Origin of the sequence: Microbacterium sp. ER1 (assembly GCF_023383675.1) — a bacterium.
Taxonomy (GTDB): Bacteria; Actinomycetota; Actinomycetes; order Actinomycetales; family Microbacteriaceae; genus Microbacterium.
Genome location: NZ_QCXO01000138.1, coordinates 446,548 through 655,699, shown reverse-complemented (window position 1 = coordinate 655,699; position 209,152 = coordinate 446,548). Strand labels below are relative to the sequence as shown.

The following is a 209,152-nucleotide window of genomic DNA, read 5'->3' as shown; positions in this document are numbered from 1 at the left end:
CTGTCGTGCTGCGCTATCGGGCCATCGCCCGCAGCCTGCTCGAGCGCGATCTCATCGATCCGGCACCCGGCGCCGGATACCCGGGAGCCCCGTATCCGGGGGCGCCGTATCCGGGGGCGCCGTACCCGGGGGCGCCGTATCCGGGGGCCCCGTACCCGGGGGCGCCGTACGCCTGCGTCATCATGACGTGCTCCGGCACCTGACGCGGCGGGGGAGCGCTGGTGACGGCCCGCGAGGGATCGACCGCGAAGGGATCGCCGAGCTGATCCTCGGGGACGCCGAGGTCGCGGCGCTCGACATGGGAGAGGAGGGCCTGGTCGAGACCCTCATAGCGCATCCGGCAGTCGAGGTAGACGAGCACGCCGCCGGTGCTCTGCACGACGATGGCGATCGCCTGCAGGATCAGCAGGAGAACCTGCGGGGCGAGGAGGGCGAAGACGTACCCGACCACCGCGCTCGGCTCACTGGCGCCGGTGGGCGCGATGACGGTGCCGAGGAACGAGGAGAGCATGGCGGTCGGGAAGCTGACCACCTGCATCGCCAGGCCCATGATCAGGCTGATGAGGAAGGTCACGCCGAATGCGACCCAGAAGCGGCCGCGGGTCAGGCGCCAGGACCGCACGAACGCCTCGCGGAACCGGGCGCGCTCCAGCACGAGGATCGACGGGACGAGCAGCAGCTTGGTCGACAGCCACACCGTGAGCGGGATCGCAGCCAGGCCCAGGAGGACCACGACGAGCACGACGATGCCGATCATCTCCGGGGTGCCGCCGAGGCCGCCGGCGATGAGCGCGCCGATGACGCCCGCGACGATGGCGAGGCCGCCGAAGAGGGCGAGCACCGAGAGGGAGGCGAATCCCGCGAGCCGCCAGAACGCCGGGGCCATCCGGCGCCACAGCATGCGCAGCGTGGCCTTGACGCCGACCGTGGCGTAGCCGACCTCGGCGGCCACGACGCCCTGCATGATCGCGGTGAACGCGATGGACGCGAGCCCGACGAGGAGCCCGGCGAGGAGGTTGATGGCGATCGTGCCGGCGAACACGGCCTCGAAGTCGGGGGAGGAGGGGGAGACCGTCTCCAACCGGGAGAACGTCGTGAACAGGACGACGCCCATCACCCCGGCCGTGGCGATGACCACGATGAGCTGGATGACGACGGCGAACCCGAACAGGACCTTGGGGTTGTGCCGCAGCGCCGCGAAGGCCTTGCCCAGCAGCATGCCGAAGGTCAGCGGGTGAAGGGGGATGATGCCCTTCCGGGGAGCTGGGGTCCACGTCTGGCCGCTCACGGGCCTCCCTCCGTCGTGCGCTCCCATCGTGTCATATCCTCGCGCTGAGGCGCAGACCTGCGGAGGGCGGGACTCGGTGCCATAAGGTAACAGTTATGACCTCACGCATCCTTGTGGTCGACGACGACACCGCGCTCGCCGAGATGATCGGCATCGTGCTGCGCACGGAGGGATTCGAGCCGGTGTTCTGCGCGGACGGCGCGCGCGCCGTCGACGAGTGGCGCGCGCAGCGTCCCGACCTGGTGCTCCTCGACCTGATGCTCCCCGGTATGGACGGCATCGAGATCTGCACGCGGATCCGCGCCGAGTCGGGGGTGCCGATCATCATGCTGACGGCACGCAGCGACACGGCCGACGTGGTGCGCGGTCTCGAGGTCGGCGCCGACGACTACATGGTCAAGCCGTTCAATCCCAAGGAGCTCGTGGCCCGCATCCGCACCCGGCTGCGGCCGACACCGCAGGCCTCCAGCGAGCAGCTGCGGATCGGCGACCTCACCGTCGACGTGGACGCCCACGAGGTGCGCCGCGGGACGACGCCGATCGCCCTCACGCCGCTGGAGTTCCAGCTCCTCGTGGCCCTCGCCTCCAAGCCGCAGCAGGTGTTCTCCCGCGAGATGCTCCTCGAGCAGGTCTGGGGCTACCACTACAAGGCCGACACCCGGCTCGTGAACGTGCACGTGCAGCGCCTGCGGGCGAAGGTCGAGCTCGACCCGGACAACCCCAAGATCGTCATGACGGTCCGCGGCGTGGGCTACCGCGCCGGCAGCGTCACCTAGAGACCCCATGGCCGCGACGACAGCGACCACGGCCGTCGCCGTCCTCCGCGACTGGCGCGGCTGGCCGGACGTGCTGGCGGCGCTGTGGCGACGGTCGCTCCGGTTCCGCACCCTCGCGATCACCCTGGTCGCCACGTCGCTGGCGATCTTCATCACGTGCGTCACGATGGCGCTCGTCATCCAGAACGACCTCTTCGTGTCGCGGAAGAACGTCGCGCTGGAGGATGCCCGCCGGGCGGTGGACCAGGCGCAGTCGCTCCTGGACGTGGCGGAGGTGGGCGACGATCCCGCCGCTCTGACCGATCTGTGGAACGGCATCCCCGACACCCTCTCCCGTACGTCGAGTGCCGACCAGCTCGCCGGCTTCAAGATCCAGGACGGTTCAGGGACGGTCCGGCTCAACGGCTTCACCGCCGGGCTGACGCTGGATCTGCTGAGCCCCGAACTGCAGGCCCGCGTCCGCGAGTTCGACGACCGGCAGGCCTGGCAGTCCGTCGCCCTGCCCACCGAGGACGGCGGCGTTGTGCCGGGCATCGTCGTGGGGCAGCAGCTTCAGGTGCCGCAGGCCGGATCCTTCGAGATCTACTTCGCCTACGACCTCGCCGACGCCGACCAGACCCTCGTCTTCGTCCAACGCACCCTGTGGATCGCCGGGATCGGGCTGGTGGCCATCGTCGCGGCCATCTCCTGGATCGTGCTGCGGACCGTGTCGACCCCGATCGTCCAGGCGGCGGAGACGAGCGCGCGGCTCGCGGCGGGCGATCTCGGCGTGCGGCTGGAGGTGCACGGCGAGGACGAGCTCGCGACCCTCGGCCGCTCCTTCAATGCGATGGCCGACAGCATCGAGGCGCAGATCAAGGAGCTCGGCGAGCTGTCCATGGTGCAGCAGCGCTTCGTGTCCGACGTCTCGCACGAGCTCAGGACCCCGCTGACGACGATCCGCCTCGCCGCCGACATGCTCAACGACCAGCGTGACGAGTTCGATCCCACGACCGCACGCACAGCCGAGCTCCTGCACGCGCAGGTGCAGCGGTTCGACACGCTGCTGGCCGACCTGCTGGAGATCAGTCGCTACGACGCGGGGTCCGTGCAGCTCGAGCTGGAGGCCACGAGTCTCGCGCAGCTCGCGGAGGACGTGATCGAGCAGATGCGGCCGCTCGCGGAAGGGCACGGCACGGAGATCCGTCTCGTGGCACCCGGCGGCTACTCGCCGGTCGACATGGACCCGCGCCGCGTGCGGCGGGTGCTGCGCAACCTCATCGGCAACGCGATCGAGCACGGCGAGGGACGCCCGGTCGTCGTCACGGTGGACAGCAACCAGCACGCGGTGGCGGCCGGCGTCCGCGACTTCGGGCTGGGCATGGACCCCGGAGACGCGGAGCGGGTGTTCGACAGATTCTGGCGCGCGGACCCGTCGCGACAGCGCACCATCGGCGGCACCGGGCTCGGGCTGTCGATCGCCCTCGGCGACGCCACCCTCCACGGCGGGACCCTGGCGGTCTGGTCCGAGCTCGGCGTCGGCTCCCACTTCGTCCTCACCGTCCCCCGCCACGACCGGGTGCTCGACGGACCCAGTCCGATCCCGGTGGAGCCGCAGGAGCCCCTCGCCGAGCTCGGTGATGCCACGCAGCCGATCTCCATCGCCGAGACGTACTCTGATCTCCTCGACGGGAAGGACCAGTCATGAGCACGCGCGCGTCACGTCGCCTCCTCCGCGCCGCTGCCGTGGCGGTCGTGGCCCTGCTGCTGCCGGCCTGCGCGGGGCTGCCGACGAGCGGAGACGTGGCGGTCGGCCTCGAGCTCGGGGAGTCGCCGGATGACGTCGACGTCCTCCCCGTCGCCTCCGGACCGATCGCGGGTGCGGGGCCGGAGGAGATCGTGGAGGGCTTCCTCGAGGCGGGCATCACGACCTCGGACAACTGGGCCACGGCGCGCGAGTTCCTGGCGCCGTCGCTGCAGCGGAGCTGGCGCCCGTCGGCGGGCGTCTCCATCGACGCCGGAGCGGAGGCGCGGACCCTGACCTCGAACGTCGCCGATGACCAGGTCGAGGACGCCGACGAGGCCGAGGTGCAGGTACTGCTCGAGCTGGTCGCGAGCGTGGACGACTCCGGGGCGTACAGCGGTGCCCCCGGCGATTCGAGCATCCCGTTCGCCCTGGCCCGGGGCGAGGACGGCGAGTGGCGCATCACCCAGGCGCCGGACGGCGTCGTGATCGACGAGGCGCGGTTCCCCAACGTCTTCGAGGGGTACTCGCTGCAGTGGTTCGATGCAGGCTGGTCGCGGCTGGTCCCCGACATACGGTGGTTCCCCCGCCGTCAGAGCCCGGCGACCACGGTGACCCAGGCGCTCGTCGCCGGAACCCCGGCGGAGTGGCTCGATCCGGCGGTCCAGACGGCCTTCCCCGCCGACGTGCAGCTGGCGCAGGATGCGGTGCTGATCACGGCGCAGGTCGCCGAGGTGTCGCTGACGCGTCCCGCGGCTGGTCTCGACCGGACGACCCTGGCGCGCATGCGCACCCAGCTGCAGGCCACGTTGAGGGCCGCCGGCGTGAACGTCACCCAGGTGCGCTTCAGCGTCGACGGGAGGGCTCTCGACGCGGGGGTCGTCGAGCTCGCCGACTCCACGCCGGAACCGGGGACGCTGGTGCTGAAGGACGGCGTGTTCGGGCGCATCGTCGGCGACGAGATCGCGTCGATCCCCGCGATCAGCCCGCAGATCCAGTCCGTGTCGCAGCCGATCGAGGCGATCGACGTCGCCGCGGACGATGCGAGTGCCGCGCTCCAGCTCGACGACGGCCATGTGTACCTCGTGGGCAAGAGCTCGCGCGACGAGCTGGATGCTCGTCCTGGTCTGGTGCAGCCGTCCCTCGACCCCTACGGCTACGTGTGGTCGGTCCCCGCCGGCGCGCCGCAGGCCGTGCAGGCCGTCGGTCCGGACGTGGTCGCCCACAAGGTCGCCGGTGCCTGGCCGAGCGCCTCCTCCATCTCCGACCTGCGGGTGGCGGCGGACGGCGCCCGCGTGGCGGCGGTGATCGTGGTCGGCGGCCAGCGCTGGCTCGCGGTCGCGTCGGTGGTGCGGGACGGGTCCGGTGTGCCGACGGACCTCGGCGAGATGCGCCCGCTGCTCCAGCTCACCGAGGCGTCGACGGGACTCGCCTGGCTGGGTCCGGATCGCCTGGCCGTCCTGACCGATTCGTCCACCCCGCGGCTCCTGGTGCAGCCGGTCGGCGGTCCGGGGTCGGCGGAGACCGCACCCAGCGACGCCGCGTCGGTCGCCGGCGCCCGCACTCCCGCGGGCGTGCGCATCCTCGATGCCGATGGTCAGCTGTTCGCTCACGCCGGCTCGGCGTGGCGCGAGGTCGCGGAGGGCGTCGCGATCCTCGCCACCCGCGCCGGGGAGTGACCACTCCTGCACAGCGGCGGGTGACGTCCGTCCGCCCCCACCTCGTCCCCTTCGTGGTCCGCGCGGCGGCTCCGGGCGACAGGATGCCCGCATGGGGATCACGACACGGACGCACGCGCTCCTCGCCGAGATCGGCGCCCTGCTGCTCGCCGCGCGGTGCGCCGGGTGCGAGCGTCCGGGGACGCTGCTCTGCGACGACTGCCGGAACGCGCTCGATCCGTCGCCGCGCGAGGTGCGCACGCCGGCGGGCCTGCCGGTCCGAGCCGCGCTCGCTCTGGAGGGTCCCGCAGCGTCGTGCATCCGGCGGATGAAGGGGGAGGGCGAGACGCTCCTGGCCCGGCCGCTCGGCGCCGCGCTCGCCGCTGTGCTGACGCCCGTCCTCGTCCCCGGGGCCTGGGTGATCCCGGTGCCGACCTCGCGCGCCGCGTTCCGTCGTCGGGGCACCCGCGTTCCGGAGCTCCTCGTCCGGCGCGCCGGAGCCGATCCGCAGCGCGTCCTGACCCACACGCGCCGGGTGCGCGACCAGCGCGAGCTGGCTGCCCCGGACCGCGCCGCGAACGTCCGCGGAGCGATGATCTCGCGGCGCCGGGGATCCGGGGCCCCGGCGGTGGTCGTGGACGACGTGGTCACGACGGGAGCCACGCTCGACGAGGCGGTCCGGGCGCTCGTCGCCGCCGGGTTCGTGGTCGTCGGGGCCGTCGCGCTCGCCGCCACGCCGAAGTCGCCGGAATCCGGATGAGGTTCATCGAAGACTCACCGGAGACACAGGGTCGAGGGCCGTGACATCCGCCGCGCGTCGGACTACGGTGGGGTGTCACAAGGCGACCACGGTCCGCCCTTGGCCGGGTGGACCGGGACAAGGAGGCAGCAATGGAAACGAGCATCGTGGGCGTCGGAGTGGGCATCACCGATCGCTTCCGCACCGTCGTCGAAGAGAAGATCGCCAAGATCCAGACACTCGCCGCCAAGGCGCAACGTCTGGACGTGAAGGTCACGCACCGGGTCTACCGCAACGGGCGCATCCCGGACGAGACGGTCGAGCTGACGCTGGTCGGCAAGGGCCCCGTGGTCCGTGCCGAGGCCGTCGACGGCGACAAGTTCGTGGCTCTCGACCTCGCGATCGACAAGATGACGGAGCAGCTGCGCCGCGCGAAGGAGAAGCGCGTCGACGGTCGACAGCATCCGCGCGGGCCGCACTTCGAGAAGGGCAGCGGTTCGCTCGAGGGCATCGACGTGCAGCCGGCCTCCGCCGAGGTGCTGCACGCCGTCGCGACCGGCAGCATCCCGGTGCAGAGCGAGGAGGAGGAGGACTACTCGCCCGTCGTCATCCGCACGAAGAGCTTCGAGGCGGAGTGGATGACGGTGGAGGAGGCCGTCGACCGGATGGAGCTCGTCGGGCACGACTTCTTCCTCTTCGTCGATGCGCGCACCGACCACCCGAGCGTGGTCTACCGCCGCAAGGGCTGGGACTACGGTGTCATCGCCCTGAGCACGCAGGCTCCGCCCGCCGAGGCGCTCGCCTCCTGATCCGACCGAGAACGGCCCGACCCCCGCGGGGGTCGGGCCGTTCTCGTGCGAAGACCGGACGGCGTCAGTCGAAGATGCCGTCGAGGATGCTGCCGATGACGAGCCCGCCGAGGATGCCGGAGGCGAGGTCGCCGCCGCCCATCCCGCCGCCGCGACGAGGACCGCCGCCCCAGCCGCCGCCCCAGTCCTGATCCTGCGGGCGGGACGAGTCGATGTCGCGCTGCGCGAGCTGGAGGGCTTCCGCGGCGAGGTGCGCGACCCGGCGGGCCTGGGCGAGCGCCGCCTCGCGGGTCTCTTCGGCAGGAAGCAGGGCCGGGAGATCGACGCGGAGTCGTTCCGCCTCGGCGAGACGGGTGCGCGCATCGGCGCCGATCCATCCGCGATGCCCGGCGATGAGCCCGCGGGCCACGCCCAGCTGGCGGTCGGCGTCGTCGATCGCGTGCTGGACCTGCGCGATGCTCGGCAGCGGATTCTCGGCGCGATGCCGGGCCGTGGCGATCGCGTCGTCGAGGCCGGCGTTGGCTTCGCGCAGACGCGAGAGCTCGGCGAACGGATCGTTGGGCTGGCCCGAGGGGGTGAGGGAGGCCAGGGCCGCCTGCAGCCGGGCGACGGCCTCCGCCACGGCGGGCGTGGAGGGAGCGGTCCGGGCGGCGATGAGGTCGTTACGGGAGTCGGCGATGACCTCGGCCAGGGTCGACTCGGCGCGCAGGGCCTCGATCTCGAAGTCCTCCACCGCGTCGAGCAGGGCAGCGGCGCGACGCGTCGCCTCGGTGGCCGTCTCCAGCGCGAGGTTCGCCTCCTCGTTCTGCTTCGCCGCGCGGCGACGCTCCGAGATGTCGGCGCTGTGGGTCGCGAAACGGATCAGCTGCTCCGCCTCGGCCGCGCTGGCGGTGATCTGATGCATGGCGGAGTCGGAGTAGCGGGCGGACAGCCGGGACACCGTCTCGTCCGTCTGCGGGATGCGGGCGCTCAGCGCCTCGGCGTCCGCGCGGACCTGGGCGATGATCTCGGGCGCGCGCCGCACCTTCGCGACGGACTCCGCGAGCACGGTGGTCTTCTCGTCCAGGAGGTCCTGGGCCCAGTCGCAGAGCTGCAGGATGCGCGCGTTCCGCGTGCGCAGCTCCTCGTCGGTGTCCGGGATCTCGTCGTGGTTGAGCTGGTGGAGCTGGAAGGCCTCCCGCAGGTGCGTGCGCACCGACAGCAGCGCGGCCTTGAGGTCGGCGGTCAGGGACTCGCCGAGCTCGGCCTCCGCGAAGACGAGCTCGTCGGAGGTGGTGCGGATGCGCTCGTCGGCGGCGACGAGTGCCTGTTCCGCACGCCGGGCGAGGTCCGCGTCCTGTGCGGCGAGTTCTTCCTGTTCGCGTTTGCGTCTGCCCCAAAATCCAGCCATGTGCCGATCCTAGTTTCCCGGGCGCGTGCGCGGGCTGAGCATCCGCTCCAGGCGAACGGCGGGCATCGTCGGCTGGTGCGTCAGGCGGGGAGGGCGACGGGGTCGCCGCCGGCGACGGGGGAGGGCGTCGCCTTCGCGGGGCGTCCTCGCTTGGGGCGTTCGGTGGTCAGCTCCAGGGCCATCTCGGGATGGGGGTGTTGCGCGAGTCGGGCCTCCGCCTGGTCGAGCCACCGGAGTTCGGCCTCCGCGGCGCAGACGAGCGAGTCGAGGACGAGGGACCACGCGAGATCCTCGGGGCTGCCGGCGGCGAGGCCGGGGGAGGGCGTGCGCCGCAGGTCCTCGAGCCGCTGCCGCGAGGCGTCCCGCTGGCTGCGGAGGATGGCGGCGGCATCGACTCCGGGCAGCGTGGCCGCGACGGCGAGCTTCACGGCGAGCTCCTCGCGCGTCGCGGGAGCGCGGAGCACGGGGGTGGTGAGCCAGCGTGCCGCCTCGGCCGAGCCCGCGGGCGTGATGCGCCAGTACACGTGACCGTGGTCGTCGGCCTCCCCGCGCTGGACCAGTCCGTCCCGCTCGAGCCGCTCCAGGGTGTTGTAGATCTGGCCGACGTTGAGCGGCCAGGTCGATCCGGTCCGGCGGTCGAATTCGTGGCGGAGCTGGTAGCCGTAGCAGGGGCCCTGGTCGAGGATGGCGAGCAGGCTCTGGCGTACGGACATGACCGGTCTCCCGAGGATGGCGGATGGAAAGCAGTGCCGAGTATATGCATACCCGGCAATTTCTCGGACGCGGCGCGGCGGACCCATGCAGGCGACGTGGAGGTCACAGGCCGGTAACATGGCAAAGTATGCCTGGCGCTCGCCTCACGGCGGCCGGCGAATGACCCAATGACAGGGAGATGACATCCGTGGCGAATCCTCTTGAGAAGCTGCTGCGCGCAGGTGAGGGGCGGATCATCCGCCGTCTGAACCAGGTGGTGAAGGCGGTGAACGCCCTCGAGGAGGACATCTCCCAGCTCACGGACGACGAGCTGCGCAACGAGACCGCCGAGCTGCGCGCCCGCTACGAGAAGGGTGAGACGCTCGACCAGCTCATGCCCGAGGCCTTCGCCGCGGTGCGCGAGGCCGCCAAGCGCACGCTCGGCATGCGCGCCTACGACGTGCAGATCATGGGTGGCGCCGCCCTCCACCTCGGGAACATCGCCGAGATGAAGACCGGTGAGGGCAAGACCCTCGTCGCCACCTTCCCCGCCTATCTGAACGCCATCGCGGGCAAGGGCGTGCACGTCATCACCGTGAACGACTTCCTCGCGAGCTACCAGGCGGAGCTCATGGGCCGCGTCTACCGCGCCCTCGGCATGACGACGGGCATCATCGTCTCCGGCCAGACACCCGCCGTGCGCCGGGAGCAGTACGCGGCCGACATCACCTACGGCACGAACAACGAGTTCGGCTTCGACTACCTCCGCGACAACATGGCCTGGCGCAAGGAGGACCTCGTCCAGCGCGAGCACTTCTTCGCGATCGTCGACGAGGTGGACTCCATCCTCATCGACGAGGCGCGCACGCCGCTCATCATCTCCGGACCGTCCTCGGGCGAGGCGAACCGCTGGTTCGCGGAGTTCGCCAAGATCGCGCGCACGCTCGTCGCCGGCGAGGACTACGAGGTTGACGAGAAGAAGCGCACCGTCGGCGTCCTGGAGCCGGGCATCGAGAAGGTCGAGGACTACCTCGGCATCGACAACCTCTACGAGTCCGCCAACACGCCGCTCATCTCGTTCCTGAACAACTCGATCAAGGCGCTCGCGCTGTTCAAGAAGGACACCGACTACGTCGTCATGAACGACGAGGTCATGATCGTCGACGAGCACACCGGACGCATCCTCGTCGGACGCCGCTACAACGAGGGCATCCACCAGGCGATCGAGGCGAAGGAGGGGGTGCCGGTCAAGGCCGAGAACCAGACCCTCGCCACCGTCACGCTGCAGAACTACTTCCGCCTCTACGACAAGCTCGCCGGCATGACCGGTACGGCCGAGACCGAGGCCGCCGAGTTCATGTCGACGTACAAGCTCGGCGTCATCCCGATCCCCACCAACAAGCCGATGATCCGCAAGGACCAGCCGGACCTGGTGTACAAGAACGAGGCGGCGAAGTTCGCGCAGGTCGTCGAGGACATCGCCGAGCGCCACGCCAGCGGGCAGCCGGTGCTGGTCGGCACCACCAGCGTCGAGAAGAGCGAGTACCTCTCGCGCCTGCTCGCCAAGAAGGGCGTCAAGCACGAGGTCCTGAACGCGAAGAACCACGCCCGTGAGGCGGAGATCGTCGCCCGCGCCGGCCGCCTCGGCGCCGTGACGGTCGCCACGAACATGGCCGGCCGAGGCACCGACATCATGCTCGGCGGAAACGCCGAGTTCCTCGCGGTGCAGGAGCTGAAGGCGAAGGGACTCGACCCGGTGGAGACGCCGGAGGAGTACGAGGTCGCGTGGGACGAGACCTACGAGACCATGAAGAAGGTGGTCGAGGAGGAGGCCGAGAAGGTCATCGAGGCCGGTGGCCTCTACGTGCTCGGCACCGAGCGCCACGAGTCGCGCCGCATCGACAACCAGCTGCGCGGTCGGTCCGGTCGTCAGGGCGACCCCGGCGAGAGCCGCTTCTACCTGAGCCTCACCGACGACCTCATGCGGCTGTTCCAGTCCGGCGCCGCCGAGGCGATCCTCGCCCGCACGAACTTCCCCGACGACGTGCCGATCGAGTCGGGTCTCGTGTCCCGGGCGATCCGCAGCGCCCAGTCGCAGGTCGAGGCCCGCAACGCCGAGATGCGCAAGAACGTCCTCAAGTACGACGACGTCCTCAACCGTCAGCGCGAGGCGATCTACGCCGACCGCCGCCACATCCTCCAGGGCGACGACATCGCCGATCGGGTGCAGCACTTCATCGAGGACGCGATCAGCGGCGTCGTGAAGGACCACACCGGCGAGGGCCACAACGAGAGCTGGGACTTCGACGCCCTCTGGACCGAGCTGAAGACGCTGTACCCGGTGAGCGTCACGATCGACGAGGTCGTGTCGGAGGCCGCAGGACGCAAGGGCGGCATCACCGCCGAGGGCCTGACGCGTGAGCTGCTGTCGGACGCGAAGATCGCCTACGAGAAGCGCGAGGAGTCGCTGGGCGAGGCCGCGACCCGGGAGCTCGAGCGTCGCGTCGTCCTGCAGGTGCTCGACCGCCGCTGGCGCGACCACCTGTACGAGATGGACTACCTCAAGGACGGCATCGGCCTCCGGGCGATGGCGCAGCGCGATCCGCTCATCGAGTACCAGCGCGAGGGTTACGCGATGTTCCAGTCGATGATGGGCCAGATCAAGGAGGAGTCGGTCGGCTACCTCTACAACCTCGAGGTCGAGGTCCGTCGCGCCGGCGACGCCGAGACGGCGGAGGTCGAGGCCAAGGGGCTCGCCACCGACGGTGGAGAGCAGCGCCTGGAGTACTCGGCGGCGAACGACGCCGGCGAGGTCGAGGTCCGCAACGACCGCGGGCAGGTCCAGCAGGCCGCGACCGACCGGATGCGCCAGGCCGCGGCCCGGGCGCAGGCTCCGCAGCAGGCCGAGCCGGAGGAGGCCCCGCGCGGCGCCTTCGGCCAGCGCACGGAGCCGGCCGCCCCGGCGGCGGGCAACCGCGAGCAGCGGCGCGCGCAGAGCAAGAAGAAGAAGTAGCCTTCGGGTGACGAGGAGGGCCAGTCCGTGCGGATTGGCCCTCCTGTCGTCCCTGTAGGCTTGATCGATGACACCATCGCGCACCTTCGACCAGTCGTCGAAGCTCAAGAACGTCCTGTACGAGATCCGCGGAAACGCCCTCGTCGAGGCGGCGCGATTGGAAGCAGAGGGCCACCGGATCCTCAAGCTCAACACCGGCAACCCCGCGATCTTCGGCTTCGACGCCCCGCACCAGATCGTGCACGACATGCTCGCGGCGCTCCCCACGGCCCACGGCTACAGCGACAGCAAGGGCATCATCTCCGCCCGGCGTGCCGTCGTGAGCCGGTACGAGGAGATCGACGGGTTCCCCCGTTTCGATCCCGACGACGTGTACCTCGGCAACGGCGTCTCCGAGCTGATCACCATGACCATGCAGGCGCTGCTGGACGAGGGGGACGAGGTCCTCATCCCCGCTCCCGACTACCCGCTCTGGACGGCCATGACGAGCCTCGCGGGCGGCACGCCCGTGCACTACCTCTGCGACGAGGAGCAGGGCTGGCAGCCCGACCTCGAGGACATCCGGTCCAAGATCACGCCGCGGACCAAGGCGCTCGTGATCATCAACCCGAACAACCCCACCGGCGTGGTCTACTCCCGGCAGGTGCTGGAGGGCCTCGTGCAGATCGCGCGCGAGCACCAGCTGCTCATCCTCTCCGACGAGATCTACGACCGCATCCTGTTCGACGACGCCGTGCACATCCCGACGGCGACCCTGGCCCCCGACCTGCTCTGCCTCACGTTCAACGGGCTCTCCAAGACGTACCGCGTGGCCGGCTACCGGTCCGGCTGGATGGTCGTCACGGGACCGCAGGACCACGCCAAGGGCTTCATCGAGGGCATCACGCTGCTGGCCTCGACCCGGCTCTGCCCGAACGTCCCGGCGCAGCACGCCGTCCAGGCGGCGCTGTCCGGGGTGCAGTCGATCGACGCCCTGATCGCCCCGGCCGGGCGGCTCCACGAGCAGCGCGACATCGCCTGGGAGGGGCTGGAGGCCATCCCCGGCGTGTCCTGCGTGAAGCCCCAGGGTGCGCTCTACGCCTTCCCGCGACTGGACCCGAACGTGCACGAGATCCGCGACGACGCCAAGCTCGTCTACGACCTGCTGGTATCCGAGCACATCCTGCTCGTGCAGGGGACGGGCTTCAACTGGCCGACGCCGGATCACCTGCGCCTCGTGACCCTGCCAGAGCCGCGAGTGCTGAGCGAAGCCGTCGAGCGACTCGGGAACTTCCTGTCGAGCTACCGGCAGTAGCCTCCGCGGGCACGGACGCATCGAGGTCGGCCGCCAGCCGGCGCACGGCGGCGACCATCGTCGAGCGCGGGGCGACGTCGGAGATCGGCCGGGCGTGGAGCAGCGCCGCATCGACGGCACGACGGTCGTAGGGCAGGAAGGCGATGTCGGTGAGGCCGGCGAACCTCTCCAGCGTGCGACGGATCTGACTCCGGGCGTCGAGGCCGAGGGGTCCCGGTCGCACCTGATTGACGACCACCGTCATCGGCGTCCGCCCCACGAGGCGGCGGACCTCGGCGTGGTCGCGGAGGAAACGGCTGATCCCCACCGGGTCGGCGGGAGCCACCGCCACGACCCGGTCCGCTGCGCCCAGTGCCGCGGTGGTCGCGGCGTGCCGACGGGGGCCGACGACATCATGGGTGGCTTCGTCGTCGGCGTCGATCGCCGCGGAGACGTCGACGATCGTCTCGTCCCGCCAGGTGCGGCAGGCCTCGAGGGCCGCCCGCAGCCGCGCATCCGACAGCTCCGGCCAGCGGCTCGGACGGTTGAGCCCGGCGAGCACGTCGACCTCGGTGCCGCCGGCGAGCAGCCGGACCGAGAGCCGGGAGAGCTCCGCGGGATCCAGCGCCCCGGTCCCCGCGCGGCGGCAGGCTCCGGCGAGCCCCGGGGCGTCGTCGTCCATGCCCAGGAGCAGGGCGAGCGAGGGAGCCACGGTGTCCGCATCGGCCAGGACAGTCCGCCGACCGCGACGGGCGAGCTCGACGGCGAGCTGGATCGCGACCGTCGACCGTCCGGGCGCCCCGTGCGGGCCCCAGACCGTCATGATGCGCGACCGGGAGACCGGCAGCCGCGGGGCGTCGAGCGCATCCGCGGACAGCGCCGCGGCGATCTCCCAGCCCGCCGCATCGGTGCGCAGTGGTGGGGCGAGCCCGAGCCGGGCCACCGCTCGGCTCTCCGGGTCGCCGAGCGTGAGGATGCGGACGCCTGCGCGGTCGCAGGCCGCCCGCAGCTCGGCCGTCAGCGTCTCCCTGGTCGCGGATACCACCACCGCCTCCACGTCCGGCTGCAGGCGCGCGATGAGGGCCGCGGGCGCGGCGGACGGCAAGGCTATCCCCGTGATGCCCTCCCACTCCAGCTCCGCCACGAGCGCATCCACGCGGGGCGCGGCCACGGCCAGGAGGACGACGCTCATGATCCGGACCCGACGGGGATCACGGAGAGCGCCGCCCCGCCGGTGACCGCGCCCAGCACGGCGGCGACGTCGCTGCGGTCGATCACGATCTCGACCTCCGCCGCCCCGTCGGCGAGGAGCCCGTCCGGTTCGAGGACGGTGCGGACGGCGACGTCCCCGACGAGGAGGCGCGGCTCATCGTAGGAGCGGCCGTCGTCGCGCAGCGGCGCCTGCCAGACCTCGACCTCCGTGCCGGTCGCCACATCCTCCGGCAGAGCGACGCTGCTCTCGACGACGACCGTGGTCGTGCGGCTGCTCTCCGCTCCGGCCGTCGCCGTCCGCGGCAGGAGCTCGCCCTTCGTCAGGGTGCGGGCCGCGATCCGCCCCGCGGCGAGCTGCTCCGGCCGGAGGTAGTCGTCGGAGACCGCCCCGAGCGCCACGTCGACGGTCTGGAAGTCGGAGGCACGGAGGACCTCGCCGCGGACGATCGTGCGCCGGGCCTGGAGCACGGGACTCGCCTGGTCCGCAGCGGTGACGATGGACCAGACGCCGGCGACCGAGGCGAGCACGAGGACGATGCCGACCGCGAAGCGGAGGTCACCCCGGAGGCGGCGACGAGGGGAGCGGAAGAGCGGGGCCATGGCGACATCGTCACAGAAACGCCGTCCGGGGCGACCGAGTTATCCACAAGGTCCCGCCGATCCCCGACACCGTGCCGGACGGCCGCCCAGAATGAGGGCATGACACCCCCGCACCCGCAGTCCCCCCGTTTCCTCGCGCCCGCCCAGGTCGCCGAGCTGCTGAGCATCGACATCGACGAGGTGATCGCCCTCGTGCACGCCGGGCATCTGCGCGGCGCCCCGCTCGGGGCACCCGCCCGGTGGCGCATCGAGGAGCCGAGCATCGAGGAGTATCTCGCCGCGCAGACGGAGGAGGCGCGGCGCATGGCGCTGTGGCGGCAGTCGCAGGCGGCCAGCTTCCCGGAGCTCTGGGGTCGTTCGGTCACGCCCTTCGCGTGAGCGTTCAGATCGACGCGGTGCCGAGGACGCGCACCGCGGAGAGCGCGGCGTACGGCACCATCCGGAAGCCGTGCACCGCATCCGCGCGGCGGGCAGCGCCGCTGTCGTGCTCGGCGAGATCCAGGTGATCGACGGCGGCACGGTCGATGGTGCCGTGCAGGTCGTCCCCGACCAGCAGTCGGAGCTGCACGGGGAGGCGACGCCGGGCGAGGTCGCGGAGCACGAAGCCCAACGTCATCCGCTCGCGCAGCGTCGGCGCGCCGGGGCTCTCCGCGGCGAGGCTCGCCAGCATCGCCCCGTGGTCGACCGTGAGCCCGCGCACCGCCGCCACCGGGACCAGCAGGACGGCGCTCTGCAGCCGTGCGCCCTGCGGCACCCGGGGGAGCGCGGCCACCCAGTCCACCCCCAGCGACCGCAGCCCCACGGGCACCCTGGCGCCGTCGGCGAGGTGGAGGATCGCCTCGGCCTGCGCCGCGCACAGGTGCCGCAGACGCGAGCGGAGATCGAGCCGGGCGATGCGGAGGCGCTCGGACTCGGCGTCGCGAGCGGCGCGTTCCGCCTCCCATTCCGCGGCGAGCTGCCCTTCCAGGTCGTCGAAGAGGGATTCCCAGTGCATCCGACCGAGCGTACGGCCGCGCGCCCCCGCACCCGAGTTATCCACATCGGCACCGTCGCGTACGGGTTGTCCACAGACCTTCGCCGTCGTCCCCGCCGGCGGTCCACGCCGTGGTCTACTGACGTCTCGCCGACGCCTTCGAGGGGAGAACCCGATGATGCTGGCCGAGTTCTTCGGACCACAGCCCACCCCCGCCGATCAGCTTCCCGACCCCGCGCTCCTGGTCCGGAGCCTCACACGGGGCGCGCTCGAGGCGCTCGCCGGGATCCGCGAGGTGGATCAGCTGGCGCGGTGGTTCAGCGAGGAGGCGTACCGCAGCCTCGTCACCCGTGCGAACCTCGCCGCTCGCGCCCGCAGCGCACGCGGGGTGCCGCCGGCCCGGCCGACCTTCGTCATCCGCACCGTGCGGGTGACCCATCCGCGCGACGGCATCGTCGAGGCGGTCGTCGTGGTGGCGGGGCCGGGGCGCACGCGCGCGGTGGCCCTCCGGCTGGAAGGGCTCGACCACCGGTGGCGCGCGACGTCGCTCGCCATCCTCTGAGGTGCGGGACTCTAGGCTGGGGAGGTGTCAACCCTCAGTGATCTCGCCCAGGCCCAGGGCCTTCTGACCGACGACGACGTGGAGTGGCTGCATCGGCTCGCCGGTGACGGACAGCTCCTCGCCGACCTCGCCTCCGCCGACATCGTCCTGTGGATCCAGACCGAGGACGGCTCGTTCATCGCCGTCGCGCACGCGCGGCCCAGTGGCGCGGCGACGCTGTTCTACCGCGACATCGTCGGCGAGCGCGTGCGGCCCCAGTGGCGGACGCAGGTGCAGGGCGCCTTCGAGTCCGCGGAGATCGTGGACTCGTCCTCGCCGGACTGGTTCGAGGAGACGCCGACGCGGGTGCGTGCGGTGCCGATCGTGATCGAGCGTCGCGGAGAGGACAAGGCTCCCCGCGTGATCGGCGTGGTGACGCGGCACACGAATCTCGGAGAGGTCCGCACCCCTTCCCGTCAGCAGATCACCTTCGACGAGTGCGCCAACGACCTGTTCCGGATGATCGCCGACGGGAGCTTCCCCGACCCGGCCGCGCCGACGTCGCCTCGACGCGGGGCGCCCCGTGCGTCGGACGGCCTGATCCGCATCGACGTCGACGGCATCACCACGTTCGCGAGCCCGAACGCGCTCTCCGCGTTCAACCGGATGGGATTCGACGACGAGCTGGAGGGGGAGTCCCTGGCCGAGGTGACCACCCGGCTCGTGCCGCCGTCCCGTCAGGTCGACGAGTCCCTGCCCGTCGTGGTGACGGGGCGCGCTCCCTGGCGCACCGACATCGAGGCGCGGGGGGTGACCGTCTCGCTGCGGGCGATCCCGCTGAAGGACCACGGCACGCGCATCGGAGCGATCGTGCTGTGCCGCGACGTCTCGGAGCTGCGTCACCAGGAGCAGGAGCTCATCACCAAGGACGCGACGATCCGCGAGATCCACCACCGGGTCAAGAACAACCTGCAGACGGTCGCCTCGCTGCTGCGGATCCAGGCGCGGCGCACGCACTCCGACGAGGCGCGCGACGCCCTCACCCAGGCCATGCGCCGTGTGGACGCCATCGCCGTCGTGCACGACACGCTCGCGCAGGGCCTCACGCAGAAGGTCGACTTCGACGAGGTCTTCCACCGGGTCCTCAAGCTCGTCGCCGAGGTCGCCTCGGCGCCGAACACCCGAGCGCGCACGCAGTCCACGGGGCGTTTCGGTGTGCTCCCCAGCGAGTACGCCACCCCGCTGGCGCTGGCGCTGACGGAGGTCGTGACGAACGCGGTCGAGCACGGTCTCGCCGGACAGGAGGGCGTCGTCACGATCGATGCGAAGCGCACGGAGGACAACCTCCGGGTGACGGTGCGCGACACCGGTCACGGGCTTCCCGAGGGTCGGGTGGGCCAGGGTCTGGGGACGCAGATCATCCGCACCCTCATCCAGGGCGAGCTCGGCGGCACCATCGACTGGCAGGGGAGCGAGGGCGAGGGCACCGAGGTGGTCATCGACATCCCGCTGCGCTGGCTGGAGCGCTGACCCCCATGCACGCAGAAGCGGCCTGAGACCGGGTCTCAGGCCGCTTCCGTGAATCTCAGGAGGCGCGGCGGGCGCGGGCCGCGCGACGCTTGAGAGCGCGACGCTCGTCCTCGGAGAGGCCGCCCCAGACGCCGGAGTCCTGACTGGTCTCCAGGGCGTACTGCAGGCAGATCTCGGTGACCGTGCAGGTCGCGCAGACCGTCTTGGCCTTCTCGATCTGGTCGACGGCCGGGCCGGTGTTCCCGACGGGGAAGAACAGTTCGGGGTCGACGGTCAGGCAGGCGGCCTTGTCACGCCAGTCCATGGGGGCTCCTCGGTGTGGATTTCATGAGATGTCGCGATGCGACCTCTCGATTCGGGTGACGGTTCGGGTTCCGCTACCCTGTTGAGATACGGGCGGATGCCCGCTGATTGTGATGCGAACGCGAACGTTCGCCCCACGCCGCTGTGGGAGCACATGACTTTCTCTATTCTGTTACATGAATACCCTGAAATCAAGGGTTTTCTCGTCATTGGATCCCCGGGAGGACACCCGTGCGCGCACCGGGAATCGCCCGCGCCGCCGCCGCCGTGCTGGCGGTGGAAGCCGTCGCCCTGCTCGTGTTCGCCGCGATCGAGATGGCCGGACTCGGGGCGGGGGACGCCGCGTCGCTGCCGACGGCCATCGCTCTCATCGTCCTGACGCTGATCGGCGCCGCCGCACTCGCGGCCTTCGCGTTCGGCACCCGCGCGGGACGCTCCTGGGCGCGCTCCGGGGGCGTGGTGTTCCAGGTCCTCGCGATCGCCCTGGCGCTCGGTGCCCTCACGCTGCCGCCCATCCCGTGGGCCTTCGTGCTCGGACTCGGCATCCCGGCCGTCGCGGGCTTCGCGCTCCTCATCGCGAGCGCACGCCGGGAGGGCTCACGCCGCGAAGCGGAGTGAGCGGGACCCGACCCGTCAGGCGTCGATGCCGAGCTGCTTGCGCAGCCGCGCGACGTGGCCCGTGGCCTTCACGTTGTACTGCGCGCTCGTGATGACGCCGTCTTCGTCGAGGACGAACGTCGAGCGGATCACACCTTCGACGACCTTGCCGTAGTTCATCTTCTCGCCCCAGGCGCCGTACGCCTCATGCACCGCGTGGTCGGGGTCGCTGAGCAGCGGGAACGTGAGGCCGTCGCGGTCGCGGAAGGCGGCGAGCTTCGCCGGCTCGTCCCGCGAGACGCCGACGACCTGATATCCGGCGCCCTGCAGCGACGAGATGCTGTCGCGGAAGTCGCAGGCCTCCGTCGTGCACCCCGGCGTCATGGCGGCCGGGTAGAAGTACAGCACCGTCTTCGTGCCGCGGAGGTCGGCCAGGCGGACGGTGTTCCCGTCCTGGTCGAGCAGGGAGAAGTCGGGGGCGGCGGTTCCGGTTTCCAGGCGTTCGGTCACCCGTCCAGCCTATCGCCCGGGGGGCTGCTCCGCCTTGTCGGCGAAGGTCTGCAGGAGGCGCTGCAGGGAGTCCAGCCGGGCGCGCCCCGTCTCGCTCAGCTCGCCGCGCTCCGCCGCCTCGATGAGGGCGCAGTCCGGCGCGTCGGGGAGGTGGGTGCAGCCGCGCGGGCAGTCCTCGGCGATGACGGCGAGCTCGGTGAAGGCGGCGAGGATGTTCGCGGGGTCGACGTGCCCGAGGCCGAAGGAGCGGACGCCGGGGGTGTCGATGACCCAGCCGGAGCCGTCGGCGCTCTCGTAGCGCAGCGAGACGGTGGAGGAGGAGGTGTGTCGCCCGCGGCCGGTGACCTGGTTCACGTGTCCGGTGGCGCGGCCCGCGGTGGGCACCAGGGCGTTCACCAACGTCGACTTGCCGACACCGGAGTGTCCGACGAACACCGTCGAGTGGCCGATGAGCGCGGCGCCGATCTCGTCGACCGGCATCTCGTCCTGTGCGCTCGTGAAGACCCGGAGATCGAGGCCCTCGAAGTGCGCGAGGAACGGCGCGGGGTCGGCGAGATCGGTCTTCGTCACGACGAGGAGGGGACGGATGCCGGCGTCCAGTGCGGCGACGAGGTAGCGGTCGACGAGCCGGGCGCGGGGCTCGGGGTCGGCCGCCGCGACGACGACGAGCATCTGGTCGGCGTTCGCGACGATCACCCGCTCGACCTCGTCGGTGTCGTCGGCGCTGCGGCGGAGGAGCGAGGTGCGCTCGACGATTCCCACGATCCGGCCGAGCGTGCCCTCGTCGCCCGAGGTGTCGCCGACGACGCGGGCCCGGTCGCCCGTGACGATCGGCGTGCACCGCAGCTCTCGTGCGCGGGCGGCCGTGATCGTGCGTTCCTGCGGGGTGTCCTCGTCGAGGAGGACGGAGTACCGGCCCCGATCCACGCCGAGGACGCGGCCGATCTGCGCATCCTCGTGCGCAGGACGGCGTTTGGTGCGCGGCCGGTTGGCCTTCGGGTTCGGACGCGTGCGGATGCTGCTCTCGTCGTAGTCCTCGAAGTCGTCCTCGAGGTCGTCGGCGTCGTTCAGCCAGCTCACCCGTCAGCCTCGCAGCATCCGCTCCCAGAGCATCGTGAACTCCGGGAGGGTCTTGGCGGTGGTGCCGATGTCGTCGATGACCACGTCGGGGACGCGGAGGCCGATCAGCGCGCCGGTCGTCGCCATCCGGTGGTCGTGGTGCGCGGCCCAGGTGCCGCCCCGGAGCGGACCGGGAACGATGCGGATGCCGTCGGGGAGCTCCTCGGCGGTTCCGCCGAGCGCGCGCAGGTTCCCGACGAGCGCCGCGATCCGGTCGGTCTCGTGGAGACGGATGTGGCCGATGCCGCGGATGGTCGTGGGGCCGTCGGCGAAGGCCGCGAGACCGACGAGGGTCGGCGTCAGCTCGCTGGCGGCGGAGAGATCGAGATCCAGTCCACGGATTCCGGAACCGGCCCGCACGGTGAGCACGCCGCCGTGACGGCTGACGTGCGCACCCGCCGCCTGCAGGATCTCGGGGAGCAGCGCACCGGGCTGGGTCGAGTGCGCCGGCCAGCCGGTGATCGCGACGGAGCCTCCCGCGACGAGGGCCGCCGCCAGGAACGGGGCGGCATTGGAGAGATCCGGCTCGATCGGGATCTCCTTGGCGCGGGGGACTCCGGCCTCCACCAGCCATTCGCCCACCGCGGGGCGCTCGATGCGGATGCCGCGGCGGCTCAGGGCCTCGATGGTCATGTCGATGTGCGGCAGGCTCGGCAGCCGCTCGCCCGTGTGCACGAGGTGCAGGCCGACGTCGAAGCGCGGGGCCGCGAGCAGCAGCCCGGACACGAACTGGCTGGAGGCCGACGCGTCGATCTCCACGCGACCGCCGCGGATGTGGCCGTGGCCGCGGATGGTGAACGGGAGGGCCCAGGTGCCCTCGTCGTCGATGTCGACGCCGAGGTCGCGCAGGGCGCTGATGAGCCCGCCCATGGGCCGGTGCAGAGCCGTCTCGTGCGCGGTGAGGTGGACGTCCTGTTCCGCGAGGCCGGCCAGCGGTGCGATGAAGCGCATGACGGTCCCGGCCTGGCCGCAGTCGATCGTCGTGCCGCCGCGGAGCTTGCCGGGCGTGATCACGAGGTCGGGACCGAACTCATGACCGGCGTCGACCTCCTCGATGCCGACGCCGAGCGCGCGGAGGGCCTCCACCATGCGCTGCGAGTCGTCGGAGTGCAGCGGCGCGATCAGGCGGCCGGGGCCGTCCGCGATCGCCGCGATGAGGAGCTCGCGGTTCGTGAGGGACTTGGAGCCGGGGATCGTGAGCTCGGCGTGCACCGGGCCGTCGATCGTGGGCGCGGGGTAGGCGCCCTGCACACGGGTGGGGGAATACCTTTTGGCGCTCATCGGTTCTCACCTTAGTAAACGCAACGCCGTCCTCGTGAGAGGCGGCCCCCGTGCGAAGGGAAGAGGATGCCTGCGACGCTGGAACGCGAGGTGATCGACCTCAGCCGCCTAGACTGGCCGGTGATGGACGACACCGCAACCGCAGCCACCGTCGGCGACCCTCGGCGCGAGTTCGAGGAGCAGGCGCTCCCCTTCATGGACCAGCTCTACGCCGCCGCGATGCGCATGACGCGCAATCCCGCTGACGCTGCCGATCTCGTGCAGGAGACCTTCGTCAAGGCCTACGGGTCGTGGTCGACCTTCGCGCAGGGCACGAACCTCAAGGCGTGGCTGTACCGCATCCTCACCAACACGTACATCAACATCTACCGCAAGCGGCAGCGCGAGCCCTTCCAGGGCACCATCGACGAGCTCGAGGACTGGCAGCTCGGCGGCGCGGAGTCGACCACCGCTTCGCACAGCCGGTCGGCAGAGGCGGAAGCCATCGACCGCATGCCGGCGTCGGTCGTGAAGGACGCCCTGCAGGCGGTTCCGGAGGACTTCCGGCTCGCGGTGTACCTCGCCGACGTCGAGGGCTTCGCGTACCAGGAGATCGCCGACATCATGAAGACCCCCATCGGCACCGTGATGAGCCGTCTGCACCGTGGCAGGCGGATGCTGCGGGAGCTGCTGGCCGACTACGCCGCGGAGCGGGGAATCGCCGCGGCTGACCCGAGGAGCAAGAAATGAGCGACTGCGGCTGCGACAAGGCCCGTCAGGATCTGGAGGAGTACCTCCGCAACGAGGTGTGCAAGACCGAGCACGCCGAGATCCGCGAGCACCTGGAGAACTGCCCGGCGTGCCGGGACGAGGCTCTGGTGGCGACGACCCTCACCGAGGTCATCGCCCGCGCCTGCAAGGAGACCGCTCCGGAGGAGCTGCGCGACCAGGTGTTCGCTCGGCTCCGCGAGGTCCAGGCCGCGCAGCACTGAGCACCCCCGGGGCGCGGAGCGTCGGAGACCGCCCGTAGGCTGTGTGCATGGCCCATACCGATGCGCGCGGGATCCCCGCTGACCAGACGTCCGTCGACCGCCTCGCGGGGGAGGGCCTCGAGTACCGGGTCCTCGATACGACGGATTCCACGCGCGTCGCCGCCTTCCAGCGGGCGATGGCCCGCGGGTTCCTCGGCGCCGACCCCTCGGAGGCGGCTCGTGAGGAGGGCGTGGGCACGCTGAGGAGCCGGCGCAACATCGGCGTCTACGAGCCCGACGCCCCGGCCGACCGCTTCCCGGTGGCGACCATCGACTCCTGGGTGACGCCGCTGACGATCCCCGGCGGCGAGATCGGGATGTGGGCGATCAGCGGGGTCACCGTAGCCGGCACGCACCGCCGCCGTGGCATCGCGCGCGCCCTGTTGGAGGGCGAGCTGCGTGCCGCCGTCGATGCCGGCCTCCCCGTCGCGGGTCTCACGGTGTCCGAGGCGACGATCTACGGCCGGTACGGCTTCGGCTCCGCCGTCCCCGTGGCGCGGTTCACCGTGGATGTGCGCCGCGCCGGCTGGGCGGGCCCCGTCCCGGCCGGCCGCGTGGAGTACCTCGAGCGCGAGGAGCTCGCCGAGGCGCTGGCGGAGGCGCACGAGCGCGCCCGTACCGCGCGGTCCGGTCAGGTCCCGGGGTGGGCGGCCCGCTGGGCGGGCATCAGCGGGCTCACGAGCACCGACACCGACCGGGATCGGGTGCGCGGCGTCCGCTATCGCGACGAGTCCGGTCAGGTGCGCGGCGTGATGGCCTTCCACCTCAGCGAGCGCGGCGGCACGTTCCGGTTCGCAGCGCACGTGCGCCTGCTCGTCGGCGAGACGGCGGAAGCGACGGCTGCGCTGTGGCGGTTCGCGCTGCAGCACGACCTCGTCGACGAGGTGACCGCCGATCTCCGACCGCTCGACGACGCCCTGCCGTGGCTGGTCGCGGACCCGCGCGGCGTCACCCAGGAGGTGCACGACCACGGGTGGCTCCGCGTTCTGGACGTCCCCGCCGCGCTCACGGCCCGGACCTACGCCGCGCCCCTGGACACCGTGCTCCGCATCGAGGACCCCCTGGGATTCGCCGCGGGCACCTGGCGCCTGCGCGTCGACGCGGAGGGGCGGGCGCACATCGAGGACGCTCCGGGCGCCGAGGCGGACCTCCTCCTCGACGTCTCCGCGCTCTCGTCGATCTACGCCGGCAGCATCCGCGTCGCCGCGCTGCACGGAGCGGGCCGGATCACGGGCCCGGTGGACGCCGTCGAGGCACTGGACCGTGCGTTCGTCGCCTTCCCGGCGCCGTCCCTCGACATCTGGTACTGACCCACGGACCGAGAAGGGCGCCCCGGCCGAAGCCGGGGCGCCCTTCGTCGTCAGAGAGGCGGTCAGCCCAGGGTGACCGCCGCGCGGATGAGCGCGGCCTGCTCGGTCGCGTGCACCTTGGACGAGCCCGTCGCCGGCGAGGCCGACGCCGGACGCGAGACCGGGCGGAACGAGCGGTCGCCGGGGACGTCCGCGAAGGCCAGAGCCAGGAACGGCCAGGCGCCCTGGTTCTCCGGCTCCTCCTGCACCCACACGAGCTCGGCGTTCGGGTACGAGTCGGTGATCTTCTTCAGCTCGTCGATGGGCGTCGGGTAGAGCTGCTCCAGACGCACCAGGGCGATCTCCGGGTTCGGGTTCTTCTCCAGCTCGGCGCGGAGGTCCCAGTGCACCTTGCCGCTGTGCACGAGCACGCGCTTCACGGCGGAACGGTCGAGACCGCGGTCGTCGTCGAGGACCGGCTCGAAGCGGCCCCCGGTGAACGCCTCCACCGGGCTCGTCGCGCCGCGCAGACGCAGCATGGCCTTCGGCGTGAACACGATGAGCGGCTTGCGCGGGCGGGCGTAGGCCTGCCGGCGCAGCAGGTGGAAGTGCGACGCCGGGGTCGATGGACGGGCCACGATCATGTTGTCCTGCGCGCACAGCTGCAGGAACCGCTCGATGCGTGCGGAGGAGTGGTCCGGTCCCTGGCCCTCGTAGCCGTGGGGGAGCAGGAGCGTGACGCTGGACTGCTGACCCCACTTCTGCTCCGCGGCGGAGATGTACTCGTCGATGACCGACTGGGCGCCGTTGACGAAGTCGCCGAACTGCGCCTCCCACAGCACCAGGGCCTCTGGCGCCTCCACGGAGTAGCCGTACTCGAAGCCGAGCGCGGCGTACTCGCTGAGCAGCGAGTCGTAGACGAAGAAGCGGCCCTGCGCGTCGGACAGGTTCGACAGCGGCAGCCACTCCTGGCCGTTCGCACGGTCGTGGAGCGCGGCGTGCCGCTGCACGAAGGTCCCGCGGCGCGAGTCCTGGCCGGCGAGGCGCACCGGGGTGCCCTCGACCAGAAGCGAGCCGAAGGCGAGCAGCTCGCCGAAGCCCCAGTCGATGTTCCCGTTGCGGCTCATGTCGAGGCGCTTCTCCAGCAGCTGCTGGATCTTCGGGTGCACCGTGAAGCCCTCGGGCTTGTTCACGAACGCGTCGCCGATGAGGCGGATGACCTCGGCGGGGACACCGGTGACCTCGGGGGCTCCGACCTGGTCCTCGACCTGCGGGGCCTCCTCGGGGGCGATCGGGGTCGCGCCGGTCTCGGCGGCGTGCGTCTCGGCGAAGGCGATCTCCAGACGGTTCTGGAAGTCGGCCTTGGCCTCGTCGTACTCCTCCTCGGTGATGTCGCCGCGACCGACGAGGGACTCCGTGTACAGGCGGCGGACGGAGCGCTTCGCCTGGATGAGGTCGGTCATCAGCGGCTGCGTCATCGAGGGGTCGTCGCCCTCGTTGTGCCCGCGTCGGCGGTAGCAGACGAGGTCGATCACGACGTCGCGGTGGAAGCGCTCGCGGTACTCGAACGCGAGCTGCGCGACGTGGATGACCGCTTCGGGGTCGTCGCCGTTCACGTGGAAGACCGGAGCCTGGATCGTCTTGGCGACGTCGGTGGCGTAGACCGAGGTGCGGGCGTCGCTCGGCGTCGTGGTGAAGCCGACCTGGTTGTTGACGACCACGTGGATCGTGCCGCCCGTGCGGTAGCCGCGCAGCTGGGACATCTGCAGGGTCTCGACGACGACGCCCTGGCCGGCGAAGGCCGCGTCGCCGTGGACGAGGATGGGCAGCCAGGCGAAGGTGCCGATGGGCTTGCGGTCCTGCTTGGCGCGGACGATGCCCTCCAGCACGCCGTCGACCGTCTCCAGGTGGGAGGGGTTGGCGGCGAGGTACACCGGCAGCGCGGAGCCGTCGTCGGCGACGAACGTGCCCTCGGTGCCCAGGTGGTACTTCACGTCGCCCGAGCCGCGCTGGTTGCCGGGGGTCTGCGTGCCCTCGAACTCGCGGAAGACCTGGCCGTACGTCTTGCCGGCGATGTTGGTGAGCACGTTCAGGCGGCCGCGGTGGGCCATGCCGATCGCGGCGCCCTCCAGCCCGGCCGTGGCCGCGCCCTGGAGGATCTCGTCGAGGAGCGGGATCAGCGACTCGCCGCCCTCGAGCGAGAAGCGCTTCTGGCCGACGAACTTCGTCTGCAGGAAGGTCTCGAAGGCCTCGGCCTCGTTGAGCTTGCGCAGCACGCGCAGCTGCTCGTCATGGCCGGGCTTCTGGTACTTGACCTCGACCTTCTCCTGGAACCAACGCCGCTGCTCCGGGTCCTGGATGTGCATGTACTCGATGCCGAGAGTGCGGCAGTACGAGTCGCGCAGCACGCCGAGGATGTCGCGGAGCTTGGCGACGCGGCGTCCGCCGAACCCGCCCGTGACGAACTCGCGGTCGAGGTCCCAGAAGGTCAGGCCGTGGCTCTCGATCTCCAGGTCGGGGTGCGAACGCTGACGGTACTCGAGCGGGTCGATGTCGGCCATGAGGTGACCGCGCACGCGGAAGGAGTTGATGAGCTCCTGCACGCGCGACTGCTTGTCGACGCGCTCGGCGAGGTCGACCGCGATGTCGGGGTTCCAGCGGATGGGCGCGTACGGGATGCGCAGCGCCGCGAAGATGTCGTCGTAGAAGCCCCGCTGCCCGATGAGCAGCTCGTGCACCTTCTTCAGGAACTCGCCGGAGCCGGCGCCCTGGATGACGCGGTGGTCGTAGGTGCTCGTGAGCGTGATGGTCTTGCCGATCGCGAGCTCGTTGAGCGTCTTGTCGCTCGCGCCCTGGAACTCGGCGGGGTACTCGAGGGCGCCGGCGCCGATGATGCAGCCCTGGCCCTTCATGAGACGCGGGACCGAGTGCACCGTGCCGATGCCGCCCGGGTTGGTGAGCGAGACCGTGGTGCCCTGGAAGTCGGCGGCGGTGAGCTTGTTGGCGCGGGCGCGGGTGACGAGGTCCTCATAGGCGGCGAGGTACTCGGTGAAGGTCATGGTGTCGGCACGCTTGATGCTCGGGACCATGAGGGCGCGGGTGCCGTCCGGCTTCGGCAGGTCGATCGCGATGCCGAGGTTGACGTGCGCCGGGGCCACGACGGAGGGCTTGCCGTCGATCTCGGCGTAGAAGACGTTCTGGCTGCGGAACTCGTCGAGGGTGCGGATGAGCGCCCAGCCGATGAGGTGGGTGAAGCTGACCTTGCCGCCGCGCGTGCGGGCCATGTGGTTGTTGATGACGATGCGGTTGTCGATCATCAGCTTGGCCGGGACCGTGCGGACGCTCGTCGCGGTGGGGACGGTGAGCGATTCGTCCATGTTCGCGGCGAGGGTCTTCGGCAGACCGCGCAACGGGGTGACCTTGTCCTCTTCGGACGGCTGCTGCGTCTCCTTGGACTCCTGCTTCGGCTTCGGCGCCTGGGCGGGGATCGGCGCGGCCGCCGCCGGCTTCGCGGTGGTGCGGGCGACGGGCTGTGCTCCGATCACGGGGATGGGAGCGGTCACGGGGTGCGCCGGGGCCGCGGTCGCGGCGGGAGCGGCAGCGCCTCCGGCGGCCGTGGTCTCGGAGTGGTACTTCTCCAGAATGGGCCACCACTCCTTGTCGACCGAGTCGCGGTTCTCCTTGAACTGCTCGTAGAGCTCTTCGACGAGCCAGGAATTGGCTCCGAACCCCCCGTCGCCACCGACGCCGGTCACCTGGTTCGACACGCTCTATCGCCCTCTTTCATCGCTGAAGATCTCCGATGCGGACGCACGACGCAGGATGCGCTCGGGCCCGCACACTCTCGACCACCAAGCCTAACCTGTTTCGACCGAGGAGACGTCGAACAGCACGACCCGTGGCGCGCCGATCTGGGTACCGTGGAGACATGGAGTTCTCAGGTGCGCAGCCGACCGTCGATCTGACCTACTCGGACGTCTTCCTGGTGCCGCGCCGCTCGGCCGTCACCAGTCGCCTCCAGGTCGATCTCGCTCCGCACGACGGCACCCCGGCGACGCTGCCGCTCGTCGCCGCGAACATGAACTCGGTGACCGGGCCGCGGATCGCCGCCGTGCTCGCGCGTCGAGGGGCGCTGGGCGTGCTGCCGCAGGACCTCCCGCTCCAGGAGCTCGACGCCGCGATCCGCGACGTGAAGGGGCAGCCGGTGCTCTGGGACACGCCGCTCGTGCTGCCCCCGGAGGCGACCGTCGCCGACGCCCTCCGCCTGCTCCCCGCCGCCCCCGGCCACGGCATCGTCGTGGCCTCCGGCGCGGCGCCGATCCCCGTCGACCGCATCGTCGGGGTGCTCCCGGCCACCCGTCTCGCGACCGCGCTGCCCGACGCGCAGCTCGGCGACCTCGTGCACCGGGGCACGCCGTCCATCGACGCGGACGACATCGGCTCCGAACGGCACGCCTTCGACGTCATCACCGAGGCGGACGTCGAGGTCGTCACGGTCGTCCACCACGGCCACCTCGTCGGGACGCTGAGCGCCCGCAGCGCCCTCCGCGCCACGCTGTACCGGCCGGCCGTGGACGCCGGCGGGCGCCTCGCCGTCGCCGCGGCGGTCGGCATCAACGGCGACGTCGGGGCGAAAGCGAAGGCGCTCGCGGCGGCCGGGGTGGACGTGCTCGTCGTCGACACCGCGCACGGCCACCAGGAGGGCATGCTCCGGGCGCTGCAGGAGGTCGCGTCCCTCGGGCTCGGGCTCCCCATCGTCGCGGGGAACATCGTCACCGCGGACGGCGTGCGGGATCTCGTCGACGCGGGCGCCTCGATCCTCAAGGTCGGCGTCGGACCAGGGGCGATGTGCACGACGCGGATGATGACGGCGGTCGGTCGTCCCCAGTTCTCCGCGGTGCTGGAGACCGCGCAGGCCGCCGCCGAGGCCGGAGCGCATGTCTGGGCCGACGGCGGGGTGCGCTACCCGCGGGACGTCGCCCTCGCGCTCGCTGCCGGTGCGGCCTCCGTCATGGTCGGCTCCTGGTTCGCCGGGACGATCGAGGCCCCGGGCGAGCTCCAGCGCGACACGGACGGTCGTCTGTTCAAGGAGTCGTGGGGGATGGCCTCGACCAAGGCCGTGCAGGCGCGGTTCGGTCGGCTCGACGCCTACGAGCGCGCGCGCAAGGAGTTGTTCGCCGAGGGCATCTCCTCCTCCAGGATCTACCTCGACCCGCTGCGCCCGGGCATCGAGGACCTGCTCGACATGATCACGTCGGGCGTGCGGTCGTCCTTCACCTACGCCGGGGCCGCGACCGTGCCGGAGTTCCACGACCGCGCTCTCGTCGGACTGCAGTCGGCGGCGGGCTACGAGGAGGGCAAGGCGCTGCCGGTCAGTTGGTGATCACCTGCCGCGACCACAGTCCGCTTCTGTAGAATCGAGCGCACTATGGACGACCCTCCCAGTTGCCGAACATCGCCCCACCGTCCCGTTCTCTCCCCGGAGAGGAAGATCTGATGGACTACATCATGTTGGGCGTGGGGCTTCTGCTCACGGTCGGCACCGGCCTCTTCGTCGCGAGCGAGTTCGCCCTCGTGAACCTCGACCGCGCGGATCTGGAAGCGCGGCAGGCGCGAGGCGAGTCCCGCCTCTCGCTGACGATCAGCGCCCTGCGGCACACCTCGACGCATCTCTCCTCCGCACAGCTCGGCATCACGCTGACCACGCTGCTGACCGGATACACGATGGAACCGGCGCTGTCCAACCTCCTGCGCCCCACGCTGGTTGCCTGGAACATCCCGGAAGCTGCCGTCGCTCCCATCGCGACCGTGGTGGCGATGTTCGTCGCGACGGTGCTCTCGATGATCCTCGGCGAGCTCGTCCCGAAGAACTTCGCGCTGGCGCTGCCCCTGGCCACGGCGAAGCTCGTCGTCCCGTTCCAGATCGCCTTCACGACCGTGTTCAAGCCGGCGGTGGTCGTGCTCAACGGCAGCGCCAACGGGGTGCTGCGCAGCATGGGCATCGAGCCCAAGGAGGAGCTCTCCGGCGCCCGTAGCGCGGAGGAGCTCTCCTCCCTCGTGCGACGGTCGGCGAGCGCGGGAGTGCTGGAGGCCGACACCGCGACGCTGCTGGACCGCACGCTCACTTTCTCGCGGCTCACCGCGGCCGACGTCATGACGGCGCGCCCGAGCATGCACGCGATCGCCGCCGGCGACTCGGTCGACGACGTGATCCAGCTGGCGCGGCGCACCGGCCACAGCCGCTTCCCGGTCTTCGACGAGGACCTCGACGACATCACCGGCGTCGTGCATCTCAAGGCCGCCATCTCGGTGCCGCGGGAGCGCCGGGCAGAGGTGCCCGTCGGTGCTCTCGCGACCGATCCGCTGCGCGTGCCGGAGACCGCCCACGTCGACGCGCTGATCTCCGACCTCCGCGGTCGCGGATATCAGCTCGCGGTCGTCGTGGACGAGTACGGCGGGACGGCGGGGATCGTGACGCTGGAGGACCTCGTGGAGGAGCTGGTCGGCGAGGTGTCCGACGAGCACGACCGGACGAGGGCCGGCATCATCCGCAACCGCGACGGGGTGACCTTCCCCGGCGAGCTGCGTCCGGACGAGCTGCGCAGCCGCGCAGGCGTCGAGGTGCCGGAGGGCGATGTGTACGACACGGTCGGCGGCTACGTCATGAGCGTCCTCGAGCGGGTGCCGGTCGTCGGCGACGAGGTGCCCCTGGAGAGCGGCACGCTGCAGGTGGTCCGCATGGACGGCCGCCGCGTGGATCGGGTGCGCTACGTCCCGAGACCGGATGCCGTCGTCATCGAGGGGGTGTCCCTGTGAGCGATTGGGGAGGCCTCGCCTGGCTCGTCGTCCTGCTGGCGGCGAACGCGTTCTTCGTCGGCGCCGAATTCGCGGTGATCTCCGCGCGGCGCTCCCAGATCGAGCCGAAGGCGGAGCGCGGGTCGCGCCCGGCCAAGACGGCGCTGTACGCCATGGAGCACGCGACGCTCATGCTCGCGACCTCGCAGCTCGGCATCACGATCTGCTCGCTGCTCATCCTGAACGTGTCCGAGCCCGCCATCCACCATCTGCTCGCCGTGCCGCTGCACGCGCTGGGCTGGTCGGACGGCGCGGTGGACGTCGTGTCGTTCACGATCGCGCTGCTCATCGTGTCGTTCCTGCACGTCGTGTTCGGCGAGATGGTGCCGAAGAACCTCGCGTTCTCGATTCCGGACCGGGCCGTGCTGCTGCTGGCGACGCCGCTGGTGTGGGTGTCGAAGGTCTTCATGCCGGTGATCTGGCTGCTGAACGCGGCGGCGAACGGCGTGCTGCGCCTCTTCCGCGTGGAGCCGAAGAACGAGGCGGCGTCGACGTTCACCCTCGACGAGGTCGCGACCATCGTCAACCAGTCGCGCCGTGAGGGCGTGCTCATGGACACCGCGGGCACGGTGACGGCCGCGGTGGAGTTCACCGACAAGAAGGCGCGCGACGTGGCCGTTCCGCTGAGCGACCTCGTCACGCTGCCGCAGACGACCACGCCCGACGACATCGAGAAGGCCGTGGCCCGCTACGGGTTCTCGCGCTACGTGATCGTCGACGACGAGGACGTCCCGATCGGCTACGTCCACCTCAAGGACATCCTGCGGGCCTCGGAGGGCCCGGATGCCGAGGCCAAGGTGCTCGAGCCGATCCCCGGCAAGCGCATCCACCACATGGTGCCCGTGCAGGAGGACACCGATCTGGAGGACGCGCTCGCCGTCATGCGCCGGGCGGGTCGCCACCTCGCCAAGGTCCGCGACGCCCGGGGGGAGACCACCGCCGTGCTGTTCCTGGAGGACATCCTCGAGGAGCTCGTCGGCGAGGTGCAGGACGCGACCCGTCGCGTCCGCGGCCACTGACATCCGGACACGCGAAGGCCGCCGGCTCCCTCGGGGACCGGCGGCCGTCGTCGTGGGCGTCAGCGCCAGTGCGCGCGTTCGTACTGCGGCGGCCAGGCGACCTCGTCGCCCAGCTCGTGCGCGGCCCGGAGCGCGAAGTGCGGGTCGCGCAGCCACTCCCGTCCGGCGAAGATCGCGTCGGCCGCCCCGTCGGCGAGCACCTGCTCGGCCTGGGCGGCGGCGGTGATGAGGCCCACGGCCGACACCGGGATCCGCCCGCCCTGGCGGACGGTCTCTGCCAGCGGGACCTGGTAGCCGGGGGAGACGCTGATGCGCTGGTGCGCGACGAGGCCGCCGCTGGAGACGTCGATGAGGTCGGCGCCGCGCGCGGTCGCCCAGCCGCCGACCGTCGCCGCCTCCTCGGGCGTGAAGCCGCCCTCGGCGTGATCCGTCGCCGAGATCCGGACGAAGACCGGCACGCCCTCGCCGGCTGCCTCGCGCACCGCGTCCACGACGCGCAGCAGCAGCCGGGCCCGGTTCTCCAGCGAGCCGCCGTACTCGTCCTCGCGGAGGTTGGACAGCGGCGACAGGAACTGGTGCAGGAGGTAGCCGTGGGCGCCGTGGATCTCGATGACGTCGAAGCCCGCCTCGAGCGCCCGACGGGTCGCCGCGGCGAACCCGTCGACCACGCGGTCGATGCCCTCCGCGTCCAGCGCGACCGGCGCGGCGAACCCCTCGTAGGCCACCGCGGACGGGGCGGTGGTCGTCCACCCGCCCGCGGCGGCGGGGACCGAGCCGCGCTCGTCGGCCCAGGGCCACCAGGTGGAGGCCTTCCGCCCCGCGTGCGCGAGCTGGATGCCCGCGGCCGCCCCGCGGTCGTGGATCGCTCGGACAATCGGGCCGAGGGCGTCGCGCTGGGCGTCGTCCCACAGCCCGAGGTCGCGCGGGGAGATGCGCCCCTCCGGCACGACGGCCGTGGCCTCGGCCACGATGAGCCCGGCGCCGCCCGAGGCGAACTGCGCGAGGTGGGTGTGGTGCCACTCCTGCGCCACGCCGTCGACGGCGCTGTACATGCACATGGGGGAGACCCAGAGGCGGTTGCGGAACGTGGTGGACCGGATGGTCAGCGGGGAGAAGAGAAGACTCACCGTTCGACGGTACCGCCGACGCGGACGGGACAGGGCCGTCGGGCTAACGTGGAGTCATGAGCGACGTGCGCGAGTGGTCCCGCAGCGACGCGGCGCGTTTCTTCCGCGCGCCGACCGCCGAGGACGACAAGTACTCGCGGGGCGTCGTGGGCATCCGCACCGGATCGGCCGCCTACCCCGGCGCGGCGGTGCTGGGCGTCGAGGCCGCCTGGCGCACCGGCGCCGGATTCGTCCGCTACGTCGGCGCGCCGCCGGCGGTGGCGGCGGTGCTCGCCCGGCGCCCGGAGACCGTCGGTGGGCCAGATGCCGGACGCACGCGGATCGGCGCCTGGGTGATCGGCTCCGGGACCGATCCGGACGACCGGAGCGCCGCGGAGGCGCAGGCGCTCCGGGAGATCGTCGACGGCGACGTCCCCGTGGTCATCGACGCCGGAGCGCTCGATCTGGCGCCGACCGCCCGCGCCCCGTTCGTCGCCACGCCGCACGGCCGCGAGTTCGCGCGACTGCGCGAGCGTGTCGGCATCGACGGGACCTCGGACGACCTCGCCGACGTCCGCGACGTGTCCGCCGCGATCGACGGCGTGGTGCTGCGCAAGGGCGCGCGCACCGTCCTCGCCGCACCTGACGGCACGCTCATCGCCGTCGAGGCGGGGACCGGCTGGCTCGCGACGGCCGGGACGGGGGACGTGCTGGCCGGGATCGTCGCCGCCGTGATCGCCGCGAATCCGGACGGCCCGCTCGTCGAGTCCGCCGCGGCGGCCGTCTGGCTGCACGGGCACGCCGCCCGCCTCGCCGCCGCGGCGACCGCGGGTGCGAGCGGTCATCCGATCGTGGCGCTCGACGTCGCGGAGGCGCTGCCCCGCGCGGTCGCGGACCTCCTGTCGTGAGGACCACGGCCCGGGGGAGCGTGCTCGCGCTGTGGATCGCCTTCCTCCTCGTCCACGTCCTCACCGCATGGCTGGGCTGGGTCTACCCGAGCCAGCCCATGGGGGACGTCGTGCTGGTCTACGAGCCCTGGTCGACGGCCGCGTGGAGCGGCGGGGAGATCGTGGGCGTCACGGAGTCCTGGGTGTATCCGCAGCTCGCGCTCCTGCCGATGATGCTCGCGGCCGTGCTCGCCGCCCCGTTCCTCCCGCTGCTCGGCGTCTCGGGCGCCTACCTCATCGGCTGGGCGCTGCTGGTCACGGTGCTCGACGCCGTCGCGTTCGCCGTCCTCGTCGGGCGTGGACACGTGCGGTCGCGGCGCACCGCCGCGTGGTTCTGGTGCGCGGCGCTGCTGCTCCTCGGACCCATCGCGCTGTACCGCATCGATGCCGTCACCGTGCCGATCGCCGTCGTGGCCGGCCTCGGGCTGGTGACCCGCCCGACCATCGCCGCGGCGCTGCTGACCATCGGCGCCTGGATCAAGATCTGGCCCGGTGCCCTCCTCCTCGCGGCGGTCGTGGCCGGGAGGGCGCGGCTGCGGATGCTCCTGGCCGCCGCGGTCGTCACCGCCGGTGTGGTGGTGGTGCTCCTGCTGCTCGGTGCCGACACCGAGATCCTCGGCGTCCTCACCGCGCAGACGGGCCGGGGACTCCAGATCGAGGCGGTCGCCGCGACCCCGTTCCTCTGGATGGCCGTGACGGGGGCCGCCCGCATCGAGTACAGCTACGACATCCTCACCTTCCAGATCGTCGCGCCGGGCGCGGAGGCCCTCGCGACGATCCTCACCCCGCTCCTGGTGCTCGCCGCCGCCGTCGTCACCGTCGTCGGCGGGGTCAAGGCCGCCCGCGGCGCCTCGTTCGCGCGACTCTTCCCGCCGCTGGCCCTGCTCCTGGTGACGGTGCTCATCGCCCTGAACAAGGTCGGCTCGCCGCAGTTCCAGACCTGGCTGCTCGCCCCCGTGATCCTGTGGCTCGTGCTCGACCGCCGCCGGGCGCGCACCGCCGCCGCTCTCGTGCTCGCCCTGTGCCTGCTGACGTGTCTCGTGTATCCGCTGAGCTATGACGGGCTTCTGCGTGCCGAAGCCGCCCCCGTCCTGCTGCTCACGATGCGCAACGCCCTGCTCGTCGTCCTCGCCGCCGTGAGCGCCGTCGCGCTCGCGCGGGTCCCCGCCGTCCGTCATCCCCGAACTCAGGAGTGAACCCATGCTGATCGCCTTCTCCGTCGCCCCCAGCGGCACGCCCGCCGATGGTGCCGAGCGCACCGATGCCTCCGTGCACGACGCGGTCGCCGCGGCCGTGCGCGTCGTCCGCGCGTCGGGCCTCCCGCACCGCACGACGAGCATGTTCACCGAGATCGAGGGGCCCGACTGGGACACCGTCATGGACGTGGTCAAGCGCGCGACCGAGGCGGTCCTGCCGTACGGCTCCCGGGTGTCGCTCGTCCTCAAGGCGGACATCCGCCCCGGGTACACGGGAGAGCTCGACGCCAAGGTCGAGCGTCTGGAGGCGGCGATCGAGGAGTCCGACGACCGGTAAGCTGAACCGGTGAATCCCTCGACACCTTCGAGGGGTGCGGCGAAGTGGGCGCTCCTCTCCCTCGCCATCGGCAGTTTCGGCATCGGCATGACCGAGTTCGTGGTCATGGGCCTGCTGCCGAACATCGCCGCCGACCTCCTCCCGTCCGTCTGGGCGTCGAGCCAGGAGGAGGCACTGAGTCAGGCCGGCTGGCTGATCTCGCTGTACGCACTCGGCGTGGTCATCGGCGCCCCGACCATCGCCGGCTTCGTCGCCCGCTATCCGCGGCATCGGGTGATGATCGTGCTCGCCCTCGCGCTGACCGTCTTCAACGCCCTCACCGTGGTGCTGCCGACGTTCGAGCTCGTCGGGGTCTCGCGCTTCCTCGCCGGGCTCCCGCACGGCGCGTACTTCGGCATCGGCGCGCTGGTCGCCGCCGACGTGATGGGGCCGGGAAACCGTGCCAAGGGCGTCGCGTTCATCCTCACCGGTCTCACGGTCGCCAATGTCGTCGGCGTGCCGCTGGGCACCTTCCTCGGCCAGGAGTGGGGCTGGCGGGCCGCCTTCGCGGTCGTCGCGCTCGTCTTCGCGCTCGCCACCGTCTTCATCGCGCTGTTCGTGCCCGCGCACCCGGGGAACCCCGGACGCACGATGCGAGCGGAGCTCGGGGTGTTCCGCATCGGTCAGGTCTGGTTCACGCTCGGCGTCGGGGCGATCGGCTTCGGCGGGTTCTTCGCCGTCTACAGCTACATCGCCCCGCTCGTGACGGAGGTGGCCGGATCGCCGGACTGGGTCGTGCCGATCGTGCTCGTGCTCATGGGGCTCGGCATGACGGGCGGAAACCTCATCGGCGGTCATCTGGCCGACATCGACCTCCGCCGGACGCTGCTGCTGGGCCTCGCCGCGATGGCCGTCGTGTTCGCCCTCCTCGCCGTGCTCTCGTTCTGGATCGTGAGCCTGAGCCTCGTGGTCGTCCTCGTCGGGTTCGTCTCGTCCGTGCTCAGCCCGACGATCCAGACGCGGTTGATGGACGTGGCCGGCGACAACCAGTCCATCGCGGCGGCCATGAACCACTCCGCCCTGAACATCGGCAACAGCCTCGGCGCCTTCCTCGGCGGCATCGTGATCGCGGTCGGCTGGGGCTTCACGGCACCGGCGTGGACCGGGGCGGTGCTCGCGGTGGCCGGACTCCTCATCGCCCTGGTGTCGTACCGCGTGGAGGCACGGCGGGTCGCGCAGACGCCGGTCCTCGCGTCGTAGAGTGACGGGGTGACCGCTCCCGACGACGACCTCCCCCTCGCCGGAACCGTCGTGCTGCTGCGCCCGAGTCCCGGGGGCTTCGAGGTGCTGCTGCTGCGCCGTCCGTCGCGCGGCTCCTTCGCGGACGCCTGGGTGTTCCCCGGGGGGAAGGTCGAGCCGGAGGATCGGCGGGCGGGCGCGGCGGACGTCGAGGACGCGCGCCGGGCCGCCGCCCGGGAGACCGCGGAGGAGGTCGGACTCGTCGTCGACGACCTGGTGCCGCTGTCGGAGTGGCGCCCGCCCGCGGAGGCGCCCGTGCGGATCCGCACCTGGTTCTTCCTCGCCCTCGCGCCGGACGTCGAGCCGTCGCCCGCCGCCGACGAGGTCGACGAGCTCGCCTGGGTGTCACCGGACACGGCCTTCGAGCGGCACGCGGCAGGGGAGTGGCGGCTCTTCCCGCCCACCTGGCTCACGCTGCACCGGCTCTCCGCCTTCACCGACGTCGAGGCCGCGCTGGCCTCCGGCGGAGCGGTCGAGCTGTTCCAGACGGAGGTGCGCGACGGGGGCCGGGCGTTCGGCTGGGCGCAGGGGACCCTCCACGCCCACACCCTGCCGTGGCGGTTCGACCCGGCCTGACGCGGGTCAGGCGTCGAGCAGGCGCCGCAGGTGCGTGCCGACGGCGTCGGTCTCGATGAGGAACCCGTCGTGGCCGAAGTCGCTCGTGAGCACCACCGCCTCGCCGTCGAGCACGTTCCGGATGCTCCGGGCGATCCGCTGCTGACCGTCGACCGGGAAGAGGCGGTCGCTGTCGATGCCGAGGACGAGGGTCGTCGCGGTCACCGCCTTCAGGGCCTCCTCCACGCCGCCGCGGCCCCGGCCGACGTCGTGCGAGTTCATGGCCTCGACGAGGGTGATGTAGCTGTTGGCGTCGAAGCGGCGCGTGAACTTGTTCCCGTGGAAGTCGAGGTAGGACTCGACGGCGAAGCGTCCGCCGTGGCCGAGCGGCGACACGTCCGACTGCCAGGAGCGCTGGAAGCGCTGGTTGAGCTCGATCGGGCTGCGGTAGTTCAGCAGCGCCATGCGGCGGGCGAGGGCCAGGCCGCGGTGCGGGCCGTCGCCGTCCGCGAGGTCGTAGTACTCGCCGCCCTGGAACCGCGGGTCCATGCGGATGGTCTCGAGCTGCACGGTGTTGAGCGCGATCTGGTCGGCGGTCGTGACCGGGGGCGAGGAGAGCACGGCGAGGCGCTGCACGCGGTCCGGCTGCGTCACGGCCCACTCGAGCGCATGCATGCCACCCATCGAGCCGCCGATCACCGCCGCCCAGCTGTCGATGCCGAGCGCGTCGGCCAGGCGCACCTGCGCGGCGACCTGGTCGCGGATGGTGAGGTAGGGGAAGCGCGACGCCCACTCGTAGCCGTCCGGGGCGATGCTCGCGGGGCCGGTCGATCCCTGGCAGCCGCCGAGCATGTTCGGCGCGATCACGAACCACTCGTCGGTGTCGAGGGGCGCACCGGGGCCGACGACGTCCTCCCACCAGCCGGCCGTCGGGTGGCCGGCACCGGCCTCTCCGCGCACGTGGCTGTCCCCGGTGAGGGCGTGCAGGACGAGCACGGCGTTGTCGCGTGCGGCGTTGAGCTCGCCCCAGCTCTCGTACGCGAGGCGGATGCCGGGGAGCCGGGCCCCGCTCTCCGTGTCGAACGCGCCGAACGCGGCGAACCGGCGGCCGCCGACGGGGTCGCCGTCGCGCCAGGCGCCGGTGGCCGGTGGCCGGGCACGGAGCAGCCGGACGTCGGCCTCCGTCACCGGTGCCGACGGCACCGTGTCCTCGGAGGTCGTCTGCCAGTCCATGTCTCCATTCTCGCCTGGCCGGTCTGTCCCGGCCCGCAGGTTACGACACCGGGGACGACGAAGGCCCCGGACCGTGCGGTCCGGGGCCTTCGCGGAGAGGGTGCTCAGGCGCGCGCGGCCTCGGAGACGGCGCGGGCGGCGGCGAGCGCCTGGTCGAGATCGGCCTTGAGGTCCTCGATGTTCTCGAGTCCCACGGACAGGCGCACGAGGCCGGGGGTCACGCCCGCGGTGAGCTGCTGCTCCGGGGTGAGCTGGGCGTGCGTCGTGGAGGCCGGGTGGATGACGAGCGAGCGCACGTCGCCGATGTTGGCGAGGTGGCTGAACAGGGAGAGGCTGTTGACGAACTCGCGTCCGGCCTCGACACCGCCCTTGAGCTCGAACGACAGCACGGCGCCGACACCCTTCGGGGCGTACTCGTTCGCCTTGGCGTACCAGGGCGAGGACGGCAGGCCGGAGTAGTTGACCGCGGCCACGTCGTCGCGGCTGTCCAGCCACTCGGCGATCTCCTGAGCGTTCTGCACGTGGCGCTCGATGCGCAGCGACAGCGTCTCGACACCCTGGATGAGGTTCCACGCGCTCTGCGGGGCGATGGCCGAGCCGAGGTCGCGGAGCAGCTGGACCCGGGCCTTGATGATGTAGGCGAGCGGGTCGCCGACCGCGGCCGTGTAGCTGGCGCCGTGGTACGACGGGTCCGGCTCGGTGAGTCCGGGGAACTTCTCGACGTTCTCCGACCACGCGAAGGAGCCGCCGTCGATCACGACGCCGCCGATCGTGGTGCCGTGGCCGCCGAGGAACTTCGTGATCGAGTGGACGACGATGTCGGCGCCGTGCTCGAACGGACGGATGAGGTACGGGGTGGCGATCGTGTTGTCGACGATCAGCGGGACGCCGTTCTCGTGCGCGATGTCGGCGACCGTGCGGATGTCGAGCACGTTGATCTGCGGGTTGCCGATGGTCTCCGCGAAGAACAGCTTCGTGTTCGGGCGGACGGCGCGACGCCACTCCTCCGGGTCGTCCTGGTTCTCGACGAAGGTGACCTCGATGCCGAGCTTGGCGAGGGTGTACTTGAAGAGGTTGTAGGTGCCGCCGTAGATCGAGCTCGACGCGACGAAGTGGTCGCCGGCCTGCGCGATGTTGAGGATCGCGAAGGTCGAGGCGGCCTGGCCGCTGGAGAGGACGAGGGCGCCGGTGCCCCCTTCGAGCGCGGCGAGGCGCTGCTCCAGGACGTCCTGGGTCGGGTTCTGGATGCGGGTGTAGATGTTGCCGAACTCGGCGAGCGCGAAGAGGTTCGCGGCGTGGTCGGCGCTGTCGAACACGTAGGACGTGGTCTGGTAGATCGGCGTCGCCCTGGCCTTGGTGACGGGGTCGGGGGCGGCGCCCGAGTGGATCTGCTTGGTCTCGAAACGCCAGGTCTCGGGTGCGGACATGTGTTCCCCCTGGAACGGTCGGAAGGTCGGATGGGCTGGTGCCCTTGCAGCGAGAGTACGGAATATCGGTCCGTGTCAACAACGACCGGGAAATGTGACGTAACACGGCGAGGGGGCCGGGAACGGGCGGAACCCGCGCGGACATCGTACGGTGGAGGACATGGCCAACAGACGTGCAGTGGTGACAGGTGCGAGTTCCGGGATCGGTCAGGCGACGGTGCGGGTGCTGCGGTCGCGCGGGTGGGACGTCGTCGGCGTCGCGCGCCGTGCCGACCGGCTCGCCGCGCTGTCCGCGGAGACGGGGGCGTCGACCATCGCCTGCGATCTGACCGACGACGCGGCGGTGGCGGCGCTCCTCGGGGAGCTCGAGCGCACCGGACCCGTGCACGCCCTCGTCCAGGTCGCCGGTGGCGCGCGGGGGACCGACCGCGTCGAGGATGCCGCGCTCGCCGACTGGCAGTGGATGTACGACGCGAACGTCCTCGCGACCCAGCGCCTCGTCGCCGGATTGCTCCCGATGCTCCGTCGCACCGCGGACGTGGACGGCCATGCCGACCTCCTGTTCGTGACCTCGACGGCCGCGCAGACCGCCTACCCGGGCGGCGCGGGCTACAACGCGGCGAAGGCGGCCGAGGCGATGCTCGTCCGTGCGCTGCGTCAGGAGCTGAACGGCGAGCCGCTCCGGGTGGCCGAGGTCGCTCCCGGGATGGTGCACACGGAGGAGTTCACGCTGAACCGGCTGGGGGGCGACGCCGTCGCCGCGGAGGCCGTGTACTCCGGGGTCGAGGCGCCCCTTCGCGCCGAGGACGTGGCGGACGTGATCGCCTACGCTCTGGACGCTCCCGCCCACGTGAACCTCGACCTCGTCACGATGCGGCCCGTCGCCCAGTCGGCGCAGCACCTGCTCGCGCGAGGCCCGCTGCGGGTCCGGCCCGTCGAGTGAGCGGAGGACGCACCCTCGCGGAGCTCGCCGACGAGGGACTGATCGACGCGGGATGGGCGGAGGCGCTGGCCCCGGTGCAGGACACCATCACGGCGCTCGGGGAGCGGCTGCGCGCCGAGCAGGCGGCCGGTCACGGATACCTTCCCGCGGGGCCGAACGTGCTGCGCGCCTTCCAGCGTCCACTCGCCGACGTGCGTGTGCTCATCACGGGCCAGGACCCCTATCCGACCCCCGGCCACCCGATCGGGCTGTCGTTCGCCGTGGACCGCGATGTGCGGCCCCTGCCGCGGAGCCTGACGAACATCTACAAGGAGCGGGAGGCCGACCTCGGCCTCCCGCCCGCACCGCACGGAGACCTCACCGCGTGGAGCGATCAGGGCGTGCTGCTGCTCAACCGCGTCCTGACGGTGCGCCCCGGAGCGGCCGCCTCCCACCGCGGCTGGGGATGGGAGCAGGTGACGGAGCTCGCGATCCGCACCCTCGTGGCCCGGGAGCAGCCGCTCGTCGCGATCCTCTGGGGGCGTGACGCGGCGAACCTCCAGCCCCTTCTCGGCGACACCCCCGTGATCGCCTCCGCGCATCCGTCCCCTCTCTCCGCGAGCCGTGGCTTCTTCGGCTCCCGGCCCTTCTCCCGCGCGAACGCGCTCCTGGAGGGACTCGGCAGTGCTCCGGTGGATTGGAGGGTGGAGGGCGAGGCGTCCGGCTCTCTAAGCTGAGCGCATGCAGTTCGAGCCGGGGGACCGCCGCCGCGTTCTCCCGCGTCATCTGCGACCGGCGACAGCGCCGGACACGTTCTCCTACGTCATCAGACCGGCACGCGCGGCCGATCTGCCGCACGTGCGGGAGATCTACAACCACTTCGTCAGCAATTCGGCCGTCACCCTGGACGAGCGCCGCAGCAGCATCCCGTACTGGCGGGACAAGTTCACCCTGCTGGAGCGGCTCGGGCTGCCCTTCCTCGTGGCGGTGTCGCCCTCCGGCGCCATCCTCGGGTATGCGCTCGCGCAGCCGTGGGCGGGCAAGAACGCGTACCGGTACACGGTCGAGGACTCGATCTACCTCGGTCCCGGGGCGGCCGGCAAGGGTCTCGGGTCGGCCCTTCTGCAGGCGCTGATCGCCGCGTGCGAGCAGCGGGGGCTCCGGGAGATGGTCGCCGTCATCAGCGACCAGGGTGCGGAGGCCTCGATCCGGCTGCACGAGAAGCTGGGGTTCGTGGAGGCCGGTCGCATGGGGCGCGTCGGCCACAAGTTCGGCCGCGACCTCGGCACCGTCTACCTGCGCCGGGTGCTCCGCCCGTCCCGCCCTCGCCGTCGCCTCTCGCTCTTCCCGCGCTGACCCCTCGCCCCACCCCCCTTGCGTGCCTCCCACCCCGTTGCGGGCGCACGCAAAGGGCCGGGGCGGCCGCAAAGGGGTGGGTCGGCGATCAGGCGTCGGGGATGACGGGGATCGCGGAGAGCAGGGTGCGGGTGTAGTCGGCGGTCGGGTGGAGCAGCACGTCGCGCGTCGGACCGCGCTCGACGATGCGGCCGTCCTTCATGACGACGACCGTGTCGCAGAGGTTCTGCACCACGCCGATGTCGTGCGACACGAGCAGCAGCGTGAGCTCGTCCGCGACGCGGAGTTCCGCGAGGAGCTCGAGGATCTGCGCCCGCACCGTGACGTCCAGCGCCGACAGCGGCTCGTCGCCCACGAGGATCCGCGGACGATGGACGAGAGCGCGGGCGAGAGCGATCCGCTGCCGCTGCCCGCCGGAGAACTCGTGCGGATAGCGATCGCCCATCTCCGGGTCCAGGCCGACCCGGGCGATGACCTCGCGCACCCGTGCCCGATGGTCGCCGTCGATGCCGAGGGCCCACAACGGCTCCTGCACGATCTGCCCCGCCGTCATCCGAGGGTCGAGCGAGGCATAGGGATCCTGGAAGACGAGACCCGTCTGCCGGCGCAACCAGTGCAGCGATCGCGCGGAGGCGCCGGCGTCGACGATCCGGCCGTCCACCGACACGGTGCCCGCGGTCGGTCGGTCGAGGCCCAGCAGGAGTCGCACGAGCGTCGACTTCCCCGAGCCGGACTCGCCGATGATCCCCAGGGAGGCGCCCTCGGGCACGTCGAGGTCGGTCGGCTGGAGCGCCGTCTGCCGCCGCGTGCGCTCGAACGCCGTCCGCTTCGGCACGACGAAGTCCCGTCGCAGCCCGCGCGCTTCGATGAGGCTCATGCCTCTCCTCCCTCGGGCCGCCACAGCGTCGCGGTCGCGTCCCGCAGCAGCCCCTGCGTGACAGGAGAGGTCGGCGCGGTCAGCAGCCGCGACACCGGTGCGCTCTCGACGACCCGACCGTGCTCCAGCACGACGCCCTCGGTCGCCACCTGGGACAGCACCGCGAGGTCGTGCGTGATGAACAGGAGCGACATGCCCTCGTCGGCGACGAGCCCGAGCAGCAGCGACAGGATCTCGGCCTGGATCGTCACGTCGAGGGCCGTCGTGGGCTCGTCCGCGATCAGCAGCCGCGGACGGCAGGCGAGGGCCATCGCGATCGCGACGCGCTGCCGCTGGCCGCCGGAGAGCTGGTGCGGATACCGGTCGACGATGGTCTCCGGGTCGGGGAGTCGCACGCGGGCGGCTTCCGCGATCGCCCGGTCACGGGCCTCGCGCCGGCCCAAGCCTTCGTGGATGCGGATGGACTCCGCGATCTGGCGGCCGACCGTCCGGATCGGGTTGAGCGCCGTCCGGGGTTCCTGGAACACGATGCCGATGTCGTCGCCGCGCAGCCGGGCGAGTTCACGGTCCGGCATCCCGATCAGCTCGGTGCCGTCCCACCGGATGCTCCCGCGTGCCGTCGCCCCCTCCGGCAGCAGCCCGAGCACGGCGAGCGCCGTGAGGGACTTGCCGGAGCCCGACTCGCCGATCACCCCGAGGCGGGTGCCGTCGGGGACCTGGAGCGAGACGCCGTCGACCACGCGGCGTCCGTCGATCTCGATGACGAGATCCTCGACCGTCAGACTCATGCGACCACCGCCGGTGTGTGCGTCTCGGCGGCACGGTGCCGCAGGGTGGGGTCCGTGGCTTCGCGGAGCCCGTCGCCGAGCAGGTTGAGGGCGAGCACGGTCAGGGTGATCGTGAGCCCGGGCCAGATCACGGTGAGAGGGTGCACGCCGATGTAGCGCTGGAGATCCGCGAGCAGCAGCCCCCAGCTCGGTTCGACGACCGAGGCCCCGAAGCCGAGGTACGACAGGCCGGCCTCCGCGAGGACCGCGACGGCCATCGACCAGGAGAGCTGCACGATGAACACCGGAGCCACGTTCGGCAGGAGGTGACGGACGAGGCTCTGCGCGGGGGTGAGGCCGGACGCGCGCGCGGCGAGCACGAAGTCGCTCTGCTGCACGCGGCGCAGCTCCGGCCGCGTGACCCGCGCGATGTTCACGCCGAACCCGATCCCCACCGCCCAGATCACGACCCAGAGCGATCCGCCCCACACCGACGAGATCATCATCGCGATCAGCAGCACGGGGAAGGCGATGAGGATGTCGACGAACACGGCGACCGTCTCCCGCACGAGCCGGGTGGTCAGGGCGCCGAGGGCGGCGAGGGCGATGCCGACGACGGTGGCCACGAGTCCCGCGCCGACACTGACGAAGACCGTGGTCCGCGCGCCCGCCATGAGCAGGCTCAGGATGTCACGTCCGGTGTCGTCCGTCCCGAGCAGGTGCGGCCATCCCGGCGGCAGCCAGCGGTCGCCGATGTTCGAGGCCCGCGGGTCGAACGGCGTCCAGAAGAGGGACACGACGGCCGCCAGGACGACGATGGCGATGACGATCAGTCCGAAGCGGCCGGTCGAGGTGCGCCACAGCCGAGGGAACCAGCGCGCGCTCATGCGGCCTCCCGCTGTCGAGGGTCGATCGCCCGGTGCAGCAGATCCACGAGGAAACCGACCACCAGCACGAAGCCGGTCAGCACGAGCAGCTCGCTCTGCACCTTGACGAGGTCGCGGGTGCCGACGTCGGTCACGAGCATGCGGCCGATGCCCGGAAGCGTGAACAGCTGCTCGATCACGACCGAGCCGACGATGATCCCGGCGACCTGGAGGCCGAGGACCGTGATGATGGAGAGCCCGACCGCCGGGATGCCGTGCTGGATGAGGGCGCGGGTCTTCGTCAGACCCTTGGCGGCCGCGGTGCGGACGAAGTCCTGTCCGGCGGCCTGCAGGGTCGCGCTGCGCACGAAGCGCATCAGCATGGCGCCCTCGACGATGCCGATCGTGAGGGCGGGCAGCAGCAGCGCCTCGATCGCTCTGCCCGGTGTCGACCACCCGGTGCGGGGGAAGCCCTGGGGCGGCAGCCAGCCGAGCCACACGGAGAACACGACGATCAGCATCATGCCCGCCCAGACGACGGGGACGGCCGCGAGAGCCTGCGCGCCCACGCTGAGCGCCGTGCCGTCGCGGTGGCCGCGACGCAGGGCGGCGAGGATCCCGAACGGCACGGCGATGAGCACGGCGATCACCAGCGACATGATCCCGAGCGGAACCGTGACCTGTGCCTTCAGCAGCAGCTCCTCGCCGACGGAGGCGCCGGACAGCAGCGACGTGCCCAGGTCGCCGCGGAGGATGCCGCCGATCCAGTCGGCGTACTGCGCGAGCAGAGGCTGGTTCAGCCCCAGCGACTCCCGCAGCGCCTCGACCTCGGCGGGGGAGGCCTGAGTGCCGGCGATGAGCTGGGCCACGTCGCCGGGGAAGACGCGCAACGTGAGAAAGATGAGCGCGCTCGACACGAGGAGCCCTGCGATCAGCAGGGCTCCTCGGACGAGCGCGTAACGCAGCACGGAGCGTCGACCGTCGTCAGCTCGCGGCGGAGACGGTCACACCCGCGAGGTTGATGCGCGAGTTGATCGAGTCCTCCGGGAAGCCGCTGACGACCGGATTCACGGCGGTGATGGTCTGACCGTTGTAGAGCCAGTCCGCCGCGTGGTCCTCGGAGACGATCCGGGCCGCCTCGGCGAGGAGCTTCGCGGAGGCCTCGGGATCGACCTCGGCCAGCGCCTGCGTGTAGAGGTCCTGCACCTCGGCGTTGTCGTAGCCGAAGTAGTAGTCCGGGTTGGCGAAGTTGCCGAAGTCCCGCGGCTCGACATGCAGGACGAAGCTGAGGTCGTAGTCCTTGTTGGTGTACACGTCCTCGAGCCAGGTCGGGAACTCCACGGAATCGACCTCGAGGTTCACGCCGACCTTGTCGAAGTCCGAGATGAGGACCTTCGGGACGGTGGTGCCGTAGAACGACGGGATGGTCAGAGTGAGGTCGAGGTCCTCCTGGCCGGCCTCGGCGAGCAGCTCCTTGGCCCGCTCGGGGTCGTAGGAGATGACGTCGGAGAGGTCCTCGTAGCCGGGGTCGAGCTCGGGGATGGGGCCGTACAGCGGCGTGCCGGCGCCGACGGCCTCGATGAGCGCGTCGTGGTCGATGGCCAGGCGCAGCGCCTCGCGGACCCGGACGTCGTCCAGCGGAGCCTTCTTGTTGTTGAAGGCGAGCGTGGCCTTGTCGGTCGTGCGGCCCGTCGTGAGGGTGAAGTCGCCCGAGTCCTCGAGCTGCGGAGCGAGGTTCGGGTCGACGGCGGTGAGGACGTCCACGTCACCGGCGAGAGCCGCGTTCACTCCGGCCGTGAAGTCGGGGATGTACTGGAACTCGACCTCGGCGACGCCGGCCGGGTCGCCCCAGTAGTCGTCGTTGCGGGCGAAGGTGATCGTGCTGCCCTTGTTCCAGCGCGTGAGGGTGAACGGACCGGTGCCGTTCTCCGCGGTCTTCAGGTCGGTGGTGTCGCCGTCCTTGAACACGAGCCCGGCGGGGCCGGTGAGGGCGAAGAGGAAGTTCTGGTTCGGCTCGGACAGCACGATCTCGACGGTCGTGTCGTCGGGAGCCGAGATCGAGGAGACGGACGCGAACTCCGCGTTGCCCTGCACCGTGTCATCGGTGCGGACGGTCTCGTAGGAGGAGACGACGTCGGCCGCCGTCAGGGGCGAGCCGTCGTGGAAGGTGATCCCGTCGTTGAGGGTGAAGGTGTACGTGAGGCCGTCGTCCGACACCTCGTACTCCGAGGCGAGCCGCTCCACGATCTCGTTCTCCTGGGTGCGGCTGACCAGTCCCTCGTAGATGTTGTCGATGAGGATCTGCTCCAGCGCGGCACCGCTGGTGTGCCGGATGTCGAGGTTGGTGGGCTCGAGCACGAGACCGACGTGCAGGGTGGCGTCGGGGTCGGGCTCGCCGCCCGTGGACGGGGCAGGCTCGGCGGAGCCGGAGCAGGCGCTGAGGATCACGGCGGTGGCCGCGAGCGCGGAGATCAGCGCGAGGCGTCGATGACGTCGGAACATGGGTGTTTCCTCTCGGTGCGGCAGGTGCTGTGTGCCGGTGGGACGAGCCTAGGGTCGGGCGGGATTCGGCGCGGCGGACGTGGAACGGAGCGTCATATTCCGGCCGCGGTCGCCGAACCGACGAGCAGGGCGAGGTCTCGGGGCGCCGTCTCCTGCACGTTGTGCGTGGCGTCCATCGCGACGACCCGCGCCTCCGGGAGGCGGCGCTGGAACTCGTCCGCGTCGGCAGCGCTCACGAAGCCGCGCTCGGCGCGGACGAGCGTGACCGGCGCGGTGACCGCCGCCAGATCGTCCCAGCCGGTCTCATGCAGGACCGACGGCGCCGTCGGGGTGCCGGGGTCGTGGGCGGCCAGAGCGGTGGCGGCGAGGTGGGCGAAGTGGTGCTTCCACTCGACGCGGCCGTCCGCGCGGACACGGGTGTTGAGGAAGACGCCGCGCTCGGTCTCGGGGCGAGTGCCACCGAACCCCAGGGCCATCGCCTTGTCGACGAGCTCGTCGCGGGTCGCGAAGTCGGTGGGCCCGGCGTAGAACTCCCGGAGCGCCGCGGGGCCGGCGGACACGTCGATCCCGGGCGTGATGTCGACGATGATCAGAGCGGCCACGAGGTCCGGCCGCGCCGCGGCGACGGCGGCGCCGGTGAGACCGCCGAGCGACTGTCCCACCAGGATCTGCGGTGCGGAGACCCACGCGTCCAGAGCGGCGACGACGTCGGCGGCGAGGGTGCGGGGGGAGTAGTCCGCGTCGTCGCGCCAGGAGGAGTCGCCGTGGCCGGCGAGGTCGATCGCCAGGAGCGGCTGCCCCAGCGCCAGCGCCGTCGTGTCCCAGGTGTGGGCGTTCAGACCGGCGCCGTGCAGCAGGGTGATGCGCGGCGGCTCGGACCCGAAGCGCAACCCGCTCACGACGCGACCCTCGGGGAGGGGGAGCGTCAGGCGCTCCACGGTCGGAAGCGGAACGCCGAGCGCGTCGGCCTGCGCGGGAAGATAGGAGAACTCGCTGGTGTCGATCGCCACGCGGCTATTCTGCGCCCCGTTTCGACCTCGCGGGAAATGCCGGAGCAAACTGACAAGATGTGAGGGGGATTAACAGGGCGATATGCAGCAGGATCGCGCCCAAAGGTTGGCAGCGTGCATTTCGGTGAGGCCGGTCCCACACCGTCTCCCGCGCCCGGCGCCGAATATCATGGAGGTATGACCGAACAGCGCGTGCACCTGTCCAAGACGGAGCCTGCGGCCTATCAGGCCCTCGACGCCTTCTCGAAGACGGTCGGCACGATCTGCGCCGAGAACGGGATCGACGACCGCCTGAAGGAGATCGTCATGATCCACTGCTCGCAGCTGAACGGCTGCAGCTACTGCACGCGGGTGCACGTGGACCGGGCGGTCGCCGCCGGGCTGGGCGTCGACACGATCAGCCAGATCGCCGTGTGGCGGGAGAGCGGTGTGTTCAGCGATCGGGAGCGTGCCGCGCTCGAACTGGCGGAAGCCTTCACCTTCATCGCGGAGGACGGCATCTCGGACGAGGTCTACGACCTGGTCGGGAGTGTGTTCACCGAGAAGGAGTACGCCGCGTTGAGCTGGGCGTGCGTGTCGATCAACGCCTTCAACCGCATCGTCATCGCCGGGCGCTACCCCGTGCCCCCGCGCGGCCCCCAGGCGGGGGCGTGACGATCCTCGACGTCGAGGGCGTCACGAACGTCCGGGACGTCGGCGGGATCCCCGCGGAGGGTGGACGCATCCGCCCCGGCGTGCTGCTGCGCTCCGGCCAGCTCTCCACGGCGACCACGAACGGCGCGGCGCTCCTGCGGGCGACGGTGCGTCGCATCGTCGACCTCCGCGACGGGGAGGAGGTCGCCGCGGAACCGAGCGAGATCGAGGGTCCCGAGACGACTCACCTGCCGCTGTTCCTCGGGTCCGTGCGCTCCTTCTTCGAATCCGATACGAGTCTCGACGACCTGTACTTGCATCTCCTGGAGGAGAGCGGGGAGCGCCTGGTCGCCGCTGTCCGGGTGATCGCCGCGGGCGAGCCGACCCTGGTGCACTGCACGGTGGGCAAGGACCGCACGGGCGTGACGGTCGCGCTGGCGCTCTCGGCGGTCGGCGCCGATCGTGATGCCGTCATCGCCGACTACGCCCTCACCGAGTCGCAGCTGCCCGCCGAACGGTCGCGGCGCATCGCCGCCTATCTGCGGAGCCAGCATCCTGAGGCGCTGCACGCGGTGGATCTGGCCACCCGCTCGCCCGCCGAGGTGATGCGTCGCCTGCTGGCCCAGGTCGACGAGCGGTGGGGGTCGGCCGCCGGCTACCTGCGTGCGAACGGCATGACAGAGGAAGAGCTCACTGCGCTGCGCGAGGCCCTCGTCGAGCCCGTGACGGAAGAAGGCGTCGAAGGTTAGGCAAGCCTTCGCTTGGTGTACGATGGGATCACCATGGACACCACGCTCGACACCCGAGGCACGCGTGCGGCTCGCCGCGCGGCGCGCCGTCGCGCACACCACCTGGTGACCGCCGACGAGCACTCCCTGCTCGACCTCGAGGCGTTCCTCGCGACCCTCCCGCTGTGCGCGTCCGGTCGCATCTTCATCGAGGTTCCCGACGTCTCCGACATCGGCGTCATCCATGCTCCCGGTCGCATGACGGTCACCTGGCTCGCCCGCTCCGCCCGCTCCGGAGCCCCGGGAAGCGGTCGCGGCTGCGCGCCAGGGCAGGCCCTGGCCCGAGCCACCTGCGCATGGGCCGACGAGATGCTCGTCGACGACGAGGTCGAGACGCACGTCACGCTGCTCGGGGGCTACCTCGGCACGGCCGACATCGTCGAGCACCTCACCGACCGCCTCGGCGTGGCCGTGAACCGGATCCGCGTGCCGGAGCGCTTCGGACTGCTCCCCGTCGAGGGCTGAGTCAGCGGGGGCGGCGCACGTAGTTGCCGTCTTCCAGCCCCGCTTCGATCTCGAAGCGGTTCCGCAGCGGGTCGCGTCCCGCGAACAGATAGAGCACCGGCATCAGGAAGCCGTAGCGCAGCCACTGCTGCTTGTGCACGGCCTCGTGGCGCAGCACCGCGTCCGTGGGCCGCGCGTCGCCGGTGAGGAAGCACCCGCCCACGCAGACGCCGCCGCGGTGGAAGGTCCATCGGGGCATGCCCCGGAACACCCAGAGACCGCCGCGCCGTTCGATCGGGCCGGTGCTCCACAGAGCGCCCCAGATCCAGCCGACGGCCGTGCCCCAGAGGTAGCCCAGGCGGCTGATCGGGGAGCGCAGCAGGAAGGAGGGGATGCGGCGGTCCGACCGTCGTCCGCGGGCGAGGCGTTCCGCCGCGACGGCCTCCCACCCCGGCGCCGGGCTCACGCGACGGCTCCGACGAGACGCAGGATCGCGCCGAGGTCGTCGACGGCGTCGGCCGGCGTGCGAGGGGCGAAGCCCGCGATGGTCGCCCCGGCGAGGGGGACGCGGCTCCGGAGCTCTCGGATCGCCGTGCTCAGGGACGAGGGGGTCACGCCGAAGGGCACGGCGGCGGAGACTCCGGTGAACGACGCCGGGTCGAGGACGTCGACGTCGATGTGCACCCACACCCGCTGCGCCCCCGTGGCCTGCACGGCGTCGGCGAGCGCCGCCGGGTCGTCCAGATCGGCCACCCCGAGATTCCGGAGGCGGTCCCATTCGCCGGTCTCGGCCTCGTCGAGGTTCCGGACACCCACGGTGACGACACGATCCCGGGGGATGCCGGGGGACAGGGCGAGCTGCGGTTCTCCCTCACCGAGGACGGCACGCAGCGCCATGCCGGAGAAGGCCCCGGACGGCGAGGTGTCCGGCGTGTGCAGATCGCCGTGCGCATCGCACCAGACCACGGCGAGGTCGTCGGTCCCGCCGGGGAGCGTGTCGAGTGCGGCGACGGTGATGCTGCAGTCGCCGCCGATCAGCACGGTTCCGGCTTCGAGATGTCCGGCGACGAGCTCCCGCGTACGTGCGAGGGCGCTGAGCCGCCGGACGCCCGTGCCCAGCGCCTCGCCGGCTTCGACCGGAACGTCGAGGACGGTCGTCGCCGCACGCGGCAGATCGCCGGCGATCGCCGACGCGCCGTCGACGAGGAGCATCGCGCGCGCGGCGGGTGAACCCTGCCACTGCGGCACGACCAGGAAACGCACCATGGGAGACCTCCCGGAGACGGAACCGCGGATGCCCGGGCGTGCGCCCGGGCATCCGCGTCGGTGTCAGTTGCCTTCGAGCGCCTGGCGCGGCGCGGTGCCGCCGGCCTTCAGCTCGGCGAGGCGCGCCTCGACCTCGGTCAGCTCGCCGAGATCCTCGAGGCTCTCGAACTGGGCGTCGAGGCTCGACGCGGCCAGCTCCGCCTTGCCCTGGGCGAGAGCCTCCTGGCGGCGGACCTTGTCCTCGAACCGGCCGAGCTCGCTGGTGGGGTCGAGCACGTTGATGGAGCTGACCGCGTCCTGCACCTTGGTCTGCGCCTCGGCGACCTTGGCGCGGGCGAGCAGCTCGCTGCGCTTGTTCTTGAGCTCGTTGAGCTTGTCCTTCATGCCGTTCAGGCCGCTCTTGAGCTTGTCGACGATCTCGGTCTGGGCCGCGATCTGCGGTTCGGCGCTCGTCGCCTCCCGCTCGGCGCTGATCTGGCGCTGCAGGGCGATCTTCGCGAGGTTATCGAACTTGTCGGCGTCGGCGGTGTTGCCCGCGCCGCGCATCTCGTCGGCCTTGCGGCTGGCAGCGAGGGCCTTGTTGCCCCACTCGTTGGCCGCCTGCACGTCTTCCTCGTGGTCGCGCTCCAGCAGCCGCAGGTTGCCGATGGTCTCCGCGATGGCGGACTCGGCGTCGGCGATGCTGTTGGTGTAGTCGCGGACGAGCTGGTCGAGCATCTTCTGCGGGTCCTCCGCAGAGTCCAGGAGGGCGTTGATGTTCGCGCGGACGAGGGTGGAGATCCGTCCGAAGATGGACTGCTTGGTCATGCGTGGTTCCTTTCAGAGGGGCGTCTTCGAGAGCTTGGCGTATGTGTCTGTGCGGGGGATCAGAAGCGTCGACCTCCGGAGCGTCCGCGTCCGCCGCCGCGGGATCCGCCTCCGCCGAAGCCGGAGCTGCGGAAGCCGCCCGAGGAGCGCCAGCCGCTGCTGCGCCGGGACGAGCCGCCGCCCCCGCCGCCGGCGAGCAGTCCGCCGATGATCCCGCCGAGGATGTCCCCGCCGATACCGGAGCCGCCGGAACGGGACCCGGAGCCGCCGAAGACTCCGCCCCAGCCGTCGTCCGGATAGCCGCCGGGGGTGTATGCGCGGAGATCGGCCTCCGCGGCGGACGTGGCCTGGCGCGCGAGGTCGAGGGCGCGCTGGGCCTCGGCCAGGGCGTTCTCGAGATCCGACGTGCGCAGGGTGAGGGCCTGGGTCAACGCGGCGTCGGCGGTCGCCAGGCGCGTGCGGGCGGTGGAGCCCACGGTGCCGCGGCGCGTCTCGATGAACTCCCGGGCGGCCCGGATCTCGGAGGCCGCCTGGGCCAGGGTCTGCTCCAGGAGCTGCTGGACCCGTCGGGCGCGCTCCACGGCTTCGTGTCCTTGCGCGATCGCGCCGTCGATCTGGGCGTTCGCCGCCGTGAGGGCGTCGAGGGCCCGCTGCGGGTTGCGTGGCGTGGCGACGAGGTCGGCCTGCGCCGTCTGCAGCTGTGCGGTCACCTTGTGGGACGCACTCGCCAGGGCGCCGGTCGGGTCGGGCAGTTGCGCCGCCGCAGCCACATCGCCCTGGAGCTCGGTGACGAGCGCCTGCGCCTGCGCCTCGATCCCGGTCAGCTCGGTGCCGAGCGCGGTGATCGCCCGGACAAGCTGCGCCGCCTGCGCCACCGCCTGCTCGGCCGTGCGGATCGCGAACGCCGCTTCACCGGTGCGCCCGTTCGCGAGGGCCTGGGCCGCGGCGTCGATCGCCCGATCGGCCAAGGCTGCGCGCTCCTGGGCCTGCGCCGGGTTCTCCGTCACGGTGCTCAGGGCGGCCCGGTCGTAGGTCGCGACGAGAGCGGCGAGGGAGGGAGCGGCCGAGGCGAGGAGCGGCGTCAGGTCGGCGCGCTCTCGTCGCACCCGCTCCAGCTCCTTCGGTGCGTTCTGCTCGAGCTGGCGCAGCTCGTCGAAGGCCTCGGTGTTGTCGTCGAGGATCTCGTCGATCTCGTCGGCCAGTCTGATGATGCGGATGTGCCACGCGCGGCGGTCGTGGACGGAATCCTCGATCTCGTCGTCGAGCTTCTGCCGGAGGTCGAACGCCTCGGCGATCTTCGCCTTTGCCTCGTCGACGGTGCGGGAGAACTCCGCGGTCGCGCCCTCGCCGTACTGCGCCACGGCGAATCCCAGCTCCTCCCGGCTGGAGGTGATGGCGTCGTCCGCGCGTACGAGTGCGACGCCGGCCTGCTGCTCGACCTGGGCATCGGTGAGCGTGGAGAACGGATCGGCGGGGTCCGGGGTCTCCGGCATGGCGCCCCGCTCGCGGATGGCTGCGGTGCGGCGTGCGCGCCGGACCAGAGCGACGACGAGCCAGACGAGCAGGGCGGCCGCGACCACCCCGACGACGATCAGCGTGACGCGGAGCGCTCCGGCGCCCCCGTCCCCCTGGATCTCGTCCGCGGCCAGCGTGATCGCGCCGACCCAGTCGCCGTCAGCCGCGAGGGGGACCATCTTGTCCTCGATGCTGTCGAGCTGGCTGAAGCTCACCGGGCCGTCGGGTGCAGCGGAGATGTAGTAGCTGCGCCCTTCGACCGCGATCGCGAGGAGATACTGCTCGGTACCGATACCGTTCTTTTCGGCGACCGTGTCTGCCCAGGCGGGGCCGTCGCTCGGTTTGGTGAATTCGTCGACGAGCACCACGAATAGGTCGGTGTTGGAGTTGGCCGTCAGGTCTTTGAGCCTGGCTTCTACCGTGGCTTCCTCATCGGCGCTGAGAACGTCGGCTTGGTCGGTGACGTATCCGGAATCGAGCGTGAGCGGATCAGTTGCGAAAGCGGCGGAAGCACTGAAAACTCCCGTCACGGCGGCCATGGCAAGTGCAGCCAGCGTAAGCCACCGTTTCGTCATCGTGTTCCCTCCGACTGGCAGCAGAGCCCCATGCCATGAGTCTATGCGTTGATGAACTACCCCCGCATTGCGAGGAGGGCCTCGGCGTTGGGATCTAATCGCGGAGTCGCGTCCCACAGTGCAACAATCGGCTCATATCGCTTGATGAAGGCGTGGTAGTTCAGCCGCCCGAGGGAGGCCAGACGCTCGTCGGACAGTGGTTCTCCGGCGAGAAGTTGGTCGATCGCCTCTCCTGCTTGCGACGCCTGAATCAACAAGCAGAGGTCGTCGAAGAGCTCTCTTGTGTGACCCTTGTCCTCCCATGGTCGCAGGCCTGCTTCGGGCGCGGGCAGGTTCCATGTAGATTCGCGCATGTCAGAAATGCTGTCCTCCTGGCCGGCAGCGGGTGGGGCTAAAGGGCACCGATGCTGAACCGATGATTCCGTCAATCTTCACTCGCACCATTACTGAGCCTGCGCCGCTCGGCCAAGTTGACGTGATGGTACCCGTGGAGCCGATCCCGAAGCTCCCATTCGTGGAGACGTTTGAGGTCCGGTGCCAGGCTCCGTTGTTCACCGAATAGTACGCAGGTAGTGAGAGGCGTTCTTTCGCGCTCCGTCCGTGCTGCCGTGAAAGGCCACGTAGTGGCCGCCATTACTGGCTGTGCACCGCTGCCCCCAGACGTGCACGATGCCCGAGCCGGCGACAGCAGTATCTGGAACCGCGAGCACTGAGATTGACAGGATAAGGGCAAGAGCAGCAGCGATCCCGCCGCGCCTTTTGCGCTTAGAAGCTACGAGATCCGAAACGAGTTCCATAATGATTCCCCTCACTGAGAGCTGGAAGCTAATGAGTGAAATGTTAGCGAGGGAAGCCGCGAGTGGCTGTAGGGCAAATGGGGGACAGAAGCGAGTTGCCTAGTCCGACGCGACAACACTCGCGCACGTTTCGGCGTTCGCCCTCAGCGGAGACACATACGCTGGAAGGCATGGACGACAGGTACGGATCCGACGTGCTGGCAGCGGGCTGGCGCGAGCGCGGCGTGAAGCCGGTGCCGCAGGTGCCCGCCGAGGTCGACCTCGTGGTCGAGGTCGCGGCGGACGGATTCTGCGGCGCCGTGACGAAGGTGCAGAGCGGTGCCGTGGAGCTCGAGGACCGCGTCGGGCGACGGCGGCTGTTCCCCCTCGGCGGCGGCTTCCTCATCGACGGGGCACCGGTGCGCCTCACGGCGCCGGCGGCGTCGGCACAGGGCCCTCGTCGCACCGCCTCCGGCTCCTTCGCCGTGGCGGATCAGCGGGCGCGGACGGCGCTGCCCAGCCGCATCCTCGTCGAGGGGCGGCACGACGCCGAGCTCGTGGAGAAGGTATGGGGGGCCGACCTGCGTGTCGAAGGCGTCGTCGTCGAGTACCTCCAGGGCGTGGACCTCCTCGACGAACTCCTCGCGGCGGAGCCGCCGAGTGCGCGCCGGCGGTACGGCGTCCTCGTCGACCATCTCGTGCCCGGGTCGAAGGAGTCCCGCATCGCCGAGGCGGTCGCCCGCGGACCGCACGGTCGCCATGTCCGTATCGTCGGACACCCGTTCGTCGACGTTTGGCAGTGCGTCACCCCTCGAGCCCTCGGCATCGCCGCGTGGCCCGAGATCCCGCGCGGCCTCGACTGGAAGACGGGCATCTGCCGTGCCTTCGGCTGGCCGCACGAGACGCAGGCCGACACGGCCAGGGCCTGGCAGTACATCCTGTCGAAGGTGACGACCTACCGCGACCTCGAGCCCGCGCTCCTCGGCCGGGTGGAAGAGCTGATCGACTTCGTCACCGAGCCCGCGGGCTGACCGCGTCCGGCGGTGGCGGCCCCGGCGGCTACCCTGGATCCATGCCCGAACCGCGTACCTTCCGCGACGAGCCGGTGTCCTTCGTGCGTCGGAGCGGCCGGATGTCCGAGGCGCAGGAGCGCGCCTTCAGCGACCTCGCCCCGCGCTATCTGCTGGATGTGCCGCGCGCCGTGGCATGGACCTCCGTGCACCCCGAGGCGCGGTTCGACGTCGCCGCCGAGTACGGCAGGGAGGCGGACCTCTTCGTCGAGATCGGCTCCGGCCAGGGGCATGCCATCGTCGCCGCCGCATCGAGCCGGCCGCACGACGACTTCCTCGCCGTCGAGGTCTTCCGCGCGGGCCTCGCCCGGACCATGCTCGACGCCGACCGTGCGGGTGCACAGAACCTCCGCGTCGTGGAGGCCAACGCGCCGGAGGTGCTCTCCTCGTACCTGCCGGAGGCCGCGGCGGCCGAGGTGTGGATCTTCTTCCCCGATCCGTGGCACAAGAAGCGCCACACGAAACGTCGTCTGGTGCGGCCCGGATTCGGCGACACGGCGGCCAGGGCGCTGCGCGACGGCGGCCTCCTGCGGCTCGCGACCGACTGGGAGGACTATGCGCTCCAGATGCGGGAGGTGCTCGACGCCGAGCCCCTGTTCGAGCGGGCCTTCGAGGGCGACTGGGCCGAGCGGTTCGACGGTCGGGTCATGACCGCGTTCGAGCGGAAGGGTCTCGCGAAGGGGCGCGATATCCGCGACCTCGTGTACCGCCGACGGGATCGTGCATGACGCAGGCCCCTCCGAGCGCGCCCGTGGGGGTGCGCCTCGTCCCGGCGGCGCTGGTGTGTGCGGCCGCCCCGGCCTTCTTCGTCGTGGCGTTGCCCTGGCTCGGTTGGCTGCTGCTGGCGCTGGGCGTCGGTGCCGCTCTGTTCGTGGAGCGCCGCGGCGAGCCGCTCACCGGGGCCGACGGGTCCCGGCAGCCATCGCTCACGCGAGACCTCTCGCTGATCGCGCTCGGCATGCTCATCGTGAGTGTCATCCCGCTCGCGGCGGAGCTGGACAACCTGGCCATGCTGCGCTTCACGCTCGCGCTCGGCGGCGCGGTGCTGGTGCCGTATCTGGTCTCGCGGTTCGTCTATCGCGACCGGGCGATCCGGTTCCCCTGGCGCACCGGGCAGCGCTGGGGAGTGCTCCACTGGGGCTGGCTCGTCGCGGTGCTGGTGCTCGGCTGGCTGATCCTGCCCTTCTACTTCATCACCAGCGGCGTCTATCAGAACTGGCCCGTGGTGGACACGCCCGATCTCATCGCGCGGCTGTTCGTCGGCGTCGGCGCCGTCGGCATCTGGGATGAGCTGTTCTTCATCTGCACCGTCTTCGCGCTGCTGCAGCGCCATTTCCCCGATGCGCTCGCGAACGTGCTGCAGGCCGTCGTGTTCGTCTCCTTCCTCTGGGAGCTCGGGTACCGCGAATGGGGCCCGCTGCTGACCATCCCGTTCGCGCTCCTGCAGGGATTCATCTTCCTCCGGACGCACTCGCTGGCCTACGTCGTCACGGTGCACCTCCTCTTCGACGCGGTCGTCTTCGCCGTCCTCGTCCACGCCCACAACCCCGGGCTCCTGCCGATCTTCCTCGTCTGACGGGGTGACTTCGCGGTCATCAGCGGCCACACTCGATGCATGGCCGAGTGGGTGCTGCACGTCGACATGGATCAGTTCATCGCCGCGGTCGAGGTGCGGCGCCGTCCCGAGCTGGCCGGACGTCCGGTCATCGTCGGGGGCCGGGGCGACCCGACCGAGCGGGCGGTCGTCTCGACGGCGTCGTACGAGGCGCGTGCGTTCGGCATCGGATCGGGCATGCCGCTGAAGATCGCGGCGCGCAAGGCACCGGAGGACGCGGTGTTCCTGCCGGTGGATCACGCGGAGTACGAGCGGGCCTCCGAGGAGGTGATGACGACTTTGCGGACCCTGCCGGACGTAGTGCTGGAGGTGCTCGGATGGGACGAGTGCTTCCTCGGCGTCGCGACCGACGCTCCGGAGGGCGTCGCGCGGGCCGCGCAGCGGGCGGTGGAGGAGGCCACGGGTCTGCACTGCTCGGTCGGCGTGGGCGACAACAAGGTGCGCGCGAAGATCGCGACGGAGTTCGGCAAGCCGCAGGGCGTCTTCCGGCTGACCGCCGACAACTGGTTCGCCGTGATGGGCGACCGGCCCACCCGCGATCTCTGGGGCGTGGGGCCGAAGGTGCAGAAGCGGCTCGCGGCACACGGCATCGCCACGGTGCGCGAACTCGCGGCGGCGGACGAGGAGACCCTCGTCGCGGAGTTCGGCCCCAAGATGGGGCGGTGGTATCTCGGGCTGGGCTCCGGGCTGGGGCCGCGGATCGTCGACGACACTCCGTGGGTGGCACGGAGCCACAGTCGGGAGACCACGTATCAGCAGAACCTCACGACGCCTGAGGCGGTGCAGGACGCGCTGCGCGAGCTCGCGGGACACGCGTTCGACGACTGCGCCGCCGAGGGGCGCCCGGTCATGCGGGTGCATCTCAAGGTGCGGTACGCCCCGTTCGAGACGAGGACCTTCGGCCGGAAGCTCCCGGCTCCCACGGCGGATCGAGAGGACGTGGTCGCGATGGCGCTCGCGCTCGGTGAGACCCTCGACCCCGCCCGGGAAGTGCGTCTGCTCGGCGTCCGTGCCGAGATGACCATGCCCGACGAGCCGGACGGCGTCGAACGCACCCCCGTGCGCGGTCGCATCTGACTCAGTCGCGGATGGTCGCGGCGATCGCGCTCACCTCGATGAGGGCTCCGGGCACGCCCAGGCCCGCCACCCGGGCGGCGGTGACCAGCGGCGGAGCGCCGTCCCTGGCGAGGGTGGCGGCCACGGCGCCGTACGCCGCGCGCAGATCGGCATCCTGATCGATGAGGATGGTCCAGCTCACGACGTCGTCGAGCGTCGCCCCCGCCGACTCCAGCGCGACCCGGGCGTTGTCGAGAGCGCGAAGCGCCTGCGCCCCCACGTCGGGGGAGACGACGGCGCCGGAGGCGTCGACGCCGTTCTGCCCTCCGATGTAGACGGTGGTCGCCCCGGGAGGGATGACGGCGGCATGGCTGAAGGCGGGGCTGCGGACGAGGCCGTCCGGCTGCAGGAAGGTGATGTCCATGCGCAGATCATGCCTGAGGGCACCGACATCGCGCACCCCGTTCTCACACGGCGTCGGACGGCACGAGGGGTGGCGGGGCCGGGACGCTGGTGACCGTGCCGGTCGTGCCGAGAGCGCCGAGGGCGTCGAAGACCGCGACCACGACCGCGGCGCTGACGAGGGCGCCGTGCAGCGGGTGGTGCCAGAACTGCAGGCGGGCGATCAGCCGGTCTCCGCTCACGCCGACCACGAGCGCCCGCACGCCTTCGTGCCGGTGCACGCCCTCCGCCGTCCGCGCGGCGTCGACGAGCGGTGCGAGCACGCCGTCGATCCCGGTCGTCCCGTCCCGTCGCACCCTGACCTCCACCTCGCTGCGCCGGGCTCCGCGGGTGGAGTCGTTGACCACGGGGTCGGAGAGCAGCCGCGCGTTGGGGATGTGCAGGGTGCGCCCGTCGACCGTGTGCAGGATCACCGCGCGGGCGTTGAGCTCGGTCACCGTCCCCGCGATCACGGAGTCCAGCGCCTCCACGACGATCTCGTCTCCGATGCGGACCGTCTGCCGTGCCTGCAGCAGCACGCCGGCCGCGAAGTTGTCGGCGACACCGCGGAGGACGAGGATCGCGACGACGCCGAGGATGACGACGATCGCGAGCAGCGGCTGCACGTTGGCGCCGAGCATCGCGAGCGCGATGCCGAAGCCCAGCAGGAGGATGGCGTAGCCGACGAACTGCGCGATGGCCGTCCCGACGGCGGCGGAGATCCCGGGTGCACGCCGGAGCAGGGCGGTGGTGCCCCGGCGCGCGAACCGCGAGATGATCCAGGTCGCGAGGGCGACGAGCAGGGCGAGCAGCAGCTGCCACCAGTCGATGTCGGTGGGCAGGAGATCCTGCAGGTCCATGCCGCGGGCTCCTCGCGATGGTGCGGTCCGGGCTGCGCCTTACTGCAGCGCCTTCGCCTTGATGAGGGAGTACTCGTCCGGCGTGATGGTTCCGGCGTCCAGGAGCGCCTTCGCCTTCGCGATCTCCTCGCTCGGACTGCTGCCGGCGACCTGCTGGATGTAGGCGTTCGCCGCCTCCTGCGCCCGACGCGCCTCGGCGCTGCTGCGTTCGGCCATGCCGTTGCCGCGGGCGATGAGGTAGACGAGGGCGGTGAGGAACGGCACGAAGATCAGGAAGAAGATCCACACGGCCTTCCACCAGCCGCTCAGCTTGTGATCGCGGAACAGGTCTCCGATGATCGCGAACAGAGCGAAGAGGTATGCGGTGAAGGCGAAGATCCACAGGAACCACCAGATGATGTCCCAGAACGATGCCCAAAATCCCATGACTGCTCCTTTCTCGGTGCCGCCGTCTCCGGGGGCACGCTCGGACCATACCGGCGGGCGCGGTCGCTGCGCACCGCTTCCGTCGGGAGTTCACCCGGGTGACTCACGGCCCGTCCGGAGTCCCCGGCGGGCCGCTGCGGGAGCGTCGGCAGTACGCTTCCCTCGACGGCGGAGGGAGCCCCCATGAGCGCAGCGCGCAGACCGTCCTGGCTGCTGAGCACGCTGGACGGGTACCAGCGCCGCTGGATCGTGCGCGACGTGCTCGCCGGCCTCTCCGCGGGCGCCGTCGTGGTGCCGCAGGCCATGGCGTATGCGACGATCGCCGATCTCCCGGTGCAGGTCGGCCTCTACACCTGCATCGTGCCGATGCTCGTCTACGCCCTTCTGGGCGGCAGCCGGGCGATGAGCGTCTCGACGACGTCGACCATCGCCACCCTCACGGCGACCACGCTGGTCTCGGCGGGGGTCGCCGCGGGCGCGGACGACGCCATCGGGGCGCTCATGATGCTCACCCTCCTGGTGGGGGTGGTGCTGCTGCTCGCCCGGGCGTGCCGCCTGGGCTCGCTCGTCGAGAACATCAGCGGGGCCACTGTTCTCGGGTTGAAGATCGGCGTCGGGGCGACGGTCGCCGTCGGGCAGCTCCCGAAGCTCCTGGGGGAGTCCTTCGACTTCTCCGGCCACGGCTTCCTCCGCTCTCTGGTCGCCGTGGGAGAGGCGCTCGACAGCGTCAACGTCCCGACGCTCCTCCTCTCGGCCGGGTCCATCGCCACGCTCCTGCTCCTCAAGCGGTTCGCCCCTCGGGTGCCGGGAACCCTCGTCGTCGTCGCGGCCGGCATGCTGCTCGTCGGGGTCGGCGGGATCGATGATCTCGGGGTCGACCTCATCGCCCCGGTGACCGGCGGTCTGCCGGTCCCCGGGATCCCGGACCTGTCCGAGGCCGCGGCTCTCGTGCCGGGAGCGCTCGCCATCGCCGTCATGGCGTTCCTCGAGTCCGCCGCCGTCGCGCGCAGCCTTCGTCAGGCGACGGAGCCGCAGATCGACAGCGACCAGGAGCTCTTCGCCACCGGCGCGGCGAACACGGTCGGCGCGTTCTTCTCGGCCATGCCCGCGGCGGGGGGATTCTCGCAGAGCGCCGTGAACCAGGGGGCCGGAGCCCGCTCCCAGCTGGCGACGCTGACCACGGTCGCGCTCGCCGTGGCGGTCGCGCTCTTCCTCGCCCCGGTGCTCAGCCTGCTTCCCGAGGCCACGCTCGCGGCGATGGTCTTCACGGCGGTGGCCGGACTCGTCAACATCCCGGAACTCGTGCGGTGGGCGCGCATCAGCCGGATCGACTTCTGGGTCGCGACGGCCGTGGCGGCGATCGGGCTCACCGCGGGACTCCTCCCCGCTGTCGCCGTCGGGGTGGTGGTGACCCTCGTGCTCGTCCTCCGGGAGCTCAACATCCCTCGGATCCGGGTGGTGGGAAGGAGGGGGAGCGCCCTCGGGGTGGAGCCGGAGCGGGGCCTGTACACGGCGAACGCGCTCGCCAACCAGCGGCTCATCGTCCAGACCGTCTCGGCTCAGGCCGAGCCGGTCCGGACGCTCGTCCTCGGGCTGCCGCAGCAGGTGGTGATGTCCATCACCGTGCTCGACACCCTCGAGGCGCTCGACCGGGAGCTGTCCCAACTCGGCGTGCTGCTCCACCTCGCGGCGGTGCCGGAGGCGGCGGCGGCCGTCGCGGCGCGGACGCCGTGGTACTCCGGGCTGGTGGAAGCCGGCCGGGTGCACCCCACCGTCGACATCGGGCTCCGGGCCGCTGCGGATCGGGAGGGGAGCGGAGGCGTTCACCCGGGTGAAGTGGCCGACGAGCGGTGACGTGCGGTCATCGCCTGCCTAGGCTGACGGCACGGAGGATCCGAGGGGCGATCGAGAACGGGGAGCGCATGCCCGACCGCAGCCGGAGCCGGAGAGCGAGACGGTGATGGCGGCGCGCGGGGGACTGACCTGGCGGTGGTCGCGGTTCGGTCTCGGCCTCCTGTACGCCGTGCCCTCGATGGCGGTCGCCCCGTTCGATCCTGCCGTCGCCCTGGCCCTCAGCATCGGCGTCCTTCCCGCGGCCGCCATGGGACTGCCGGCGCGTCGGCGGGCCCGGTCGGCGATCCCGGTGCTCGGGACGCTGGTCGCGCTGGGGCTTCTGCTCGGCGCGACCCTCGCGCTCGCACCGGTCCTCGCCGTGCCCGCCCTCGCGGTGCTGGCGGTGCTGGCCAGCATGCTCGCCGCCCGCGAGCGTGCCGGCCCGCTCGCGCTGACCCTGGTCCTGCCCATGGTCGGGCTCGGGTTGAGCTTCCCTCTCTCGGCGACGACCATCCTCCTGGCGGGCGCGATCGTCGCGGGTTCGGTGTACGCGTGGCTCATCGCCCTGCTGTGGCCGGAGCACGGGGCGGGCGCGCGGGTCCCGGCCGCCATGCCCAAGGGACGAGCTCTGCTGGTCTACGGCGTCCTGCTGGGTGCGGCCGCGGGGACGGCCGCCGCGATCGGCTTCGCGACCGGGGTCGAGCACGTGGGCTGGGCGACCGGCGCCGTGCTGCTCGTGATGCGTCCGGTGCGCGGGCAGCTCGTCCTGCGCAGCGTCGGTCGGGCGGCATCGGTGCTCATCGGGGCCCTGGCGGCCGCCGGTTTCGCTTTGCTCTCTCCGAGCGGCGTGGTGGTCGCGCTCGCGATCGGTGTCGTGGTGGGCGGCCTCGGCGCGGTCCAGGAGAGTCGGTGGTACGTCGCGCCGGCCTTCACGACCTTTCTCGTGCTCTCCCTGCTGCTGTCGACGTCGGACGAATCGCCGACGTCACGGTTCCTGGAGCGGACCCTCGAGACGCTGCTCGGTGTGGCTCTCGCCCTGTTCTTCGGCGCCCTCGTGCCGGCGCTTCTCGCGATGCGGCGGCCGTCGCGGGCGGACGTCTCCGAGTGAGCCCCTCTTGCGGGACCGCTCCCACCTTGCAATAGACTGCCCGCGAGGGGGAGCAAGATCGAAATCGGGGGGTTTCGAGTGCTGCACAGTGCAAGAACGGCGGGAACGAGCGAGAGCCCGGGACCCGCGGCGGTGAAGGGCGAGGTCCGTCGAGAGCGCCTGCTCTCGCGGTTGACGGCCGCGATGGGCGGGCCGTGGACGCTCACGCTCGTGAGCGCGCCGGCGGGATCCGGCAAGACGAGGCTGCTGTCGCAGTGGGCGCAGGGTCTGCGTGCCGATCCCGGCATCGACCTCGTGTGGGTGTCCCTGGAACGCGGCGAGGCGGACCTGCCGCTCCTGCGTGCCGCCCTCGAGAGGATCGACGATCCCGGACTCCAGGACGCGCTCGCGGCCGTGCCCGCCGTGCGCTCCGCGACGACGGCGCGTGCGTTCGCCAGGGCCCTCCGAGAGGCGAGGAACCGGATCGTCCTCATCGTCGACGACGTGCACCGCGTCGAGGACGAGCACACCGCGCAACTGATCTCGACGTTCGTGCAGAGCGCTCCCGGTACGGTCCACGTCGTGCTCTCCGGACGCGGGACGCGCGCGATCCCGCTGGCACGACGCCGCATCGCCGGCGTGGCCCTCGAACTCGACGCCCGTGCGCTCGCCTTCACCCCGGCCGAGATCCGCGCCTTCTTCGGCGCGCGAGGTCTCCGGCTCTCTCAGGGCGAGGTCAGCACCGTGCTCGCCCGTACCGAGGGGTGGGCGACCGGGCTGCAGCTCATGATGCTCGACGCCGCCGGGGCGCAGACCGTCCTCGGGCCCACGCTGCGCGGGGACGCCCCCGAGGTCGCGGACTACTTCGTCGAGGAGGTGCTCGCCGACCTCGACGGCGAACTGCGCTCCTTCCTCGAGGCGACCGCGGTCGTGGACCGCTTCACTCCCGAGCTCGCCGCCGTGCTCTCCGGGGCCGATTCCGTGACCGCCATGATCGACCGGCTGCTCCGCCTCAACGTGCTCGTGGGCCCGGACGCCGAGGATCCGTCCCGCTACCACTATCCGCCGCTGCTGCGGGAGTTCCTCCTCGGCCGGCTGCGGGAAGGCGGTGCCGGCCGTGAGGAGCGGCTCCACCGGCGGGCCGCCGACTGGTTCGCGCAGCAGGGACAGCCCCTCCGCGCGCTGCAGCACGCCGTCCGTGGCGGGGAGACGGCCTGCACGGCCGGCGTCCTGCGGCGCTGCGGGATGCAGCTCGTGCTGGACGGCCGGGCGGACACGGTGCGGCGGATGATGGCGGAGCTGCCGACCGCCCTGCGCGCCGTGCCCACCGTCCGGATGCTCGTCGCCGCGGCGGAGCTGTCCTGCGGAGATCCGTCGGCCGCCGTGATCGTGCCGCCCGTGGGCGCGGGGGAGTCCGACGCCGACCGGCGCTGGCGCCGCGGGATCGAGATGCACACCGCGCTGCGGCGGGGCGGGATCGCCGAGACCCTCGACGGCGCCGGAGCCGAACTCCGCGATCTCAGCGGAGAGGAGCAGCTCGACACCTATGCCCTCCTGGAGACCGCGACGGCGGAGCTCTATGTGGGACGACTCGATCAGGCGGAGGCGACAGCGCGCCGTGCCGGTGACCTCGCCCGGGCGATCGGTGCCCGCGCGGCGGAGCTGCAGGCGGAGGCGGTCCTCGCCACCAGCGTGCTGTTCCGCGGCCGGCTCCGTGACGCGATCGAGGCGGGAGCCGCCCTGGAGCGCCGCTGGCACGAGTTCGGCGAGCCGGACAGCCCGTTCTTCGAGGTGACCAGGGTGTGGCGTTTCTGGGGCCCCTACGAGGGCATGCAGATCCTGGAGGAGGCCGAGACCCTGGAGTCCTCGGCGCAGGTGATCGCCGCGGGCGGAGAGACCGCGATCGCGCGGGGCCTGGAGGGGATGCGCGCGCTGCTCGGCGCGGAGCAGGGCGGCGATCCCCACGACGCGGCCGTGCGGCTCCTCGACACCCTGACTCCCCGCGACGATCTGCCGCTTCCGCCGCACTGGTACGCCATGATGGGGCCCTTCGCGGTGCACGCCTTCGACCGGTTGGGGGAGCCGACGCTCCGCGACCGGTTCATCGCCGACATCGAGGATGCGCTGGGGGACACGGGAGACGTGTTCCTGCTCCGGGCCATCGCCGCCGTGCACGACCGCCGTGACGGCATCGCGCGTGGCGCGCTGGCGCCGGTGCTGGAGGGCGCCATCCCGTGTCTGCTCCCGGCGTCGATGATCGATGCGTGGCTGGTCGAGGCCGAGCTCGACGTGCACGACGGGGAGCCGGACCGGGCGCAGCTCGCGCTCGCCACCGCGCTCGCCCTCGCGGAGCCGGAGGACCACGTGCGCCGCGTCGCCGAGTCCGGCCCGATCGTGTCGCGGCTGCTCGCCGCGCGGGCGACGGCGGGCGCGCGCACGCACTTCGCCGATCGGGTGCGCGAGCGGCTGTCCGCCGCCGGAGTCCTCGTCGAGGAGGAGCTGACGCAGCGGGAGCGCATCGTGCTGAGCGCGCTGAGCCGGAATGCGACGCTGCGGCAGATCGCACAGCAGGAGTACATCTCGCCGAACACGGTGAAGACGCACGTGCGGAACATCTACCGCAAGCTCGGCGTCTCGGATCGGGACGGCGTGACGGCGGCCGCCCAGGCCCTCGGACTGCTCTGAGGGCCCGGGCGGCCGCGGGGTCGTCAGTCGCGGGCCATCGCGGCCGCCAGGTGCGCCTCCAGGTCGATGTAGGCGTCGTCGGCGACGTCGAAAACGACCTGCGTTATGTGGCCGCCGCGGAAGTCGAACCCGTAGCCGTACAGGGACGACACGGGGTCGGCGCTGTCCCGCCCGATCGTCAGGCCTTCGCCGCAGAGCGAGAAGTGGCCGAGAGTGGTGTGGAGCTCCATTTCGCCTACGACGGCGTCATTGATGTGAAGTCGGAGGGGGCCCACGGCCTCCAGCGAGTCTCCAGTGTGCGTTTTCGTGAACTCGATCCCGACGATGTGGGAACCGGGTGCCGGAATCGGTGCAGATACGTGATTCTCAGGAGGGATGCCGAGGTAGTTGTAGACGTAGTGCACTTCGCCGTCCTTGACGAAGAGTGTGTGTCCGCCGAAGCGGGAGCCGTGCGCGAAGATGACGCCCTCGGTGTCTGGCGTGAACTCGACCTCCGCGGCGATCTTGAAGGAGACGCCGTGGGTGTTCGCCGCCGATCGCTCGGGCACCTCACTGGTGCCCGGGTAGTAGACGAATCGACCGGACGGCGGTACGGGTTGGTGGAACTCCATGTTGAGGAAGGTCTGCAGGTCTTCGGGGTTGCCGATGATCTGGAGGTCGTTCAGTGGGAGCACCGCGTTCGCCTTCGCCTCCTCCATCCAGAGGGCCTTGAGCTCCTCCAGCTTGTCGGGATGCTCGGCGGCGAGGTTGACGGCCTCGGCGCGATCGACGTCCGTGTGATAGAGCTCCCACTCGTCGTCGAGAAAGTGGCCGCCCCCGCTCATCGGGCCATGCACGGCCACGGCCTTCCACCCGTTGTGCCAGATGCCGCGCTGTCCAAGCATCTCGTAGTACTGCGTCTCCTTCGCTGTCGGCGCGTCTGGGGCGGCGTCGAACGAGTAGGCCATCGAGACGCCGGAGAGCGGCGTCTGCTCGATGCCGTTGTAGACCTCCGGGAACTCGACGCCGCAGGCTTCGAGGATCGTCGGCACGATGTCGGTGGAGTGGTGGTACTGATGACGCACCTCGCCGCGGGCCTTGATGCCGGCGGGCCAGTGGATCACCAGCGGATCGCACACGCCGCCCTGGTAGGTGTAGCGCTTGAACATCTTGTAGGGCGTGGAGAAGGCCGCGGCCCATCCGGTCGGGTAGTGGTTGTAGGTGTCAGGGGACCCCAGCGCATCCCTCATCGTGATGTTCTGCGTGATGTCGTCAGGTACCCCGTTGAAGAACTTGCCCTCGTTGACGGAGCCGTTGGGGCTGCCCTCGCCGGACGCGCCGTTGTCGGCGCAGTAGATGATGAGGGTGTTGTCGAGCTGCCCGGACTCCTCCAGGTAGTCCACGATGCGGCCGACCTGGGCGTCGGTGTACTCGCTGAAGCCGGCGTAGACCTCCGCCATGCGCGAGAAAAGTGCCTTCTCCTCGTCGTTCAGGGTGTCCCAGGGACGCACCTCGTCGACAGGTGTGAAGGTGCCCTCCGGCATCGGGTTGAGCGCGGTGAGCTCGGTGCCCTCCGGGACGATGCCCTTCTCGATCATCCGGGCGAGGACCCACTCGCGGTAGGCCTCGTAGCCGTCGTCGAACACGCCCTTGTACTTGTCGATGTACTCCTGCGGCGCGTGGTGCGGGGCATGGTTCGCGCCGGGGCAGAACCACATGTACCAGGGCTTGTCCGGCTCGGTCTGCTTGACGTCGCGGATCATCGACAGCGCGCGATCGGCGAGGTCCTTCGAGAGGTGGTAGCCGTCCTCGGGGAGGTAGGGCTGGTCGATGTAGTGGTTGTCCTCGGCGAGGGACGGATACCAGTTGTTCGTCTCGCCGCCGATGAAGCCGTAGAAGCGGTCGTACCCCTGCGCCAGCGGCCAGTGCTTCTTGGACGCGCCGGCCGTCCACTCATCGATCGGGACGTTGTGGTTCTTGCCCACCCAGAACGTCGACCAGCCGGCGTCGCGGAGGACGTGGGCCATCGTGGTGTTCGAGTCTGGGATGTGGGAGTTGTAGCCGGGGAAGCCGGTCGACGACTCCGAGATCGTCGCGAAGCCGTTGAGGTGGTGGTTGCGTCCGGTGAGGAACGTCGAGCGGGTGGGGGAGCACAGCGCCGTCGTGTGCCACTGGGAGTACGTCAGACCGTTCTGCGCCAGGCGATCCATGGTCGGCATGTTGATGCGTCCGCCGTACGGGGACCAGGCCGCCATGCCGGTGTCGTCATAGAGGACGACCAGCACGTTGGGTGCTCCCTCGCGGGGCTTCGCCGGGAGGAACGCCTCCCAGTCGGCCTCCGAATCGCGGACGTCGAGTTCGATTCTGCCCTGGAAGTCACGGGCCATGTCCATCTCCTTTATCTCTGCCGAACCGCCTTTCCCCGCACAGTACTGCCGGGTCAGGGCCGGGGTCACGGGTCCCGTGACGCGTTCATCCGGGTGATCTCCGTGGCGCGGCGGCGGCGCGCTCAGAAGCTGCCGATGCCCTTGCCGATCAGGGACATGCCGATCACGAGCAGTAGCACGGCCATGATGACCGCGTTCTCGGCGGCGAGCCATCCGCGCAGGGCATCGAGCGGGGCGCGCAGCCGTGCAGCGGCGACGAGGTAGCCGACGACGGGCACGAGCACGGTCGACGCCCCGATCAGGGTGAAGACGGCGATCACGAGGATCGTGTACCCCCCGTCGAGCGCCGCGCCCCCGATGTCGACCCCGGCTCCGGCGGCCAGGAGCAGGTTCTTCGGATTCACCGCCGACAGCAGGAACCCCAGTCCGAGCGCCGTGCCGAACGACATCGTGTCGATCGCCTTCATCCACGACGGCAGGGCCGCCGGTTGCCCCGCCTGCGGGCGCTTGCGCCACTGACCGACCGCCAGCACCAGCAGCAGGAGTCCGAGGACGAGCTGGATGACGCCGCGGATCGGGCGGGAGGCATCCGGATCCTCCTCGGGGAGCACCGCAGACAGCAGGGTGAAGAGGCCGACCGCCACGACGATGCCCGCGATCCAGCCGAGCAGGAATCCGACGCTCGTGACCCGTGCCTTCGGGGACAGGAGCATGAGGATCGCGGCGATGATCGGCACGGGGCTGATCGCGACGCCCACGGCGAGGGGGAGGATCTCCCCGATGACGGCACCCATTCAGCTGCCCTTCCTGTTCGGAGCCGGCGAAGCGGCATCGGTCGGCGCGAGCTCGGTGATGGCGGCGCGGTTGGTCGCGTAGACCGGTTCCCGGTCGAGGATCCCCAGCGAGCGGAGGCGGCGGAGCGTGTTCGGCCGGACGCGGCTGAAGGCGAGGGAGATCGACTGCGTGTCGAGCCACTCCCGCAGCGCCTGGAAGGCCTCGGCGCCCGTGACGTCGACGTCCGTCACCGCCTCCATGTCGACGACGACGTGCTGGACGGCGGACGGGCCTGCGGCGCGGACCGCCTCCTTCACGGCGGCCGAGAACACGGCGCCGTTGGCGAAGAACAGGGGTGCCGCGAGCCGGACGACGATGACTCCCGGCGCGGTCGTCGTGCCGGCGGGAGCGTCCTCCAGGAGGGACTCGCCGGGGTCGCCCGAGGTCTCCAGCACGTCGATGGCGGGGTGGGAGGCGCGTTGCGCGAGGTTGACGAGGGCGAGCACGAACGCCACGAGGATTCCCGCGATCGAACCGACGAACAGGGTCACGAGGAAGCAGACCGCACCGATGACGAACTCGAACCGGTCGAGGCGCCACAGGCGGATGAAGTCGCGGATGCCGAGGAGCGGGATGATCGCGACGCCGACGATGGCGCCGATCGCCGGGGAGGGGATGTCGGCGAGCAGCGCGGTGCCGAAGAGCAGCAGCAGGAGCGTGCCGACGGCGAGCACGAGCGCCGGGAGCTGGGTGCGCGAGCCGGCCTGGTCCATCGCCGCGGTGCGCGACGTCGAGGATCCGACGGCGAAGCTGCCCTGCGCGCCGGCGGCGACGTTCGCGACCCCGAAGGCGAGCAGGTCGCGGTTGGCGTGGAACGGGTAGCGATGCTTCTCGGCGTAGGAGCGCGACACGAGCAGGCCCTCCGCGGTGGTGACGAGGGTCAGGGCGATCGCGGAGGGCACGAGAGCGAGCCACAGCGACCAGTCGATGATCGGCCAGGTGAGCGCGGGAGGGCCGGCGGGGACCTCGCCGAGCACATCCACGCCCCGTCCGTCGAGGCCGGTGAGGACGACCGTGATGGTCGTGGCGACGAGCACGATCAGCGCCCAGGGAACGGCACGGAGGTAGCGCTGTCCGAGGAGCAGCACGGCGACGGAGACGGCGGCGAGGAGCACCGACCAGCCGTTGAGCGAGGGCAGGCCGGTCACCAACGCGACGACCTTGTCCACGAACTCGGCTCCGGAGTCGATCTTCACCCCGAGCATCTTCGCGATCTGGCTGATCATGATGTCCAGGGCCAGCCCGCCGACGAAGCCGACGAGGATCGGCTTGGAGAGGAAGTTCGCCAGGAATCCGAGCTTGAAGACGGCGAGCAGCACGAACATCCCACCGCAGAGGATCGCCTGGGCGAGGGCCAGGGTGGCGTAGTCGGCGCTGCCGGCGACGGCCAGACCACCGATGGAGGAGGCCACGAGGGCCGCGGCGGCGGCATCGGGGGAGGCGACCAGCTGGCGCGACGACACCACGAGCGCGTAGACGACGGTCGGGACGATCAGCGCGTACAGTCCGGCGGTCGCGGGGAGCCCGGCGATCTGCGCGTAGCCGATGTTGAGCGGGATGGCGATCGCCAGGAGGGTGACCCCCGCGGTGAGCTCGGTCACGAGGGTGCGTCGGGTCAGGCCCGCGAGCGGACGCGGCATGCGCTCTCCCTTCGTCGCCGATGGTGTCCGGCTTCACGATGGCATCGTCGGACGGCGACGACCAGAGCGGCGGGCAACCTCGCCCTGGTGATTTCGCGGTGTGGTGCCGGCGGAGCGGCGTCAGCGTCGGCGGAACCGGCGCCGGGTCGGCGCCGCGGACGGCTCCGGTGTCGGCTCGGGGACGGCCGTGCGGTCGCCGCTGACCCAGCGCGCCCAGGTCGCCCCCGGGTCGCCCTCCAGCACGACGGCGCGCACGAGCAGGGTCAGCGGGATCGACAGGATGGCGCCGAGCGGGCCGATCACGAAGGTCCAGAAGATGACGGAGAAGAAGCTCAGCGTCAGGCTCAGGTCGACGGCGTCGCTGACGAATTTGGGCTGGACGAGCACCTGGAGCACGACGTTGACCACGCAGTACACGGCGATGACACCGAGCAGCAGTGGCCAGCCGCCCACCACGAAGGCCAGGATCGCCGGCGGGATGAGCCCCAGCACGAACCCGATGTTCGGGATGAAGTTCGTCACGAACGCGAGGATCGCCCAGACCACCGGGGCGGGGACGCCCATCCACCACAGGGCGAGACCGTCGACGATGGCCACGACGGCGCCGAACGCGGCGTTCACGACGTAGTAGCGACGGACCCCCGTCTGCAGCCGGGCGATGCGCTGCAGGGCGGGGCCGTGCGTGGCGCCGAAGAGGGCCGGAGCCGTCCGATAGCGGGCGGCGTCCGCGGCGAGGAAGATGATGTAGGCGCAGACGAAGAACAGCGCGGTCGCCACCCCGAGCACCGCGCTGCCCAGGCTCCCGGCCAGGCCGAGGAGGGTCTCGGGGTCGAGGATCGAGGCCGCGGCATCCGCCGCCTCCTGGTCCAGCCCGAGGGACTGCAGCCAGGCGACGATCTGATCGGCGGCGCGCACCAGGCCGTCCTGCGATGCGAGGTCGCCGACGAGCCGGGCGAACTGGGTGCCGGCGAGCCACAGCAGCGCCGCCATCGCCAGCAGGATCACGTAGGCGAGCACGATCACGGCGGTCGTCCCGATCCAGGCGGGCCGTCCGGGGCGCTGGAAGGAACGACGGACGGGTTCGCAGATCACCACGATGACGATCGCGAGGGCCAGCGGGCCGAACACCTCGCGCGCCAGCGAGATCCCGGCGAGGACGATCGCGCTCGCAGCCAGGATGAGCAGGATCCGCAGGGCCGGAGACGGCGTGGGACCGGCGGGGCCGGGAGCAGACGGGAGCGAGGTCACGCCGCCAGCGTAACCGCCGAACGCACGGCCGTTCCGCGGCACGCCCGGTCCCGCTGCCGATGAGTGGACGGCTCACCCGACTCGGGTGAGCGCGCGACCGCCCGCTCCCTCGGGACCGCACAATGAGCGCATGGATGCGCAGAGCGAGACCCGCAGGCCCCATCGGTTCCTCGAGATCGCCACGGTGTCGCTGCTGGCGGTGACGGCCGTGCTCACCGCCTGGTGCGGGTTCGAGGCGTCGAAATGGGGTGGCGAGATGTCCATCGCCTTCAGCCAGGCGTCCTCCGCGCGGGTGCAGGCGGCATCGGCGCAGGCGACCGCACAGGCCGCACGTCAGTACGACCTCACCCTCTTCACCGAGTGGGTGCTCGCCGAGGCGGATGGGCGAGAGGACCTCGTCGAGTTCGTCGAACAGCGGTTCACCGACGAGTTCGCCGTCGCCTTCGACGCCTGGGTGGCGGACGGCAGGAGCGAACGAGGGCCGTTCGTGATGGACGAGTACGTCCCGCCGGGAGCACGGGAGGCGGAGGAGCTCTCCGCCGAGGCCGACGCGCGCTTCGCCGACGCCCTGCGCAACAACCAGCGGGGCGACGACTACTCCCTCCTGACGGTGCTCTTCGCGCTCGTGCTGTTCTTCGCCGCGCTCTCGCAGAATCAACACGCCCTGTGGCGGCGCACGGTGTTCTTCTCACTCAGCGGCGTCATCGCGGTGACCGGCGTCGTCCTGCTCGCCACCTTCCCGGTCAAGATCTGACCCGAGAGAGCACTTTCATCCGGGTGATTGCGCGTCGGTGCCCTGGAAGGGCGCGCGGACGCGTGGTTTCGTGTTGCCATGTCGCCTCCCGTACGTTCCACGAAGCCGGGACCGGCGATGCGTTTCCGGCCGCCTGCCCCGCCCATCGGCGTCGTGCCGCGGGAACGTGTGACCGCGGCGATCGCGGCTGCCATCGAGGCGGACGGGGTGACGGTCCTCAGCGCGCCCAGCGGCTATGGAAAGACCACCGCCGTCGCTGCCTGGGCGTCATCGCGCGACGACGTCGCCTGGCTCGCGCTGAGCGCGTCCGACGACGACCCCGCACTGCTGACCGCCGGTGTCCTGAACGCGCTGGCGCTCGCCGGGGAGCGTGCGGGGCGCGTGTTCGCCGCGCCGCGGGACATCGAGGATCCGGTGCGCGCCTACCGGCAGATCTGTGCGGCGTTCCAGGACGCCGAGCACCCGGTGCACCTCGTCGTCGACGATGCCCACCGTGCCGGGGAGGCGTGGAGCGATGGTCTCCTCGGGCTGCTGGCCGACCAGCCTCCGGACGGACTGCGGCTCCTCCTGGTGGGGACGACCCTGATCGAGGTCACCCTGTCCCGCCACCGCCTCATGAACCCGGGAGCCTTCGTCGGCGTGGACACTCTCCGGTTCTCGGCGGACGAGATCCGGAGTCTGACGCGGTCGGCGCCCGGTGGGCTCGATGCGGCCGCGGTGCGCGACGAGACCGGGGGCTGGCCCATCGCGGTGCGGCTGGTCCTCGTCGGCGGCTCCCTGCCGTCGAGCCCGGCGTCGACGGCCTCGTCCTTCCTCGGCGCGTACATCCGTGAGCACGTCCTGGACGCGCTGCCGCCCGCGCTCGCGGATTTCGTCCTCGAGGGGACGGCCTGCGCGGAGCTCACGCCCGACACCGCCGCACAGGTCACGGCGAGAGACGACGCCGCCGACCTCCTGGAGACCTGCGTTCGGCTCGGGCTGTTTCTCGACCGGTTCGACGGCCCGGAGGGCCCGACGTACCGCTGGCACCCCGCGTTCGCGCGTCGGTGCGCGGACCTCGCGCGGACGGATGCGGCGCGTTTCGCCACGGTGCACCGCCGGGCCGCTCGTGCTCTGGAGCACACGGATCCGATCGCCGCCGTGACGCACGCGCGGCGCGCCGGGGATCGGGCCGGTGCCAGGGCCATCCTCCTGCGGCACTGGCTGGGCCTCGTGGTCGGCTCCTCGGCCGTCGACGTGGAGCGGACGGCGACGGCTCTCCTGCGCGACAACCCGGATGATCCGCACCTGCTGCTCGTGCGGGCCGGAGCCAGCGACGTCCTCGGGGACCATCGCGTCGCGCGGGAGCTGTGTCGACGGGCGGAGGCACTCCTCGATCGCACGCCGGGGCAGGCCGACCCCGCCGTCCTGCTCATCGTCCGCCTGCTGCTCGCGGAGTCGTCCGTCGAGGTGGCCGCATCCGGTCCGGAGATCCGTGCGCTGCTGGATGCCGAGGACGACAGGATGTACGGCGGTCGGGTGGCGCTCAACCATCTGCTGGGGTGGACCGCGCTGCGCAATCGCGAATCGCCGGACCTCGCGATCGAGTACTTCTCGGCGGCGGCGCGCGAGGCGAGGGAGGCCGGCGATCGGGAGCTCACGTCCCGCGCCGTCGGACATCTCGCCTACGGCCTCGCCACCTCCGGCCGGCTCACGGAGGCCGCGGCCGTGCTCGCCGAGGCCGAGACCAAACGGGAGGCTCTTCTTCCGCGGAACACCTTCGCGCGCGGAAGCGCCGTGGCCGCCGCGGGGTGGGTGGCGTACTGGTCGGGCGAGGCGGAGGAGGCGGTCCGGATCTTCGATGCGGCGCGTGAGGAAGCCGCGTCCGGCCGCGATCTGGCCGGACATGCACGCATGATGGGAGCCTATGCCGCCGCGCTCACGGGAGACCCCGCGATCTGCCGCCGAGCGGCCATCAGCGTGCAGGAGCTCCCCATCGACGTCGTCCAGGGGGTGGAGTGGCCGGCGTTCCGGGAGTCGTCGGTGGCCCTGCTCGAAGAGGCGGTGGGGCGGAGGGAGCGCGCACTGCGCATCGCGAAGAAGTATGCCGGCGGTACCGACCTCCCGCTCGTGGGCGTCGCCCTGTCCGGGATCCTGCGTCGCGCCGAGGAGCATGCGGCGGCGCTGGAGATGCTGCGGTCGTTGCGGGGTGCGTCCGAGCTGTCGTACGTCAAAGCCGCCACGTTGATCACCGCGGCCACGCTCCGGAGGGCGACGGGGCACCAGGAGGACGCGCATGACCTGTGCGAGGCCGCCCTCTCGGTCGCGTCCGCGGAGAACCTCGTCGTGCTCTTCGGCCCGCGCGAGGTCGCGGTGCGCCGGCTGCTGCAGGCGCATGTGCATCACGGCACGCAGTTCGAGGAGTTCATCGAGACATGCCTCGCCGTCGACGCGGTCGGCTCCGTGACCGATCGGCTGTCGGAGCGGGAACGCGACGTCTTCCACCAGATGCAGACGGCGCGCACGCTGCCGGAGATCGCCCAGGAGCTCTCCGTGTCGGTGAACACGGTGAAGACGCATCAACGAGCGATCTACCGCAAGCTCGGGGTCTCGTCCCGGCGGGAGGCCGTCCACGCGACCGTGTGAGCAGGCACGGCGTCAGGGGCTCGCACCGAGGGTGGCGATGAGCGCGGCGTTCGCGACCGCTGAGGGGATCGCCTGTGTCGCCAGGATCCGGTCCCCGGCGTCCTCGACCTCGCGGATGAAGCGGACGTCCCAGCGCTGTTCGACGAGGATGACGGCCGCGACGGCGTCGGGAGGCACCCACGGGAGGAAATGCCGGACATCGTCGAGGGAGATCAGTCCCGGTGCGTACAGGGGCAGGCCGGCGAGCGAGAAGTCGTCGCCGTCGACCTCCGTGATGCGCTGCCCCTCGGCGGCGTCGCGGCGGACGATGAGGAAGTCGAGCACGCGCAGCGTGCCGTCCTCGACCTGACGCAGCAGCGGTTCGAGGACGGGCGGTCCCGGGTGTGCGCTGCGGAGCTCGACCACGACGAACGCCACGTCGCCCAGCACCCGGCTCCTCATAGCCACCCTCGATTCGTCCCGTCCTCCGATGGTGTCAGCCGCACGGAGAGGGAGTCCCGAATCCTCACCCGGAGCGGGTGAGGACCGGCGCGCGGGCGACGACGGCGGTGCCATTCTGGACCGCGGATGAAGGGTGGCGACATGAAGGAGTTCCGATTCGGGCCCGTCGAGTTCTATCTCGTGGGCTTCGACGGTGATCGGCCGGATCCGTCCACGTTCGGCGCGCTGACCGACCTGGTGTCGAAGGGCGTGGTGCGCGTGCTGGACTTCGTGCTGGTGACGCGGACGGCGGAGGGGGATCTCGACATCCTCGAGGTGGAGGAGGACGACGGCACTGCCGTCCTCGACGGCCTCGAGCCGATCGTCGCCGGGCTCGCGAGCGAGGACGACGTCCGCGCCCTGGCGGAGGTCGTGCCGCCGGGACGGTCGGCGGCGGTCGTGGTCCTGGAGCTCCTGTTCGCCCGGACCCTCGCCCAGGATGTGGCCGCCGTGGGAGGCCAGGTGCTGCGCAGCGAGCGCGTTCCGGCACCCGTCGTGAACGCGGTGATGGACATCCTCGAACAGGAAGGTGAATGAAATGCCCTTGCGGAGATTCGGCCGGCCGGGGCTCATCGGTCTCGCCGCGCGGACCGCGGTGGTCGCCGGGACGGCGACCGCGGTGCAGGGAGCCGCGGTGCGGCACCAGGAGCGCCGCGCACAGAGCGAGTACGAGCAGCAGCAGTACGAGGCCGCCCAGCAACAGGCCCAGATGGACGATGCGGCCCGCACCGCGGCCGCGCAGTATGCGCCGCCCACGAGCCCGCCGGCCGCGCCGCCCTCAGCGGCGGACGACCTGATCGCCAAGCTGCAGGAGCTCGGATCGCTGAAGGCCTCCGGCGTGCTGACGGACGAGGAGTTCACGGCCGCGAAGCAGAAGCTGCTGAGCTGAGCGTCGCGACGATCGAGACGAGGCGGCGATGAGCGAGATCGAGGACCTGCGGGCACGGCTGCGTGCGCTGGAGCAGGAGAACGAGGCGCTCCGACGCCCTCGACGCCGGATCTCCGCCCGCAGCATCATCGCCGGGATCGTGCTCGTGGTCGCCGTGCTCCTCGCGCCGATCGCGGCGATGGGGACGTGGGCGCGGCTGCAGCTCGTCGACGCGGACCGGTTCGTCGCGACCTTCGCCCCGCTGGCCGAGGATCCGGACGTGCAGGACTTCGTCGCCGATCAGGTGACGGCCGCCATCGACGAGCAGGTCGACCTGGATGCGGTGGTCGGCGAGCTCTTCGACGGCCTGCGTGCCCTCGACCTCCCGCCGCGCGCCGCCGCCGCCCTCGGCCTGTTGGAAGCGCCGGCCGCCTCCGGCCTGTCGTCCCTGATCGACGGCGTCGTGCACGAGGTGGTGTCGTCGCAGCAGTTCGCCGACATCTGGGCGGAGACGCTGCGCTTCACCCACGAGCGCGCGGTCGCCATCCTGCAGGACGAGCCCGGCACCGCGCTGGACCTCAGCGACGACGGGGTCCTCTCGGTGGACGTCGGGGCGGTCGTCGAACGCGTCAAGGAGGCTCTGGCCGAGCGTGGGGCCGGGGTCGCCGACCTCATCCCGGTGATCGATCGCACCATCCCGGTGGTGCAGGCCGACGCCCTGGTGCTGGTCCGCACGGTCTACCAGATCGCGGTGACGGCGGGCTTCTGGCTGCCGTGGGTCGTGCTCGGTCTCGTCGTCCTCGGTGTGCTGCTCGCGGTGAACCGGCCGCGGGCGCTGTTCTGGACGAGCGCCGGGTTCGCCGTCGTCTTCCTCCTCCTCGCCGCCGGGATGGGGATCGGACGCGGGTTCTTCGTCAGCGCCGTCAGCCCGTCGATCATGACGGCGTCGGCGGCCGAATCCCTCTTCGATCAGCTCACGGCCCTCCTCGGGTCCACCATCGTGGCGCTCGCCCTCGTCGGGGTCCTCATCGCGCTGTGGGCCTGGCTCGCCGGGTCGAGCCGCAGCGCGCGCACGGTGCGCGGCGTCACGGAGAGCGGGTTCGGGGCGCTGCGCGAGACGGCGGAGGCACGGGGGCTCTCCACCGGGCGGTTCGGGAGAGCGGTCGACCGCTATCGCGGCGCGATCCTCATCGCCGGGATGACGATCGGGGTGCTCATCCTCCTGGCGACGCGTCCGGTCACCTTCGGCGCCGTCCTCGGCGTGGCGATGGGCGTGCTCGTGCTGACGATCCTCGTGGAGCTGCTGCGACGGCCGGGCCCCGCCGCGGCGCCGGAGGAGCAGGACGCCGCCGTCGTCGCGGACGCGAGCGACCCGGAGATCACCCGGGTCGGGTGAGGGCCCCTGTCGGCACGCACGCGGGGTCGGAAGACTCAGGCCGAGGAGAGCGCGGACGCGCCCTGAGCGAAGGAGAGACGATGTCGGAATTCAACGCGGACTTCTCGGGCGAGATCACGCTGGACGTCCGCGACGCCCGACCCGACTGGTCGCCGTACGAGCTGCGGAAGGCGCCGGACGGAGCGCCGAACGTCCTCGTGGTGCTGTACGACGACACCGGTCTGGCCTCGTGGTCGCCGTATGGCGGCCGCATCGCGATGCCGACGATGGACCGTCTGGCCGCCGGGGGTCTCACCTACACGCAGTGGCACACCACGGCGCTGTGCTCTCCCACGCGGTCCACCATGCTCACGGGCCGTAACCACCACGTCAACCGCGCCGGGGTCATCATGGAGGGCACGAACGGTTTCCCCGGCTTCGCGGGGCGGCTCCCCGCCGAGTGCGCGACCATCGGACAGGTGCTGCAGGAGAACGGGTACAGCACGTTCTGGCTCGGCAAGAATCACAACGTCCCTGAGGAGGACATCGCGCCAGGGGGCAGCCGCTCGATGTGGCCGCTGCAACTCGGCTTCGACCGCTTCTACGGCTTCCTCGGCGGGGAGACCAACAACTGGTACCCCGACCTGGTCGAGGACAACCACTTCATCGAACAGCCGTACCGCCCGGAGGACGGCTACCACCTGTCGAAGGACCTCGCCGACCAGGCGCTCGCGATGATCCGGAACCAGCAGGCCTCGAATCCCTCGAAGCCCTGGTACATGTGGTTCTGCCCTGGCGCGAACCACGCGCCGCACCACGCGCCGCAGGAGTACATCGACAAGTACAAGGGGGCGTTCGACGGCGGCTACGACGCCTACCGCGAGTGGGTGCTCGCCCGCATGATCGAGAAGGGCGTGCTGCCGGAGGGCACGCAGATGACGCCGTTCAACCCGCTGCCGGAGGAAGCGGCGAACCCGGCCGATCACGTGCGCCCGTGGGCGGAGCTGAACGACGACGAGCGGAGGCTGTTCGCGCGGATGGCGGAGGTCTTCGCGGGCTTCTCCGAGTACACGGATGCCCAGGTCGGCCGGATCGTGGACTACCTGGAGGAGACGGGGCAGCTGGACAACACGATCATCTTCTACTGCGCCGACAACGGCGCCTCGGGGGAGGGATCGCCGGACGGCTCCGTGAACGAGAACAAGTTCTTCAACGGCTACCCCGACGACCTCGCCGAGAACCTCGCGATGATCGACACGCTCGGGTCCGCCGACACCTACAACCACTACCCGACGGGGTGGGCGGCGGCGTTCTCCACGCCCTTCCAGATGTTCAAGCGGTACTCCCAGTACTCCGGCGGCACCTGCGACCCGATGGTCGTGCACTGGCCGAAGGGGATCGCGGCGAAGGGGGAGCTGCGCCACCAGTACCACCACTCGGTGGACGTCGTGGCGACGGTGCTCGACGTGATCGGCATCGCGATGCCGGAGTCCTACCGCGGAGTGCCGCAGCGACCGCTCGACGGCGTCTCGATGAAGTACTCCTTCGACGCCGCGCCGGACGGGCCGACGCGGAAGAGCGTGCAGTACTACTCGATGCTCGGCACCAGGGGCATTTGGAAGGACGGCTGGAAGGCGGCGGCGGTGCACGCGCCGCTGAGCGGCAAGGGCCACTTCGACGACGACGTGTGGGAGCTGTACCACGTGGCGGAGGACCGCTCCGAGTCGAACGACCTCGCCGCGACGCACCCGGAGAAGCTGCAGGAGCTCATCGCCGTGTGGTTCGCGGAGGCGGAGGCGAACTTCGCCCTTCCCCTCGACGACCGGTCGGCCCGCGAGATCCTCACGGTTCCCCGGCCTCAGGCCGAGGCGCCCCGGGAGCGGTACGTCTACTTCCCCGGCACCGCGGCGGTGCCGGAGAGCGTCGCGGTGAACGTCCGCGGGCGCTCCTACAAGATCATCGCCGACGTCATCCTGGAGCAGGGCGCCGAGGGAGTGCTCTTCGCGCACGGCTCCCGCTTCGGCGGGCACTCGCTGTTCCTCAAGGACAACAGGCTCGTCTACGTGTACAACTTCCTCGGCATCCCGCCGGAGCAGTCGTTCACCTCGGACGAGCTCGCCCCCGGCCCGCACACCCTGGGCGTGGAGTTCGTGCGGGAGGGAGCGGGGGAGCACGGCGAGTCCGTCGGCACCGCCACGCTGTACGTCGATGATCGCGCCGTGGCGTCCGGTCCGATGCGGGCCCAAGTCGGCAAGTTCACGCTCTGCGGCGACGGGCTCTGCGTCGGGTGGGACAGTGCCGACCCGGTGAGTGCGCAGTACGCCAACCCGTTCCCGTTCACCGGCGGCACGCTCCTGGGTGTGGCGGTCGACGTGAGCGCCGAGCAGTATCTCGATATGGAGCTCGAGGCGGCCGCGATGCTGTCGCGCGAGTGACCGCGCGGAGCGGGCGGCGGCCTAGCATGAGGGCATGACGGCGATGATCGAGGTCCCCGGCGGAACGCTGCTCATGGGGTCGGACGAGTTCTACCCGGAGGAAGGCCCCGTCCACGAACGGCGCGTGGAGGCGTTCGCGCTGGATCAGCACCCCGTGACGAACCGCCAGTACGCCGCGTTCGTCGAGGACACCGGCTACGTCACGATCGCCGAGCGGCCGATGGACCCCGCCGACTACCCCGGGGTGCATCCGGACGACCTCGTCCCCGGCGCCATGGTGTTCACGCCGGCCCGAGGCCCCGTCGACCTGCGCGACTGGCGGCAGTGGTGGCGGTGGGAGCCCGAGGCGTCCTGGCGCCACCCGTTCGGACCGGCCTCGTCGATCGACGACCGCCTCGATCATCCGGTCGTGCAGGTCGCGTACCCCGATGCCGTCGCCTACGCCGCGTGGGCAGGCAAGCGCCTTGCCACGGAGGCGGAGTGGGAATGGGCGGCGCGCGGCGGCCTCGTCGGCGCCCGCTTCGCCTGGGGTCAGGAGACGAAGCCGGACGGCACCCTCATGGCCGACACCTGGCAGGGCGCCTTCCCGTACCGGAACGACGGTGCCGACGGGTGGATCGGCACCGCGCCGGTCGCCTCGTTCCCCGCGAACGGGTACGGCCTGCACGACATGATCGGCAACGTGTGGGAGTGGACGGCGGACTACTGGACGCACCGGCACGTGCCGCCGGGAGCCGTGGGCGTGGAGGCGGGGCATCGCGCGAGCCTGCTGTCCTCCGAACCCGGGTCGCCCATCCCGCGCCGCGTTCTCAAGGGGGGATCGCACCTGTGCGCTCCGGAGTACTGCCTCCGCTACCGCCCCGCGGCGCGATCGGCGCAGGCGGAGGACACCGCCATGACCCACATCGGCTTCCGCTGCGCCCTCTGACCGATGATCCCCGACTCAGACGGGGTCGGGGAACAGGGACGCCCAGTCGTCGCGGACGCTCACCACGGTGTACCCGCGGTCGGCGGCTGCGCGGAGGGCCTGCTCCGCTCCCGTGTCGTAGGGCGTGTCGTCGCGGTCGGCGTCGTCGTGATGGATCAGCAGGGCGAGTCCGGGCCGAGGGCCGCCGTGCGCGAAGTCGAGCATCGGCATGTCGCCGTTCGAGTTGCCGGCCGCCAGCAGCGGGCGCCGCCCGATCCGACTCCAGATCCGCACCGGTTTCTCCGGTCCGTCGTCGAAGAAGGCCAGGGCCGAGGAGTAGCGGACGCTGGCATCCTTCTCGTCGTAAGCGAGTCCGAGCGCCGAGCCGATCACGCGCTCGGGAGGGATGCCGTAGTTCGCCTGGGTCATCGGCCGCATGAAGTCGCGCTCGCCGCCCGACACGATGTAGCACGTGAAGCCGTGGCTCTCGAGGTACCGCAGCAGCTCGACCATCGGGCGGTACACCGATTCGGCGTAGGGGCGGCCGAGGAGCGGGTGCTGGGCCGTGCGGTAGAACTCCGCGACGGAGCGGGCGTAGTCCTCCACGCTCACGCCATCGGTCAATCCCAAGAGCGCCTGGATGATGACGCCGAGGTCGGAGTCGTCGCCGGCGTAGTGCTTGTCGATCGCGGTGCCGAGCCAGGCGAGGTCACCGGTGACCGCGGCGCGGTAGGGCTGCCGGTCGGCCAGGGAGGGGTCGCGGGTCGCCTCCTCGCGCCAGCGCTCGACGACGTAGTGCAGCTGGGTGGGCATGGGTTTCTCCGACCAGAGAGTGCCGTCGTTGTCGAACACCGCGATGCGTTCGTCGACGGGGATGGCGTCGGGGCCCTCCGTCACGGCGGCGACGAACGCCTCGATGGTGCGCCGCGTGCCGGTGTCCCGCCAGGAAGACAGAGGTGAGGAGTCCATGACCGGGATCCTCCCAGGCGCGACGCCGGATGCCGAGCGTCCCTCACCCGGAGCGGACAAGTCCCGCTGCGGCCGGGCGTGCGGGAATACCCTCGGAGGGTATAAGGTTGTGCCGAAGGAGTACCCCAGGGGGGTATCCCGAGGAAAGGAAGCATGATGAGCACGAGCGAGTACCAGGTCACCGGAATGACGTGCGGCCACTGCGAGATGGCGATCCGCGACGAGGTGTCGCGCATCCCCGGTGTCGAGGGTATCGATGTCAGCGCGCAGAGCGGGAGACTCGTGGTGCGCAGCTCCGCCCCCGTCGACGACACGGCCGTGCTGGCCGCCGTGGACGAGGCGGGCTACCAGGCGGTCCGGTCCTGATGGACACTCCGTCCGCGACCAGCGTGGAGCTGGAGATCGGCGGCATGACCTGCGCGTCGTGCGCGATGCGGATCGAGAAGAAGCTCAATCGTCTCGACGGCGTCACCGCCACCGTGAACTACGCGACCGAGAAAGCGAGCGTCACGGTGCCGGCGGGCGTCGACACCGCCGTGCTCATCGCCGAGGTCGAGAAGACCGGATACACCGCCGTCGTCCCGGCGCCTCGCGCGCCGGAGGGTGCGCAGCCCGACGGAGAGCAGCCGGATCCGGAGCTCACGGCGCTGCGGCAGCGGCTGATCGCCTCCGTCGTGCTCACCGTCCCGGTCATCGCGATGGCGATGATCCCGGCGCTCCAGTTCACGTACTGGCAGTGGCTGTCACTCGCGCTCGCGGGTCCCGTGATCGTGTGGGCGGCCTGGCCGTTCCACAAGGCGGCGTGGATCAACCTCCGGCACGGAGCGGCCACGATGGACACGCTCATCTCGATGGGTACGATCGCCGCGCTGCTGTGGTCGCTGTACGCGCTCTTCTTCGGCACCGCCGGGATGCCCGGCATGACGCACCCGTTCGAGTTCACCGTCGCGCCCAGCGACGGCGCAGGGAACATCTACCTCGAGGTCGGAGCGGGGGTGACCACGTTCATCCTCGCCGGACGCTACTTCGAGAAGCGCTCCAAGCGGCAGGCCGGTGCGGCGCTCCGCGCCCTGCTGGAGCTCGGCGCGAAGGAGGTCGCCGTGCTCCGCGACGGCGTCGAGACGCGCATCCCGACGAGCGCGCTGCGGGTCGGCGACGAGTTCGTCGTGCGCCCGGGGGAGAAGATCGCCACCGACGGGGTGGTGGTCGGCGGCACGTCCGCCGTCGATGCCTCGATGCTGACCGGTGAGTCGGTGCCCGTCGAGGTCGGGGAGGGCGACGTCGTCACCGGCGCCACCGTGAATGCCGGGGGACGCCTCGTCGTCCGTGCGACCCGCGTCGGCGCCGACACCCAGCTCGCGCAGATGGCGCGGCTCGTGGAGGAGGCGCAGACCGGGAAGGCCGAGGTGCAGCGGCTCGCGGACCGTGTCTCCGGGATCTTCGTGCCGATCGTGATCGTGATCGCCCTCGGCACGCTCGTGGCCTGGCTCGCGGCCGGGTACCCGGCTGCCGCCGCCTTCACCGCCGCGGTCGCGGTGCTCATCATCGCCTGCCCCTGCGCTCTGGGTCTGGCCACGCCGACCGCTCTCCTCGTCGGCACGGGTCGCGGCGCCCAGATGGGCATTCTCATCAAGGGCCCCGAGGTGCTCGAGTCGACCCGGAAGGTCGATACGTTCGTGCTCGACAAGACGGGCACCGTCACCTCCGGTCGCATGACGCTGACGGCGGTGCACACCGACGACGGCGTGCAGCGCGAGGAGCTGCTGCGGCTCGCCGGGGCCCTCGAGGACGCCTCCGAGCACCCCATCGCGCAGGCCGTGGCGGCCGCGGCCACCCGGGAGCTCGGCACCCTTCCGAGCGTCGAGGAGTTCGCGAACGTCGAGGGCAGGGGCGTCCAGGGCATCGTGGACGGCCACGCCGTCGTCGTGGGACGCGCCTCGTTGCTCGCCGACTGGTCGCAGCACCTGTCCGCGGGGCTGGCTGCGGTCAAGGCCGAGGCGGAGGCCCAGGGCAAGACCGCGATCGCGGTGGGCTGGGACGGTCGTGCCCGCGGGGTGCTCGTCGTCGCCGACACGGTCAAGGCCACGAGCGCGGAGGCGGTGGCGCAGCTCCGGGCGCTGGGACTGACGCCCGTCCTGCTCACGGGAGACAACCGTGCGGTGGCCGAGCAGATCGCCCGCGAGGTGGGGATCACCGAGGTGATCGCCGAGGTGCTGCCCCAGGACAAGGTCGAGGTGGTGCGCCGGCTCCAGGGCGAAGGAAAGGTCGTCGCGATGGTGGGAGACGGTGTGAACGACGCCGCGGCCCTCGCCCAGGCGGACCTCGGGCTGGCGATGGGGACCGGGACCGACGCGGCCATCGAGGCGAGCGACATCACGCTCGTCCGCGGCGACCTCCGCAGCGCGGCCGACGCGATCCGCCTGTCCCGCCGCACGCTCGGCACGATCAAGGGCAACCTGTTCTGGGCGTTCGCCTACAACGTCGCAGCCATCCCGCTGGCGGCGCTCGGCCTGCTCAACCCCATGCTCGCCGGTGCGGCGATGGCGTTCTCCAGCGTCTTCGTCGTCGGCAACAGCCTCCGCCTGCGGTCCTTCCGCAGCAGGGCGGTGGACACCCCGTGAACGAGAGACAGAGGAGTACCGACATGTCCGATTCCCCCGCAGGATCCTGCTGCAGCGTCCCGCGCCAGAGCGGCGTCTCCGCCGAAGGGCGCACCGACCTGCTCGCCGTGCCGGCCGAGGGCATGGCCGAATGCCCGGTGATGGCCGGAACGCCCGTCGTGATCGCGACCGCCGAGGCCGCGGGGTTGTACCGCGACCACGAGGGCACCCGCTACTACTTCTGCTGCGCGGGCTGCGGGCCGGCATTCGACGCCGATCCCGCGAAGTACACCAGGGCGGCCTGAGCCCCCACCCGTGCGGGGCCGCGACAGATCCGGCCCCGCACGGCATCATCGACGTTGGAGGGAAGACATGAGCACCTCGCATCACGACCATTCCGCGCACGGTCACCTCGCGGGAACGGGGACCGGGACGCCCGCGGACCACACCGGACACGCGGAGCACGCCGCGCACGGAGACCACACGGACCACGCGGGACACAGTGGGCACGCCGGGCACGACGATCACGCGGGACACGGCGGTCACGGGGGCCATGGCGATCACGGCGACCACGTCGCCCAGTTCCGGCGGCTGTTCTGGATCATGCTCGTCCTCGCCGTGCCCACCGTGCTGCTCTCGGGCATGTTCGCGATGATCGTGGGCTACCCGCTTCCCGACATCCCGGGTTTGGTCTGGGTGTCGCCGGTCCTCGGCACGGTCATGTACGTCTGGGGAGGGAAGCCGTTCCTCACCGGCGCCGTCAGCGAGATCCGTGCCCGGCAGCCCGGCATGATGCTGCTCATCGGGCTCGCGATCACGGTGGCGTTCGTCGCGTCCTGGGGAGCGAGCCTCGGCCTGCTGCATCATGAGCTCGACTTCTGGTGGGAGCTCGCTCTCCTCATCGTGATCATGCTGCTCGGGCACTGGATCGAGATGCGCTCTCTGGCGCAGACCACCTCCGCCCTCGACTCGCTGGCCGCGCTGCTGCCGGACGAGGCGGAGCGTGTGGAGGGCGATCAGGTCGTGCGGGTCTCCCCGTCGGACCTCCGCGTGGGCGATGTCGTGGTGGTGCGCCCCGGCGGGAGCATCCCCGCCGACGGGCGGATCGTCGACGGCCGTGCCTCGATGGACGAATCCATGGTGACGGGGGAGTCGCGCACCGTCACCCGGGCGACCGGCGACCCTGTGACCGCGGGAACCGTCGCCACCGACTCGGGGCTGCGCGTGGAGATCACGGCGACCGGAGACGACACGACGCTCGCGGGGATCCAGCGGCTCGTGACGGAGGCGCAGAACTCCTCGTCCCGCGCACAGCGTCTGGCCGACACGGCAGCCGGCTGGCTGTTCTGGTTCGCGCTCGGTGCTGCCGCGATCACCGCGGTGGTGTGGAGCGCGGTCGGCCTGCCGGACGACGCCGTCATCCGCACGATCACCGTCCTCGTGATCGCCTGCCCGCACGCGTTGGGCCTGGCCATCCCGCTCGTCGTCTCGATCGCGACCGAGCGCGCGGCCCGTGGCGGGGTGCTCGTGAAGGATCGGCTGGCCCTGGAGAGCATGCGCACCGTCGACACCGTGCTGTTCGACAAGACCGGCACGCTGACCAAGGGTGAGCCCGTCGTCTCCGCGGTGTCGCTGGCCGGTGCGGAGACCGCGGAGGAGGTGCTGGCGCTCGCCGCGGCCGCCGAGGCCGACAGCGAGCATCCGCTGGCGAAGGCCATCGTCCGCGCCGCGCGCGACAAGGAACTCCGCGTGCCGGCGAGCCGCGACTTCTCGTCCTCGCCGGCGGTGGGGGTGACCGCGACGGTGGACGGTGCGGTGATCCGCGTCGGCGGCCCGCACCTGCTCACGGAGGAGGATGCCCACGAGCTCCCCGCTGCGGAGGGCTGGCGTGCGGACGGCGCGATCATCCTGCATGTGCTGCGGGATGGACACGTCATCGGGGCGCTCAAGCTCGCGGACGAGGTGCGCCCGGAGTCGCGGGACGCGGTCGACGCCCTGCACGCGCTCGGTGTCCAGGTCGTGATGATCACCGGCGACGCGGAGGCCGTCGCGCACACCGTCGCGGCCGACCTCGGCATCGACCGCGTGTTCGCGGGCGTCCGGCCGGAGGACAAGGCCGCGAAGGTGCAGGAGCTGCAGCACGAGGGCCGCAGGGTCGCGATGGTGGGCGACGGCGTGAACGACGCGCCCGCGCTCGCTCAGGCCGACGTCGGCCTGGCGATCGGCGCCGGCACCGACGTGGCGATCGCCTCCGCCGGGGTCATCCTCGCCGGAGACGACCCGCGTGCGGTGCTGTCGGTGATCGAGCTCTCCCGCGCCTCGTACCGGAAGATGAGGCAGAACCTCTGGTGGGCGGCCGGGTACAACCTGCTCTCCGTCCCGCTCGCGGCGGGTGTGCTCGCTCCGATCGGCTTCGTGCTGCCGATGTCGGTCGGCGCGGTGCTCATGTCGCTGTCGACGATCGTGGTGGCGCTCAATGCGCAGTTGCTGCGGCGGCTCGATCTCCGTCCGGAGGTCGTCACCGCGGGCATCCTGCAGCGCTGAGCGCCATCACGCCGCCGTCTCGGTCCCGGCTCAGCGCCGACGGCCGAGGCGGCGGAGAGCGCGGACGCCCAGGACCGCCGTCAGCACCCAGGGCCCCACGACGATGATCGGGTCGAGCCAGGTGTGCCGGAGATCGATGCGGCCGCGTCCGAACCGCGACGCGAGCGGACGATGCTGCGGTTCCGCGAGGACGCCGGTCTGCGTGATGGGGTCGTCCGGCCGCCGGGTGATAAGGGAGCGGGCGTGCGCGGTCACGGCATCGACGCGGTCGCCCAGCACGAGCAGCAGCCAGCGGCTGTTCTTCGTCTCGCTGAACCGGTCGTAGGCGACGCGCCTGATGGCACCCGACACGCCGTGCAGCGGTTGCGCGGTGCCCCAGACGGGAGGCAGCATCCCGTGCTCGATCGAGCGCTCGCGGCCGCGGTCGGGGCCCTGACGCTCGGGGAGGTCCCAGTGCGCGCCGGTGTCGCCGACATCCTCCAGCTGCTGCCAGGTGCGGCGGTGCTCGGGGGCGAGGTCGGCGCCCCAGCCCGGGATCCGGGCACGCAGCTCATCGGGGGTCGGTGCGGGGATGGGTCGAGATCCTTCGTACGGCATGGTCATTCCTCTCCGACGACGATGAGCGGTTTGATGCAGTCGTCGAGCTTGGACGAGAACACGTGGTAGGCCTCCGCGATGTGCTCCAGCGGGAAGCGATGCGTCAGCAGCTCGGAGGGACGGATGTGCCCTGCCTGGATGTGTTCGAGCAGCCGCGGCCACTGCCTCTTCACGGGAGCCTGGTTGCCGCGCACCGTGAGCCCCTTGTTCATGATGTCGCCGAGGCGCACCGAGGTCACCAGAGGACCGTACGCGCCGAGGATGGACACGGTGCCGCCCTTGCGCGCGCTGTCGATGGCCCAGTTCACCGCGACGGGGGAGCCGCCCTGCAGCTTGAGCTTCGCGGCGGTCACGTGCTGGACGACGCTGCCGTCCGCCTCCGCGCCGACCGCGTCGATCACCACGTCCGCGCCGAGGTAGCCGGTCGCCTTCTTCAGGGCGAGCACGATGTCACCGGCTTCGTGGAGGTGCATCGTCTCGGCGAAGGCGAAGTCCCGTGCCTTCTCGAGCCGGTAGTCGAGGTGGTCGACGACGATGACCCGTCCGGCGCCGAGGAACCAGGCCGAGCGGGCGGCGGCCAGGCCGACGGGCCCGGCGCCGAACACGACCACCGTGTCCCCTTCGGCGATGTCGGCCTGCTGCGCGCCGAAGTAGCCGGTGGAGAACGCGTCCGTGAGCAGCAGCGCGTCTTCGGAGGTGAGCCACTCCGGGATCACCGACGGGCCGACATCGGCGAACGGCACGCGCACGCGCTCCGCCTGCCCGCCGTCGTACCCGCCCGTCGTGTGCGAGTAGCCGTAGATCCCCCCGACCGCTGTCGCGTTGGGGTTCACGTTGTGGCAGTTCGAGAAGAGACCGCGGCGGCAGAAGTAGCACGAGCCGCAGTAGATGTTGAAAGGCACCATCACCCGGTCGCCCGGGCGCAGCGTCTCCACGGAGGAGCCGACCTCCTCGACCACCCCGACGATCTCGTGACCGAAGGTGTGCCCGATACGGGTGTCGGGCATCATGCCGTGGAAGAGGTGGAGATCCGACCCGCACACGGCGGCTCTCGTGACCCGCACGATCGCGTCGTTGGGGTGTTGGATCGTCGGATCGGGTTTCTCCTCGACGCGGATCTTGTACGGTCCGCGGTAGGTCATCGCCTTCATCGGGTGCTCCTTCGCTCCGTGGAGTGACCGACGCTAGGCACCGCCTCGGGGATGACTCAGGGCATTGACGGATGAGACGGGGAGGCGTACGAACGATGCGAACTCGAGGACCGCGCGCTCCTGCACATCCAGCTCGTCATCACCGCGAAGCTGCGTCGAGGGGAGCCGTTCGCGTTCAGCTGGCGGGAGGATGCCAGCGTCGGCGGCGGGAAGAACACCGTCTGGATCCACGCCTACAGCAGCATCGTCTTCCAGTACTTCGGCAGCAGGAGACCCGAGGTGAATCGCGCGTGGGTCGACGCGCTCGCCTACACGGCCAACAGCCCCACCGGGCTCTACCTGGTACCGGAACCGCCGGGGAGCGCGACGGCCGGAAACCTCGAGATCGCCTGAGGCCGGCCGTCGCGCCGGGGCATCAGCCGGCCGAGGCGGCCCCGCGCGCGCGCCGGCTTCGTGCTGCGAGCACGAGTCCGCCGAGGACCGCGGCGAGGAGGGAGCCGACGAGCACGCCGATCTTCACGTGATCGTCCGCGACGCTGCTGCTGCCGTACGCGAGCTCGCCCACCAGCAGCGAGACCGTGAACCCGATGCCCGCGAGCAGGGACATGCCCGCGAGGTCCGGCCAGCGCAGCGACTCATCGAGGCGCAGGGTCGGTACGCGACTCAACAGGAAGGTCGTGAGCAGGATGCCGACGGGCTTACCGAGCACGAGCCCCACGATGATACCGATCGTGATGGGGTCGGTCAGCGCCGAGACGAGGCCGTCCACGCCGCCGATCTCGACGCCGGCCGCGAAGAAGGCGAACACCGGCACGGCGACGAGGGTCGCCACGATGCCCCAGCGATCCGCGAAGTGCGCGGCGAGACCGTCGTAGACCGGAGCGCCGTCGGCGTCCGTCCCGGTCCGCACCCGCGCGCGCTCCGTGGGACGCACCGGCACCATGAAGCCGAGCAGCACCCCCGCGACCGTCGCGTGCACCCCGGACGCATGTACGAACGCCCAGACGGCCAGGGCGAGGGGAAGCAGGATCCACCAGGATCGGATGCCGTTCTGCACAGCGAGTGCGAAGCCCGCGAGGGGGAGGAGCGCCAGGATCAGCCAGGGGAAGCTGATGGTCTCGGTGTAGAAGGTGGCGATGATCGTGATGGCGATGAGGTCGTCGATGATCGCGAGGGTCAGCAGGAACACCCGCAGGGCGGGCGGCAGGAAGCGGCCGACGACGGCGAGCACCGCGATCGCGAACGCGATGTCCGTGGCCGTGGGGATCGCCCATCCGCGGAGGACCTCGGCGCCCGACGAGGCGTTGATCGCGACGAAGAAGAGGGCGGGGACGATGACGCCGCCCACCGCGGCGGCGATCGGAAGCGCGGCACGGCGCGGGTCGCGGAGGCGTCCGACGACGAACTCCTCCTTCAGCTCCAGTCCGACGACGAAGAAGAACACCGCGAGCAACCCGTCGGCGGCCCAGGCGCCGACACTGAGCTCGAGGTGCCACTCCGGGATCCCGAAGCGGAAGTCCCTGACGGCCTCATACCAGGGGGCGGCGGGGGAGTTGGCGAGGATCAGGGCCGCGAGCGTGGCGGTCAGGAGCAGACCGCCCCCGAGCACGTCGCTGCGGGCGGTGGAGCGGATGCCGCGCCAGAGCTCATGCGGCGCGAGACGGAAACGGGCAGGGGACGACGAAGAAGACACAGGGATACCTCACGGCAGATGGATGGGTGACGCGATGTCGCCGCACCCGTCCGGGCGCGGCCTATCCCTGTGGCGGCGGGCAGCCGGCGATCTCGCCGTGCGAGAGGGTGCCCCAGACGCTCGTCCACCCGTTGGTGCCGGGGTGCAGGACCACGCGCATCCACTCCGTCATCGGCGTCGCGGACGACAGACGGCGCGGGGCGCGCGTCGAACCGGCGATGAGGAGGGAGGGCACGGATCCAGGCTACCGGTCCGGGCGGCGGGCCCGCTGAGCAACCTCCGGGGGAACGAGAAGAGGGACCGTCCGTCTGGACGATCCCTCTTGCCGTACGTGCCCCCGACAGGAGTCGAACCTGCGACCTACGGTACCGGAAACCGGCGCTCTATCCACTGAGCTACGGAGGCGTACCGATCGACAATATCACTCGTCGGGGGTGGTCTCCGACCCACCGGCCTCCGTGACCGGCGCGGCGCGCAGTTCGTCGAGCGCCGCCGCGAGCTTCTCGGCGAGATAGCGGTGGCCGTCGGTGGACGGATGCTTGCGTCCGACCTCCACGTCGATGACGGAGAGATAGTTGTCCTCGGTGATCCAGTCGAGCGCGACGGGGGAGATGTACCACCAGCCGCGGGCCGAGGCGAGAGCCGCGAGATCCCGGTCGATCCGTGCCGTCTGCGCGCCGACCGGAAGCTCGTGCGGCGCGGGGCCGAGCACGACGATCGCCGCCTCCGGGTACAGCGCCGTCAGCGCGTCCCACGCGGCGGTCACCGCCTCGCGGTAGCCGGCAGCGCCCTGTGCCCGGTCGTTGATGGAGCCCTGGATGATGACGAGGTCCGGGTCGAGAGTCGGGTCCAGCGCCGCGATGCGCTCGCCGAAGGTGGGGCCGTCGATGCCGGGCTTGAGGTAGCCGCTGCCGCGCACGCCGTCCACGATGGTCGTGCCGTGCAGCAGGTCGGCGAGCACGTACGCGTAGCCGAGGGTGGGGTCGGACGCGGCAGAGCCGTAGGTCCACGAATCGCCGAAGACGAGGACGGTCGGCTCGTCGGGGAGCGCGAGCGGTGCAGGAGCGATCACCGCGGCGGACTCGTCGCCGGCCGCAGCGCCGACCGGGAGGGACGACGGCGCCGGAACCCACGGTCGCCAGACCCCGATCACGCCCGCGGCGACGGCGACGAGGAGGGCGGCGGCGACGCCCGCGATGCGCAGTCGACGAGGGGCGGCGGGGGCGTTCATGGTGTGAGAGTAGATCACGGAGGACGGATCGCAAACTCGGCGGGACACGGGGCGACGGAACGGGCCTGCGCACCCCCGTAAACTGGGGGGTCTATGAATCCTGAAACGCTCGCCCACGCCCTCCTCGCCGTCCTCGCCCCCATCGCCGAGGAACGACGTCCGGGCGAGCCGTTCGACCTCTCCGCCGCCGACATCGTGCTGGAGCGCCCGCGCAACCGCGATCACGGCGACTGGGCCTCGAACATCGCCATGCGCCTGGCCAAGTCCTTCGGCACGAACCCGCGGGAACTCGCCCAGCAGATCGCCGACGGACTGGCCGATGTGGACGGCATCGCGAGTGTGGAGGTCGCGGGCCCCGGCTTCCTCAACATCCGCCTCGACGCGGCGGCCGCCGGCGCGCTCGCGAAGGTCATCGTCGACGCCGGCCCCGCCTACGGGACGAACTCCTCGCAGGAGGGCGTGAGCGTCAACGTCGAGTTCGTCTCGGCGAACCCCACCGGGCCGCTGCACATCGCGCACACGCGCTGGGCGGCCCTCGGCGACGCGATCGTCCGCCTGCTCCTCGCGAGCGGCGCCCGTGCGGTGCGCGAGTACTACATCAACGACGCGGGCGTGCAGATGGACCGCTTCGCCGCGTCCGTGCTGGCCGCGGCGAAGGGAGAGCCCACGCCGGAGGGCGGCTACCCGGGCGAGTACATCGCGACGCTGGCCGGCCGCGTCCTCGAGGCCCGCCCCGACCTGCTCGACCTCCCGGAGGAGGAGCAGCTCGCCGTCGCCCGCGAGCTCGGCTACGAGTACCAGCTCGCCGAGATCAAGCACTCCCTCGAGCGCTTCAACGTGCCGTTCGACGTGTGGTTCTCCGAGCGCACCCTCCACGCGAAGGACGCCTCCGGTTCCAGCCTGATCGACCAGGCCGTCGACCGTCTGCGCGAGCAGGGCCACGTGTTCGACGAGGACGGCGCCGTCTGGGTGCGCACCACCGACTTCGGCGACGACAAGGACCGCGTGATCCGCCGCTCGAACGGCGAGTACACGTACTTCGCCGCCGATGCCGCCTACTACCTGAACAAGGGCGACCGCGGCTTCCGCGACAAGATCTACCTGCTCGGCGCCGACCACCATGGCTACGTGCACCGTCTCAAGGCGGTCGCGGGAGCGGCGGGCGACGACCCCGCGAAGAACATCCAGGTGCTCATCGGCCAGATGGTCTCGATCAACGGTGCCCGCCTCAGCAAGCGCGCCGGCAACATCATCGAGATGGACGACCTGCTCGACTGGCTCGGCACGGACGCGCTGCGGTACTCGCTGGAGCGCTCGCCCGCCGACTCGCCGCTCGACCTCGACCCGGAGCTGCTGCAGAAGCGCACGAACGACAACCCGGTGTTCTACGTGCAGTACGCACACGCCCGCACCCACAACGTCGCGCGCAACGCCGCCGACTCCGGCATCGACCGCTCGGTCTTCGCCCCGGAGACGCTCACGCACGAGACCGAGGCGGCGCTGCTGGGCGCGCTGCAGGAGTTCCCGCGCATCGTCGCGTTCGCCGCCGAGGTGCGCGAGCCGCACCGCGTCGCGCGCTACCTGGAGGAGCTCGCCGGGCTGTACCACCGCTGGTACGACAACTGCCGGGTGATCCCCCTGAGCGACGCCCCGGTCGAGGACGTGCACCGCACGCGCCTGTGGCTGAACGACGCCGCCGGCCAGGTCTTCCGCAACGGGCTCGACCTGCTCGGCGTCTCCGCGCCCGAGCGCATGTAGGGAGCGCCATGAGCGACGACAACCCGACCCTCCCGTACCCGAAGCCCTCGGACGAGCACCCGACGCTCGTGGTCCCCGACCCGGCGGACGGTCGTGGGCGGAAGAGCGCAGCGCCGCGGCGGCGCCGGTGGCCCTGGGTCGTCCTCATCGTCGTGGTCGTGCTCGCCGCCCTCGTGGTCGCGGCGGAGCTCGTCGCCCGTGCCGTGCTCCCCGGCGTCGTGCGGTCGATGGTGATCGAGCAGCTCGACCTGCCCGCCGACCAGCAGCTCGATGTCGAGACCGAGGGGATCCTGTTGCCGCAGCTGCTCGCCGGCCGCCTCGACACCCTGCGCCTGTCGACCGACGCCGTGACGCTGCAGGGCATCACGGGGGCGGCCGACGTCACCGCGACGGGCGTCCCGCTGCGCGGCGGCGACCTCGATGGCGCCGACGGCACCATCCGCATCGACCAGGAGCAGTTCACCGCTCTGCTCTCGGACACCGACCTGCCCGTCGACACGGTCGAGTTCGCCGCGCCGAACGCGACGCTCGGCGGCTCCTTCGCGGTGCTCGGGACGGCGGTCCCGGTGTCCGTCACGTTCACCCCCGGCGCCGTCGAGGGGGACCTCGAACTCACGCCGGTGGCGGCCAGCGTCGGCGGCGTGGAGGTCGACCTCGACCGCGTCGGGTCGTCGCTCGGCTCCCTCGGCGAGGGGATCACCCAGCCACGACGGGTGTGCGTCGCCGACCAGCTCCCGGCCGGTCTCACGCTGACGGGGGTCGAGATCGTCGGCGACGACGCCGTGATCGACGTCGATGCGGACGGCGCGATCGTCACCGACGAGGCACTCCAGGCGAAGGGCACCTGCGACCGCTGAGCGCACCCCGGTTCACCCGGGCAGGCGCTCCTGCAGGCGCGCGGCGAGTTCCGCCGGCCGTTGCAGGGGGATGCCGTGACCGCAACCACGGAGGACCTCGAGGGTGCTGCGGGGATGGACACGGTTCAGCAGCGCGGCGGAACGGCGCATGAGCGGCTTCTCGTCGCCTCCGACGAGGACCAGTGCCGAGCCGGGGTGCGTGCTCCACGCGGGCGGCGGCGTGAAACGCAGGTTCTCCTCGACGGCGCGCAGCAGGGTCGTGCGTGAGAGGGCGGCGGAGGTCTCCAGATAGCGGGGGAGCAGTGCGTCCGGGATGAACAGCTCGCGCGCCTGCAGACGGGCGAAGCGCTCGTTCCTGGCGAGTCCGGCGGTGAGGCGGAGCAGCGCCAGAGTGGGCCCGACGGCCCGGATCGGCTCCGCCTGAGCGCTGATGACGACGGCGTCGGCGACGAGGTCCGGGCGTCGTGCCGCCAGCAGGACGGCGAGCTGCGCGCCGAGGGAGAAGCCGACGACCGTGGCCGGTCCGGTCTCCTGCTCCAGCAGGGGGACGAGCGCCGCCACCGTCTCCTCGTGCGACGCGTAGTCCTCGGTCGCGCTGCGGCCGTGACCGGGAAGATCAGGGACGATGACCCGCCGCGCAGGATCGAGGTGCGTGCGCAGCGGCTCCCACATCCAGCCGGCGACGCCGCCGCCGTGCAGGAGCAGAAGCGGTGGTGTCCCCGGGGGACCCGATGTCTCGTGATGCATGTCACTCCGTCTCGAAGCTCGCGGCCATGCGGCCGACCGTGTCGATGGCGCTCTTCAGCGTGCCCCGGTCGAGCGGTCCCAGCGTGCGTGCGGCCGAGAGCAGTCCGAGGGTGGCGCTGGAGAGAGCGAGGGCCAGGGCTTCGGGCTCCACATCCGGCACGATCCGGCCCTGGCGCTGGAGGTCACGGATCCCGGCGACGACCCGTTCGTGACGCGTCCGGTACCGGGAGGTCGGCTGCGCGGCGACGTGGGCGCCGAGCACTCCCGCGTCGTCGAGGAACGCGGCCGTCATGAGCTCGTCGCCGAGCAGCGCCGCCGCCGTGGCGCGGTAGAGGGCGCTGAGCGACGGCTGCGGTCCCGCGGTGCGGGCGACGGCGTCGGCGATCCGCGCGGTGCCGCGCTGGAGCAGGGCATCGAGGATGTCGCGTTTCGCCGCGAACTCCAGGTAGACGGCGCCCTTGCCGATACCGGCCGCGCGCGCGATCGCGGCGACGTTCATCGCGTCGAAGCCCTCGGCCAGGACCATGCGCTCCGCCGCGTCGAGGATGCGTCCCCGACGGTCGGGCACGAGCGGCCTAGGCATCGGAGCCTCGGGCGAACCAGTCGCGCAGGGCGGGGATCACGAGGTCGGGACGGTCCCGTTGCACCCAGTGCCCGGCGCCGGGGGCCACGAGGAGCTGCCCGGCGGGCAGGATCTCCGCGGCCTCCTCGACCCGCCGGAGAGGGACACCGGAGTCGCGGTCGCCGTGCACGAGGAGGACCGGGACGCGGATCTCGGCGAGTCGATCACGGTAGTCGGTGCGGAGTCGCAACGGCCGCACCTGATCCCGCTGCCAGTCGCCGAACGTCGTGAGACCGGAGCCGGTCGCGGCCTCGGCGAGCACCGCGTCGACGAGACCAGGGGTGCGGGCGTCGGGGGAGCGCACGAGATCCTGGAGGCCTCGCGTCATCGCCTTCCGGTCGCGTGCGTAGACGCGTGTCATCGCACCGAGCAGGCCCGAACGCAGGAGCAGGAACGTCGACAGGTGCGAGAGGGGCCCGAAGGTGCCGTCCGTCAGGCGCGGCATCAGGCCGTAACTGCCGAGGAGGGCGGCGGCGTGTGCTCCGTCCGGGCGGTCGAGCAGATGGCCCAGCGCCATCCCCGCGCCCATCGAAAGACCCCCGATGGCATACGCGTGCAGCTCGAGGGCGTCGACGAGGTCGCCGACGTACTGCACCAGGCGCTCCTGGGTCAGCGACGCATCGAGGCGTGGGCTGCGTCCGAAGCCGGGGTGGTCCGGCGCGAGGACGCGGTGTCCGGCCGCCGCCAGCGCCGGCCCGACCTCGCCCCAGGAGAGCTCCGCACTGTCGGCCCCGCCGCCGTGCAGCAGCAGCACGGGTGTCTGCGTCTCGCCGGAGGGGCGCCATTCCAGGACCGACACCGCGGCGCCGGGAACGGTCACGGTGTGCCGTCGTGGTGCGGACATGCGTCCCCTCTCGTTGTGACCATCCTATCGATTCCGGTCACAACGAGGACCTCACTCCGGGGCGGCGGTGCCGTTCTCCTCGGCCGCCGCGCGCTGGGCGTCGCGCAGCTCGGCCGTCGCGATCTTCACGTCGACCTCGGCGCGCTGCAGCCGTCGCTGCACGAACGTCCGCGCACCGAACCGTTCGTGCAGGCGGTCGCCGCGCTCCTCTTCGGCGGTCACGATGTAGGCGCACGCGACGAGGATGACCTGCGTGGACAGCTGGAGCCAGATCAGGAGCGCGAGGAGCGAGGCGAACGACGCGAGGAGGGGGTTGCTCGTCGCTCCGCCCACGAACAGTCCGGAGAGCTGCTGCAGCACGATGAGGCCGAAGGCGCCGAGGAAGGCGCCGCTCCACAGGGAGCGCGCGGCGGGCCGGACGCCGGACAGCAGGAGGAAGGCGCCGACGATCAGGGCCGCATCGAGGATGAAGACCACGAGCAGCGACAGGAGACGGACCGTCCAGGCGAGCAGCGGCGAATCCGACGGCACCCCGAGCAGATCGCCGATCCAGGTCACCCCGAGCTGTCCGATGAAGGTGATCCCGGCGGCGAGCACGAACGCGAGCCCGATGCCGACGGCGAGCAGGAGGTTGCGGACGATGACCCAGATCCACAGGATGTCCGCCTGGATCGTGCCGGCGATGGTCCGGATGGCCGTGCGGAGCGAGCCGATGGCGCCGAGAGCGGCACCGACCAGCGCGACGAGGGAGATGATGCCGGCGATCGAGAACGAGGCCGGAGTCCGGAGGTCGTTCGTATTGATGACACCGCCCTCGCCGATGAGCCCGGGGACCGCGGATTGCACGGCGTCGATGATCGCGCGCCAGGCCTCCGGGTTGCCGGACAGCCAGAGGGCCGCGAGGGAGAAGCCGAGGAGCACGCCCGCGAAGACGCTGAACAGGGCCCGGTAGGTCACGCTGTCGGCGAGCATCGGGCCACGGCGCTCGGAGTACAGCAGCACGGCCCTGACCGGGCGCCGGGCGAGGGCCCAGGCGATCACCGGACCCGTGATGCGGGCGACCAGCCCCGGGCGGGCCGGGGCTGCGGAGTGGTTCTCGGAGTCTCGGTTGTCGGTGTCTGCCACGTGCCCACCCTACGAGCCGGGCGGTACCGCTCCCCAGGGGGTTGACGCGGCGTGTCACCGTGACCAGGCAGCGACAGAGGGTGCCCTAGAATCGGGGCAACTCGATGTGCGCCTCCGCCCGAGATCCGTCCCACGATTGGTGTTCCGTGCTCGACTCTGCCGCCACGCTCGCTCCGGACTGGCTCGTCGTCCCCGAAGATCCGAACGATCTCGCGCCGGGTGTCTGGCCGGCTTCGGCCACGCGCGACGACGACGGCAGCCTGGTGCTCGCCGGAGTGCCGGCGCCCGAGCTCGCCCGCACCTACGGCACGCCGCTCCTCGTGCTCGATGAGGACGAGGTGCGGCGCCGCGCCCGGGCCTTCCGCGACGCGTTCGACCGCGCCGCCTCGGCGCACGGCACGACCGCGCAGGTGTACTACGCCGGCAAGGCCTTCCTATGCACGACGGTCGCCCGCTGGGTCGTCGACGAGGGGCTGCGCATCGACGTGTGCACCGGCGGCGAGCTCGAGGTCGCCCTCGCCGCGGGGGTCGCACCGGCCTCGCTGGGCTTCCACGGCAACAACAAGTCGGTCGCCGAGCTGGAGCGCGCTGTCGCTCTCGGCATCGGCACGATCGTCGTCGACAGCGCGATCGAGATCGAGCGCCTCGCCGCCATCACGGCCCGGACGGACACCGTGCAGCGCGTCATGGTCCGGGTCATCAGCGGCGTCCACGCCGAGACCCACGACTTCCTCGCCACGGCCCACGAGGACCAGAAGTTCGGCTTCCCGCTCGCCGAGGCCGAGGTCGCCGTGGCCCGCATCCGCGAGATCCCGGGGCTGGAGTTCGCCGGCCTGCACTGCCACATCGGCTCCCAGATCTTCGGCGTGGCCGGCTTCCGCGAATCCGCGTCGCGCGTGCTCGAACTGCACGCCGCCCTCCTCGAGGACGGCCCGGTGCCGCAGCTAAACCTCGGCGGCGGCTTCGGCATCGCCTACACCCGCGTCGACGACCCCACGCCGATCGACGAGCTGGCCGACGGCATCGTGGCGGCGGTCGCCGAGGGCTGCGCGGCGCGGGGCATCGCGGTGCCCGCGCTCTCGTTCGAGCCCGGGCGCGCGATCGTCGGCACGGCGGGTGTGACCCTCTACGAGGTCGGCACGACGAAGGACGTCACGGTCGCCTCCGGGGCCACGCGGCGGTACGTCAGCGTCGACGGCGGGATGAGCGACAACGCCCGTACGGCTCTCTACGGCGCCAGCTACTCCGCCCGCCTCGCCTCGCGGACGGGGACGGACGAGCCCCAGCTGAGCCGAGTGGTCGGCAAGCACTGCGAGTCCGGCGACATCGTCGTCGACCACGAGTACCTCCCCGGAGACGTGACACCGGGCGATCTGCTGGCCGTCCCGGCGACCGGCGCCTACTGCGCCTCGCTCGCGAGCAACTACAACCACGTCCCGCGGCCGCCGATCGTGGCGGTGCGGGAGGGGCGCTCGCGGGTGATCGTCCGCGGCGAGACCGTCCACGACCTGCTGGCCCGCGACGCGGGCATCGACGGGGCGCACGCCCCCGAGGGAGCACGATGACCCACCCCGAAGGAGCACCCATTGACTGACTACAGACGACTTCGCGTGGCGCTGCTGGGCGCCGGGGCCGTCGGCTCCCAGGTGGCGGCCCTCCTGCTCCGCCACGGCGACGAGCTGGCCGACCGCGCGGGTGCCGCGCTGGACCTGGCCGGAATCGCGGTCCGTGACCTCGACGCGCCCCGCGACGTCGAGCTCCCGAAGGAGCTCTTCACGACCGACGCCGAGTCGCTCATCCTCGGCGCCGACATCGTGATCGAGCTCATCGGCGGCATCGAGCCCGCCCGCACCAACATCCTCCAGGCGATCGGCTCGGGAGCCGACGTGGTCACGGCCAACAAGGCGCTGCTGGCCACCCACGGACCGGAGCTGTTCGAGGCGGCGGATCGCGTCGGCGCCTCGGTGTACTACGAGGCGGCGGCCGCGGGTGCCATCCCGATCATCCGTCCGCTGCGCGACTCGCTCGCGGGCGACCGCATCGTGCGGATCATGGGCATCGTCAACGGCACCACGAACTACATCCTCGACCGGATGGACACCGAGGGCGCCGACTTCGCCGACGTGCTGGCGGACGCGCAGCGCCTCGGATATGCGGAGGCCGACCCGACCGCGGACGTCGAAGGCTACGACGCCGCGCAGAAGGCCGCGATCCTTGCCAGCCTCGCCTTCCACACCGCGGTGCCGCTGGAGGCGGTGCACCGCGAGGGGATCACCACCATCACGGCGTCGATGATCGAGGAGGCCCGCGCGGCGGGCTTCGTGATCAAGCTGCTCGCCGTCTGCGAGCGCATCGAGGCCGACGGCGCCGAGTCCATCTCGGTGCGGGTCTACCCCGCCCTCGTGCCGGTCGCCCACCCTCTCGCCTCCGTGCACGGTGCCAACAACGCCGTCTTCGTCGAGGCCGAGGCGGCGGGCTCCCTCATGTTCTACGGCGCCGGCGCGGGCGGTATCCAGACGGCCTCGGCCGTGCTCGGCGACGTGGTCTCCGCCGCTCGTCGGCACATCGCCGGCGGCGTCGGCGTGGGCGAGTCCACCCGGGCGAACCTCCCCGTCGTGCCCATCGGCCACGTGACCACGCGCTACCAGATCACCCTCGAGGTCTCCGACGCCCCCGGCGTGCTGGCGACCGTCGCCGGTATCCTCAGCGACGGCGGGGTGTCCGTCGCGACCGTCGTCCAGACCGTCGAGGGGGAGGACGAGCCGACCGCACGCCTCATCATCGGCACGCATCGCGCGACGGAGCAGGCCCTCAGCGACACGGTGGACGTGCTCGCGGGCAGCGACGTCGTCGCCCGCGTGGTGTCCGTCCTCCGGGTGGAAGGCGAGTGACCACCGTGACGGCCACGGCTCCCGCCCCCGAGGAGCACGGTGCGCGTGTGGGTCGCACGGTCGAGGTGACGGTGCCGGCGACGAGCGCCAACCTCGGCCCCGGCTTCGACACGCTCGGCCTGGCGCTCAGCATCTACGACCGGCTCGAGGTGACGGCGCTCCCCGAGGGGCAGCTCGAGATCGAGGTCTCCGGTTCCGGTGCCGAGGACATCCCGCGGGATGCCTCCAACCTCATCGTCCGGACGATCGCCCACGTGTTCGCCGACGCAGGCCGGCCGATGCCCGGTCTGCGCATCGTGGCCGAGAACGCCGTCCCGCACGGCCGAGGCCTCGGGTCCTCCGGCGCGGCCGTCGCTGCCGGTGTGCTCGCGGCGAAGGGGCTGCTGGCGGGAGACGTCGACATCTCCGACACCGATCTGCTGCGCCTGGCGACCGAGCTGGAGGGCCACCCGGACAACGTGGCCCCTGCGCTGTTCGGCGGGCTCACGATCGCGTGGATGGGGGAGCGCGGCCCGCAGCACAAGAAGCTCCTCGTGCACCGCGGCGTCTCCCCGCTCGTCCTCGTCCCGGCGTACACGATGTCCACCTCGCAGGCCCGGTCGCTGCAGCCGCCGCACGTCTCCACGGCCGACGCGGTGTTCAACGTGTCCCGGTCCGCACTGCTCATCGCCGCGCTGATGCAGAGCCCGGAGCTGCTGCTCGACGCGACCGCCGACCGCCTGCACCAGGACTACCGCGCTGGTGCCATGCCGGAGACGCAGCGCCTCGTGCAGGCTCTGCGTGCCGCCGGATTCGCGGCGGTCGTCTCCGGCGCCGGACCCAGCGTGCTCGTGCTCGCCGACGGTCCCGGCAGCCGTCTGGACGCCGTCGAGGTGGCCAATCAGGTGACCGACACCCCGTGGGAGGCGCTCCTGCTCGCCGTCGACGTCCGTGGTGGTACAGTGGGGGATCGAGCGGAGGGCTCCACGTAGCATTCGTGAATCTGGCCCCATTGCATCTCTTGCAAGACCCGCACGCGAACCCCTGAGGCCCAAGTGCCGAGGCTGGCTGACGCCGAGCGTCAGCCCGTGCGATCGTGCGCAGCACCCGTTGTGCGCGTTCACGCTCATTTCCCATGACCTATAAGGGAGTACTCGTGGAGAACCTCTCCGAGACCCAGAACGATCAGGCGGCTCCGACCGCCGATGCCCCCGTCGCCGAGCAGGCGACCGAATCCGCTCCGGCCAAGAAGCGCGCACCGCGTCGGGCGAACACCGCTACGGCTGCGGCCAAGGCGGCCAAGGCCGCGGAGGAGTCCGGCTCGGCGGAGGCCCCTGCGGCTGCCGGCGACTCCGCCGAGGCGGCGGAGGCGGCCCCGAAGGCGAAGGCTCCGCGCCGCACGCGGGCGAAGAAGGCGGACGCCGAGGCTCCGGCCGAGGCCGCACCGGCCGAAGCGGCACCGGCTGCCGAGACCACCGAGGCGCCCGCCGAGGCCCCCAAGTCCGCCCGCGGCCGTCGCACGAAGAAGGCGGATGCCGAGGCCTCGGAGGCGAAGACCGAGAAGGCCGAGGCCGCACCGGCCGACAGCGCGGCGGAGACCGCCGACGCGGGCACCGCCCAGGGCGGCCGCGCCAAGAACGACGCGGCGAAGAGCGAGTCGAAGAACGACGGCGCTGCCGCGAAGAACGAGGCCGAGGCGGACGCTCCCTCGAAGGACTCGTCCGGCGAGGCCGACAACGGCGAGGAGCAGGGCGGTCGGGGCCGCAGCCGCAACCGCAACCGCAACCGTGGCCGTGGCCAGGGCGGCGGTCAGGAGCAGGCGCAGAACGCGCCGGCCGACGACGACCAGTCGGGTAACGGCAACGGCCGCAACCGTCAGCGCAACAAGCGTCGCAGCGGCGGCCAGGTCGACGAGTTCGAGACGGAGATCACCGAGGACGACGTCCTCATCCCGATCGCCGGCATCCTCGACGTGCTCGACAACTACGCCTTCGTGCGCACCACCGGTTACCTGGCCGGCCCGAGCGACGTCTACGTCTCGCTCGGCCAGGTCAAGAAGTACAACCTCCGCAAGGGCGACGCCGTCGTCGGCTCCATCAAGCAGCCGCGCGAGGGCGAGCAGCAGGGTCGGCAGAAGTACAACGCCCTGGTCAAGGTCGACTCGATCAACGGCCTCTCGGTCGACGATGCGGCCACCCGCGTGGAGTTCGGCAAGCTCACCCCGCTCTACCCGCAGGAGCGTCTGCGGCTGGAGACGGCTCCGGAGAAGCTCACGCAGCGGATCATCGACCTCGTCGCGCCGATCGGCAAGGGCCAGCGCGGCCTCATCGTCGCACCGCCCAAGGCCGGCAAGACGATCGTCCTGCAGCAGATCGCCAACGCGATCGCGCAGAACAACCCCGAGGTCCACCTCATGGTCGTGCTCGTCGACGAGCGCCCCGAAGAGGTCACCGACATGGAGCGCACCGTGAAGGGCGAGGTCATCGCCTCCACCTTCGACCGCCCCGCGGAGGACCACACGACGGTCGCCGAGCTCGCGATCGAGCGGGCCAAGCGCCTCGTCGAGCTGGGCCGCGACGTGGTCGTGCTGCTCGACTCGATCACCCGCCTCGGGCGCGCGTACAACCTGGCCGCTCCGGCGTCCGGCCGCGTGCTCACCGGCGGCGTCGACGCGTCCGCGCTCTACCCGCCGAAGCGCTTCTTCGGTGCCGCGCGCAACATCGAGAACGGCGGATCCCTCACGATCCTCGCCACCGCGCTCGTCGAGACCGGTTCCAAGATGGACGAGGTCATCTTCGAGGAGTTCAAGGGCACCGGCAACAGCGAGCTGCGGCTGTCGCGTCAGCTGGCCGACAAGCGGATCTTCCCGGCGGTCGACGTCAACGCGTCCAGCACCCGCCGCGAGGAGATGCTGCTCTCGGCCGACGAGGTCAAGATCACCTGGAAGCTGCGCCGTGCTCTCGCCGGCCTCGACCCGCAGCAGGCCCTGGAGGTCGTGCTCGGCAAGCTGAAGGAGACCCACTCCAACGTGGAGTTCCTCGTGCAGATGCAGAAGTCCATCCCGACGCTGCCCTCGGGCGCTCACGGGCACGACAACAACATCCGCTGAGGACCGACGTGTTCGAGTCCGTCCAGACTCTGATCGACGAGCATCGCCGGGTCCAGGAGGAGCTCTCCGACCCGGCGGTGCACGCCGACGCGGCTCGCGCCAAGCGCGTGAACCGTCGGTATGCCGAGCTGTCGCGCATCGTGGCGGCGCATGAGGCGTGGACGGCTGCCGTCGACGATCTCGAGGCGGCGCGGGAACTGGCCCGTGAGGACGAGGCCTTCGCCGCGGAGGTCCCCGCCCTCGAAGAGGGCGTGCAGGCGGCGCAGGAGCGCCTGCGGCGCCTCCTCATCCCGCGCGACCCGGACGACGCCCGCGACGTGATCATGGAGATCAAGGCGGGGGAGGGCGGCGCGGAGTCGGCCCTGTTCGCCGCGGATCTGCTGCGCATGTACGTGCAGTACGCCGCGTCGAAGGGGTGGAAGACCGAGCTGCTCGAGCGCAACGAGTCCGACCTCGGCGGCTACAAGGACGTCCAGGTCGCCATCAAGGGTTCCTCGTCCGACCCCGCACAGGGTGTCTGGGCGCATCTGAAGTACGAGGGCGGCGTGCACCGCGTGCAGCGGGTTCCCGCCACGGAGTCGCAGGGCCGCATCCACACCTCCACGACCGGCGTGCTCGTGTTCCCCGAGGTGGACGAGCCCGAGGAGATCCAGATCGATCAGAACGATCTGAAGATCGACGTGTTCCGCTCGTCGGGCCCCGGCGGACAGTCGGTGAACACCACCGACTCCGCTGTCCGCATCACGCACGTGCCCACCGGGATCGTCGTGTCGATGCAGAACGAGAAGTCGCAGCTGCAGAACCGCGAGGCGGCGATGCGGGTGCTGCGTGCCCGGCTGCTGGCCAAGCAGCAGGAGGAGCTCGATGCGGCCGCCTCGGACGCGCGCAAGTCGCAGATCCGCGGCATGGACCGCTCGGAGCGCATCCGCACCTACAACTTCCCCGAGAACCGGATCGCGGATCACCGCACCGGGTTCAAGGCGTACAACCTCGATCAGGTCATGGACGGCGCGCTCGACCCCATCATCGAGAGCGCCATCGCCGCCGACGAAGAGGCCCGTCTGGCCGCCGTCGGCTCCGAGGGCTGAGCGGCCGCCGCGACGGCGTCAGGTGCGCGCGGCGTACCGGTGCTCGGGACGCCCGGTCGACCCGTAGCGCAAGCGCACCTCGACGATGGTCCGTGTGGCGAGAGCCGCGAGGTGCCGTTGCGCCGTGGCCCGGGAGATGCCGACCCGCTCGGCGACCTCCGCCGCTGAAGCCTCGCCGTCGCCGAGCGCCGCGAGCACGCGCTGCTCGGTGGCCGAGCGCGACAGGGAGACCGGCTCGCCGCCGCCGTGCAGGATCGCCAGCGCGCGGTCCACGTCCTCCTGCGTGACGGGCCGATCACCCGCGAGCAGGTTGCGGTAGCGGGTGTACCGGTCGAGGAGTCCCGTGAGAGCACGTCGGTCGAAAGGCTTCACGAGGTAGCCCACGGCGCCGGCTCGCAGTGCGCGGCGCACGGTGGGCGCGTCGTCCGCGGCGGAGATGAGGATCGCGTCGACCCCGAGCTCGCGGACGAGTCCGATGCCGTCCCCGTCGGGGAGGTAGACGTCGGCGAGCAGGAGGTCGGGGCGTGTCGAGCGCACGAGGTCGCGCGCCTCGGCGCAGGACCGCGCGGTCCCGGTCACGGTGTATCCGGGCTGATCGTCCACGATCGTCCGGTGCAGGTCAGCCACCCGGAAGTCGTCGTCGAGGATGAGCGCGCGCAGCGGTTCGGTCATCGGTCCTCCTTCGGGACACGCGGAGCGGGGTCGACGGCATCCCCGAGCCGGGCGGCGAAGACCGCGCCGTGATCGGGACCGCCGGAGTCGATGATCCAGAGGTCGCCGCCGCTGCGGCGGGCGATCTCCGTCGCGAGCGGCAGTCCGATGCCGTGTCCGTGCACGGAGTCCGCGCTCCCGTCGTCGGCGTGCGGCCGGGGGTCGGACGGGCGGAGCCCCTCGCCGGAGTCGGCCACCGTGACGACGAGCGCGTCACCGTCGCTCAGCACCGAGACCTCCACCCACCGCGGCTCCCGCGCGCCCGCGACGGCGGCCACGACCGCGTTGTCCACGAGGTTGCCGAGCACGCTGGCCACGTCCTCCGCTCGACGGACGGTGCCGATCACCTGGGTGTCCGCCGCGATCCGCAGGGCGACGCACCGTTCGGCGGCCTCGACGCCCTTGGCTCCGAGGAAGGCGTGCAGGAACGAGTCGCCCACGAGGTCGAGTCCGGTGACGGGGAACGCCACCGGACCGCGGCTCACCAGCTCGTCGAGGAACGCCCTGGCGTCGTCGACGCGACCGGCGTCGATGAGGCCCGCGGCCACATGGAGGCGGTTCGCGAACTCGTGGCGTTGGACACGCAGCGCGGAGGTCATCGTCCGGACGGCCTCCAGTCGCTCGGTCAGGGCGATGAGGTCGGTGCGGTCGCGCACGATCAGCACATCGCCGAGCGCGCGCCCGTCGCGTCGCACCGCGCGCGACTCGAGGTACAGCATCCGGTCGCCCACGACGGCCTCCGCGCGGTCGCGAGCCCCGGTGGCGGTGTCGCGCACGACAGGGGGGAGGGGAAGCGCGTCCACGGTGCGGCCGACCGGATCGTGGAGCCCGAGAAGCCGGTCCGCCGCGGCATTGCTCACGCGCACGACGCCGTCCTGATCGACCGCGAGCACGCCGTCGCCGACGCCGTCGAGCACCGCCGTCTGATTCTGCACGAGGGCGACCAGCTCCTCGGGCTGCACGCCGATGGTCAACCGTTCCCAGCGCCGGCGCAGGAGGAGGAAGGTCAGGAGGGCGAGGGCGAGCGCGCCGGCGGCGGTCAGACCGAGAGCGGCGAGCAGCGGCGGCAGGTCGTCGAAGACGCCGTTGCGCTCGAACCCGACGCTGATCTCGCCGACCGGCGTGCCGGAGTCGTCGCGCACCGGCACCTTCGCGCGGGCGGACTCGCCGAGCGTGCCGGTCTGCCAGTCGACCACCTCGCGTCCCGCCAGCACCGCGGCGAACGGGGTGCTCACGACCTCGCCGATCCGCGAGGGCAGCGGATGGGCGAGTCGGATGCCTTCATCGTCCGTGATGACGACGAACAGGGCCCCGGTGCGGGCCATGACGTCGGTGGCGATCTGCTGCAGGTCTCCGTCGCGCAGCGCCTCCGCGTCCGGCTCGTCGTCCGACGCGGAGATGGCGGCGACCGCCGCCCGCACCTGCGCGTCCTCGGCCAAGGTCCTCGCGATGCCGAGCGCGGTCGACTCCGCCTCGGCGCGCAGCTGCTGGACCGCGAGGGCGAGGTACACGCCCGTGCACAGCGTCACGACGAGGGCGACGGCGGCGAGGTGCAGCAGCAGCGCGCGGGTCGCGAACCGGACCCGTCTCCGCGGGGACATCGACACCTCCTCGACGCGCAATATGCGCAGAAGTCACGGTACGCGCACAAGGCGCGGTTATGCGGCATACCGCGCTCGGCGTCTCCGGATTCCCTAGCCTCGTCAGGATCCGTCAGCGATGACGGAGCGACGACGAAGGAGTCACGCATGTTCCACGCATCGACCGCGCTGATCGCTGCCGCCGAGGAGGAGGCACCGACCTACGACGTGGCCTTCGTGCCGCCGGAGGGTGTGCTCGTCATCCTCGGCTTCACGATGGTCCTCGTGTTCATGACGCTGATCATGACCAAGCGCCTCACCCCGATGGTGGCCCTGATCCTCGTGCCGACCGCCTTCGGGCTCTTCGCGGGAGCAGGGCTCGGGCTCGGCGACATGATCCTCTACTCGATCGGCACCATGGCGCCCACGGCCGCGCTGCTGATGTTCGCGATCATGTTCTTCGGCATCATGATCGACGTCGGCCTCTTCGATCCCCTCATCCGGCTGATCACGCGGGTGCTCGGCGACGACCCCGCGAAGGTGGTGCTCGGGACGGCGATCCTCGCGGGCGCGGTGTCCCTCGACGGCGACGGCTCGACGACCTTCATCATCACGACCTCCGCGATGCTGCCCATCTACCTCCGCCTCGGCATGAGCCCCGTCGTCCTCACCTGTGTCGCCGGCCTCATGAACGGCACGCTCAACATCGTCCCGTGGGGCGGCCCGACCGTGCGCGCCGCGACCGCGCTCGGTGTCCAGCCGACGGAGATCTTCGTGCCGATGCTCCCCGCCCTCGGCGCAGGCATCGTCGTGACGCTCGGCTTCGCCTGGCTCCTCGGGCTGGGGGAGCGGCGGCGTCTGGGGCGGATCGACGCGGACGGCCGGCTCACCGGAGCCGACGGCGGCGTCCTCTCCTCGGTGCCCCGGATCTTCCGCGGCGCCGAGCTCAAGCCGGGCGCTCGTGCCTCGCTGCGCACCGGCAACCTCGTCGTCGTCGCCGGCGGACACGCTCCGGTCGCCGCCGGGAGCGTCGACCCCGCGGACACGGCGATGGCCGACACCATGCTGGATCCCGCCCGCCCGACCCTGCGTCCGCGGCTGATCTGGTTCAACCTCCTCCTGACCGTCGCGGTCATGGTGCTCCTGGTGATCGACATCCTTCCGCTGCCCTACGTGTTCATGGTCGGCGCGGGCATCGCGCTCGTCGTCAACTTCCGCGGCATCAAGGACCAGGCGGCGGAGATCGTCGCGCACGCCCCGAGCATCGTCGGTGTCGTGTCGATGGTCATCGCCGCCGGCGTCCTCGTGGGGGTCCTCTCCGGCACCGGCATGGTCGACGCGATGGCGACGTGGATCACGAACGTGCTGCCGCCCGCACTCGGCCCGTTCCTCGCCCCGATCACGGGCGTGCTGTCCATCCCGTTCACGTTCTTCATGTCGAACGACGCCTTCTACTTCGGGATCCTCCCCGTGCTCGCCCAGAGCGCGGCGAACTTCGGCATCGATCCGGTCGAGATGGCCAGGGCCTCGATCACCGGGCAGCCGGTGCATCTGCAGAGCCCGCTCGTGCCCGCGATCCTGCTGCTCGTCTCCCTCGCCGGGGTGAACCTCGGAGACCACCATCGCAAGGTGCTGTGGCGCGCGGTCATCGTGTCGCTCGTGATGCTGGGGATCGGCATCCTGGTCGGTGCCGTCCCGTTCTTCGTCGCGCAATGACCGCGCCCCGGTGCCGCGCTAGGCTCGCCCCGTGATCACACTCCTGTATCGCGGCCTGATGTACCTCGTGTCGGCCGGCCTCGGTCTGCTGGCGGCGGACCTCCTCCTCGACGGTTTCCAGATCCAGTGGGACCAGTGGTGGGGGTTCGTCGTGTGCATCGTCGTGTTCGCCGTGCTGCAGAGCGTTCTGTCGCCGTGGGTCAGCAGGCTCGCCGACCGCTATGCGCCCGTGCTCATGGGCGGCATCGGGATCTTCTCCACGCTCATCGCCCTCATGGTCGTCGTGCTGCTTCCCATCGGGGGCCTGCGCATCGTCGACCTGACCGGGTGGCTGCTGGGCGCCGTCATCGTCTGGCTCGTGACGGCGCTCGGCAGCGTGCTGCTGCCGCTCATCTTCCTGCGGCGCCGGATGGAGGGCCGCACCGGCCGTCGCTCGGGTCGAAGGGCTGCGCGTCAGATGGAGTAGTCCGGGGCGGTCAGCAGAGCCCTGGTGTCCTCACCGGCGGTCCGCTGACGCGGCTTCGCCGGCACACCCACGAGCACGCTGTCGGCGGGGGCGTCCTTGGTGACCACGGCGTTGGCGCCCACCACCGAACGGGCTCCGACCGTGACGGGGCCGAGGATCTTCGCCCCCGCGCCCACGGCCACGCCGTCCTGCAGGGTGGGGTGCCGCTTGCCGACGTCCCTGGTCCGCCCGCCGAGGGTCACACCGTGGTACATCAGCACGTCATCGCCGATCTCCGCCGTCTCGCCGATGACGACGCCCATGCCGTGATCGATGAAGAAGCGTCGGCCGATCCGGGCGCCGGGATGGATCTCGACGCCCGTCAGCCACCGGGCGACCTGCGACCCGGTGCGGGCGAGGAGCCGGAGGCGCCGCCGCCACAGCGCGTGCGAGATGCGGTGCGCCCAGATGGCGTGCAGCCCCGGGTAGAGCAGCGCGACCTCGACCGCGGTGCGCGCGGCCGGGTCGCGAAGGCGCGCGGCGGCGATGTCCTCGCGCATTCGCCCGATCATGCCCATCGACGACTTCAGTCCTCGCGCAGATCCTCGAACAGGGCGGTGGAGAGGTACCGCTCGCCGGTGTCCGGGATGATCACGACGATGGTCTTGCCGGCGTTCTCCGGGCGCGCGGCGACGGTCAGCGCGGCCGAGACGGCGGCACCGGAGGACATGCCGACCAGCAGACCCTCCTTCGCCGCGAGCGCGCGGGCCACGCGCAGCGAGTCCTCGAACTCCGCCGTGATGATCTCGTCGAGCACCTCGCGGTCGAGCACGTCGGGCACGAAGTTCGGGCCGATGCCCTGAATCTTCTGCGGTCCGGGGTGCCCTTCGGTCAGGACGGGGGAGTCCTTGGGTTCGACGGCGATGACCTGGACCTCGGGCTTCGCCGCCTTCAGGGCCTGGCCGGTGCCGGTGACCGTGCCGCCCGTGCCCACGCCGGCGATGAAGATGTCGACCGCGCCGTCGGTGTCGCGCAGGATCTCCTGCGCCGTGGTCTCGCGGTGGATCTGCGGGTTCGCCGCGTTCTCGAACTGGCGGATCCAGATGGCGCCCGGGGTCTCGTCGACGATGCGCTTGACCTCCTCGATCGCCCCCTTCATGCCCTTCGTGGGGTCGGTGAGGACGATCTCCGCGCCGAACGCCTTGAGCAGCACGCGGCGCTCCTTCGACATCGAGGCGGGCATCGTGAGGATGACGCGGTAGCCGCGCGCGGCGCCCACCATGGCGAGGGCGATGCCGGTGTTGCCGCTCGTCGACTCCACGATCGTCCCGCCGGGGGCGAGCTCACCGGCGGCCTCGGCGGCGTTGATCATGGCGATGCCGATGCGGTCCTTCACGCTGGACGCCGGGTTGTAGTACTCGAGCTTCGCGAGCACGGTGGCGCCGAGGCCCTCGGTCACGCGGTTGAGGCGGACGAGCGGGGTGTTCCCGAAAGCGGTGGTGATGTCGGGGTGGATGCCGGACATGGGGGAGCCTTCCTGTGCGGGTGCGCTGCCGATCCAGCCTAGGCGAGCGCGATGGGGGACGGGGCATTGTGACGGTCGCGCACTCTACGCTGGAGCCATGCCCGACCTCTCCCTCGCCGCCGCCGTGCGCGCCGCGGCGCAGCGTCTCGCCGACGCCGGCGTGCCCGACCCCCTCGTCGATGCGGAGCTGCTCGCCGGACACGTCCGCGGACAGCGCAGGGGAGAGGTGCAGGCGGCGGTGATCCGCGGCGACCGGCTCACCGATGACGACGCGGCGGCGCTGGACGCCCTCGTCGACCGCCGCGCGCGCAGGGAGCCGTTGCAGCACCTCACCGGAACTGCGCCGTTCCGGCACCTGGAGCTCGCGGTCGGCCCTGGCGTCTTCGTCCCGCGTCCCGAGACGGAGACGGTGGTGCAGTACGCGATCGACGCTCTCCTGGGTTCGGGGGAGCCGTCACCGATCGGGGTCGACCTCGGCACCGGCAGCGGCGCGATCGCGCTCGCGATGGCCACCGAGGTGCCGCACGCCCGGGTGTACGCCGCTGAGCTCTCTCCGGAGGCGCACGCCTGGGCCCGACGCAACGTCGCGGGCGTCGAGAACCTCACCCTCGTGCTCTCGGACCTGGCAGACGCGTTCCCCGAGCTCGACGGCACCGCGAGCGTCGTCATCTCCAACCCGCCGTACGTGCCGGCGCAGGCGATCCCCCGCGATCCGGAGGTCCGGCTGTTCGATCCGGCGCTGGCCCTCTACGGCGGAGAGGACGGTCTCGACGTCGTCCGCGTCCTCAGCACGCGCGCACTGCGACTGCTCCGGCCCGGGGGGACGCTGGTGATCGAGCACGGTGAGCTGCAGGGCGCTCCGATCCGGGAGCTGCTCGCGGCGGACGGCTGGCGGGCCGCGGCCACCCATCGCGATCTGACGCTGCGCGATCGCGCCACCACCGCCGTGCGTCCCTGATCAGCAGACGTCGAGCTCGTCCCGAACCCGCCCCGCGTAGAATCGAACCGTCATGTCCCCCATCTTCGACTGCAGCGACGAGGCGCAGCTGCTCGCCGGGATGCGCAACGCGCGTCAGGCGATCGGCCGCGGCGACCTCATCGTCATCCCCACCGACACCGTCTACGGCGTCGCCGCCGACGCCTTCTCGCCGCCCGCGGTGCAGCGCCTCCTGGATGCCAAGGGGCGCGGCCGCAATCAGCCGCCGCCCGTTCTCGTCGGCACGAAGGAGACGCTGACGGCCCTCGCGGAGGAGGTCCCGGAGCCGGTCCAGCGCCTCGTCGACGCGTTCTGGCCCGGCGGCCTCACGATCGTCCTTCCCGCGCAGCCCTCGCTGGTGTGGGACCTGGGGGAGACCAGGGGGACCGTGGCCGTGCGCATGCCCGAGGGGCGCGTGGTTCTCGAACTGCTGGCCGAGACCGGGCCGCTCGCGGTGTCCAGCGCCAACCTCACCGGGAAGGCGGCGGCGATCTCCGCGCTCGACGCCGAGAAGATGCTGGGCGACAGCGTCGCCGTGTATCTGGACGACGGCATGAGCAGGAACGGCGTCGCGTCCACGATCATCGACGCCACCTCGCTCGTCCGCCGCGCCTCCGACGCCGAGCCGGGCGTGGTCCGGGTCCTGCGGGACGGCGTGGTGACGAGAGAGCAGCTGCGCGAGGTCCTGGGCGATCTGCTCGAGCCGGAGCCGCAGGACGGGGATTCGTGAAGCAGTACCTCTTCACGATCATCGTCACCGCCGCGATCACCTTCGTGCTGACGTGGGCGGTGTGGCGGTTGAGCCTGCGCTTCAAGCTGTATCCCGGCATCCGCGAGCGCGACGTGCACACCACGCCGACGCCCCGCCTCGGCGGCGTCGCGATCTTCTTCGGCATCGTGGCCGCCTTCGCGATCTCGGCGGCCAACCCCTTCTTCCAGAGCATCTGGACGCCCCCGCAGACCATGTGGTCCATCCTCGCGGCCGCCCTCCTCATCGCCGTGATCGGGGTCATGGACGACCTCTGGGACATCGATTGGATGATCAAGCTCGGCGCGCAGTTCCTCGCCGCGGGCATCATCACCGTGGGTGGCGGCCTGCAGATCCTCTCCCTGCCGTTCGGCGACCTCATCGTGGTGTCGAGCTGGCTGAGCATCACGATCACGATGTTCGCGATCGTGATCGTCATGAACGCCGTCAACTTCATCGACGGCCTCGACGGTCTCGTCGCCGGCGTCTGCCTGATCTCCAACGGGGTGTTCTTCGCCTACTCGTACATCTTCACGCGCGACTCCGGTGCCTCGAGCTACTTCAACCTCTCCACGTTCCTCGCCGCGGTCCTCATCGGGGCGTGCCTCGGGTTCCTGCCGTTGAACTGGAGCCCGGCGAAGCTGTTCATGGGCGACTCCGGTGCGCTCGTCATCGGCCTGCTCATGGCGACGTCGGCCATCGCGATCACCGGACAGATGGACCCCTCGGCGCTGGACCCGGAGCGCCTCGGACGCTCGCAGCTGATCGGTGCCTTCCTGCCCATCCTGCTTCCGCTGCTCGTCGTGCTCCTGCCGCTCCTGGACTTCGGGCTCGCCGTGCTGCGCCGGATGAGCGCCGGCCGCTCGCCGTTCTCCCCGGACCGCAAGCACCTGCACCACCGGATGCTGGACCTCGGTCACCGCGACCGCGACGCCGTCCTCATCTTCTACGCCTGGACGGCCGTCATCTCGCTCGCCGTCCTCCTGATGTACGTCGGCGCCAGGGAGGACTGGCCGGGCCAGTACATCCCCGGCGTCGTGTTCGGCGTCGTCGGCATCGCCGCGTGCCTCGTCATCACCCTGAGTCCCACCCGCCGACGCAAGACCGCCGCGGGCGCCGCGCCCGACCCGATCCCTCTGGAGCCCCGATGAGCCCGAGCCCCGTTTCCAGCACCCCGATCCTGCGTCGCACGCTCATCTGGTCGGCCGTGGCCACCGTCGTGCTCGCCCTCGTCGCCGGCGGCATCGGATTCGCCGTCGCGCAGGGGGAGGGGCTGATCAGCGGACTGCTCGGCGTGCTCCTCGCTGCGCTCTTCCTCGGCATCACCGGGCTGAGCATCCTCATCGCGAACCGGTGGTACGGCGACCCGCTCTATGTGCAGCTCTTCTTCGCGATCGTGCTCGGCGGCTGGCTGCTGAAGCTCGGCGTCTTCGTCGTCGTGATGATCCTGCTCGCGGGACAGCCGTGGATCGAGCCGATGGTGTTCTTCCTGTCGATCGTGGCGGGCGTGCTCATGTCGCTGATCATCGACGTGGTCGTCCTGACCCAGATGCGCCTGCCGAACGTCAGCGACACCACGCTGCCCACCGAGGTGCCGGAGGACCGCGCCCCGGGAGCAGCGAACGATGCCCCGGACGGCCCGGCGGACACGGCCCCGCGGTCTTAGGGCACCCTTGGATTCTGATAGTGTTGAGGAGTGCCCGCCGCTCGCCCGCGAGCGCTTGCGCTGTGTAGCACACCGACCATCGTCGCCCCGGTTCTGACCGGTGCCCCGAAGCTGGAGCCCGCGCTGTTTAATCTTGCTGCGACCCTGACCCCCCGACTCGCGTCCTCTGATGGCGAGTTCCACGGCCCTTCGATCGATGAGTTCTTCCCGGAGATCCTCTTCCACGTCGGACCCATCCCGGTCAACCGGATCCACCTGATCCAGTTGCTCTCGGTGATCGCCGTCGTCCTGATCCTCTGGCTCGGCACCCGCCGCATGAAGGTCGTGCCCGGCCGGTTCCAGAGCCTCGTCGAGATGGGCCTCGGCTTCGTCCGCGGCGGCATCGCCCACGACCTGTTGGGCCGCAAGGACGGCGACCGGTTCCTGCCGATCCTCACCACGATCTTCTTCATGGTGCTGTTCATGAACATCACGGGCATCATCCCGTTCCTGAACATGCCGGGAACGGCGATCATCGCGGTGCCGCTCACGCTCGCCGTGGTCAGCTACGTCACGTTCATCTACGCCGGCATCAAGAAGAGCCCGAAGAACTTCTTCAAGAACGCCCTCTTCCCGTCGGGCGTGCCGTGGCCGGTCTACTTCATCGTCACGCCGATCGAGCTCATCTCGACGTTCATCATCCGCCCGGTGACCCTCACCCTGCGACTGCTGATGAACCTCGTCGTCGGCCACATGATCCTGGTCCTCTGCTTCGCAGCGACCCAGTTCTTCTTCTTCACCGCGGGTGGCGGCTGGGCCGCCCTCGGTATCGGAACCCTCGCCTTCGGTGGCGCCTTCACTCTCTTCGAGATCCTGGTGGCCGTCCTGCAGGCATACGTCTTCACCGTCCTCACCGCGGTCTACATCCAGCTCGCGGTCGCAGAAGAGCACTGAGCGGGCGGGCAACAGCCCTCCCACCCAACGAAAGGAAAAACCCGTGGACGCAACTACGGTTCTCGCTGAAATCAACGGCCACCTCGCGGCGGTCGGCTACGGCCTCGCGGCCATCGGCCCGGCCATCGGTGTGGGCATCGTGGTCGGCAAGACCATCGAGGGCGTCGCCCGTCAGCCCGAGCTGGCCGGTCGCCTGCAGGTCCTCATGTGGATCGGTATCGCCTTCACCGAGGCGCTTGCGTTCGTCGGCATCGCCGTCGGATTCATCCCCTTCCCGTAATCCCCACCGACTTCTGAAGGAGACAGGATGCTGAACGCTCTTGTCACGAACCTCGCGGCTGAGGGTGAGGCGGCGAACAACCCGCTGATCCCCGCGTGGTACGACATCATCTGGTCGGGCTTCTGGTTCCTCATCATCCTCGCCGTCGTGTGGAAGGTCGCCCTTCCCCGTCTGACGAAGATGCTCGACGAGCGGTCCGCCGCCATCGAGGGCAACATCGCCAAGGCCGATGAGGCGCAGAAGCAGGCGGAAGCGGCTCTCGAGGAGTACACCCGGCAGCTCGCCGAGGCGCGTACCGAGGCCGGTGAGATCCGTGAGGCCGCCCGTGAGGACGGCAAGAAGATCATCGCCGAGGCGAAGGAGACCGCAGCCAGCGAGGCCGCGCGTCTGACCGCCACCGCGCACACGCAGATCGAGGCCGAGCGCCAGACGGCTCTCGTCTCCCTGCGCAGCGAGGTCGGCTCGCTCGCTCTCGACCTCGCCGGCGGCGTGGTCGGCGAGACGCTCTCCGACGACGCTCGCGCGGCCGCCGTGGTCGACCGCTTCCTCGCCGATCTCGAAGCATCCGAGAAGGCGGCTCAGTAATGGGCAGCGCGACCGCTCAGGCACTCGCGGCATCCACTCAGACGCTTGCCGCAGCGAAGGACGTCACCCTCGAGACCGCGCGCGAGCTGTTCGCGTCCGCGCGGGCCGTGGGCGAATCGTCTCAGCTGAGCGGCGCGCTGGCTGACCCCTCGGCTCCGGCCACGGCCCGGCAGAACGTCGTGTCCGCGGTGTTCGGCCAGTACGGCTCCGCAGCGCAGGGCGTCCTGCGCACCGCGGTCGCCGAGCGCTGGTCGAACGCGTCCGAGCTGATCGACGGCCTCGAAGAGCTCGCGATCCGGGCGGCGACCATCGCCGAGCCCGGCGCGGACATCGAGGGAGAGCTCTTCGGCTTCTCGCGCGTGATCGCGGCGAACCCGGAGCTCGAACTCGCTCTCGGCAGCCGGCTCGGGGGAGAGGACGCGAAGGCCGCCCTGGTCGAGCGTCTCCTCGCCGACGCCTCCGCCAGCGCTCCGACGGCCCTCATCGTCACGTCCCTCGTGCGTCAGCCGCGCGAGCGCCGGGTGCGGCAGCTGCTGAGCCGGGCGATGCGCATCGTCTCGAGCCAGCGCGGCCGCCTCGTGGCCACGGTGCACACGGCGACCGAGCTCAGCGACGCCCAGCGCACGCGACTCGGCCAGACGCTCTCGCAGCGATACGGCGGCCAGGTGTCCCTCAACGTCGTCATCGACCCCAGCGTCGTCGGAGGCCTGCGCGTGCAGATCGCCGATGACGTCATCGACGGCAGCATCTCCGCACGACTCGCCGACCTTCGCCAGAAGCTCGCGGGCTAACACGACTTCGCGCGGGGAACCGCGCACCCAGATACAAAGGGAAGACAATGGCAGAACTATCGATCAGCCCCGACGTCATCCGTGACGCGCTGAAGGATTTCGCCGCCGCGTACGAGCCCACCGGGGCCGCGGCGACCGAGGTCGGCACCGTCATCGACGCCGCCGACGGCATCGCTCACGTCGAGGGACTTCCCGGCGTCATGGCGAACGAGCTCGTGACCTTCGCCGACGGCACCAAGGGTCTCGCGCTGAACCTCGACGAGCACGAGATCGGCGTCGTCGTCCTCGGCGACTTCACCGGCATCGAGGCCGGTCAGGAAGTCACCCGCACGGGTGAGGTCCTCTCCGTCCCGGTCGGTGACGGCTACCTCGGCCGCGTGGTCGACCCGCTCGGCAACCCGATCGACGGCCTCGGCGCGATCGCGACCGAGGGTGTCCGCGAGCTCGAGCTCCAGGCCCCCGGCGTCATGCAGCGCAAGTCGGTCCACGAGCCGATGCAGACCGGCATCAAGGCCATCGACGCGATGATCCCGGTTGGCCGCGGCCAGCGCCAGCTCATCATCGGCGACCGTCAGACCGGCAAGACGGCCATCGCGATCGACACGATCATCAACCAGAAGGCCAACTGGGAGTCCGGCGACGTCAACAAGCAGGTCCGCTGCATCTACGTCGCCATCGGTCAGAAGGGCTCGACCATCGCTTCGGTGAAGGGCGCGCTCGAAGAGGCCGGCGCTCTGGAGTACACCACCATCGTGGCGGCTCCGGCGTCCGACCCCGCCGGCTTCAAGTACCTCGCTCCGTACACCGGTTCGGCCATCGGCCAGCACTGGATGTACGGCGGCAAGCACGTCCTGATCATCTTCGACGACCTGTCGAAGCAGGCCGAGGCCTACCGTGCCGTCTCCCTGCTGCTCCGCCGCCCGCCGGGCCGCGAGGCCTACCCGGGCGACGTCTTCTACCTGCACTCGCGTCTGCTCGAGCGGTGCGCGAAGCTGTCCGACGAGCTCGGTGCCGGCTCGATGACGGGTCTCCCGATCATCGAGACCAAGGCGAACGACGTCTCGGCGTACATCCCGACCAACGTGATCTCGATCACCGACGGCCAGATCTTCCTGCAGTCCGACCTCTTCAACGCCAACCAGCGTCCCGCGGTCGACGTGGGTATCTCGGTGTCGCGTGTCGGTGGTGACGCCCAGGTGAAGTCGATCAAGAAGGTCTCCGGAACGTTGAAGCTGGAGCTGGCGCAGTACCGCTCGCTCGAGGCGTTCGCGATGTTCGCGTCGGACCTCGACGCCGCGTCGCGCCGTCAGCTCTCGCGCGGTGCCCGTCTGACCGAGCTGCTCAAGCAGCCGCAGTACTCGCCGTACCCGGTGGAGGAGCAGGTCGTCTCGATCTGGGCCGGCACCAACGGCAAGCTCGACTCGATCGAGGTCGAGGACGTGCTGCGCTTCGAGCGCGAGCTGCTCGACTACCTGCGTCGCAACACCAAGGTGCTCGACACGCTGCGGGAGACGAACGTGCTGGACGACGCGACCGTCGCCGAGCTCGACAAGCAGACCGACAACTTCCTCCTGGAGTTCCAGGGCGGCAAGGGCCACGCCATCGGCGCCCCTGGTCACGAGGAGCACGCTGCGGCCGAGGCCGAGGACGTCAACCAGGAGAAGATCGTCAAGGGTCGTCGCGCGTAATCGCGTGAGGTACTGATTCATGGGCGCTCAACTCAGGGTCTACAAGCAGAAGATCTCTTCTGCTCAGACGACCAAGAAGATCACGAAGGCGATGGAACTCATCGCGGCTTCGCGCATCCAGAAGGCGATGGCACGCGTCAAGGCGTCCACTCCCTTCGCGCGGGCCGTGACGAGGGCCGTGTCCGCCGTCGCGACGCACTCGAACGTCGACCACCCGCTCACCCGCGAGCCCGAGACGATCCGCCGCTCCGCGGTCGTGATCTTCTCGTCGGACCGCGGCCTCGCCGGAGCCTTCAACTCGCAGATCCTCCGTGAGGGTCTCGAGGTCGCGGAGCTCCTGCGTGAGCAGGGCAAGGAGCCGGTGTTCTACCTCGTGGGCCGCAAGGCCGTCGGGTACTTCCAGTTCCGTCGTATCGAGGCCGCTGCAGAGTGGACCGGCGACACCGACACCCCCTCGTTCCACACGGCGGAGGAGATCTCGCAGACGCTTCTCGAGGCCTTCAACCGTGGGGGAGAGGACGGCGGCGTCGACGAGATCCACCTCGTGTACAACCGCTTCGTCAGCATGATGACGCAGTCGCCGGAGTCCGTGCGCCTGCTGCCGCTGGAGATCGCGGAGGCCGACGACTCGGAGGCGGGCAGCACCGTCTACCCGCTGTACGAGTTCGAGCCCGACGCCGAGACGGTGCTCGACGCGATCCTGCCGGTGTACATCCAGAGCCGCGTCTTCAACGCCCTCCTGCAGTCGTCCGCCGCCAAGCAGGCCGCGACGCAGAAGGCGATGAAGTCGGCCAGCGACAACGCCGACAAGCTCATCACCGACTACACCCGCCTGCGCAACAACGCGCGTCAGGCCGAGATCACCCAGCAGATCGCCGAGATCGTCGGTGGCGCCGACGCTCTCGCATCGAGCTGACAGACCCTCAGGAAAGAGACGAAGAAATGACCACCACCGCCACGGCTGAGCAGCCGGCGACCGCGGTCGTCGGGCGCGTCGCCCGCGTCAACGGTCCGGTTGTCGACATCGAGTTCCCGCACGACTCGATCCCCGACATCTACAACGCGCTGAAGACGACGATCACGATCGGCGAGGAGTCCACCGAGATCACGCTCGAGGTCGCGCAGCACCTCGGCGACGATCTGGTCCGCGCCATCGCCCTGAAGCCGACCGACGGCATCGTCCGCGGTCAGGAGGTGCGTGACACCGGTGAGGCCATCTCGGTCCCCGTCGGTGACATCACCAAGGGCAAGGTCTTCAACGTGATCGGCGAGGTCCTCAACGGCGAGCCCGGTGAGACCATCGAGGTCACGGAGCGCTGGCCCATCCACCGCAAGGCCCCGAACTTCGACCAGCTCGAGTCGAAGACCACGATGTTCGAGACGGGCATCAAGTCGATCGACCTCCTCACCCCGTACGTGCAGGGTGGGAAGATCGGTCTCTTCGGTGGTGCCGGCGTCGGCAAGACCGTCCTCATCCAGGAGATGATCCAGCGCGTCGCGCAGGACCACGGTGGCGTGTCGGTGTTCGCCGGTGTCGGTGAGCGCACCCGTGAGGGCAACGACCTCATCCACGAGATGGAGGAGGCGGGCGTCTTCGACAAGACCGCCCTCGTCTTCGGCCAGATGGACGAGCCGCCGGGGACGCGTCTGCGCGTCGCGCTGTCGGCTCTGACGATGGCGGAGTACTTCCGTGACGTGCAGAAGCAGGACGTGCTGCTCTTCATCGACAACATCTTCCGCTTCACGCAGGCCGGTTCCGAGGTCTCCACGCTGCTGGGCCGCATGCCCTCCGCCGTGGGGTACCAGCCGAACCTCGCCGACGAGATGGGCCTCCTCCAGGAGCGCATCACCTCGACGCGCGGTCACTCGATCACCTCCCTGCAGGCGATCTACGTGCCGGCCGACGACTACACTGACCCGGCTCCGGCCACGACCTTCGCGCACCTCGACGCGACGACCGAGCTCTCGCGTGAGATCGCGTCGAAGGGTCTGTACCCGGCCATCGACCCGCTGACCTCGACGTCGCGCATCATGGACCCCCGCTACTTGGGCGAGGACCACTACCGCGTGGCCACCACGGTCAAGCAGATCCTCCAGAAGAACAAGGAGCTGCAGGAGATCATCGCCATCCTCGGTGTCGACGAGCTCTCCGAGGAAGACAAGATCGTCGTGTCGCGTGCACGTCGCATCCAGCAGTTCCTCTCGCAGAACACCTACATGGCGAAGAAGTTCACGGGCGTCGAGGGTTCGACCGTGCCGCTGAAGGAGACCATCGAGTCGTTCGATGCGATCACCCGCGGTGACTTCGACCACGTCGCCGAGCAGGCCTTCTTCAACGTCGGTGGCATCTCCGACGTGGAGGAGCGCTGGGCGCAGATCCAGAAGGAGAACGCCTGACCATGGCGCTGCATGTCAGCCTCGTCTCCGCCGACGCGGAGGTCTGGACGGGAGAGGCGAGCCTCGTGGTCGCCAAGACCGTCGAGGGCGAGATCGGCTTCATGTCCGGTCACGAGCCGGTGCTGGCCATCCTCGCCGAGGGCCAGGTCCGGATCACCCAGACGGATGGCGCCAAGGTGCTGGCGAACGCGCAGGACGGATTCCTCTCGATGGAGGGCGACGTCCTGACGATCGTGGCCGGCAACGCGGCACTCATCTCCTGACAGTCCTGTACATCGCGTCCGCCTCGACACCCGCCCGGGTGCCGAGGCGGACGCGTCTCTTTTCCCCGAGGTCCTATGAAGATCCTGCTCCCGCCGTCCGAGACCAAGCGCGAGGGCGGTGACGGCAGCCCGCTGGACGTGTCGGCGCTCGCGCTTCCCGATCTCGCGCCGCAACGGAACGCCGTGATCGACGCGCTCATCGCTCTCGCGGACGACGAGGACTCGGCGCGCCGCGTGCTCAAGCTCAGCGAACGGCAGCGAGGAGACATCGCACACAACAGGGCTCTGCGGAGCGCACCCACGATGCCCGCGGTGGACCGCTACACCGGGGTGCTGTTCGACGCCCTCGACGCGGGATCGCTGTCCACCGCGTCCCGCCGCTGGCTGGATGCCCATGTGTGGATCCACAGCGCCCCGTTCGGTCCCGTCGCCGCCCTGGACGGGGTTCCGACGTATCGGCTCGCTGCCGGCACGGCGCTGCCCGGAGTGGCGCCGCTCCGCCGTCACTGGGCCGATCCGACGTCGGCGGCGATCGCGGCCGACGCCCCCGCGTTCGTCCTCGATCTGCGCAGCGAGGCCTACGCAGCGCTCGGTCCGGTCCCGCGCGCGGTGTCGTCGGCGTACGTGCGGGTCGTCACGGAGCAGGGGAGAGCCCTGAACCACTTCAACAAGAAGAGCAAGGGGCTGCTCGTGCGCGCGCTGGCGGAGGATCGTCCGCGGCTCGGCTCTCTCCGTGCGCTGCAGCGGTGGGCCCAGGCGCATGACGTCGTGCTCCGGGACGGGAAGGTGCCCGGCGAGGTCGAGCTGGTCGTCGCCGACTGACGCCCGCCCCGAGCCCGGCGAATCGCCTCCGGCGGTCGTTGCCGCCCCCTGGGCGCACCGCTACCATGTCCAATGCGAGGCGGGGAGTCTCGTGGTGGGGGACGAAAGCCGTCTCCCCTGACCAGAGAATGTGAGCCTCATGGGTTACGACGACTACGGAGCGGGCTATCTCGGCCTGCTCTTCGCCTACTTCTTCGTCATTCTGCTGATCGCGGTCGCCGGATACGTCCTGGTGTCGCTCTTCTACATGAAGATCTTCCAGAAGGCCGGAGTCCAGGGGAACTGGCGCGCCTGGGTGCCGGTCTACAACTCCATGATCTTCTTCAAGCTCGGCGACCTGAGTCCGTGGCTCGTCCTCTACGGGATCGCGGGCGCCGCGCTGCTGAGCTGGATCGGCATCGGCTTCCTGTTCTCGCTGGCCCTCGGGGTGCTCTCGGCCATCGCCGCGTGGCGCGTGGGTCTCAAGCTCCAGAAGGACGCCGTCTGGGTCGTCCTCTACGTCTTCCTCGCCGTCGTCTGGCTCGGCATCAACGCCTTCGACAAGTCGCGCTGGAACCCGAACATCCAGCCGGCACCGTGGGCGGGCAACGGATTCCTCGGCGACCGCACGGTCTGGGACGGCATCCCCGTCCAGCCCGCCGCGGCCGCGCCGCAGCAGGGCTACGGCGCGCCCCAGGGGTACGGTGCCCCGCAGGGCTACGGCACCCCTCCGCAGGGGTACGCTCCTCCGACGCAGCCGTACACCCCGCCCGCCGCTCCGGGCTACGCACCGCCGGCCGCGCCGACCGCTCCGGCGACGGGAGCGCCGATCCCTCCGGTGCCGCCCACCACTCCGCCGGCTCCGCCCGCGGCTCCGCCCACCACGCCTCCCGCGCCTCCCGCGGCTCCGCCTGCGGCGCCTCCGGCTCCGCCGACCACGCCGAACGATCCCACGCAGCCTCCTGCGTGACGACGGTGGAAGAACCCCCGGCCTCCGGACCGGGGGTTCTTCGCGTCCGTGGTGCCGGCACGCCCCGACATGCCGCTAACGTGGAGGCATGGACTCGTCGCACCGGAGGGCCGTGCACTCTCCTCCTTTCGTCCCGCGCCCCGTTCACAAAGATCCCGGTGCGGAGCAGGAGAGCGAGTTCCACTACGATGTGTGAGTATCCTGCGCCCGTCCCCTTCGCCGCAGGTCCATCGGAGGCAGTTCGTGGCTGAGACCAAGACGCACACCGTCACGGTTGCGCATCGTCCGTTGCTGCTGTCCTGGGCCGGGGTCACCGACCAGGGGCGACGCCGGGAGACGAATCAGGACGCGCTGCTCGCCGAGTACCCGTTGTTCATCGTCGCGGACGGCATGGGCGGCCACGCCGGCGGGGAGATCGCCAGCCAGAGCACCGTCACCCGGCTGCGCGCGGTGGTGGACGCGGACGAGGTCTCTCCGTCCGCGATCGAGAAGGCGCTCGCTCTCGCGGTGGACGACATCGCCGGGCACCCGGACACCACCGATGAAGGCACCGGCACCACGCTCACCGGTGTGTATCTCGATGAGCGCGAGGGGGAACCGCACTGGGTGGCGCTGAACATCGGCGATTCCCGCGTGTATCTCCTCCGCGACGACCGGCTGCTGCAGGTCACGACGGATCACTCCGTCGTGCAGGAGCTCATCACGGCGGGCAAGCTCAGCCCGGAAGAGGCCGAGGGACACCCGTACAGCAACGTGATCACCCGCGCCGTCGGCGCCAGTGAGCTCACCGCGCCGGACTACGTGACCATCGACGTGCGGCCGGGAGATCGCTTCGTGATCTGCTCCGACGGACTCACGAAGGAGCTCACGGACTACGGCATCCAGCACTTCCTCCGCGCGCACGCCGATCCGGGGGAGAGCGTCGACGCGATGCTCGCCGCGGCTCTCGACAACGGCGGTCGCGACAACGTCACCGTGATCGTCCTGCAGGTCAGCGACCCCGAGGACTCCTCCTCCCCATCCGACGACTCCGCGGAGTAGCGCCCCGCAGCCTGTGGAGAGGCCGCATCGGCACCGGGGGTGGGATGCACTGGGGGCATGGACCCTTCGCCGCTGCTCCTGCCGTCCGCATCGACACCGCTCCGCCGCCGCCCGCTTCCCCTCGTCGCCGCCGTCGTCCCCGTGGCGGCCGGCCTCGCGCTCTGGATGACGACGGGGGCCGTGCACGCGCTGTGGTTCGCGGCTCTCGGTCCCCTGATGCTGGGCGCTTCTCTCCTCGATACGGCCCGGGGGCGCCGCCGGGAACGGAAGGCCGACGCGCTCAGGGTGAGCACCGCCTGGGCCGACATCGAGGCCGAGCTGCATCGTCGCCACGCGCAGGAGCGGGCGCAGGGGGAACGCCGTCATCCGGATGCGGCATCCTGCATCCGCGACCGACCGTTGCGGGATGCCCGACCGCCGGGCGACGACACCCCGCTGGTGGTGGGACGCGGATCCCGGGCGAGCGGGGTGCGCTGCGAAGGCGGTGACGACGCCCGTGCTCACGCCTTCCGCCGCCGCTGCGCGGTGTTGGAGGACGCGCCGTGGGTCGTCGCCCTCGGCCGTGGGGTGTGCCTCCGCGGCCGGGAGCCGCTCGTGCAGGCCGCGGCTCGCGCTCTCGTGATCCAGCTCTGCCTGCGCTTCTCGCCGAGCGTGCTGTCCCTCGTCGGCGACGAGGGGTGCGACCCGGCGCTCCGAGCGCTTCCGCATGCGCAGCGGGCGCGACGCGGCGGATTCCGTCTCGCCCTCGCCACCGGTTCGGCCGGCGGGGCGGGAGCCGGTGCGGATGCCGTGATCTGGACCGTTCCGTCCGGCGCCGAGGTCCCGGAGGGCATCACGACGGTGATCGACATCGAGGAACCGGGCGCGGCCACGCTGCGGACGCCGGACGGCGAGGCCGACCTCGCCGTGGAGTTCCTCTCTTCCGCCCAGGCAGCGGCCGCGGCGGAGCTGTGCGGCGCGCGGGACGGGGCGGCACCCGCCGTCACCGCGACAGCCCTGCGAGACCTTCCGCAGCCGCCGGCGGGGCCGGGCCTCCGCGTCGCGCTGGGCACCGGGAGGGATGGCGCGCCCGTGGGAGCCGACATCGTCGAGGACGGTCCGCACGCCATCGTGACCGGGATGACGGGCACGGGCAAGAGCGAGCTCCTCGTCAGCTGGGTCGTCGCGGTCTGCGCGGGACACGGCCCTGACCGGGTGAGCTTCCTCCTCGCGGACTTCAAGGGAGGAACGGCCTTCGACCGGTTGCGCGGTCTGCCGCAGGTGGTCGGCGTCATCACCGACCTCGATGAGACGGAGGCGCGACGCGGGGTCGCCAGCCTCGCCGCCGAGATGCGGCGTCGCGAGGCAGCCCTCGCCGCGATGGGCGCCCGGGACGTGCGCGAGACCGACCTGCCCCGTCTGGTCATCGTCGTCGACGAGTTCGCCGCCTTGCTGCAGGAGCACGCGGAGCTCGCGGCGGTGTTCACCGATGTCGCGGCGCGGGGGCGTGCGCTGGGCATGCACCTGATCCTGGGCACCCAGCGCGCCGCCGGTGTCATCCGTGACGCTCTCGCGACGAACTGCCCGCTGCGGATCAGCCTCCGCGTCGCGGAGGCCGCCGACAGTCGAGCGGTGATCGGGACCGGGGAAGCGGCGGATCTGCCCGGGGGCGCGGACGGGCGCGGTCGGGCGCTGCTCCGACGCCCCCAGGACGAGGAGCCCCACCCCGTGCGCACAGCGCTCGCGGATGACGAGCACATCCGTCGCATCGGGGAGCGGTGGCCCGGTACGACTCCGTCCGCACCGCCGTGGCACCCGGCCCTCCCCACGCACCTGCCGCTCGAGACGCTGCTGGCCGGGTCGAGGACGGGCGACCGGAGAACCGAGGAGGGGCCGCTGATCGTGCTCGGACGCGCCGACGACCCCGACCACCAGGCGCAGCCGCTGGTGGTCCTGCGTCCGGGGCACGAGCGCGGCCTCGCTGTGCTCGGCGCTCCGGGGACCGGCAGGACGACAGCGCTGCGCGTGATCGCCGCGCAGTATCCGGAATGCACGTGGTTCCCTGATGACCCCGAGAGCGCCGTCGATCAGCTCCTCGCATGGACGGAGGAGGACGGCGCTCCGTCCGATGTCGTGCTCGCCGACGACCTCGACGCTCTCCATGCGGCGCTGCCTCTCGAAGACGGTCAGGACTTCGTCCAGCGCTGGGAGCACCTCGTGCGGTCGAAGGCGGCCGTCACCTGGGTGCTGGCGGCGAGCCGGGCCGTGGGCCCTCTGGCGCGCGTGTTCGATGCGCTTCCGCGACGGGCGGTGCTCCGGATGCCCACCCGGGTCGAGCACCTCGCCGCCGGTGGCGAGCTGGCGGCCTTCCGACGAGACCGGCCGCCGGGGCGGGCGGTCCTCGAGGAGCGGGAGATGCAGTTCGCGTGGATCGACACCGAGGGCGTGCCCGTACGGCCGGTGCAGCCCCTCCGAAAGGTGGCGCCGGCCTGGGCACCGGCGGGGGAGCTGACGGCGCTGGTCACCCCGGGCGCGGCCTCGGTCGTCGAGACGCTGGCCTCGGCGCACCCGGAGTGGGACGTGCAGGCCGCTCGTCCCGAGACGAGCCGGACCGGCAAGCCGCTCGTGCTCGTCGCCGATGCCGAGAGCTGGCAGCGTCACTGGGCGCTGTGGCAGCGGGTGCGGTCGCACGGGGAGGTGCTCATCCGGGCGGAGCGGCCCAGCGAGCTGCGTCAGCTCGTCGGCGTCCGCGTCCGCCCGCCGTACGCCCGACCCGACGCCGGACGCGCGTGGTCCGTGATCGGCGACCGCGCACCCCGGCGTGTGGTCATCGATGCTCTGGGGCGTCGATGACCACCCGACGGCGGCACACGGATCCCGTGCCGCGGATATGCGGTCAGATACCCGCGCCGGGCCGGACGACGCCGACGCGGGAGCCGCCACCGAGCACCGCGAGCGGCATGGCCTCGGCCAGCGCGGTCACGTCGGCCTCGCTGAGGCCGCCGGCGCGCGCCAGCAGCGTGGCGGCCACGATCGTCGATGCCCGGGCACCGCCGTCCAGCATCTTGAGGGCGACCGTGGTCCCGTTCGGAGCCACCATCACCATGACGCCCTCCGCGCCGCCCTTCGCGAAGACGCCGAGCCGCTCGATCGCGATCGTGTCAGGGCGCCCCGGGCCATCGATGGTCCAGGGGTTCTCGCGGACGGCCTTCACCAGGGCGCCGGCCACCCGATGCAGCGCGAACGGGGAGCGCTCGGAGGCGGTGCCGACGCGGTGGATCGCACGGGCCAGGCCCGTGAGGGTGAGGGCGTACACCGGGGCGCCGCAGCCGTCGATCGCGGTGTGCGCCATCTTCTCGCCGGTCAGGCGTTCGATGACGTCACGGATGTGGGCCTGGAGCGGGTGGGTCGGTTCGAGGTAGCCCTCGACGGGCCAGCCGGTCGCGATGCAGGCGCGGAGCATCGCGGCGTGCTTGCCCGAGCAGTTCATTCGGACCCGAGCCTCCTGGCCGTGCTCGCGCACCATCTCGTCGCGGGTCGCGGAGTCGCTCGGCCACGCCGGGGGACAGGCGAGGTCGTCCTCGTTGAGGCCGCCGGCGGTGAGCATCTCGCGAACGACCTCGGCGTGCCGGTCGGTTCCGGAATGGCTGGCGGTGGACAGAGCCAACTGCTCTCCCTCGAGCACGGCGCCCGCCGTGAGGCAGGCGACTGCCTGCAGGGGCTTGAGGCTGGAGCGGGGGAGGATCAGTGCCTCCGCGTTCCCATGCCGCGCGACCACCTCGCCCTCGGGCGACAGCACGACGGCCGCACCGGCATGACGCGACTCGATGAAGCCGCTCCGCTCCACGACGGCGAGTTCGACGGAATCCTGAACGGTGAGAGTCTCCAGCACCCGACAACTCTACCGGCGGGTGCGGCGCGGCTCCGTCGAGGGCGGAGCCCGGGTGTCGGCGCCGCCTGGCAGACTGGGCGCATGCCAGAGCAGACGACTCCCCGGGCCCTCGGCGAGCACCGCTACGCCCTCACCTCCACCTGGACCGGCAACGCCGGGTCCGGCACGAGCGGTTATCGCGACTACCGCCGTGACGTCACGATCGAGGTCGAGGGGAAGCCCGAGCTGCTCGCGTCGTCCGACAAGCCCTTCCGCGGCGATCCGTCGCGCTGGAATCCGGAGGACCTCCTGCTGGCCTCCCTCTCGGAGTGCCACCTGCTGTCCTATCTGCACGCGTGCGTGACGGCCGGCGTGGTGGTCGTGTCCTATCGCGACACCGCGAGCGGCCTGATGCGCGAGAACGGCGCCGGCGGCGGGTCCTTCGTCGAGGTGCTGCTGCGACCGGAGGTCGTCGTCGCCGAGGCGTCGATGATCGAGGCGGCCGAGCGGGCGCACGCCCAGGCGAACGAGTGGTGCTTCATCGCCAACTCGGTCAACTTCCCCGTCCGGCACGAGGCGACGGTGCGGGCCGCCGGCTGAACGGGGCGCTCAGCGGCGCTCGTGCGGGAGCGCCTGCTTGATCTTCTCGATCGCGTTCTGCGCCGGCGCCTCGTTGTAGGTGCCCGCGAGCTCCTGACCGGAGAGGGCGTGGATCGCGGCCATGATCTCGTCGGTCGCGAGTCGGCGTGCGCGGCCGCTCGTCGCCGGTCCGTGCGGCGACAGATCCAGGGGCTCCCCGAAGCGCACGGTGATCCGCTCGGACAGCGTGGGCATCTTGGCGCCGACCGGCATCACCTTGTCGGTGCCGATGAGTCCCACGGGGACGACGGGGGCGCCGGTCTGCAGGGCGAGGAACGCCACGCCCGTGCGGCCCTTGTACAGCCGGCCGTCGGTGGAGCGGGTGCCCTCGGGGTACAGCGCGACGGCGAGGCCCTCGTCGAGGAGCTGACGCTGCAGGTCGAGGGCGTCGAGCGCCGCCTGGCCGGCGCCGCGGCGGACCGGGATCGCACCGATCGCCTCGAAGAACGTCTTGGACGCCCAGCCCTTCATGCCGGTGCCCTCGAAGTAGCTCGACTTGGCGAGGAAGTGCACGGGCCGCGGAGCCGCCACCGGGATGGCGATGGAGTCGATGAACGACAGGTGGTTGCTGGCGAAGATCACCGGGCCGGTGGTGGGGACGTGCTCGCGTCCTTCGATGTGCGGCCGGTAGACGAGCCGGGCGAGCGGGGCGATGAGGCTGCGGCCCAGGGCGTAGGTGAAGCCGGCGTGCCGGGGCTTCGGGGAGTCCTCTGAGGGGGTTTCGGGGTCCGCGGACTGCTCAGAGCTCATCAGAGCAGGCTACTCCCGGATCCATGCCGACGTGGGAATGAAGACTCGCGCCGCCGCTTCCCAGCGCGAGCAAAGGGCGATGAGGCAGGATGGAAGCTCCCGCCCGCGATCGTGAGGTCTTCCTGTGCGCACCCGTCCGCTGCTCGTCCTGTCCACCGTCGCTGCGGCGACCCTGCTGCTGGCGGGCTGCTCCGGGAACGGCGATCCGCAGAGCACGTCCTCCCCGGACGCCTCCGGGTCGAGCCAGTGCCTCGTGAACGCGAAGGCCGGCGACACCTCGGACGCCATCGAGGTGGACGGCGAAGGCCTCGACGCCAAGATCACGGTTCCCGACGATGCGGAGTTCGCGAACGTCGAGCGGACCGTCGTGTCCGAGGGCGAGGGAGACGACCTCGCGGCGAACGACCTCGTCTCCGTCCAGTACCAGATCGTCGATGCCGCCAGCGGCGACGTGGTCGACTCGTCGGCGCGCGGCGAGGACGGCACGCTCCCCGTGCTCCTCGACCCGAACCAGTCGTCGCTGTTCGTCGCCGCGCTGGAGTGCGAGCCGGTCGGATCCCGCGTCGTCCTCGCCATCCCCGGCAGCGCGCTCGGTGAGGGGCAGAGCAACATCGTCGTCTACGCGGAGGCCGTCGACCGACTCCCCGAGGTCGCGACCGGTGAGCCCGTCGAGCCGACCGCCGGCATGCCCGAGGTCGAGCTCGACGACGACGGCAAGCCGTCCGTCACGATCCCGGACGGCGACGCGCCGACCGAGACGAAGGTCTCCGTCCTCAAGCAGGGCGACGGTGCGACGGTCGCGTCCGGCGACCTCGTGGTCGTGCAGTACCTCGGCGTGAAGTGGTCCGACGGCGAGGAGTTCGACTCCAGTTGGAGCCGCGACGCCGCCCCCGCGCAGTTCCAGACCACGGGGGTCGTCGCCGGCTTCCAGAAGGCGCTCGAGGGGCAGAAGGTCGGTTCGCAGGTCCTCGTCGTCATGCCGCCGTCCGACGGCTACGGCGCGAGCGAGGGCCACGAGCTGCAGGACGAGAGCCTCGTGTTCGTCGTCGACATCCTCGCGACGACCCCGGTCCAGCCGCAGCAGTAGGGCCGCCGTCGCGGCGTGTCCTAGGCTGGCGTCATGCGTCGCGTCATCATCCTCGGCTCCACCGGTTCCATCGGCACCCAGGCGCTGGATGTGATCCGTGCCAATCCTCGACGCTTCGAGGTCGTCGGTCTCGCCGCAGGATCGAACGCGGCGATGATGGCCGAGCAGGCGGCGCAGTTCCAGGTGGAGCACACCGCTCTGGGCGCCGCGGAGGCGGAGCAGCTGGTCCGTGACGTCGAAGCCGATGTGGTGCTGAACGGGATCACCGGCTCGATCGGTCTGGGCTCGACGCTGGCTGCGCTGGAGGAGGGGCGGACGCTCGCCCTGGCGAACAAGGAGTCGCTGATCGTCGGCGGTGATCTGGTGCTCGCCGCGGCGGCGCCCGGTCAGATCGTCCCCGTGGACTCCGAGCACTCCGCCCTCGCGCAGGCTCTGCGCTCCGGTACGCACGACGAGATCCGTCGGCTGGTGGTCACGGCCTCGGGCGGGCCCTTCCGCGGGAAGTCGCGCGACGAGCTCACCGCTGTCACGCCGCAGGATGCGCTCGCGCACCCCACGTGGAACATGGGACGCACCGTCACCACGAACTCCGCCACGCTGGTCAACAAGGGCCTCGAGGTCATCGAGGCGCACCTGCTGTTCGACGTGCCCTACGACGACATCGACGTCGTCGTGCACCCGCAGTCGATCGTGCACTCCATGGTGGAGTTCATCGACGGATCCACCATCGCCCAGGCCTCTCCGCCGGACATGCGGCTGCCGATCTCGCTGGGCCTCGACTGGCCGCACCGGGTGGGCGGTGTGGGCCGCCCGCTGGACTGGACCACCGCCACGTCGTGGACGTTCGAGCCGCTCGATGACGACGCCTTCCCTGCGGTGGCACTCGCGAAGGCGGTCGGGCGTGCCGGAGGCACCTTCCCCGCGGTCTACAACGCCGCCAACGAGCAGGCCGTGGACGCGTTCCACGAGGGACGCCTGCCGTTCCTCGGCATCGTCGACACCGTGCAGCGGGTCGTCGACGCGCACGACGCTCCGGACACGCTGACCGTGGAATCGCTCGCGGCGGCGGAGGACTGGGCGCGGCGGAAGGCCGACCAGCTCATCGCCGCCGCCTGACGCGGCGCGGGGTCAGTCCTCGTCCGGGTACGGCACGGGCCAGCGCGGCTCCGGGACGGGCCATCCGGCGGCCTTCAGCGCACGCCGGGAGAGCTCGCGGGCGGAGTACGGCGTCCGCACTCCGCGGATGTCGCGGTAGTCCTGGTGGCCGGGTCCCGCCCAGAGGATCGCGTCGCCGTCGCCGACGAGTCCGACGGCGGCCACGATCGCGGCCTCCGGCGGGGAGTACTCGTGGATCTCGGCGTCGGGACGGGCGCGACGCGCGCCCTCGACGAGCGTCGCGCGGATCGACGCCGGGTCCTCGAACCGGGGGTGGTGATCGGTCACGACGAGGATGTCGCTGCCCTCCACCGCGGTGCGGGCCATGTCGAAGCGCTTGCTGGCGTCGCGGTCCCCGTCGGCCCCGAAGAGCATGAGCACCTTGCCGGGGGTCACCCGCCGCACGGCGGCCAGGGTCTTCTCGAAGGCGTCGGGCGAGTGGCCGAAGTCGACGAAGACGGCCGGCCCTTGCGCGCCCGAGACGAGCTGCGTGCGACCGGGCAGGTAGGCCCGGATGCCGCCGTCGCGCTGCACGGCCCCGACGATCCGCTCCCAGGCATAGCCGCCCTCGAGCAGCATGACGATCGCCAGCGCCGCGTTCGCGGCCATGTGCGGACCGATCACGGGGACGGTCGTGGTGAGCGTGCCGGCCGGTCCCGTCATCGTGAACGTGGTGCCGGTCGCCCGCTCGTCGTCGATGACGACCACCCAGTCCGCTCGCGATGCCTGATCGGCGTCGGCGGCGATGGAGGGCGTCCCGACGGTGACGACGGGGATCTCGGAGCGTTCGACGACGAGGGCGCCGGAGGACGAGTCGAGGCAGACGACGCCGCGCACGGCGCGGTCGGGGCGGAAGAGCGGCAGCTTCGCCTCGAAGTACTCCTCCATGTCGGCGTAGTCGTCGAGGTGGTCGTGGCTGAGGTTGGTGAACCCCGCGACGTCGAACCGGATACCGTCGACGCGGTGCCGGGACAGGGCCTGGGCGCTGACCTCGACCGCGACGGCTTCGACCTCGCGCTCCCGCATCAGCGCGAGGAGGGCGTGCATCTCGGAGGCCTCGGGGGTGGTGAGCCGCGAGACGATGACCTCGCCCGCGATGTGCCGCTCAGCCGTGGAGGAGAGCCCGGTGACGACGCCCATCTGCTCGAGGATGCCCTCGAGGAGGTGGGAGACGCTCGTCTTGCCGTTCGTCCCGGTGGTCGCGAACAGGAGGGGGAGCGGATCCTCCGCGCCCGTGCCGTACACCCAGGCGCTCAGCGCGCCGAGCACGCCGCGGGGGTCGTCGACGATGAGGATCGGGAGGCCGGCGTCGGCGGCGATGTCGGCACCCGCCTGGTCCGTGATCACCGCGACCGCTCCCTTCTCGGCGGCGGTCTTCGCGAAGTCCGCGCCGTGGCGGTTCACGCCGCGGATGGCGACGAAGGCCTCGCCCGGGCGCAGATCGGCCGTGGCAAGGGTGATGCCACTGAGAGCGACGCCCTCCACGTCGCCCCGCACGGAGCGGGCGAACAGGGAGGCGAGTTCGGACAGCTCGCGCCGGGGCGGGTTCGCCGGGCGGAGCACGGGGGGCAGGGTCGGCTGTTGTTCCATCGACATGTCGTCTCCATGTTCTCACGGCCGCGGTGTCAGCCCGGGCGGGTCGGTCCGCCGCGCGCCGGAGCCGGGCGCGGCGGACCGGGGGTCAGGCGCGGCGGCGGAACGCGAGCACCGCGACCACCAGCGCCGCGACGCCGGCGAGCAGACCGCCGGCACCCAGCGCGATGCCCAGCGCGTCGTCGCCGTCGTCCGCCGTCGCGGGCTGCGGCGCGGCGCTCGTGCCGTGACCGTCCGCGGTGCCGTCCGTGACCGTCACGACAGGCGCGGGGGAGTCGAGGTCGTGCGGGTCCTCACCCTTCTCGGCGAGCTGCGTCCACTCGGTCGCGCCGTCCACGCACTGCTGGACCACCGGGAAGGCGAGCGTTTCGGGCGTGTCCTCATCCAGGCCCACCGACATGCTCACGGCGCCGCGCAGGTCGGTCGGCACCGGCGTGAGGGCGGTGTACGTGACGGCGCTCACGAGACCGTCGTCGCCGCGCTCGACCTGGATGGTCCAGTCGCCGTCGAGCGTGGGGGCGACCGAGGCGAGACCGTCCGGCATGGTGATGCGCAGGGCGGTGGTGGGCGAGGTGCCGCAGCCGTGCGAGAACGAGAAGGTCAGCACGCCGTGGTCACCCGCGGCGAGCTCGTCGGGGCTGACGCTGACGTGTGCCCCGGCCATCGCGGGGACGGCGAGGGCGAGGGCGAGTCCGCCGACGACGCCGGTTGCTCCGAGGAGGGTGCGGCGTGGACGACGGGGACGGATGGTGGTGTTCGACATGGGGTCTCCAGATGCTCGTGTGCGGGCGCGCCGGAACAGCGCAGCCCGGAAGGATGGGCCGTCGAACGGCGACGGCCGGATCGAGGGCGGCTCAGCCGCCGACGAGCACCGGAGGACCGCGTCGCGAGACCACGGCGGTCGTCGCGACGTCGATCGGAGGGAGGACGGCGGAGCGCAGCGGACGCGGCGGTGCCGGAGCCGTGGAGGCGGGCGTCGCCGTGCGTCGGAGGGCGGCCTGGAACCAGCGGGCGATCGTGCGCAGCACGCTCTCGCCATGCCACAGCAGCACCGTCGTCAGCAGGGCGGCGACGAGGTGCGCCGACAGCATCAGCGCTCCTGGCCCTGAGGCCGGTGACAGCGGGCCGAGTGCGCTCAGGTCGAGGTGGTGGGAGTGGACGCCGAGTCCCGGCGCCTCCTCGGCGGTGGGCGCCCCCAGGAGCTGGAAGAGCAGGTGGAACGCGCCCTGCGCCAGGATCACGGCCACCGCGACTCGGGCGCGCGAGGACCGCCGGCCGACCACGGCGGCGGAGAGCGGCACCAAGAGCGTCGCGACGGCGGCGATGAGCAGCGGGTGCGGGGCGGCCCCGCCGGCGAGCGTGTGGGAGACGGCCGCGAGGAGCGTGGCGATCGCGGACACGGCGGCGGCGCGGAGGAAGCGCAGCTGCCGGGACGTCATCATGCCAGCCTAGCGACGCTGCGCGAGCCGGGCGGATTCCTAGGCGGCGGGCAGTAGCGTGGGCTCGTGGAATTCCTGCTCTATCTGGGCGGCATCGTGTTCATGCTGATCGGCCTCGGCCTCTCGATCGGTCTGCACGAGGTCGGCCACCTCGTCCCCGCGAAGCTCTTCGGCGTGCGTGTCGGCCAGTACATGATCGGCTTCGGGCCGCGCCTGTGGTCGAAGCGGATCGGGGAGACGGAGTACGGCTTCAAGCTCCTGCCCCTGGGCGGCTTCATCTCCATGTCGGGGATGTATCCGTCGTCGAAGGACAGCGGGCCCGCGTCCGGGGCGTTCCGCACGCTCATCCAGGACGCGCGCTCGGCCAACGACGAGACCATCGCGGAAGGCGCCGAGGACCGGGTCTTCTACAAGCTGCCGGTGTGGAAGCGCGTGATCGTGATGCTCGGCGGACCGCTCATGAATCTCGTGCTGGCCGTGGTGATCTTCACCGTCCTCGTCAGCGGGATCGGCGTGCAGCAGGGGACCACCACGGTCGCGGCGGTGAACGAGTGCGTGGTCCCCGCGTCGTCGACGGCGACCGAGTGCGGGGCCGACGATCCGGAGTCCCCGGCCGCTGCGGCCGACGTGCAGCCGGGCGACGTCCTCGTGTCGATCGACGGGAAGCCGGTGTCGACCTTCGCGGAGGCCACCGCCATCGTCCAGGCCTCACCGGGCGAGCCCCTCGCCCTCGTCGTGCGCCGGGACGGCACCGAGCGGACGCTGACCCTCACGCCCATCGCCGCGGAGCGCACCATCACGGACGCGAGCGGGCAGCCGGTGCTCGACGACGACGGCGATCCCGTCGTGAAGGAGGTCGGCTATGCGGGGATGATCGCGCAGATGGGCTACGTGCAGCAGCCGCTGACCGCCGGACCCCAGCTGGCGGCGGACACCGTCGCCCGGGTCGGCTCGCTGATCGTCACGCTCCCGGTGCGGCTGTGGGACGTCGGGGTCTCGCTCGTGACGGGAGGGGAACGCGATCCGAACGGGCCGCTGAGCGTCGTCGGCGTCGGGCGTCTCGCGGGCGAGGTGGCCGCGACGGACGCTCCGGTGCTCAACCGCTTCGCCGTGCTGCTCGGCCTTCTCGGCTCGCTCAACGTCGCGCTCTTCGTCTTCAACCTGATCCCGCTGCTGCCGCTCGACGGCGGGCACATCGTCGTCGCGCTGTGGGAGGGGATCAAGCGGGCGTGGGCGAAGCTGTTCCGGCGGCCGCCCCCGGCCCCGGTCGACGCCACCAAGCTCGTGCCGCTGACCGTCGTCGTCGCGACGCTGCTCATCGCGACGGGCGCGCTCCTGCTCGTGGCCGACCTGTTCAACCCGGTCAAGCTCCTGGGCTGAGCGGCCGGAACGCGCTCAGCGCAGGGCGTGCGCCGCCAGGCGCTCCAGCGTGCGGATGCCGTCGCGGGACAGGATCGATTCGAGGTGGCCCTGCACCGATGCGAAGCCGTCGCCGCGGAGCGCGTAGACGTCTCCGGTCACCGGATCCGCGGAGACCTCGGCCGCGCCCACCGTGGTCACTCCGGGGTCGACCCGTGCCGTGAAGGTGTTGTAGAACCCGATCGAGGCATCCTCGCCGAACACCGGCACGGCCTTCTGCAGCCCCTGGTGCGGAGCGTCGAGGGGCGTCAACGCGATCCCCATCCGGTCCGCCAGGATCTGGTGGCTCAGGCAGACCGCGAGCAGCGGCGAATGCGCCTGCAGGCGGGCCGCCACGATCTCGCGCATCCGGGCGATGCGCGGGCTCGCGTCGTCTCGGGGGTCGCCGGGGCCGGGGCCGGCGACGACGAGATCGGCCGTCTCGACCGCTTCGTCGTCCACCTCGTCCCAGGACGCGATGGTCACGTCGAGCCCGAGGTGCCGCAGCTGATGCGCGAGCATCGTCGTGAAGCGGTCCTCGGCGTCGACGACGAGGGCGGAGCGGCCGGAGAACGGACCGGTGAAGTCCTCGCCCTGCGGGTTCAGCCAGAACTCGGCGAGGCGGGCGTTGCGCGAGGAGAGGAGCGCGGCGACGTCCGGGTCGTCCGCGAGACGCCGCGGCTCACCGGGGGCGTCGGCGTCGCTGCGGGCCTCGGCCACGCGGTCCCGATCGATCGCGCCGATGGCGCCGAGCACGCCCGCGGCCTTGCCGTGGGTCTCGGACACCTCGCCGTGCGGGTCCGAGTGGCGGACGAGGGTCGCGCCGACGGGCACGCTCAGCTCGCCGTCGCGCAGGTACACGGTGCGGATGAGGATGGGCGCGTCGAGGTCGTGCCCGCCATCGGCGTTGGGCGTGAAGAGCGCCGCGACGCCCGAGTAGTAGCCCCGGGGCTTGCGCTCGTGCCGCCGGATCACGGCGCAGGCGTTCTGCATGGGGGAGCCGGTGACGGTCGGGGCGAACATCGTCTCGCGGAGGATGTCCCGCGGGTCCAGCCCGCTCCGTCCGCGCAGCATGTACTCGGTGTGCGTCAGCCGCGACATCTCCTTGAGATGCGGGCCGGTGATGCGTCCGCCGTCGGCGCAGACGGCGCTCATCATCTTGAGCTCCTCGTCCACGACCATGAACAGCTCCTCGGTCTCCTTGGTCGACGCCAGGAAGTCGGTGAGCGTCTCCTTCGTCGCGCCGCCGGCCGGATGCCGGAAGGTGCCCGAGATGGGGTTCATGGTGACGACGCCGCCGCGGGCCACGACGTGCGCCTCGGGGCTCGCCCCGACCGCGATGTGCCCGGGGGTGACGACCGCGAACGTCCAGTAGGCGCCGCGCTCGTGGGCGAGCAGAGCCCGGAACCAGGTGAGCGCCGCCTGGCGCTCGTCGGCGTCGACGGTCGCGGTGAAATCGCGGCGGATGACGAAGTTCGCACCCTCGCCGCGGCCGATCTCGTCCGCGATCACGGTCTCGACGATCCGCGCGTACTCCTCGTCCGCGATGTCGAAGCCCTCATCGCGGAGCGCGATCGGGGCGGTCGGAAGCGCGTCGAGCACAGCAGCAGTTGGCAGGTCGAGGTGCTCCGCGACGACGAGGCAGCGCAACGGGGCGCCGTCGTCCTGGGCCACGAAGCCGCGTTCGCGGACCTGCCGATACGGGACGAGCGCGAACACCTCCCGCGGCTCTCCCTCGACCGTCAGGGGGATGTCGGCGAGCAGGTCGACGTCGGTCACATCTCCGGTGAGCAGCTCGACGGTGTCCGCGCCGTCCCGGGCGATCAGCACGAAGGACGCGGTGGGGTCGGCGCTGAGCTCGTCGAGGCGAGAGAGGGTCATCGATGTCTCCTGTGCGAGGGCTCCGGCTCGGCGCAACGAAAAGACCGCCCCGGAGGCGGTCTGGATTCGAGGGAACGCGAACACACCGCCTAGGAGGCGGGCCACCAGGTGATGTGCGCGATCATGGGGCGAAACTACCACACCCGCCGCATCCAGCCCTTCCGCATCCGGGCGGCGTAGGCTGGGATCGTGCCAGCAGTGAATCTTGGGATGCCGAAGGTCCCCGAAGTCCTCGCCCCGCGTCGCAAGTCCCGTCAGATCAAGGTGGGCAAGGTGCTCGTCGGCGGCGATGCGCCCGTCAGCGTGCAGTCGATGACGACGACGAAGACCACCGACATCAACGGGACGCTGCAGCAGATCGCGGAGCTCACCGCCTCCGGCTGCGAGATCGTCCGCGTCGCCGTGCCCTCGCAGGACGACGCCGACGTGCTGCACATCATCGCGAAGAAGAGCCAGATCCCGGTCATCGCCGACATCCACTTCCAGCCGAAGTACGTCTTCCAGGCGATCGACGCCGGCTGTGCGGCCGTGCGCGTGAACCCGGGCAACATCCGCAAGTTCGACGATCAGGTCGGCGAGATCGCGAAGGCCGCCAAGGACGCGGGCGTCTCGCTCCGCATCGGCGTGAACGCGGGCTCGCTCGACCGTCGCCTGCTCGAGAAGTACGGCAAGGCCACGCCGGAGGCCCTCGTCGAGAGTGCGGTCTGGGAGGCCTCGCTGTTCGAGGAGCACGACTTCCACGACTTCAAGATCTCGGTCAAGCACAACGACCCGGTCGTCATGGTCAAGGCCTACCGTCAGCTCGCCGAGCGGGGCGACTGGCCGCTGCACCTCGGCGTGACCGAGGCGGGACCGGCCTTCCAGGGCACGATCAAGAGCGCGACCGCCTTCGGCATCCTGCTGGGGGAGGGCATCGGCGACACCATCCGCGTCTCGCTGTCCGCGCCGCCGGCCGAGGAGGTCAAGGTCGGGCACCAGATCCTCCAGTCCCTCAACCTCCGGGAGCGCAAGCTCGAGATCGTCTCGTGCCCGTCGTGCGGTCGGGCTCAGGTCGACGTCTACACGCTCGCGGAAGACGTCACCGAGGGGCTCAAGGAGATGACGGTGCCGCTGCGCGTCGCCGTCATGGGCTGCGTCGTGAACGGCCCGGGTGAGGCACGCGAGGCCGACCTCGGTGTCGCCTCCGGCAACGGCAAGGGCCAGATCTTCGTCAAGGGCGAGGTCATCAAGACCGTCCCGGAGGCCGACATCGTCGCCACCCTCATCGAGGAGGCGAACCGCATCGCCGCCGAGATGGGACCGGACGCTCCGCTCGGCACCGCCCAGGTCGTCACCGCCTGATCCGAGGAGTGCCGTGTCCGACATCCTGCTGCCTGCGCCGGTCCAGGCCATGATCGACGCGATCAACGCCGGGGACACCGACGCCTTCGTCGCCGCGTTCACCGCGGACGGCTTCGTGAGCGACTGGGGCACCGTGAAAGCCGGTGCCGACGGCGTGCGCGGCTGGGCGGACAGCGATGCGATCGGCGCCGGGGCGCGGATGACCGTGCTCTCGGCCACCACGGACGGCGACACGACGCGCATCCGGTTCGCGTGGAGCAGTCGCGTCTTCAACGGCGAGTCCGATGGGATCCTCGTCGTCGACGGCGACCGGCTCGCCAGCTTCACGATCCCGCCGTCCCACTGACACCCCGTGCCCGATCGGCACCATCGTTCCGTCGTCTCTCCGAGGAGCCCCATGACCACGCCCACGATCGTCACGTTCCCGGACGGCAGCCTCCGCGGAGACGCCGTCGTGACCCGCGTGGCGGACGACGCCGACGGGACGGTGGTCGTCGTCGACGCCACGCCGTTCCACCCCGTCGATCACACCTGGCCCGATCAGCCCGGCGATACCGGCGACATCTCCGGCGATGCCGGAGCCGTCCCCGTGACCGAGGCGCTCATGGCGGCCGTCTCGGATGACGGCGCGTTCGCGGTGGGCAGCGCGATCCCCGTCAAGCGCGGGGCCGAGGGGTGGACCTGGCTGGTGGGCCACCGTCTCGATGGTGCCGCGCCCGCCTGGCTCGCGGAGGGAACGCGCGTGGCGCTCTCGGTCGACGAGGCGCACCGTGCCGGCCTCAGCCGCGGTCACACCGCGTGCCACCTCGCCTCCCTCGCCCTGGATCTCGCGGTCGCCGACCTCTGGCGCAAGGACCCGGGGGAGGATGCGCTGGGAAACCCGGACTTCGAGGGACGGGCGAACCAGTCCAGCCGCATCCACGAGGACGGCGCCGTCGACGAGTACCGCCTCGGCAAGAGCCTGCGCCGCGCGGGTTTCGACACCGAGACGTTCGCGGCCACGCTGGCGGACCGCGAGCAGCGCATCAACGCACAGCTCGCCGCATGGGTCACCTCCGCTGCCGCGAGCCGCATCGAGGTGGACGGACCGACCATCGTCGACCGGCGACGCTGGCACTGCGACCTCCCCGAGGGCGAGGCCGTGATCCTCTGCGGCGGCACCCACGTCCGTTCCCTCGCGGAATTCGCCGCCATCGCGGTGACTCTGGATCTGTCCGACCCGCAGCTCCTCGTGATGACGACGACCGCGACTCCCGCCTCCTGAGCCCTCGCCCGCCTCAGGCCTTCGCGCGAGGACAGGCGCCAGCGGCCGGTGTCGCCTGCTGTCGCATGCCTGCCTGTTCCCGCGATGAGGTCAGCGCACGAACCCTGCCTGCACCCGACCACCGGCGAGTTCCAGTTCCTCACTGACCCGCGCCGCGAACCCCGGGATGTCTCCGGCGAGCAGCGGAGCGCTGAGCTGCTCGGCGCGCTCGGGACTCCACGCGCGCAGACGTCGGGGGAGCCACTTCCCGGAGCCGATCCACTGCCCGTCGGTCAGCAGCATAAGCTCGGCGATGCGCTCGAACAGCAGGCCGGCCACGACGTGCTGCTCGAGCGGGTCCGTGGCGTCCTGGAGGTCGTCGAGCAGATCGGTGATCACGTACCGCCGGAATCGTGACTCACTGTCCTCCACCGTGGGCCCGGCGGCGAGCACCGCACCCCACCGGGCCCGCAGGTCGTCGAGCCCGGGCCCGGAGAGCACCGGCACGCCCTCCACGAGCATGTGCACGATGACGGGTCGGTGCTGCGCAAGGCCGCGGTTCGCCCATGTCTCGAACCCTTCCGCCGTGTAGGCGAAGACCTCGAAGATCTCGCCCTCGAACTCGCAGGTGAGGGCCTCGCTCTGCTGGGCGCGATCGGTGAAGAGATCATCGTCGATGAGCAGGAGGTCGATGTCGCTCGTGCGCGTGCGCTGGCCGCGGGCCGTGCTCCCGGCGACGATCGCGATGCGTGCGCGCGGATACCGCGCGGCGATGAAGCGCCCCACCCGCTCGACCTGATCCATCTCGACAGGGTAACCGGCGGCTCAGGCGACGATTCGCCGGCGCAACGCGCGGAAGAAGCCCCGGATGGCGAGCTCTCGCTCCTCTGAGCGGAGGTGCTGCCAGATCTCGAGCTGTTCACGCCGCTTCTCGAGGTCCGGGGGAAAGGGGCCGTCGCCGGAGTCCCAGACCAGGAACGCGAGGATCATCTGCACTTCCCACGCGGCCGCCATCGGTGTGCTCAGGAGGGAGTTCGGGGCGAACGGGCTGACACTCACCGCACTCTGCAGCGGGAGAAGGCTGGAAGCGAGGGGGTCCGGATGTGTCTCGCTCGTGCGGACGGCGATGCCGTCGTCGAGGATCGCCAGGATCCTCTGCCGCTGCGCTTCCATCGCGGCGAGGGCGCGGTTGCGCCAGGCGAGGCAGGCAGCGACAGCGACGAGGGCCACGGAGAAGGAGCCGGCGATCTCGAGCTGGGGGCTCAGGAACCAACACGTGTACACCACGAGGATCACGGCCGCTGCGGTCATCGCCGTGTAGGCCCGTCCTGCCCGATGCAGGTCTGCGGTCGGGGCCGTCGAGAGGACAGGGGGAGTCAGCATGAGGGCCGTCCACCCCCAGAAGGCGCCGAGCACGGCGATCGTGGCGAGCAGGAGCAGCACCTGGGGGTCCCGGCCGATCGTCGGTGTCAGCGCCGCCGCACCCGCGCCGATCGCCAGCAGCAGCGAGAACGCGACGGACAGCCCCAGTACTGCGGCACCGATCCGGTGCCGCGCCTTCCGGGCGAACCGGGTCACGCGACTGTAGCCGTTCGCGGTCAGAAGCGTGACCAGCAGGATGACGGTCGCCATCGAGCATCCGATCCCGATACCCATGCGAAGGGACATGTCGTTCGCGGTCGCAGCCGGCACAACGGTGAACGCGGCGGCTGCGCCGAGGGAGAGGAAGACCGCCAGGCACAGGCGGAAAAACCACCAAGGGGCGGAGCGCCAGGAAGACACCGGGACTTCCACGAACGAGGAGGCCAGCGCGAAGAGGTCGAGCGGGGGACGCGTCACGGATTCGACCGGCAGGGAAGGCATGGAGCGAGTATGCCGACCAGCACGGACATCGTCCCGAGAGGCGCCGACGGCCGTCTCGTCTCAGGCTGACGCTGGTGGAGGATCAGGCGAACGCGGCAGCACAGGCTCTTGCGCCGGTAAGCGCCTGATCCCGCGTCCTCGCCTGACCCGGCGGAGTCAGACGGCGAGCTCAATCTCGCCCGTCGCGATGTCCACGCGCACGACGCGCAGCCGCACCACGTCCCCGGGCCTGGCGAGACCCACCGCCGCGGTCGTCGTGACCGCGGGCTCCGCGATCTGGACGGCGGCCCGCTCGCCCCGGAGCTCGATGACCGTCGCCTCGACCGTCTGCCCGACCAGAGGCGTGAGCAGCGCGGCCTCGACGCGGTTCACGGTGTCCGCGTCCAGCTGCGACGCCCGTCGGCCCGAGTCCTGCATGAGCGCGGGGAGGTCGCCGAGGGAGGAGCGCACCCACTCCGGCACCGGCTGTCCCGTCGACACGGCGAGGCAGATGGTGAGGACCCAGCGGTCGACGAGCCGGCGGAGGGGAGCGGTCGCATGTGCGTACGGGGCGCCGATCGCGGCCTGCACGGCGTCGGCGGGCGGCTCCCCGTCGAACACGAGGTACCCCGCACCGCGGAACAGCGAGGCGGCGGCTTCCAGCACCGGGAGGGTCATCGGGTCGGAGCGGTCGAGGCCGCGGAGGTACTCGCCGTACGTGCCGTCGGTCCACGGGCGCCCGAGCGCCTCCGTCTGGTGACGGAAGGCCGCGAAAGCCGCCTCGTCCGGCTCCGGCATCGTGCGGAGGATGCCCACGCCTGCGTCGATCATGAGCGTCGCGGCCGCGATCCCGGTCATGAGCGACAGCTGCGCGTTCCACTCCTCCACGGGCAGGGGGCTGCGGCGCTCGATCGCATAGGTGCCGTCCTCGGTGCGCACGACCTCCTCGTCCGGGACGTTGAGGCTGGCTCCACCGCGCCCACGCTCCTGCTCGAGGCGGAGGGCACCGATCTCCGGCAGCAGGGCCGCGTGGCCGCCGTCGCCCCGGTCCAGCGCCTCCTGGGTGGACGCGTAGTCGAGCTGCGCACGGGACCGGATGAGGGCGCGCTCCAGCCGGAAGTCGGTCACGGTGCCCGCGGCATCCAGCGCGAACGTCCACACGAGTGCGGGACGGTCGACATCGGGGAGCAGGGAGACGCGGTCCTCGCTCAGCACCGGCGGATGCAGCGGGATCGTGCCGTCCGCGGCGTACAGGGTCTGTCCCCGTCGGCGGGCCTCCGCGTCCACGGCACCACCGGGGGTGACGAAACCCGGCACGTCCGCGATGGCGTACCGCACCCGATAGCCGTCGCCGTCGCGTTCGAGGTGGAAGGCCTGGTCGAGGTCACGGGCGCCCGCCGGGTCGAGGGTCGCGAACGGGATGTCCGTGAGGTCGAGCTCCGGGGTCGTGGCCGAGGCCGCTTCCGCCTCGGCGAGCACGTCGGCGGGAAACACGGTCGGCGTGTCCAGGGCCTCCCGCAGCGCGGAGAGCGCCGCGGCGAGCTCGGTCTGAGCGGCGGAGGGGGAGACATGCGAGCGGCGCTGGGGCATGCCGCCAGCCTAGGTCGAGCACCGGGACGATCCGCCGCAGCCGGCCCGCGTGCCCGCATCGGCCGCTAGCGTGGGGACATGACCACTGCTGCCAAGGCCCAGACCCTCGTCGAACTCTATGACGCCCCGGAGATCCTCCGTGTGGTGAACGTGTGGGATGTCGTCTCCGCACGCGCCGTCGCCACGCTGCCGGAGACGAAGGCGATCGCCACCGCCGGTCACGGCATCGCCGCGTCGTTCGGCTACGACGACGGGGACACCCCGCGCGACGTCATGATCGACATGGTCGGACGGATCGCGGCGGCCGTGTCCGTTCCCGTCACCGCCGACCTGGACGACGGGTACGGCGACGCGGGGGAGACCACCCGCCTCGCGATCGCGGCCGGCGTCGTCGGCGCGAACGTCGAGGACCGCCTCAAGCCGCTCGACGAATCGGTCGCCGTCGTCGAGGCCATCGTGAAGGCCGCGGAGGCCGAGGGCGTGCCGTTCGCCCTCAACGCCCGGACCGACGCGTTCGTGCGCGCCGGATCGCGCCCCGTGGAGCAGAGCATCGCGGATGCCATCCAGCGCGGTCGCGCCTTCCTCGACGCGGGCGCCACCGCGGTCTTCGTCCCCGGCATCCTCGACGCGAACGTCACGCGTCAGCTCGTCGAGGGGATCGGTGAGCGCAAGGTCAGCGTGATCGGCATCCCCGGCGCGCTCGCCGCCTCCGAGTACGAGAAGCTCGGCGTGGCCCGCATCTCCTACGGTCCGCTGCCGCAGCGCGTGGCGCTCACGGCTCTGCAGGAGCTCGCGGAGAGCCTCTACGGCGGCGGTGTCGTGCCGCAGGGACTCCCGGCCCTCAACTGAGCGACGAGGCGGGTGACCGCGGCTCACTACACTTGAGCCGTGGTCACTCGTCTTTCGAACTTCTTCCTCCGTACGCTCCGCGAAGATCCTGCCGGTGCCGAGGTCGCCAGTCACAAGCTGCTGATCCGCGCCGGGTACATCCGACCGCAGGCGGCAGGCATCTTCGCGTGGCTGCCGCTCGGCCTGCGCGTCAAGGCGAAGATCGAGACCGTCATCCGCGAGGAGATGGCCGCCGCGGGTGCGCAGGAGGTGCACTTCCCCGCGCTGATGCCGCGCGAGGCGTACGAGGCCACTGGGCGCTGGGACGAGTACGGCGATCTGCTGTTCCGCCTCCAGGACCGCAAGGGCGGGGACTACCTGCTGGCGCCGACGCACGAGGAGGCGTTCACGCTGCTCGTGAAGGATCTGTACTCGTCGTACAAGGACCTGCCGCTGACGATCTTCCAGATCCAGGACAAGTACCGCGACGAGGCCCGGCCGCGCGCTGGTCTCCTCCGCGGCCGCGAGTTCACCATGAAGGACGCCTATTCGTTCGACGCCTCCGACGAGGGGCTGGACGCGAGCTACCAGGCACAGCGGGACGCGTACGAGCGCATCTTCCGGCGGCTGGGCCTCGAGTACGCCATCGTGCAGGCCGACGCCGGGGCCATGGGTGGCTCGCGGAGCGAGGAGTTCCTGCACCCGACCCCCGTGGGCGAGGACACGTTCGTCCGCAGTGCCGGCGGCTACGCGGCCAACGTCGAGGCCTTCAGCACCCCGGTACCCGCGCCGGTCCCGTTCGACGCCGACGGCGCCCCCGTGGTCTTCGACTCTCCGGACACGCCGACCATCGAGACGCTCGTGGCGCACTGCAACCGCGAGCTCGACGGCGAGTACACCGCCGCCGACACGCTCAAGAACGTGGTCCTCGCCTTGAAGCACCTCGACGGCACCCGTGAGCTCGTGATCGTCGGCATCCCCGGCGACCGCGAGGTGGACGAGAAGCGCGCCGAGGTGGCCTTCGCGCCGGCCGAGGTGGAGACCGCCACCGCCGAGGACTTCGAGAACAACCCCCTCCTGGTGAAGGGCTACATCGGTCCGTGGTCGCCCACGGGCGCCGTGCTGGGCGAGGAGTCCGCGACCGGCATCCGCTACCTCGTCGACCCCCGCGTGAGCGAGGGCACGAGCTGGATCACCGGCGCGAACATCGACCAGAAGCACGCGCACTCCGTCGTCGCCGGACGCGACTTCGAGGCGGACGGCATCGTGGAGATCGCGAACGTGCGCGCCGGCGACCCGGCGCCCGACGGCTCCGGTCCGGTAGAGCTCGCCCGCGGCATGGAGATCGGTCACGTCTTCCAGCTCGGACGGAAGTACGCGGAGGCGCTCGGCCTCAAGGTCCTCAACGAGAACGGCAAGCTCGTCACGGTCACGATGGGGTCGTACGGCATCGGCGTCACGCGGATCCTGGCGATCATCGCCGAGCTCAACAACGACGACAAGGGCCTCATCTGGCCGGCCTCGGTCGCCCCGTTCGACGTGCAGGTCGTCGCCGCCGGGCGCGACCAGGTCGCCTTCGACGTCGCGGAGGACCTCTCCGCGCAGCTCGAAGCCGCAGGCCTCGACGTGCTCTACGACGACCGTCCGAAGGTCTCTCCCGGGGTCAAGTTCGGTGATGCGGAGCTCGTCGGCGTCCCGAAGATCGTGATCGTCGGCCGGGGCGCCGCCGACGGCCAGGTGGAGTTCTGGGACCGTCGCACGGGCGAGCGCGAGGCGGTCTCGGTCGCCGAGGCCGTGGAGCGGCTCTCCGCCACGCGCTGACCCGGCGCTCTCGGTCGCTCAGCAGGTGACGCGGCCGTGGTTCATGATGTCGTCGTCCGGGGTGTCTCGGGTCACCAGCGCCTTGAGCGCCCCGGCGGCCATCGCCACCTTGCCCTTCGCCGGTTCCCAGAACTCGACGACGACCGGGGTGACCGCGAGCAGGGCGATGCCGGGCGTGTCCAGCCCGTCCTCGAACCAGATGTCGAGGGAGGGGGAGTAGAGCTCCTCCATCTTCGCGCGGTCGTGGACGACCTCTGCGGTGCCGGCGACGGACACGTAGCGCATGCCCTTCGCGTCGCAGTAGGCCAGCCCGACATCATGGTGACGGCGCGCCTCCTCGACCTTCTCCGTGTCTTCCGCCGTGAAGAACCAGATGGCGCCGGCGTCGTCCATCTGCCTGGTCGACATCGGCCGGCTGACGAGGTTCCCGTCCGGGTCGGTGGTGGTGAGCATGGTGAAGTCGATGTCCTCCACGAGCTCCTTGATGCGGGCGAGGGCCTCGGGTCCGGTGATCTCTGTCATGTCGCCATCGTGGCGCCACCGCCGACCGAGCGCACGGGCGTTGACACCGTGTCCCGCCCGTGCTGCGGAGCGCGGGGGTGCGGGTCCTCGGCGTTGCGTCCCGTCGGCGGGAAGCCGCGTGGGACGCTGGGGGCATGACCGAGGAACCGCTGCCGGCCGCTCTGAGCGACGAGATCAACCATGTGCTGGACGAAGCGGGGGTGTCCTCGGACCGCCGGCTCGTGATGCGGATGCTCCGCACGGCGCTGCTCCTCGGTGAGGACGACACCGACCGCCTCGACCTCAAGATCGCCTCCGCCGCCCTGGCCGAGATGCGCGACGCGTTCCGCCTCTTCGCCCCGTTCCGCGGCGTGCCGAAGGTGACGGTGTTCGGCTCCGCGCGCACCCTCCACGACGACCCGCTGTACCTGCAGGCGCGCGATGTCGCGGCGGCGCTCGCGAACGACGGCTGGATGGTCGTCACGGGCGCGGGCCCCGGGATCATGCAGGCCGCCGCCGAGGGGGCGGGGCCGGCGCTGTCTCTCGGCGTCTCCATCCGGCTCCCCTTCGAGGAGAAGGCGAACAGTCTCGTCGCGGGAAGCGATCAGGTCGTCGCGATGAAGTACTTCTTCACGCGCAAGCTCATGCTCATCAAGGAGTCGAGCGGATTCATCTGCCTGCCCGGGGGCTTCGGCACACTCGACGAGATGTTCGAGCTGCTCACCCTGCAGCAGACCGGGAAGGCCGAGCCGACGCCGATCGTGCTGCTCGACGAGAAGGGCGGATCGTTCTGGCAGGGCATGCGGCGCTTCGTCGACGAGCACCTCGCCCCGATGGGGGTGATCTCCCCGGGGGACTTCGATCGCGTCGTCATCACCGACTCGGTCGAGGAGGCCCGCGCCGAGATCACCGGGTTCTGGCGCAACTACGACTCGCTGCGGTGGGTCGGGGACACGCTCGTGCTGCGGCTCAAGGCCGAGCCGACGGACGCCGAGATCGAGGAGCTCAACACCGCCTTCGCCGCACTCCTGTCGACCGGGCGGATCGAGCGCACGGCTCCCCGGTCCCCGGAGGTCGCCGACGACGACCGCCTCGACCTCCCGCGCCTCGCCCTGCACCTGGATCAGCGTCAGGTGGGCAACCTCTTCCGTCTGATCGGCGCGCTCAACGCCCTCCCGTCCGCGCCGAAGGCCTGACCAGGCGCGGGACTGTCCGCCGGGACAGGCCGCCGCGCGGAGGCAGGCCGGTTCCGGCAAGGGCGCCTGCTGCCTCGCGACGGCCTGTGCCGGCGGAGGCCGGATGGCCCGGGCGCGCGGCACACGGTATCGTTGTACGGATGTCGCGCGTGCATTCGGGCGCGACGAGAGCTGAATAGGGAGGCCGTCATGGACATCGAACTGAGTCTGCTGCGAGGGATCGAGAAGGAGAAGGCGATCCCGTTCGACGAGCTCGTCTCGATCATCGAGCAGGCGATCCTGACCGCGTACTCCAAGCACGTCTCGCCCGACGGCGCGACGCCGGAGGGCGTCCGCGTGCACCTCGACCGCAAGACCGGCCACGTCGCCGTCCTCCAGGTCGTCCGCGACGACGAGGGTGCGATCATCGGCGAGGAGGAGGCGACGCCGGACGACTTCGGGCGCATCGCCGCATTCGCCGCCAAGCAGGTCATCAGCCAGCGCCTCCGGGACATCGCGGACGACGCCGTCCTCGGCGAGTTCAAGGGCAAGGAGGGCGACATCGTCGCCGGCGTGATCCAGCAGGGGCCGAACCCGCGCATGATCCGCGTCGACCTCGGCTCCGTCGAGGCGATCCTCCCGCCCGAGGAGCAGGTACCCGGCGAGGAGTACACGCACGGGTCCCGGCTGCGCGTCTACGTCACCAGCGTCGCCAAGGGGCTCAAGGGTCCGCAGATCACCGTCTCGCGCACGCACCCGGGCCTGGTCCGCAAGCTGTTCGCGCTCGAGGTGCCCGAGATCGCGGCCGGCCTGGTCGAGATCGTCGCGCTGGCCCGCGAGGCCGGGCACCGCACCAAGATCGCGGTGAAGGCGAACGACCCGGCCATCAACGCCAAGGGCGCGTGCATCGGCGAGATGGGGCGCCGTGTGCGGGCCGTCACGGAGGAGCTGGCGGGGGAGAAGATCGACATCGTCGACTACGACGCCGACCTGCCCACGTTCGTGGCGCACGCGCTGTCGCCGGCGAAGGTCACGAGCTCGTTCGTCCTCGACGCGAGCACCAAGGCCGTCCGCGCCCTCGTGCCGGACTACCAGCTGTCGCTCGCCATCGGCAAGGAGGGTCAGAACGCGCGTCTGGCCGCCAAGCTCACCGGCGCCAAGATCGACATCCAGCCGGACAGCGTCCTCGACTGATCCCTGTCCGTCCTCGACGCCACGCCCGGTGGCGGCGAGGACGGACGGAACGCAGGTGTAAGATGGAACCCGTACGAACGTGCGTCGGTTGCCGCACGCGTGCTCCCCGCTCCACTCTGCTCAGGGTGGTTGCCCAGAACGACACCCTCATCCCCGATGAGCGTGCTGTCCTGCCGGGGCGTGGCGCGTGGGTGCATCCGACACCCGAGTGCATGGAAGCCGCTCTGCGGCGTCGAGCTTTCGGAAGAGCACTGCGTGTGACCACTCAGCTGGACACACGGATCTTCGAACAGCACCCACCAAGAAACAAAGGCTGAACAGCTATGGAAACAAAGTGAACGGCTCGAAATGAGACCCGTCCGCGACTAGTGGTCTGCCCTGTCTGGGCAGACCGACCCAGACAGGAGAATTGTGGCTGGTAAACCACGCGTACATGAGATCGCCGCCGAACTCGGCGTCGACAGCAAGGTCGCACTTGCGAAGCTCAAGGAACTCGGCGAGTTCGTGAAGAGCCCGTCCTCGACGGTCGAGCCCCCGGTGGCGCGCAAGCTGCGCGCCGCGATCGAGGCCGACCCGTCCCTGAAGGCGGCCTCCGAGCCCGCTGCGGCGAAGCCCGCCGCGAAGCCGGCACCGAAGTCCTCGGCGCCCACCCCCGGTCCGAAGCCCGGCCCCAAGCCGGGTCCTGCAGCTCCGGCCGCACCCGCTCCGAGCCCGGCGCCCGCCCCCGCGGCGGAGAAGGCTCCGGCGCCGTCGGCGCCCGCGAAGCCGTCGGCTCCGGCTCCGGCCGCACCGTCCTCCGGTGACGGCAACGCCCCGAAGCCCGGCGCGCCCCGCCCCGGCAACAACCCGTTCTCGTCCGCACAGGGCATGGGCCAGCGTCCCGCGGGTCCCCGTCCCGGCAACAACCCCTTCGCCTCGGCGCAGGGGATGGGCCAGCGCCCGACCCCCGGCAACATCCCGCGTCCGCAGGCGCCCCGTCCCGGTGCTCCGCGCCCGGGTGCCCCGCGTCCCGGCTCGCCGCGACCCGGCGCACCTCGTGGTGGTCAGGGCGGTCGTCCCGGTGCTCCGTTCCAGCAGCGTACGGGCGGCCCCGGTCGTCCCGGCGGCGGTGGCGGTCCCGGTGCGGGTCCCCGTCCCGGCGGCGGTTTCGCCGGTCGTCCCGGTGGTGGCGGTCGTGGCCGTGGTCCCGGCGGCGGTACGGCCGGTGCCTTCGGCAAGGGCGGCGGCAAGAGCAAGCAGCGCAAGTCGCGGCGGGCGAAGCGGCAAGAGTTCGAGATGCGGAGCGCCCCGGTCGTCGGTGGCGTCAACGTCACCCGTGGCAACGGCGAGACGATCCGCATGCGTCGCGGTGCCTCCATCGCGGACTTCGCCGACAAGATCGAGGCCCTGACCGGCTACACCGTGCAGCCGGGCACCCTCGTCACGATCCTCTTCAACCTCGGCGAGATGGCCACGGCCACCGAGTCGCTGGATGAGGCCACGTTCGAGGTCCTCGGTGAGGAGCTGGGATACAAGGTCCAGATGGTCTCGCCCGAGGACGAGGACAAGGAGCTCCTCGAGGGCTTCGGTCTCGACCTCGAGAAGGAGCTGGAGGAGGAGAGCGAGGACGACCTCGAGATCCGTCCCCCGGTCGTCACCGTCATGGGTCACGTCGACCACGGTAAGACGCGCCTCCTCGACGCGATCCGCCAGACCAACGTCATCGAGGGTGAGGCCGGCGGCATCACCCAGCACATCGGTGCCTACCAGGTCTGGACCGAGCACGAGGGCATCGAGCGGGCGATCACGTTCATCGACACCCCCGGTCACGAGGCGTTCACCGCCATGCGTGCCCGTGGTGCGCAGGTCACCGACCTCGCGATCCTCGTGGTCGCGGCCGACGACGGCATCATGCCGCAGACGGTCGAGGCGCTGAACCACGCCCAGGCAGCCAACGTGCCGATCGTGGTCGCGGTGAACAAGGTCGACAAGCCCGAGGCCAACCCGGCCAAGGTGCGTCAGCAGCTCACCGAGTACGGTCTGGTGGCCGAGGAGTACGGCGGCGACGTCATGTTCGTCGACGTCTCGGCCCGTGCCAACACCGGCATCCAGGAGCTCCTGGACGCGGTGCTGCTCACGGCGGACGCCGGTCTCGACCTGACCGCCAACCCGAACAAGGCCGCTCGCGGTGTCGCCATCGAGGCGAAGCTCGACAAGGGCCGCGGTTCGGTCGCGACGGTGCTGATCCAGTCCGGAACCCTCCGGGTCGGCGACGCGATCGTGGCGGGCACCGCTTACGGCCGTGTCCGCGCGATGATCGACGAGAACGGCGAGATCGTCGAGGCGGCCGCGCCGTCCCGTCCGGTCCAGGTGCAGGGTCTGAACTCCGTGCCCCGCGCCGGCGACGTCTTCATCGTCACCGAGGAAGACCGCATGGCGCGTCAGATCGCGGAGAAGCGCGAAGCCGTCGAGCGCAACGCGCAGCTGGCCAAGGCTCGCAAGCGCATCTCGCTCGAGGACTTCACCCGTGCTCTCGAAGAGGGCAAGGTCGAGTCGCTCAACCTCATCATCAAGGGTGACGTCTCCGGTGCCGTCGAGGCGCTGGAGGAGTCGCTCCTCAAGATCGAGGTCGACGACTCGGTGCAGCTGCGCATCATCCACCGCGGTGTCGGTGCGATCACCGAGTCCGACGTGAACCTGGCGACGATCGACAACGCGATCATCGTGGGCTTCAACGTCCGCCCCGACACGAAGGCGCGCGAGCGTGCTCAGCGTGAGGGCGTGGACATCCGTTTCTACTCCGTCATCTACAACGCGATCGACGAGATCGAGAGCTCGCTCAAGGGCATGCTCAAGCCGGAGTACGAAGAGGTCCAGTCGGGTGTCGCCGAGATCCGCGAGGTGTTCCGCTCCTCGAAGTTCGGCAACATCGCCGGTGTCATCGTGCGGTCCGGGACGATCACGCGCAACGCGAAGGCCCGCGTCATCCGCGACGGCGTCGTCATCGCCGATGGCCTCGCCATCGAGTCGCTGCGCCGGTTCAAGGACGACGTCACCGAGGTGCGGACGGACTACGAGGCCGGTATCGGCCTCGGCAAGTACAACGACATCCAGGTCGGCGACGAGATCGAGACGACCGAGATGGTGGAGAAGCCGCGCGGCTGATCCGCACGACTGCGGCGGCTGCCTCCTCCTCCCGTGACGGGGGAGGAGGCAGCCGCCTCCGCGGTTCGCTGGGAACCGCGACGCACAGAGGTGGGAGAAGGAACAATGGCTGGTGAACGACAGGCCCGACTCGCGGATCGCATCCGCGTGATCCTCGCCGAGCGCTTGGAGAAGGGGCTGCGCGACCCGCGTCTCGGCTTCGTGACCATCACCGACGTCCGCGTGAGCGGCGATCTGCAGCACGCGTCCGTGTTCTACACGGTGCTCGGCACGGAAGAGGAGCGCCTCGCCAGCGGTGCCGCGCTCACGTCCGCGACCGGAATGCTGCGCAGCGAGGTCGGTCGACAGCTCAGCACTCGACTCGTCCCCACGCTCGAATTCATCCCGGACGCGCTCCCGGAGAACGCCGACCACATCACCGCTCTGCTGCGCGAGGCGCAGGAGCGCGACGCGGAGGTGGCCAAGCTGGCCTCGTCCGCGACCCACGCCGGCGAGGCCGACCCCTACCGGTCGGACGACGACGACGAGGACTGATCCCGTCTGATACCCTCAGGTCCGCGGCGGGACAACCGGTGGATCTGGGGGGATCGACATTCAGGCGACGAGCACGCCCGCGGGCCTCTTCGTCGCGCCTGTCGTCGTGGAGCCGCTGCTGGATGAGCTTCGACGGCGGGATCTGTGTTGCGCGCCGCACGTGGCGGCGCAGCTGGCCGCCGCGCTGCCTGACGATGCCGAGGCCGTGCTCGCCGTCGCGGCGCGCCTCACACCGGAGCAGCGCCGCGGATTGAGTCGGATGCCGTGGCCGCTGCCGTCCGCGGCGGTCCATGCCGGCATCCGCGGGCTGGCGAGCGCCGACCGACTGCTCCTGCTCACGGTGGTGCTGGCACTCGAGGAGGAGCTGGATCCGATCCTCGCGGCCGACGGACGCCGCGTGGAGGAGATACGGGCCAGCGCCGCCGCGCCGCATCTGACGATCCACGCGGGCTCGATCCGGCTCACCGACCCGCGCGTGGCCGCGGAGGTGTACGCGGCCGCGTCGGCGGCGGAGGTCGCGCGCGTGCACACCCGGCTGGCTGACGCCGCGGTCGCACGCGGAGACCGGAGTGGCGAGGCGTGGCATCGCGCGCGATCGTGCGCCGCGCGGGATCGTCGGGCCGCAGCGGTCCTGACAGCGCGGGCCCGTGTCGCGGCCGACGCGGGGCTCACCGAGCGCGCGCTGCTCCTGGCCGGTGAGGCCGCCGCGCACGCGACCGGCGCCGTCGGCGAGGAGGCCAGGGTGCTCGCCGGCTGCGCGGCGCTCGCCTGCGGCTACGCCGCGGATGCCGAGGCGTGGCTGAGCGGTCTCTTCCCGGGCGCGGCGGAGCATCGACGGGCACGGGCGCTCGGCCCCTACCTCGCCGCCCGCGCCCTTCGGCACGGCCTCGTTCCCGCCGTCGATCCGCGGCGGCTCGCCCCCGGCTCCGCGGCCGACGCCACGGCATGGGCGCGATCCGCGGGGCTCGTCGCGATCCTGTGCGCGGAACGTCGCGACCGCGGGGCCGAGTGGCGCTGGCTCGCCCAGGTCCGCGGAGCCTCCCACGCGGGGACGGACCGTCCGCTGCGCGATGCCGTGGTGGGGGTGTGCGCTCTCCTCGCCGGCGACGTCATGCCGGCGAGCGGGACCGCGGGCCTCGGCGGGCTCGGCGGCGTAGCGGCGGCGCTGCAGATGGCATGCGCGGGCGACATCGACGAGGGCCTGCGGCTGCTGCGCACGGGAGGACTTCCCGGAGCGGAGCGCGATCCGGTGTTCCCCGGCTTCGAGAGCAGCCCGGTGGTGCGGGCCTACCGCGCTGTCACCGAGGTGCTGCTCCTCGTCTGGCGGGGAGACATCGGTCCGGCCAGGGAACTGCTCCGGCACGCGGCGGTCGAGCTCCCCGTCGCCATCCCGTTCGCCGGTCTCGGTGTCGTCCTGGCGCGGCGGCTCGACCCGGCGGTGCTCGGCGCCCTGGGCCCGATCGCGCGTGCACTCACCGACGTCCTCGCTCCCGCCGCCGGGTCGGACGTGCTGGTCGATCGCGCCGTCGAGGCCTTTCTGGACGGTTCCTTCGAGGTGGCCGTCGGCGCCATGGGGCTGTGGCGGGACCGCGGAGCCCCGCAGCCGGTGTTCGCGGTGCCGGGAGTCGACGAGGTCGTGCTCTGGTCGCCGGGGGGATACCGGCCGGGGACCGTGCGGCCGCCGGAGAGCGAGATCGCCGCGGCGCTGCGGCGGGCGGTCGTCGGTTCCGCCGGCCCCACTTGGCGCACGGACCAGGAGGAGCTGCGGGTGGCGGCGAGCCGGCTTCGGTCTCCGTTCGCCCGCGGGCGGGTCGAGTCCCTCCTCGGGGTCCGATCCGGTCTGCACGGAGACGTGGTCTCGGCACGCGGGCACTTCGCGCAGGCCGAGCGGCTGTTCGAGGTCGCCGGAGCGCGGGCCTGGGAGCGCGCGGTGCGACGACGGCGGGAACGGCTCGAGGCGTCCGGGACCACGGCGGACGGGACGGCGGCCCTGCCCGCCTGCCGGAGCGCCTGGGCTCAGCGACTGACGCCTCGGGAACTCGAGGTGGCGATGCTCGCGGTCGGCGGGACGGCGAACCGCGCGATCGCGGAGCGGCTGTCGGTCTCGGTCCGCACGGTCGAGGTGCACCTCGGACGCGCGTTCGCGAAGCTGCATGTCCGCAGCCGCGTCGAACTGACCGTGCTGGCCCACCGCACCGAACAGCTCCTCTGAGCGCTCACCGTGGCAGGGAGAGGCCCTCCCCGTCGGCTTCCGCGAGCCCGTCGGCGATGAGGGAGTCGATCGCACGGTCCCGCTGACGCACGTCGGGCCAGTCCGGGAGGACGGCGGTGAGCGGGACCGCGGCGGGGGCGGCGGCGCGCAGGAGCCGGAGCACGGCGCCGCGGGCCTGGCGGTCCGAACCCTCGTACGCAGCCTGTCGTCGTCGCTCATCCCCGGTGTCGGGTCGGCCGGCCGCGAGCCACGCACACCCGTCCGCCAGCGGGCAGCGTTCGCATCGGGGCGCACGGGACGTGCAGATCGTCGCGCCGAGCTCCATCGCCGCGGCGTTGAGGACGGCGGCCTCGGCGGGGTCCGCGGGCAGCAGCGCCGCCATGAGCGCGAGGTCGCGGCGGGACGGGGATCCCGGTTGCGCTCGTCCCTCGACCGCCCTGGCGAGCACGCGACGGGTGTTGGTGTCGACGACGGGATGACGGTCGCCGTAGGCGAAGACGGCCACGGCACGGGCGGTGTAGTCGCCGATCCCGGAGAGGGCGAGGAGGGCGTCGACGTCACGCGGCACGACGCCGCCGTGGCGCTCGACCACCTCGACGGCCGCACGGTGCAGCCACAGGGCGCGCCGCGGATAGCCGAGGTTCGCCCATTGCTGCACGACGTCCGCCGGAGACGCGGCCGCCATCGCGCGGGGTGTGGGCCACCGCGTCAGCCACGCGTCGAGGTGCGGGATCACGCGGGTCACGGGCGTCTGCTGCAGCATGAACTCGCTCACCAGCACGCCCCAGGCGCCGAAGGCGGCGTGGAACTCCGGGCGGCGCCACGGCAGATCGCGCGCCTCCTCGGCGTACCAGCCGTGCAGGGGCGTCATCGTCGCAGGAGACGGTGCGGGCGCGGCCATCCCTCCAGCCTAGGCGAGCGGTCGCCGCTCCCGGCCTCGGTAGGCTGGAGGGATGGCGACCCCCGGCATCCTCCTCGTCGACAAGCCCGGCGGGCTGACCAGTCACGATGTGGTCGGCCGCACCCGACGGGCCTTCGGGACCCGCAAGGTCGGTCACGCGGGGACCCTCGACCCGATGGCCACCGGACTGCTCGTCATCGGCATCGAGGGCGCGACCCGCCTCCTCACCTACATCGTGGGCGCGGACAAGACCTACGAGGCGACCATCCGGCTCGGTGCCGTCACCTCCACGGATGACGCCGAGGGCGAGATCCTCCACCGCGCGGATGAGAGCGCCCTCGCGGCGATCGAGGAGGCGGCGATCGATGCCGGAGTGGCCGCGCTGACGGGCGCGATCTCCCAGGTCCCGAGTGCGGTGTCGGCGATCAAAGTCGACGGCCGCCGCGCCTACGACCGCGTCCGTGCGGGGGAGGAGGTCGTCCTCCCGCCGCGAGACGTCGTCGTGTCCCGATTCGACGTCGTCGCGCGTCGCCGCGACGACCACGCGATCGACCTCGATGTCGTCGTGGACTGCTCGTCCGGAACCTACATCCGCTCGCTGGCCCGCGATTTGGGTGCCGCCCTCGGTGTCGGCGGCCACCTGACCGCCCTCCGCCGCACCCGTGTCGGCCCGTTCGACGTGCGTGACGCCGTGACGATCGACGCCCTCGAGGGCGCTCCCGTGCTCACCCCCGCCGCCGCCGCCGGCCGCGTGCTCTCCGTCCTCCCCGTCACGGCGGACGAGGCGCGGGACCTGCGACACGGCAAGCGCCTCGCCGGGCAGGCGGTGCGGCTGGACGGCCCGCTCGCGGCCGCCATCGAAGACGACGGCACGCTCGTGGGGATCGTCGAGAAGCGCGGTGCCGATGTGAAGAGCGCCATGAACATGCCGGAGGTCTCCCGATGATCCTGTGGTTCACGATCGTGCAGATCGTCGTCGCCGTCGCCGCCGGCCTCTTCTGCCTCGGCGCGGGGTTCGCCGGCCGTCGCCCCAGCGATTTCTCCGTCGGGGCGCTCGCTCTCGTCGAGGTGCTGCTGATCGTGCAGATCGTCGTCGCCATCGTCGCGCCGCTCGCGGGGAACCCGCCGACCGGGGACCTGCTGGAGCTCTGGGTGTATCTCGTCTCGGCGGCTCTGCTGCCCGTGGGCGCGGTGCTCTGGGCCCTCATGGAACGCAGCCGGTGGAGCACCGTCGTGCTCGGCGTGGCCGCGCTCGCGATCGCGATCATGCTCTGGCGCATGCAGGTCATCTGGACCGTGCAGGTCGCCTGAGGAGCACCCGGAGCGGACGCCGGGCAGCTCGCCCGGCTCTAGGATGGAATGCGCTATGAGCTCCACCGCCCCCTCCACTCGGATGACCGGTATCGGTCGTGTCCTGGTGATCGTCTACGCCGTGATGGCGCTGGCGGCCACCGGGCGCAGCTTCGTGCAGATCGTCCGGCGATTCGACGAGGCCCCGTTGGCCTACAGCCTCTCGGCGCTGGCCGCGGTCGTGTACGTCCTGGCGACGCTCGCGCTCGTCTTCGCGCGTCGTCGCGGCTGGTACACCGTCGCGTGGGTGGCGATCGTCTTCGAACTCACCGGTGTCCTGGTCGTCGGCGTGCTCAGCCTCGTCCTCCCCGAGCTCTTCCAGCACGAGACCGTATGGTCGCTGTTCGGGCGCGGCTACCTCTTCATCCCCCTCGTCCTCCCGATCTTCGGGATCTGGTGGCTGCGCACGCACCGGCCCGTCGAGACCGCGCGTCCGGTCGAGGTCGCCGCGTGATCGTGTTCCGGAATCCGGAGGAGGTGCCGGAGGACTTCGGGCCCAGCGCCGTTGCCATCGGCAAGTTCGACGGCGTGCACGAGGGGCATCGCGCCGTCATCCGTCGCCTGGAGGAGGCTGCCGCGGCCTCGGGGAGCCGTGCCGTCGCGGTCACGTTCGACCGCAACCCCCTCGCCGTGATCCGTCCCGACCGGTGTCCCGAGAACGTCGTGACCGTCGACCGCAAGCTGGAGCTCCTCGGCGAGCTCGGACTCGACGCGACGCTGGTGCTGACGTTCGACGAGACGCTCGCCGCCCGGAGCGCGGAGGACTTCGTCGTCGACATCCTCGTCGGCGCGCTGCACGTGTCCACGGTGCTCGTCGGCGCCGACTTCCGCTTCGGACACCGGGGCGCCGGCACCCCCGAGCTGCTGCGGGAGCTCGGCCCCCGGTACGGGTTCACGGTCGAGGTCGTCGACGACGTCTACCTTCCGGGGTCGAGCCGCCGGGTCTCGTCGAGCTGGATCCGCGAGCTGCTGATGGCGGGGGACGTCGCCGAGGCGGCCCGCGCCCTCGGGCGGTATCCCGACGTGCGCGGCGTCGTCGTCCACGGGCTGAAGCGCGGACGCGAGCTCGGGTTCCCGACCGCCAACCTCTCCACGATCATCGACGCGTTCGTCCCCGCCGACGGCGTCTACGCCGGCTGGCTCGTCGACCACGACACCGGCATCCGGCACCCGTCGGCGATCTCGGTGGGCACGAACCCCACCTTCGACGACGTGCTCGTCCGTCAGGTCGAGGCGCACGTGCTGGGGGAGACCGGGCTCGATCTCTACGGTCACGACGTGACGGTGGAGTTCGTGCAGCGGCTGCGCGGCATGGTCGCGTTCGAGGGCATCGAGAAGCTGATGACCCAGATGGCCGCCGATGTGACGCAGGCCGCGACCATCCTGAACGTGTCCGCGTAACACGACGGCGCCGTGCTCCCGCGGCCAGTGCCAGGGATGACATAGAATAGAGTCAGGCTCCCACCGGTCCCGCACGTATCGCGTGCTCCGGCGGGAACACCGATCCACAGTCCGCACGGTCCTGGCTCACGCCACACGCGGACGACGAGAACGGCTCACGGCTCCCTGAGGGCGCCGGAGCCCTTCAGGCTCAGGAGGAGCATGCCGACCACGGCAACCGCCGCCCCGCGGCGTAAGAAGACGTCCCGTCGCGATGACGAGGCACCCCTCATCCCGATCCTCGCGCGCAAGGTGCGCGAGATCGAGGCGAAGTCCCAGCGGGGGAAGCTGGGTCCCACGAACCGCACGAAGTTCCAGGTGATCGCCTTCCTGGTGCGCGAGGAGCGCGCCAGGGTGAAGGCCGACACGGAGATCACCGACGCGGCCCGCGCCGAGCTGCTCAAGCGGCTCGACGGTGTCGCGACGATCCTCGCGAAGACGGCCGCGCGGGACACCTCGCTCATCCAGCTGCTCGAGGCCGACCAGGCCACCTCGCCGGTCGCCAAGCGGATGCGCCGCGACTGGCTGCTCGAGTCGGGGGCCGAGCTCCCGCCGGAGGAGCTCATCATCGCCGACCCCGCGCCCGTGCAGGTGTCGGTGGTCCCCGCGGCCATCGCCGAGCGTCAGGTCACCCCGCCCTCGGTGGAGGCCCGTCAGCTGGCCAACCCGTTCCTCGCGCCCGACCTGACCCCGCGTCCGGCCAGCACGCCCCGCCGCCGCCTCGACGGCTGGGAGCTCATGGGGCCGCTGTACAAGGCCTTCGAGACCGGCGCGGGCGGTGCGGCGGCGTCGATGGAGCTTCCGCCGGCCCCGGAGTTCGATCACATCTCGCCCAAGGGCCGCGAGATCATGGTGCACCAGTCCCGTTTCCTCGAGGCTGTGCGCGCCGGACACCGCAGCTTCCTGCTCGCCGACGAGCCGGGCCTCGGCAAGACGGCGCAGTCGGTGCTCGCGGCCTCCGTCGCCGGCGCCTATCCGCTGCTCGTCGTGGTGCCCAACGTCGTGAAGATGAACTGGGCGCGCGAGGTCGAGCGGTGGACGCCGCAGCGTCGTGCCACGGTCATCCAGGGCGACGGCGACGACATCGACGCCTTCGCCGACGTGTTCATCGTCAACTACGAGATCCTCGACCGTCACATGTCCTGGCTCGCGTCGATCGGCCTGCGCGGCATGGTCGTCGACGAGGCGCACTTCATCAAGAACCTCTCCTCGCAGCGTTCGCAGAACGTGCTCTCGCTCGCGGCGCAGGTGCGCGAGCGCACGCCGGGGCACGATCCGCTCATGCTCGCCCTCACCGGCACTCCGCTCATCAACGACGTCGAGGACTTCGACGCCATCTGGCGTTTCCTCGGCTGGACGAACGGCGAGAAGCCCGGACCGGAGCTCATGGAGAAGCTCGACGCGACGGGGCTCACGCCCGCGGACAAGGCCTTCTACCCGGAGGCCCGCGACGCGGTGATCTCGATGGGCATCGTGCGGCGCAAGAAGAAGGACGTCGCCGCCGACCTGCCCGACAAGCTGGTCGCCGATCTGCCGGTGCAGCTCGACGACGAGTTCGGTCGCAGCATCCGCCAGGCCGAGCGCGAGCTGGGGGAGCGCCTGGCCGCCCGCTACCGCCGCATCATCGAGGCACGCGGCGACCGCGGTCTCGCGCCCGGAGAGATCGACGACGACATCGTCCGGCTCGTGGCGCAGAACGAGCTCGAGGAGTCGAAGGCCGCCGGCACCGGGGGAGACAACGTCTTCACCATGGTGCGCCGCATCGGTCAGGCGAAGGCCCTCCTCGCCGCCGACTACGCCGCACAGCTGCAGCGGTCGGTCGGCAAGGTCGTGTTCTTCGCGAAGCACATCGACGTCATGGATCAGGCGGAGGCGCACTTCGCCTCCGCGGGCATCCGCGCGGTGTCCATCCGCGGCGACCAGACGAACACGGCACGGCAGCAGGCCATCGACGACTTCAACGGCGACCCCGAGGTCGGCATCGCGGTGTGCTCGCTCACGGCGGCCGGCGTCGGACTCAACCTGCAGGCGGCCTCGAACGTCGTCCTCGCGGAGCTGTCGTGGACCGCTGCCGAGCAGACGCAGGCCATCGACCGCGTCCACCGCATCGGCCAGGACGAGCCGGTCACCGCCTGGCGGATCATCGCCGCGCACACGATCGACACGAAGATCGCCGAGCTCATCGACCAGAAGCAGGGCCTCGCGGCCCGCGCTCTGGACGGCGAGGCGACGGAGGAGACGGCGAGCGAGTCGGTGCAGCTGGCGGCGCTCACGCACCTTCTGCGCGAGGCTCTGGGCGGGCGCTGAGACGTCGTCAAGAACACAGGTTCTTAACGGCGATTCCGAGGCCTCATCCTGCCGGAACGCGAAGATCGGCGTTATCACTCCTCGCGGCCGTCAAGATCCCCGGTTTTCGACGCGCTCGAATGGCCACGCGAGGGGACGGCGCGCTAGTGTCGATCGCAGGCACTGTCGCCGCACCCCCATCCCTCGACCTCCGAAGGCAGCAGCATGAAGATCGGCATCCTGACGAGCGGCGGCGACTGCCCCGGACTCAACGCGGTCATCCGCGGCATCGTGCTCAAGGGCACCACGACCTACGACCTGGAGTTCGTCGGCATCCGCGACGGATGGCGCGGCGTCGTCGAGGGCGACTTCATGCCCTTGACGCGGCATGAGGTGAAGGGCCTGTCCAAGGTGGGCGGCACGATCCTCGGCACCAGCCGCACCAACCCCTACGAGGGGGAGCGCGGAGGCGCCGACAACATCGCGAAGACCCTCTACGGGCACAAGATCGACGGCATCGTCGCGATCGGCGGCGAAGGCACCCTCGCGGCGGCGGACCGTCTCGCCAAGGACGGCATCAAGGTGCTCGGCGTTCCGAAGACGATCGACAACGACCTCCGGGCCACGGACTACTCGTTCGGCTTCGACACCGCCGTGAACATCGCCACGGACGCCATGGACCGGCTCCGGACCACGGGCGACTCCCACCAGCGCTGCATGGTCGCCGAGGTCATGGGTCGTCACGTCGGCTGGATCGCCCTGCACGCCGGAATGGCCGCGGGCGCGCATGTCATCTGCATCCCCGAGGTGCCGATGTCGCTGGACGAGATCACCGCGCTCGTCACGAGCGCTCACGATCGCGGTCGCGCGCCGCTCGTCGTGGTCTCCGAGGGCTTCAAGCTCGCCGGCATGGACGAGGCCTACAGCGACAAGGGCCTGGATGCGTTCAACCGTCCGCGGCTCGGTGGCATCGGCGATCTGCTCGCCCCCGAGATCGAGCGGATCACGGGCATCGAGACGCGGGCCACGATCCTCGGCCACATCCAGCGCGGCGGCTCGCCGTCGGCCTTCGACCGCGTCCTCGCGACCCGGCTCGGCCTGCACGCCGCGGATGCCATCGTGGACGGCGCCTGGGGGCAGATGGTCGCGATGCAGGGGACGGACATCGTCCGCGTCCCGTTCGCCGACGCTCTGGGCGAGCTCAACACGGTGCCCCGCTACCGCTACGACGAGGCCGCCGCCCTCTTCGGCTGACCGCTGGCTTCAGCCCCTCGCGCGGCTTCAGGCGGCTTGGTGTCTATCTTGCCTGAACTTGCGTGAGTGCCTGTGTGCGCGCGTTCGCCTGTTCTCTCGGCCTCGCGCGGTGTCAGGCTCTCGCGCGGCTTCAGGCGCCGTGCTGTCTTTCTCGCCTGTTCTCGCGTGAGGGCCTGTGCTTGTGTTCGGTCTGCTCTCCGCGAGCCGTCGCGCGACGACGTGCGCGATGCAGCCCCTGCGCGAGCGCGGCCAGGACGGTGTCCTCGACATGAGTGTCATCGACCATGACCTGGTGGTAATCGAAGCGCAGGACGGTATACCCGCGGAGTGCGAGCCTCGCGTCCGCAGCGAGATCACGCCGCCGGTCGCCGGCCGCGCTGTGGTGGCGGAAGCCGTCGATCTGGATGGCGAGCCGTTCGCCGATGACACCGTCGAGCGGATGGCCGTCCACCCACACCTGCTGTCGCACGTCGATGCCGATCGCGCGCATCCGTTCGAGGAAGACCGTCTCGGGACCGGAGTCCGACCGGCCGCGGACGGTTCGAGCGAGGCGGTCAGCAGCCTGGCACCGCCACCGCACACGCGCGAGCGTATCCAGCTCCACCGCCCCGTGGCGGATGGCGGACTCCCAGATCGCGCGGGCCTCGACGGGCGGCCGACATCGCGCGACCTGGAAGAGGACATCCAGGACGGGATCGACCGCCGCGCGCGGATGCGCCGGCACAGGCCCCTGGGCGCAATGCACCTGGACGCCGCCGCGGTCGAACCGAGAAGCGGTCCGAGGGAGGGCGACGTGCACGTCCGTGGCCCCGATGTCCCACCATCCGGCGAGAGCCGCAGCGCTCACACAGGTGACTCTCCCGCCGACCGAAGCAGCCGCCCGGCGCCGTGGATCGACATCGGGGAGGAGGAGCCACGACCGGCGCACACGCTCGAGCGTGCCTTCCTGCACCGCACGACGCATCTGGTACTCGGTGAAACCCGCCTCACGTGCGCGCGACGAATGCGCGGAGCCTCCCTGCTCTCGAACCCAGCTCTCGACCCTCGTGCGTCTCACCTCTCCACCCTGAGCGCTCGCGCAGCACTCTCCATCGCAGCACTCGAGATGGGGAGATCGTTCGCGAAATCCTGGCCCTGTGCAGGATCAGTCGTCGCGTGTGGTCACCACAGGCGTCCGCGCGAGATCAGGCAGCAAGAGCCACTTGCGCCTGATGCCGCGCGAGCGCCTGATGCCGCGCGGTAGCCTGAGCCCGCGTCGGACGCGGGAGTGCAGGCCTCCGCGCGAGATCAGGCCAGGAGAGCCACTCGCGCCTGATGCCGCGCGAATGCCTGATGCCGCGCGCCTGATGCCGGGCGTGACCGATGCGTCAGGCGAGGTGGAGGGTGTCCAGCAGCCAGGCGAGCTCGAACGCCCGCTCGCGCCAGGAGTTGTACCGCCCGCTCACGCCCCCGTGTCCCGCGACCATCTCGCACTTGAGCAGCACGTCCTTCGCGCCGGCCTCCCGCAGCCGGGCGACCCACTTGGCGGGCTCCACGTAGAGCACGCGGGTGTCGTTCAGCGAGGTCACCGCGAGGATCCGCGGGTACTCCACGCCGTCGCGCACGTTCTCGTACGGCGTGTACGACTTCATGTACGCGTACACCTCCGGGTCGTGCAGCGGGTCGCCCCACTCGTCCCACTCGATCACCGTGAGGGGGAGCGAGGGGTCGAGGATCGTGGTCAACGCGTCGACGAACGGCACCCCCGCGAGGATCCCGGCGAACAGCTCCGGGGCGAGGTTGGCGACCGCGCCCATCAGCAGACCGCCCGCGCTGCCGCCCTCTGCGACGAGCTGGGCCGGGGTCGTGGTGCCCTCGTCGACGAGGTGCTGGGCGCAGGCGACGAAGTCCGTGAAGGTGTTCCGCTTGTGCAGGAGCTTGCCGTCTTCGTACCACTGCCGGCCCATCTCGCCGCCGCCACGCACATGCGCCACGGCGAAGACGACTCCGCGGTCCAGCTCCGAGAGTCGGGCGACGGAGAAGCCCGGGTCGATGGAGTGCTCGTACGAGCCGTAGCCGTAGAGGTGGACGGGCCGGGGCGTCGCGCCGGGCTCTCCGAAGGAGCGCTTCCAGACGAGGGAGATCGGCACGCGCGTGCCGTCCTCCGCGGTGGCCCATTCCCGCCGCTGTCCGTAGTCGGCGGGGTCGTAGTCGCCGAGCACCGTCACCTGCTTGCGGAGGACGAGTTCGCGCGTCGCGAGGTCGAGTTCGTAGACCGTGCCCGGGGCGACGAACGACGTGTAGCCGAGGCGCAGGAAGGGGGAGTGCCACTCCGGGTTGCCGCTGACGCCCGCCGAGTAGAGGGGCTCGTCGAACTGCAGCTCCTCCACGGCGTCCGTCGCGTAGTCCAGGAGCCCGACGCGCTCGAGGCCCTCGCTGCGGTACTCCACCGTGGCGAAGTCGCGGAACGCATCCACCCCGAGCAGCCGTCGTCCCGGCTGATGCGCGACGACGACGCGGCGCTCGCCCTGCGGGTCGTCCGCGGCCACGGAGACGAGCTCGAAGTCCAGGGCCTCGTCATTGTGCAGGATGAGCAGGCGGTCCTCGCCGTCCACGACCGCGTGCTCGAGCGAGTACTCCACGCCCTCCCGCCGCGGCCATACCGGACGTGGCTCCGCGGTGATGTCACCGGTCAGGTCGACGAGGTACTCCTCGCTCGTGATGCTGGAGCCCACGCCGATCACGAGGTAGCGACGACTGCGCGTGATCCCGGCGCCGAGCCAGAACTTCTCGTCGGGCTCGTGGAAGAGCTTGATGTCGTCCGACACCGGGGTCCCGAGCCGGTGCAGCCACAGGGTGTCCGGACGCCAGGCCTCGTCGCGGGTCGTGTAGAGGATGCCGGTGCCGTCGGGGGTGAAGAACGCGCTGCCGGTGTCCGGGATCTCGTCGGCGAGCGTGACCCCCGTCTCCAGGTCGCGGACGCGCACGGTGTAGAGCTCGTCGCCCTCGAAGTCCGTCGACCACAGCAGCTTCGTCGCGTCGTCGGAGGTGTCGAACGCGCCGAGCGAGAAGAACTCGTGCCCCTCCGCCTCGACATTTCCGTCCAGCAGCACCACCTCTCCGGGGACGGGCACCCCCGGCTCGAGACGCGGCGGCGTCCAGTCGCCCTCGACGGCGGCGGCCCGGCAGTGGATGCCGTACTGCGCGCCTTCCTCGGTGCGGCTGTAGTACCACCAGTCTCCGCGTCGCGTCGGCACGGAGAGATCCGTCTCCTGCACGCGGCCCTTGATCTCCTGGAACAGCGTCTCGCGGAGCGCCGCCAGATGCGCCGTCTCCGCCTCGGTGTGCGCGTTCTCGGCCTCCAGGTGCGCGATGACCTCGGGGGAGTCCTTGGCACGCAGCCACTCGTACGGGTCGTCGACCGTGTCGCCGTGGTGCGTGCGGAGGGTGGAACGGCGGGCGGCGATCGGGGCGTCAGTCACCGTCCCACGCTATCCCAGGTCGAGTTGACCGGCACGGGGGACGGTGGCAGGATTTACCGGGGCCGGTAAACGGAAGTCAAACCCACGGTGAACTCTTCGTTCGTCACGTCGATCCCGTCGACATCTCCCTCTTCCTCAAGACCGAAAGCGAACGGTGGAAACCGCAGCCCTCATCGTCGTGCTCGTCATCGCGCTGGCACTCTTCTTCGATTTCACGAACGGGTTTCACGACACCGCGAACGCGATGGCCACGCCCATCGCGACCGGGGCGCTCAAGCCCAAGACCGCGGTGCTCCTGGCCGCTCTCCTCAACCTCGTCGGCGCCTTCCTGTCGACCGAGGTGTCCAAGACCATCTCCGGCGGCATCATCCAGGAGGATGCGATCCTCGCCGCGGGGGCGGAGCTGTTCCTCTCGCTGATCTTCGCCGGACTCATCGGCGCGATCACCTGGAACATGCTGACCTGGCTGCTCGGCCTGCCGTCCAGCTCGTCCCACGCCCTCTTCGGCGGTCTGATCGGCGCGACGCTCGTGGGAGCCGGCCTCGGCGGCATCGACTTCGGCGCCGTGCTGTCGAAGATCGTCCTCCCCGCTCTCATCGCCCCGATCACCGCCGGCATCATCGCCTTCGTGGCGACGAAGATCGCCTACTCGATCACTCGGCGCTATGACGGCAAGCCCGACGGGCGCGACGGCTTCCGCTGGGGTCAGATCTTCACGTCGTCTCTGGTCGCGCTCGCCCACGGCACCAACGACGCACAGAAGACGATGGGCGTCATCACCCTCGCGATGATCACGATCGGCTGGCAGTCCGGTGCGCACCACGAGCCCGAGCTCTGGGTCATCGTCGCCTGTGCGTTCACGATCGCCCTCGGCACGTATCTCGGCGGCTGGCGCATCATCCGCACGCTGGGCAAGGGCCTGACCGACGTCAAGCCGGCGCAGGGCTTCGCGGCCGAGAGCTCGACGGCGGCGACGATCCTCGCCTCCAGCGCCCTCGGCTTCGCCCTCTCCACCACGCAGGTGGCCTCGGGATCGGTCATCGGATCGGGTCTCGGTCGCCGCGGCTCGACGGTGCGCTGGCGGACGGCCGGTCGCATCGGCGTCGGCTGGCTGCTGACCCTGCCCGCGGCCGGAGGGGTCGGCGCCCTGGCGGCGCTGCTCGTCGTCTGGCTCGGTCCCTGGGGTGTGGCCATCGATGCCGTGCTCGCCGTGGTGATCATCCTCGGGCTGTACATGCGTTCGCGGCGCAACGCCGTCACGCCGGCCAACGCCATGAGCGACGTCGCCGAGTCCCACCTCGCGGTCGAGGTCCCCGACACACCGCCGCCCACGCGTCGCCAGCAGCGCATCGCTCAGGCCAAGGCGGAGGCGAAGGCCCGCGCCGAGGCCAAGGAGAAGGCGAAGGCCGAGGCCAAGGACAAGGCGAAGAAGAAGGCCAAGGCCAAGGCCGACGCGAAGGCCGCGAAGACCGGCAGCGTCTCCTCGTCCGACGCCTCGCAGAACGGGGACTCGGCATGAACGTCACGATCGACTGGATCGCCTTCCTGCAGGTGTTCGCCGCCGCGCTCATCGGCGCCGCCGCCATCGTCACCTTCTACGCCCTGGGCCTGCGTCTGCTCGTACGCAGCGGCCGGGCCCCCGTCGTGAGCCCGGCGGAGTTCACCGACGCCATCACGGTGATCTCCGAGAAGGAGCTCAAGCGGGCCGCCAAGCAGGCGGCGAAGGCGGCGAGGAAGAGCCCGCTCACCGAGGGGCAGAAGACCCTCGCCCTCGTGGGCGCCTACGGCTGCTTCGTGCTCTGCGGGGCCGCGGTCATCGCCGGCATCCTGCTCATCGTCGTCGGCCACTGAGCCTCCGGCGCGCCAGGGACGGGCGTCGGCACCCGCCCCTAGGCTGAGGGCATGTCCGCAACCAACGGAACGCCCCCGGTCTTCGGCCGATACGCCCCCGCGTCCCATGTCCTGATCCATGTCAGCGACCCGCACTTCCTGGCCGGAGGCGCGGCGCTGGGGGGACGGTACGACGTCGATCACACGTTCGCGCGGACGCTCGAGGCGATCCGCGCCGTGCATCCCGCTCCCGCCGCCATCGTGATCACCGGGGACCTCGCCGACCTCGGCGAGCCGGATGCGTACCGCCGGCTGCGTGCGGCGATCGAGCCGGTCGCCGCCGAACTGGGCGCTCCCGTGGTCTGGGTCGCGGGCAACCATGACGAGCGCCCGGCGCTCCGCGAGGCGCTCCTGGACGGCGAGCCCACCGAGGAGCCGGTCACCGGGGTGTGGGATCTCGACGGGCTGCGCCTCGTGGCCCTCGACACGAGCGTCCCGGGATGGCACCACGGCGACCTCGACCCGGCGCAGCTCGCGTGGTTGGCCGACGTCCTCGCCGAACCCGCGCCGCATGGGACGATCCTGGCGATGCACCACCCGCCGCTGCCCAGCCATCTGCCATTGTTCGACATCCTCGAGCTCCGTCATCAGGACGAGCTCGCCGCCGTCATCCGCGGCACCGACGTCCGCGGCATCCTCGCCGGCCACCTGCATTACTCCGCACACGGTCTGTTCGCCGGTGTCCCGGTGAGTGTCGCGTCCGCGACCTGCTACACCATGAACGTCGCCCGTCCGGCGGCGGAGGTGAACGGCATGGACGCCGCCCAGGCGTTCCAGCTCGTGCACGTGCGGCCGGAGACCCTCACGCACACGGTCGTCCCCGTGGTCGACGCGCCGACCGACGACTACTTCTCGGAGGAGTGGATCGCGCGGATGGCGGCGCTGACCCCGGAGGAGCGCCTGGAGGCGTTCTCCCGGAAAACCCCGCAGGGACCGGCGTAGACTGGTCACATCCCCCACTTTTCCGTTCGCCACGACCCACGAGGATGTGACATGGCTTCTGCCGCGCCCGCCCATACCCGCACCGAGACCGATTCGCTGGGGAGCATGGAGATTCCCGCCGACGCGTACTGGGGGATCCACACCGCCCGCGCCGATGCGAACTTCCCGATCACGAAGCGCCCCATCTCGGTCTATCCCGAACTGGTGATCGCCCTCGCGATGGTGAAGCAGGCCAGCGCCCGGGCCAACAAGGAGATCGGCGTCCTCGACGCCGAGCGGGCCGACCTCATCGACCGCGCGGCACAGCGCGTCATCGACGGCGAGTTCCACGACCAGTTCACGGTCGGCGTCATCCAGGGCGGCGCCGGCACGTCGACGAACATGAACGCGAACGAGGTCATCACCAACATCGCGCTCGAGATGGCCGGACGCGAGAAGGGCGACTACGGCTTCCTCTCTCCGATCGACCACACGAACCGCAGCCAGTCGACCAACGACGTGTACCCGACCGCGGTCAAGATCGGCCTCTCGCTGACGCTGCGCTCGCTGCTCGACGAGCTGGACGCCCTGCGCGTGGCCTTCCTCGGCAAAGCGGGGGAGTTCCACGACATCCTCAAGGTCGGCCGCACCCAGCTCCAGGACGCCGTGCCCATGACGCTCGGCCAGGAGTTCCACGGCTTCGCCACGACCCTGGGCGAGGACCACAGCCGCCTCACCGAGAACGCCTCCCTCATGTTCGAGATCAACATGGGCGCGACCGCGATCGGCACCGGCATCACGACCCACCCCGACTACGCGCCCGCCGTGCTGAAGCACCTGCGCGAGATCACCGGACTCGACCTGGAGACGGCCACCGACCTCGTCGAGTCCACGAGCGACACGGGCGCCTTCATGTCGTTCTCCTCGTCGCTCAAGCGGAACGCCATCAAGCTCTCGAAGATCTGCAACGACCTGCGCCTGCTGTCGTCGGGTCCGCAGGCGGGCCTCGGCGAGATCAATCTGCCCGCACGCCAGGCCGGCTCGAGCATCATGCCGGGCAAGGTCAACCCGGTGATCCCGGAGGTCGTGAACCAGGTGGCGTTCGCGGTCGTCGGCGCCGACATGACCGTGACCATGGCCGTCGAGGGCGGTCAGCTCCAGCTCAACGCCTTCGAGCCCGTCATCGCGCACTCGATCTTCCAGTCGATCACCTGGATGCGTCAGGCCATGTGGACGCTGCGCGTGAACTGCGTCGAGGGCATCACCGCGAACCGCGACCGTCTGGGCGCGATGGTCGGCGCGTCGGTCGGCGTCATCACGGCGCTCACGCCCTTCATCGGCTACGCGGCGGCCGCCGCCCTGGCCAAGACGGCCCTGCTGACCAACCGCAACGTCGCCGACCTGGTGGTCGAGGCCGGACTCATGTCCCGCGACGAGGTCACCAAGCAGCTGTCTCCCGCCCGTCTGTCGGGCCTGGAGGCGGTCACGGCGGCCATCCCGATCGTCACCCCCGACGACCTCATCCAGATCTGAGCGTCGACCGGATACGCGAAGGGGACGGGAGCTCGCAGCTCCCGTCCCCTTCGTCGCGTCCGGGTCAGTCGAGGATGCGGCAGTGCGTCGTGAGCTCGCCGATGCCGTCGATGCCGACCGTGACGGTCGAGCGGTCGCGGAGGAAGATCTGCGGGTCGCGCGAGTAGCCGGCGCCGCCGGGGCTGCCCGTGGAGATCAGGGTGCCGGGGAGCAGGGTGAGCGACTGGGAGAGGTGGGCGATGAGCTTCGCCACCGAGCGCACCATCTGATCGGTGCTGGCGTCCTGCACGGTGTGTCCGTCCACCACGGTCCAGATGTGGAGGTCCTGCGGGTCGGCGATCTCGTCGGCGGTCACCGCGAACGGGCCGGTGGGGGTGAAGCCGTCGAACGACTTGCAGCGGGACCACTGCGCCTCGGAGAACTGGATGTTCCGTGCGGTGATGTCGTTGACCACCGTGTATCCCCACACGTGCGTCAGGGCGTCCGCCTCCGGCACGTCCTTCGCGGGCGTGCCGATGAGCACGCCCAGCTCGGCCTCGTAGTCGACGGCCTCGCTGAGGCTCCGGGGCCAGGACGTGGTCTGGTCGTGACCGGTCAGCGAGTTCGGCCACAGCGTGAACACGGTCGGCGCGGCGTCGGTCTTGAGTCCGAGCTCGCTGGAGTGCGCGGCGTAGTTGAGACCGACGGCGAGCACGGCCGGCGGCGCGATCACGGCGGAGGCGAACCCCCAGCCGGTCAGCGGGTGGCGCGGGGCCGTGCTGTCGCGCAGGGCGGCGCGGAGCTCGTCGAGTCCGGCGTCTCCTCGCTCGATCAGCTGCTGCAGGGTGGCAGGCGCGTCGGACAAGAGATCGGAGACGAGGATGGCGTCCGAGCCCTCCACCACGGCGAGAACCGCCTGGGAGGAGTCTGGACGGCGCAGGTGAGCGAACCGCATGGTTCTACGCTACCGGGTGCGTGCGGCCGGTCGGGTGGAGGAAGCCCCCAGAGCCCGGCGCGGATGCTTGTGCCCCATAAGCTTTGAGCATGACCTTCGGAGGACCGTCCGACCCCCAGCAGCCCGCCCGGTACACGCCGCCGTCCGCGCCGCCCGCGCAGCCGAGTGCGTACTCCGCCGCGCAGTACGCACAGTCGCCGTATCTGCCGCCGACGTTCGGACAGCAGCCGGGCTATGCGTCGGCCCTCGCGCAGCCGACGCCCTACACGCCACCGGCTCCCGTCGCGCCGTCGCCCGCCGAGTCGCTGCCGGCTCTCCCGGTGCCGAACAAGAAGGGCCGGACGATCTCGCTGTGGCTGTTCGGCTTCCTCGGGTTCCTCCTCCTGGCGCTCATCGGCTACTTCGGCTGGGCGCTCGGACCGACCGCCTCGGTGATCGGGCTCGTCCTGGCGTTGATCCCGCTCACGATCGTCTTCCTCGGGGTGCGCATGATCGACCGGTGGGAGCCGGAGCCCAAGCGTCTCGTGGCGTTCGCCATCGCCTGGGGTGCCGTGGCCGCGGTCGGCCTCACGCTCCTCGTCGACATCGGCCTCACTATGCTGTTCGACATCCGCTCCGAGGAGTTCTCCGCGGTGATCCAGGCGCCCATCGTCGAGGAGTTCTGGAAGGGCCTCGGGGTCTTCCTCATCTTCCTGCTTGCGCGGCGCTCCTTCGACGGTCCGGTGGACGGCGTCGTCTACGGGGCGCTCGTCGGCGCGGGCTTCGCGTTCACCGAGAACATCCAGTACTTCGCGATCAGCCTGATCGAAGGCGGCGGCGAGCAGCTCGGCGTCACCTTCATCGTGCGGGCGGTGCTGTCGCCGTTCGCCCACGCGATGTTCACCTCGCTGACCGGGTTCGCGATCGGCCTCGTGGCTCGCCGGCACGCCTCCGCGGGAGCGGCCGCCGGCGCGGGCCTGCTCGGCATGGTCGGGGCGATCCTCCTGCACGGCCTGTGGAACGGCTCGGCCACCTTCGCCGACTTCTTCGGGCTCTACTTCACCCTGCAGGTGCCGCTGTTCATCGGCTTCATCCTCGGGATCGTCGCGCTGCGGCGAGAGGAGGCGCGGCTCACGCGGGCGCGCCTGGCCGAGTACGCGGCCGCCGGCTGGTTCACGCCGGAGGAGGTCACGATGCTCGCCACGCCCGCCGGGCGCAAGGTCGGGCTGGCGTGGGCGGCGCAGCTGCGCGGCGACCGCCGGCCGCTGATGCGTGAGTTCATCAAGGACGCGACGGCTCTGGCGGCGGTTCGCCAGCGGGCGATCACCGGTCGCGACCCGCTCGCGGTCGAGGACGAGCGTGCCCTGCTGATCCGCACGAGGGCGGCACGCGCCGCGCTGCTGGCCTACTGAGGGACCGCTCCGGACAGACTCAGCGCCCGGTGCTGCGGCGATGCCTGCATGTCTCCCGGGCGCTGAGTTGATCTGCCACCAGGGTGCACCCGGCCCCGGGGATGTGTCAAGGGTCTCCGCGACGGGCGGCCACGGCGGCTCGACGAGGTGTTCGCTGTGAGCAGGTGCGGTCGCGTTGACCGCGCGCGCGACGGTCGGGTTGGATGGAGCCATGACTGATCGCACAAAGCCCGAGTTCGACGCCCCGACCGGCCCTGCCCCCGCAGAACTGGTCATCCGCGACATCATCGAGGGTGACGGTGCCGAGGCCAAGCCCGGCGACACCGTGACCGTCCACTACGCCGGCGTGGAGTTCGAGTCCGGCGAGGAGTTCGACTCGTCGTGGGGTCGCGGGGAGACCATCCAGTTCCCGCTCCGCGGCCTGATCCAGGGCTGGCAGGACGGCATCCCCGGCATGAAGGTCGGCGGCCGCCGCGAGCTGATCATCCCGCCGCACCTCGCGTACGGCCCGGCCGGGGGAGGGCACTTCCTCTCCGGCAAGACGCTGATCTTCATCATCGATCTCGTCGCCGTCGGCTGACATCCTCGTTCGGAAGCGCCCCGCACCCTGTGGTGCGGGGCGCTTTCGATGTCTCCGGACTTTCTGCTCGACACGGGAATACATGCGAGTGAATGTATGTTGTCGGAAGGGTGCCGCGGACGATCGCGGTGCCATCCCTTCGCCGCCGCCGCGGCCGACGTCTCCTGAGGAGCAATCATGAGCAGCATCGACATCCCCGGTTACCGCCCCGGCACCTGGGTCCTGGACCCGTCCCACAGCGAGGTGACCTTCAGCGTCCGCCACATGATGATCTCGAAGGTGCGCGGCACCTTCGGTGTGAAGAGCGCGACGCTCGTGGCTCCGGAGAACCCGCTCGACGCCAAGGTCGAGGCCTCGGTCGACGTGACCTCCGTCGACACGAAGGACGAGGGCCGTGACCAGCACCTCCGCTCCGCCGACTTCTTCGACACCGAGAACTTCCCGACCATGGACTTCGTCTCGACCGGCGCGCGCGTCGAGGGCGGCGACTTCCTCGTGGACGGCGACCTCACCATCCGCGGCATCACCAAGCCCGTCACGTTCGAGCTCGACTTCGGCGGCTTCGGCAGCGACCCGTGGGGCAACTACAAGGCCGGTGCCTCCGCCAAGACGGTCATCAACCGCGAGGACTTCGGCCTCACCTGGAACGCCGCGCTGGAGACCGGCGGCGTGCTCGTCGGCAAGGACGTCACGATCACGCTCGACCTCCAGGGTGCGCTGCAGCAGGACTGACGCGCGCAGACCTCTCCGAACCCCGGGCCTGTCAGGGCTCGGGGTTCTCTGCGTCGTAGGCGCGGAACCGCGGGTGCCGACGGGCGAGGAGGGCGACGAGCACGATCACGAGGATGCCGCCGAGCAGCGGGGGGAACCACAGCGACGTCAGCGTCGCGAGGGTCCCGGCGTAGAGGGCGCCGACGCGGGGGCCGCCGGTCACCACGACGACGAAGAGCCCCTGCAGGCGTCCGCGCATGGCGTCGGGCACTGCCGCCTGCATCATGGTGTTGCGATAGATCGAGCTGATGTTGTCCGAGGCGCCGGAGAGCGCGAGCGCCACGCAGGCGGCGACGATGAGGAGGACGTGCGGCCGGTCCTCGCCGGCGGGCGTCGCGGAGAAGGCGCCGATCAGGAGGACGACGCCGAACAGGGCGATCGCGGCGCCGTAGGCCTCGATGGCACGGGCGATCCCACGACCGTGCCACCGGTACTGCACCACGCGGCCGGAGAACAGGCTCGAGGAGAAGGTGCCGACGGCGACCGCCGCCGTGAGGATGCCGGTCGTGAACGCCCCGCCGCCGAGGATCACGGTGCCCAGCGCCGGGAAGAGCACGAGCGGCTGCCCGAAGGTCATCGCGATGATGTCCATGACGTACTGCATCCGGATGTTGCCCGCCCGGCGGAGGAAGCGCCAGCCGTCGACGAGTGAGGCGAGACCGGGGCGCACGGTGTCGCCTTCGGGGCGCAGGGCGGGGAGGGTCCACAGTCCGAGGAACATCGACAGCATGAGCACGACGTCGATCGTGTACGTCCAGCCGTACCCGGTGAGGGCCACGAGGAGTCCGGCCAGCGCGGGGCCGGCCATGACCGTGAGTCCGAAGGCGACGCCGTTGAGCGCGGACGCGGCGGCGAGCATGCGGCGGGGGATGAGCCGGGGGACGATCGCCGTCCGGGTGGCCATGCCGACCGAGTTCGCCGCCGAATTCACGATGCTCAGCGCGTACAGCCACCAGATCGTCTCCGTCCCCGTCCACGTGAGCGCGGCGAGGAGCGCGGTGGAGGCGAACGTCACGGTGGCCGCGATCAGCGCGACCCGCCGGCGGTCGAACGCGTCGGCGAGCATGCCGCCGTACAGACCGGCGAGGATCATCGGGAGGAGACCGGCGACGGCGATCATCGAGACGGCGAACGTGCTCTCGGTCAGTTCGAACACGTGCAGCATCACGGTCACGATGGTGAGCTGACCGCCGATGCCGGCGAGCGTCGAGCCGATCCACATCCGGGCGAAGGCCGGGCTCGCCTTCAGCGGGGTGAGGTCGATCAGATGGCCGCGTCGGGAGCTCACAGGGCGATCTTCTTCTGCACATCCCGAGCCTAGTTGACCGGTGCGCCCCGCTCCGGACCCCGTGTCCCGTCGTGGTCGTTCGGGCTGGTAGACTCGTCAGGTTGCCGTTCGATCGGCCGCGGATAAAGAGAGCTCACGCATCAGGCGTCGGGCGCCGCGCAACAAGCAGAGAGGGGATCGAATCTATGGCACTGGAAGCAGACGTCAAGAAGGCGATCATCGAAGAGTACGCGACGCACCCCGGTGACACCGGATCCCCCGAGGTGCAGGCCGCGATGCTGACGCAGCGCATCAAGGACCTCACCGAGCACCTGAAGGAGCACAAGCACGACCACCACTCGCGTCGTGGTCTGTTCCTGCTCGTGGGTCAGCGCCGTCGTCTGCTCGGCTACCTCCAGAGCGTCGACATCGAGCGGTACCGCTCGCTGATCGCACGCCTTGGTCTTCGCCGATAAGGCACCACGGACCCAGCGTTCAATCGCGCAGAACATTCTTGAGAAGGCCGCCCCACGGTGTGGGGCGGCCTTCGTCATGTCCGGACGGTGTGGATCCGCTCAGGCGGGCGCCTGCACCAGGTCGGGGTGGTGGATGGCCGCCACGTCGGGGTGCGCCCGCAGGCGGGACTTCATGGCGTTCTCGCCGTAGGTCGCGTGGATCGGATTGCTCGGGTCCTCGGTGACTCCGGTGGCCTCGGCGGCGAGGTCGGCGGGGAGCTCGAGCAACGGCAGTTGCTGGTCGAGGGCGGGGTTGAAGAAGAACGGGATCGAGATGCGCTCCTCGGGCGCCCGCGGCGAGATCACCCGGTGGTTCGTCGCCTTGAGGTAGCCGCCGGTGGCGTACTCGAGCAGCTCGCCGATGTTGACGACGAAGGCGCCGGGAACCGGGGGAGCCGACACCCACTCGCCGTCACGCTCGACCTGGAGCCCGCCCTTGCCGGGCTCGACCCAGAGCAGCGTCAGCACCCCGGAGTCCTTGTGCGCGCCGACGCCCTGCTGCGGTTCCGGCTCGTTCGTGCCCGGGTACCGCACGATCTTGATCAGGGTGGACGGATCGCGGAACGTCTCGTCGAAGTAGGTCTCCTCGGCCCCGAGAGTGAGGGCCCAGGCGCGCAGGAGCTTGCGGGCGATCTCCGTCAGGGCGTCGTGCCACTCGGTGACGACCTGCTTCAGCTCGGGCTGGGCGGCCGGCCAGAGGTTGGGGCCGATGAGGCGGTTGAAGGCGGGGCCGCCGTCCACCGGCTCGCGCTCGGGGCCGATGTCGATCTGCTCGCGCCAGTCGACCTTGCCCTGCGTCCGTTCCCCGCCGATCCGGGTGTAGCCGCGGAAGTGCGGGCTGTTGACGTTCTCGATCGCGAGCTTGTCCTCCTCCGGCAGGGCGAAGAAGTCGAGGGCCGCCTGGTGCAGCCGCGCCTCGAGTTCCGGTGAGATCCCGGTGCCGGTCAGGTAGAAGAAGCCGACGTCGTGAGTGGCCGCGCGGAGGTCGTCGCGGAAGCGCGCCGCGGCCTCGGGGCCGTCGTCGAGCTGGGACAGGTCGAGGATGGGGAGCGAGAGTTCAGCCATGGACCGAGGCTATGTCGGGGATGTGGCCGGAGGACGCTCTGTTGCACTCCATTACCTCCGGCGGTGGTGTCGGGGCGGCGCCGGTTGCGGTGCTAGAGTCTCGGTGGTAAGGGATGCCTTACCTCAGTCGTCAGTCAGAGAGTGTCTCCCGTGCTCGCCACCTTCCTCATCGGACTCCGCGAGGGTCTCGAAGCCGCGCTCGTCGTCGGCATCCTCGTCGCCTACCTCCGCCGTCTCGGTCGCCGGGACGCGCTGCCGAAGATGTGGGCCGGGGTCGGTCTCGCGATCGCCCTCGCTCTGGGCATCGGCGCGATCCTGACCTTCGGGGCCTACGAACTGACCTTCCAGGCGCAGGAGCTGATCGGCGGCGGGTTGTCCCTCGTCGCGGTGGCGATGGTGACGTGGATGATCTTCTGGATGCAGCGCGCCGGCCGCACCATGAAGGCGACTCTGGAGGGCGGCATCGATCGCGCGCTGACGGTGGGTGGTCTCTGGGCGCTCATCGCGATCGGCTTCGTCTCCGTCGCCCGCGAGGGGATCGAGACCACGCTGCTGCTGTGGTCGATGGTGCAGTCCTTCGGCGACGCCCCCTCGGCCCTCGTCGGCGCGCTCCTGGGACTCTCCGTGGCCGTCGTGCTCGGCTGGCTCATCTCCCGCGGGGCGCTGCGCCTGGACCTGCGCCGCTTCTTCGCCTGGACGGGCGGCTTCCTCGTGATCGTCGCGGCCGGCGTCCTCGCCTACGCGCTGATGGATCTGCAGGAGGCGGGCGCCCTTCCTGGCCCGTTCACCGCCGCCGCTCCGCTCGACCCGGTCACCGGCGCCGTCGCCGTGGGCGCGGCCGGCTTCCCGTTCGGCTGGGCGTTCGACGTGTCGGCGGCGATCGCTCCCGGCGGCGCGCTGGCCTCCGTCCTGCAGGCCACGGTCGGCTTCATGCCCGCCATGACCTGGCTGCAGGTGCTCGCCTGGGGTCTCTACATCCTCGTCGTGGGCGGGCTCTACCTCCGCGGCCTGCGCTCGGCACGCCCTTCGACGCGCGGCGCCTCCGCCGCCACCCCGACGTCTTCCCTCACACAGCAAGGAGCAGCATGATCACCTCGCACCGGGTCCTCGCCGCGGCAGCCGCCGCGGGTACCGCCGTCCTCCTCCTCAGCGGCTGCGTCGCGAAGAGCGATGCCCAGGCGACGGCGGCGTTCGACGTCTCATCCACCGCCACGGACTGCGCCGTCTCCGCGTCCACCGCGAAGAGCGGGACGCTGACGTTCGATGTGACGAACGACACCGATCAGGTCTCCGAGTTCTACCTGCTGGCCGAGGACGGACTGCGGATCGTCGGCGAGGTCGAGAACATCGCCCCGGCCGCGTCCCGCACCCTCACGGTGGTCGCCCAGCCGGGCGAGTACTTCACGCTCTGCAAGCCGGGCATGGTCGGCGACGGTGTCGGCCGGGCGTCGTTCACGGTGACCGGAGACCGCGTGGCGGTGGACGGCCCCGACGCCGAGCAGAAGCAGAAGGCCGTCGATCTCTACGGGGCGTTCGTGAAGGATCAGGTCGGGCAGCTCGTGCCGGCCGTGGAAGACCTCGTGACCGCCTACGAGTCCGGCGACGACGAGACCGCCCGTACGCTCTTCCCGCAGACGAGGGCGTTCTACGAGCGCATCGAGCCCGTCGCCGAGGCGCTCGGAGACCTCGACCCGCGGATCGACTACCGAGAGGTCGATGCGGTGGCGGAGGGCCTGGACTGGACCGGCTTCCACCGCATCGAGAAGGACCTCTGGGCGCCGGCGAAGGACGCACTGAACGCCGACGGAGAGACCCCGGCATGGCAGGACTGGGCGCCGTCCACGCCCGCGGAGCGCGCCGATTACGGCGACCTGCTCCTGGCCGACGTGCAGGAGCTGTACGACTACGTGCACTCGGACGACTTCACCACCGCGCTGGATGACCAGGGGATCGGCGGCATCTCGAACGGCGCGATCGCACTGCTCGACGAGGTGGCCACCGGCAAGATCTCCGGCGAGGAGGACTGGTGGTCCGGCACGGATCTCTTCGACTTCGCCGCGAACGTCGAGGGCTCCAAGATGGCCTTCTCGCTGGTGCAGGACTTCGCCGCGGCGCAGGGCGCCGACGGCGAGGCCCTCGTCTCCGAGATCGAGACCGGATACACCGCCCTCGAGGAGTCCCTCGCCGCGCACGGCTCGCTCGCCGAGGGCTTCGTGGGGTACGGCGAGCTGACCGATGCCGACAAGCGCGAATTCACCGACCTCATCAACGCGCTCGCCGAGCCGCTCTCGCAGCTCACCGGCACGGTGCTCGACTGACGACGGCACACGGAGGAGCACGGACGTGAACGAGTCGGAATCCGTCGCCCGGGAGGCGCCGGCGGCCCTGCCGTCGGAGCCCTCCGGCGGCGGTCTCAGCCGCCGCGGGCTGCTCGGGCTGGCCGTCGGCGGTGGTGTCGCCGGCCTGGCCGTCGGGCTGGGGGCCGGGACGGCCGGAGGCATGGCGCTCGGGCGGGCGCGTGCCGCCGAGGACGCCGAGTCGCGGTACGAGTTCTTCGGCGCGCACCAGGCCGGCATCACGACGCCCGTGCAGGACCACCTGCACTTCGCGAGCTTCGACATGATGCCCCGCACCGATCGGGACGACCTCATCTCCCTGTTGCAGGACTGGTCGTACGCCGCGGCGCGGATGACGCAGGGGCTGGAGGTGAGTGCGAGCGGCGCGGTGAACGGTCCCGCCGAAGCGCCCCCGGATGACACGGGGGAGGCGCTGGGGCTCCCCGCCGCGGGCCTGACCCTCACGTTCGGGTTCGGTCCGGGGCTGTTCGAGAACGAGGACGGCGATCGCTACGGTCTCGCCGCTCGGCGTCCGTCCGGCCTCGAACGGCTCCCCGCCTTCCTCGGGGACGACCTTGATCCGGCGGCGTCGCACGGCGACCTGTGCATCCAGGCCTGCGCCGACGACCCCCAGGTCGCTGTGCACGCGATCCGCAACCTCAGCCGCATCGCGTTCGGGCGGGCCCGCCTGCGCTGGTCGCAGCTCGGATTCGGCAAGACCTCGCGCACGACGGCAAGTCAGGCCACGCCCCGGAACCTCTTCGGCTTCAAGGACGGCACGGCCAACATCCTCGCCGACGACACCGCGGCGCTCGCCGAGCACGTCTGGGTCGCCGAGGGTGACGAGCCGTCCTGGATGGCCGGCGGTTCGTATCTGGTCGCCCGGAAGATCGCCATGCTCATCGAGACCTGGGACCGGGTGCGCCTGGCCGAGCAGGACACGATCATCGGACGGGACAAGGGGGTCGGGGCACCGCTCTCCGGAGGCGACGAGTTCACGGCCCCCGACTTCCGCGACTCGGAGATCGATGAGAACAGTCACGTCCGGCTCGCGCATCCGGAGCAGAACGACGGCATCCGCATCCTGCGCCGCGGGTACAACTACGTCGACGGCAACAACGCCCTGGGACGACTCGACGCCGGGCTGTTCTTCCTGTCCTACCAGCGTGATCCCGCCCAGTTCATCAGCCTGCAGCGCCGCCTGTCGACCGACCGACTCAACGAGTACATCCGTCACGTGGGCTCGGGCATCTGGGCCATCCCGCCGGGAGCGCGACCGGGTTCGTACGTGGGGGCGGAGCTGTTCGCCTGAGCAGACTCAGCCGGCGACGACGTCTTCGAGGACGGCGACGGCGTCCGCGGCGAACGCATCCGCTCCGGCGTGATCGTGAGCGGTCACCGTCACCACCGCGTCGCCGAAGAACAGCAGCAGCTGGCCGTGGGCTCCGTGCAGCCGCCACGCCCGCCCCGGACCCTGCCAGCCCGCGAGCGCATAGCGGTCATAGCCAGGGTTGACGCCCGCGACGACGCCGTCCTCGTGCATGGCGTCGATCCACTCCGGGGCGACGAGTCGACGTCCCTGCCAGGAGCCGCGATCACGGATGAGCAGCCCCAGGCGCGCGACCTCCTCGGTGCGGAGCGGCAGGCCGCCACCCGCCTCGATGCGTCCGTTCGGGCAGCGGGACCACGTCACGTCGTCGATGCCGAGCGGGGCGAAGAGGCGCGTCGAGAGGTAGTCGCCGACGTCGCCCACGCGGGTCGCGAGGGCGGTCATCGCGGTATAGGTGCTCGCGTTGGAGTACTGGAACACACGCCCGCGCGACGGCCGTCGCAGGAACTCGCGGGCCAGATCCGGCCAGTCCGTCATCAGCGTCTCGGACCACGGCAGGTCGATGCCGCTCGACATCGACAGCAGATGACGCAGGGTGACGTGAGCGACGCCCTCGCCGAGTTCGTGCTCCGGCAGGAGGGTGGCGACGGTGTCGTCCAGGCCGATCAGTCCGTCGTCGGCGGCGAGGGCGGCCGCAAGCACGCAGACGCCCTTCGCGATCGAGTGCACGTCCTCACGGACGTCGGGCGTCCAGCGGTGATCCGCGGTGTCGTCGCCGATGCGCACGTGGAGCCCGTGCGCGGCGAACCCCTGGGAGTCGGCGATGGCGACGAGCCGGTCCCGGACCTCGGACGCGGGGTGGGCGGCTGTCATCGCGGACGCCGGGAGCCGGTCGGATCGTTGCGGCGACCTTCCCGCGACGCGAGCTCGGGATCGGCGAACAGCCACCGCGGCCGCGGCTCCACGAGCGGACGGAACACCCGTCGCACGGGCTTGGTCGCGAGCAGCAGTGCGAGGACCACCGAGAGCGCCGTGACCGCAGGGAGCCAGAACCAGGTCGGCTCGAGGTCGCGCAGCACGCCGCTCTCGCGGAACGGGTAGAGCACGAAGGAGTGCAGGAGGTAGACGTACATCGTGTACTGACCGAACGTGGTCCACCAGTACGCGCCGCGGGGGATGAGGGCGAAGAAGGCGGCGCACAGCACGACCGCGAGCAGCATGAGCAGGATGCGGATGCCGCCGGCCCACCACTGGTCGCCGACGAGGTCGACGTAGGAATCCTCGTAGAACAGCCAGTGCCGCAGGTCGACCGCCTGCCACAGCGGCAGCCAGTTCCACGCCGCCCATCCGGCCGTGCCGAGGACGACGAGCGCGAGGACGCGGCTCCACCACGGGCGGACGTCGAGGAGGCGGAGGCGGTCGACGACGTTCTTCTCCCGGAGCCACCAGCCCAGGGTGAAGAACGGCAGCAGGCCCAGGGTCCGGGAGAGTGAGAACGTGCTGTCGACGTTCGGCAGATAGCCGGCGCCGATGGAGATCACGATCGTCCACAGCAGCGGCCAGCGCAGGAGCGCGAGGTACGGGAGGACGAGACGGAAGATCCCGAGCGCGAGCAGGAACCAGAGCGTCCAGCTGGGCTGCGTCGGGTTCGGGGTGGTCTCTCCCTCCACGAGCCACTTCGTGAGCGTCCAGAGCGCCTCGAAGATGACGTAGGGGAGGATGATGTCGGTGATGACGCGGGCCATCTGCGTCCGGGTGGGGGAGCCCGACTTGGAGAAGTAGCCCGAGATGATGGCGAACGCCGGCATGTGGAACGCGTAGAGCGCCAGATAGAAGGCGAAGGCGATGTCCGAGTCGTAGCTGAGGCGCTGGATGGCATGGCCCAGCACGACGAGGACGATGCAGGCGTAGCGGGCGTTGTCCCAGAAGGGCACGCGGCGGCGTCTGCGGGGAACCGGTCCGGTGCTGGGTCCTGTGGTGCCGACCCCGGTGGTGCTCATTCTCCGAGGCTACCGGTCGGGAATAAAGTTGCCGTGCACGCGTTGACCCAATTACATTCAAATGAATAGAACCGGATGTCCGGCATCCGATTCGGAGAACACGGAGCAATCATGAGCGAGCAGTCAGGCGCGCAGGCGATGCAGTTCGGCATCATGTCGGTCAGCGACATCACCCGCGACCCCACCACGGGAGTCACCCCCAGCGAGCAGGAGCGGATCAAGGCGACGCTGGCCATCGCCACGCACGCCGAGGAGGTGGGCCTCGACGTCTTCGCCATCGGCGAGCACCACAACCCGCCCTTCTGGTCGTCGAGTCCCACGACATTCCTCGCCGCGCTCGCCGCCCAGACGGAACGCCTCATCGTCTCGACCTCGACGACGCTGATCACGACGAACGACCCGGTGCGCATCGCCGAGGAGTACGCGATGCTGCAGCACGTCTCGGACGGCCGCATGGACCTCATGCTGGGCCGCGGCAACACCGGCCCGGTGTACCCGTGGTTCGGGCAGGACATCCGTCAGGGCCTTCCGCTCGCGATCGAGAACTACGCGCTGCTGCACAAGCTGTGGCGCGAGGACGTCGTCGACTGGGAGGGCAAGTTCCGCACGCCGCTGCAGGGCTTCACCTCCACGCCCCGTCCGCTCGACGGCATCGCCCCGTTCGTGTGGCACGGTTCGATCCGCACCCCGGAGATCGCGGAGCAGGCCGCGTACTACGGCGACGGCTTCTTCGCGAACAACATCTTCTGGCCGAAGGAGCACTACCAGCGGCTCATCGAGCTGTACCGTCAGCGCTTCGAGCACTACGGCCACGGCACGCGCGAGCAGGCGATCGTCGGTCTCGGCGGCCAGGTGTTCATGGCCGCGAAGTCGCAGGACGCGGTGAACCAGTTCCGCCCGTACTTCGACAACGCGCCCGTCTACGGTCACGGCCCCAGCATGGAGGACTTCACCGAGATGACCCCGCTGACCGTGGGATCACCGCAGCAGGTGATCGACCGGTACGCGGCGATGCGCGAGCACTACGGCGACTACCAGCGCCAGCTGTTCCTCATCGACCACGCGGGTCTGCCGCTGAAGACGGTCCTCGAGCAGCTCGACATCCTCGGCTCCGAGGTCGTGCCGGTGCTCCGCAAGGAGCTCGCGAAGGACCGCCCGTCCACGGTGCCCGACGCGCCGACCCACGCCGCGCGCGTGCGGGCGACGTACGGCGACGGGCCTACCCGGCAGGCGCGCCCCGGTGCGAACCGCGGAGACAACCTCACCGGGGACTCGCCCTACCAGGACACGCCGGCGCCCGCGGGTGCCGCCTTCGGACTCGGCCGGAAGGAGGCCTGACATGACCACGCGTCGCATCGCCGTCGTCTCGGCGGGGCTGTCCAACCCCTCGTCCACCCGGATGCTCGCCGACCGGCTGGCCGCGGAGACCGTGAAGGCGCTCGCGGAGCGCGACATCGAGGCCACCGTCGACGTGATCGAGCTGCGCGACCACGCGCACGACATCACGAACAACATGCTGACCGGCTTCGCGCCTCCCGCACTCGAGACGGCGATCAACACCGTCGTCTCGGCCGACGCGCTGATCGCGGTCACCCCGATCTTCTCGACGAGCTACTCGGGCTTGTTCAAGTCGTTCATCGACGTGCTCGACCCGGACGCGCTCACCGGGAAGCCGGTGCTGATCGGAGCGAACGCGGGAACGCCACGGCACTCGCTCGCGATCGACTACGCGATCCGTCCGCTGTTCGCCTACCTGCATGCCGAGGCCGTGTCGACGGGCGTCTTCGCGGCGTCGAGCGACTGGGGCGGCGCGGGGGACGACGTCGCGCCGCTGGCGAAGCGGGTCGAGAAGGGAGCGAGGGAACTCGCCGAGGCGGTCGCGCGCCGGGATGCCGCCGCGGTCGTCGACCCGTACGACCCCGCCACCTACCTGGGTGAGGGACGCTCCTTCGGTCACATGCTCGGCGGTCTCGCCGGGGAGTGACCGGAACGGCCGCCCGACAGCGACGTGCCCCGTGCCTTCCGGCGCGGGGCACGTCCGTGTCTGCGGAGGGGGATGCGGGAGCAGGAGACCGGCTCCCGCATCCTCGCGGTCAACCGCTCTTGCGTCGGAACTCGCGCCGCGTCTGCGGGGCGTGGGCGGCGTGCACGGCGGAATCGCCGTCGAGGTGAGCCTCGCCCTGCCGGTGGTGCGCGTTCTTCTTCTCGAGCGCTTCCTTGAACTTGCGCTTCATGTCCTCGGAGGAGGAGCCGGCGCCTTCTTCGGTGCTCATGCTCCCGAGCCTAGAGCACGGCCGGACGAGCGGCGAGGGTCGCCGCGTCGGTCGCGACCGACCCCGAGGCGGTGAGCGGGAACCAGAGCGCGGATAGCCGGTGACCCGTTATCCAGCATCCGGTGAACATCCGGTGCCCGACGCCGATTCCCCTCGGCGGGGACGGGGAGCGCCGCCATCCTGAGGGTGTGAGAGTCGCGATCGTCACCGAGTCCTTCCTTCCGCACATGAACGGTGTGACCGGATCCGTGATGCAGATCCTCCGTCACCTGGAGCGCCGAGGGCATGACTCCTGTGTGCTCGCTCCGGCCGCGATCGGAATGCCGGTGGAGCTGCACGGCGCGCCTGTCACCGCGATTCCCAGCGTCCCGCTCCCGGGGTACCGGGACGTCCGGGTGGGCGCGGCGACCACTCGGAGGATCGGCGCGGAGCTCGACCGCTTCCGTCCCGACGTCGTCCACCTGGCGTCGCCGTTCGCGCTCGGGTGGCGGGGCCTGCTCGCCGCAGAACGCGGGGGTGTCGGAACGGTCGCGGCGTACCAGACCGACGTGGCCGCCTATACGGAGAGATATCGCGTCGCGGCGACGACCGGGATCGCCCATGCCCACATCGCCCGACTGCACAGGAGGGCCACACTCACGCTCGCGCCGTCCACCGAGTCGGCACAGCAGCTGAGCCGGCTCGGCATCGACCGCATCCGGCCCTGGGGGCGGGGTGTGGACGCCGAGCTCTTCCACCCCTCGCGGCGCAGCGACGCGCTTCGGGCCGAGTGGGGAGCCGAGACCGTCATCGGCTACGTCGGACGCCTCGCCCCCGAGAAGCAGGTGGAGGATCTCGCCGCGCTGCACGGCATCCCCGGCACGCGTCTCGTCATCGTCGGAGACGGCCCCCGGAGGGAGCGGCTGCAGGAGCAGCTTCCCGACGCCCTCTTCCTCGGGCGGCTCGACGGGGAGGCGCTCGCGGCGGCGCTGGCCTCCTTCGACGTCTTCGTGCATCCGGGGGAGAGCGAGACCTTCGGGCAGACACTCCAGGAGGCCCATGCGAGCGGTGTCCCCGTGGTCGCCACAGGCAGAGGAGGCCCGCTCGACCTCGTCCGGCCCGGCGTCGACGGGTGGCTCTACCGACCAGGAGACCTCGCAGAGCTCCGCCGTCGCGTGACCGATCTCGCCGGAGACGAGCGCCGGCGTCGGGCGTTCGGGGAGGCGGGCTGGAGCGCGGTGCAGGGCCGGAGCTGGGCGCACCTCGGAGATCAGCTCCTGGATCACTTCGAGGAGGCGCGGACGCTGCATGCCGTGGACCGTCGTCTGCGCGCTCGCCGCCTCGTCCGGCCGGAGCCGGCCCCGCCCGCCCCCGCGCGCCGCTGGCGGCGGATCGTCGCCCTCGGCGACTCGGTGACCGAGGGCCTCTGCGACCCCGGACCCGATGGGGCGCTCCGCGGGTGGGCGGACCGGCTCGCGCTGCTCCTCGCCGCGCGGGGAGGCCTCCACTACGCGAACCTCGCGATCCGGTCGAAGCGGGTGTCCGACGTGTGCGGACCGCAGCTGGAGCGGGCGCGCGAACTCCGCCCCGACCTGGTCACCGTCCTGGTGGGTGCCAACGATCTCGTGAGGCACCGCGTCGACGTGCCCGCGCTCGCCGCGAGCCTGGAGACCGCGGTGCGGCGGCTTCGCGCGACCGGTGCCGACGTGATCCTGGTCACGCCGTTCCTGCCCGCCCGCCGAGCGGCGGCGCTGTACGCGCGGCGCTTCTCCGCCTTCGCCACGGCGCTCGCCGGGGTCGCTGCGCGGACCGGTGCGATCCTCATCGACACGGATCTGCTCCCGGCGCTGGGAGAGCGACAGCACTGGGGCGAGGACCTCGTGCATCTCGGCAGTCGGGGGCACCGCGTGCTCGCCTATCGCGTCGCGGAGGTGCTCGGGGTACCGCACGCCGATGCGCTGGGAGCGCTGGATGCGGCGTTGCACGAGAACGAGCCGATCGGACGAGCGGCCTGGTGGCGGCAGTACGCGCTCCCGTGGGTGTGGCGACGACTGCACGGCCGCGCCGCGGGAGACGGGCGTCGGGCGAAGCACGACGACTACGTCTACCTCGGGCGCTCCACCGTGCCGCAGGACGCCAGTGTGGTCTGACGGGCGCGAGGCCTCAGCGTCGCCCCATCCCGTGGTAGGTCCAGCCGGCAGCCCGCCAGGCGTCGGCGTCCAGACAGTTCCGCCCGTCGATCACGATGCGGCCCCGCACGAGCCCGCCGGCGTGCTGCGGATGGAGCTCCCGGCGGTACTCGTCCCACTCCGTGACGACGACGACCGCATCCGCGTCCCGCAGGGCCTCGTCCCTGGACGAGTCGTACCCGAGCTGCGGATGCCGTGCGCGGGCGTTCTCGATCGCCGCGGGGTCGGTCACCACGACATCGGCGCCCAGTCCGCGCAGCCGCACGGCCACCTCCAGGGCGGGGGAATCGCGGACGTCGTCGCTGAAGGGCTTGAAGGCCGCGCCGAGGACGGCGATCCTCCTCCCGAAGACGAGGCCGCCGAGCGCATCCACCACGAGGCGCACCGCCCGATCCCGTCGGCGGAGGTTGATGGCGTCCACCTCGTGGAGGAACCCGACGGCCTCCCCGCGTCCGAGCTCCTCGGCGCGGGCCGCGAACGCGCGGATATCCTTGGGCAGGCAGCCGCCCCCGAACCCGATCCCCGAGCCGAGGTAGCGGCGGCCGATGCGCGAGTCGTGTCCGAGTGCTTCGGCGAGGAGGGTGACGTCCGCTCCGGCCGCCTCGGCGATCTCGGCCATGGCGTTGATGAACGAGATCTTCGTCGCGAGGAACGCGTTGGCGGCACCCTTCACGAGCTCAGCGGTGGCGAGGTCGGTGACGAGGAAGGGCGCGCCCGCGTCGATCGCCGCGGCGTACACGCGGCGGAGCAGGTCGACGGCGGCGACGCCCTGCCGGGTGTCCTCGGCCCCGACCACCAGACGGTCGGGCCGGAGGGTGTCGTGGACGGCCCAGCCCTCCCGGAGGAACTCGGGGTTCCAGGCGAGCGTCGCGCCGGTCTCCGCGATCCGACGGGCGAGACGGGCGGCAGTGCCCACGGGCACCGTCGACTTCCCGGCCACCACCGCCCCCGGTCGCAGGTGCGGGAGCAGCCCGTCGATCGCCGCGTCGACGAAGCGGAGGTCGGCTGCGGGCCCGGAGGCGGACTGCGGGGTGCCGACCGCGAGGAAGTGCACCTCCGCCCCGGCAGCGGCCGCCGGATCCGCGGCGAAGCGCAACCGCCCTGACCGCACTCCCTCCGCGAGGAGCTCGGCGAGGCCGGGCTCGAAGAAGGGCGCGGCACCCGCGGTGAGGTCGGCGACCTTGCCCTCGTCCACGTCGATCCCCACGACATCGTGACCGAGCGAGGCCATCGCCGCGGCGTGCACCGCTCCCAGATACCCGCATCCGATCACTGACATCCGCATGCGCTCAGCACAGCCGAGCCTTCTCTCGCTCCGGCGCACGCGCGGTGAACACCGGGTGACGGTCGGGTGTCGGGACCGGGTCGCGCGTGGAGCCCTCGGGTCTTCGGGCACACGCTGGTAGTGTGGTCGAGGGTGACCCCGGTCATCCGATAACTTCACATCGACTCATGGAGCGATCGGCGGAGAAGCTGGTCCCCTGTGGTGGGTTCCTCGGCGCAGGTCGGGTGGCTTTCTACTGGTGGCCAGCGCAGGCGAGATTCGCGGGAATGCCCGCGCGCCCGAACCCTTCCGTTCCGCTCCTTTGAACACGCTCGCGCGTCACACGGATTCGCGAGTCTAAACAAAGAAGGAGAGACCTCTTGGAAGGTCCTGAAATCACCGCCACCGAGGCCGTTCTCGACAACGGCCGCTTCGGCACCCGCACCATCCGCTTCGAGACCGGCCGCCTCGCGCAGCAGGCTCAGGGCGCCGTCGCCGCCTACCTGGACGGCGAGACCATGCTCCTGTCGGCCACGAGCGCGGGCAAGCACCCGCGTGAGGGCTTCGACTTCTTCCCGCTGACGGTCGACGTCGAGGAGCGCTCCTACGCCGCCGGCAAGATCCCCGGCTCGTTCTTCCGTCGTGAGGGTCGTCCCTCGACCGAGGCGATCCTGGTCTGCCGTCTGATCGACCGCCCGCTGCGTCCGTCGTTCGTCGACGGCCTGCGCAACGAGGTCCAGATCGTCATCACGGTCCTCTCGATCGCCCCGGGCGAGTTCTACGACGCCCTCGCGATCAACGCCGCGTCCGCGTCGACCCAGATCTCGGGTCTGCCGTTCTCGGGCCCCGTCGCCGGTGTGCGCCTCGCGTTCATCCCCGGTCACGGTCAGCACGAGGACCAGTGGGTCGCGTTCCCGACCGCCGAGCAGGTCTCCGAGGCCGTGTTCGACCTCATCGTCGCCGGCCGCGTGGTCACCAAGGCCGACGGCTCCGAGGACGTCGCGATCATGATGGTCGAGGCCGAGGCGACCGAGGGCAGCTGGAACCTGATCAAGGCCGGCGCCACCAAGCCCGACGAGACCATCGTGGCCCAGGGCCTCGAGGCCTCGAAGCCGTTCATCGCCCAGCTCGTCAAGGCCCAGGCCGAGCTCGCCGCCACCGCGTCGAAGGAGCCGGGCGTGTACCCGGTCTTCCCCGCGTACAGCGACGAGGTCTACGACTTCGTGTCCGAGCGCGCGTTCGCCGAGCTGAGCGACGTCTACCAGATCGCCGACAAGACCGAGCGCCAGAACGCCGACGACGCGATCAAGGACCGCGTCAAGGCCGAGCTCATCGAGGCCACCGAGGCGGGCTCGCTCCCGGCTGCGGCCCCGCTGGAGTTCTCCGCGGCGTACAAGTCCGTCACGAAGAAGATCGTGCGTGGTCGCATCCTCACCGAGGGCACCCGCATCGACGGCCGCGGGCTGGCGGACATCCGTCCGCTCGACGCCGAGGTGCAGGTCATCCCGCGCGTGCACGGCTCCGCGATCTTCCAGCGCGGCGAGACCCAGATCATGGGTGTCACCACGCTGAACATGCTGAAGATGGAGCAGCAGATCGACTCGCTGTCGCCCACGACCAGCAAGCGCTACATGCACCACTACAACTTCCCGCCCTACTCGACCGGTGAGACCGGCCGGGTGGGTTCGCCGAAGCGTCGCGAGATCGGGCACGGCTTCCTCGCCGAGCGCGCTCTGGTGCCGGTTCTGCCGAGCCGCGAGGAGTTCCCGTACGCGATCCGTCAGGTGTCCGAGGCGCTGAGCTCCAACGGCTCCACCTCGATGGGCTCCGTCTGCGCGTCGACCCTCTCGCTCCTCAACGCGGGTGTGCCGCTGCGCGCCCCCGTCGCCGGCATCGCGATGGGCCTCGTCTCCGACGAGGTCAACGGGGAGACCCGGTATGCGGCGCTGACCGACATCCTGGGTGCGGAGGACGCGCTCGGTGACATGGACTTCAAGGTCGCCGGCACGAGCGAGTTCGTCACCGCCATCCAGCTCGACACGAAGCTCGACGGCATCCCGTCGTCGGTGCTCGCGGGCGCGCTGACCCAGGCCAAGGACGCTCGTCTGACGATCCTCAACGTCCTGAACGCCGCGATCGACGCTCCCGACGAGATGGCACCCACCGCGCCGCGCGTCATCAGCGTCCAGATCCCGGTCGACAAGATCGGCGAGCTGATCGGCCCGAAGGGCAAGACGATCAACGCGATCCAGGACGAGACCGGTGCGCAGATCTCCATCGAGGAGGACGGCACCGTCTACATCGGCGCGACCGACGGCCCCTCGGCCGAGGCCGCCCGTGCCCAGGTCAACGCGATCGCCAACCCGACCAACCCGGAGGTCGGCGAGCAGTTCCTCGGCACCGTCGTGAAGATCGCGACCTTCGGCGCCTTCATCTCGCTGCTGCCGGGCAAGGACGGTCTGCTGCACGTCACCGAGGTGCGCAAGCTCGCCGGTGGCAAGCGTGTGGAGAACGTCGAGGACGTGCTCTCCGTCGGCCAGAAGATCCTCGTGAAGATCACGAAGATCGACGACCGCGGCAAGCTGTCGCTCGAGCCCGTGCTCGACGACGCGCCCGCTGCGGACGAGGCTCCGGCCGAGGACGCCGCCGAGTAAGACAACGGATGACACGGAACCCGGGTCTCTCCGTCGGAGGGGCCCGGGTTCCGTCGTCTGTGCCGTGATCGAAACGTTATGGGAAGTTTGCGCGCCGTTCCCCGGATTGGTCGGGACGTTCGCGCACGTCGCATACCCTCGAAGTACGCACCGGGGGGTGCCAGCGAAGCAGTGATGTCGATCGGCTCCGGCCGATCACGGCGGGGGTGAGAGTATGCGGTTGTTCAGCGTAGGCGCAGGAACACCTGCTGAACGCGCCCCGCAGGAGCATGAGGACCACCCCTCCGCCCCCATCCCGATCGTCGGTCCCGGGGTCGGGGAGTCCATCCGTGCCGCCCTCGGCGAGACCGGGTACGAGACGTTCCCGCTCATGCTCGGCGCCGCGGAGTTCGGATGGAACGTCGATCTCGAGACGAGCCACGGCATCCTCGACCGCTACGTGGAGTTCGGTGGCAACGCCATCCATACCGCGGACGGGTTCTCCGGCGGGCGCAGCGAGCACATCCTCGGGCAGTGGCTGCGGTCGCGGGACCAGCGCGAGCGGGTGGTCCTGAGCGTGCGCATCGGCGCGCACGCCGACAACCCCGGCCTGGGATCGGTCAACCTCGTCCGTGCCGTCGAGGGGTCGCTGACCCGGCTCGGCGTCGAGCGCATCGACGTGCTGTACCTCGACGCCACGCTGGATGCGACGACCAACCTCGAAGACACCCTGGCCACGGTCGAGTGGCTCGTCGAGGCGGGGAAGATCGGGGCGCTCGGCGCGTACGGCTTCACGCCGGAGAGGCTCGTCGAGGCGCGGATCCTCGCGTCGGCGGGTTATCCGCGCATCACGGTCATCGACACGCCGTACAACCTCGTCCGTCGGCAGCCGTTCGAGGGCGACCTGCGGCTCGTCGCCGGCGCGCAGAACCTCGCCGTGACGCCGTCCCACGCGCTGGAGCACGGATTCCTGTCCGGCCGTCACCGGACGAAGGCGGTCGCGTCGCGCGGCGTCCGCGGCGAGCAGCTCCGGGGTCACCTCAACCGCCGAGGGACCAAGGTGCTGCGTGCGCTGGATCAGGTCGCAGCGGAGCTCGCCGTGCCTGTCGCGGCCGTGTCCATCGCGTGGCTGCTCGCGCAGCGCACGGTCGCCGCGCCGATCGTGAACACGTTCGCGACCGACCACGTCGACGAGCTCATGCAGGGCGCGGGCGTGACGCTGTCCCGGGTACAGGTCGCCGACCTCACCCGCGCGGGCGCCTGAGCTCGCGGCGCCCGTGACATAGGGTGGAAGAGGAAGACCGGCGGATGCTGGCGACGAGGCGAGCGAGCGAGTTGTGACGCACTACATATATCTGGTCAGACACGGTGAACATCAGGATGCCGAGCACGGCCTCGCCGACGGACCCCTCTCCCCGCGCGGTCAGCGGCAGGCGGAGCTGATCGCGGATCGCCTGTCCGGCCTCCCGCTCGACGCCGTCTGGCATTCGCCGCTCCTCCGCGCCGCGGAGACGGCGCGAGCGATCGCCGGCCGACTCCCCTCCGTGGATCCGGAGCCCTCCGCTCTGCTCTTCGACTGCGTGCCGACGGGGATGACGGAGGAGACGCCGGCCGTGTTCGAGCCCTTCTTCGGCTCCGTGACCGAGGCGGAGATCGAGGCGGGCCGCGCGCAGATGTCCGATGCCGTCAACGAGTTCCTCGTGCGGAAGACCGGCGACGTGCACGAGGTGCTCATCACCCACAACTTCGTGATCTCGTGGTTCGTGCGCGAGGTGCTCGCCGCACCGGACTGGCGCTGGATGACCCTGAACCAGTCGCACTGCGGGTTGACGGTGATCGCGCAGAAGCAGGGACGGCCATGGACCCTGCTCACGCACAACGACACCGGCCATCTTCCGATGGAGCTGCGGACGGGCATCCCGGACGCGCTGCTGGTCTGATCGACGCCTCCGCGCGCCGCGACCCCCGGCCGACGCCCGGAAATAGACTGGACGCATGACCACGAAGGTAGCCCTCGTCGGCGGGACCGGAAAGCTCGGGACGATCATCGCTGCGGTGATCGAGGAGCTCGAGGGCTTCGAGGTGAGCCGGGTGCTGACGTCGGCGAGCGACCTGTCGGAGCTCGCGGGCGCCGACCTCGTGATCGATGCCTCAACCCCGCAGGTCAGCATCGACGTGGTGCGCACGGCCGTGGAGCACGGGCTCAACATCCTCGTGGCCACCTCCGGCTGGTCGGCGGAGCGGATCGCCCTCGTCCGGCCGCTCGTCGAAGCCGCCGACACGGGAGCGGTGTTCATCCCGAACTTCTCCCTCGGCTCCGTTCTCGGCTCGGCCCTCGCGGCGGCCGCCGCGCCCTACTTCGGCTCGGTCGAGATCGTCGAGGCACACCGGGAGACGAAGGTGGACTCGCCCAGCGGGACAGCCGTCCGCACGGCGGAGCTCATCGCCGCCGCGCGCGCGACGCAGGGTCCGGTGAGTGCGCCGCATGCCGATCAGCGCGCCCGAGGTCAGCAGGTCGGCAGCGTGCCCATCCACTCGCTCCGCCGCCCCGGGGTGATCGCCAAGCAGGAGGTGATCCTGTCCGGTCCGGGGGAGTCGCTGACCTTCACGCATGACACCACCGACCCGGGCCTGGCGTATGCGCCGGGGATCCGCCTGGCCGTGCCCTATGCGGCCACCGCCACCGGCGTCGTGGTGGGCCTGGAGAACATGCTCGACATCGGCATCCGCTCGTGATGTCGCGGATCGGGGTCGGGCTGATGGCCGCGGCCCTCCTGCTCTACCTCGTGGTGGCGGGCTGGCTCGCCGTCATGTTCCTCGCCGTGGGCACGCCTGTCTCCATCGGGATGGGCATCACGCTCCTCGTGCTCGCACCCGTGGGCGGGTGGGCGCTGGTGCGCGAGATGCTCTTCGGGTTCGGTGCCGACCGTCTGGGACGCCTGCTCGACGCCGAGGGCGGTATGCCGCCCGTGGAGACCGAGCTCACGCCCAGCGGACGCATCGCCCGCAAGGATGCCGACGCGCTCGTCGCGCGCTACACGGCGGAGGCGGAGGCGGCGCCCACCGACTGGCGGGCGCGCTATCGCCTCGGCGTCGTGCAGGACGCGGCGGGACGCCGCAAGGACGCCAGGGCGAGCATCCGACAGGCGATCAGCCTCTCCCGCGCCTGAGGTCCACGCGGCTCAGGCGAGAGTCGCCTCGAGCGTGATCTCGATGCCCGCGAGAGCCTGGGACACCGGGCAACCGGTCTTCGCCCCCTCGGCGATCTCCTGGAACTTCTCCGCGGTCAGACCCGGCACGGTCGCGTTGACGTTGAGGTGGCTGCCGGTGATGCCGACGCCCGGCTTGAAGGTGACCGAGGCGCTGGTGTCGACGCGCTCCGGGGGCGTGCCGTTCTCGGTGAGTGCGTGCGAGAGCGCCATGCTGAAGCAGGAGGCATGGGCCGCGGCGATGAGCTCCTCCGGCGTCGTGGTCGTCTCGCTGCCCTCGCTGCGCGACTTCCAGTCGATCGGGAACGTCCCCAGATGCGAGGAGGAGAAGGCGACCGTGCCGGAACCCTCCGTGAGCGATCCGGTCCAGGTGGCGGCGGCTTCACTGGTGACGGGCATGGTTCCTCCGGTTCTGACGCCACCGGGGGAGCGGCGTCGCTTGCTCGTCAGCCTACCGAGCGACCGGGCCTTCGGGAACCGGCGTCAGGCGGCGCGGCGCGGTCGGCCGGTGAGCCCGACGCGCTGCAGCAGGAGGTAGAGCTGGCACCCGAGGCACAGTCCGAACACGGCGTTGAGGAAGGCGGCGAGGAACGCGGCGGCGGTGGCGATCGGAAGGGCCCACGGCACCCCGGCGAGGTGGAGCAGGAGGCCGAATCCCACGACGACGAGACCAACGCCCTGGGCGAACCGCGGGGGACGCGGATCCTCCAGCTCTGCGGGCGGCGCGAGGCGCGGACGGACGAGGCGGCGGTAGAGGACGCCCCACGGGGCGGTGGCGGGAGAGACGACGCCCCAGAGGAACAGGAGCGCGATCAGTGTGGCGAGGAGGAAGCCCGGGTCGAGGACACGCGCGACCGGCCCCGCGGCGGAGACCGCCCACCCGCCTCCTCCGATGAACGCGAACTCCGACGACGCCGTGAGCGCGAACCAGCCATCGGTGGTCCGCGCGGTGGAGATCCCGATGAGGGCCAGGAACGTCGCGACGGCGAGCAGGAGTGCGGTGATCCCGGCGGCGAAGCGGGGCCCGCGCGGATCGATTCCGGGGGGAGGGTTCATCATCTGCTCCAGACGGGGTCTCAGACGGCGGCGAGGGCGTGGGTCAGGCTCTCGCGAGCGGGTATGCCCGCGAACCGGGCCCTGACGCGCCCGGTGGCGTCGAGCACGAAGGTGGTCGGTGTCTGCAGCACACGGTAGCGCGCCGAGAGATCCGGGCGGTGCGTGAGATCGACCTCGATGTGCGCGAGGCCGGCGTCCTCGGACGCGAAGGAGCCCAGAAGACGACGCACCTGCGGGCAGCGGGCGCAGGTCTCCGTGCTGAACTGCACGAGCGTCGCCGTGGCCCCCAGCGCCGCGTCCTCCGCATCAGCGGGATCGAACCGCAGGTCGCCGCCGTCGCGGCGGCGACCCTCTCTCCCGCGGAGCACGAGCCCGACCACGGTGGCGAGCACCAGAAGCGCGGCCAGGGCGGCGAAAGCGAGCGCGGGGGACATCCCTCGAGGCTAGAGCCGTGATCGCAGAAGCGTCGCGATGTTTCGGTCCGTGACGTGCGGATCGCGTCACGGCCACCGCCCCCGCCGGGAGCGGGGCGGGTATCCTGACAACCATGAGCGCCGCTGTCCCGACTCCGTACGAAGACCTGCTCCGCGACGTGCTCGAGACGGGCACGCACAAGAGCGATCGCACCGGGACCGGGACCACCAGCGTGTTCGGGCGGCAGATCCGCTTCGGTCTCGCGCAGGGCTTCCCCCTCATCACCACGAAGCGCGTCCACTTCAAGTCCATCGCGTACGAGCTGCTGTGGTTCCTGCGGGGCGACTCCAACGTCCGCTGGCTGCAGGAGAACGGCGTCTCGATCTGGGACGAGTGGGCGGACGAGGACGGCGACCTCGGCCCGGTGTACGGCGTCCAGTGGCGCTCCTGGCCGACACCCGACGGCGGCAGCATCGATCAGCTGACCGAGGTCATCGAGCAGATCCGACGCTCACCCGACTCACGGCGCCTGCTCGTCTCCGCTTGGAACCCCGCAGACATCCCCGATATGGCCCTCGCGCCGTGCCACGCGCTCTTCCAGTTCTATGTCGCTGACGGAAAGCTCTCCTGCCAGCTCTACCAGCGCAGCGCGGACATGTTCCTCGGCGTCCCGTTCAACATCGCCTCCTACGCGCTGCTGACGATGATGATCGCGCAGCAGGTGGGGCTGGAGCCCGGCGACTTCGTGTGGACCGGCGGGGACTGCCACGTCTACGACAACCACGTCGAGCAGGTGCGCGAGCAGCTCACGCGAGAGGCCTACCCGTACCCGACGCTGCGCTTCGCGCGGAAGCCGGAGTCGATCCTCGACTACCGGTTCGAGGACTTCGTCGTCGAGGACTACCAGCACCACGCACCGATCAGGGCGGCGGTGGCGGTATGACCTGGGTGGGGCTCATCTGGGCCGAGGCCGCCGGAGGCGTGATCGGCGCCGAGGGCGGCATGCCCTGGTACGTGCCGGAGGATCTGGCGCACTTCAAGGAGACCACGCAGGGCGCTCCGGTCGTCATGGGACGCAAGACCTGGGACTCGCTGCCCGAGCGATTCCGCCCCCTGCCCGGTCGCGACAACATCGTCGTGACCCGCCAGCAGGACTGGACGGCGGAGGGCGCCCGCCGTGCGTCCACGGTGTCCGAGGCCGTGCGCGGCCAGGAGAAGGTGTGGATCATCGGCGGTGCGGAGATCTTCCGTCAGGTGATCGCCGACGCCGACCGGCTCGAGGTCACCGAGCTCGACCTCACGGTCGACGGTGACACGTTCGCTCCGCCCAAGACCGGGTGGCGCGTGGTGGACGAGGGGGACTGGCAGACGTCCCGCACCGGCGTCCGGTATCGCTTCCTGAGGTACGAGCGCTGATGCCCACCGTACTGATCACCGGAGCCAGCGCGGGGCTGGGCGCCGAGTTCGCCCGTCAGCTGGCACGTCGACGCGCCGACCTCGTGCTCGTGGCCCGCTCGGAGGAGTCGCTCTCGGCTCTCGCGGGGGAGTTGCGCGGCGAGTGGGGAGTGGCTGTCGAGGTGCTCCCGGCCGATCTGTCCGAGGAGGTCGGCGTCGAGCTCGTCGCGGCTCGGCTCCGTGATCGGGACGATCCGATCGACCTGCTCGTGAACAACGCCGGTTTCGGATTGCCGTTGCAGTTCGCCGACAACGACATCGAGGACGAGGTGCGGCATCTGCGTGTGCACGTCGAGGCCTCCATGCGCCTGATGCACGCGGCCCTGCAGACCATGCGGGGGCGGGGCGGTCGGATCATCAACGTCGCCTCGGTGGCCGGTTTCATCTCGCGGTCGACGTACTCCGCCTGCAAGGCCTGGCTCATCGACTTCAGCCGGTGGGCGAACACCGCCTACGGCCCGGACGGCGTGAGCGTCACGGCGCTCTGCCCCGGTTTCACGCACACCTCCTTCCATGAGCGGATGGGTCTCGCGGTCGGCGAGGAGGGCGTGCCGACCTTCCTGTGGCTCGATGCCCGAGACGTCGTGCGCGAGGGGCTCCGCGACGCGGCGCGGGGCAAGGCCGTGTCCATCCCCTCGGTGCGGTACAAGGCCGTCGTGGCCGCGACGAAGGTGCTGCCTCGGTCCCTCACCGCGGCGGTCGCCCGCCGGGGTCGGGTCTGACCCGCCGTCAGCGGAACCGCCCGAGACGGATCCCGGCGAGGGCGATGGCGGCGATCGTCTCGCCGTCCGTGATGCGGCCGTCGGCGATCATCCGCAGGACCTCGCCGAACGCCACCCACTCCACGGTGTCGATGCCCTCCTCCGCGCGGCTGTCGACCGCATCGTGGACGCGCTCGATCTCCCGGGCCAGGAAGACGTGCTCCGTGGCCTCCGCGACGCCGTCGAGCGCGTGGGTCGTGCCGAGGAGCTCCCACCGGAGCGCCCGGTGCCCGGACTCCTCGAGGAGCTCGCGTTCCGCGGCGGCACGCGGGTCCTCGCCGTCGGTGCCGCCGGCGGGCACCTCGACGGACGGGCCGATCGTGTAGCGATCGACGGTGACCAGGCAGACTCGGTCGTCGGCGTCCATCGCGACGATGAACACCGCCGGGTTCCGCACCGTCATGACGCCGTAGACGCCCCGGCCACCCGGTCCGGTGACGTCGTCCTCCCGGACGCGGATCCAGGCGTTCTCGTAGGTCGTGCGTGAGGCGTGCGTGATCCAACCCATGGTGCGAGCCTACGGCCGACAGGGGAGGAGGACCGGACCCGTCCGCGACAGCGGCATCCGACCCGATACGCTGGACGCATGACGCACTCGGGCAACCCCTTCGGACAGGTTCTCGTCGCGCTCGTCACTCCGATGACGGCCGACGGCGAAGTCGACTGGCCCGCCGTCGAGAAGCACATCGATGACGTGATCACCGCAGGCGCGGACGGCATCGTCGTGACGGGAACGACCGGCGAGACCTCGACCCTGACGGACCCGGAGAAGCTCAAGCTCGTCGAGGTCGGCAAGTCCGTCTCGTCGGGACGCGCGAAGATCATCACGGGTGGCGGATCGAACGAGACCGCGCATGCGATCGAGCTGTACAAGGCCAGCGAGAAGGCCGGCGCCGACGGCATCATGATCGTCACGCCGTACTACAACAAGCCGACGCAGGCGGGCATCCTCACGCACTTCCGGCTCGTCGCCGATGCGACCGACCTGCCGGTCATCCTGTACGACATCCCCGGGCGGACCGGTGTCCCGATCAAGTACGAGACGATCCTCCGGCTCGCCAAGCACCCGAACATCGTCGCCGTGAAGGATGCGAAGGGCGACTTCTCCGAGGTGAGCCGTGTGCTCAACCAGACCGACCTCATGTACTTCTCCGGTGACGACGCGAACGTGCTGCCGCACCTTTCGATCGGCGCGACCGGCCTCATCGGCGTGACGGCGAACGTCGCCGCCGCTCCGTACCGGACCATCATCGACGCGGTGAACCGTGGCGACCTCGCCACCGCGACCGCCGAGCACAAGCGACTGGAGCCGCTGGTCCGGGCCGTCATGACGCACGTCCCCGGCACGGTCGCCGCGAAGTACATCCTGCACGGGCTGGGCCGCATCTCCAGTCCGCGTGTCCGCCTTCCCCTCGTCGGCCCGGAGGAGTGGGAGGCCGCCCTCATCGAGGACGAGCTCGATCTCGTCAGCGGCGTGCCGGGGGCGGACTTCTCGAACTTCCGGCCCGACCGCAACGCGGCCGCGGGCGGCGCCCTGCCGAAGGTGCACGGCACGACGCGCTGAGCCGCGTCACCATGAACGAACGGACGCGTGGAGTGTCCGACTGAGGAGACAGCATGTCCATTCCCCTGGCCGAACCGTCCGCTCTCGACGAAGGGACGCTCCGGGTCATCCCGATCGGCGGCCTGGGGGAGATCGGTCGCAACATGACCGTGTTCGAGTACGCGGGCAAGATCCTCATCGTGGACTGCGGGGTGCTCTTCCCGGAGGAGCACCAGCCCGGCGTCGACCTCATCCTCCCGGACTTCGAGCCGATCCGTGACCGTCTCGACGACATCGTGGGCGTGGTGCTGACGCACGGGCACGAGGACCACATCGGGGCGGTTCCGTACCTGCTGCGGCTGAAGAGCGACATCCCGCTGATCGGCTCCGGACTGACGCTCGCCCTCGTCGAGGCGAAGCTGAAGGAGCACCGCATCAAGGCCTTCACCCTGACCGTGAAGGAAGGCCAGCACGAGAAGGTCGGGCCGTTCGACCTCGAGTTCGTCGCGGTGAACCACTCCATCCCGGACGCGCTGGCCGTCGCGATCCGCACCCCCGCGGGCATGGCCCTCGCCACCGGCGACTTCAAGATGGACCAGCTGCCCCTGGACGGCCGCATCACCGATCTGCGCGCGTTCTCGCGCCTGGGGGAGGAGGGCGTCGACCTCTTCCTCGTCGACTCCACCAACGCCGACGTCCCCGGCTTCACGCCCACGGAGCGCTCCATCGGCCCGGTCCTCGACCAGGTCATCGGCAAGGCTCCGCGCCGCGTGATCGTCGCGAGCTTCTCCAGCCACGTGCACCGCGTGCAGCAGGTGATCGACGCCGCGCACGCGCACGGGCGTCGGGTCGCGTTCCTCGGCCGCAGCATGGTCCGCAACATGACGATCGCGGAGCAGCTCGGCTACCTCAAGGTGCCGGCGGGCGTCCTGATCGACTTCAAGAAGGCACGCGACCTCCCGGACGAGCAGATCGTCTACATGTCGACCGGTTCGCAGGGCGAGCCGATGGCCGTGCTGAGCCGCATGGCCAACATGGACCACGCCATCGAGGTCAGCGAGGGCGACACCGTGATCCTGGCGTCGAGCCTCATCCCGGGCAACGAGAACGCCGTCTACCGCGTCATCGACGGGCTCACGAAGCTGGGCGCGAACGTCGTGCACAAGGCCAACGCGCGGGTGCACGTGTCGGGGCACGCCGCGGCCGGCGAGCTGCTCTACTGCTACAACATCCTCAAGCCGAAGAACGTCCTCCCTGTCCACGGGGAGTACCGGCACCTGATCGCCAACGCCAAGCTCGCCCAGGACACCGGGATCCCCGAGCAGAACACGATCATCGCCTCCAACGGCACCGTCATCGACCTGAAAGACGGCGTCGCCCGGGTGGCCGGGCAGCTCGACCTCGGGTTCGTCTACGTCGACGGCTCGACCGTCGGCGAGATCACCGATGCCGATCTCAAGGACCGCCGCATCCTCGGCGAGGAGGGGTTCATCTCGGTCATCGTCGTCGTGGATGCCGCGACCGGGCGCATCATCTCGGGGCCGGAGATCCACGCGCGCGGCGTCGCCGAGGACGACGCCGTGTTCGACGACGTCGCTCCGAAGATCGTCGCCGCGCTGAAGGAGGCGTCCGGCAACGGTGTGCGCGACACGCACGCGCTGTCGCAGGTCGTCCGTCGGACGATCGGCCGCTGGGTGAACCAGAAGCTGCGTCGGCGCCCGATGATCGTCCCTCTCGTCATCGAGGCCTGACCCTCCGATCACGGCGTGCCGTCGCGCGCCGTGATCGTCGAGTTCCGCGTGGTGACGCGGAGATGTCGGTCGCGGGTCGTACCGTGGAGGCATGGCCAGGAGCAGCACCAAGACCGAGCGCGCCTCGACGAGCGCCCCGTCGCGCCCCAAGCGGCAGGCGGCTCCGAAGGCGCAGCCCGCACCCAAGAAGTACATCGACGAGGCGGACAAGCCGCCCGTCGCCGCGCGCGCATGGAACGGGCTCGCGCACGGCGTCGGCGGACTCTTCCGGGCCTTCGGGCCGGAGACGCTGCAGAAGGACGACCGCAGGGACGGATTCCCGTTCCTGCTGGTGATCCTGGCGGCGCTCGGTGCCGTCAACGAGTGGTTCTTCATCGGCAACGAGGTCGCGGCGAACATCAGCGCCTACTCGGTGGGGCTCTTCGTCGGTCGGGTGGCCTTCATCATGCCGGTGCTGCTGCTCCTCCTGGCGGGATGGCTGTTCCGGCACCCGTCGTCCGTGCACGACAACGGGCGCATCGGGATCGGCTTCGGGATGTTCGTGCTCGCTCTGGCGGGCATCTTCCACGTCGCCGGCCCTCGTCCCCACCCGAACCAGGGCATGCCCGCGCTGAGCGAGTCGGGTGGTCTGCTCGGATGGCTCGTGGGGCAGCCCCTGACGTACCTGACCGACATTCCGGCGTACCTCATCCTCGGGCTGCTCGCCGCCCTGAGCATCCTCATCCTCACGAAGACGCCGCCGAACCGCATCGGTGCCCGCCTGGGAGACCTCTACGCGTGGATGTTCGACGCGGAGCGCCCGGAGAAGCCGGCGAAGGACACCGCGGCCGCGGTCGACGAGGCCGACAAGGTCGACGACCCGGACGTGCTGCCCTGGTGGCGACGCAACAAGACCGGTCGCGAGGAAGACCCCGACGAGGGCACGCTCGCGTCCGACGACATCACCGCGCTCCTGTCCACCACGGAGGCCACGCCGGCATACGACCAGGCCGTGACGGTGGCGAACCCGTACGACGCGGCGACCGAGGTGCTCAGCGACGTGCGCTCCGTGACGGACGCGCTCGCGGAGCAGCAGACGACCGCGCTGCTGGACGACGAGTCGGACACCGGCGAGATGCCGGAGCTGCCCGGACTGGACGGCTTCGGCACGGAGGGCCCCGGCGACCGCGGTCCGCAGGCCCCCGTGGCCCCCTACATCCTCCCGTCGCCGGGCGTGCTGTCCGAGGGACCGCCTTCGGTGGCCCGCTCGGAGGCGAACGACCGCATCGTCGAGCAGATCACCAGCGTCCTCGACCAGTTCAAGGTCGACGCCAAGGTCACCGGCTTCTCCCGCGGTCCGACGGTCACGCAGTACGAGGTCGAGGTCGGCCACGGCGTCAAGGTCGAGAAGATCCTGCAGCTCAGCAACAACTTCGCCTACGCGGTCGCCTCCAACGACGTGCGCATCCTCTCGCCGATCCCCGGCAAGAGCGCGATCGGCATCGAGATCCCGAACACCGACCGCGAGACGGTCGCCCTCGGCGACGTGCTGCGGTCGGCGGCCGCGCAGAAGAGCACGCACCCGCTCACGATCGGCGTCGGCAAGGACGTCGGCGGCAACTTCGTCGTCGCCAACCTCGCGAAGATGCCGCACCTCCTGGTGGCGGGCTCGACGGGGTCCGGTAAGTCCAGCTTCGTGAACTCGATGATCACCAGCCTGCTCATGCGGGCGCGCCCGTCCGACGTGCGCATGGTCCTCATCGACCCGAAGCGTGTGGAGCTGACGAGCTACGCCGGTGTCCCGCACCTGATCACCCCCATCATCACGAACCCGAAGAAGGCCGCCGAGGCGCTGCAGTGGGTCGTGAAGGAGATGGACATGCGGTACGACGACCTCGCGTCGTTCGGCTTCCGCCACATCGACGACTTCAACCGCGCCGTGCGTGCGGGCGAGGTGGAGGTGCCCCCGGGCAGCGAACGGGTGCTCAAGCCGTACCCGTACCTCCTCGTCGTGGTCGACGAGCTCGCGGACCTCATGATGGTCGCCCCGCGCGACGTCGAGGACTCGATCGTCCGCATCACGCAGCTCGCCCGAGCCTCCGGCATCCACCTGGTGCTCGCCACGCAGCGCCCGAGCGTCGACGTCGTCACCGGCCTCATCAAGGCGAACGTGCCGTCCCGTCTCGCGTTCGCGGTCACAAGCGTCACCGACAGCCGCGTGATCCTCGACAGCCCCGGCGCCGACAAGCTCATCGGACAGGGTGACGCGCTCTTCTCGCCCATGGGCTCGTCGAAGCCGTTCCGACTGCAGGGTGCGTGGGTCGACGAGAAGGAGATCGACGCGGTCGTCAAGCACGTCACGCGTCAGGCGCGTCCCGAGTACCGTGCCGACGTCCAGGAGGCGATGGAGCCGGCGAAGAAGAAGGAGGTCGACGAGGACATCGGCGACGACCTCGAGCTCCTGCTCGCGGCGGCCGAGCTCATCGTCTCCTCGCAGTTCGGATCGACGTCGATGCTGCAGCGCAAGCTGCGGGTCGGCTTCGCCAAGGCCGGACGCCTCATGGATCTCCTCGAGTCGCGCGAGGTCGTCGGCCCCTCGGAGGGTTCGAAGGCGCGCGATGTGCTCGCGACCCCCGAGCAGTTGCCGCAGGTCATGGCGAAGCTCCGCGGCGAAGACGTTCCGTCGGCTCCCGCGGCTCCGGCTGCGCCCGCCGCCGCAGCGGTGCCGCCGGCCGAACGGGACCCGTTGGAGGCGCAGTACGACGGCCTGCCGGTCGTCGAAGCGGAGGGCGACGAAGACGCCTGGGGACTGACGGGACGCGACTGATGGCGATCCCTCGGCAGCTCCCCAACGCCATCACGGTGGCGCGTATCCCGCTCGCCGTGGTGTTCTTCGTCCTCCTGCTCGTCGGCGGGACGTACGGCCTCGCCGATCTCACCGTGCGCTGGATCGCCGCCGTCCTCTTCATCGTCGCCATCTCGACCGACTGGGTCGACGGCTACCTCGCACGTCGCTACGACATCGTCAGCGACTTCGGCAAGCTCTGGGATCCGATCGCGGACAAGCTCCTCACCGGCGCCGGATTCGTCGGGTTGGCGATCCTGGGCGAGGTCTCCTGGTGGATCGTCGTGATCATCCTCGTCCGCGAGTGGGGGATCACCATCCACCGGCTGGTCGTCGCGAGCGAGCACGTTGTCGCGGCCGCCTGGATGGGCAAGATCAAGACGGCGTTCCAGGGCGTCGCCCTCGGCTGGGCTCTCGTGCCGCTGCACGTGTTCATCGGGCTCGGCCCGTGGACCGTCGTGACGACCGTCCTCATGGTCATCGTGCTCGTGCTCACCGTCGTCAGCGGGATCGACTACATCGTCGCGCAGGTGCGCGGCGCGCGTCAGAGCCGATGAGCGGCACGACGCCGGCCGAGGCTCTGGACGCTCTGCGTGAGCGCGGCTGGACCCTCGGTGTCGCGGAGTCGCTCACCGGCGGTGCGGTGTGCGCGGCGCTCGTCGCGGTTCCCGGCGCCTCCGCCGTGCTCCTCGGCGGCGTCGTCGCCTACGCCACCCCCGTCAAGCACACGCTGCTCGGCGTCGACACCGACCTGCTGGAGCAATATGGGCCGGTGCACCCGGAGGTCGCGCGGCAGATGGCTGCCGGAGTGCGCGAGGCCGTCGGGGTGGACGGTCTCCCCTCCGATGTCGGGGTGTCCACCACGGGGATCGCGGGCCCGGAGTCTCCGGATGGGCAGCCCGTGGGCACCGTCCACGTCGGCGTGGTCACCCCGACGGTGAGTCTGACCCGGCCGTTCCGCTTCGAGGGGGACCGCGACGCTGTGCGAGCACAGACGGTCGCGGCGGTCCTCGATGCGCTGGCCGCTGCGCTGCGGGAATAGCGACCCCCCGCGTCATGTTGATACGGATGTGCTCACATTTAAACCACAGAGTGCAAGGGTAGATTCTGTGCAAGCCAGGAGGACTAGACTGGCCGTCTCTTCGAGGGAGACCTCGATTCACGAACTGCGGAGGAGGTTCCGATGATTCTTGTACGACAGGAGATCGGCGACGTGCTGAGGGACTTCCGTCTGCAGAAGGGGCGGACGCTCCGGCAGGTCGCGAGCAAGGCATCTGTCGCTCTCGGTTACCTCAGCGAGGTCGAGCGCGGACAGAAGGAGGCCTCGAGCGAGATCCTCGCCTCGGTGGCGGAGGCGCTCGACGTCCCCATCTCCACGATCATGCGCGAGGTCGGGGACCGCATCTCGGTTCTCGAAGGCATCCAGGTCTTCCCGGACGTCGTTCCGGACGACCTGGTCGCGTCCGTGGAGCCCGAGCTCTCGCTCCGCTGACACTCGGAGATCACCCTGATGCGACGCAGTGAGTTCCTGCGCGCCGTCGACGCCGAGTTCCATGCCCGAGCCTCTTCGCTGGTGAATGACCTCGTACTCTCGGGCATGGGGGGACGAACGGCGCTCGAGGCTCTCGAAGCCGGGGTACCACCGCGCAACATCTGGCTCGCGCTCTGCGCCGACATGGATGTCCCGGAATCCCGTCGCCACGGCGTAGGGCGTCTGGAGCCGCGCGGCCGGTGACGGCGGCTTCCCGGGTGTGCGGAAGTCCGACACGCCGAACCGGCGTGTTGTCGAAAATGTGTTCGAACCGGGCGTAGTCTTCTGCACAAGTGGTCAGACGGTTCTGATCCCCACGATCCGCGGTTCCTTCGACGCAATGTCGGAGGCCCACCGTACCGTGAGGTCCAGGCTGAAAAGCCATACGCCTTGTCGGAGAGTTCCTTCCGCCGGAAGAGCCGCGACAGCCTACAGGCGGCAGCACACGCGCAGAAGGAGCACACCATGCCATCACCCGCCGACCGCGAGAAGTCCCTCGAGACCGCCCTCGCCCAGATCGACCGCCAGTTCGGAAAGGGCTCGGTCATGCGGCTGGGCAGCGATGAGCGTGCCCCTGTGGCCGTCATCCCCACCGGCTCCATCGCCCTCGACGTCGCCCTCGGCGTGGGAGGTCTGCCGCGTGGCCGCATCGTCGAGATCTACGGCCCGGAGTCCTCGGGTAAGACGACGCTGACGCTGCACGCCATCGCCAACGCCCAGCGGGCCGGCGGTATCGCGGCATTCATCGACGCGGAGCATGCGCTCGACCCCGACTACGCCGCGAAGCTCGGCGTCGACATCGACGCCCTTCTCGTCTCGCAGCCCGACACGGGTGAGCAGGCTCTCGAGATCGCCGACATGCTCGTGCGCTCCGGTGCCATCGACCTCATCGTCGTCGACTCGGTGGCGGCCCTGGTGCCGCGTGCGGAGATCGAGGGCGAGATGGGAGACTCCCACGTGGGTCTCCAGGCCCGCCTCATGTCGCAGGCGCTGCGGAAGCTCACCGGTGGTCTGAACCAGACGAACACGACGATGATCTTCATCAACCAGCTGCGCGAGAAGATCGGCGTGTTCTTCGGCTCCCCGGAGACCACTGCCGGTGGTAAGGCGCTGAAGTTCTACGCCTCCGTGCGTATGGACATCCGCCGCATCGAGACGCTCAAGGACGGCACGGACGCCGTGGGAAACCGCACCCGCGTCAAGATCGTCAAGAACAAGATGGCCCCGCCCTTCAAGCAGGCGGAGTTCGACATCCTCTACGGCGTCGGCATCTCCCGCGAGGGCAGCCTGATCGACTTCGGAGTCGAGCACGGCATCGTCAAGAAGTCGGGATCGTGGTACACCTACGACGGCGATCAGCTGGGCCAGGGCAAGGAGAACGCGCGCACGTTCCTGCTCAACAACGCCGACATCGCCTTGGCGATCGAGAGTCAGATCAAGCAGAAGCTCGGTATCGGCGGCCCGGCCGCGGCTCCGGGTGCTGATGAGCTGGCCGAGCGTCGCCCGGCCTGATGAGTGACCAGCGTGGGGGCGATTCCGAGCGGATCGCCCCCATCATCCCTCTCTTCGGCGGACCCACGCGTGCGGAGCATCCGGCCGGTGGCGGTGCAGACGAGTCGTCGTCCGCACCGCCTGCGCGGTCGGGGCCGCCCGCGGACGCGGCGGGACTCTGGCGGTCGACGTGGCACGAGCCCGCGTCGGCAGGGTCCCCGTCGGTCGACGACGGTTCTCCCAGCGCGCGGCACCCCGCCCGGGGTGCCGCGGCGCGGGCTGCTTCCCGGGGCGGGAAGACCACCACATTGCGCGCCGTCGGCGATACGTCCCGATCGCCCGGAGGGGGCGAGAGCACGGAGAACGGCCCCTCGACGGCGGAGATCCGAGCGACGGCGGAGGAGTCGTTGGTGCGGAAGCTCCGCACGCGGTCGCTGTCCATCTCCGAGGCCCGGCTGGTGTTGAAAGGGCACGGGCTTGCGACGGACGCCGTCGAAGACGTGATCGACGACTTCGTGCGTCGCGGATACCTCGACGACGCCGTGCTCGCCGAACTCCTCGTCACGTCCGGCGTCGAACGCAAGGGCCAGGGGCGGGTCGCGCTGTCTCGAGCGCTCGCGCAGCGGGGCATTCCTCGTGAGGTCATCGACGCCGCGCTCGATGAGCTGCCCGACGACGACGCGGAGCGGGCACTGGAGTTCGCCCGGACCAAAGCGCGTTCGATGGGACGCCTCGACTCCGACGCGGCGCTCCGCCGGTTGGTCGGGCAGCTGTCGCGCCGCGGGTACGGGGGATCGGTCGCCATGAACGCGGCGAAGACGGCGCTGCGGGAAGCCTCGTTCGGCGGGGGCGTCTCCGGCGTCCGGTTCGTGGATTCGGACTGACGGTTCGAACACGATCGGCTCTCGGTGACGCTCGTACAATGGGAGCATCATGACTATCCCCCGCAGTGAACCGACGATCATCAGCGCATCGTCGGCGGCCGTCGACGACGACGGGCGCCAGCGATCCTACGAAGTGCGCACCTTCGGCTGCCAGATGAACGTCCACGACTCCGAGCGTCTGTCCGGGTCCCTGGAGAGCGCCGGCTACATCCGCGCTGAGGCCGGAGCCGAGGCCGACGTGGTGATCATCAACACCTGCGCCGTCCGGGACAACGCCGCCGGGAAGCTCTACGGGACGCTCGGGCACCTGGCCGCCGTCAAGCGCCGCAAGGCCGGGATGCAGATCGCCGTCGGCGGCTGCCTGGCGCAGATGGACAAGCAGGCCGTGCTCGACAAGGCCCCCTGGGTCGACGTGGTCTTCGGCACGCACAACATGGGATCCTTGCCCGGCCTCCTCGAGCGCGCGCGCCACAACGGTGACGCCGAGCTCGAGATCCTCGAGTCCCTCGAGGTCTTCCCGTCGACGCTTCCCACCAAGCGCGA

General features: G+C 70.9%; 195 protein-coding genes and 1 tRNA gene (1 of these 196 cut by a window edge). 124 read left to right on the top strand and 72 right to left on the bottom strand.

The genetic code is table 11. The features are described 5' to 3' along the window. Positions 1–13: 13 nt before the first annotated feature. The gene (locus BV453_RS16525) at positions 14–1,288 is read right to left on the bottom strand and encodes a glycerophosphoryl diester phosphodiesterase membrane domain-containing protein (protein ID WP_249522080.1); all 1,275 of its coding nucleotides are present in this window, start codon (positions 1,286–1,288) and stop codon (positions 14–16) included. 95 nt (positions 1,289–1,383) lie between these two features. Here BV453_RS16525 and mtrA point away from each other — a divergent pair, with 95 nt between their 5' ends. The 5 genes from mtrA to hpf all read left to right on the top strand — a co-directional run bounded on the left by mtrA (position 1,384) and on the right by hpf (position 6,993). Continuing rightward, positions 1,384–2,064, top strand: a complete 681-nt coding sequence (gene mtrA, locus BV453_RS16520; RefSeq protein WP_025103044.1) for an MtrAB system response regulator MtrA — start codon at positions 1,384–1,386, stop codon at positions 2,062–2,064. Positions 2,065–2,071: 7 nt separating this feature from the next. Beyond that, positions 2,072–3,751: an MtrAB system histidine kinase MtrB gene (gene mtrB, locus BV453_RS16515; RefSeq protein WP_249522079.1), complete on the top strand. Its 1,680-nt coding sequence runs from the start codon at positions 2,072–2,074 to the stop codon at positions 3,749–3,751. After that, positions 3,748–5,466, top strand: coding sequence for an LpqB family beta-propeller domain-containing protein (locus tag BV453_RS16510; RefSeq protein WP_249522078.1), 1,719 nt, complete (start codon positions 3,748–3,750; stop codon positions 5,464–5,466). The genes mtrB and BV453_RS16510 overlap by 4 nt, the downstream gene beginning before the upstream one ends. A gap of 91 nt (positions 5,467–5,557) precedes the next feature. Next, entirely contained in the window at positions 5,558–6,205 is a 648-nt protein-coding gene (locus tag BV453_RS16505; RefSeq protein WP_249522077.1) for a ComF family protein, read from the top strand. Positions 6,206–6,336: 131 nt separating this feature from the next. Continuing rightward, entirely contained in the window at positions 6,337–6,993 is a 657-nt protein-coding gene (hpf, locus tag BV453_RS16500) for a ribosome hibernation-promoting factor, HPF/YfiA family (RefSeq protein WP_025103048.1), read from the top strand. A gap of 64 nt (positions 6,994–7,057) precedes the next feature. Here the strand turns inward: hpf and BV453_RS16495 are convergent, their stop codons facing one another. Both BV453_RS16495 and BV453_RS16490 read right to left on the bottom strand, forming a co-directional pair. Beyond that, positions 7,058–8,383, bottom strand: a complete 1,326-nt coding sequence (locus BV453_RS16495) for a hypothetical protein (protein WP_085607165.1) — start codon at positions 8,381–8,383, stop codon at positions 7,058–7,060. Positions 8,384–8,463: 80 nt separating this feature from the next. Then, complete coding sequence (locus BV453_RS16490; RefSeq protein ID WP_249522076.1) at positions 8,464–9,096, bottom strand: PadR family transcriptional regulator; 633 nt, start codon at positions 9,094–9,096, stop codon at positions 8,464–8,466. Between the two features lie 188 nt (positions 9,097–9,284). Between BV453_RS16490 and secA the strand changes: the two genes are divergently transcribed. After that, a complete protein-coding gene (secA, locus tag BV453_RS16485; protein WP_025103051.1) occupies positions 9,285–12,089 on the top strand; it encodes a preprotein translocase subunit SecA in 2,805 nt (934 codons plus the stop codon). 67 nt (positions 12,090–12,156) lie between these two features. Further along, a complete protein-coding gene (locus tag BV453_RS16480; protein WP_249522075.1) occupies positions 12,157–13,383 on the top strand; it encodes a pyridoxal phosphate-dependent aminotransferase in 1,227 nt (408 codons plus the stop codon). Here BV453_RS16480 and BV453_RS16475 read toward each other — a convergent pair. After that, complete coding sequence (locus BV453_RS16475) at positions 13,274–14,554, bottom strand: P-loop NTPase (RefSeq protein ID WP_249522074.1); 1,281 nt, start codon at positions 14,552–14,554, stop codon at positions 13,274–13,276. The genes BV453_RS16480 and BV453_RS16475 overlap by 110 nt on opposite strands. After that, positions 14,551–15,174 carry an SAF domain-containing protein gene (locus BV453_RS16470; RefSeq protein ID WP_126894372.1) on the bottom strand — a complete coding sequence of 208 codons (624 nt, stop codon included), beginning with the start codon at positions 15,172–15,174 and terminating at the stop codon, positions 14,551–14,553. The genes BV453_RS16475 and BV453_RS16470 overlap by 4 nt, the downstream gene beginning before the upstream one ends. A gap of 99 nt (positions 15,175–15,273) precedes the next feature. Here BV453_RS16470 and BV453_RS16465 point away from each other — a divergent pair, with 99 nt between their 5' ends. Continuing rightward, positions 15,274–15,552 carry a helix-turn-helix domain-containing protein gene (locus BV453_RS16465; protein ID WP_126894371.1) on the top strand — a complete coding sequence of 93 codons (279 nt, stop codon included), beginning with the start codon at positions 15,274–15,276 and terminating at the stop codon, positions 15,550–15,552. Positions 15,553–15,556: 4 nt separating this feature from the next. Here BV453_RS16465 and BV453_RS16460 read toward each other — a convergent pair whose 3' ends face one another. Beyond that, complete coding sequence (locus BV453_RS16460) at positions 15,557–16,168, bottom strand: hypothetical protein (RefSeq protein ID WP_126894370.1); 612 nt, start codon at positions 16,166–16,168, stop codon at positions 15,557–15,559. Between the two features lie 154 nt (positions 16,169–16,322). Between BV453_RS16460 and BV453_RS16455 the strand changes: the two genes are divergently transcribed. Together BV453_RS16455 and BV453_RS16450 are read left to right on the top strand one after the other, a co-directional pair. Continuing rightward, positions 16,323–16,709, top strand: a complete 387-nt coding sequence (locus BV453_RS16455) for an Rv3235 family protein (RefSeq protein WP_062766506.1) — start codon at positions 16,323–16,325, stop codon at positions 16,707–16,709. A 24-nt stretch (positions 16,710–16,733) separates the two neighbouring features. Continuing rightward, positions 16,734–18,218, top strand: coding sequence for a sensor histidine kinase (locus BV453_RS16450; RefSeq protein ID WP_025103058.1), 1,485 nt, complete (start codon positions 16,734–16,736; stop codon positions 18,216–18,218). A gap of 55 nt (positions 18,219–18,273) precedes the next feature. On the opposite strand, the gene BV453_RS16445 is transcribed toward BV453_RS16450, so the two are convergent. Then, positions 18,274–18,522 carry a WhiB family transcriptional regulator gene (locus BV453_RS16445; RefSeq protein WP_017203224.1) on the bottom strand — a complete coding sequence of 83 codons (249 nt, stop codon included), beginning with the start codon at positions 18,520–18,522 and terminating at the stop codon, positions 18,274–18,276. A gap of 230 nt (positions 18,523–18,752) precedes the next feature. On the opposite strand from BV453_RS16445, the gene BV453_RS16440 reads away from it, so the two are divergent. After that, positions 18,753–19,139, top strand: a complete 387-nt coding sequence (locus BV453_RS16440) for a hypothetical protein (protein WP_085607177.1) — start codon at positions 18,753–18,755, stop codon at positions 19,137–19,139. 15 nt (positions 19,140–19,154) lie between these two features. On the opposite strand, the gene bcp is transcribed toward BV453_RS16440, so the two are convergent. Genes bcp through aroA form a run of 3 tightly spaced genes read right to left on the bottom strand, consistent with a single transcriptional unit; the run spans position 19,155 to position 22,028 of the window. Next, the gene (bcp, locus tag BV453_RS16435; protein ID WP_105949568.1) at positions 19,155–19,628 is read right to left on the bottom strand and encodes a thioredoxin-dependent thiol peroxidase; all 474 of its coding nucleotides are present in this window, start codon (positions 19,626–19,628) and stop codon (positions 19,155–19,157) included. 9 nt (positions 19,629–19,637) lie between these two features. Beyond that, complete coding sequence (rsgA, locus tag BV453_RS16430) at positions 19,638–20,708, bottom strand: ribosome small subunit-dependent GTPase A (RefSeq protein ID WP_249522073.1); 1,071 nt, start codon at positions 20,706–20,708, stop codon at positions 19,638–19,640. Positions 20,709–20,711: 3 nt separating this feature from the next. Further along, positions 20,712–22,028, bottom strand: a complete 1,317-nt coding sequence (gene aroA / locus BV453_RS16425; RefSeq protein ID WP_062635110.1) for a 3-phosphoshikimate 1-carboxyvinyltransferase — start codon at positions 22,026–22,028, stop codon at positions 20,712–20,714. A gap of 123 nt (positions 22,029–22,151) precedes the next feature. Between aroA and BV453_RS16420 the strand changes: the two genes are divergently transcribed. Genes BV453_RS16420 through BV453_RS16410 form a run of 3 tightly spaced genes read left to right on the top strand, consistent with a single transcriptional unit; the run spans position 22,152 to position 24,348 of the window. Further along, on the top strand, positions 22,152–22,757 hold the full coding sequence (locus BV453_RS16420) for a sigma-70 family RNA polymerase sigma factor (RefSeq protein WP_200839056.1): 606 nt from the start codon (positions 22,152–22,154) through the stop codon (positions 22,755–22,757). Further along, positions 22,754–22,999: a zf-HC2 domain-containing protein gene (locus BV453_RS16415; RefSeq protein ID WP_025103064.1), complete on the top strand. Its 246-nt coding sequence runs from the start codon at positions 22,754–22,756 to the stop codon at positions 22,997–22,999. The genes BV453_RS16420 and BV453_RS16415 overlap by 4 nt, the downstream gene beginning before the upstream one ends. Positions 23,000–23,046: 47 nt before the next feature. Further along, positions 23,047–24,348, top strand: coding sequence for a GNAT family N-acetyltransferase (locus tag BV453_RS16410; protein WP_249522072.1), 1,302 nt, complete (start codon positions 23,047–23,049; stop codon positions 24,346–24,348). Positions 24,349–24,410: 62 nt separating this feature from the next. Here the strand turns inward: BV453_RS16410 and BV453_RS16405 are convergent, their stop codons facing one another. After that, a complete protein-coding gene (locus tag BV453_RS16405; RefSeq protein ID WP_025103066.1) occupies positions 24,411–28,094 on the bottom strand; it encodes a multifunctional oxoglutarate decarboxylase/oxoglutarate dehydrogenase thiamine pyrophosphate-binding subunit/dihydrolipoyllysine-residue succinyltransferase subunit in 3,684 nt (1,227 codons plus the stop codon). A 161-nt stretch (positions 28,095–28,255) separates the two neighbouring features. Between BV453_RS16405 and BV453_RS16400 the strand changes: the two genes are divergently transcribed. The 3 genes from BV453_RS16400 to BV453_RS16390 all read left to right on the top strand — a co-directional run bounded on the left by BV453_RS16400 (position 28,256) and on the right by BV453_RS16390 (position 32,201). Further along, complete coding sequence (locus BV453_RS16400; RefSeq protein ID WP_249522071.1) at positions 28,256–29,710, top strand: GuaB1 family IMP dehydrogenase-related protein; 1,455 nt, start codon at positions 28,256–28,258, stop codon at positions 29,708–29,710. A gap of 113 nt (positions 29,711–29,823) precedes the next feature. Beyond that, complete coding sequence (locus BV453_RS16395; protein ID WP_085607187.1) at positions 29,824–31,143, top strand: hemolysin family protein; 1,320 nt, start codon at positions 29,824–29,826, stop codon at positions 31,141–31,143. Then, positions 31,140–32,201, top strand: a complete 1,062-nt coding sequence (locus BV453_RS16390) for a hemolysin family protein (RefSeq protein WP_025103069.1) — start codon at positions 31,140–31,142, stop codon at positions 32,199–32,201. Before BV453_RS16395 ends, BV453_RS16390 begins: the two co-directional genes overlap by 4 nt. 59 nt (positions 32,202–32,260) lie before the next feature. On the opposite strand, the gene BV453_RS16385 is transcribed toward BV453_RS16390, so the two are convergent. Beyond that, positions 32,261–33,328: an NADH:flavin oxidoreductase/NADH oxidase gene (locus BV453_RS16385; protein ID WP_249522070.1), complete on the bottom strand. Its 1,068-nt coding sequence runs from the start codon at positions 33,326–33,328 to the stop codon at positions 32,261–32,263. A 56-nt stretch (positions 33,329–33,384) separates the two neighbouring features. Between BV453_RS16385 and BV453_RS16380 the strand changes: the two genes are divergently transcribed. The 5 genes from BV453_RS16380 to BV453_RS16360 are packed head-to-tail and all read left to right on the top strand — an operon-like array spanning position 33,385 to position 37,641. After that, entirely contained in the window at positions 33,385–34,215 is an 831-nt protein-coding gene (locus tag BV453_RS16380; RefSeq protein ID WP_249522069.1) for an ADP/ATP-dependent (S)-NAD(P)H-hydrate dehydratase, read from the top strand. Further along, on the top strand, positions 34,212–35,450 hold the full coding sequence (locus BV453_RS16375; RefSeq protein WP_249522068.1) for a hypothetical protein: 1,239 nt from the start codon (positions 34,212–34,214) through the stop codon (positions 35,448–35,450). The genes BV453_RS16380 and BV453_RS16375 overlap by 4 nt, the downstream gene beginning before the upstream one ends. Before the next feature lie 4 nt (positions 35,451–35,454). Next, positions 35,455–35,787: a thiamine-binding protein gene (locus BV453_RS16370; RefSeq protein ID WP_062635094.1), complete on the top strand. Its 333-nt coding sequence runs from the start codon at positions 35,455–35,457 to the stop codon at positions 35,785–35,787. A 9-nt stretch (positions 35,788–35,796) separates the two neighbouring features. After that, entirely contained in the window at positions 35,797–37,026 is a 1,230-nt protein-coding gene (locus BV453_RS16365; RefSeq protein WP_249522067.1) for an MFS transporter, read from the top strand. A gap of 9 nt (positions 37,027–37,035) precedes the next feature. Beyond that, positions 37,036–37,641, top strand: a complete 606-nt coding sequence (locus tag BV453_RS16360) for an NUDIX domain-containing protein (protein WP_249522066.1) — start codon at positions 37,036–37,038, stop codon at positions 37,639–37,641. 6 nt (positions 37,642–37,647) lie between these two features. Here the strand turns inward: BV453_RS16360 and BV453_RS16355 are convergent, their stop codons facing one another. Continuing rightward, positions 37,648–38,853, bottom strand: coding sequence for a homoserine O-acetyltransferase (locus BV453_RS16355; RefSeq protein ID WP_249522065.1), 1,206 nt, complete (start codon positions 38,851–38,853; stop codon positions 37,648–37,650). Between the two features lie 104 nt (positions 38,854–38,957). Beyond that, positions 38,958–40,280, bottom strand: coding sequence for a bifunctional o-acetylhomoserine/o-acetylserine sulfhydrylase (locus tag BV453_RS16350; RefSeq protein ID WP_025103077.1), 1,323 nt, complete (start codon positions 40,278–40,280; stop codon positions 38,958–38,960). 160 nt (positions 40,281–40,440) lie between these two features. On the opposite strand from BV453_RS16350, the gene BV453_RS16345 reads away from it, so the two are divergent. The 3 genes from BV453_RS16345 to BV453_RS16335 are packed head-to-tail and all read left to right on the top strand — an operon-like array spanning position 40,441 to position 42,558. Then, positions 40,441–41,223: an SDR family oxidoreductase gene (locus BV453_RS16345; RefSeq protein ID WP_172400126.1), complete on the top strand. Its 783-nt coding sequence runs from the start codon at positions 40,441–40,443 to the stop codon at positions 41,221–41,223. After that, positions 41,220–41,939 carry a uracil-DNA glycosylase gene (locus BV453_RS16340; RefSeq protein ID WP_025103079.1) on the top strand — a complete coding sequence of 240 codons (720 nt, stop codon included), beginning with the start codon at positions 41,220–41,222 and terminating at the stop codon, positions 41,937–41,939. Before BV453_RS16345 ends, BV453_RS16340 begins: the two co-directional genes overlap by 4 nt. 4 nt (positions 41,940–41,943) lie before the next feature. Further along, complete coding sequence (locus tag BV453_RS16335) at positions 41,944–42,558, top strand: GNAT family N-acetyltransferase (protein WP_025103080.1); 615 nt, start codon at positions 41,944–41,946, stop codon at positions 42,556–42,558. Between the two features lie 88 nt (positions 42,559–42,646). Here the strand turns inward: BV453_RS16335 and BV453_RS16330 are convergent, their stop codons facing one another. From BV453_RS16330 to BV453_RS16305, 6 genes are all read right to left on the bottom strand, one after another. After that, entirely contained in the window at positions 42,647–43,435 is a 789-nt protein-coding gene (locus tag BV453_RS16330; protein ID WP_249522064.1) for an ABC transporter ATP-binding protein, read from the bottom strand. Continuing rightward, complete coding sequence (locus BV453_RS16325) at positions 43,432–44,223, bottom strand: ABC transporter ATP-binding protein (RefSeq protein WP_126893894.1); 792 nt, start codon at positions 44,221–44,223, stop codon at positions 43,432–43,434. Before BV453_RS16325 ends, BV453_RS16330 begins: the two co-directional genes overlap by 4 nt. Then, positions 44,220–45,089, bottom strand: coding sequence for an ABC transporter permease (locus tag BV453_RS16320; protein ID WP_249522063.1), 870 nt, complete (start codon positions 45,087–45,089; stop codon positions 44,220–44,222). The genes BV453_RS16325 and BV453_RS16320 overlap by 4 nt, the downstream gene beginning before the upstream one ends. Beyond that, positions 45,086–46,036, bottom strand: a complete 951-nt coding sequence (locus BV453_RS16315) for an ABC transporter permease (protein WP_071328318.1) — start codon at positions 46,034–46,036, stop codon at positions 45,086–45,088. The genes BV453_RS16320 and BV453_RS16315 overlap by 4 nt, the downstream gene beginning before the upstream one ends. Before the next feature lie 16 nt (positions 46,037–46,052). Then, positions 46,053–47,570 carry an ABC transporter substrate-binding protein gene (locus BV453_RS16310; protein WP_249522062.1) on the bottom strand — a complete coding sequence of 506 codons (1,518 nt, stop codon included), beginning with the start codon at positions 47,568–47,570 and terminating at the stop codon, positions 46,053–46,055. Between the two features lie 92 nt (positions 47,571–47,662). Beyond that, complete coding sequence (locus tag BV453_RS16305; protein WP_249522061.1) at positions 47,663–48,580, bottom strand: alpha/beta fold hydrolase; 918 nt, start codon at positions 48,578–48,580, stop codon at positions 47,663–47,665. Positions 48,581–48,757: 177 nt separating this feature from the next. On the opposite strand from BV453_RS16305, the gene BV453_RS16300 reads away from it, so the two are divergent. Genes BV453_RS16300 through BV453_RS16290 form a run of 3 tightly spaced genes read left to right on the top strand, consistent with a single transcriptional unit; the run spans position 48,758 to position 50,466 of the window. Continuing rightward, positions 48,758–49,234, top strand: a complete 477-nt coding sequence (locus BV453_RS16300) for a carboxymuconolactone decarboxylase family protein (protein WP_249522060.1) — start codon at positions 48,758–48,760, stop codon at positions 49,232–49,234. Then, positions 49,231–49,962, top strand: coding sequence for a tyrosine-protein phosphatase (locus tag BV453_RS16295; protein ID WP_085607215.1), 732 nt, complete (start codon positions 49,231–49,233; stop codon positions 49,960–49,962). The genes BV453_RS16300 and BV453_RS16295 overlap by 4 nt, the downstream gene beginning before the upstream one ends. 33 nt (positions 49,963–49,995) lie before the next feature. Further along, complete coding sequence (locus BV453_RS16290) at positions 49,996–50,466, top strand: SIP domain-containing protein (protein ID WP_025103089.1); 471 nt, start codon at positions 49,996–49,998, stop codon at positions 50,464–50,466. A gap of 1 nt (position 50,467) precedes the next feature. Here the strand turns inward: BV453_RS16290 and BV453_RS16285 are convergent, their stop codons facing one another. From BV453_RS16285 to BV453_RS16265, 5 genes are all read right to left on the bottom strand, one after another. Further along, positions 50,468–50,911: a hypothetical protein gene (locus BV453_RS16285; RefSeq protein WP_025103090.1), complete on the bottom strand. Its 444-nt coding sequence runs from the start codon at positions 50,909–50,911 to the stop codon at positions 50,468–50,470. After that, on the bottom strand, positions 50,908–51,711 hold the full coding sequence (locus BV453_RS16280; protein ID WP_025103091.1) for an arginase family protein: 804 nt from the start codon (positions 51,709–51,711) through the stop codon (positions 50,908–50,910). Before BV453_RS16280 ends, BV453_RS16285 begins: the two co-directional genes overlap by 4 nt. 63 nt (positions 51,712–51,774) lie before the next feature. Then, the gene (locus BV453_RS16275; RefSeq protein ID WP_025103092.1) at positions 51,775–52,518 is read right to left on the bottom strand and encodes a PspA/IM30 family protein; all 744 of its coding nucleotides are present in this window, start codon (positions 52,516–52,518) and stop codon (positions 51,775–51,777) included. Positions 52,519–52,577: 59 nt separating this feature from the next. Beyond that, positions 52,578–54,572, bottom strand: coding sequence for a TPM domain-containing protein (locus tag BV453_RS16270; RefSeq protein WP_249522059.1), 1,995 nt, complete (start codon positions 54,570–54,572; stop codon positions 52,578–52,580). Between the two features lie 92 nt (positions 54,573–54,664). Next, positions 54,665–54,961, bottom strand: a complete 297-nt coding sequence (locus tag BV453_RS16265) for a hypothetical protein (protein WP_139833332.1) — start codon at positions 54,959–54,961, stop codon at positions 54,665–54,667. Between the two features lie 614 nt (positions 54,962–55,575). Here BV453_RS16265 and BV453_RS16260 point away from each other — a divergent pair. Genes BV453_RS16260 through BV453_RS16245 form a run of 4 tightly spaced genes read left to right on the top strand, consistent with a single transcriptional unit; the run spans position 55,576 to position 59,146 of the window. Then, the gene (locus BV453_RS16260) at positions 55,576–56,415 is read left to right on the top strand and encodes a DUF3097 domain-containing protein (protein ID WP_249522058.1); all 840 of its coding nucleotides are present in this window, start codon (positions 55,576–55,578) and stop codon (positions 56,413–56,415) included. A gap of 41 nt (positions 56,416–56,456) precedes the next feature. Then, a complete protein-coding gene (gene trmB, locus BV453_RS16255) occupies positions 56,457–57,182 on the top strand; it encodes a tRNA (guanosine(46)-N7)-methyltransferase TrmB (RefSeq protein ID WP_025103096.1) in 726 nt (241 codons plus the stop codon). Next, positions 57,179–58,030, top strand: a complete 852-nt coding sequence (locus tag BV453_RS16250; RefSeq protein ID WP_249522057.1) for a CPBP family intramembrane glutamic endopeptidase — start codon at positions 57,179–57,181, stop codon at positions 58,028–58,030. The genes trmB and BV453_RS16250 overlap by 4 nt, the downstream gene beginning before the upstream one ends. A 39-nt stretch (positions 58,031–58,069) precedes the next feature. Further along, positions 58,070–59,146, top strand: coding sequence for a DNA polymerase IV (locus tag BV453_RS16245; RefSeq protein ID WP_249522056.1), 1,077 nt, complete (start codon positions 58,070–58,072; stop codon positions 59,144–59,146). Between the two features lies 1 nt (position 59,147). Here BV453_RS16245 and BV453_RS16240 read toward each other — a convergent pair whose 3' ends face one another. From BV453_RS16240 to BV453_RS16230, 3 genes are read right to left on the bottom strand one after another with little or no spacing between them, the layout of a single operon-like run. Beyond that, positions 59,148–59,549, bottom strand: a complete 402-nt coding sequence (locus BV453_RS16240; protein WP_062635254.1) for a RidA family protein — start codon at positions 59,547–59,549, stop codon at positions 59,148–59,150. 43 nt (positions 59,550–59,592) lie between these two features. Continuing rightward, the gene (locus tag BV453_RS16235) at positions 59,593–60,426 is read right to left on the bottom strand and encodes a mechanosensitive ion channel family protein (protein ID WP_085607225.1); all 834 of its coding nucleotides are present in this window, start codon (positions 60,424–60,426) and stop codon (positions 59,593–59,595) included. A gap of 39 nt (positions 60,427–60,465) precedes the next feature. Beyond that, positions 60,466–60,852: an SHOCT domain-containing protein gene (locus tag BV453_RS16230; RefSeq protein WP_025103101.1), complete on the bottom strand. Its 387-nt coding sequence runs from the start codon at positions 60,850–60,852 to the stop codon at positions 60,466–60,468. 183 nt (positions 60,853–61,035) lie between these two features. Between BV453_RS16230 and BV453_RS16225 the strand changes: the two genes are divergently transcribed. From BV453_RS16225 to BV453_RS16215, 3 genes are all read left to right on the top strand, one after another. Further along, entirely contained in the window at positions 61,036–62,706 is a 1,671-nt protein-coding gene (locus tag BV453_RS16225; RefSeq protein WP_249522055.1) for a SulP family inorganic anion transporter, read from the top strand. 106 nt (positions 62,707–62,812) lie between these two features. Beyond that, positions 62,813–63,793: an FUSC family protein gene (locus BV453_RS16220; protein ID WP_025103103.1), complete on the top strand. Its 981-nt coding sequence runs from the start codon at positions 62,813–62,815 to the stop codon at positions 63,791–63,793. 132 nt (positions 63,794–63,925) lie between these two features. Continuing rightward, positions 63,926–66,457: a LuxR C-terminal-related transcriptional regulator gene (locus BV453_RS16215; protein WP_249522054.1), complete on the top strand. Its 2,532-nt coding sequence runs from the start codon at positions 63,926–63,928 to the stop codon at positions 66,455–66,457. A 23-nt stretch (positions 66,458–66,480) separates the two neighbouring features. Here BV453_RS16215 and BV453_RS16210 read toward each other — a convergent pair whose 3' ends face one another. The 4 genes from BV453_RS16210 to BV453_RS16195 all read right to left on the bottom strand — a co-directional run bounded on the left by BV453_RS16210 (position 66,481) and on the right by BV453_RS16195 (position 72,545). After that, entirely contained in the window at positions 66,481–68,823 is a 2,343-nt protein-coding gene (locus BV453_RS16210; protein ID WP_085607231.1) for an arylsulfatase, read from the bottom strand. A gap of 122 nt (positions 68,824–68,945) precedes the next feature. Then, the gene (locus tag BV453_RS16205) at positions 68,946–69,617 is read right to left on the bottom strand and encodes a GAP family protein (protein WP_249522053.1); all 672 of its coding nucleotides are present in this window, start codon (positions 69,615–69,617) and stop codon (positions 68,946–68,948) included. Next, complete coding sequence (locus BV453_RS16200; protein WP_249522052.1) at positions 69,618–71,297, bottom strand: SulP family inorganic anion transporter; 1,680 nt, start codon at positions 71,295–71,297, stop codon at positions 69,618–69,620. It abuts the gene before it with no gap. A gap of 120 nt (positions 71,298–71,417) precedes the next feature. Continuing rightward, positions 71,418–72,545 carry an AI-2E family transporter gene (locus BV453_RS16195; RefSeq protein WP_249522051.1) on the bottom strand — a complete coding sequence of 376 codons (1,128 nt, stop codon included), beginning with the start codon at positions 72,543–72,545 and terminating at the stop codon, positions 71,418–71,420. Positions 72,546–72,675: 130 nt separating this feature from the next. On the opposite strand from BV453_RS16195, the gene BV453_RS16190 reads away from it, so the two are divergent. Together BV453_RS16190 and BV453_RS16185 are read left to right on the top strand one after the other, a co-directional pair. Beyond that, positions 72,676–73,299 carry a hypothetical protein gene (locus BV453_RS16190; protein WP_085607240.1) on the top strand — a complete coding sequence of 208 codons (624 nt, stop codon included), beginning with the start codon at positions 72,676–72,678 and terminating at the stop codon, positions 73,297–73,299. 78 nt (positions 73,300–73,377) lie between these two features. Continuing rightward, on the top strand, positions 73,378–75,924 hold the full coding sequence (locus BV453_RS16185; protein WP_249522050.1) for a LuxR C-terminal-related transcriptional regulator: 2,547 nt from the start codon (positions 73,378–73,380) through the stop codon (positions 75,922–75,924). A gap of 12 nt (positions 75,925–75,936) precedes the next feature. On the opposite strand, the gene BV453_RS16180 is transcribed toward BV453_RS16185, so the two are convergent. Further along, entirely contained in the window at positions 75,937–76,365 is a 429-nt protein-coding gene (locus BV453_RS16180) for a DUF6325 family protein (protein WP_249522049.1), read from the bottom strand. Positions 76,366–76,506: 141 nt separating this feature from the next. Here BV453_RS16180 and BV453_RS16175 point away from each other — a divergent pair, with 141 nt between their 5' ends. The 5 genes from BV453_RS16175 to BV453_RS16155 all read left to right on the top strand — a co-directional run bounded on the left by BV453_RS16175 (position 76,507) and on the right by BV453_RS16155 (position 82,010). Further along, a complete protein-coding gene (locus BV453_RS16175) occupies positions 76,507–76,941 on the top strand; it encodes a DUF6325 family protein (protein WP_249522048.1) in 435 nt (144 codons plus the stop codon). Position 76,942: 1 nt separating this feature from the next. After that, entirely contained in the window at positions 76,943–77,293 is a 351-nt protein-coding gene (locus BV453_RS16170; RefSeq protein ID WP_025103112.1) for an SHOCT domain-containing protein, read from the top strand. A 28-nt stretch (positions 77,294–77,321) separates the two neighbouring features. After that, on the top strand, positions 77,322–78,668 hold the full coding sequence (locus tag BV453_RS16165; RefSeq protein WP_249522047.1) for a hypothetical protein: 1,347 nt from the start codon (positions 77,322–77,324) through the stop codon (positions 78,666–78,668). Positions 78,669–78,748: 80 nt separating this feature from the next. After that, a complete protein-coding gene (locus BV453_RS16160) occupies positions 78,749–81,082 on the top strand; it encodes an arylsulfatase (RefSeq protein ID WP_249522046.1) in 2,334 nt (777 codons plus the stop codon). Between the two features lie 43 nt (positions 81,083–81,125). Then, on the top strand, positions 81,126–82,010 hold the full coding sequence (locus tag BV453_RS16155; protein ID WP_374209038.1) for a formylglycine-generating enzyme family protein: 885 nt from the start codon (positions 81,126–81,128) through the stop codon (positions 82,008–82,010). Positions 82,011–82,025: 15 nt separating this feature from the next. Here the strand turns inward: BV453_RS16155 and BV453_RS16150 are convergent, their stop codons facing one another. Beyond that, positions 82,026–82,958, bottom strand: a complete 933-nt coding sequence (locus tag BV453_RS16150; RefSeq protein ID WP_249522044.1) for an HAD family phosphatase — start codon at positions 82,956–82,958, stop codon at positions 82,026–82,028. Between the two features lie 156 nt (positions 82,959–83,114). On the opposite strand from BV453_RS16150, the gene BV453_RS16145 reads away from it, so the two are divergent. From BV453_RS16145 to BV453_RS16130, 4 genes are all read left to right on the top strand, one after another. Beyond that, the gene (locus BV453_RS16145; RefSeq protein WP_025103117.1) at positions 83,115–83,324 is read left to right on the top strand and encodes a heavy-metal-associated domain-containing protein; all 210 of its coding nucleotides are present in this window, start codon (positions 83,115–83,117) and stop codon (positions 83,322–83,324) included. Next, positions 83,324–85,579, top strand: a complete 2,256-nt coding sequence (locus BV453_RS16140; RefSeq protein ID WP_249522043.1) for a cation-translocating P-type ATPase — start codon at positions 83,324–83,326, stop codon at positions 85,577–85,579. The genes BV453_RS16145 and BV453_RS16140 overlap by 1 nt, the downstream gene beginning before the upstream one ends. A gap of 23 nt (positions 85,580–85,602) precedes the next feature. Beyond that, the gene (locus BV453_RS16135; protein WP_025103119.1) at positions 85,603–85,863 is read left to right on the top strand and encodes a YHS domain-containing protein; all 261 of its coding nucleotides are present in this window, start codon (positions 85,603–85,605) and stop codon (positions 85,861–85,863) included. A 67-nt stretch (positions 85,864–85,930) separates the two neighbouring features. Further along, complete coding sequence (locus BV453_RS16130; RefSeq protein ID WP_062766521.1) at positions 85,931–88,102, top strand: heavy metal translocating P-type ATPase; 2,172 nt, start codon at positions 85,931–85,933, stop codon at positions 88,100–88,102. 30 nt (positions 88,103–88,132) lie between these two features. On the opposite strand, the gene BV453_RS16125 is transcribed toward BV453_RS16130, so the two are convergent. The 6 genes from BV453_RS16125 to BV453_RS16095 all read right to left on the bottom strand — a co-directional run bounded on the left by BV453_RS16125 (position 88,133) and on the right by BV453_RS16095 (position 92,774). Beyond that, positions 88,133–88,699 (bottom strand): hypothetical protein, encoded by a 567-nt coding sequence (locus tag BV453_RS16125; RefSeq protein ID WP_062766524.1) that lies wholly within the window; start codon positions 88,697–88,699, stop codon positions 88,133–88,135. A 2-nt stretch (positions 88,700–88,701) separates the two neighbouring features. Next, positions 88,702–89,850 (bottom strand): zinc-dependent alcohol dehydrogenase, encoded by a 1,149-nt coding sequence (locus tag BV453_RS16120; RefSeq protein ID WP_085607252.1) that lies wholly within the window; start codon positions 89,848–89,850, stop codon positions 88,702–88,704. 415 nt (positions 89,851–90,265) lie between these two features. Beyond that, entirely contained in the window at positions 90,266–91,543 is a 1,278-nt protein-coding gene (gene nhaA / locus BV453_RS16110; RefSeq protein ID WP_249522042.1) for a Na+/H+ antiporter NhaA, read from the bottom strand. A gap of 61 nt (positions 91,544–91,604) precedes the next feature. Beyond that, entirely contained in the window at positions 91,605–91,778 is a 174-nt protein-coding gene (locus tag BV453_RS16105) for a hypothetical protein (RefSeq protein WP_164498170.1), read from the bottom strand. 97 nt (positions 91,779–91,875) lie between these two features. Continuing rightward, positions 91,876–91,948, bottom strand: a tRNA-Arg gene (locus BV453_RS16100). Between the two features lie 16 nt (positions 91,949–91,964). Then, the gene (locus tag BV453_RS16095; RefSeq protein ID WP_249522041.1) at positions 91,965–92,774 is read right to left on the bottom strand and encodes an SGNH/GDSL hydrolase family protein; all 810 of its coding nucleotides are present in this window, start codon (positions 92,772–92,774) and stop codon (positions 91,965–91,967) included. A gap of 93 nt (positions 92,775–92,867) precedes the next feature. Between BV453_RS16095 and argS the strand changes: the two genes are divergently transcribed. Together argS and BV453_RS16085 are read left to right on the top strand one after the other, a co-directional pair. Then, entirely contained in the window at positions 92,868–94,532 is a 1,665-nt protein-coding gene (argS, locus tag BV453_RS16090; protein ID WP_085607256.1) for an arginine--tRNA ligase, read from the top strand. 8 nt (positions 94,533–94,540) lie between these two features. Next, positions 94,541–95,389, top strand: a complete 849-nt coding sequence (locus BV453_RS16085; protein WP_085607258.1) for a DUF2993 domain-containing protein — start codon at positions 94,541–94,543, stop codon at positions 95,387–95,389. A gap of 12 nt (positions 95,390–95,401) precedes the next feature. On the opposite strand, the gene BV453_RS16080 is transcribed toward BV453_RS16085, so the two are convergent. Genes BV453_RS16080 through BV453_RS16065 form a run of 4 tightly spaced genes read right to left on the bottom strand, consistent with a single transcriptional unit; the run spans position 95,402 to position 98,727 of the window. Continuing rightward, positions 95,402–96,136, bottom strand: a complete 735-nt coding sequence (locus BV453_RS16080; protein WP_025103127.1) for an alpha/beta fold hydrolase — start codon at positions 96,134–96,136, stop codon at positions 95,402–95,404. A gap of 1 nt (position 96,137) precedes the next feature. Next, on the bottom strand, positions 96,138–96,719 hold the full coding sequence (locus BV453_RS16075) for a TetR/AcrR family transcriptional regulator (RefSeq protein ID WP_025103128.1): 582 nt from the start codon (positions 96,717–96,719) through the stop codon (positions 96,138–96,140). Continuing rightward, positions 96,712–97,602 (bottom strand): alpha/beta fold hydrolase, encoded by an 891-nt coding sequence (locus BV453_RS16070; protein WP_249522040.1) that lies wholly within the window; start codon positions 97,600–97,602, stop codon positions 96,712–96,714. Before BV453_RS16070 ends, BV453_RS16075 begins: the two co-directional genes overlap by 8 nt. A 51-nt stretch (positions 97,603–97,653) precedes the next feature. Then, a complete protein-coding gene (locus BV453_RS16065; RefSeq protein WP_172400129.1) occupies positions 97,654–98,727 on the bottom strand; it encodes a YihY/virulence factor BrkB family protein in 1,074 nt (357 codons plus the stop codon). A gap of 146 nt (positions 98,728–98,873) precedes the next feature. Between BV453_RS16065 and lysA the strand changes: the two genes are divergently transcribed. The 5 genes from lysA (at position 98,874) to prfA (ending at position 105,794) form a co-directional block, all read left to right on the top strand. Further along, positions 98,874–100,292 carry a diaminopimelate decarboxylase gene (gene lysA, locus BV453_RS16060; protein WP_231729430.1) on the top strand — a complete coding sequence of 473 codons (1,419 nt, stop codon included), beginning with the start codon at positions 98,874–98,876 and terminating at the stop codon, positions 100,290–100,292. A 21-nt stretch (positions 100,293–100,313) separates the two neighbouring features. After that, the gene (locus BV453_RS16055) at positions 100,314–101,618 is read left to right on the top strand and encodes a homoserine dehydrogenase (protein ID WP_249522039.1); all 1,305 of its coding nucleotides are present in this window, start codon (positions 100,314–100,316) and stop codon (positions 101,616–101,618) included. 5 nt (positions 101,619–101,623) lie between these two features. Beyond that, positions 101,624–102,589, top strand: a complete 966-nt coding sequence (thrB, locus tag BV453_RS16050; RefSeq protein WP_231729613.1) for a homoserine kinase — start codon at positions 101,624–101,626, stop codon at positions 102,587–102,589. Positions 102,590–102,753: 164 nt separating this feature from the next. Further along, entirely contained in the window at positions 102,754–104,706 is a 1,953-nt protein-coding gene (gene rho, locus BV453_RS16045; RefSeq protein ID WP_062766552.1) for a transcription termination factor Rho, read from the top strand. 8 nt (positions 104,707–104,714) lie between these two features. Continuing rightward, a complete protein-coding gene (gene prfA / locus BV453_RS16040) occupies positions 104,715–105,794 on the top strand; it encodes a peptide chain release factor 1 (protein ID WP_025103135.1) in 1,080 nt (359 codons plus the stop codon). 18 nt (positions 105,795–105,812) lie between these two features. Here prfA and BV453_RS16035 read toward each other — a convergent pair whose 3' ends face one another. Together BV453_RS16035 and BV453_RS16030 are read right to left on the bottom strand one after the other, a co-directional pair. After that, positions 105,813–106,466 (bottom strand): response regulator, encoded by a 654-nt coding sequence (locus BV453_RS16035; protein ID WP_025103136.1) that lies wholly within the window; start codon positions 106,464–106,466, stop codon positions 105,813–105,815. Next, complete coding sequence (locus BV453_RS16030) at positions 106,463–108,106, bottom strand: sensor histidine kinase (RefSeq protein ID WP_249522038.1); 1,644 nt, start codon at positions 108,104–108,106, stop codon at positions 106,463–106,465. Before BV453_RS16030 ends, BV453_RS16035 begins: the two co-directional genes overlap by 4 nt. Before the next feature lie 147 nt (positions 108,107–108,253). On the opposite strand from BV453_RS16030, the gene BV453_RS16025 reads away from it, so the two are divergent. Together BV453_RS16025 and BV453_RS16020 are read left to right on the top strand one after the other, a co-directional pair. Further along, positions 108,254–109,801 (top strand): CitMHS family transporter, encoded by a 1,548-nt coding sequence (locus tag BV453_RS16025; protein ID WP_249522037.1) that lies wholly within the window; start codon positions 108,254–108,256, stop codon positions 109,799–109,801. Between the two features lie 31 nt (positions 109,802–109,832). Further along, the gene (locus tag BV453_RS16020) at positions 109,833–110,267 is read left to right on the top strand and encodes a phage holin family protein (RefSeq protein WP_249522036.1); all 435 of its coding nucleotides are present in this window, start codon (positions 109,833–109,835) and stop codon (positions 110,265–110,267) included. Here BV453_RS16020 and epsC read toward each other — a convergent pair. Both epsC and cysK read right to left on the bottom strand, forming a co-directional pair. Next, a complete protein-coding gene (gene epsC / locus BV453_RS16015) occupies positions 110,255–110,824 on the bottom strand; it encodes a serine O-acetyltransferase EpsC (protein WP_025103140.1) in 570 nt (189 codons plus the stop codon). The two genes, BV453_RS16020 and epsC, sit on opposite strands and share 13 nt — an antisense overlap. 8 nt (positions 110,825–110,832) lie before the next feature. After that, the gene (gene cysK, locus BV453_RS16010; protein WP_249522035.1) at positions 110,833–111,771 is read right to left on the bottom strand and encodes a cysteine synthase A; all 939 of its coding nucleotides are present in this window, start codon (positions 111,769–111,771) and stop codon (positions 110,833–110,835) included. Positions 111,772–111,868: 97 nt separating this feature from the next. On the opposite strand from cysK, the gene prmC reads away from it, so the two are divergent. The 16 genes from prmC (at position 111,869) to BV453_RS15930 (ending at position 127,742) form a co-directional block, all read left to right on the top strand. After that, entirely contained in the window at positions 111,869–112,729 is an 861-nt protein-coding gene (gene prmC / locus BV453_RS16005) for a peptide chain release factor N(5)-glutamine methyltransferase (RefSeq protein ID WP_025103142.1), read from the top strand. 52 nt (positions 112,730–112,781) lie between these two features. Then, the gene (locus BV453_RS16000) at positions 112,782–113,477 is read left to right on the top strand and encodes an L-threonylcarbamoyladenylate synthase (RefSeq protein WP_025103143.1); all 696 of its coding nucleotides are present in this window, start codon (positions 112,782–112,784) and stop codon (positions 113,475–113,477) included. After that, positions 113,474–114,646 (top strand): MraY family glycosyltransferase, encoded by a 1,173-nt coding sequence (locus BV453_RS15995; protein WP_025103144.1) that lies wholly within the window; start codon positions 113,474–113,476, stop codon positions 114,644–114,646. Before BV453_RS16000 ends, BV453_RS15995 begins: the two co-directional genes overlap by 4 nt. Next, complete coding sequence (locus BV453_RS15990; protein WP_025103145.1) at positions 114,643–115,161, top strand: hypothetical protein; 519 nt, start codon at positions 114,643–114,645, stop codon at positions 115,159–115,161. The genes BV453_RS15995 and BV453_RS15990 overlap by 4 nt, the downstream gene beginning before the upstream one ends. Before the next feature lie 144 nt (positions 115,162–115,305). Next, positions 115,306–116,094, top strand: coding sequence for a F0F1 ATP synthase subunit A (gene atpB, locus BV453_RS15985; protein ID WP_036292497.1), 789 nt, complete (start codon positions 115,306–115,308; stop codon positions 116,092–116,094). 43 nt (positions 116,095–116,137) lie between these two features. Then, positions 116,138–116,374: an ATP synthase F0 subunit C gene (gene atpE / locus BV453_RS15980; RefSeq protein WP_025103147.1), complete on the top strand. Its 237-nt coding sequence runs from the start codon at positions 116,138–116,140 to the stop codon at positions 116,372–116,374. Between the two features lie 27 nt (positions 116,375–116,401). Beyond that, the gene (locus BV453_RS15975) at positions 116,402–116,959 is read left to right on the top strand and encodes a F0F1 ATP synthase subunit B (RefSeq protein ID WP_025103148.1); all 558 of its coding nucleotides are present in this window, start codon (positions 116,402–116,404) and stop codon (positions 116,957–116,959) included. Further along, a complete protein-coding gene (locus tag BV453_RS15970; protein ID WP_249522034.1) occupies positions 116,959–117,750 on the top strand; it encodes a F0F1 ATP synthase subunit delta in 792 nt (263 codons plus the stop codon). The genes BV453_RS15975 and BV453_RS15970 overlap by 1 nt, the downstream gene beginning before the upstream one ends. 47 nt (positions 117,751–117,797) lie before the next feature. Beyond that, positions 117,798–119,438: a F0F1 ATP synthase subunit alpha gene (gene atpA / locus BV453_RS15965; protein ID WP_062634989.1), complete on the top strand. Its 1,641-nt coding sequence runs from the start codon at positions 117,798–117,800 to the stop codon at positions 119,436–119,438. 19 nt (positions 119,439–119,457) lie between these two features. Beyond that, on the top strand, positions 119,458–120,354 hold the full coding sequence (locus BV453_RS15960) for a F0F1 ATP synthase subunit gamma (RefSeq protein ID WP_025103151.1): 897 nt from the start codon (positions 119,458–119,460) through the stop codon (positions 120,352–120,354). Between the two features lie 26 nt (positions 120,355–120,380). Further along, positions 120,381–121,835 carry a F0F1 ATP synthase subunit beta gene (gene atpD / locus BV453_RS15955; RefSeq protein ID WP_025103152.1) on the top strand — a complete coding sequence of 485 codons (1,455 nt, stop codon included), beginning with the start codon at positions 120,381–120,383 and terminating at the stop codon, positions 121,833–121,835. A 2-nt stretch (positions 121,836–121,837) separates the two neighbouring features. Further along, positions 121,838–122,098, top strand: coding sequence for a F0F1 ATP synthase subunit epsilon (locus BV453_RS15950; RefSeq protein WP_025103153.1), 261 nt, complete (start codon positions 121,838–121,840; stop codon positions 122,096–122,098). A gap of 75 nt (positions 122,099–122,173) precedes the next feature. Further along, entirely contained in the window at positions 122,174–122,920 is a 747-nt protein-coding gene (locus BV453_RS15945) for a YaaA family protein (protein ID WP_249522033.1), read from the top strand. A gap of 139 nt (positions 122,921–123,059) precedes the next feature. Then, positions 123,060–123,869, top strand: coding sequence for a DUF4794 domain-containing protein (locus BV453_RS15940; protein WP_025103155.1), 810 nt, complete (start codon positions 123,060–123,062; stop codon positions 123,867–123,869). Between the two features lie 243 nt (positions 123,870–124,112). Continuing rightward, positions 124,113–124,910, top strand: a complete 798-nt coding sequence (locus BV453_RS15935) for a PP2C family serine/threonine-protein phosphatase (RefSeq protein WP_025103156.1) — start codon at positions 124,113–124,115, stop codon at positions 124,908–124,910. 57 nt (positions 124,911–124,967) lie between these two features. Further along, complete coding sequence (locus tag BV453_RS15930; RefSeq protein WP_249522032.1) at positions 124,968–127,742, top strand: FtsK/SpoIIIE domain-containing protein; 2,775 nt, start codon at positions 124,968–124,970, stop codon at positions 127,740–127,742. A gap of 43 nt (positions 127,743–127,785) precedes the next feature. On the opposite strand, the gene BV453_RS15925 is transcribed toward BV453_RS15930, so the two are convergent. Continuing rightward, positions 127,786–128,781, bottom strand: coding sequence for an asparaginase (locus BV453_RS15925; protein WP_249522031.1), 996 nt, complete (start codon positions 128,779–128,781; stop codon positions 127,786–127,788). Between the two features lie 81 nt (positions 128,782–128,862). Between BV453_RS15925 and BV453_RS15920 the strand changes: the two genes are divergently transcribed. Next, positions 128,863–129,360 carry an OsmC family protein gene (locus tag BV453_RS15920; RefSeq protein ID WP_249522030.1) on the top strand — a complete coding sequence of 166 codons (498 nt, stop codon included), beginning with the start codon at positions 128,863–128,865 and terminating at the stop codon, positions 129,358–129,360. Positions 129,361–129,369: 9 nt separating this feature from the next. Here the strand turns inward: BV453_RS15920 and BV453_RS15915 are convergent, their stop codons facing one another. Then, on the bottom strand, positions 129,370–130,149 hold the full coding sequence (locus BV453_RS15915) for a 1-acyl-sn-glycerol-3-phosphate acyltransferase (RefSeq protein WP_085607265.1): 780 nt from the start codon (positions 130,147–130,149) through the stop codon (positions 129,370–129,372). Positions 130,150–130,273: 124 nt separating this feature from the next. Between BV453_RS15915 and BV453_RS15910 the strand changes: the two genes are divergently transcribed. Next, positions 130,274–131,236 carry an FKBP-type peptidyl-prolyl cis-trans isomerase gene (locus tag BV453_RS15910; RefSeq protein ID WP_085607267.1) on the top strand — a complete coding sequence of 321 codons (963 nt, stop codon included), beginning with the start codon at positions 130,274–130,276 and terminating at the stop codon, positions 131,234–131,236. Between the two features lie 33 nt (positions 131,237–131,269). Continuing rightward, positions 131,270–132,352 carry a 1-deoxy-D-xylulose-5-phosphate reductoisomerase gene (dxr, locus tag BV453_RS15905; RefSeq protein ID WP_249522029.1) on the top strand — a complete coding sequence of 361 codons (1,083 nt, stop codon included), beginning with the start codon at positions 131,270–131,272 and terminating at the stop codon, positions 132,350–132,352. Positions 132,353–132,364: 12 nt separating this feature from the next. Here the strand turns inward: dxr and BV453_RS15900 are convergent, their stop codons facing one another. The 3 genes from BV453_RS15900 to BV453_RS15890 all read right to left on the bottom strand — a co-directional run bounded on the left by BV453_RS15900 (position 132,365) and on the right by BV453_RS15890 (position 135,423). Then, positions 132,365–133,981, bottom strand: a complete 1,617-nt coding sequence (locus BV453_RS15900; RefSeq protein WP_172400133.1) for a Mur ligase family protein — start codon at positions 133,979–133,981, stop codon at positions 132,365–132,367. A 91-nt stretch (positions 133,982–134,072) separates the two neighbouring features. Beyond that, positions 134,073–134,747 (bottom strand): YcnI family protein, encoded by a 675-nt coding sequence (locus BV453_RS15895; RefSeq protein WP_025103163.1) that lies wholly within the window; start codon positions 134,745–134,747, stop codon positions 134,073–134,075. Between the two features lie 91 nt (positions 134,748–134,838). Next, positions 134,839–135,423: a hypothetical protein gene (locus BV453_RS15890; protein WP_249522028.1), complete on the bottom strand. Its 585-nt coding sequence runs from the start codon at positions 135,421–135,423 to the stop codon at positions 134,839–134,841. A 66-nt stretch (positions 135,424–135,489) separates the two neighbouring features. Between BV453_RS15890 and BV453_RS15885 the strand changes: the two genes are divergently transcribed. After that, positions 135,490–136,803, top strand: a complete 1,314-nt coding sequence (locus BV453_RS15885; RefSeq protein ID WP_249522027.1) for a M50 family metallopeptidase — start codon at positions 135,490–135,492, stop codon at positions 136,801–136,803. 15 nt (positions 136,804–136,818) lie between these two features. Here the strand turns inward: BV453_RS15885 and BV453_RS15880 are convergent, their stop codons facing one another. Continuing rightward, positions 136,819–138,702, bottom strand: coding sequence for a chorismate-binding protein (locus BV453_RS15880; RefSeq protein WP_249522026.1), 1,884 nt, complete (start codon positions 138,700–138,702; stop codon positions 136,819–136,821). 210 nt (positions 138,703–138,912) lie between these two features. Between BV453_RS15880 and ispG the strand changes: the two genes are divergently transcribed. Genes ispG through BV453_RS15865 form a run of 3 tightly spaced genes read left to right on the top strand, consistent with a single transcriptional unit; the run spans position 138,913 to position 141,307 of the window. Beyond that, entirely contained in the window at positions 138,913–140,043 is a 1,131-nt protein-coding gene (gene ispG, locus BV453_RS15875) for a flavodoxin-dependent (E)-4-hydroxy-3-methylbut-2-enyl-diphosphate synthase (RefSeq protein WP_025103167.1), read from the top strand. 13 nt (positions 140,044–140,056) lie between these two features. Beyond that, positions 140,057–140,389 (top strand): nuclear transport factor 2 family protein, encoded by a 333-nt coding sequence (locus tag BV453_RS15870; protein WP_249522025.1) that lies wholly within the window; start codon positions 140,057–140,059, stop codon positions 140,387–140,389. 51 nt (positions 140,390–140,440) lie between these two features. Then, a complete protein-coding gene (locus BV453_RS15865; RefSeq protein WP_249522024.1) occupies positions 140,441–141,307 on the top strand; it encodes a hypothetical protein in 867 nt (288 codons plus the stop codon). A 90-nt stretch (positions 141,308–141,397) separates the two neighbouring features. Here the strand turns inward: BV453_RS15865 and BV453_RS15860 are convergent, their stop codons facing one another. The 3 genes from BV453_RS15860 to BV453_RS15850 form a co-directional block, all read right to left on the bottom strand. Beyond that, entirely contained in the window at positions 141,398–142,090 is a 693-nt protein-coding gene (locus BV453_RS15860; RefSeq protein ID WP_025103170.1) for a hypothetical protein, read from the bottom strand. A 21-nt stretch (positions 142,091–142,111) separates the two neighbouring features. After that, positions 142,112–143,149, bottom strand: a complete 1,038-nt coding sequence (locus BV453_RS15855; RefSeq protein ID WP_025103171.1) for a hypothetical protein — start codon at positions 143,147–143,149, stop codon at positions 142,112–142,114. Between the two features lie 156 nt (positions 143,150–143,305). Then, positions 143,306–144,718: an RNB domain-containing ribonuclease gene (locus BV453_RS15850; RefSeq protein WP_249522023.1), complete on the bottom strand. Its 1,413-nt coding sequence runs from the start codon at positions 144,716–144,718 to the stop codon at positions 143,306–143,308. A gap of 78 nt (positions 144,719–144,796) precedes the next feature. Here BV453_RS15850 and BV453_RS15845 point away from each other — a divergent pair, with 78 nt between their 5' ends. Next, complete coding sequence (locus BV453_RS15845; protein WP_126894547.1) at positions 144,797–145,567, top strand: isocitrate lyase/phosphoenolpyruvate mutase family protein; 771 nt, start codon at positions 144,797–144,799, stop codon at positions 145,565–145,567. 39 nt (positions 145,568–145,606) lie between these two features. Then, positions 145,607–147,367 (top strand): proline--tRNA ligase, encoded by a 1,761-nt coding sequence (locus BV453_RS15840; protein WP_249522022.1) that lies wholly within the window; start codon positions 145,607–145,609, stop codon positions 147,365–147,367. A gap of 18 nt (positions 147,368–147,385) precedes the next feature. On the opposite strand, the gene BV453_RS15835 is transcribed toward BV453_RS15840, so the two are convergent. After that, on the bottom strand, positions 147,386–147,889 hold the full coding sequence (locus tag BV453_RS15835; protein WP_126894549.1) for a pyridoxamine 5'-phosphate oxidase family protein: 504 nt from the start codon (positions 147,887–147,889) through the stop codon (positions 147,386–147,388). A 134-nt stretch (positions 147,890–148,023) separates the two neighbouring features. Here BV453_RS15835 and BV453_RS15830 point away from each other — a divergent pair, with 134 nt between their 5' ends. The 6 genes from BV453_RS15830 to BV453_RS16805 all read left to right on the top strand — a co-directional run bounded on the left by BV453_RS15830 (position 148,024) and on the right by BV453_RS16805 (position 156,127). After that, complete coding sequence (locus tag BV453_RS15830) at positions 148,024–149,064, top strand: TIGR00730 family Rossman fold protein (protein ID WP_025103176.1); 1,041 nt, start codon at positions 148,024–148,026, stop codon at positions 149,062–149,064. 189 nt (positions 149,065–149,253) lie between these two features. Continuing rightward, positions 149,254–150,237, top strand: coding sequence for a transcription termination factor NusA (gene nusA / locus BV453_RS15825; protein WP_249522021.1), 984 nt, complete (start codon positions 149,254–149,256; stop codon positions 150,235–150,237). Between the two features lie 62 nt (positions 150,238–150,299). Continuing rightward, positions 150,300–150,554, top strand: coding sequence for a YlxR family protein (locus tag BV453_RS15820; RefSeq protein WP_081811550.1), 255 nt, complete (start codon positions 150,300–150,302; stop codon positions 150,552–150,554). Positions 150,555–150,648: 94 nt separating this feature from the next. Beyond that, complete coding sequence (infB, locus tag BV453_RS15815; protein WP_062634951.1) at positions 150,649–153,381, top strand: translation initiation factor IF-2; 2,733 nt, start codon at positions 150,649–150,651, stop codon at positions 153,379–153,381. A 105-nt stretch (positions 153,382–153,486) separates the two neighbouring features. Further along, entirely contained in the window at positions 153,487–153,915 is a 429-nt protein-coding gene (rbfA, locus tag BV453_RS15810) for a 30S ribosome-binding factor RbfA (protein ID WP_025103179.1), read from the top strand. A 160-nt stretch (positions 153,916–154,075) separates the two neighbouring features. Continuing rightward, on the top strand, positions 154,076–156,127 hold the full coding sequence (locus tag BV453_RS16805) for a helix-turn-helix transcriptional regulator (protein ID WP_249522020.1): 2,052 nt from the start codon (positions 154,076–154,078) through the stop codon (positions 156,125–156,127). Positions 156,128–156,131: 4 nt separating this feature from the next. On the opposite strand, the gene BV453_RS15800 is transcribed toward BV453_RS16805, so the two are convergent. After that, a complete protein-coding gene (locus tag BV453_RS15800; RefSeq protein ID WP_374209036.1) occupies positions 156,132–157,028 on the bottom strand; it encodes an A/G-specific adenine glycosylase in 897 nt (298 codons plus the stop codon). Between the two features lie 52 nt (positions 157,029–157,080). On the opposite strand from BV453_RS15800, the gene truB reads away from it, so the two are divergent. The 6 genes from truB to BV453_RS15770 all read left to right on the top strand — a co-directional run bounded on the left by truB (position 157,081) and on the right by BV453_RS15770 (position 163,358). Beyond that, positions 157,081–157,974, top strand: coding sequence for a tRNA pseudouridine(55) synthase TruB (gene truB, locus BV453_RS15795; RefSeq protein ID WP_249522019.1), 894 nt, complete (start codon positions 157,081–157,083; stop codon positions 157,972–157,974). After that, positions 157,971–158,339, top strand: coding sequence for a hypothetical protein (locus BV453_RS15790; protein WP_025103183.1), 369 nt, complete (start codon positions 157,971–157,973; stop codon positions 158,337–158,339). Before truB ends, BV453_RS15790 begins: the two co-directional genes overlap by 4 nt. A gap of 55 nt (positions 158,340–158,394) precedes the next feature. Further along, complete coding sequence (locus BV453_RS15785) at positions 158,395–158,832, top strand: hypothetical protein (RefSeq protein ID WP_231729434.1); 438 nt, start codon at positions 158,395–158,397, stop codon at positions 158,830–158,832. Then, positions 158,829–159,779, top strand: a complete 951-nt coding sequence (locus BV453_RS15780; RefSeq protein WP_249522018.1) for a bifunctional riboflavin kinase/FAD synthetase — start codon at positions 158,829–158,831, stop codon at positions 159,777–159,779. The genes BV453_RS15785 and BV453_RS15780 overlap by 4 nt, the downstream gene beginning before the upstream one ends. A gap of 201 nt (positions 159,780–159,980) precedes the next feature. Next, positions 159,981–162,125 carry a DEAD/DEAH box helicase gene (locus BV453_RS15775; protein ID WP_062766558.1) on the top strand — a complete coding sequence of 715 codons (2,145 nt, stop codon included), beginning with the start codon at positions 159,981–159,983 and terminating at the stop codon, positions 162,123–162,125. Positions 162,126–162,329: 204 nt separating this feature from the next. Then, positions 162,330–163,358, top strand: coding sequence for a 6-phosphofructokinase (locus BV453_RS15770; protein WP_025103187.1), 1,029 nt, complete (start codon positions 162,330–162,332; stop codon positions 163,356–163,358). Between the two features lie 130 nt (positions 163,359–163,488). On the opposite strand, the gene BV453_RS16800 is transcribed toward BV453_RS15770, so the two are convergent. Both BV453_RS16800 and BV453_RS15760 read right to left on the bottom strand, forming a co-directional pair. Next, on the bottom strand, positions 163,489–164,157 hold the full coding sequence (locus BV453_RS16800; protein ID WP_249522017.1) for an endonuclease domain-containing protein: 669 nt from the start codon (positions 164,155–164,157) through the stop codon (positions 163,489–163,491). 568 nt (positions 164,158–164,725) lie between these two features. Then, a complete protein-coding gene (locus BV453_RS15760; RefSeq protein WP_249522016.1) occupies positions 164,726–166,819 on the bottom strand; it encodes a S9 family peptidase in 2,094 nt (697 codons plus the stop codon). Between the two features lie 154 nt (positions 166,820–166,973). Here BV453_RS15760 and BV453_RS15755 point away from each other — a divergent pair, with 154 nt between their 5' ends. The 4 genes from BV453_RS15755 to BV453_RS15740 are packed head-to-tail and all read left to right on the top strand — an operon-like array spanning position 166,974 to position 171,163. Further along, on the top strand, positions 166,974–168,338 hold the full coding sequence (locus BV453_RS15755; RefSeq protein WP_025103190.1) for an inorganic phosphate transporter: 1,365 nt from the start codon (positions 166,974–166,976) through the stop codon (positions 168,336–168,338). After that, on the top strand, positions 168,335–168,670 hold the full coding sequence (locus BV453_RS15750) for a hypothetical protein (protein WP_025103191.1): 336 nt from the start codon (positions 168,335–168,337) through the stop codon (positions 168,668–168,670). Before BV453_RS15755 ends, BV453_RS15750 begins: the two co-directional genes overlap by 4 nt. Positions 168,671–168,721: 51 nt before the next feature. Then, complete coding sequence (locus BV453_RS15745) at positions 168,722–169,651, top strand: phosphodiesterase (RefSeq protein WP_249522015.1); 930 nt, start codon at positions 168,722–168,724, stop codon at positions 169,649–169,651. Between the two features lie 51 nt (positions 169,652–169,702). Then, complete coding sequence (locus BV453_RS15740; RefSeq protein ID WP_249522014.1) at positions 169,703–171,163, top strand: aspartate ammonia-lyase; 1,461 nt, start codon at positions 169,703–169,705, stop codon at positions 171,161–171,163. 64 nt (positions 171,164–171,227) lie between these two features. Here the strand turns inward: BV453_RS15740 and BV453_RS15735 are convergent, their stop codons facing one another. Continuing rightward, entirely contained in the window at positions 171,228–172,097 is an 870-nt protein-coding gene (locus BV453_RS15735; RefSeq protein WP_025103194.1) for a fumarylacetoacetate hydrolase family protein, read from the bottom strand. An 89-nt stretch (positions 172,098–172,186) separates the two neighbouring features. Between BV453_RS15735 and BV453_RS15730 the strand changes: the two genes are divergently transcribed. The 3 genes from BV453_RS15730 to BV453_RS15720 all read left to right on the top strand — a co-directional run bounded on the left by BV453_RS15730 (position 172,187) and on the right by BV453_RS15720 (position 174,800). Then, the gene (locus BV453_RS15730) at positions 172,187–173,488 is read left to right on the top strand and encodes a PrsW family intramembrane metalloprotease (RefSeq protein WP_025103195.1); all 1,302 of its coding nucleotides are present in this window, start codon (positions 172,187–172,189) and stop codon (positions 173,486–173,488) included. Between the two features lie 211 nt (positions 173,489–173,699). Further along, positions 173,700–174,068: an FKBP-type peptidyl-prolyl cis-trans isomerase gene (locus BV453_RS15725; protein WP_025103196.1), complete on the top strand. Its 369-nt coding sequence runs from the start codon at positions 173,700–173,702 to the stop codon at positions 174,066–174,068. A 177-nt stretch (positions 174,069–174,245) separates the two neighbouring features. Further along, positions 174,246–174,800 carry a YceI family protein gene (locus BV453_RS15720; RefSeq protein ID WP_025103197.1) on the top strand — a complete coding sequence of 185 codons (555 nt, stop codon included), beginning with the start codon at positions 174,246–174,248 and terminating at the stop codon, positions 174,798–174,800. 31 nt (positions 174,801–174,831) lie between these two features. Here BV453_RS15720 and BV453_RS15715 read toward each other — a convergent pair whose 3' ends face one another. Continuing rightward, positions 174,832–176,127, bottom strand: coding sequence for an MFS transporter (locus tag BV453_RS15715; RefSeq protein ID WP_025103198.1), 1,296 nt, complete (start codon positions 176,125–176,127; stop codon positions 174,832–174,834). A gap of 185 nt (positions 176,128–176,312) precedes the next feature. Between BV453_RS15715 and rpsO the strand changes: the two genes are divergently transcribed. Then, positions 176,313–176,582 carry a 30S ribosomal protein S15 gene (rpsO, locus tag BV453_RS15710; RefSeq protein ID WP_017203073.1) on the top strand — a complete coding sequence of 90 codons (270 nt, stop codon included), beginning with the start codon at positions 176,313–176,315 and terminating at the stop codon, positions 176,580–176,582. 99 nt (positions 176,583–176,681) lie between these two features. On the opposite strand, the gene BV453_RS15705 is transcribed toward rpsO, so the two are convergent. Continuing rightward, the gene (locus BV453_RS15705; protein WP_025103199.1) at positions 176,682–177,686 is read right to left on the bottom strand and encodes an isopenicillin N synthase family oxygenase; all 1,005 of its coding nucleotides are present in this window, start codon (positions 177,684–177,686) and stop codon (positions 176,682–176,684) included. A 150-nt stretch (positions 177,687–177,836) separates the two neighbouring features. On the opposite strand from BV453_RS15705, the gene efeU reads away from it, so the two are divergent. From efeU to efeB, 3 genes are all read left to right on the top strand, one after another. Next, positions 177,837–178,775 carry an iron uptake transporter permease EfeU gene (gene efeU, locus BV453_RS15700; RefSeq protein ID WP_025103200.1) on the top strand — a complete coding sequence of 313 codons (939 nt, stop codon included), beginning with the start codon at positions 177,837–177,839 and terminating at the stop codon, positions 178,773–178,775. Further along, the gene (gene efeO, locus BV453_RS15695) at positions 178,772–180,004 is read left to right on the top strand and encodes an iron uptake system protein EfeO (RefSeq protein ID WP_249522013.1); all 1,233 of its coding nucleotides are present in this window, start codon (positions 178,772–178,774) and stop codon (positions 180,002–180,004) included. The genes efeU and efeO overlap by 4 nt, the downstream gene beginning before the upstream one ends. Before the next feature lie 67 nt (positions 180,005–180,071). After that, positions 180,072–181,334, top strand: coding sequence for an iron uptake transporter deferrochelatase/peroxidase subunit (gene efeB, locus BV453_RS15690; protein WP_283399104.1), 1,263 nt, complete (start codon positions 180,072–180,074; stop codon positions 181,332–181,334). Between the two features lie 6 nt (positions 181,335–181,340). Here efeB and BV453_RS15685 read toward each other — a convergent pair whose 3' ends face one another. Next, positions 181,341–182,225, bottom strand: a complete 885-nt coding sequence (locus BV453_RS15685) for a serine hydrolase (RefSeq protein ID WP_249522011.1) — start codon at positions 182,223–182,225, stop codon at positions 181,341–181,343. Continuing rightward, on the bottom strand, positions 182,222–183,352 hold the full coding sequence (locus tag BV453_RS15680; protein WP_025103204.1) for an acyltransferase family protein: 1,131 nt from the start codon (positions 183,350–183,352) through the stop codon (positions 182,222–182,224). Before BV453_RS15680 ends, BV453_RS15685 begins: the two co-directional genes overlap by 4 nt. A gap of 111 nt (positions 183,353–183,463) precedes the next feature. On the opposite strand from BV453_RS15680, the gene BV453_RS15675 reads away from it, so the two are divergent. Next, positions 183,464–184,690 (top strand): LLM class flavin-dependent oxidoreductase, encoded by a 1,227-nt coding sequence (locus tag BV453_RS15675; RefSeq protein WP_126893042.1) that lies wholly within the window; start codon positions 183,464–183,466, stop codon positions 184,688–184,690. Position 184,691: 1 nt separating this feature from the next. Continuing rightward, positions 184,692–185,336 carry an FMN reductase gene (locus BV453_RS15670; RefSeq protein ID WP_025103206.1) on the top strand — a complete coding sequence of 215 codons (645 nt, stop codon included), beginning with the start codon at positions 184,692–184,694 and terminating at the stop codon, positions 185,334–185,336. Positions 185,337–185,445: 109 nt separating this feature from the next. Here the strand turns inward: BV453_RS15670 and BV453_RS15665 are convergent, their stop codons facing one another. Next, positions 185,446–185,625 carry a DUF5302 domain-containing protein gene (locus BV453_RS15665; RefSeq protein WP_025103207.1) on the bottom strand — a complete coding sequence of 60 codons (180 nt, stop codon included), beginning with the start codon at positions 185,623–185,625 and terminating at the stop codon, positions 185,446–185,448. 188 nt (positions 185,626–185,813) lie between these two features. Between BV453_RS15665 and BV453_RS15660 the strand changes: the two genes are divergently transcribed. Next, complete coding sequence (locus BV453_RS15660) at positions 185,814–187,754, top strand: GDSL-type esterase/lipase family protein (protein WP_025103208.1); 1,941 nt, start codon at positions 185,814–185,816, stop codon at positions 187,752–187,754. Between the two features lie 13 nt (positions 187,755–187,767). On the opposite strand, the gene BV453_RS15655 is transcribed toward BV453_RS15660, so the two are convergent. After that, positions 187,768–189,078 (bottom strand): UDP-glucose/GDP-mannose dehydrogenase family protein, encoded by a 1,311-nt coding sequence (locus tag BV453_RS15655; protein ID WP_249522010.1) that lies wholly within the window; start codon positions 189,076–189,078, stop codon positions 187,768–187,770. A 359-nt stretch (positions 189,079–189,437) separates the two neighbouring features. Between BV453_RS15655 and BV453_RS15650 the strand changes: the two genes are divergently transcribed. The 5 genes from BV453_RS15650 to BV453_RS15630 all read left to right on the top strand — a co-directional run bounded on the left by BV453_RS15650 (position 189,438) and on the right by BV453_RS15630 (position 194,860). Then, on the top strand, positions 189,438–191,711 hold the full coding sequence (locus tag BV453_RS15650) for a polyribonucleotide nucleotidyltransferase (protein ID WP_060921087.1): 2,274 nt from the start codon (positions 189,438–189,440) through the stop codon (positions 191,709–191,711). Between the two features lie 214 nt (positions 191,712–191,925). Beyond that, on the top strand, positions 191,926–192,954 hold the full coding sequence (locus tag BV453_RS15645; RefSeq protein ID WP_025103211.1) for an aldo/keto reductase: 1,029 nt from the start codon (positions 191,926–191,928) through the stop codon (positions 192,952–192,954). A gap of 73 nt (positions 192,955–193,027) precedes the next feature. After that, entirely contained in the window at positions 193,028–193,630 is a 603-nt protein-coding gene (locus BV453_RS15640; RefSeq protein WP_025103212.1) for a histidine phosphatase family protein, read from the top strand. Positions 193,631–193,685: 55 nt separating this feature from the next. Continuing rightward, entirely contained in the window at positions 193,686–194,426 is a 741-nt protein-coding gene (gene dapB / locus BV453_RS15635; RefSeq protein WP_025103213.1) for a 4-hydroxy-tetrahydrodipicolinate reductase, read from the top strand. Further along, a complete protein-coding gene (locus BV453_RS15630) occupies positions 194,426–194,860 on the top strand; it encodes a hypothetical protein (protein WP_082749918.1) in 435 nt (144 codons plus the stop codon). Before dapB ends, BV453_RS15630 begins: the two co-directional genes overlap by 1 nt. Before the next feature lie 12 nt (positions 194,861–194,872). Here BV453_RS15630 and BV453_RS15625 read toward each other — a convergent pair whose 3' ends face one another. The 3 genes from BV453_RS15625 to BV453_RS15615 all read right to left on the bottom strand — a co-directional run bounded on the left by BV453_RS15625 (position 194,873) and on the right by BV453_RS15615 (position 196,389). After that, positions 194,873–195,298, bottom strand: coding sequence for an OsmC family peroxiredoxin (locus BV453_RS15625; RefSeq protein WP_085607318.1), 426 nt, complete (start codon positions 195,296–195,298; stop codon positions 194,873–194,875). Between the two features lie 84 nt (positions 195,299–195,382). Beyond that, positions 195,383–195,955, bottom strand: coding sequence for a DUF4395 domain-containing protein (locus BV453_RS15620; RefSeq protein ID WP_249522009.1), 573 nt, complete (start codon positions 195,953–195,955; stop codon positions 195,383–195,385). 20 nt (positions 195,956–195,975) lie between these two features. Beyond that, positions 195,976–196,389: a thioredoxin family protein gene (locus tag BV453_RS15615; protein ID WP_249522008.1), complete on the bottom strand. Its 414-nt coding sequence runs from the start codon at positions 196,387–196,389 to the stop codon at positions 195,976–195,978. Between the two features lie 113 nt (positions 196,390–196,502). Between BV453_RS15615 and BV453_RS15610 the strand changes: the two genes are divergently transcribed. From BV453_RS15610 to BV453_RS15600, 3 genes are read left to right on the top strand one after another with little or no spacing between them, the layout of a single operon-like run. Next, complete coding sequence (locus tag BV453_RS15610; protein ID WP_249522007.1) at positions 196,503–197,312, top strand: thymidylate synthase; 810 nt, start codon at positions 196,503–196,505, stop codon at positions 197,310–197,312. After that, on the top strand, positions 197,309–197,785 hold the full coding sequence (locus tag BV453_RS15605; protein WP_062634903.1) for a dihydrofolate reductase: 477 nt from the start codon (positions 197,309–197,311) through the stop codon (positions 197,783–197,785). Before BV453_RS15610 ends, BV453_RS15605 begins: the two co-directional genes overlap by 4 nt. Further along, positions 197,785–198,546: an SDR family oxidoreductase gene (locus BV453_RS15600; protein WP_249522006.1), complete on the top strand. Its 762-nt coding sequence runs from the start codon at positions 197,785–197,787 to the stop codon at positions 198,544–198,546. The genes BV453_RS15605 and BV453_RS15600 overlap by 1 nt, the downstream gene beginning before the upstream one ends. Before the next feature lie 7 nt (positions 198,547–198,553). Here BV453_RS15600 and BV453_RS15595 read toward each other — a convergent pair whose 3' ends face one another. Next, positions 198,554–199,093 carry an NUDIX domain-containing protein gene (locus tag BV453_RS15595; RefSeq protein WP_249522005.1) on the bottom strand — a complete coding sequence of 180 codons (540 nt, stop codon included), beginning with the start codon at positions 199,091–199,093 and terminating at the stop codon, positions 198,554–198,556. Between the two features lie 78 nt (positions 199,094–199,171). Between BV453_RS15595 and dapA the strand changes: the two genes are divergently transcribed. From dapA to miaB, 10 genes are all read left to right on the top strand, one after another. Further along, on the top strand, positions 199,172–200,149 hold the full coding sequence (gene dapA / locus BV453_RS15590; RefSeq protein ID WP_249522004.1) for a 4-hydroxy-tetrahydrodipicolinate synthase: 978 nt from the start codon (positions 199,172–199,174) through the stop codon (positions 200,147–200,149). Between the two features lie 53 nt (positions 200,150–200,202). After that, positions 200,203–201,879, top strand: coding sequence for a ribonuclease J (locus tag BV453_RS15585; protein ID WP_025103223.1), 1,677 nt, complete (start codon positions 200,203–200,205; stop codon positions 201,877–201,879). A gap of 91 nt (positions 201,880–201,970) precedes the next feature. Then, positions 201,971–204,685: a DNA translocase FtsK gene (locus BV453_RS15580; protein ID WP_102209870.1), complete on the top strand. Its 2,715-nt coding sequence runs from the start codon at positions 201,971–201,973 to the stop codon at positions 204,683–204,685. Then, positions 204,685–205,260, top strand: coding sequence for a CDP-diacylglycerol--glycerol-3-phosphate 3-phosphatidyltransferase (gene pgsA, locus BV453_RS15575; RefSeq protein ID WP_249522003.1), 576 nt, complete (start codon positions 204,685–204,687; stop codon positions 205,258–205,260). Before BV453_RS15580 ends, pgsA begins: the two co-directional genes overlap by 1 nt. After that, positions 205,257–205,745 (top strand): CinA family protein, encoded by a 489-nt coding sequence (locus tag BV453_RS15570; protein ID WP_249522001.1) that lies wholly within the window; start codon positions 205,257–205,259, stop codon positions 205,743–205,745. Before pgsA ends, BV453_RS15570 begins: the two co-directional genes overlap by 4 nt. 141 nt (positions 205,746–205,886) lie before the next feature. Further along, positions 205,887–206,195 carry a helix-turn-helix domain-containing protein gene (locus tag BV453_RS15565; RefSeq protein WP_025103227.1) on the top strand — a complete coding sequence of 103 codons (309 nt, stop codon included), beginning with the start codon at positions 205,887–205,889 and terminating at the stop codon, positions 206,193–206,195. Between the two features lie 18 nt (positions 206,196–206,213). Then, complete coding sequence (locus tag BV453_RS15560) at positions 206,214–206,438, top strand: DUF3046 domain-containing protein (RefSeq protein ID WP_249522000.1); 225 nt, start codon at positions 206,214–206,216, stop codon at positions 206,436–206,438. Positions 206,439–206,699: 261 nt separating this feature from the next. Further along, on the top strand, positions 206,700–207,746 hold the full coding sequence (recA, locus tag BV453_RS15555) for a recombinase RecA (protein ID WP_025103229.1): 1,047 nt from the start codon (positions 206,700–206,702) through the stop codon (positions 207,744–207,746). Between the two features lie 389 nt (positions 207,747–208,135). Further along, a complete protein-coding gene (locus BV453_RS16795; protein WP_249521998.1) occupies positions 208,136–208,609 on the top strand; it encodes a regulatory protein RecX in 474 nt (157 codons plus the stop codon). A gap of 49 nt (positions 208,610–208,658) precedes the next feature. Next, on the top strand, positions 208,659–209,152 hold the 5' end (the start) of the coding sequence (miaB, locus tag BV453_RS15545; protein WP_060921069.1) for a tRNA (N6-isopentenyl adenosine(37)-C2)-methylthiotransferase MiaB. Its footprint extends 1,051 nt past the window's final position; the window shows 494 of its 1,545 coding nt (coding positions 1–494); its start codon is at positions 208,659–208,661; its stop codon lies off the right edge, out of view.

Coding starts and splice junctions, on each gene's coding strand:
- hpf (WP_025103048.1), top strand. CDS start 6,337: ATGGAAACGAGCATCGTGGGCGTCGGAGTGGGCATCACCGATCGCTTC.
- mtrA (WP_025103044.1), top strand. CDS start 1,384: ATGACCTCACGCATCCTTGTGGTCGACGACGACACCGCGCTCGCCGAG.
- BV453_RS15615 (WP_249522008.1), bottom strand. CDS start 196,389: ATGTCCCCCGCGCTCGCTTTCGCCGCCCTGGCCGCGCTTCTGGTGCTC.
- aroA (WP_062635110.1), bottom strand. CDS start 22,028: ATGAGCGCCAAAAGGTATTCCCCCACCCGTGTGCAGGGCGCCTACCCC.
- BV453_RS15790 (WP_025103183.1), top strand. CDS start 157,971: ATGATCCTGTGGTTCACGATCGTGCAGATCGTCGTCGCCGTCGCCGCC.
- BV453_RS15940 (WP_025103155.1), top strand. CDS start 123,060: ATGGGTTACGACGACTACGGAGCGGGCTATCTCGGCCTGCTCTTCGCC.
- BV453_RS15680 (WP_025103204.1), bottom strand. CDS start 183,352: ATGAGCACCACCGGGGTCGGCACCACAGGACCCAGCACCGGACCGGTT.
- BV453_RS15670 (WP_025103206.1), top strand. CDS start 184,692: ATGACCACGCGTCGCATCGCCGTCGTCTCGGCGGGGCTGTCCAACCCC.
- BV453_RS16300 (WP_249522060.1), top strand. CDS start 48,758: ATGACCGAACAGCGCGTGCACCTGTCCAAGACGGAGCCTGCGGCCTAT.
- prmC (WP_025103142.1), top strand. CDS start 111,869: ATGCCCGACCTCTCCCTCGCCGCCGCCGTGCGCGCCGCGGCGCAGCGT.
- BV453_RS16205 (WP_249522053.1), bottom strand. CDS start 69,617: ATGGGTGCCGTCATCGGGGAGATCCTCCCCCTCGCCGTGGGCGTCGCG.
- BV453_RS15570 (WP_249522001.1), top strand. CDS start 205,257: ATGAGCGGCACGACGCCGGCCGAGGCTCTGGACGCTCTGCGTGAGCGC.
- trmB (WP_025103096.1), top strand. CDS start 56,457: ATGCCCGAACCGCGTACCTTCCGCGACGAGCCGGTGTCCTTCGTGCGT.
- BV453_RS16135 (WP_025103119.1), top strand. CDS start 85,603: ATGTCCGATTCCCCCGCAGGATCCTGCTGCAGCGTCCCGCGCCAGAGC.
- BV453_RS16000 (WP_025103143.1), top strand. CDS start 112,782: ATGTCCCCCATCTTCGACTGCAGCGACGAGGCGCAGCTGCTCGCCGGG.
- BV453_RS16070 (WP_249522040.1), bottom strand. CDS start 97,602: ATGTCCGCACCACGACGGCACACCGTGACCGTTCCCGGCGCCGCGGTG.
- BV453_RS16350 (WP_025103077.1), bottom strand. CDS start 40,280: ATGTCCGCACCCGAGACCTGGCGTTTCGAGACCAAGCAGATCCACTCG.
- BV453_RS15775 (WP_062766558.1), top strand. CDS start 159,981: ATGCCGACCACGGCAACCGCCGCCCCGCGGCGTAAGAAGACGTCCCGT.
- BV453_RS15800 (WP_374209036.1), bottom strand. CDS start 157,028: ATGGCCGCGCCCGCACCGTCTCCTGCGACGATGACGCCCCTGCACGGC.
- BV453_RS15630 (WP_082749918.1), top strand. CDS start 194,426: ATGTCGCGGATCGGGGTCGGGCTGATGGCCGCGGCCCTCCTGCTCTAC.
- BV453_RS16395 (WP_085607187.1), top strand. CDS start 29,824: ATGGACTACATCATGTTGGGCGTGGGGCTTCTGCTCACGGTCGGCACC.
- BV453_RS15560 (WP_249522000.1), top strand. CDS start 206,214: ATGCGACGCAGTGAGTTCCTGCGCGCCGTCGACGCCGAGTTCCATGCC.
- efeO (WP_249522013.1), top strand. CDS start 178,772: ATGATCACCTCGCACCGGGTCCTCGCCGCGGCAGCCGCCGCGGGTACC.
- BV453_RS16075 (WP_025103128.1), bottom strand. CDS start 96,719: ATGCCTAGGCCGCTCGTGCCCGACCGTCGGGGACGCATCCTCGACGCG.
- BV453_RS16165 (WP_249522047.1), top strand. CDS start 77,322: ATGAGCGAGATCGAGGACCTGCGGGCACGGCTGCGTGCGCTGGAGCAG.
- BV453_RS16185 (WP_249522050.1), top strand. CDS start 73,378: ATGTCGCCTCCCGTACGTTCCACGAAGCCGGGACCGGCGATGCGTTTC.
- BV453_RS15900 (WP_172400133.1), bottom strand. CDS start 133,981: ATGGAACAACAGCCGACCCTGCCCCCCGTGCTCCGCCCGGCGAACCCG.
- BV453_RS16470 (WP_126894372.1), bottom strand. CDS start 15,174: ATGGCCCCGCTCTTCCGCTCCCCTCGTCGCCGCCTCCGGGGTGACCTC.
- BV453_RS15580 (WP_102209870.1), top strand. CDS start 201,971: ATGGCCAGGAGCAGCACCAAGACCGAGCGCGCCTCGACGAGCGCCCCG.
- BV453_RS16155 (WP_374209038.1), top strand. CDS start 81,126: ATGATCGAGGTCCCCGGCGGAACGCTGCTCATGGGGTCGGACGAGTTC.
- BV453_RS15675 (WP_126893042.1), top strand. CDS start 183,464: ATGAGCGAGCAGTCAGGCGCGCAGGCGATGCAGTTCGGCATCATGTCG.
- BV453_RS16475 (WP_249522074.1), bottom strand. CDS start 14,554: ATGAGCGTCGTCCTCCTGGCCGTGGCCGCGCCCCGCGTGGATGCGCTC.
- BV453_RS16030 (WP_249522038.1), bottom strand. CDS start 108,106: ATGTCCCCGCGGAGACGGGTCCGGTTCGCGACCCGCGCGCTGCTGCTG.
- BV453_RS15845 (WP_126894547.1), top strand. CDS start 144,797: ATGACCACTGCTGCCAAGGCCCAGACCCTCGTCGAACTCTATGACGCC.
- BV453_RS16130 (WP_062766521.1), top strand. CDS start 85,931: ATGAGCACCTCGCATCACGACCATTCCGCGCACGGTCACCTCGCGGGA.
- BV453_RS16290 (WP_025103089.1), top strand. CDS start 49,996: ATGGACACCACGCTCGACACCCGAGGCACGCGTGCGGCTCGCCGCGCG.
- BV453_RS15865 (WP_249522024.1), top strand. CDS start 140,441: ATGACCACGCCCACGATCGTCACGTTCCCGGACGGCAGCCTCCGCGGA.
- BV453_RS15835 (WP_126894549.1), bottom strand. CDS start 147,889: ATGACAGAGATCACCGGACCCGAGGCCCTCGCCCGCATCAAGGAGCTC.
- BV453_RS16465 (WP_126894371.1), top strand. CDS start 15,274: ATGACACCCCCGCACCCGCAGTCCCCCCGTTTCCTCGCGCCCGCCCAG.
- BV453_RS15735 (WP_025103194.1), bottom strand. CDS start 172,097: ATGCGGTTCGCTCACCTGCGCCGTCCAGACTCCTCCCAGGCGGTTCTC.
- BV453_RS15745 (WP_249522015.1), top strand. CDS start 168,722: ATGTCCGCAACCAACGGAACGCCCCCGGTCTTCGGCCGATACGCCCCC.
- BV453_RS16455 (WP_062766506.1), top strand. CDS start 16,323: ATGATGCTGGCCGAGTTCTTCGGACCACAGCCCACCCCCGCCGATCAG.
- BV453_RS16260 (WP_249522058.1), top strand. CDS start 55,576: ATGGACGACAGGTACGGATCCGACGTGCTGGCAGCGGGCTGGCGCGAG.
- BV453_RS16380 (WP_249522069.1), top strand. CDS start 33,385: ATGAGCGACGTGCGCGAGTGGTCCCGCAGCGACGCGGCGCGTTTCTTC.
- BV453_RS16210 (WP_085607231.1), bottom strand. CDS start 68,823: ATGGCCCGTGACTTCCAGGGCAGAATCGAACTCGACGTCCGCGATTCG.
- BV453_RS16125 (WP_062766524.1), bottom strand. CDS start 88,699: ATGCCGTACGAAGGATCTCGACCCATCCCCGCACCGACCCCCGATGAG.
- BV453_RS16080 (WP_025103127.1), bottom strand. CDS start 96,136: ATGCATCACGAGACATCGGGTCCCCCGGGGACACCACCGCTTCTGCTC.
- BV453_RS15945 (WP_249522033.1), top strand. CDS start 122,174: ATGAAGATCCTGCTCCCGCCGTCCGAGACCAAGCGCGAGGGCGGTGAC.
- BV453_RS16095 (WP_249522041.1), bottom strand. CDS start 92,774: ATGAACGCCCCCGCCGCCCCTCGTCGACTGCGCATCGCGGGCGTCGCC.
- BV453_RS15785 (WP_231729434.1), top strand. CDS start 158,395: ATGAGCTCCACCGCCCCCTCCACTCGGATGACCGGTATCGGTCGTGTC.
- BV453_RS15600 (WP_249522006.1), top strand. CDS start 197,785: ATGCCCACCGTACTGATCACCGGAGCCAGCGCGGGGCTGGGCGCCGAG.
- atpD (WP_025103152.1), top strand. CDS start 120,381: ATGACCACCACCGCCACGGCTGAGCAGCCGGCGACCGCGGTCGTCGGG.
- dxr (WP_249522029.1), top strand. CDS start 131,270: ATGCGTCGCGTCATCATCCTCGGCTCCACCGGTTCCATCGGCACCCAG.
- BV453_RS16505 (WP_249522077.1), top strand. CDS start 5,558: ATGGGGATCACGACACGGACGCACGCGCTCCTCGCCGAGATCGGCGCC.
- BV453_RS15685 (WP_249522011.1), bottom strand. CDS start 182,225: ATGACAGCCGCCCACCCCGCGTCCGAGGTCCGGGACCGGCTCGTCGCC.
- dapA (WP_249522004.1), top strand. CDS start 199,172: ATGACGCACTCGGGCAACCCCTTCGGACAGGTTCTCGTCGCGCTCGTC.
- BV453_RS16270 (WP_249522059.1), bottom strand. CDS start 54,572: ATGGCCGCCGTGACGGGAGTTTTCAGTGCTTCCGCCGCTTTCGCAACT.
- BV453_RS15625 (WP_085607318.1), bottom strand. CDS start 195,298: ATGCCCGTCACCAGTGAAGCCGCCGCCACCTGGACCGGATCGCTCACG.
- BV453_RS16490 (WP_249522076.1), bottom strand. CDS start 9,096: ATGTCCGTACGCCAGAGCCTGCTCGCCATCCTCGACCAGGGCCCCTGC.
- BV453_RS15725 (WP_025103196.1), top strand. CDS start 173,700: ATGACTGATCGCACAAAGCCCGAGTTCGACGCCCCGACCGGCCCTGCC.
- BV453_RS16415 (WP_025103064.1), top strand. CDS start 22,754: ATGAGCGACTGCGGCTGCGACAAGGCCCGTCAGGATCTGGAGGAGTAC.
- BV453_RS16445 (WP_017203224.1), bottom strand. CDS start 18,522: ATGGACTGGCGTGACAAGGCCGCCTGCCTGACCGTCGACCCCGAACTG.
- BV453_RS16170 (WP_025103112.1), top strand. CDS start 76,943: ATGCCCTTGCGGAGATTCGGCCGGCCGGGGCTCATCGGTCTCGCCGCG.
- BV453_RS15655 (WP_249522010.1), bottom strand. CDS start 189,078: ATGCGGATGTCAGTGATCGGATGCGGGTATCTGGGAGCGGTGCACGCC.
- mtrB (WP_249522079.1), top strand. CDS start 2,072: ATGGCCGCGACGACAGCGACCACGGCCGTCGCCGTCCTCCGCGACTGG.
- BV453_RS15830 (WP_025103176.1), top strand. CDS start 148,024: ATGACCGAGGAACCGCTGCCGGCCGCTCTGAGCGACGAGATCAACCAT.
- BV453_RS15620 (WP_249522009.1), bottom strand. CDS start 195,955: ATGAACCCTCCCCCCGGAATCGATCCGCGCGGGCCCCGCTTCGCCGCC.
- BV453_RS15645 (WP_025103211.1), top strand. CDS start 191,926: ATGCGGTTGTTCAGCGTAGGCGCAGGAACACCTGCTGAACGCGCCCCG.
- BV453_RS16200 (WP_249522052.1), bottom strand. CDS start 71,297: ATGCCGCGTCCGCTCGCGGGCCTGACCCGACGCACCCTCGTGACCGAG.
- BV453_RS15950 (WP_025103153.1), top strand. CDS start 121,838: ATGGCGCTGCATGTCAGCCTCGTCTCCGCCGACGCGGAGGTCTGGACG.
- BV453_RS15850 (WP_249522023.1), bottom strand. CDS start 144,718: ATGCCCCAGCGCCGCTCGCATGTCTCCCCCTCCGCCGCTCAGACCGAG.
- BV453_RS16265 (WP_139833332.1), bottom strand. CDS start 54,961: ATGCGCGAATCTACATGGAACCTGCCCGCGCCCGAAGCAGGCCTGCGA.
- BV453_RS15770 (WP_025103187.1), top strand. CDS start 162,330: ATGAAGATCGGCATCCTGACGAGCGGCGGCGACTGCCCCGGACTCAAC.
- BV453_RS15970 (WP_249522034.1), top strand. CDS start 116,959: ATGGGCAGCGCGACCGCTCAGGCACTCGCGGCATCCACTCAGACGCTT.
- BV453_RS16240 (WP_062635254.1), bottom strand. CDS start 59,549: ATGGACATCACCTTCCTGCAGCCGGACGGCCTCGTCCGCAGCCCCGCC.
- BV453_RS16190 (WP_085607240.1), top strand. CDS start 72,676: ATGGATGCGCAGAGCGAGACCCGCAGGCCCCATCGGTTCCTCGAGATC.
- BV453_RS16235 (WP_085607225.1), bottom strand. CDS start 60,426: ATGGACCTGCAGGATCTCCTGCCCACCGACATCGACTGGTGGCAGCTG.
- dapB (WP_025103213.1), top strand. CDS start 193,686: ATGACCACGAAGGTAGCCCTCGTCGGCGGGACCGGAAAGCTCGGGACG.
- BV453_RS15990 (WP_025103145.1), top strand. CDS start 114,643: ATGAGCCCGAGCCCCGTTTCCAGCACCCCGATCCTGCGTCGCACGCTC.
- rbfA (WP_025103179.1), top strand. CDS start 153,487: ATGGCTGGTGAACGACAGGCCCGACTCGCGGATCGCATCCGCGTGATC.
- BV453_RS15705 (WP_025103199.1), bottom strand. CDS start 177,686: ATGGCTGAACTCTCGCTCCCCATCCTCGACCTGTCCCAGCTCGACGAC.
- BV453_RS16355 (WP_249522065.1), bottom strand. CDS start 38,853: ATGGACTGGCAGACGACCTCCGAGGACACGGTGCCGTCGGCACCGGTG.
- BV453_RS16220 (WP_025103103.1), top strand. CDS start 62,813: ATGGCGGCGCGCGGGGGACTGACCTGGCGGTGGTCGCGGTTCGGTCTC.
- BV453_RS16140 (WP_249522043.1), top strand. CDS start 83,324: ATGGACACTCCGTCCGCGACCAGCGTGGAGCTGGAGATCGGCGGCATG.
- BV453_RS16280 (WP_025103091.1), bottom strand. CDS start 51,711: ATGGTGCGTTTCCTGGTCGTGCCGCAGTGGCAGGGTTCACCCGCCGCG.
- rpsO (WP_017203073.1), top strand. CDS start 176,313: ATGGCACTGGAAGCAGACGTCAAGAAGGCGATCATCGAAGAGTACGCG.
- BV453_RS16250 (WP_249522057.1), top strand. CDS start 57,179: ATGACGCAGGCCCCTCCGAGCGCGCCCGTGGGGGTGCGCCTCGTCCCG.
- BV453_RS15880 (WP_249522026.1), bottom strand. CDS start 138,702: ATGACCCTCTCTCGCCTCGACGAGCTCAGCGCCGACCCCACCGCGTCC.
- BV453_RS16310 (WP_249522062.1), bottom strand. CDS start 47,570: ATGTTCCGACGTCATCGACGCCTCGCGCTGATCTCCGCGCTCGCGGCC.
- BV453_RS16275 (WP_025103092.1), bottom strand. CDS start 52,518: ATGACCAAGCAGTCCATCTTCGGACGGATCTCCACCCTCGTCCGCGCG.
- BV453_RS16420 (WP_200839056.1), top strand. CDS start 22,152: ATGGACGACACCGCAACCGCAGCCACCGTCGGCGACCCTCGGCGCGAG.
- BV453_RS16480 (WP_249522075.1), top strand. CDS start 12,157: ATGACACCATCGCGCACCTTCGACCAGTCGTCGAAGCTCAAGAACGTC.
- BV453_RS16160 (WP_249522046.1), top strand. CDS start 78,749: ATGTCGGAATTCAACGCGGACTTCTCGGGCGAGATCACGCTGGACGTC.
- BV453_RS15920 (WP_249522030.1), top strand. CDS start 128,863: ATGCCAGAGCAGACGACTCCCCGGGCCCTCGGCGAGCACCGCTACGCC.
- BV453_RS16225 (WP_249522055.1), top strand. CDS start 61,036: ATGAGCGCAGCGCGCAGACCGTCCTGGCTGCTGAGCACGCTGGACGGG.
- BV453_RS16330 (WP_249522064.1), bottom strand. CDS start 43,435: ATGAGCCTCATCGAAGCGCGCGGGCTGCGACGGGACTTCGTCGTGCCG.
- BV453_RS15855 (WP_025103171.1), bottom strand. CDS start 143,149: ATGCCTTCCCTGCCGGTCGAATCCGTGACGCGTCCCCCGCTCGACCTC.
- BV453_RS16145 (WP_025103117.1), top strand. CDS start 83,115: ATGAGCACGAGCGAGTACCAGGTCACCGGAATGACGTGCGGCCACTGC.
- BV453_RS16325 (WP_126893894.1), bottom strand. CDS start 44,223: ATGAGTCTGACGGTCGAGGATCTCGTCATCGAGATCGACGGACGCCGC.
- BV453_RS16335 (WP_025103080.1), top strand. CDS start 41,944: ATGCAGTTCGAGCCGGGGGACCGCCGCCGCGTTCTCCCGCGTCATCTG.
- ispG (WP_025103167.1), top strand. CDS start 138,913: ATGCCGAAGGTCCCCGAAGTCCTCGCCCCGCGTCGCAAGTCCCGTCAG.
- BV453_RS15595 (WP_249522005.1), bottom strand. CDS start 199,093: ATGGGTTGGATCACGCACGCCTCACGCACGACCTACGAGAACGCCTGG.
- BV453_RS15930 (WP_249522032.1), top strand. CDS start 124,968: ATGGACCCTTCGCCGCTGCTCCTGCCGTCCGCATCGACACCGCTCCGC.
- BV453_RS16370 (WP_062635094.1), top strand. CDS start 35,455: ATGCTGATCGCCTTCTCCGTCGCCCCCAGCGGCACGCCCGCCGATGGT.
- BV453_RS16495 (WP_085607165.1), bottom strand. CDS start 8,383: ATGGCTGGATTTTGGGGCAGACGCAAACGCGAACAGGAAGAACTCGCC.
- BV453_RS16150 (WP_249522044.1), bottom strand. CDS start 82,958: ATGGACTCCTCACCTCTGTCTTCCTGGCGGGACACCGGCACGCGGCGC.
- BV453_RS16085 (WP_085607258.1), top strand. CDS start 94,541: ATGAGCGACGACAACCCGACCCTCCCGTACCCGAAGCCCTCGGACGAG.
- BV453_RS15895 (WP_025103163.1), bottom strand. CDS start 134,747: ATGTCGAACACCACCATCCGTCCCCGTCGTCCACGCCGCACCCTCCTC.
- BV453_RS15975 (WP_025103148.1), top strand. CDS start 116,402: ATGCTGAACGCTCTTGTCACGAACCTCGCGGCTGAGGGTGAGGCGGCG.
- BV453_RS15960 (WP_025103151.1), top strand. CDS start 119,458: ATGGGCGCTCAACTCAGGGTCTACAAGCAGAAGATCTCTTCTGCTCAG.
- BV453_RS15740 (WP_249522014.1), top strand. CDS start 169,703: ATGGCTTCTGCCGCGCCCGCCCATACCCGCACCGAGACCGATTCGCTG.
- atpA (WP_062634989.1), top strand. CDS start 117,798: ATGGCAGAACTATCGATCAGCCCCGACGTCATCCGTGACGCGCTGAAG.
- BV453_RS16175 (WP_249522048.1), top strand. CDS start 76,507: ATGAAGGAGTTCCGATTCGGGCCCGTCGAGTTCTATCTCGTGGGCTTC.
- BV453_RS16230 (WP_025103101.1), bottom strand. CDS start 60,852: ATGGGATTTTGGGCATCGTTCTGGGACATCATCTGGTGGTTCCTGTGG.
- BV453_RS15605 (WP_062634903.1), top strand. CDS start 197,309: ATGACCTGGGTGGGGCTCATCTGGGCCGAGGCCGCCGGAGGCGTGATC.
- BV453_RS16460 (WP_126894370.1), bottom strand. CDS start 16,168: ATGCACTGGGAATCCCTCTTCGACGACCTGGAAGGGCAGCTCGCCGCG.
- BV453_RS16510 (WP_249522078.1), top strand. CDS start 3,748: ATGAGCACGCGCGCGTCACGTCGCCTCCTCCGCGCCGCTGCCGTGGCG.
- pgsA (WP_249522003.1), top strand. CDS start 204,685: ATGGCGATCCCTCGGCAGCTCCCCAACGCCATCACGGTGGCGCGTATC.
- cysK (WP_249522035.1), bottom strand. CDS start 111,771: ATGTCCGGCATCCACCCCGACATCACCACCGCTTTCGGGAACACCCCG.
- BV453_RS15890 (WP_249522028.1), bottom strand. CDS start 135,423: ATGACGTCCCGGCAGCTGCGCTTCCTCCGCGCCGCCGCCGTGTCCGCG.
- BV453_RS15720 (WP_025103197.1), top strand. CDS start 174,246: ATGAGCAGCATCGACATCCCCGGTTACCGCCCCGGCACCTGGGTCCTG.
- epsC (WP_025103140.1), bottom strand. CDS start 110,824: ATGGGCATGATCGGGCGAATGCGCGAGGACATCGCCGCCGCGCGCCTT.
- nusA (WP_249522021.1), top strand. CDS start 149,254: ATGGACATCGAACTGAGTCTGCTGCGAGGGATCGAGAAGGAGAAGGCG.
- BV453_RS16345 (WP_172400126.1), top strand. CDS start 40,441: ATGGCCAACAGACGTGCAGTGGTGACAGGTGCGAGTTCCGGGATCGGT.
- BV453_RS15585 (WP_025103223.1), top strand. CDS start 200,203: ATGTCCATTCCCCTGGCCGAACCGTCCGCTCTCGACGAAGGGACGCTC.
- BV453_RS15565 (WP_025103227.1), top strand. CDS start 205,887: ATGATTCTTGTACGACAGGAGATCGGCGACGTGCTGAGGGACTTCCGT.
- BV453_RS15665 (WP_025103207.1), bottom strand. CDS start 185,625: ATGAGCACCGAAGAAGGCGCCGGCTCCTCCTCCGAGGACATGAAGCGC.
- BV453_RS15820 (WP_081811550.1), top strand. CDS start 150,300: ATGGAACCCGTACGAACGTGCGTCGGTTGCCGCACGCGTGCTCCCCGC.
- BV453_RS16120 (WP_085607252.1), bottom strand. CDS start 89,850: ATGAAGGCGATGACCTACCGCGGACCGTACAAGATCCGCGTCGAGGAG.
- BV453_RS15915 (WP_085607265.1), bottom strand. CDS start 130,149: ATGAGCTCTGAGCAGTCCGCGGACCCCGAAACCCCCTCAGAGGACTCC.
- BV453_RS16410 (WP_249522072.1), top strand. CDS start 23,047: ATGGCCCATACCGATGCGCGCGGGATCCCCGCTGACCAGACGTCCGTC.
- BV453_RS15610 (WP_249522007.1), top strand. CDS start 196,503: ATGAGCGCCGCTGTCCCGACTCCGTACGAAGACCTGCTCCGCGACGTG.
- recA (WP_025103229.1), top strand. CDS start 206,700: ATGCCATCACCCGCCGACCGCGAGAAGTCCCTCGAGACCGCCCTCGCC.
- argS (WP_085607256.1), top strand. CDS start 92,868: ATGAATCCTGAAACGCTCGCCCACGCCCTCCTCGCCGTCCTCGCCCCC.
- BV453_RS15730 (WP_025103195.1), top strand. CDS start 172,187: ATGACCTTCGGAGGACCGTCCGACCCCCAGCAGCCCGCCCGGTACACG.
- BV453_RS15750 (WP_025103191.1), top strand. CDS start 168,335: ATGAACGTCACGATCGACTGGATCGCCTTCCTGCAGGTGTTCGCCGCC.
- BV453_RS16245 (WP_249522056.1), top strand. CDS start 58,070: ATGGCCGAGTGGGTGCTGCACGTCGACATGGATCAGTTCATCGCCGCG.
- truB (WP_249522019.1), top strand. CDS start 157,081: ATGGCGACCCCCGGCATCCTCCTCGTCGACAAGCCCGGCGGGCTGACC.
- BV453_RS16180 (WP_249522049.1), bottom strand. CDS start 76,365: ATGAGGAGCCGGGTGCTGGGCGACGTGGCGTTCGTCGTGGTCGAGCTC.
- BV453_RS16025 (WP_249522037.1), top strand. CDS start 108,254: ATGTTCCACGCATCGACCGCGCTGATCGCTGCCGCCGAGGAGGAGGCA.
- BV453_RS16400 (WP_249522071.1), top strand. CDS start 28,256: ATGGAGTTCTCAGGTGCGCAGCCGACCGTCGATCTGACCTACTCGGAC.
- BV453_RS16320 (WP_249522063.1), bottom strand. CDS start 45,089: ATGAGCGCGCGCTGGTTCCCTCGGCTGTGGCGCACCTCGACCGGCCGC.
- BV453_RS15860 (WP_025103170.1), bottom strand. CDS start 142,090: ATGGATCAGGTCGAGCGGGTGGGGCGCTTCATCGCCGCGCGGTATCCG.
- BV453_RS16035 (WP_025103136.1), bottom strand. CDS start 106,466: ATGACCGAACCGCTGCGCGCGCTCATCCTCGACGACGACTTCCGGGTG.